Origin of the sequence: Neobacillus niacini, assembly GCF_031457145.1 — a bacterium.
In the GTDB taxonomy this organism is placed as follows: Bacteria; Bacillota; Bacilli; order Bacillales; family Cytobacillaceae; genus Neobacillus; species Neobacillus niacini_J.
This window is the reverse complement of the sequence record NZ_JAVDVZ010000002.1, coordinates 57,672-288,357: the sequence shown is the minus strand read 5'-3', so window position 1 is coordinate 288,357 and position 230,686 is coordinate 57,672. Positions and strand designations below refer to the sequence as shown.

The window sequence follows — 230,686 nt, the reverse complement described above, 5'->3', positions numbered from 1 at the left end:
TGCTCATGAAACTGCTCATGCCAGGATCGGGATTATACAAGGGGGAGCTAGGAATGGAAATATTAAAGGTTTCAGCAAAATCTAATCCTAATTCTGTAGCTGGTGCACTTGCTGGAGTTCTGCGTGAAAGAGGTGCAGCAGAAATACAGGCGATTGGTGCAGGTGCATTAAATCAAGCTGTTAAGGCAGTAGCGATTGCAAGAGGATTTGTAGCACCTAGCGGAGTTGATTTGATTTGCATCCCTGCGTTCACTGATATTCAGATTGATGGTGAAGAACGCACGGCTATAAAGCTTATTGTTGAACCCAGATGAAGGAGATAGAATCTAATATGTGAAAAAGCTTGGAACAGCTACTTTTTACCTGCTTATAAATAAGCAGGTATTTTTATGTTTTAATTTTTCGTAAAAAGTATTATACTAGAATAAATGAAAACGTTTTCTATAATAAAAATTATGACATAGGTATTTTACGAGATTAATTAAAAATAGCGTAACAATAGCGGTTTACGTACTATTTTAAAAATCCAATAAATGTAAATTTTTAAATTATAAAAAAATATTCATATTTTAGACACTATTTTTTCTGAAAGGGTTGCAATTTTTTGTTTTCAGGTCTAGAATTGTAAGCGTTTAGTATATCTCCTAAATTCATATTATTTAGACTTTTGAAGCTTTAGTAGGCTAAATTCTAGTGAATTACTCGGAAAAGTGCTAAACTTATGGCGAGTTATAAAATATATCTTTTACATATCCAAAGGGGTGTAAGTCATGATCAATCAACTTTCGTGGAAAGTTGGCGGACAACAAGGGGAAGGTATTGAAAGTACAGGGGAAATATTTGCAATTGCATTGAATCGCCTGGGGTATTACTTGTATGGTTATCGTCACTTTTCATCTCGTATCAAAGGCGGTCATACAAACAACAAGATCAGAGTAAGTACGACAGAAGTTCGTTCAATCTCTGATGATCTGGATGTTCTAGTCGCTTTTGACCAAGAAACTATCGATTTAAACTACAAAGAGTTACACAGCAAAGGTGTAATACTTGCGGATGCAAAGTTCACGCCGAAGAAACCAGAAGATTCACAAGCACCATTGTATGCGGTTCCATTTACAGAAATTGCTACTGAATTAGGTACATCCCTAATGAAAAACATGGTAGCCATTGGTGCTACATCAGCTGTCTTGAATCTTGATATTCATGTTTTTGAAGAAGTAGTTCAAGAGATTTTTGGTAAAAAAGGTGCTCAAGTAGTTGCGAAAAACATGGATGCCATTAAAGCTGGATATGATTATATGAAAAAACAGCTTGTAGATGGCGTTGAAATAATGGAACTTGAAAAAGCTGACGGCAAGAAGCGTATGTTTATGATTGGAAATGACGCTATTGCATTAGGTGCTATTGCAGCTGGCTGCCGTTTTATGGCTGCTTACCCAATTACACCAGCTTCTGAAATAATGGAATATTTAATTAAAAAGCTTCCTGCTCTTGGTGGTACAGTTATTCAAACAGAAGATGAAATTGCTGCTTGTACAATGGCAATTGGTGCTAACTATGCTGGTGTTCGAACCATTACGGCATCGGCTGGTCCGGGACTATCATTAAAAATGGAAGCAATTGGTCTTTCAGGTATAACTGAAACCCCACTTGTTGTTGTTGATACTCAACGTGGCGGTCCATCTACAGGATTACCAACAAAGCAAGAACAGTCAGATTTAATGGCGATGATTTATGGAACACATGGAGAAATCCCTAAAATCGTTATGGCTCCAAGTACTGTAGAAGAGGCTTTCTATGATACAACTGAGGCATTTAACCTTGCTGAAGAATATCAATGTCCTGTAATTGTTCTTACAGACCTTCAACTATCTTTAGGTAAGCAGACAGTTGAACCTTTAAGTATGGATAAAGTAGAAATCAGACGTGGAAAGCTTGTTACTGATGAAATTCCTGAGAGTGAAAATAAAGCGTATTTCAAACGTTATGAAGTGACATCTGATGGAGTTTCTCCACGTGTCATCCCTGGTATGAAAAATGGTATTCACCATGTAACAGGTGTTGAACATGATGAAACTGGAAAACCTTCTGAATCGGCAGTAAATAGGAACGCTCAAATGGACAAGCGATTCCGTAAAATTGAAAATATTCGTTTCAATACACCAGTGTATAAAAACACTAAGCATGAAGATGCTGACATTTTACTAGTTGGTTTTAATTCAACTAGAGGTGTAATTGAGGAAGCTATGGTTCGTTTAGAAAAAGAAGGAATGAAAGTAAATCACGCTCATATTCGTTTGCTTCACCCATTCCCAACTGACGAAGTATTACCACTTGTTCGTTCAGCAAAGAAAGTAGTGGTTGTTGAAAACAATGCTACTGGTCAATTGGCAAACATTATGAAAATGAATGTTGGGCATGCTGAAAAGATTATTAAACATTTAAAATATGACGGTAATCCGTTCCTACCACACGAAGTATATACAAAATGTAAGGAGTTGTTCTAAGCATGGCCACTTTTAAAGAATTTAGAAATAATGTAAAACCGAACTGGTGCCCTGGCTGTGGCGACTTCTCTGTACAAGCGGCAATGCAACGTGCAGCAGCAAATGTGGGTCTTGAGCCTGAAAACTTAGCTGTTATTTCTGGTATCGGATGTTCTGGTCGTATCTCTGGATACATTAATTCATATGGATTCCATGGAATTCATGGTCGTTCATTACCAATCGCACAAGGTGTAAAAATGGGAAATCGTGATTTAACAGTTATCGCTTCTGGTGGTGACGGAGACGGCTTTGCAATTGGTATGGGACATACTATTCATGCTATTCGTCGTAATGTAGATATCACTTACATTGTTATGGATAACCAAATCTATGGTTTAACAAAAGGGCAAACGTCTCCACGTTCTGCTACCGGCTTTAAAACTAAATCATCACCGCTAGGTTCGATTGAACAACCGATTTCACCAATGGAGATGGCTTTAACTGCAGGGGCAACATTTGTTGCACAAAGTTTCTCAACAGATCTTAAAGACTTAACTGCATTAATTGAAGCAGGCATTAAGCATAAAGGCTTCTCTTTAATTAACGTTTATAGTCCTTGTGTAACCTATAATAAGGTCAACACTTATGATTGGTTTAAAGAAAATCTAACGAAGTTAAGTGATATTGAAGGATACGATCCTTCAAACCGTGAAAACGCTATGCAAACATTGATGAAGCATAATGGTTTAGTTACTGGTTTGATCTATCAAAACACAGAACGTAAATCCTACCAGGAATTGATTAATAATTTTTCTGAAACTCCATTAGCACATGCAGATCTTAACCTTGATCAAGGATACTTTGATAAATTAGTTAATGAATTTATGTAAAGTCATGGAAAATCCCGTAGTATTCTACTACGGGATTTTCTATTGTTTTCAAGCCTATTAACCTTTATACTATAATAATGTGCGGAAGTGTGTTAGGTAGGATTCTTTCACACTAGTACAGGGAAAATTTTACTTTTCATAGACTAATTTTTAAATTGACTGAAAGGAGATTTATTATTTATGAATGAAAAACAACGTGTAGAAGCTCAACAAATCGAACCTGCTAATTCTTCGGACAAAAAATCCGCAAAGAATTACAGCAAGTATTTTGAGCAAGTAATTACTGCACCTTCTTTAAAAGATGCTAAAAAGCGTGGTAAAGAAGAAGTGAAGTATCATAACGATTTCTCCATTCCTGAAGAATTTCGCGGTATGGGAGAAGGACGTAAATTCTATATCCGAACATATGGCTGCCAAATGAATGAACATGATACAGAAGTGATGGCAGGGATTTTCTTGGCTTTGGGGTATGAGCCTACAGATTCTACAGAGGATGCCAGTGTTATACTTCTAAATACATGTGCGATTCGTGAGAATGCTGAAAACAAAGTGTTCGGAGAACTAGGACATTTAAAGCATTTGAAGTTAGAAAAACCGGATTTACTAATAGGTGTATGTGGATGTATGTCACAGGAAGAATCCGTTGTTAATAAGATTCTAAAAACCTATAATCAAGTTGACATGATTTTTGGTACACATAACATTCACCGTTTGCCAAATATCTTAAATGAAGCTTATATGTCTAAAGAAATGGTGGTTGAAGTGTGGTCTAAAGAAGGTGATGTCATCGAAAACCTTCCCAAAGTACGACGCGGCAATATCAAGGCATGGGTTAACATAATGTATGGCTGTGACAAATTCTGTACGTATTGTATCGTACCTTTTACACGTGGGAAGGAACGAAGCCGTCGTCCTGAGGAAATTATCCAGGAAGTACGTCAATTAGCAGCACAAGGATACCAAGAGGTCACACTCCTAGGTCAAAACGTAAATGCGTATGGAAAAGATTTAGCGGATAGTAACTACGGACTTGGCGAGTTGATGAATGAGCTGCGGAAAATTGATATCCCACGGATTCGTTTTACTACAAGCCATCCCCGTGACTTTGATGATCGTCTAATTGAAGTTCTCGCCCAAGGTGGTAACCTAATGGATCATATCCATTTACCAGTTCAATCTGGTTCAACAGACATATTGAAAATTATGGCTCGTAAATATACAAGGGAACAATATTTAGAGCTTGTAAGAAAAATCAAAGCGGCAATTCCCAATGTTGCTTTGACAACCGATATTATCGTAGGCTACCCTAACGAAACGGACGAACAGTTTGAAGAAACAATGTCCCTCTATCGTGAAGTGGGGTATGAATTGGCTTATACTTTTATTTACTCTCCACGTGAAGGTACGCCAGCGGCTAAAATGGAGGATAACGTTCCAATGGAAGTAAAAAAAGCACGCTTGCAGCGTTTGAACGCCCTTGTAAACGAGCTTTCTTTAGAAGCAATGAAAAAGCATGAAGGTCAAATCCTAGATGTTCTTGTTGAAGGGGAAAGCAAGAACAATCCTGATGTCCTTGCAGGATACACATCTAGGAGCAAGCTTGTAAATTTTGTTGCGCCTAAATCAGCCATTGGTAAAATAGTTAAGGTGAGAATTACTGATGCAAGAACATGGTCATTAAACGGAGAAATGGTGGAAGAACTAGAACCAGTAGAGGTGAAATAAAGTGGCAAAATATACAAAAGACGATATCATCGCGCGTGCACAAGAATTAGCAAGAATGATTGCAGATACTGAGGAAGTCGATTTCTTTAAACGTGCAGAAGCACAAATTCACGTAAACCCAAAGGTTAGTACGTTAATAACAGATATTAAGGGATTACAAAAGCAAGCCGTTAATCTACAGCATTACGGTAAACCAGAAGCATTGAGAAAAGTGGAAGACAAAATTGCTTCCCTTGAACAGGAACTAGACGAAATTCCGGTTGTTCAAGAGTTTAAACAGTCTCAACTAGAAGTAAATGATTTGCTGCAGTTAATTGCCACTACAGTATCTAACAAGGTAACAGATGCCATTATTGAATCTACTGGTGGAGATGTATTACGCGGTGAAACAGGCGCAAGTATAAATAATGGCGGATCATGTGGAAATCATGACCATGACCACGACCATTAATTAATGGAAAGCCGGGCTTATTAAGAGCCTGGCTTTTTTGTTGTCTCCAAAAACAATCCTCGTTGACTTAAAGTACATGCCTAATTGGAACCTACATTAAACTCCCGCATAAAATGAATTATGACTAAACTTTTAACCAGTATTCGCAGAAATATTTCTCACACTAGTCAAAAATCTAGCATAGGATGAATTGAAAATGAATGAGGAGGGTTCGCGCGAAATGGGAGAATACAGAGAGATAATTGTAAAGGCCGTAGTAGCGAAAGGGCGTAAATTCACCAATTCCAATCATACGATCAGCCCGGCACATAGTCCAACCAGCATACTAGGCTGTTGGATTATCAACCATAAATACAACGCGAAAAAAGTCGGCAAAACTGTAGAGATACACGGCTCTTATGATATCAACGTTTGGTACTCATATAATGATAATACCAGAACAGAAGTAGTTACCGAAAAGGTACAATACTGTGATGTCATTAAGTTAAAATATCGTGACCATGATTGCTTGGATGACAATGAGATTTGTGCTAAAGTACTTCAGCAGCCTAATTGTTGTGAAGCAGTTATTTCCCCAAATGGAAATCGCATCATTGTTCATGTTGAAAAGGAATTCTTAGTGGAGGTCATTGGCGAAACAAAAGTATGTGTCGCCGTTAATCCAAAGGGTTGCCATGATGATGACGATGATTGGGGAATGGATGTAGACGACGAAGAATTCGAGGAATTAAACCCGGATTTCTTACTCGGAGTTGAAGAAGAATAAACACACTAGGAAGTCTTTACTTCCTAGTTTTTTCTTTTTATTTATTTTATAATTAATCTATAAGGAAATGATGTATGTTACAAAACAAAAATCAGCATCATATTTTTAGGAGGTGTCATGATTTGGAGCCAAGACAACCTGGAAATAAGAAACTGCCGGATTTTCAACAATTAAACGACAGAATCATTGCTGAGCAGCCCATGGAACCGCATTTAATTATCAAAACAAACCTTGATCCACAGGATTCTACAGAAAACAACCCTTATTATCAAGGGAAGGAAACAAGTAACCCGAAAGCATTTAAAGACTTTTTTGAAGAATAAAAGCCAGGATTCCTGGCTTTTTTTATGTGGATTGACCACTATGTGATATAGGTGCTGTTAGTGCCCATTCATCCTTAAGTAAAGATAACATATGGGTTGTGTGATATCTGTTGTTTTGATATAAATAGTCACGTAACACCCCTTCTTTACTAAATCCTAACTTTTCAAGAAGATTGATAGATGCTTGGTTTTCTAGGTAAACCACCGCACCAATTCGATGTAATTCTAGATTTAGGTAGGTATATCGCAAAACCTCTTTTATAGCTTCAGAGGTGTAGCCCATCCGCCAATAAGAGGGGTGTAACTCATAACCAATTTCAGCTTTCTTGTTTTTTAGCTGTAATCCATTAAGACCTAGTGTCCCAATAAGCTTGTTATTTTCCTTGAGTACCATTCCCCAGCGAATCGCACGTTTTTCGTAAAAATTTTTTTGAAACACTTCAATTAGCTTTTTTGCATCTTCAATCGAAGTGAACCTATCAGTTCCGTAAAACTTGGTTACTTCATCTAATGATAAAATGCCAAATATGCTTTCAGCATGAGTTTGTGTAATTTTAATTAATTTCAATCTTTCGGTTTCCAAAGATGAAAATTTCATCGTACCACCTCTTTCATTTAATGGATTTATAGAGAAAAATATTAAAGTTTTGTATTGAAGTGAGCATATTTTTTCTATTTTAAGTGTATATCGGTTGTATACTAAAATAAAGAAATAATTAATTCGTTTTTTATTGAGGTGTGCAAATGAAAATTGAGAAATATACAAAATTAATTGGCAATGAATTATTACCCAATATCAACCTAACAACAGAAGGACCGTTTGAACCAATTATTGTTAAAAATTTCTCAAATACTTGGAAAACAATTGGGAGTGGGAATTATGCAGGTGTCTTTCTGCACCAAGCAAATCCAAAGTGGGTTGTGAAGGTATATGGAAGAAAACCTGAGGACTTAAAAAAGGAAGTTGAAGTATATAAGAAATTGGGCAATCATGAATCCTTTTCCTCACTCATTGACCATGGAGATAATTATTTAATTTTAAAAAGGATAGATGGTATTAACTTGTTTGACGCAGTTGTTAAGGGGATACGCATTCCTAAGTCTGTAATTAAGGATGTAGATAAGGGGATTACATATGCCCGTTCAGTGGGGCTCAACCCGTTTGATGTACATGGAAAAAATGTGGTGATGAGCGAGGGAAGAGGATATATCGTGGATGTCTCAGATTTTTATAAGCAGGGTAAATGCCGGAAGTGGGATGACTTGAAAAAAGCCTATCACAAAATTTACCTGCCATTTCTTTATAAATTTCATCCGCCTATTCCTTTCTTTATTGTTAACAGTGTTAGGAAAGGGTATCGTTTATATCGAAAAATAAAGAAGGGAAATATATGAATCATATATTTCCCTTCTTTATTTGATTATTGATTGGTATTTTGAAATTGAATCATGAATTCACTAAAAGCCTTACACGTTTCATATGGAACAGCATTGTAGGTGGAAGCGCGGCAGCCTCCAACAGAACGATGACCGTTTACACCTACAAACCCTTCCGCCTTTGCTTCTGCTAAGAATTTTTTCTCCAATTCTTCATCACTTACTCGGAAAGTAATGTTCATAAGTGAACGGCTCTCAACTTCAGCATGACCAACATAAAATCCATTGCTTTGGTCGATGGCGTCATATATAATTTTTGCTTTTTCTTCGTTCCGATTGGTAAGCGCATTTATTCCGCCTAACTCTTTTATCCAGCTTAAAACTTCACCAAGCATATAGATTCCAAATGTCGGAGGCGTATTATATAAAGAGTTGTTTTTTGAATGGGTGCTATACTTCAACAATGTTGGAATAGCTGGATTACCCTTTTCAATCATATCCTTGCGAATAATTGCCACTGTAACACCAGAAGGTCCAAGATTTTTTTGGGCACCTGCGTATATTAAAGAAAATTTGCTGACATCAATCGGTTTGGATAAGATATCACTGGACATATCTGCGATTAATGGAACATCTCCTGTATCAGGGAAGTCCTTCCACTGAGTACCATAGATGGTATTATTGGATGTGAGATGGATATAGGCATCAGTCGGATTGTATTGCAGCTCATCAAATTGAGGGATTTGGCGATATTGACCATCCTTTGTGCTAGCAACATGATACGGATCCCCGAATAATTTAGCCTCGGAAAATGCCTTTTCAGACCAAGAACCTGTCATAATATAACCTGCTTTTTCACCAGGTTTCAAAAAGTTCATTGGGACCATTGAAAATTGAAGACTGCCTCCTCCTTGCAGAAAAAGAACCTCATAATTCTCTGGAATTGATAATAATTCTTTTAGTAGTGCAATGGCAGTATTATGTACTTCTTCATAAGCAGCACTTCGGTGGCTAAGCTCCATGACCGACATACCAGTACCACGAAAATCAATAAGTTCCTGCTTGGCTTTTTCAAGAACAGCAAGCGGAAGTGCAGATGGACCTGCATTAAAATTATAGGCACGCTGTATTAGTGAATTCATTTTCTCACTCCTAATTTTCATTTTATTAGAATATAACATATTTTCTTACATTTTAAATGAAAATATCCCAAAATAATTAAATGAAGACGCTTGCATTTTATGAACCATGAAAAATATAATTCTTAAGCGGTTAATGAAAGTAAATTATAGATTACAAGTACCAAAGAACAAAAATAGAGTTTCCATACAAATAATTCTTAAGTAAGAAATTAGGTAAAAAACGTTGAAAATACAATTTTTTTTTAATTTTTTCCAGAGTAATTGTGTAAGTAATTGTTTGGAAAATAAAAAATATTATGAATACATTGACAAGTATATTTACCGACTGTAGAATTACAGTTAGTAAAAGAAAGCGCTTTTTTTACGCTTTTCACCGGTAAAACGTAAAAAAATAAAAAATTAAAATTTTAGCTGTTGTGTCTTGCAGGCCACAAGGGCAGCAGAGTCAATCATTTTCTAATTAATGAAAAAGGTTACAGATTTTTCGCAGAACTGAAGAAAACAAATATAGGGAGGAAAATAAATGGCAAAGAATATCAGTAAAAATATGCTTAAGTTTTTAGTCGTCATTCTAGCGTTCCAAGATGTAGCTGCTGGTGTAGCAGGATCCATTATGGCTGACATTATTAAAGCATTTCCTGAATATGATCCAACCATTGTTATGTTGGTAGCTACTTTTCCAGGTCTCATACAAATCGTTCCTGCACTTTTTTATGGAAAACTTACAAAAGTGTTTAAAAAGAAAACATTGTTATTTATTGGTTTGACCTTATTTATTGTTGGTGGGACACTCCCAACCTTTATAGATAACCTGCCATTGATTATTGCGATGAGAGGACTTTTAGGGCTAGGTGTTGGGATAACAATGCCGTTGTCAATAGATATAATAACAGATTTCTTTGACGGCCGAGAAAGAGATTTCTTAATTGGTTTTGGAACTTCTACGATTGCATGTATTGGAGCGATTTTCTTCCAATTAGGCGGAGGAATTTTAGCAGATGCCTTTGGCTGGCAATATGGATTCCTTACTTACCTTTTCCCAATTTGGATTTTGGCTATTACCATGTTATATCTTCCTGAACCTGAGAAGAAACAGCTATCAGAAACGACAGGCTCAAAGACCAAGGTCAAACTTCCGAAAGCAATTTATTGGGTATGCTTAGGACAGGTATTTTTTTCTGGGTTGATTTTTGGTTATGTAACAAACATTTCTGTTGTTATTCAAGGTGATCAATTAGGTAATGCAACTGAGGCTGGTTTGGCAATCTCTATATTCACTTTTGGGACACTGTTAGCTGGGGTTGTTTTTGGAAAAGTAAAACATGCACTTCCAAACTTCTACCTTCCAGTCGGAGTTTTTGTTACAGCGATAGGGATGGTCATCTGTTATTTTTCTCCAACCTTAACAATGATTTTTATCGGCAGTGTCATCGGTGGTGCTGGGATGGGAATTGGAATTCCCGGAGTATTTACTAAAGTTTCAGAACTTACTCCTGTTGGTGCACCTCCACAAGTAGGGTTAGTCGTAGTGGGTCAAGGATTAGGCGGTATCTTGGGACCATTTGGATTTCTAGTTATACAAAATATTTTTAATCAAGATATTGGCCGTTTCCCATTAGCAATTAGTTCTGTTGGATTAATTATTTTATCACTAATTTGGGCGGTAACAGTTACGAAACCGAAAAAGGATTTAGAGGTTACATTAAATCAATAAATCTTACTTCTCAAAACGACACCTCATTCTATTTCTGTAGAAGAGGTGTCCGTTTTTATGAACATGAAAAGAATAAATGGAAGAAAGGTGATGTTTTGTGGGAATTACATTTAAGCGTTTGGATAATAAAGTAGCGATTGTGACAGGAAGTACTTCTGGTATTGGGGAAGCAACCGCAAAATTATTCGCTGCTGAAGGTGCTAAAGTGGTTGTGTGCGGAAGAAGGAAAGAAAAAGGGGAAGAAGTGGTTAAAGCCATACATACTCAAGGTGGGGAAGCCATTTTTATTCAGGCAGATATGATGGAAGATAAACAAATTGAAAACCTGGTAGCGACAACTCTGGAAACATATGGGCAAATAGATATTCTAGTAAATAATGCTGGAAGAATTATTGAGAAGCCTTTTGTTGAATTTACAAAAAGTGATTGGAATGAATTCGTTACCCTTGATGCGTATTCTTATTTCCGGGCAATGCAGCTTGTTCTGCCACATATGGAAAGTCGGAAGACTGGAAATATAGTAAATGTAACTTCTTTAGCTGCTTTAGCTGTTATGCCAACCCATGCACTTTATAGTTTTGTAAAAGCGGGTGTAACCCATATGTCAAAAGTGGTAGCTGCTGAATATGCCGGAAAGGGTATTCGAGTTAATTCTTTATTGCCCGGAGTCGTTTATACCGAAATGATTGCAGATAATCCTAATACACCACATATGGAAAAAATAATCCCAATGGGAAGAATGTCTACTTCAGAAGAACAGGCAAAGACTATTTTATTCCTTGCCTCCGATGAATCATCCTATATGACAGGATCATCCATTGTTGCTGATGGCGGCGTGAGGGGAATTTAACAATATATACTCGAAGGGAGAATCATTATGCTGCTCAAAGAAAAGATAGCTATTGTTACTGGCGGAGCAAAAGGAATGGGGGAGGCGACTTGTAAAAGATTTGCCGAGCAAGGCGCTACAGTTATCATTGCTGACCTGGATTTAGATATTGCTCAAAAAGTTGCGGCTAACATTAATGCATCCGGTGGCAAAGCACGAGCTTATAATAGGGTTGATGTGACGGACACTTCAACAATCAAGGATTTAGTTGTTTCGGCAATCGAGGAGTTTGGCAGAATAGATATTTTAATTAATTGTGCCGGTGGAACCTTCGGAGCAAATGGTACAAGTGAGAATATTAATATGAAAGATTGGAATAAAACAATCGAGTTGAATCTGAATGGAACCTTAAATCCAATAATGGAAGTTTTACCACATATGAAAAAACAGAACTATGGAAAAATCGTAAACTTCTCTTCTATGGGAGCCTTTAACGCATATACCGTAGTATTGCATTATCACGCTGCAAAAGGTGCTGTGGAGAGTCTTACTCATAATCTTGCATTCGAACTAGCCCCACTTGGTATCCATGTTAATGTCATATCACCTGGACCAATTATGACACCATTTTGGGATGAACTTATGCCGCCAGGTCCTGAAAGGGATCAATTTACCGTTGCTCTTGCGAAAAAAGAAGTTCCTATGCAAAGAATGGGAACGCCTGAGGATATTGCTGGGGTCTGTTTGTTCCTTGCTTCTAATTTATCTGATTATGTTACCGGTCAAAAGATTAATGTAGGCGGAGGCATGGGTAACATCATCTCACATAATTCTACCTTCCTTTCCTCCGATGAAAATAAACAAGTGAATAAATAATAGGATATTTATAGAAAAGGAGAATCGATTTTGGGTAGATTAAAAGGTAAGATAGCTATCATAACGGGAGCAGGAAATGGACAGGGAGCTTTTGAAGCTGAATTATTTGCGAAGGAGGGGGCTACTGTTGTTGCCACCGATATCGACTTTGATAAAGTTTCAAAGGTTGTTGAAAAAATCCAAGCTGAAAACGGAACAGCAATTGCTATTCACCATGACATCTCGTCAGAATTAGGTTGGATGAATGTTGTTAAAAACACAATCGAGTCATTTGGAAAAATTGATATTCTTGTAAATAATGCCGGGGTACATATTGAAACGGCTATGTCTGAAATAAATTTAGCTGAATGGACCAAGATGATTGAAATTAATCTAACCGGAACTTTTATTGGGATGCAAACGGTTATCCCTGTTATGAAGGAAAATGGCGGGGGTTCAATTGTTAACATAGCGTCGATTGCTGCTCTTAGAGGCGGCAGCTTTGCTCATTACAGTGCAGCAAAGGGTGGTGTTCGTTCCCTATCAAAAACAGCTGCCATTGAATATGCTAGAGATAATATTCGAGTAAATAGTATTTATCCAGGACTAATTGTGACGGGACTAGTAAAAGAAGCTTTAGAAAATGAAACTGTCCGTAAAAATCTAATGGATCAGCTGCCGCTTCAAAGATTTGGAAAAGTAGAAGATGTAGGGTATGGAGTTCTTTATTTAGCATCAGATGAATCAGCTTTCGTTACAGGTTCAGAATTAGTTATTGATGGCGGCACGATGGCAGGCGCGAGACTTATTGATTAGAGGAGGGAAACACTTTGAATAATAGATTAAAAGTATTGAATAAATCACCGTTTCAAAAGTTAACCGTATTTGCGTCAGCCCTGGCTTTATTGTCAGGCTGCTCATATAAAAATTTTACGGAACAAGAAGTTAAAGCAGAATCCATTAAAACGAAGTCAAATGTACAGTATGATAAAAGTAAGCAGAATGACGGGGAAGATTCAGCAAAACCGAATATCGTGTATATTGTTTTAGATGATTCAGGGTATTCAGATCTCGGAAGCTATGGATCAGAAATCCAAACACCAAACTTAGATATGTTAGCGGAGAACGGGCTTCGCTACAACAATTCTCATGTTACACCAGTTTGTTCTCCAACACGTGCTGCGTTGCTGACGGGGCGGAACCCTCATGATATTGGAATGGCAACGGTAGCCAATTTTGATATGGGACCAGAATATCCAAACAAAAGGGGTCGTATTAATCCCGAGGCGGGCACGATTGCCGAGGTACTTAAGGAAGAAGGCTATAATAGCTATGCATTAGGGAAATGGCATTTATCTCCATCCCATCAGGCAACTCCTGCCGGCCCGTATGAAAATTGGCCGCTCGGTAAGGGCTTTGACCGTTTTTACGGAATCTTGGAAGATTCCAGTGATCAATATAAGCCAGAGCTTGTCCAAGATAATAGTTTTATTGATGTGCCAGAAAAGGAAAACTATCATTTTTCAGAGGACATTGTAGATAAAGCCAATCAGTATGTCACTGATCAAGCTTCTATTAGTCCAGAAAAGCCTTTCTTCCTGTATTTAGCCTTCGGCGCTCAACACCAGCCGGTTCAGGTTCCTCAGGAATACATCGATAAGTACAAAGGAGTCTACGACAAAGGCTGGGATAAAATCCGTGATGAAAGGTTCAACAAGCAAAAGGAACTAGGCATTATACCAAATAATTCAGTCTTAGCGCCGCTTAACCCAGGAGTAAAACCTTGGGACCAGCTTACAAATGATGAGAAAAGAGCTTTTGCTCGTCTACAAGAAACGTATGCAGGTTTTTTAACACATACGGATGAGCAAATTGGCCGTTTTATTGAAAATTTAGAATCTGTCGGTGAATTGGATAATACTATGATAGTCTTTTTATCAGACAATGGGGCAAGTGCCATGGGGAAAGCCACTGGTTCAATCAATCATACACTAGCATACAACGATTTGCCGGAAACTATAAATGATATCGTCGAAAATATTGATAATTTTGGTACTGACAAAACAAAAGTCGAATTCCCGGCTGGCTGGGCACAGGTTAGTAACACTCCATTTAAATTATATAAATCAACGATGTATGAAGCAGGAACGAAAACCCCAATGATTGTCTATTACCCGAAAGCAATCAAAGAGAAAGGGGCTATCCGCGATCAGTATGTACATGTTAGTGATATCACACCTACTGTTTATGATTTAGCGGGAATCGAGCTGCCAAAAGAAATAAAGGGAGTAAAGCAAATTCCGCTTCACGGTGAGAGTTTTTCGGATACATTAAGCAATAGTCAAGCTGCAGGAAAAGATACACAATATTACGAGAACAACGGACAGCGGGCCATTTACCATGACGGCTGGAAAGCGATTGCTCTTCATACAAAGGGACAGCCATATGAAAATGACGTTTGGCAGCTCTACCATTTAGCAGATGATCCTACGGAATCAAACAACCTAGCTGCAAAGTATCCAGAAAAGTTAAAAGGACTTCAGAAGTTATGGGACAAAGAAGCAAAGAAATATGATGTTCTGCCAATGACCGACATAATGGGAGATGGGTTTTTAGTCATTCCTAGTGATTCTTATCGTGCCCGTAAAACCTTTACTTTCTATCCAGGCATGTCCCTGCTGCCAGAAGGTGCTTCACCATTTATCATAAACCGTCCATATTCAATTACGGTTCCGATTAATCGGGAGAAATCGGATGATGGCGTCTTACTAGCATTAGGAAACTATGAGAGCGGTTATACACTTTATATTAAAGATAATAAACTAGTTTATGAGTATAACGTTGGGACCAGCGTATTTCGGATTGAAGCAGATGCACCTGTTGGCCAATCCACGATTAAGTACGAATTTAACCCAACCAATCTTCATAAAGGTATTGGCAGTCTCTTTATTAATGGGAATGAGGCAGGAAATGTAACAATCGACCAAACTCATAAATTTAAAATAAGTTTTGAAGGATTGGACATCGGTAGAGATACTCATTATCCTGTGAGTCCAGTCTATGAAAATGAAGGGGATTTTGATTTTTCAGGGGAGCTTGAAAAAGTAGTTTACGAACTGCAATAAAAAAGAGAAATGGTCCATTGGAAGTAAAGTAAGGAGCCAGTAACAATCATCGTTACTGGCTTTTATTTTAAAGAAAAGAGGAAGATAACATGGATAAGACAAAAAGAGAGACTAAAGGATTTCATATATTGGCAAAACCATCTGGTCCTATTTGTAACCTTGATTGCCATTACTGCTTCTATACTGAAAAAGAAGCTCTATTTACAGGGAATAGCAGGTTCCGAATGTCCGAAGAGACACTAGAGGAGTTTATTAGCCAATACATAAAATCTCAAAATGTTGATGAAATACCGTTTGTATGGCAGGGGGGAGAACCAACCTTAATGGGCCTTGGTTTTTATAAACGAGTAATTGAATTGCAAAAGAAACATGGAAAGGGTAAACGGATAACCAATTCGCTACAAACAAACGGAACATTATTAACAGAAGAATGGTGCCAATTTTTAGCCAAGCATAACTTTCTAGTAGGCTTGAGTCTAGATGGACCAGAAGACATTCATGACCGTTATCGAGTAGACCGCGGTGGACAGCCGACTTTTCATAAAGTACTTAATGCTCTTCATTTATTAAAAAAATATAAAGTTTCATTTAATGTATTAGTTTGTGTAACCAATAATTCATCTAAGTATCCACTAGAAATCTATCATTTTTTTAAAAGCGAGGGAGTAGAGTTCATTCAATTTATTCCAATTGTGGAACGAATGCCGGATACGGAAGCATTAAAACTTGGACTCCGGCATGCCACACCACCTTCTGTAAAGCGGGAAGAAGCTCAGAAAGCAGTTTCCTCCTGGACAGTAGAATCAGAAAAGTATGGTGACTTTCTTATTGCCATTTTTGATGAGTGGGTAAGAAAGGATGTTGGGAAGATACATGTCATGAACTTTGAGCACGCTCTAACCTCGTGGCTGGGACTACCGGCCACAACATGTTTTTTTGCTGAGACGTGTGGCAGGGCTGGCATTGTGGAGCATAATGGCGATGTGTATTCCTGTGATCACTTTATGTATCCAGAGTACAAACTGGGTAATATTTATGATGATACCTTTAGCGAGATGATTGATTCCAATAAGCAGCGGGCGTTTGGTGAAAATAAAAAATCGACACTCCCCAACTACTGTCAATCTTGTGAGGTTCGTTTTGCCTGCAATGGAGAATGCCCAAAACAACGCTTCCTATTAACTCCGGATGGTGAACCGGGATTAAACTATTTATGTGCAGGCTACAAAAAATACTTCCATCATATTCACAGATATATGAAAGTTATGGTTCAGTTAATCGATAACGGTTTGCCGGCTTCTGAAGTAATGGATGTTATTAAAAGACCTCTTATTGTTAAAAGATGATACTTTACAAAAAATACATTTAATAGCTCGAGTGGTTTTATTTATTTTGAATTAAAAAAATTTTTAGAATTAATTGACAAAGTGTAGTTAAGTAAGTAAAATTATAGTTAAGTAATGAAAGCGCTTTTTTAATGCTTTTACACTACATAAACGATGTTAACATAAGAGCTAAAATTTTAGTTATAAAAAATGATCTTTTGAAATTATTTGCAAAGTGAGGGCAATGAAAAATGGCTGAAGTAATAAAAAGGAAGATCCAAACCGGAAACTATCAAACTTTTATTAATGAAGGTGGAGACAAAAAGTCATCTGAGACCATTATTTTTCTACACGGCAGCGGACCAGGAGTAAGTGCGGAGTCGAATTGGAAGGAAATTCTACCTCGTTTTCAAGTGAAGTTCCATGTAGTGGCACCAGATATCTATGGATTTGCTAATACAGATCATCCTGAAGAATATCCTAGAAATGGTGCAGAGTGGATGAAGATTAGGGTTAAACAAGTACTTTCGTTAATGGACGCTTTAGAGGTTGAAAAAGCCCATTTGGTTGGAAATTCTCTAGGAGGTGTAATTGCACTTCACCTACTTATGTACGCTCCAGAAAGATTTGACCGCGTAGTTTTAATGGGGGCAGGAGGCGGTTTGAAAGAACCTACCCCGGAACTTGCTAAATTAGCAAACTTCCATAAAGATCCAGACCCCGTTGCATTTAAAAATTTATTGAGCTGGTTCTTATACGATAAGAGTATTGTAGGGGATAAGCTGGAGGAAATTGTGTCAGAACGTTTAGAGCTCTTCTTACGACCGGATGTGCGCAGATCTTATGAGGAAAATTTCTCAAAATCACATTTGTCTGATATGCTAGTGCCACCTTCAGCACTTAAGCAAATGGAGAATGAAATGTTACTAATTCATGGACACCAAGATCGATTTGTCCCGATTGAAAGTAGTCTTTACGTAATGGATTATTTGCCAAATGCACAGCTCCATATATTCAAACGTTGTGGACACTGGGCGCAGGTGGAGCAGAAAGAGAGATTTGTTAAACTGACATTAGATTTTTTCAACGGTGAAATATAGAAAATTAGTAGGTTAATCGTATTTATCTATTTAAATATACCGTTGATTCCTTTACTTTATTATTAAGGGAAATACATAAAGAGGATCGAGGGTGTAATTAAAATGAAAATAGATCAGGCTTATCGTTATATAAAAACACAAATTATTGATGGTACTTGGGAACCTGATACAGCCATTAATGTTAATGACATTACAGCAAAGTTGAACATGAGCAGAACTCCAATTCATAAAGCATTAGCGAAGCTTGAACAAGAAGGATTTCTTTCGATTATACCACAAGTAGGGGTATATGTTAAAAGACCAGAGCAAAGTGACGTTTTAGAACGGTTATTGGTTTGTGCAAATCTGGATGCCTTAATGGCAGAGCATGCTGCATTTAAGCTCAACGAAGAAGAACTTACATATATGAAAGAGTCATTGACGATGATGGACAATCCAGCGATATCCGAGGATGAGTATTCTGCCCTCAATATTGAGTTTCACCGAATTATTTATGAAGCCTCCAAGTTAACGTATGCACTTAGTCTTGCCAAGCAGCTTTGGGATTACTTAAATTATGTTGGCAACCCTGTTGTTTTGTTTTCAAAGGACCGAAGAAAACAATCTCAAGCTGAACACTGGATGATCTACTATAGCTTGAAAGAGAAAGACTCTAAATTAGCAAAAAAGCTTATGGAAAAACATCTGCTTCGCGTCGCCGAAGCAGTAAGCGGAAAATACCAGAATGTAGATACAACACAGCATATGTTTAACTAAAAAGTGCAAGCGAGGTAATATCACTATTTTACGGGAGGTATTCATATGGAACAAAGTGTGTTGGAAACAAAAAATGTATTGGTAGAAAGAGCGCGTGCTCTTATTCCTAAACTGCGTGAGTTTAGTCAAGATATTGATAAAAATAGTAGAATTCCGGATGAGATTGTTGAGGATTTGAAAAGAGAGGGTCTCTTAAAGGTACTTCGACCGCATATGTTTGGCGGTCATCAAACGAATATGAGAGCGTTTACGGAGGTTGTTACGGAAATATCCCGCGGGAATGGTTCAGCCGGTTGGTTCGTATGTCTAAGTAATATTCGTGATTATATGATTTCTTACACATTTGGAGAAAAAGCACTGAATGAAATCTATAATACTGGCAAAGATGTAGTCCTTGCAGGAAATTTTAAACCGATTAAGTGTGAAATCAAGAAAGTAGATGGCGGCTATTACATTGAAGAAGCCCAATGGCCATTTGTTTCTGGCAGCCCTCATGCTGACTGGTGCTATTTTGGATTCCCATTAGTAGATGAAAATGGTGGAATGGAAATGGCCATTATGGTTATTCCTCGTGAAGAACTTGAGGTTCTTGATGACTGGCATGTTATGGGACTAAAGGGTTCCGGCAGCAATAGCTGTAGAATTCAAAATGTATTTGTACCTGAACACAGGGTATCATTGGATCGTCTAGCGAGCAAAGGTTCTTACTTAATTGATCCGCTTAAGGATGTTGCTTTATACAAATCTTCATTTGTTCCATCACTTACTTTATCGATTGTAGGGCCGGCTTTAGGGCTTGCACAGGCAGCGATGGATCTCTATATGGAAAGACTTCCAAAAGCAGGAATTGGAAACACCTTTTATCACAAACAAAATGAAGCACCAATAACACATCACCAGGTTGCCCAAGCGCAATTGAAAATTGATACTGCTGAAATGTTTTTATACCGTGCTGTGGATAAAATTGATAGCTATGCTGAACTCGGAGAAGTAATGGATACTGCTGAAATTGTAAAAGTTAAGGCAGATTTCGGCTATGTAAATCAATTAAGTAAGGAAGCGATTGATCTTCTAGTTGCTGGAGTCGGTTCCATGTTTACCTACCATAATAATCCTTTACAATTAGTCTATCGTGATTTTTTTGCCATGCATTTACATGGTTTCATAACACCATCAAGTTTAATTGAAACATATGGAAGAGTCCTTTGCGGTCAAGAACCGAATACCTATTTTGTTTAATTTATAATGAAAAGGCTTTCTGTTTTCTAAAAATTCAAAGAAAAGATAATAGGAGGAATATAACATGAGTTTACCAGAAATCGCAAAGTTAGGACACGTGGCTTTAGTTTCAGCAGATCTTGAAAAATCACTTTGGTTCTTTAAGGAATTGATTGGATTAGAAGAAACAGAAGAAGTGAATGGCACTCATTATCTACGTGCATGGGGTGACTTTGAACATCACACATTATCCATAACAGCGGGCGAAAAGTCGTATGTTGACCATATCGCATGGAGAACAAAGCGTCCGGAAGATGTAGAGCAATTTGCTCATCTACTTCAGGAAGCAGGCACAGATGTAAGTTGGGTGGAGGCTGGAGTGGAAGCTGGGCAAGGAAGAGCAATTCGTTTTAAATTGCCGAGTGAGCACCGTTTTGAAATTTACTATGACATGGAAAAAACCTTAGCTGAACCATCCAAACGTTCAGTGTTAAAAAATCAGACTTACAGATCATGGGAACGAGGCGTATCACCTCGAAGAATTGACCATGTTAATATCTTATCATCATTAAAAGCCAATGTTATTTCAGATTATTTAATGGAGAAACTAGGATTTAAAATGAGAGAATGCGTTCAAGCTCCTGATGATTCTTTAATTGGTGCCTGGTTGAGTGTCACTCCTTTGGTTCATGATATTGCTGTAAGCCATGATCCATTCTCACCATCAACACATCAAATTCACCATCTGTCTTACTGGTTGGACAATGCCCAAGACCTTCTTCGTGCAGCAGATATCTTAACAGAACATGGTCTAAAGTTTAAAGGTCCAGGTAAACATGGTATATCTCAAGCAATGTATATCTATGTTGTGGACCCAGGAAGTGGAGTTCGGTTGGAATTGTTTACCAATGGCTATTTGATTTTTGAACCAGACTGGGAGCCGATTGTGTGGACTTTAGATGAGATGGATGTAGGCTTTACCTTCTGGGGCGATCAAACAGACACAGTGCCAGAAAACAATCCGACTATTGAAGCTTAAGAATATCGTAGATTAATTTTATAGAAGAGAGAGGTTAGTAAAATGGATGATCGTCAATTCCGAACTGCTATGGGGAAATTTGCTACAGGAGTAACCGTCATTGCTACAGATTTAGATGGAGATGTGCATGGGATGACAGCAAATGCTTTCATGTCCGTGTCACTTGATCCGAAACTGGTTGTAATCTCTATTGGTGAAAAAGCACGGATTCTTGAGAAAATTAAACAAAGCAAAACCTTTTCAGTAAATATATTAGCAGCAGACCAACAGGAACTTTCAATGATTTTTGCTGGACAGTTGAAGGAACACCGCGAAGTGGAGTTTGACCGTCTTGATGGGAAGCCCGTTCTAAAGGGAGCAGTTGCACAAATTGCTTGTGAGGTATCCGCTGAACATCTTGAAGGCGATCATACGCTATTCATTGGAAGAGTGACAGATATTCATTTAGAAGATGCTGAACCGCTTGTATTTTACAGTGGAAAGTACCGAGCTTTAGTAGAAGAAAAAGCTGTTACGGTATAATTAACACTTTTATGAAAAGGGGACAGCTGTAATGGATATTCAAAAAGCAGCAACTGCTTTAATGGAAGCCGAAAATGAGAAAAAACCGATTGCCCCATTCACATCATCAACAGAAGAAATCTCTGTTGATGATGCTTATAAAATCCAGCTTTACCAAATTCGCCATAAGGTAGAAAATGGTGCTGAAATCGTTGGGAAAAAGATTGGGCTTACGAGTAAAGCGATGCAGGAAATGTTAAATGTTACCGAACCAGATTATGGTCATATTCTAAATGACATGATTTATGGGGATGGAGAGTTGATTAGTCTCAATAAATTTATCCAGCCGAGGATTGAATTTGAAATAGCTTTTGTATTGAAAAAGGATTTAAAAGGTCCGGGTGTGACGATGAAAGATGTGATTGATGCAACGGATCATGTCGTCCCTGCTCTTGAAATTATTGACAGCCGGATCAAAGATTGGCAAATCAAGTTTGAAGATACAGTTGCAGACAATGGTTCCTCAGCTGGAGCAATTATTGGAAAAACAACGGCTAAACTAGATGATTTAGATTTGTCGGAGGTTGGAATGACTGTATATAGAAATGGTGAGTTTTTGGACTCAGCATTTGGTTCTGCAGTGATGGGACATCCTGCCGAAGCCGTTGCCTGGTTAGCCAATGCACTTGGCAGCTACGGTATTTCTCTTAATGCTGGTGAAGTAATTCTTTCAGGAGCACTTTCAAAAGCAATACCAATTGAAGATGGAGATACCTTCACAGCTGAATTTAAACATATTGGAGCAGTGACAGCTACCTTCAAGAAATAAAATCACGTTATAAAGATTAAGACTCCTTGTATGAAAAATGTAAGGAGTCTTTATTTTAAATTATAAACTAATCTATGAAATCAATCTTTTTAATACTTAATCTTTAATGGGAAAAAGGTGAGTTTATGAAGGGTAACTCAGGCAATCTACTGGAACCTAACTACATAGAAGATGGAAATAAAAAAATTCTAACCACTGCTGGTGCCTTTGGACTATTACGTAAGGGAATAATTGAGAACTTAGGGTCAAAGAGAGCCAAGGGGTTTTTGCTTCGTTATGGTTGGAGCTTGGGTGTCAGTGATGCTGAAGAAGCAATGGTAACGAGTACATCTATAGAATATCTTATTAAACAAGCCTCCGTTCTCCATTTAAGTACAGGGCATATTGGGGATGTCCAGTCTGAAAGATTTATTGAATTGATTGATTCGGAAAATATAAAAACAATCAGAGCAAAAGGAAAGTGGATCCATTCATTTGAAGCATATGAGCATCTTAAACATCATGGTAAATCAGATTCACCTGTATGTCATACTCTAATAGGGTATGCCAGTGGCTATATGTCTACGATTTGTAAAAAAAGTGTCATTGTCAAAGAAATTAGTTGTATCGCCAAAGGTGACCCTGAATGCTGTTTCGAAATGAAGCTCCAGGGGGATTGGGGAATGGAGATTCAGGAAGAGTTAAAATTCTATCATGAGATTAATATTATTGAAGAATTAGAGTATACTTACGAACAATTGTTAGAGCAGCGCAATTATATCGATAAGGTATCCAAATTTCATAAGAAATTAACGGAAAGTATTTCAAACGGCAGCAATTTACAGGATATTGCTGATACTACTTTTGGATTATTACGAATTCCCATATCAATTGAGGATTTAAGCTTTCAAAAAATTGTTTTCTCGGGAATGAACGAGGAAGAATATAGCAATCTGAGTAAAGAACTGAAAGAGAGTTTAATTCGGAAAAATAGGAAAAACAACATCCTGCCCCTTTTTAAGGAGACAACTAGATTAAAAACTGAAAATCAGGAACGGCTAGTAACTCCAATCATTGTACAAAAAAAGGTAATTGGATATTGTACATTTCTTTATCAAAAGGATACAGAGAAAAGCGCTGAGAATAATATTATGTTTATCGAACGGGTAGCTAATGCTGCTTCCTTATACCTTTTAAATGAAAAGACAAGTTTTGAAGCACTTGAAAAAATGAAGGGTTATTTTTTGGAACAAATTTTAAAGGGTCAATATACTTCCAGGGAAGAAATCATTAATCGCGGCCGATACATGGGGGTTGATCTTGAAACTCCATTTTATATTGCTGCAATTGACTATAAAGAGAATAACAAGACATCAAAAGATAACAAGGAACACTATGAACAAATTTTAGAATCAATTGCCAAATATTTAGATATTCAGGGGCATAAAGCCCTTATTGGTCAATATGAAGGTAAAATCATCATGTTAATCCCAGAGTCATCGAACATATTACCGAATATGGAAAGAATCTTAAAGCATATTGAAACGAATCATCCCTTCTACAAATATAAAATTGGAATTAGTGACAAATCTGAAGATATTGAACATGTTTTGGATAATTTGGATGAATCATTTATTACCCTGCGTATGTCCACTGAAAAGAAAATTATCCATTTTAAAGATTTAGGGATTGTGGGTATTTTGATTAATTCAAAAAATGTAAGCGGGATTAAGAAAATAGCTAAACAAGAATTAGGGCCAATCTATAAGTTAAGTGAAGTAAAGATGAAAGAGTTATTGAAGACACTTTATGTCTTTTTAGCGAATGGAGGTAAACTCCAGCAAACGATGGAGGATCTTTCTTTGTCGATGAGCGGTCTTATGTATAGGATTAATAAGATTGAAAAACTAATTAAAAAAGATTTGCGAGATTCATCACAAAGCTATCAGTTACTATTAATTTTAGATTCACTGTTAGCTTTGGGGGAACTAGAGATATAGATATCCAACAAAAAACTACTAAAAAATAACTAATAATCAAATACTTTTTATTCTAGAAATAAACGATTAAATTTTCTAAAATTTCAGTAATAGATAAACTTTACTATGATTAAACGTTTAATTAAAAAATGTAAGGGATTTCATTTATGGGGGATTTTTAAAAACAACTATATTGCTAGGAGGAGAATTGTAAATTGACAAACATTACTCAACAATCAATTAAAACGGCTAATTTTGAAACCTATTTAAATCGTACTGGTCAAGGGAATTCAGAGGTGATTTTATTTTTACATGGCTCTGGACCAGGTGTTACATCGTTTGCCAATTGGCGTTATGCCTTAAATGCCTGCAGTGAAACTTATGACTGTCTTGCACCAGATCTTTTAGGGTTTGGAAACAGCAGTCATCCAGAAACTTTGCCAAAGAATAGGCAGGGATGGATGACTCTATGGGTAAATCAACTCATGGAGCTACTAGATGAATTGGGTGTTCAAAAGGCCCATTTAGTGGGGAATTCATTGGGATGTTCCATTGCGCTTGAGCTGTTGTTAGAACATCCAGAGCGATTTGACCGAGTGGTTTTGATGGGACCAGGAGGAACACCAAATACCAAATTAAGCCCAGAGTTAGCTCGTGCTAAAGGATTTTATGACAATCCGTCACCAAAGAAATTGCGTCAAATTATGAGCTGGTTTGTATATGATGCGGAGGCAATGGCGCCAATAATCGATGCAATCACCGATTATCGATATGAAACAGCAATGAAACCAGATGTCCGAATATCTAATGATTCAATTTTCGCAACAGCTGCTGTACCTGTTCCTGTGACAGCACTAAGAAGAATTGAGCATCCTATTCTACTCGTGCATGGGCGGGATGATATGGTCTGCTCGGTGGAGTCCAGCTATTACTTACTCTCACATCTGCCAAATTCACAACTGCATGTATACGGTAAATGTGGTCACTGGACACAAATTGAAAAACAGGAAAGCTTTAATCAGCTCATTCAAAATTATTTTGCAGATATCATTTAATAAAAACAAGGAGGAATAGAAAATGACTTTACCTGAAATTGCAAAGTTAGGGCATGTCGCACTCGTTACACCAGATCTTGAAAAATCACTTTGGTTTTTCCGTGATGTAATCGGCTTAGAAGTAACGGAAGAAGTAAATGGTACTCATTATTTACGCGCTTGGGGTGATTTTGAACACCACTCTCTTTCATTAACAGCAGGGGATAGAGGATACGTTGATCATATTGGCTGGAGAACGAAGCGGCCGGAAGATGTTGAAGGTTTTGCTCAGCTACTTGAAAAAGCCGGAACAGAAGTAAAATGGATTGAAGCAGGAGAAGAGACTGGTCAAGGAAGAGCGATTCGTTTTAAACTGCCAAGTCAGCATTCCTTTGAAATCTATTATGATGTAGAAAAACCTAAAGCGGATGAAAAAAGACGTTCAGTATTGAAAAATCAAACATACAAGGCTTGGGCTCGCGGATGCTCGCCTAGAAGATTTGATCATGTAAATATTGCTACTTCAATGGATGTTCAAGAAATCCTTGATTACTTGGGTAACCAATTAGGCTTTAAGCTACGGGAATATGTGAGATATAACAATGAAACAACCTTAGCGGGCTGGATGAGTGTAACGCCTCTCGTTCACGACATAGCCGTTATCACAAGGCCGCAGGCAAAAACGCCAAACCAGCTTCACCACATTTCCTATTGGCTGGATAACGCACAGGATGTCTTACGGGCAGCAGACATTTTAAGCGAAGAAGGCATTAAGTTCATCGGACCTGGTAAACACGGAGTTTCTCAAGCTTTATATTTATATGTGATTGATCCAGGCAGCGGCTGCCGTGTTGAATTGTTTAGTAACTCCTATTTAATACTTGAACCTGATTGGGAGCCTGTCGAATGGACAGAGGAGGATCATTCCATAGCTAACACCTATTGGGGCGAGTCCGTTATGGACAAGGAAATGAACAAACCAACAATTGAGGCTTAAATTAGAAAGCTGACTCAAAAGTAATTGAGTCAGCTTTTTTAAAAGAGACTTTTGGAAAGAGAGGCAGATCGTTGTGAGTGATAACAGAATCTATGAAGCGGATATTGTTGTAGTTGGCGCAGGAAATGCTGCTATGTGCGCTGCGATATCAGCAAGAGAAAATGGGGCTAATGTTTTGGTACTTGAAAAAGCACCAGAGGCTGAAAAAGGAGGGAACAGTACCTATACTCATGGTTCCATCCGATTTGCCTATAATGGAGTCGAAGACTTAAAGGAGATTATGCCCGACCTTTCACAAGAGGATATTGAGGGGTCCGATTTTGGGGTCTATACCGAGGAAGATTTCTATGAAGATATGTGCCGTGTCACAGATTACCGGACTGACCCAGAATTAGCTTCGATTCTTACAGGAAAAAGTTTTGAAACGATAAAATGGCTCACCTCCCATAAGGTACGCTGGGTGCCTATTTATGGTCGTCAAGCCTTTAAGGTTGACGGTAAATTTAAGTTCTGGGGTGGAATGATTGTTGAATCCGTGGGCGGGGGACCTGGATTAGTAGAAGCCCTGCATAAAGAAGCATCTTCTTTAGGTGTTCAAACTCTATTCAATGCCATGGCGACTGAGCTGATCCATGATGACAATGGAGTGCATGGAGTGATATTTAAGCACAATGGCAAAACAACAAGGGTACATGCTAAAGCTGTGATCTTGGCCTCTGGAGGCTTTCACGCAAATCCTGAAATGCGGACGCGATACTTAGGACCAAAATGGGATTTGGCTCATGCTAGAGGGAGCCGTTTTAACACCGGAGAAGGTATTCAAATGGCATTAAACATTGGTGCTCTTGCCAGTGGTAACTGGTCGGGCTGTCATTCGGTCGGCGGGGACAGGTATCTCCCAGAATTTACGGAAGGATTTCAAAAGCTTAGTTATCCTTTTGGAATTATGGTAAACGCAGAAGGGAAGCGTTTTGTAGACGAGGGTGCTGATTTCCGTAATTACACCTATGCAAAATATGGCAGGGTAATTCTTGAACAGCCGGGGCAATTTGCATGGCAGATTTTCGATCAAAAAACAGCTCGACTATTACGAGAAGAATACAAGGGCAGGCAAGTGACAAAAGTAAAAGCCAATACACTAGTGGAATTAGCTGAAAAACTCGAGGGCGTTAATCCTGAAGGGTTCTTACAAACGGTCAAAGAGTACAATGCGTCTATTCGGACAGATATTCCGTTTAATCCAAATATTAAGGACGGCAGGTGTACAGAAGGATTAGCGGTACGTAAATCAAATTGGGCAAACACATTGGAGGACGGTCCTTTTGAAGCCTATGCCGTTACCTGCGGCATTACCTTTACTTTTGGCGGCTTAAAAATTAACCCAACGACAGAAGTTCAAGATGTATTATCCAACTCTATTCCAGGATTATATGCTGCAGGAGAAGTTGTAGGTGGTTTATTTTACTTTAACTACCCTGGCGGGGCAGGATTAACGGCTGGATCTGTTTTTGGAAAAATTGCAGGTGAAAAGGCAGCGCAATTTATCAAAACAAAGGAATTAATGAATTCGTAAAAAATCCTTACTATTTTCTAAGCTTGCGGACAAAACCTCTGACGTAAACTTCTAAAAACCAATAAAAGTTATCTAAAAATGTTTTAAAATTGAATGTTTTTTTCCCTATAAAAAAATTTTGTAATATTCTAAAATTTAAATAAGATCTTAAACAAATAAGCAAAATAAAGTTGAAAAGGGGATTTTATAATGAACAAAGTAGCCTATAGTGACGCTTACCTTGTAGATAAAGCCAAATCACTTGTCCCAAAGCTAAAGGAAAGAGCTAAAGAAACGGAAGAAATTCGCCGAATTCCTGAAGCAACCATAAATGAATTAAAAGAAGCTGGACTTTTCAAGTTACTTCGTCCACAAATTTATGGCGGCTACCAAACGAGTATGAGAACCTATTCGGATTGTATTGTTGAAATTTCGCGCGGCTGTGCTTCCACAGGCTGGATTCTCTCGCTATGTGCGATTCGGGAACTTATGGTAGCAGAATCATTTACGGAAAAAACTCATCAAGAAATCTTCGGAGAGAATGAAGATAATGTCCTTTTTGCGGGTGTATACGAACCTAGAAAATGTATTGCCCGAAAAGTGGAGGGTGGATATTTAATCGAAGAAGGTTTCTGGATGTTCTGCTCTGGTTCGCTCCATGCTACTTGGGGATACTTCGGAATGGCTATCCGGGACGATGAAGGCAACCTCGTAGATCAAGCATTAATGACGCTGCCATTTGAAGAAGTAGAAATTATGGATGACTGGCATGTCATGGGGTTGAAGGGTACAGGAAGTAATAGTGTTAAAATGACGAACGTATTTATTCCAGAACATCGAGTGGTTTCTTTTGCGGAAGTGTTAAATGGCCAATTTAAATCTGATCATTTACGTGATATCCCACTTTACAATACGGCACTATTTCCATCCTTAGCTTTGTCATTGGCATTACCAGGCTTAGGATTGGTCAAGGCAGCGTTAGAATTTTTCCAGCAAGTACTGCCTAATCGAAAAGCTGCTCATATCGGTGTAGAAAATTTAATTGATTCACCGACTCTCCATGCATTACTTTCGGATGCTGCTTTGAAAATTGATACCGCTTCCATGCATTATTACCGTGTGGCGGATGAACTAGATGCATGGGCTGCCAGCGGTAAATTCATGGATAAACCAGCACGAGTTAAGGCATTAGCGGATATCGGTTATGCTAATCAAGTAAGTAAGGAAGCACTCGATATTTTAATTCTAGCCAGCGGTTCTGGTTACGTATATGAAGGTCATCCGCTACAAAGAATTTTCCGTGACTTTTGGACGCTCTATTCACACAGAACGATTTCACCGTTAATCACCAAAGAAAATTATGGTCGCGTTTTATCCGGCTTAGAATCAAATGCACTAAGATATTAGGAAACTCCTAATCTATCAAAAAAATCTTAATCAAGAAGAAAGGAGACTGTATGGAAACAATCTATATAAACCATGATAATTTGGCAAATTGGCAGGGAAAAGCAAATGCATGTGTAATGGCCCTTGGTTTTTTTGACGGACTCCATTACGGACATCGAGAAGTAATTAAAACGGCTTTACGGATAGCGAAAGAAAAGGATGTGCAGCTTGCTGTTATGAGTTTCTTTCCACATCCAAAGTCTGTCCTATCTAATGGGGAGAAACAAATTGACTATTTAATCCCCCTTTCTGTTAAAGAGAAAATTCTTCGGGGGCTTGGTGTCGATACGTTTTATATTGTTGAATTCACTAGGAAATTTGCTGCTCTTTCACCTGAACAATATGTTAAAGATTATTTGGTCAATCTAGGAGTTATCCATGCAGTCGCTGGTTTTGATTTTACTTATGGTTCTAGGGGAATCGGAAATTTAGAGCGTTTGAAGAAAGATTCAAGGGGAATCATTGATGTGACAAAGGTGGAAAAAGTGGCATGCCGTGGCGAGAAAATCAGCTCTACCAGCATACGTGAAAGATTAGTTGCAGGCAATGTAGAGGAACTGCCAGATTTTCTTGGCTGCTGCTATGAAGTTGAAGGAATGTGGGATGGTCAAACCTTCAAGCTGAATCCATACTATACACTACCTGCCTCCGGAAAGTATGCGGTAACCATTAATATTGGAAATTTATCAAAACTTACAGAAGTGATTGTGGAAGAAAAATCTCTCAAACCTGTTTCAGAACTGCCGCTATATATGTTTGGGAGGCTATCGATTGTTTGGCATCAGCGTATCTCCGAGGAGGCTTCCTCTTCTCGTCCTATCTTAAAAGTTGGAGGATTAACTCTATGAATAAATGTAAAGATTTTCAAAAGCTGCTTCATGAACCAGGTTCCTTTATCCTTCCTGGTGCTTATGATGCAATGTCAGCAAAATTAATAGAAGAAACTGGCTTTCAGGCGATTTACGCAACAGGAGCGGGTATATCCAATGCACAGCTCGGCTGGGCTGACGTGGGACTCACTTCTCTAAAGGAAGTGGTTGATATTGTTGCAAGAATGGCCGACGTTACCAATATTCCGATAGTAGTAGATGGAGATACTGGGTTCGGAAATGCGATCAATGTCATTCGGACTGTAAAGGAGTTTGAACGCGCAGGTGTCGCTGCCATTCAAATGGAGGACCAAGTATCACCAAAGAAATGCGGCCACTTTAGTGGAAAAGAAGTCATTTCTAAGGAAGAAATGGTCGGAAAAATCAAGGCTGCCTTAGATACAAGAAAAGATGAAAATCTCGCGATTATGGCACGCACTGATGCTATTGCCGTTAATGGTGTTGAAGACGCTATAGACAGAGCTTTTGCCTATTACGAAGCGGGTGCTGATATTATTTTTGTAGAAGCACCAAATACCATTGAACAATTACGGCAAATTACAAGTTCACTAAAAGGAATCCCACAGGTTATTAACCTAGTAGAGGGCGGCAAAACTCCGCTAATTTCCTTAAAAGAAGCAGAAGAAATCGGTTTTAAAATCATGCTTTGTGCAAATACAGCACTTCGCTCCGCGATTAAAGGAATCACTGAATCCTTAAGAATTCTTAAAGAAGAAGGCTCACAGGAAAATCTATTACCTTTAATTTGTACCTGGGAAGAAAGACAATCTCTTTTCAAACTCAATCAAATCAAAGAGTGGGAAAAGAAGTATTTAAATAGTTAATTCATATAATAGGAGGACAAAAAAATGGAGAGAGAATTGGATTATGACATTGTAGTCATTGGCTGCGGTGTGGCAGGAACAGCAGCAGCTTTGTCCGCTGCGGAAAGTGCAAAGAAAGCAGGAGGAAATTTACGAATTGCCATCTTAGAACGCACGGATTACGATCATCGCGGCGGAAATTCCAGGTGGACAGCCTCTTATATGCGAATGAAGAATGTTGATGAAATCGCAGACAACTTTGTAGAAGATATGATGGCGTTCTCAGATGATTTCTCCGATAGGGAGTACATAGAAACTCTCGCAGAAAACGCTGGCAGTACGCTGCGCTGGGTCGAGGAAAAAGGGGTAGATTTCGATTACCTGCCAACGATGTTTTTAACTTCTTCAAAACCGCGGCTGCTTCCAGTTGGCGGTGGTCGTGCCATTATTGATACTTTATCTCGCCGGGCTGGCGGACTTGGTGTAGAGATTATATACGAAGCAACAGCATGGAAATTACTGCTTGATGATGAGGGCGCGGTGAATGGACTCATGATTCGGGTAAAGGGTGGAAATTCCCTTGAGCTTAAAGTGGGAGCAGTTGTACTTGCAGCTGGTGGATTCCAGGGAAATCAGGAAATGATGGCACAGTATGTTGGCAGGGATGCGCATAAAATTCGTACCGTTGCCGAAGGCGGCCTTTACAACAAAGGGGAAGGTATTCGAATGGCGATGGCAATAGGGGCAAAAGGAGCGGGTCAATTCGATGCCTTCCATGCAGAACCAGTTGACCCAAGAAGTAAGCGCGAAGAAGCAGCAGTTATGACCTACCCTTACGCGATTTTGGTTGATAAAAATGGCAACCGTTTTGTCGATGAAGGCATTTCCACTGTAGACGAGCAATATGAAGCGGTAGCCCGCAAAATCTTCTACGATCTCCCTGACCATATCGCCTATATGATCAGTGACCAAAAAATGTACGATATTCCGAATTATGAAAGAGCGATTGAAACGGATAAACCAGCGATTGAGGCAGATACACTAGAGGAATTAGCAGAGAAAATTGGGGTGCCTGCAGTTCAGTTGACAGCAACGGTAGAGGCCTTCAATGCAGCTGTACAACCAGGAGAATTCCACTGGGATAAGAAGGACGGAAAACAGGCAGTTGGAATTACTCCGCCAAAATCAAACTGGGCGATTACAATCGATAAGGGGCCATATATCGCCTACCCAATTGTCTGCTCCAATGTTTTTACCAATGGCGGCTTAGCATCTGATACCAATGGCAGAGTCTTATCACAGGATGATGATGTAATTCCTGGATTATATGTAGCGGGAGAAACAGCTGGCCTTTATTATGGAAAATATCCTGGCGGCACATCCGTGCTTCGAGGCCTGGTCTTTGGTAAGCGTGCAGGTGAGCATGCAGCGTCTTATGTTAGTAGTGATAAAAAACTTGGGGTGTAAAGAAGGGGTGATTATCCTTGGAATTAAAAAATAAAGTTGCATTTGTAACTGGCGGCGGCAGAGGGATTGGCCGGGAAACCTGCCTGCTTTTAGCAAAGCAGGGGGCAAAAGTAGCTGTTTTTTCTCGCAGTCTAACAGAAACTACGGAAGTTGCTGCTTATATTAGGGAAGAGCTTGGAGGCGAAGCTATCGCTCTTGCTGGTGATGTACGCTCTGAGGATGATGTGAACAAAGCTGTTCAGAAAACGGTAGAAAAACTCGGAAGTATTGATATTTTAATCAATAATGCCGGTGTCATGCTGCTAAAGCCATTCGATGAAACGACGGTTGAAGAGTGGGACTTTGTCCAAGAAATCAATACCCGCGGTGTATTTTTATGTGCGAAGGCAGTAGTACCGCAAATGAAAGAGAAAAGAAATGGTGTCATTATCAACGTTTCATCCATCTGGGGGACAAAAGGCGGTCCGGACAGAAGTGCCTATATTACCTCTAAATTTGCTGCAATTGGATTTACCAAAGCACTAGGTGAAGAGTTAAAACCATTTAATGTTAGGGTAAATGCGGTCTGCCCAGGCCCAGTTGACACAAAGATGATGGAAGATATTGCTCCGGATGCGAAGAAAGATAATTGGCTGCATCCAATTGACATGGCAAATGTAATTGTTGATTTGTGTCTTCCAAAAATGAAAGCCGTATCGGCAACTGTGATTGAAGCCTTCGGCAATGGTAGACCGGTAAATCTATAAAAATAATAAACTATTACGTTAATTGAAAAGGGGAAAGAAAATGGAAAACTTTATAACAGCAATCGAATCAAAAAATATTAGTCTAGCATTAGCAAATAAAATGCTAGAGGCAGCATTAGAAAAGGGAAAAGAGCTTGGCATTCCGTTTAGTATTGCAATTGTCGATAAACCTGGTAATTTAAAAGCTTTTTATGCAATGGATGGTGCACCAGTTTTAAGTTTAGAAATTGCCCAAAATAAAGCATTTTCTGCTGCAGCTTATAATCGGGCTACACATGAGTGGTACGACAGATTAAAGGATGATCCACCATTGCTCCATGGTATTGTCCACACACCAAGATTAGTTATTTTTGGGGGTGGATATCCAATTAAAATCAATAACGAACTGATTGGTGGAATTGGAGTAAGCGGCGGTCATTATTCACATGACATGCAGGTATGTGAAGCAGCGTTAGAAGTGTTAAAGGCCTTTGAATCTGAGGAGTGATAATAAATGAAAAGCTATGATTTGATCATTCTAGGCGGCGGTCTTGCGGGCATGAGTGCTGCCGTTGAGGCTGGGGAGCAGGGTTTGAACATCCTGCTCCTAGAAAAGCAGGATGAACTTGGCGGCAGTACAGTCCTCAGCTCAGGTTATATGGCATTTGCGGGAACAGATATGCAGGAAAAGGCGGGAATTATCGATTCTACTGAATCCCTATTGGCTGACATGACAGAGGTAGGCGGCAGGATAAATAATCAAACACTTATAGCTGAATATGGCAGACATCAGCTAGAAACATATCAATGGCTGGTTGACCACGATGTCGAGTTCAGATCATTGGAAGCGGTAAGCGGTCATAGTGTTCCCCGCGGGCATATTATTGATCCTCATCAGGCAATTCAGTCTTTATACAAGAGAGTGAAACAGCTTGCTAACGTGACGATTTATTTCAATGCTCCTGCAAAAAGACTGCTAAAGAATGCTGAAGGACGAATTAATACGGTTTTATATGAGGCGGATGGCGAAGTAAAAAAGGCAATTGCTTCGAAAGGAATATTAATTGCCTCTGGTGGTTTTGCCAAAAGCGAGGAGCTGCTGAGTCAGTTTGCCCCGCAATTAAAGGGTGCCTTAAGAATTGGCGGTGCCGGAAATCAAGGTGATGGCATTCGGATGGCTTGGGAGCATGGTGCATGGGTGAAGGACCTCCCTTATTTGAATGGAACATATGGATTTCATCCAAGTGCAGCCGGGAAATTAAAGTCGCAGGGATTGGCATTTTATAAAGGAGCTATTATGGTTAACCAGCTTGGAAAGCGGTTTGTGAATGAGTCTATTTCTTATAAACTATTAGGAAAAGCGGCATTCGATCAGCCTGAACAGATCAGCTATCAAGTATGGGATCAGACCGTAATGGATAAGGGTGTGTTAGATGATCCCCTTTATGATTTTGAATTGCTAAAGAAGCGCAGACTTCTGTACAAAGCTGACAATTTAGAAGAACTGGCAGATTGCATTGACGTACCTGTAGAAGTACTGGAAGAAACCATTTCTAGATATAATCAAGGCGTTCAAAATGGAGAAGATCCTGATTTTGGCAGAAAGACTTTGACACATAACTACGGAAAACCAACAGCTCTTGAAAAAGCACCTTTTTATGCTTTCGAATCGACAGTCGCAATGCTGGCAACCTATGCAGGTGTATCTGTAAATGCAAATGCACAGGTGGTGAATCCTTACGGTGAGCCTATTCCAGGTCTGTATGCAGCGGGGGAAGTAACTGGCGGATTCCACGGGGCTGGCTATATGACAGGAAGTTCGCTGGGGAAGGCAGCCGTATTTGGAAGGATTGCTGTCCAGGCTGCGGTTTCTGAGAACGCGGTAGTTTAGTACTTTATATAAATATTGAAAAAGGTGGTCTTTGAAATGAAAATCTGGCATCAGAGCCTAACAACCATTGACCGGGTGCCGCATTATCGGGATGCAATCATCAATCATGTGAGCAGGATTGCCCGACCGGGTGTAGAGGTTGTTTTACATGGTATGTCGGAAGAAACATACCCATCACATTACCCTGGGATATTTATAACCCATTCCTATTTACAAAATCTTCACCGGGAACAGTTTGTGCGAGCTGCCCTGACAGCTGAAAAGGCAGGATATGATGCGATGTTTATAGCGACTATTCCTGATGTAGGTCTTTTAGAAGCACGAACGTTGGTAGATATTCCTGTTGTTGGGTATGGTCAAGCCTCCTTCCATATGGCGTCCATGATTGGGGATCGTATCGGGGTAGTGAATTTCTTAGCGCCGCTTGCGGACCAGCTACGTCAAAATGCTGATAAGTACGGTTTAGGAGGAAAGCTTGGACCAATTGTTCAGACAGAAGCGGGCTTTGACGATATTATGGCCGGATTTAATGACCCTGAACCAATTATTGAATCCTTCAAAAAGGCAGCAGAGTTGGCGATTGCTGATGGAGCAGATGTCATCATCCCAGGAGAGGGCCCGATGAATGTCTTTTTAGCGACGCAGGGAATTTCTAGAATTGGGGATGTACCAGTGATTGACTCCTTTGCAGCTGGAATTAAGATGTGCGAGTCATTAGTAGATTTGCGCAAAAACTCCGGTGTCTACATGACACGACGCGGATTCTATAATGCAAAGCCGCCTGTTGAGGCGGTGGAAAGGCTGAGGGAAATGTACGGACTCATTCCTTCTCCAAATCCTAAAGACGATAATGGATTGTCTGTAACAGGGGTAGGCGTTAAGAACTGATAGTGCCCCTCACTGTTGGCGAAGGGGATCACGAGGGTCTTTAGTTACCTTCGTAGGGGGAAAAGCTTGTTAAAGGGAATCAAAGGAGGTCTTTAGTTACCTTCGCAGGGGAAAAAGCTCGCTGAAGGGAATCAAAGGAGTTCTTTGGTACCCTTCTCAGGGGAAAAGGCTTGCCGGAGGGAATCAAAGGAGTTCTTTGGTGCCTTTCATAAACCAAAAAGCTTGCTGAAAGGCATCAAAAGATATCTTCATTGTAATCAATTGAGAGGTGAAATAAATATGCACATCGTTGTCTGCCTTAAACAGGTTATAGACCCGGAAATTACACCAAGATATTTTAAAATTGATGCTGATACAAATCGTCCGGAGACAAGTGACACCGATTTGGTACTAGATTCGTTTGCCGAAAACGCACTTGAACTGGCAATTCAAATTAGAGATAAAATACCTGGAGCTACAGTAACCGCTCTGTGCCTTGGAGATGAGGAATCGGAGGATGTACTTCGAAGAGCGCTTGCTTTTACAGCCAATGCAGCTGTCAGAGTATGGGATTCGGAGTGGGAAAATTTAGACGGTCAAGCGGTTGGGCATATTCTTGCACAATCCATTAAAACCTTAGGCGGTGCTCAGCTTGTGCTGACAGGATACCAAGCCAGTGATATCGAAGAAGGTCTTGTTGGACCTGTTATGGCGGAAGAACTTGGAATTCCTTGCTTGACACTCGTTTCAGACCTTGAGGTGGAAGAGGATAATGTGAAAGCTACGATTGAAGTAGAAGGCGGATATGCTGTAGTAAGTGTCCCGTCTCCTTCGATTTTCACAATCATAAGCTCTGAGACAAATGTCCCAAGGCTGCCAAAGGTAAAGGATGTTAGACTTGCAAGAAGTAAACAGATTACACTTTTAGAATCAGAAGAACTTAATCTTGATAGTGAGCGCTGTCAACCGGGTGTCAAGCTGGAGCGGGCATACGTCGTGAATAGGGAAGTCGCTTGTGAGGTACTGCCTGGAAATGATGGTGGTGACTTCGCTGGTGAATTAGCGGAGAGGCTATTGGCTCTAAAGATTTTATAGGAGGAAGACAACATGTCAAGAATTCTTGTATTTACAAATCAACAGGAAGAAGGCTTGAGTACAGGTGCTAAGGAAGCGTTAGCATTTGGCAGCCGCTTGGCTAGTTCCACTGGTGGTGAAGTTCGTTCTGTCTCGCTAGGACCTTTAGCGGCGGATGGGGCTAAGGAATCGATCTCCCTTGGGGCAAGCATCGCTTATACGATTTCGAATCCTTTGCTCGCTGAATATGATGTAGAACTGTATGTAAACTGCATCGAAACTGTATTCCAACAGTCCGGAGCAGATATCCTTATTCTCTCTTTCGACAGGATTGGGAAAGACCTTGTTGGAAGACTAGCTACACGTATTGGTGCCTCTGCTATTACGGAAGTAGTTGACTACAATGCCGACAGTGAAAAATTAACTTGGATTCGTCCAATTTACGGAGATAAGGCGTTCGGGGAATATACAACAACCCGTTCTTTAGTAGTCGTTGGTATTCGTAAAAAGAGTCAGAATGTAGATATGCCGGATGAGACACGTATAGGCGAAATCATTGAAGTTAACTATTCTCCAACAGAAGACATGATTGTAACCAAGCTAGTCGTAAAAATTCAAGCTGCATTATCAGATATTCGGCTGGAGGATGCACGAATTGTCATTTCCGGTGGTCGAGGAGTCGGGGGTCCAGAGGGCTTTAATGAACTTCATGTCCTAGCATATCTCCTAGGGGGTACAGTCGGTGCCTCACGTGCTGCATGTGACGCCGGATGGGTTCCTTCAAACCTTCAGGTTGGGCAGACTGGTGCAATCGTTGCTCCGGATTTATATATTGCAGTTGGAATATCTGGAGCCAGTCAGCACCTTGCTGGAATCTCCAATGCAAAGACGGTGGTTGCTATCAACACAGACCCAGAAGCACCTATTTTCAAACGAGCCAATATTGGGGTCGTAGCCGACTACAAAACAGTTATCCAATCACTTACGGAAAAACTGAAAAAGGTACTTGTTTAAGAATTGAAAAGCGTCATTAAAAAAATCCTCGGTTGGGGATTTTCTTTTTTAAAGGAAGGTGCAGGGAATATGGTATTATTGATGTTCAAGCTGTTTCTGGAAAGACAGGAATCGCTGCCCCGAAAACAGTCACAGAGGTAATTGAAGGCGGGAACGATGCATTAGAAGCATTAATCAAAATAATAAAAAGTTCTCAAGAGAAAATGAATGAAGAAGATATCCGATTCGCACCAGCAATTCCTAATGCGGGGAAGGTGATATGTGTTGGAATGAATTACCGTAAACATGCAATCGAATCCGGTTGATAAAAGAAAACTAACCAAAAATGAAATGCTGCTGAAAGTGACCGAAGAAGCGATGGTGTCAACTATGGCAGTAAGACTTTTAGCGCCAATGAACTTATTGACCAATTCTTTAGTATGGTCGATAAATTCTTTTTTTATTTTTATGTTTGTTTTAGGGTTTTCCCATTTCTGTTACAAATATATTTTTAGAAATTTTATCTTAAAATATTCCTCGTTTTGTTTCATCAATAGTCATTTTTGAAAAAAATTTTGTTTTTTTAACTGATATGCTTTTATTTTCCATTAATACATTTTAAAAAATAACGAAATATAAGGAGGCAAAAACAATTCTTTTGCAAGGGGGTAATCAATTTTGATAAAAAAGCCACTAGGTTTACTATTAACAGGGGTTTTGACAATTGGTCTTGCTGCATGTAATAACAATGGGAATAATGCAGCCGATGGAGTCCGTACTGGCATGGTGAACCGTGACAACACGACTTTAAATGTTGGTAACAACAGAGATGATGGAATAGACCATAATGGACCACTAACCGAGGATTACACCAATAATGATAATAGTGATCGCGATTGGGATCGAAATCGAAACAATGTAACCAATGTGAATAACTATCGTAATACCAGTCGGTACAATAATCAAAGAAATGTAAATAACAACCGATTAAATGTAAATAACAATCTGGATACAGACCGACATATATTTAACGATCGTAATGTGAATTACTATAATGGTCGTAGTATGAATAACCATAATGACGGGTTGGATATCTCAGCAGATAGTACAAATTTGGATAGTAAAAGCTACCCACATACAAAAGCGATCTTGATTCAACATGCTCAGTATCGTGATATCCCGTTCGGATCTGTTCAATGGTACCAATTTGGAGGAAATCAACAAGGACAAACTCCAAGGCAACAACAAGTGCCAATTGTGCCGCCACCAAATCCGGCAGCACCAACGCCTACAGTGCCAGTACCAGCAACACCAGCACCAGCACCTGTAACACCAGTGCCAAAAGCACCGACAGCACCAGCACCTGTAACACCAGCGCCAAAAGCACCGACAGCACCAGCACCTGTAACACCAGCGCCAAAAGCACCGACAGCACCAGCACCAAAAGCACCGACAACACCGGCGCCTGCAGCACCAGCACCAAAACCAGCTGCTCCTGCGCCAACTACTGGTAATGTCAGTCAATATGTGCAACAAGTTATCGATTTAACTAATGCTCAACGTAGCAAAAGTGGCTTACCAGCTTTAAAAGCCGATTCACAATTAAGTGGAGTTGCACAAAAGAAATCAGTGGATATGCAGCAAAACAATTATTTTTCACATACAAGCCCAACTTATGGTTCACCATTTGACATGATGAGAGACTTTGGAGTGACATATAAGTCTGCCGGGGAAAATATCGCCCAAGGACAACGGACACCACAAGAAGTCGTAAATGCATGGATGAATAGTGAAGGGCATAGGAAAAACATCTTAAGTGCTAACTTTACTCATATCGGAGTAGGGTACGAAAAGTCTGGAAACCACTGGACACAAATGTTTATAGGTAAATAATCAAGACATTGGAAAGGAATCTTAATCGGATTCCTTTCCTTTGAAAACCCGTTTTTTTACATAGTATTGACAACGTTTACACCATAGAATAAAATTTAACCTATGTTAGGATTTTGTTTCGGGAACGAAGAGGTTCACGCTGATTAACCTATTTTAATAGGTTGTTTCTGTGTGGATCTCTTTTTTGCATAAGTTGTCATGATTTTGGGGGGATAATAAAATGGAAAAATATATTATGTCTTTAGATCAAGGTACCACAAGTTCGAGAGCCATTCTGTTTAATAAAAATGGAGAAATTGTTCATACCGCTCAAAAGGAATTTACACAATTTTTTCCTAAACCAGGTTGGGTAGAACATAATGCGAATGAGATATGGGGTTCTGTCTTAGCTGTTATTGCGGCTGTACTAACAGAATCAGGCATTAAACCTGAACAGATTAGCGGGATTGGAATCACGAACCAGCGAGAAACGACAGTGGTCTGGGACCCGGAAACAGGAAGACCAGTTTATAACGCAATTGTATGGCAATCTAGGCAAACAAGCGGGATTTGTGAGGAGCTAATTGAAAAAGGGTATAATAACCTTATTAGAGAAAAAACGGGACTATTAATTGATGCTTATTTCTCAGGAACCAAAGTAAAATGGATACTGGACAATGTAGAAGGGGCAAGAGGGGAAGCAGAACAGGGAAAATTATTATTTGGTACTATTGATACATGGTTGATTTGGAAGTTGTCTGGCGGGAAGACTCATGTCACTGACTATAGTAATGCATCACGTACATTAATGTTTAATATTTATGATTTAAAATGGGATGAGGAATTATTAAAAATTTTAGGAGTTCCTCGAACAATGCTTCCAGAAGTGAAATCTTCATCTGAAATTTATGCGCAAACTGAAGGTAATCACTTTTTTGGACAGGAAATTCCGATTGCAGGTGCTGCTGGTGATCAGCAAGCTGCTTTATTCGGCCAGGCATGTTTTGAGAAAGGTATGGCCAAAAATACTTATGGTACGGGTTGTTTTATGCTGATGAATACTGGCGAAAAAGCTGTTCGATCTGAGCATGGACTGCTCACCACGATTGCCTGGGGATTAAATGGAAAGGTTGAGTATGCTCTTGAAGGCAGTATTTTTGTTGCTGGCTCGGCGATTCAGTGGCTTCGAGATGGATTAAGGATGTTAAAAAGTGCAAAAGACAGCGAAAATTACGCTTCTAAAGTGGAGTCGACAGACGGAGTTTATGTTGTCCCTGCATTTGTGGGTCTTGGTACGCCTTATTGGGATAGTGATGTTCGAGGTGCTGTCTTTGGACTTACGAGAGGAACCAGCAAGGAACATTTTGTACGGGCAACAGTTGAGTCGCTTGCCTATCAAACAAAGGATGTTTTATCTGCCATGGAGGCAGATTCCGAAATTAACTTAAAAAACCTCCGTGTGGATGGCGGCGTAGTTATGAATAATTTCTTAATGCAGTTTCAGAGTGATCTCCTAAATGTTCCTGTTGAAAGGCCGATTATAAATGAAACAACAGCACTCGGAGCAGCATATCTAGCCGGTCTTGCAACTGGTTTTTGGAGCAGCAAAGAAGAGATTTCAAACCAGTGGGCAATTGACCGTTGCTTTGAGCCTGAAATGACTAAAGAAAAAAGGGAACTTCTCTATAATGGTTGGAAAAAAGCAGTTCATGCAGCGATGGCATTTAAATAAGATATTACGAATGGAATGAACCTATCGATAAACGGTAACGATTTGGTTATAATCGTGCCCTGTAATGCACATTTTTGCAGTGAACGGTAACGATTAAGTTCATGTCCTTTTGTATTTATTAAGGCAAATAAAGAAAAGTGGAAATCCATCTATCATGATTGAGTGAGAGGGAAGAAAAATGACAGAATCATTTTCAGCTCTAAAAAGAGAAAATCGGCTTAAAAGCATGTCTGAGGGACAATATGACCTGCTTGTTATTGGGGGAGGAATCACTGGTGCCGGAATCGCTTTGGACGCCACCCTACGAGGGATGAAAGTGGCTTTGGTAGAAATGCAGGACTTTGCGGCTGGTACATCTAGTCGTTCAACAAAGCTTGTACATGGCGGACTGCGTTACTTAAAGCAATTTCAAGTTGGAATGGTTGCAGAAGTAGGTAAGGAGCGGGCAATTGTCTATGAAAATGGACCCCATGTCACCACCCCAGAATGGATGCTTCTTCCAATGTATATAGGCGGAACATTCGGACCCCTGAGCACATCCATTGGTTTACGAGTATATGATTTTTTAGCTGGAGTAAAAAAGTCAGAACGCCGTAGCATGCTTTCTAGGAATGAAACAATTTCTAAAGAACCGCTTGTTAAAAAGGAAGGACTAAAGGGGGGCGGGTACTATGTTGAATACCGAACCGATGATGCCCGATTAACCATTGAAGTTATAAAGGCTGCATTTCAAAATGGATCCCATATTTTGAATTATGTAAAGGCTGAGGAGTTTATCTATCAAAATAACGTGATTACAGGCGTCAGGGTTAAGGATATGCTTACAAACATGGTGGTAACTATCCAGGCGAAAAAAGTGGTGAATGCAGGAGGTCCATGGGTCGATAACATTCGTAAAAAAGATTACTCAAAGAATAACAAACAATTACGTTTAACAAAAGGTGTTCACCTCGTGATGGACCAGTCTGTTTTCCCGCTGCATCAAGCCGTATATTTTGACACTCCAGATGGGCGGATGGTGTTCGCGATTCCACGTGACGGGAAAACCTATGTGGGGACTACCGATACTTTTTTTGATGGCGATGCTACCCATCCAAAAATGGTTGCGGCAGACCGTGAATATCTAATAAATGTGATTCATTTTATGTTTCCAGAAGTAAAGGTTACCGAAAAAGACATTGAATCAAGCTGGGCTGGTGTACGTCCATTAATTTATGAAGAAGGAAAGGATCCTTCAGAGATATCCCGTAAAGATGAAATTTGGGAAGCGGAAAGCGGTCTTATAACCATTGCCGGTGGAAAGCTAACCGGATATCGGAAAATGGCAGAATCGGTCGTCGATCTGATTGTAAAAAGGCTTGGTGAGACAGGGCAAAGATTTAAAGGACCACAAACGAAAACATACCCCTTTTCAGGAGGGAATGTCGGGGGTTCTAAAGGATTCAAACAATATATTGCCCTTAAAGTACAGGAAGCTGTTGAATATGGATTCACTCAGGAGGAAGGTCGGCGGTTTGTTCAAATGTACGGTTCAAATGTGAATGAACTTTACCAATACGGAAGAACATTTGATGAAATTGAAAAAGTAAAGCTCGCAAGGGAAGTTTATGCTCAATTAATGTACTCCATTGAGCATGAAATGGTTGTAACGCCTGCAGACTTCTTTATCCGCCGTACAGGAGCTTTATTTTTCAACATCGAATGGGTCCGTACTTGGAAGGATGAAGTAATTGCCTTCATGGAGGACAAATTAGGATGGAATAAGGAACAAACAGCACAATATAAAGAGGAACTGGAAAAAGAGTTACGAGATGCTGTTACTCCAGTGGATTTGCAACATTAAAAGGGAATTTAAGGGGAATTCCGGTGGACACCGGTATTCTCATATTTGTAAGTGTGGTGGATTAGCTGATGAAGGACAATACTTATTAAAATTGCAAAAGAAATGTCCTTCATTACGCTGATGAAGTCCAAAACCTATTAAAATTGAATAAGAAATGTTCTTCATAACGCCGATGAAGACCAAAACTTATTAAAATTTGATATGAAATGTTCTTCATAACCCCGCTGAAAGACAAAACTTGTTACAATTTTATTAGTGCTTTCCTTCATATTTTTTAGTAAAGGACTCGCCACAAATAAAACGTTGCATAGGCTTGCCATTTCTCCCACCTTAATGATAGGTTAAAGAGCTCTTCTCTAACAGGCTTTTTATCTGAACCGGTTAAATGTTTAATGGCATTATGCAGTCCGACATCATCAATTGGAAATGCCGAGGTATAACGTAAGCAGCGCATTAGTACATAATTCGCTGTCCATGGACCAATCCCGCGGATTTTAACTAAACTTTTTTCAGCTTCATTAAGGCTGCCCATTCTCAATAATTTTTCCTTCGATAATTCCCCACTGACCATCAATTGGGCAATGCCAATAATATATTCACTTTTTTTAAAAGTCATTTTTATATCTGTTAGATCTTCAGGTGTTAATTTTGCAATTTGTTCAAAGGAAGGAAATATCCAATATTTCTTGCCATTCCACTCGATTGAATCGCCAAATTTTTCAACAAATTGCCTTTTTAACGTGTAGGCAAATGCTAAGTTGATCTGCTGTCCTAAAATTCCCCAGCAGAGGGCCTCAAATAAATCGGGAACGCCAATCAAACGTAATCCGGAGAATTCTTGGATAGGTCCCTTTAGGAGCGGGTCTGCTTTTGCCATTTCATAAAATGGCGTTAAATCACGATCAAAATCAAACCATTCGCGAATGTACCGGACGACCTCCTCGCGGTCCGACTGCCTCAGAGGTCGGGAGTCTTTTAAAAACTGAACAATCATCTGATTTCGTTTATTTACGTGTATTTGTACTAAGGTTCGGGTGTCGCCAACGACAATCACCCGTGTGATTATTTCGTTTTCAACTTCAAACATACATTCATTTTTGTTCCGCTCCAAATAGCCAAGATTTGCTTTAATATCAAAATCTCCTGGCAAGTCAATGATGATATCCCCATTGACTTCTTGCCAACAGTCCATTGTGTTTAGTATTTCAGCCACATTCATTCCTCCATATCTGTATCTATTATTATTTAAATAGTTAATGTCGTTATCTTGCTTATCTATTCGAAAAAAGCTTATTTACAATTGAAATCAGGTTATATTGATAATAACAAAACGCTGGAGGAGTTAACTATGGGTATTATACCCTGCAAAGTTGTGACGGACGGGCTCATAGGGCAGATAAAATCGCCGTAACAGTGTACTTTGTACGGAACTTTTCAACAATTTGTAGGATTACTTGTTTTTCAACTCCTTTACCATCTCCAAATAGTTAACTCACCTGACATCTTATCTTTCACAACAGCCCGTTTTGTTTCACTAGAATAAACGTTTTTGCCCATGCAAAAACACCCCCGATTTTAGTACTTAATTTCAGTGTACCATTCGAAGGTGTTTTATCGTGTCTCATTTTACTAGGTTAGTCTAGTTATTTCATAGTGCTTTATTGTAACTATGTGGGTGAAGTTTAACGCTTACGGGAATGCCGTTTGTATTAATAAGACACGTAGGGTTTATTCTAGAGGGCAGCCACTAAAGTGGGTGCCCTATTTTCTGCTATAAATAGTTTTTAACTTTATAGCTTTCAATAATGTCCATACATACAACCGAAGCCCCTGAATTCATGGATGAGAGAGTGTCAGTTTAAGAGACTTGGGATATTAAATATTGCTTCATAAAATCTCGATTTAGCTCAAAACCTAGCCCTGGGCGATCCGGTGGACTGACAAATCCATTTTCATATGGAAGGAACTCTTCAAACATCTGACCTCCTAAAATGGGATTCGTGTTCGGCGGATAGTACTCAAGGATGAGCCCGTTAGAAATAGATGCAAGCAAGTGGCAGTGAAGCTGCTGGCTGCCATGGGGAGCAACCTGAACGTTAAAGACCCTGGCAAGGTCAGCAATCTTTTTCCATTCGGTAATTCCACCACAGTAATGGGCATCTGGATTAATAACATCAACAGTATCATTAATTAATAGCTCACGGAATCCAAAGGCCGTATATTCGTTTTCACCTGTCGCGATTCGAATATTGCTTTTTTGGGCTACCCGTTTGAGCCCTGGGAGATCATCCGGATGTACCGGCTCTTCAAACCAATATACATCATACGCTTCAGAGCCACGAGCCATCTCAATAGCATCACTAGGGGTATAGGCGTTATTCGCGTCGATCATGAGCTTTACATCAGGTCCAATAGCCTTCCTCACCACTTCAATCCTTTTTAAATCTTCCTTGATTAACAGTTTTCCAATCTTCATTTTGACAGCTTTAGCTCCCATATCAACATTCTTAAGCATCTCTTCAATCAGACCCTCTATACCTTTTGAGTCCTCATAGTATCCACCAGCAATGTAAGCAGGCAGCTTCTGAGTATAACCGCCCAGGAGCTTGTATACAGGTTGGCGAGCAGCTTTGCCCATAATATCCCAAAGTGCGATATCTATACAGGAAACAGCTCTAATGCCCAGACCTTTGCGACCGGTAATCTTCGGTCGATACATTAAGGACCAAATCTTTTCATACTCATAGGGATCACGACCAACAACGACATCTTTAAGGCTCAGGACCGTAGCTAGTACATCCGCTCCACCTCTAACCCATCCGAAGCCTGTTATTCCCTCATCCGTCTTCAAGTGAACCGTGATCAGGTCATATTTGCTATAGGTATAAATACTGTTCTCAACAGGCTTCTCGAAGGGGCAACTATAAAACGACGCCTCCAGATCAATAATTTTCATAAAATTTCCTCCTTACATAATTACCTTGTCTAATTAAAAGAACCTACAATATCTAGTTTCGTTTCAGCCATAACTAATAATTTACGATACCTGATCTGAGGATTTATTACGCCGGTATCTTGCAAGTAAAGGGGGCATTACTATTACCAATACAGTTAAAATAATCAGAACTGCGCTAATCGGCCGTTCTAGGAATACCGATGGAGAACCCATTGACATGACTAACGACTGCCTTAAAGAATATTCCATCTCACCACCTAAGACTAAGGCTAAGACCAAAGGAGTCCCCGGCACACCGTATACCTTGAAGGCATACCCAAGAATAGTGAATAATATCATGACCCATATGTCGAACATGGAGTTATTTAAGCTATACACTCCGACAAAGCACAGAGTTGCGACAATGACTGATAGGGTGCGTTGTGATATTTTTAGTAACCAGATAAAATAAGGTATAAAAGCGGTGTTAAGAATAAGTAACATAACATTACCTATATACATGCTCGCGATCAAACCCCAAACAACATCCGGGTTTTCGGAGAAAAGACCTGGACCTGGCTGTATCCCTAGCATTACAAAAGCACCGAGCAAGACAGCAGAGGTTCCAGAGCTTGGAATACCCAAGCTTAGAAGAGGTACAAAAGATGCCGTACTAGCAGAATTATTCGCTGACTCTGGTCCAGCTACCCCTTGTATGGCCCCCTTTCCAAATAATTCAGGAGTTTTGGACAAACGCTTTTCAACTCCATAAGATAGGAAGGAAGATAAAGACCCGCCGCCACCAGGTAATAACCCTGTTAAGAACCCTATGAAACTACCACGTACGATTGAGCCTGTTGAATCCTTTAAATCTTGACGTTTGGGAAACACATCGCGTACTCTGATCTTGGCCTTCCCATCCGTAATGAACTCTGCTGGAGTCATTAAATTTTGAACAACCTCAGCTAAGCCGAATGCTCCGATTACAGCAGGTAAAAAGGATATTCCGTCGAGGAGAGTTACTGAACCCCAAGTTAAACGAGGTGTTCCAGAAACCACATCTTGACCAACTGTAGCCAATAATAAACCTAGAAACAGCGACAAAGAAGCTTTAAGACGTTTCTCATTATTTAGTCCGACCACCATAGCGAACACAAATACCATAACTGCGAAATACTCAGGCGGGCCAAACTTAATAGCTACCCGGGCCAACGGAATGGCTATTAAGGTTAAAAGAATGAGTCCTAGTGTACCTGCAATAAAAGAACCGATAGAGGCTATACCCAAAGCGATTCCGCCACGGCCAGCTTTGGCCATTGGATATCCGTCAAATGTTGTAACAACGCTTGCACTTTCTCCAGGTACATTTAGCAAAACAGATGTTATGGTACCTCCATACATCGCACCATAGTACATACCAGCTAACGTAATCAGACCTATAAGCGGATCTAGGCCGTAGGTCGCAGGCAGTAGCACTGCAATTGCAGCTGAAGGTCCTAGTCCCGGAAGAACCCCTACTAACGTTCCCGCAATTGCCCCAACGAGACAAGCCAACAGCAACGAAGGTGTCAGTATGCTCGAGAAGCCGCCTAGCAGCAATGATATTGATGAGAATAATTCATTCAAACTTAAACACCTCCAAACTCAACTACTGAAAAAAATGCCGGGCAAAAGTGGAACTGACAATATTTTTACAAAGAACCAATATACAACTAAAGTCCAGATAAGTGCGAACGGTAATGCCTTTTTAAATTGCCACCCCTCTGCATACACTAGAGCGGGGACAGAAAAGATGAACAAAGAAATAACAAATCCTAAGAAATTCGCTAAAATGGCAAAAAGGATACAAAGTAGAACAAAAATTAATCCTTTTTTCCCCGTGAGAGGAATGAGCTTTTCCGGTTCCTTATTTCGAAGTGCTTTTATTATTAAGACTGCTGAGATAACAAGTACACAAGCTGCATAAATCACGGGAGCCGCACCGGAGCCAATCGTAAACCTTGCTGTTAGGGGTAACTTAGTACCTCCAAATAACCCTGCCAAGGCTATAGCTAGAATGATTAAAAAAAGAATACTTTCGTGATTCCAGCGCATTCTCATCAATAATTATCACACCTTCATTCAATTATTCTGGCCTTGTCATGTTAGACAAGGCCCAACTTAAAAACCAGTTATTATTTTTGGATCGGTATCTTAAGTTCTTTAATCATTGTCTCTACCGACTTAGCAAAAACATCGCTCTCTACATAGCTGACCGGAAGTCCAATTTTTTCTGCTTGAGCCTTAAATTCAGGATTTTCTGCCGCTTTCTTCACCGCATCTCGTAGAGTGGCTAGTACCTGCTCATCTGCTCCTGCAGGCATAAAGAACCCACGTACAATGCCGCTTTTAGTTGCTGTATCGAACCCTTTTGACAACTTAATACCTTGTTCACTAAAAGTAGGAACATCTGGCATACTTGGAACTCGTTTTTCACCAGCAACACCTAAGACTCTTAAATCCCCTGATTTGAGATAAGGTGAAGCCTCAGAGACTGCTAGACCAACTGCGTCAATATTACCTCCAAGTACACTAGTAATTGCTTCTTTACCACTTTCAAAGTTGACCATTCTAAACTTCGCACTAGTCGCATTTTCCAAGCCATAGGCAGTTATCGCATCTAAACCAGCCGAGCCCGTAGCTGCGTATGAAAGACTCTCAGGGTTTTTCTTAAGGTGATCAATGACTTCTCCTAAAGTTTTATATTCACTTTTTGCAGAGACCGCAATAACGGCAGGATCAGATACTATAGCGCCCAAATAATCGAAATTTTTGATCGGATCCACAGTAAAGTCACCGGTTATTGTAAGAGCTGGTAATCCAGGCAGCCCAGTCAAGCCAATTGTATAACCATCAGGCTTAGCTTTGGATACTGCAGTCATTCCCATTATCCCTCCGGCACCAGGCTTATTAATAATGGCCAACGAAACTCCTAATTCCTTCTCTAAAAACGGAGCGAATGTACGAACTGTAAGATCTGAACCTCCTCCAGCATTAAAAGGAACAATAACTTCAATCGCGTGTTCGGGATATTTACTATCCTTTTTTGATTGGGTTGCACTCTGTGTACTGCAACCCACTATTAATGTAACGATTAATAATGCCAAGAAAATAGAACCATACTTACGGACCATTTAAATCCCCCTTAATTAATTTAGACAGATCAACTCTCTATCTGATAAAATATCATTGTAAGCGCTAACTTGTCCTAATATAATGATAATTCGGAATTGATTAAAAAGGAAATAAATTAAGTTAATGACTGCAATCAGTAATATTTATATCACTCAAAGCTTGCCCCTTAAACTTGAGTTGAATTTTCTAATGATAGTCTATTTTCGAAGGAGAGAATTTGATGGAAGACAGAGACTGGTTAATCCTTACTTTACTTTATGAAAACGGAAACATTACAAAAACAGCTCAAGATTTATATATTTCACAGCCTGCATTAACGAGTCGCATAAAACAGATTGAAAATGAATTCCAAGTTAAGCTTCTAATTAGGGGAAGTAAGGGGGTTACATTTACACCACAAGGAGAATATCTCGTAACTTATGCCAAAGAAATGCTGCTCAAACTTAGAGAGACAAAGGAAAATATCTTAAACCTTAATAACACAGTAAAAGGTACATTAAGAATTGGCACCTCTAGGTTTTTAGCCGAACATAAGCTTCCCCGTATGCTAAATTCATTTAAAGAGAAACAAACGGATGTCGATTTTAAAATAATGTCTTCCTTTGCAAGCAATATTATTAATTTGGTAAGCAATCATGATGTTCATGTTGGCTTTCATCGTGGTGATGACCATTGGCTGGGATCTGAACATATATTATATAGAGAAAAGCTGTATATCTTTTCAAAAAATAAAATTAATATTAATGACCTTCCTAATATACCCCGAATTGTCCATAAACAGGAATCGGCGAATCGAGGGTCTATTCACCAATGGTGGACAGAAAAATACGGACAACCCCCATTAATCGCTGCGGAAGTTGACCATGTTAATGCCTGCAAGGAGATGGTTATCCATGGTTTGGGATATGCTTTGCTGCCCTCATCCTTTGTTTCCGATGATGACCATTTGCACAAATATGATATTACATTAAATAATGGTGAACCACTTTTAAGAATTGCCCGAATGATCTATTTAGAAGAGTCTTTAGAGTTAAATGTAGTTAGAGCATTTGTTAATTTTGTCAAAAGTTTAAAATTCCGAGATAAGCTGGCTTAGCTGTTCTCACTAATAGATTCTATGTAAAGTCTTTGATTATCGATCAAAATATTGTGATTAAATACTTTTAGCTCTATGAAGTGTTTCATAGATTAGAATATTCTCATTATAGGGGTGGATGGATGAGTATGCAGGCGGATTTAGGACAAGCAAATATTAATGATGTTTTCCGATTGCCTAAAGAGGAAGCTTTAAAAGTATTTTATGATCGCATCATTACAATTCCAATTGGAGCAAGAACATCGTTAAAAAAAGAACTTGTATCGACTATAGGGGAAGATCGTACTAAAGGGGTTTTTATTCGATATGGCTGGCATTGCGGTGAAAGTGATGCAAAAAAAGTAAAGTCGTTTCAATGGAAAACTGAGCGGGAACTAATTGAAAACGGACCAAAATTCCACATGCTGCATGGTTATATAGATGAAGTAAAAATAACAGATATGCAGTTTGACGAAAAAAATCAAATAAAACACATTGATGTAACGTGGATAAATTCATTTGAGGCTGACGAATTTTTAAAAGACGGGGTGCCTAGTAATAAGCCTATCTGTCATACACTTTGCGGATATGCAAGTGGTTATTTATCTACTGTTTTGCAAAAGTCTATTATTGTAAAAGAAATTGAATGTCGTGCGATGGGGTATGAGGAATGTAAAGCCATTTGTATGCCGATTGAAAACTGGGGTAAAGAACTAGAAAATGAATCTAGCTATTACCAATCAACCAGTATGATTCAAGAATTGGATGAGGTAACAGCAAAACTAAAAATTGAACGTGATTATTTAAAACTAGCAAATGAAGTCCAACGAAAACTGACCCAGGAATTACTATCCAAACAAGGAGTACAGCGAATTGTAGACTTATTATTTGATACAACTGGAATACCAACATTTATAGAAAATGAATATAACAAAATTATAGCGAAATCTAAGAATGTCTCGATTAACTTTGATTTAGCTAAAATAAAATCTAGGAAAACTGAATTTGTCAGTATTTCTCCTGAAATCGGTATACTTAGAACCCCTATTTTGTTTGAGACTGAAGTAAAGGGGTATTGTTCGTTTCTTTATTTAGAAAGTTGTAAGCCAACTGATTTTGAGTACATGATTATCGATAAAGCCTCTTTAACGGTATCTGTCATATTACTAAATGAAAATATTAAGATTAATACCGAACAAAATGTAAAGCGCAGTTTTTTAAATGATATTTTAGAAGGACGATTAGAGCAAAAAGAAATTTATAAAATTGCTTATTATCTTAATTTTCCTCCTGATGAATCTTATTGGGTGCTTACTTTAGAAAGAACCACCAACCAATCCGAAATTAATCATGAAATAGAAGTAAATGAAAAATTAATCAGACATATTAATTTGTTTTTAAAAGAAAGAAATATAAATGCCATTGTATCTCAAAATTTAGATAAAATGATTATTTTAATTGAATATTCAACTTTTAAATTGTTATGTACTGAACGACAAATATTTATAAATCAATTATTACAGCATTGTTTACGCCGTTTTGTAAAATATGCATTTTATATAGGTGCCAGCTCGGTAGTTGAAAATATCAGCCAGTTAACTATTTTATATAATGAATCATTAGCTGCTTTAAAGGCAAAAAATTCAAAAAAGCATATTTACTTCTTTGAGGATTTGGAGATTGAAAGTGTTTTATTTCAAATACAAGATGAAATATTGATTGATCGTTTTGTAAAACAACAGTTAAGTAGATTGCTAGAAGTAGATAAGGATTTTGATTTGACAAAGACGTTATATGCATATATCGAGAATGGAATTAATCTGAATAACACATCTAAAGCTCTTTCAATGTCTATTAGTGGGCTAAGATACCGTATGAGTAAAATTAGCGAGATTTTAAATATTGACTTAAATGATACAAAACGTATTTTTTCAATTTATATGGCATTAAAGATTTTAAAAGCACAGGGGAAAATCGACTTATAAGTAAACCCCAAAAACAATTAACAAGAGAAGGGCCCTAGAATTTAGTTTTTGAGACTATTTTCTAAGGTTTTTTTAATTTTTCAAAAAAATAATTTCTACTATGTTCACAGTAAAAACACTAGATAATAGCAGTAATAATCACTTTCTATAATATTCTAGGAAACTAATTAGTCTAAATATTCTAAAAATAACCATTTTTCCGTAGTTAGTGTAGCTATTTTTAATCAGTTCAGGCTATTACAATAAATTTCAGACAGGTAACCGCTGCTTAAAATGATAACGTTTGCAAACCGAAGGGAGAAGTGGAAATGGCAGTTAATTCATTAGCAGTTCTTCAAAGGACTATTAATCGAGAAAAACTACTTCAAAAAGCAAAGGAGCTTGGAGAACTGGCAGAGAAGCATGCTGCACAAGCCGATCTGGATGCAAGACTACCAGATGTGGTATATGAAAAAATCAAAGAAGCAGGCTTTCAAAAGTTACTAAGGCCTAAAGCATATGGTGGACAAAATTTAGACTACTATACCTTTGGCGATATTATTCGAACGGTAGCTAACTACAATGTTTCGGCTGCATGGCTAACATACTTTGCTATTATCCATGAAACATGGCCTGCGTTTCTACCTAAAAAAGGGCGTGACGAGTTATTCAATAGCGGTGCTTTAATGGCTGATGTTTTCGCGCCAATTGGAAAGGTGATTGATGACGGAGAAGGATACCGTTTAACAGGTCAATGGAATTTCTGTAGTGGGGTATTTGGGTGCGACTGGATTGCATTAGGCGCAGTTCATAAAATGCAGGACGGTACAGAACCAGAGTTCAGCTTATTTATCGTTCATAAAAAAGATACAGAAATTATTGAGAATTGGGATACGATCGGATTACGCGGAACAGGCAGTAACGCTGTTAAAGTAGATAACGTATATGTTCCACCACACTATGTTTTCCCATTAACAAGGGTACTGAATGGGGCTACTTCGCCAGATGAAAACTATGAAGAGGACTATCAAATTTTCAATGTTCCTTATCTTGCATTCTTCTTGGCTGGCTTCCAACACGTTTTAATTGGAGCAATTGAACGGTTGATTCGTAACTTTAAAGAAAAAACTGAAAATCGCATTCGGATCTTCAATAATAATACGAACGAAAAAGAGGCAGGGTCTGCTCAACGTACGCTTGCTGAATTAAACATTCAGTTAACAGCATTAAAGGCTTTAGCAAAAGATTATGCGGATCGATTACATTATTATCAAGATAACAGTATTCGAGTATTAGAGGAAGAAGAGCGTGAATTGCTGTTTGCAATTCGTGGATATACAGCTAAAACAGCATCAGAAATGGCTACCCGTATTTTGATTACACTCGGTGGTAATTCAGTATACAAAAGCGATGGTAGTGAGAGATTCGTTCGTGATATTCTTGCAGTTGCTGCTCATCCAACACATCAATACGAGGATGCAATGGCAGGTTATGGAAGAACTATTGTTGGATTTAAAGGTCACCCAACCTGGTAAAAAAAATATTGGAGGAATAATAAAATGACAAAAGAACCTATTTTAGATATAGCCCAGCTTGCACACATTGAGATTTATAGCCCAAAATTAGAGGAGTCTGTAGCGTTTTTTAAAAATATCCTAGGTATGGATGAATCATATCGTCATGGGAATTCGGTTTATATGCGCGCCTATGAGGATCATTATCATAACACGTTAATTATCACTGAAAATGATGAAGCCGGCTTGGGTCATATTGGTTGGCGAGCAACATCGCCTCAAGCATTAGAACGTCGTGTAGCTGCAATTGAAAAAGCAGGGTACGGTATCGGTTGGATCGAGGGTGATATCGGTCACGGACGTGCTTACCAATTTACATCACCAGATGGTCATAAAATGGAAATTTTGTGGGATGTTGAGTATTACAATGCACCTGATGATCAAAAAACTCCTTTACTAAATCGTCCGCAAAGACGTCCAAGCCGCGGAGTACCTGTCCGTCGTTTAGATCATGTTAATGTATTGGCAAAAGAAACGAAAAGGAATGTGGATTTCCTCGAGGAGGTACTAGGCTTTAAAGTCCGTGAGCGCATTCTGGCTGAGGACAATTCTGATATTGCAGCTTGGTTAAGTGTAAGTAACTTAGTACATGACATTGCCATAATGGGAGATGCATTAGGTGAAGAAGGTCGTCTGCATCATATTTGCTACTGGTACGGTTATCCTCAACATTTATCAGATGTGGCAGATTTACTAATTGAAAGTGGCTATGTAATAGAAGCTGGTCCAGGAAAACACGGTGTTACACAGGCTGCCTTCTTATATGTTGTCGAGCCAGGCGGGAATCGGGTTGAATTGTTCGGTGATCCAGGTTATCAAATTTTCGATCCTTCTTGGAAAACAATTGAGTGGAAAGGTAAAGATTTAGAGAAGGCTATTATCTGGCATGGATCTAATTTACCTCAAGAATTCTTCAAATACGGTACACCTGTTAGAGCTGAAAAACTTGTTAAAAATTAATCATACAGAAAATACATGATATTTGTTTACTTTGAACGTACCAACATTAATAGAAGAGGCTTTTACATCCTCTTCCTCAATAGATTAGGAAGTCATTAGCTCGGCCTATTTGGTCGAGTTGTGTTTTTCTAACTACTATATATATGACAATAATGAGTAACTATTGAAATAGTAAAGGGAGGGGTTTACTTGCAAATCAGTTCAAAATTTATAAATATTAATGGAATTAACACACATTATCATGAAGAGGGCACAGGAAATGAAAAAATCATTTTAATTCATGGCTCAGGTCCAGGGGTATCAGCATTTGCAAACTGGCGATTAGTCATTCCACGTTTAAGTGATTCGTATCATGTTTTTGCACCAGATATTATTGGCTTCGGTGAAACAGATAAATTATCTAATCATGATTATCATATTGGCTTATGGGTAGAACACTTAATCAGTTTTATTGAAGCAGTTTCGAATGAACCGGTTTACTTAGTGGGTAATTCATTTGGTGGTGCATTATCTCTTCAAATCGCATATCGCAGACCGGATTTAGTGAAAAAATTAATCTTGATGGGCAGTGTTGGTACAAAACATCCTATTTCTGAAGGCTTAGACCGCGTATGGGGCTATGAGCCAAGTCTGGATTCAATGAGAGAACTCATTAAATTATTCTCCTATAATCAAGAAGCAGCAAACAATGAGGAACTTGTACGTATGCGTTATGAGGCGAGTATTCGGCCTGATGTAAAAGAATCTTTCTCTGCGATGTTCCCGGCTCCACGCCAAAAAAAATTAGATGAAATGGCATTAGAGGATGAGCAAATTAAAGAAATAGAGACTAAAACATTAATTTTCCACGGCTTAAATGACCAGGTGATTCCAATCGAGCACACTAGCTATCGCCTAATTCAACTATTACCGCATGCAGAATTACATGTCTTTAATGAATGTGGTCATTGGACTCAAATTGAAAAAACAGAGCCGTTCATTGATAATATTTTAACTTTTATAAAAAACTAATCTTTAGTAATGATAGATTTTATTGAAAACTTAGATAAAACAGAAAAACCCTTGCAGCAGCAAGGGTTTTTGTACGTCCCGAAGAGGATTCGAACCTCCGACCTACAGTTTAGGAAACTGTAATTTACTTCCCAGTGTCGACCTAAACAGGAACAAACTCATATATATCAAGCGTTTCAACCATTTAATTACAAAGTCGAGAAGACCAACGTTCACACTGTAGTCCCTCGTTCATTAAAACCGTATATCCACATGATAGCATGGTTTAAGGACAAGGTAAACTGTTGTGTTACATTCATAACTCCGTGATTTAACCCCTCACTCGCTTTACTCCGTTTACTCCTCTATATTAACAAGTTTCAGAAATACAGTCATAATGCTGGTTTCTGCTTGTACTACGTTCCTTTGACTAAGTTCCTCGTTGGGTTCTCTGCTGGGTTCGTTACTGTGTTCCCTAAGACATTCCCTATTCTTACAAATTCTCTGAATGGAGTCATATCAAGTTGTCCACCTCGTACTACTATATTTTCAATAATATATTTGGTAATTTATTCGTTGATATGTTTTTAGAAGTATATTAGTTCAAGCATAGACAGTAGAGAACGACTGGGTTTCTGAACATGTTTAGATACTTCAACTATCATACATTTCACTTTTTTCAAGTTCACTCTTATATACTCTCCTAAACATTTTTTGGTCTTGAACGACTTTCTTAATGTTTTCCTCCGTCAATTTTCCTTTTTCAATCAATCTCACCAGCTGTGCAAAGTGCATTAAATAATAATCATAAGGATATAAAGAAGCTGGTCTCCCACTATTTTTAGCTTCTTCAATTGCATGGTTAACCCTAAATTCGTATTCCTTAAAAGAGTTTTCTAAGACCGTTAACATAATTTCCTGTTCTTGCTCTTTCCTTTTGGTGTAATAACTTCCCCAAACCGTGCTAAGAACTGTTATTGCCGAAACTGCTAAACCACCAATTACACTTATAGTGCTAATGTCCAATGAATTTTCCTCCTTGAAATAGTTCTATTTACATAATTCTACATATTTTACGGTTATTCCTTTATTCCGAGGTTTCAAGAAAAATTATGAAAATATTTATTCAGACTAAGTTCTAAAATGACATACCCCTAGTTCTTGGGTAGGGGACTTTCAATGTCCGTGAGCTTTAAAAATTTTGTTACGTAAATTTTAGACAAGGGAGGAGGGATATTTAGACTAGGTTAGGGGTGGTGTACGGTCTTCTTGAAGAATGAACTAGAGTTTTAATTTTTCTGCAAGCAAAGTTTAAGAACCAGTTGCAGGAGTTTGCTTTGGCTGACCCCCAAACCGAGTGCTTCTGGTGTCTCAACAAAGCTTCAACCAAGTCAAAGGGTGTGTAGATTATACAGAACCTTCAGCTCCAGCTCAAGTCCTCCAAACAGAGCAGAGTGGGAGTCCTCTATTTATTTTATTTAAGCTTTATTTGAAGCGGAAGACCAAGAACATTATCCTCATTGCTATCGTTCAATGTGAGCTAATTATGAAGCTCTCACAGTCCAAACAAAAAGGAGAGGAATTGTTATCCCCTCCATTAGTTCGTGAGTTTTCTCTTAGCTCTTATTAACGTACTCTTGCTAATACCAGTAGTTTCTTCTACCTCTTTGTAGGAGTGTGTTTCCAGTAACTTCAAAGCATGTTCCACTTGCTTCTTACTGAATTTGTTAGGTCTACCTTCCTTGAAGTCCTCACGTTGTTTAGCAATAGCTTTACCCTCTTGAGTACGTTCCACAATCATGTCTCTTTCAAATTCAGCAAACCCACTTAGGATAGTGAAAATCAACCTACCAGTGGGTGTATTTTCAACAATACCCATATTCAAGATATGAACCTTCACTCCGTTGTTAAACAGCGTCTTAATGGTCTCCAGAGCGTCTGTTGTTGACCTTGCAAATCTATCCAACTTGGTAATTACTAAGCAATCACCTTCCTTTAAGACGGATAGGAGTTCATTAAACTGTGGTCGGTCTGACTTAGTTCCTGTGAACTTTTCGGAATAGATTTTCTCGCAACCTTCATTCTTTAACGCTTGAAGCTGTGACTCTAAGTCCTGTTGTACCGTTGACACCCTCGCATATCCGTATTTCACTGTAATTTCCCCTTTCATTTATGACACTAAGTTTTGATACCTCTCGATACCTTGATTTTACTGGAAGGGAAAAACGGTGTCAATACTTTTAAGTTATGACTCTTTTGATAGTTGCATTTTGCACCTCTTAAATAAATTCATGGTTGTATCATTATTCATGGTTATGCAGATGAATTGTTGGAATTACTGGTTTCTCTGGTTTAGTTTTATGCAAGAGGTCATGTTGGACTCACTTTAACACCAAAGTTGGTCACATGAATGGAAATCTGTATAAACGGAATGTTGGTCTGATAAGGTATTGAAAGTAACTCTTTTTATATTTTGTTACATTGGTTGACTTTTGTTGATTAGTTGTCACTGTTCCATAAGAATTGAAATTTCAAAGTTGGACGAGTAAATAAAGGTTACAGCAGATAAATCGGACTATATCGGACATTGTAAACTAATTGCCAACTACCATTTCCTATTAACTGGAATTATCTTGTACACTTTCACAGCGTTCGACTTGGTTATTGAGTCACAGTCAATCAATAGTACACCGCCAGCAAGCTGGACGGAACATAGTTCTTATAAACCCTCAATATTGAATTGGTTTTAAAGCCAATCAAGGAAGGGACGGTTTACCCTTCCGCAGATTGGAAATATAGCACGGTTGTTTACCAATGAAAAAATCACACATTCCTATTAAAGATATTCTTATAGAAAAGTGTGAGTTTTAAAAAGTGAGACATTTCCTATAAAAGATATTCTTATAGAAAGTGTCCCATTTTTGAATTATTGCTTCACAAACTTCTGTCCAACTTTAGAAATACCAAGTTCAAGCATTATCTGTTGAACTCGGGGTTGTTTCAACAGTCGTTGCAATGTCTTTCGGTCAACACCAAGAACTTCCTCATAAATGAATTTACCTTTGACTTCTTGACCTTCACTCATACCCATAAAGAACTCAACCAGCTTGCTTTCAGCTGTTTGTTTCTTATCCGTCAAATTAGTCTTAAACCATTCAACATTGGACTGTGGGAAGTGTTTAGTAATCTCTTGAAGCATATCAACATCCTTGTGGAACATGTAAATGGTCTTTGGTGTATCTGTTGCTCCAAGTCGTACTCGTTCAATATCCTGTATACGTTCGACAATGAGTTCAGCAAGCTTAATTTCTTCAGCTCGTGGGTCAGCCAGCTCATAACCTTTGGTCTTATGCGAATTAAATCCTGTGTCTGGTGTTTCTCCAGTGATTGCTTGAGTTTGACCAAGATAGTGATTAGCTGGTTTAATCAGCCAACCCAAGAACACTCCAGCGTCACAATGAGCGTATTCATTGGAACTCCTACCGTTATCAAAGTGCTTCCACATTATTTTATGTGAGTAATCAGCAAGAGCTTCTTGGTACTTTTCGAGGTCAGCTTTATAAACAACAATCATGACTTGTTTATGCTTTGGTAGAATATCAGTTTTAAGCATATCAACAACACGTTCAAATGCGTTCTTACTATCCTTAAAGAAGGTTCTTGACATTGTAGTCTCGTCACCTAACTTGAAGGTAACGTGTTTATAGGACTTCTTCTCTTGAGGTTGCATGATTAGGAAGTCGTCTGCATAAGTTCCGTAGTCGTAATCAAGTTTAGCTGTTCCGTCAAGTATGAATGAATTGAACTGACTCCACTCAAAGTATGCCCTTTGTGAGTGGTCAACATAGGTCTCACCATGTTGGTTAGTTTGAAGAATACCACCTTTCTTGATTACCTGTTCAAAGGCATATAGTAAGTCGAAGTTGTTCCCCTCATACTTCTGTTCCCATGCAAGTTTCAGCTTCTTAGGAATAAAGAAACTTGGTTGAATTGGTTCTAGTTTAGAAAATTGTTGGGCATGTTTCGTTAGTTTTCTCCTCAACTGTTCATATACAACTTCAAACTTTTGAACAACACCACTACTCCTACCAGCTACCTTTTTAATGTCAAGATACAGTTCCAGTAGTGTCCTCTCACTTAGAACGGACTTTTGAATTAACTTTGGCTTCTCGTCAACAATCAGCTGTTCACGTTTAGATTTACGTCCCTCACTGTCGTAGAACGTACTTATAGACTCAAGGTTTCTTGCATTAGCCTTTCTAGCGAACATTTCTTGTGTGATTACGAGAATAGGATATTTAACTTGGTCTTCCCATTGCTGTTGGTATTCTTCTTTCGTAGCAAATGAATTAGCTCCAGCCAAACCAAAAGCAACCTTATAACCAACAGTTGTATTGATTGCTTCTACAGTTTTTCTTACCTCCTTCAATAAAGGTTTGACGATAATACAACCAAATCGGTCATGTGTACGACTCATGTACGTTGCAAAGACTTCTAGCATGGTACTTTTACCGTAACCACATGGAGCGTTTACAACAATAGGTCTGTCAATGTCTTCCTTGGTACTCCATAGCTTCAAGGTTGCCATAATGAAACGAGCTTGTTCCTTAGTAACCTCCAGCTTTCTTGACTCCATAATGTCAGCAAACATAGAACCCATGATAAGAGCGTGGTCTGAACGATAGCTGTCGTTTATTAATTGTTCGTATGGTTCTTGGTTCATTTTCTCTGGCAATCTAATAAGTTTACTCACCGAAGCTCTCCTCCAGTTCTTGCAAGAATTTAGCGAAGGCTTCATGACCTTCTGCTTCAGTGTCAAATGAACCAAGATTAACCTTTTGAGGAATTGCAGACTTATCAATTAAACTTTCAATAATAGCTACTGCTATATACTTGTTACCGAATGTTTCTGAAACTAACTTTCTAACATGAAACATATCCCAACCTCCATAATTTCAATTTGTTAGTCCAACTCTTAGTGACTCAAATAAAATAAGACCCAACTCGTATGAGCTAGGTCTGTTGATAGTCTAGTTGACCTCAAGTTCTTTCAATAATCCTTCCAAATCAAATTGTTTCTTACCAATGTTGTCTGGACGGAAATCAAGCGAGTCACCATTCTTAAAAATGATACCGTCATAACCGAAAAACAAGGTCTTTAAGTAGATATGCTTTTGAGAATTATCCACATAAAGAATTGGTTGTTCCTCTCGTACTAAACGAACCTTCCCACCTAATTTTTCAAGAAGTTCAAGTTGTTCAAAACTTACTGTAAATTCAAAGATTTTATTGTTTGACCTTACGAAAATAATTGCATAATTCTTCTTTCGTTCAACACCATTTCTTAACATTTTCAATCCACTCCATTTAGAATTTTTTGTTTTGATACTTTCTGTTTAAGTCAACACGATTTATCATGTAGACCAGCAAACTTACAATGAATAAAACTCCCATTAGACACTTGCTCTCCTTTCTGATTTATCGCAAAGGGGAAAGTTACTCCCCTAATAATTCAAGTTCCATTTCTAACACTTCAACCTCTTTCTCAAGGTCAGTGAGTGTCTGCTGGTGTTGTTTGATTTCAAGTGTGTGGTCATTCTTGAGCTTACCTTCAGCTTGAAGAACGTAACCAATGACCTTGATTTTGTGGGCATTACTACCATTCTCAAGAATGTCTTTCATTGCTAGTGTTGCAAGAGTAAACATTTCACCGTAAATGTCTTCAGTAATCTTCTTCAGATACTTTTGGAAGTCTGGAGTTCTGGTTTCACGGTAAACCATTTCTCTTGAAATCTGATAACGGTCAGCAATGTCTTGCATTGACATTTTGGTTGTTGACTTGATAGCAACCAAGAAAGCTATTTCACGTTGTCTCATTGACAGCTTTAAACCGTCATTGTCTTCAATCTTGACTGAAGAATATTGCTCGAACTCTGCTGGTAGATTACTTGTTTTCATTAGTTCATTGTTCATTAGTTACTTCCTCCGTTCTTTGGTCTTGCATGGACTACTTCAAGAAGCTGGTCAATATCTTGATTTAGCTCTTTCAACTTCCTCTTAACCTTTGTGTCGAGACTATCTGAAACATTGATAGCATAATCACCAGTCTGTTCCACTCTTTTGTAATTGACTAAAGACATACCCAACATTTCTGACCATTGTCGTTGAGTCAATCCTAAACACTCTCTGATTCCCTTAACCTCGTATTTCTCAAGTCGTCTATTCAAATTAACTTCCTCCTTCATTGATTCAAAAAGTATCACTAGACTCCAATAAAAAACACTGAAGTCAGTTAAGACTCCAGTGGTTGTTTTCGAGAGGAGTTGGAGGTCAGCTAAACCTCCGTGTCCTAATGGGAGTGGAATACTAATTAGTTCTTCCTAATTAACTGTGTGGCTGTGACCTCTTTTTACAACCTTTTGGTATCAACTATTTTAATTAATCTATACAACGACAACTTTCATTAGTTGTGACTGGTGTCACTTCACGGAGGTTTTACATATAAGAAAACGACCAGTCCATAAAGGATAGGTCGTCTTTTTTGTTTATCTCTTTCGTAATCTCGTAACAGGACTGTAAAGAGCGTGTTGGTTCTTGATTGTCTCGTCGTCCATTTGGATATATTTCCTCGTTGTTGATATTTCAGCATGTCCTACAATCCTTTGAAGTGTGAACACGTCTCCACCATTCAAGATATAGTTTCGACAGAACATATGCCTAAAAACATGAGGGGAAACTCTTTTCGTGATACCAGCTTTCTTGCCATACATGCGTAATCTCTTTCGAAATGAGTTCGGATTGTATTTAGTTCCAATGTTAGATACAAAGACAAATTCCGTTTCGAAATAGGTTTTGTTTTCAGTAACTAACTCCAGTAATAAACGAACAACTTGGTTCGATAAAGGTAAAATTCTTGGTTTACGGTTCTTGTTCTTGGTAGCTGGAAGGATAATGGACTTAGTTTTAAAGTCAATGTCTTTCACTTCAAGGTCACAAACCTCACTTATTCGCATACCAGTGTCCAGCATTAGAAACATAAGCACACGGTCACGAAATTGAGCGTATTCAGATAGGTCTGGAATGGATATGATTCTTTCAATCTCGTCGTCTGTTAGTGGTTCAATATTATCCTCGTCCACTCTCATTAGTTGGATATTTTCAACTGGGTTCTTATTGATAATCTGCTCTTTGTATAACGCATTGAAGAACGCTTTGAGAAACCTTATTCGAACATTAACAGTGAAAGGTGACAGTCCATATACTTGTTTCTTTTCGTTAAAATGGTCTTCTTTCAAATAGACAACATACTCTCGAATAATTCCAGTTGTTATGTCTTCAACGTTGGTCAACTCTGAATAGCTTTCTGATAACCAACTACGAAACCAATTCATGATTATTCCATACTCGTTAAAGGTTCTTTCCCTAACTCCAAGTGACTTCTTCAATGCAAGGAAATGGTCAAAAGCTTGGTCAATGGTATATGTCAAAAATGAGGTTTCTTGGACAACAGCTTTACCTCTTTTCTTGACAATTGGTATTCCTTTTCGTCTACTTGTTGACATAAATAAAAACGCCCCTCTCGTTATTATCAGATACGGATAATGAACGAAAAGGACGCTTACAGTCTCATGTGTTTATTGAGCTGAAACTGTTGGACTCGACTATAGTCAAAACGTTGATATAAAGCTGGTACGTCCCGAAGAGGATTCGAACCTCCGACCTACAGTTTAGGAAACTGTTGCTCTATCCTGCTGAGCTATCGGGACACTTTTATTAGGAACGTTATTTATTATAATGAGTTAAAGGGAAAAGGTCAATATAAATTAACGTTTGTGCCTTTTGTCTCTAAAAATCAACCACACAATCAGACTAAGAGTTATTAATAAAAACTCCATTGATAGGATGTACCAGGGATAGGGACCTAATAAATCCAGCAGGCTAGGACTTTTAGGTTTATAACTTAAAAACATATAATTTCCGTCCACGATCTTATTTATTAGCAGAATGATTGGCATTAAAACATTCAAGAAGATAAATAGTTTTACGACTGACCAAAACGTTGGTCGATAGCCATGAACCCAAGTGAAATAAAGGACAACCCATATCATCATTAGATGAGTATAGAAGAAATGGAAATAGCGAAAATGCGGGAAGTCAAAATTCAATAAAGGGGTAAATAATGCTTGTGATGCACCCAATAAAGCCGTAAATAATAAGATTTCATAGATAATCTTTTTTCGAGTTAACAATAATATGACTGATAAAAGTAGGCTGATACTGCACAATTCTAATGGAATCGCATGGCTGACATCCCAATCTTCATTTACATACATCCAAATATGGTAACAGGATTCTATCAAGATCAAAGAAATGGCTATACCAATCTCCGTGCGTCTCCAGTTTTCAACTTTGAGCTTCTCTCTAAATATAAAAATAGCTGTGGAGACTACAAAAAGAATGGCGATAATGACAAAATGGCTGACAGAAAACATTTCAAAATCATATTCCTCGTAATTGCCGCCAAACCATCCCATTAAGGACCACCCTTTTCTCCTTGATACTATGAATTATATGCAGGCATATTTCATCCTTGACCATTATTTAGATAAAAGAAATTTCTACCTAATCTAAGTCTACACAAAATGTGATATAATAGTTTGTCGAAGAAACACGAAATGATTAAAAAAGTGGAGGTCATTATGGCTGGTTATACGCCGATGATACAGCAATACTTAACCGTTAAGGCAGACTATCAAGATGCCTTTTTATTTTTTCGCCTAGGCGATTTTTATGAAATGTTTTTTGATGATGCAATCAAAGCATCACAAGAATTGGAGATAACCTTAACAAGTCGTGAAGGCGGCAGCGAGGATAGAATTCCCATGTGCGGAGTTCCTTATCATTCTGCACCCAATTATATTGAACAACTGATTTCAAAAGGCTACAAAGTGGCGATATGTGAACAAATGGAGGACAAAAAGCAAACAAAAGGCATGGTTAGAAGGGAAGTTGTCCAACTAATCACACCAGGAACCGTAATGGATGGTAAGTCGTTAACGGATAAAGAAAATAACTACATCGCATCCATTTCATGTTTTGAAGACCACACATTTGGATTTGCCTACACAGATATATCAACGGGTGAAAGCAAGGTAACACAGCTCTCGTCTAATTTTGATGAGGTTCTAAATGAGATTGCGGTCTTAAGCTCGAAGGAAGTGGTTGTCGCAAGTGACTTTGATGCCGAGTTACAAAAGAAAATGCGTGAGCGTGATGTACTGGCGATTTCATTTGAAGATAATAGTTCAATAGAAATGAAATTTTCACATCTTCTTGAAAATCTCAACCAAGATAAGCTAAAGCAAAGTACCGCAAGGCTTTTAAACTATTTATATCGTTCACAAAAGCGCAGCCTTGATCATCTTCAGCCAGTGACTACCTATCAAATTCATCAATATATGAAAATTGATTACTATTCCAAACGAAACCTTGAATTGACGGAAACGATTCGTTCAAAAGGGAAGAAAGGCTCCTTGCTTTGGCTTTTGGATGAAACGATGACCGCGATGGGCGGCAGGATGCTAAAAACGTGGATTGATCGACCCTTACTATCTCGTAAGGAAATTGAGAAGCGTCAAACAATTGTTGAAGTTTTGATGAACAAGTATTTCGAACGTCAGGAGCTTCGAGAAAAGCTGACGGAAGTTTATGATTTAGAAAGGCTGGCGGGGCGTGTAGCTTTTGGTAATGTGAATGCCCGTGACCTCGTCCAACTAAAACGTTCCTTAATGCAAATTCCCTTTTTAAAACAAATTCTTCAGGGGATGCAGCATGAAGAAGTCAATAAAATTGCTGAATCACTTGATCCGTGCGAGGAAATTACAGACTTATTAGAGCAAGCCATTGTTGAGAATCCTCCAATTTCTATAAAAGAAGGTAATATCATTCGTGACGGGTATAATGCCAAGTTGGATCAATATCGCGATGCGAGCCGAAACGGGAAAACCTGGATTGCTCAGCTTGAGCGCGAGGAGCGTGAAAAGACGGGGATTAAATCCTTGAAGGTGGGCTATAATCGAGTATTTGGTTATTATATTGAAGTAACTAGGGCTAACCTTCATCATCTACAAGAAGGGCAGTATGAACGAAAGCAGACGCTTTCGAATGCTGAACGCTTTATTACACCTGAGTTAAAAGAAAAAGAAGCATTAATTTTACAAGCGGAAGAAAATGGCGGCGAACTGGAATACAACTTATTTACCGAAATTCGTGAGATTGTAAAAGAGCATATACCACGCCTGCAGGCAGCTGCAAAAGCGGTTAGTGAGTTAGACGTTCTCCAATGCTTTGCCCAGGTGAGTGAAGAGCGGCGATATGTAAAACCGAAGTTTACAACAGAGGGTAAAGTTGTTCTTAAGGAAGGCAGACATCCTGTTGTCGAAAAAGTGCTGAATGCACAGGAATATGTTCCGAACGACTGCTATATGGACAATGAGCGAGAAGTTCTTCTGATTACAGGACCAAACATGAGTGGTAAAAGTACGTATATGCGCCAAATTGCGTTAACCGCGATCTTAGCGCAAATCGGCTGTTTTGTACCGGCAGATGAAGCAGAGCTACCGATTTTTGATCAAGTATTTACAAGGATTGGGGCAGCGGACGACTTGATATCTGGACAAAGTACGTTCATGGTTGAAATGCTTGAGGCAAGAAATGCCCTTACTAATGCTACGCAAAATAGTTTAATCCTTTTTGATGAAATTGGTCGTGGTACCTCAACTTATGATGGTATGGCTCTAGCACAGTCAATTATTGAATACATCCATAAACATATTGGTGCGAAAACACTGTTTTCAACTCATTATCATGAATTAACAGTGCTCGATGAAGAGCTTGAGAAGTTAAAGAACATTCACGTTAGTGCGATTGAGCATAATGGAAAGCTTGTTTTTCTTCATAAAATAAAAGATGGCCCAACAGATAAGAGCTATGGAATTCATGTCGCGCAATTAGCTGAACTTCCGAGGGAATTAATTGATAGAGCCAATGAAATTTTATCCGCCCTTGAAAAACCAAATGTACAACAAGCTTCTGTAAAAACGGAAGAGAAGAAAATAAAGGAGCAGCCAGCACAGCTGTCTTTCTTTGATGAACCGAAGGAATCGAAGAAACAAGAATTATCTTCTAAAGAAAAAAGAGTACTAGATAAAATGAAAGAAATTGATCTTCTAGATATAACACCGCTTCAAGCGATTAATCTTTTGTATGAGCTTCAGAAAAAGTTGAAAAGCTAGGAGGTGACTCGTATGGGTAAGATAATCCAATTAGATGATGCACTATCCAATAAAATTGCCGCGGGAGAAGTAGTTGAACGTCCTGCTTCGGTTGTAAAAGAGTTAGTCGAGAACGCGATTGACGCTGGCGGTACGGTTATTGAAATTGAAGTGGAAGAAGCAGGGCTGTCAAAAATTCGAATCACGGATAATGGGAATGGAATTGAAGAAGATGACGTCTTACTTGCTTTCCAACGTCATGCAACTAGTAAAATTAAGAATGAAAATGACTTATTCCGGATTCGTACTCTCGGATTTCGGGGGGAGGCACTTCCGAGTATTGCTTCAGTTTCTAGGCTCGAGATGAAGACCTCGACAGGTGAAGGCCCAGGAAATCGAGTAGTGATTGAAGGCGGTAAGGTTGAAGTTTTTGAAAAAGCTTCGAGCAGACGCGGGACTGATCTTACGATTAGCGATTTGTTTTATAACACTCCGGCACGTTTGAAATACATGAAAACGATCCATACAGAGCTTGGAAATATTACCGATGTCGTGAATCGATTGGCGCTCTCTCATCCTGAGGTAGCTATCCGCTTAATTCATAACGAGCGTAAGCTGCTGCAAACGAACGGAAATGGCGATGTTCGTCAAGTGTTAGCATCGATTTATGGAATGGCCATTGCCAAGCAGCTTGTACCAATTTCCGGAAATTCACTTGATTACAAGATTAGTGGTTATGCCTCAATGCCTGAAGTAACAAGAGCTTCAAGAAACTATATTTCTACGATGATAAATGGTCGTTTTATTAAAAATTACGCTTTAGCAAAGGCAATTCAAGAAGGGTACCATACGTTACTTCCTATAGGAAGGTTTCCGATTGTTCTCCTTAATATTGAAATGGACCCATTATTGGTGGATGTCAATGTGCACCCAGCAAAAATGGAGGTTCGGATTAGTAAGGAAGCAGAATTAAATGAACTAGTTACGGAAATAATTAAAAACGCATTTAAATCGAAGATATTGATACCAACTGCGTATACACATGAGAAAAAAGAGATTCCTAAGCCGGAACAGACTTCCTTGACTCTTGATGAACGAACCAACCCTATTCCTGTAAAAAAAGAAATAGAATGGGATCGGCCAGCGTTTTCAAGCACCATTCAAGAAAGAGGGCCTGCACCTGAAGTACCAGTTTTTCATAAAGCAGAAGAGGAACCGTATCATACTAATTGGGACTACGGCATGTCGGAACTGGGTACAAATGAAAATGTTCAAGAAATTGAACCAAATCTTGAGGATGTGGAAATAGATAGCCGGATTCCAAGGTTGTATCCAATTGGTCAAATGCATGGTACCTATATCTTTGCACAAAATGAAAATGGTTTATATATCATTGACCAGCATGCTGCGCAGGAACGGCTCAAGTATGAGTACTTCCGTGAAAAAGTAGGCCAAGTCCATGCAGAGCTTCAGGAGTTATTGGTACCGATCACACTTGATTATGCGACGGATGAATATCTAAAAATAAATGAGAACCGTACGGAATTAGAGAAGGTCGGGGTCTTTCTTGAGGAATTTGGGATGAACAGTTATATCGTTCGCTCTCATCCCCAATGGTTCCCAAAAGGCGAAGAAAAACAAATTATTGAAGACATGATTGAGCAGCTTCTTTTGATGAAAAAAGTTGATATCAAAAAACTTCGTGAGGAAGCAGCAATCATGATGAGTTGTAAAGCTTCGATTAAAGCCAATCGTCATTTACGTAATGATGAGATACAGGCATTACTCGATGACTTACGAAAAGCTTCAGATCCGTTTACCTGTCCACATGGGAGACCGATTATTGTCCATTATTCATCTTACGAGATGGAAAAAATGTTTAAACGCGTGATGTAGTGTTTTCTTTTAAAAAGAGAACACTCTTTTTTTATTTCTTTGATGAGTGCCCGCACTTTCATTTTTTAGCAGTTTACGGGCTTTCATTACCTTTATGAGTGCCTGCTCTCTTGTCTTTTAAAAGTCTTCGGGCGCTCATCACCTTTATGAGTTCCCGCTTTCTTATCTTATAGCAGTTTTGGGGTTCTCATCTCAAAATTTTTTTTAAAAAGTACTTATAATACTCTTAGGTATAGTGTAAAATTACACTATAAGAGGGAGCGTTTTTCTAAAAGGGGGTGGGCTGATGGTTGCTTTTAGTCTATTAGTTACATTTTTACCTGTAGTCTTTATTATTTTTGTCATTATTGCAATCGTTTACGGTAAGAAAAACAAAGAAATGGGGGATGAAGCTGTGATACGACATCTATATACGTATCTAGTCTTGTTTGCAACGCTTATGATGGTGATTGGCGGGGGCATTTCAATTTTTATGGCGGCAGCAGATTTGGTTAGTCCACCAAGCTATTATCAAAACTTTGAAGATTTTAAGCAGATTTATCATGACGGGAAAGTTCCAGTTGAAAATAGTGAAAAATTATCAGATGAACAAGTCCGAGCGAAATATGAGCAGGCCGTCGAGGATGAAAAGAACCGCACAAGAGAAAGGGCTAAAAACCAAATCATTAAAAGTCTTGGCTTTATCGTTATTCCGCTTCCGATTTTCTTTTACTTCAATAATATGAGAAAAAAGCAAAGTGATATATAAGTCTATAAAATGCAAAAAAAGAGTGCCTGGGCAGCACTCTTTTTTTATTTGTCTACTTCACTGAAGTTGCAAGCTTGTGCATGTATTTAAGAGCTTGTCCGGTACCGATTGCTACGGACTCAAGTGGATTCTGGGCCAGCTGCACGGGAACGAAAATTTCTTTGCTAAGCCATTCTTCCATTCCCTTCATTAATGCTCCTCCGCCCGTTAGAATAACACCACGGTCAACAATGTCCCCGCTTAATTCTGCTGGGCAATCCTCAAGAGTTGCACGTATCGCTTCTAATATATGAGACAATGATTCTTTTAAAGCGTTTCTAATTTCATAAGATGATAGAGTGACTGTCTTCGGTAAACCAGTAACAAGGTCACGGCCACGTACATCCTTGGTAAGCTCCTCGTGATCAACGAGGGCGTATCCGATTTCCATTTTAATGTTTTCAGCTGTGCGTTCTCCAATCAGGACATTGTATTCCTTACGGACATATTGAATGATTTCTTCATCGAGACGGTCTCCGCCAATTTTAATTGAATGGCAGGACACAACACCACCGAATGATATAATCGCTACCTCTGTATTACCCCCGCCAATATCAACAACCACATTGGCTACCGGCTCATCAATAGGCATTCCAGCACCAATAGCAGCCGCAACTGGTTCTTCAATTAACTGAATTTTTTTTGCGCCAGCATTTCTCACAGCGTCTTGAATCGCACGCCTTTCAACACTTGTTGATCCAGATGGTGTACAGATTACTACATTTGGCTTCCGAACGGCAAAGCCCATTTTTTTAGAAGCCTTGTGCATGATATGCTTTAATAGTTCAGTAGTTAGGTCATAATCGGCAATCACACCATCTTTTAAAGGACGAATTGCGACAATTTTCTCAGGAGTTTTTCCAATCATTTCTTTTGCTTCCATTCCAAAAGCGACAACCTTTTTTGTATCTGTGTCGATGGCCACAACAGATGGTTCATTTACAGCTATTCCTTTATTTTTACTATAAACTAATATATTTGCTGTCCCTAAATCAATCCCAATTTCAAAGTTTGAAAACATCTATTTCACCACATTTCCCTAATTTCATACAAAATATGCTACGATTAAGCCTACCACGAACTTGGGGGTAAAAGGCTGTTTGTAAATGAAACGTTACCGTAATGTAAAAACGTTATCAGAATGTAAAGTATTTGGATAATAATAGGATAATTAAAATCCTTGTCCAGAAATGCATAGAAAAGTTATTTTTTGTTTATACTTATTTGATGTTCAACTGCTTTTAAAATATATGTTAGGATGTAAGTGTGACATGGTTCCTGCCAGCACGGAAATATGAAAAAAGGCAGTGTGAAATTAGTGGATTCAAAACAGAAACTATTAGTCATTATTGGTCCAACAGCAGTTGGAAAAACAAAGCTCAGCATAGAACTGGCCAAACGGTATAATGGCGAAATTATTAGCGGTGATTCCATGCAGATTTATCGAGGTATGGATATCGGGACTGCCAAAATAAAAATCGAGGAAATGGAAGGAATACCTCATCATTTGATTGATATTAAAGAGCCGGATGAAAGTTTTTCAGTAGCCGAATTCCAGCAGCTTGTACGAGCAAAAATATCTGAAATCACCTCGAAGGGGAAGCTTCCTATTATTGTTGGCGGGACTGGGCTGTATATTCAGGCAGTCATATATGATTACCAGTTTTCCGATGCCCCTGCAGATGAGGAGTTTCGTTTACACCTTGTAGAGAGGGCAAAAGAAATTGGAAATGAGGCGCTGCATAATGAATTAACCAAGGTGGATCCTGAAAGTGCAAGCCAAATTCATCCTAATAATGTTAGAAGGGTCATTCGAGCACTTGAAATTTTTCACTGTACTGGTAAGATTATGAGTGAATATCAAAATAATCAACAGCCGGACCTTCTTTACGATACAGCCTTAATTGGTTTAACGATGGAGAGGGAAAAGCTTTATGAACGGATAAACACCCGTGTTGAGATGATGATGTCAGAAGGGCTAATCGAAGAAGTCAGCCATTTACATAAGCAGGGCATTCGAGATTGCCAATCTATTCAAGCTATTGGCTACAAAGAAATTTATGATTATCTTGATGGGAAGGTTAGTTTTAACGATGCGGTTGAAAATTTACAGCAAAATTCACGCCGATACGCTAAGAGACAACTAACCTGGTTTCGGAACAAAATGGACGTAGAATGGTTTGACATGACCGATGTCCCAGATTTGTCAAAAAAAATAACCGAAATTTCTCATTACATTGAAGGAAAGCTACAAGTAAAATCGAATACATATTAGTAGAGATAAAAGAGGAGGATATACAAATGAAAACCACCATCAACATTCAGGACCAATTTTTAAACCAGTGCCGTAAGGATAATACCCATGTGACGGTATTCTTATTGAACGGATTCCAATTACGAGGCCAAATTAAAGGCTTTGATAATTTCACGGTACTTTTTGAATCAGAAGGAAAGCAACAACTGGTTTACAAGCATGCCATTTCAACCTTTGCACCGCAAAGAAATGTTCAGCTTGACCTGGATGCACAATAATTTTTCTATCTAACCTGAGTCCATGATATCCATGGACTCTTTTTTATTTTTTATAATGAAATGATTACTGAATGAATACACATAGATGAAGGAGTATTGCTTTGCAGAATGAGAGGTGAAGGCTTTGGATCAACCGATTCGCATGAAAAGTAATGGACAGATAACTGTTTCCCTCAACTCGCAAAAGAGGAAGTCATTATCGAAAGAGCTGCCAGTTCCCCAAGTTGTTCCAAAGGTTATTCCCCCGGAGCACGCGGCATTAAAGGAAATTGAAGACGAGCTCGGGGCATTAGTAGGTATGGAAGAAATGAAACGAATGATAAAAGAAATCTATGCGTGGATATTTGTTAATAAAAAACGGGAAGAAGTGGGGATGAAGGCAAGAAAACAGGCACTTCATATGATGTTTAAGGGCAACCCAGGGACTGGGAAAACAACAGTTGCTAGATTGATTGGCAAGCTCTTCTTAAAGATGAATGTACTTTCAAAGGGACATTTAATTGAGGCAGAACGTGCCGATCTCGTTGGAGAATATATTGGTCATACTGCTCAGAAAACACGAGACTTAATAAAAAAAGCACAGGGTGGAATCTTGTTTATTGATGAGGCCTACTCCTTAGGACGCGGCGGGGAAAAGGATTTTGGAAAAGAAGCCATTGATACCCTTGTTAAGCATATGGAGGATAAACAGCATGAATTTATTCTTATTCTTGCTGGCTATTCCCGTGAAATGGATTATTTTTTAACCTTAAATCCGGGTCTTCATTCACGTTTTCCGTTAGTGATTGACTTTCCAAATTATACAATTGATCAATTAATGGAAATTGCCAGCCGAATGCTCGACGAAAGAGAATATAGCTTAAGTCATGAGGCGGAAAAAAAGCTCAAGGATCATTTAATTTGGGTTAAAGCCGTATTGAATCCAAATAGCTTTTCGAATGGCCGATATGTTCGTAACATTATTGAAAAATCCATTCGTGCACAAGCGATGCGGCTTTTATTACAAAATAGTTTCGATAGACATGAATTAATGACCTTAAGAAGTAATGATTTGGTCTTTGAGGAGGATTAAATTGTACAATAAATCGGCGGTCAAAGAAACCGCCGATTTTTCAATGTGCTCCTAGCCCTCGATGGGAGTTACCAATAAGATGAAATTAGGGAATTCACAGCTTTTTTGGTATGATGAGAACAGAAAATTTATGAAAGATGGTGTTGGTATGGAACAAGAAACAAGCTTAGAAAAAGCAATCTTAGTTGGCTGCCAAACGCAAACATTAGACGATAGTCGATTCCAATATTCCATGGAAGAGCTTGCATCCTTAACAGAAACAGCTAAGGGTGAAGTTATTATGACTGTTGTTCAAAAACGAGAGCGAATCCACTCAGCGCTTTATATAGGGAAGGGCAAAGTAGAAGAACTAAAAGCGCTTGTAGAAGAGGTAGAGGCGGACTTAGTTATTTTTAACGATGAATTATCACCAAGCCAAAAGCGAAATCTTGCTTCGGAATTAAGTGCCCGAATTATCGACCGAACTCAGCTGATATTAGATATATTTGCGCAAAGGGCAAGGTCTAAGGAGGGTAAGCTGCAGGTTGAATTGGCGCAGCTGCAATACTTATTACCGCGTCTTGCTGGTCAGGGGATAGCGTTATCAAGGTTGGGAGCAGGTATTGGGACGAGAGGACCTGGGGAAACAAAACTAGAATCAGACCGTCGTCATATCCGTCGAAGAATTGATGATATTAAGAGTCAATTGGCTGTCATTGTTCACCATCGAGATCGTTATCGAGAAAGAAGAAAGAAAAATAAAACCTTCCAAATAGCGATCGTCGGGTATACAAATGCGGGCAAATCAACACTTTTTAACCGCCTTTCTGAAGCAGATTCGTTTGAGGAAAATCAATTATTTGCTACTTTGGATCCGATGACAAGAAAGTTGGTTTTACCGAGTGGTTTTCAAACCTTAATTACAGATACGGTTGGTTTCATTCAAGACCTGCCAACAGCGCTAATTGCAGCATTTCGTTCAACTCTCGAAGAAGTAAAAGAAGCGGACCTGCTTTTGCATGTAGTCGATATGTCAAATGCGGATTATTTTCAGCATGAAAAAACAGTGAATAAGCTGCTTGAGGACTTGGAAGTTAAAGACATCACACAGATAACGGTTTATAATAAAAGGGATATTAAACATCCTGACTTTGTACCAACGACCAATTCTCCTCTCATCTTCGTGAGCGCCTTTGACAAAGAGGACCGTAATGAATTAAAAAGAAAAACAGAAAAAGTCATGATTGAAATGATGGACCAATATCAAGTTAGTATACCTTCAACAGAGGGAAAGTTGCTTGCGCAATTAAAGAATGAGACGATCGTAAGAGAACTGGTTTTTGATGAAGAAAGAGAGCTCTATCAATGTAGAGGATTTTCGCTTCCAGATCATCAAATATCCGGACAATTACTGAAATACAAAATGAGAATGGAGTAACAGCATGTTTCAACAGTTAAGTAATGGGGAAAAGCTTCAACCAATTGTAAGTGATGTAGAACAACAAATTGCTATCGTACATAAAGAAATAGATGAAAGAATTGAAACCAATCAATTTCGAGTTTTGAAAAGCTATCAAAAACATCGAGTCAGTGATTCTCACTTTATTCCTTCAACAGGGTATGGCTATGATGATATCGGCAGAGATACATTAGAGCTTATTTATGCAGATGTTTTTGGTGCAGAAGCAGGTCTAGTTCGTTCACAGATTATCTCAGGGACGCATGCGATATCAATTTCTTTATTCGGTATCCTTCGTCCAGGAGATGAACTTCTCTATATGACTGGTAAACCATACGATACGCTTGAAGAGATTGTTGGGATTCGCGGAAATGGTGTCGGTTCATTAAAGGAGTTTGGCATTTCCTACGATAGTGTGGAATTAACGGAAGAGGGAACGGTCAATTGGGACCTTGTGTCTGCGAGTATAAAGCCCAACACGAAAATGATCGGCATACAGCGGTCAAAGGGGTATGCAACCCGTCCATCCTTTACGATTGCTGAAATCAAAGAGATGATTTCGTTTGTAAAGGAAATAAAAGAGGATGTAGTGGTTTTTGTAGATAACTGTTACGGCGAATTTGTCGAGGAATTAGAACCTTGTCACGTGGGAGCCGATTTGATGGCAGGTTCACTTATCAAAAATCCTGGTGGAGGAATCGCGAAAACTGGTGGTTATATTGTTGGGAAAAAACAATATGTTGAAGCCTGTTCTTACCGAATGACATCGCCAGGTATCGGTGCTGAGGCAGGTGCTTCCCTTTACAGTCTTCAAGAAATGTATCAAGGATTCTTTTTAGCGCCGCATGTTGTTGGTCAAGCCTTAAAAGGAGCTGTTTTTACTGCTGCATTTCTAGAAAAGTTAGGGATGAATTCTTCTCCTAAATGGGATGCGTACCGAACAGATTTAATTCAATCTGTTCAATTTGATGATAAAGACAAAATGGTGGCGTTTTGCCAGGCTATTCAATTCGCGTCGCCAATTAATTCTCATGTTACGGCTTATCCTGCCTATATGCCAGGGTATGAGGATGACGTGATAATGGCTGCGGGAACATTCATCCAAGGCGCAAGTATCGAGCTGACAGCTGATGGTCCGATAAGACCTCCCTATGTAGCCTATGTTCAAGGTGGGCTAACCTATGCACATGTTAAAATGGCCGTTTGCATTGCTGTTGATTCTTTAATAGAAAAAAATCTAATTGAATTAAAATAGCGGCTGGTGTAAAGGATAACTAAAGTAGTTGTCCTTTTTTTTTTTTGTAAAAAACCATGTTAGAAAACCTAACATGAGATTGACATCTTTTCTTACACGAAATATAATAACAATATAAATCAGCAAGAGGAGAGGAGAAATTGAAGTGAGTGGAAAAGAAATACGCCGCTCAATGCCACTATTCCCAATCGGGGCCGTCATGCAGCTGACTGAATTAACTGCTAGACAAATTCGATATTATGAAGAGCATCAATTGATTTCTCCAGCAAGAACAGATGGGAATAGAAGACTCTTTAGTTTAAACGATATTGATAGACTATTAGAAATTAAGGATCTCATTGATCAAGGTGTGAATATGGCTGGAATTAAGCAGCTTTTCTTACTCAAAGATCAACAATCTAATGTGATTCAGCAACAGGCTGAAAAGGCGAAGCAGGAGTTAACAGACGAACAGTTCCGAAATTTGCTCCGTCACGAATTACAGCAGGCTGGCAGATTCAATCGTTCGTCGTTAAGACAAGGGGATATGTCACGATTTTTCCACTAAATGAAAATTAAATTTTTGGAGGTAATAAGGATGGCAAAGTTTACAAGAGAAGATATTAAGCGGTTAGCCCAAGAACAAAATGTCAAATTTATTCGTTTACAATTCACTGATATTCTAGGAACTATTAAAAACGTTGAGATTCCAGTTAGTCAGTTAGAAAAAGCTCTTGATAATAAAATGATGTTTGACGGATCTTCTATCGAAGGCTTTGTTCGTATTGAAGAATCTGATATGCACCTTGTTCCAGATTTAAACACTTGGGTAGTATTCCCGTGGACAGCTGAAAAAGGAAAAGTTGCTCGTTTAATCTGTGATATCTATATGCCAGAAGGCAACCCATTTGAAGGCGATCCTCGTAACAACTTGAGAAGAGTGTTGAAAGAAATGGAAGAACTAGGATTTACAGACTTTAACTTAGGACCTGAGCCTGAATTCTTCTTATTTAAATTAGACGAAAAAGGTGAACCTTCACTAGAATTGAACGACCAAGGTGGCTACTTCGATTTAGCACCAACTGATTTAGGTGAAAACTGCCGTCGTGATATCGTACTAGAACTAGAAGAAATGGGATTCGAAATTGAAGCATCTCACCATGAAGTGGCGCCAGGTCAACATGAAATTGACTTCAAATATGCGGATGCTTTAACAGCATGTGACCAAATTCAAACTTTCAAATTAGTGGTTAAAACGATTGCTCGTAAACATGGATTGCATGCAACTTTCATGCCAAAACCATTATACGGTGTGAATGGATCTGGAATGCATATGAACCTTTCATTATTTAAAAACGGCGTAAATGCATTCTATGATCCAACCGGTGACCTAGAAATGAGCGATACAGCTCGTCAATTCATTGCTGGAATCTTGAAGCATGCTCCAAACTTTACAGCAGTAACAAACCCAACTGTAAACTCATATAAGCGTCTAGTACCTGGGTACGAAGCACCTTGTTACGTTGCATGGTCTGCTAGAAACCGTTCACCATTAATCCGTATTCCATCTTCTCGCGGTTTAAGTACTCGTGTAGAAGTTAGAAGCGTTGACCCAGCTGCGAACCCATATCTAGCAATGGCTGTACTATTAAAAGCAGGTCTTGACGGAATTAAAAATAAATTAACTCCTCCTGCTCCAGTTGACCGAAACATCTATGTTATGAGCAAGGAAGAAAGAATTGAAGAAGGAATCATCGATCTTCCAGCAACCCTGGCAGAAGCATTAGAACAATTAAAGTCTGATGAAGTTATTCTAGCAGGTTTAGGAGAGCACATCGTTGAACACTTTATCGAAGCAAAAGAGATAGAGTGGGATATGTTCCGTACCGTGGTTCACCCTTGGGAACGCGATCAATATTTGAGCATGTATTAAAATATAAAGACCCAGTGTGGATTTAATCCATACTGGGTCTATTTTTTTGCCTTAAGCAAAGGCAGAACAGGATCACGATGAATGTTCTACTTGCTCGAAACTAAAGTGACTATAGATTTTCGGTAAAGTGGAGAGGTTCCACTTGCCCGAAACGGAAGAGACAAAGAGTTTTCGGTAAAGTGGAGAGGTTCCACTTGCCCGAAACGGAAGAGACAAGGGGTTTTCGGTAAAGTGGAGAGGTTCCACTTGCCCGAAACGGAAGAGACAAGGAGTTTACGGTAAAGTGGAGAGGTTCCACTTGCTCGAAATGGAAGAGACAAGGGGTTTTCGGTAAAGTGGAGAGGTTCCACTTGCTCGAAATGGAAGAGACAAGGGGTTTTCGGTAAAGTGGAGAGGTTCCACTTGCCGACGAAACTGATTTACCATAATTGATTAGAAACAAAAAAAAGCAAGCAACAATGTGCCTGCTCTTCTAAAAATTAATGAATATGACGATAAACTCCGATTACTTTTCCAAGTATAGAAACATTTCTTAAGATAATTGGATCCATTGTAGAGTTTTCAGGCTGCAAGCGAATGAAATCTTTTTCTTTGAAAAATCTCTTACAGGTTGCCTCATCTTCTTCTGTCATGGCAACAACGATATCTCCATTATTGGCAGTTTGCTGCTGTCTAACAATTACGTAATCTCCATCAAGGATTCCAGCTTCTATCATACTCTCACCCATGATTTCTAGCATAAATACTTGTTCATCAGCTGGTGCTAGACTTTCAGGTAATGGAAAGAACTCTTCTACGTTTTCAATGGCGGTAATAGGAAGCCCAGCAGTAACTTTACCAACAATAGGTACATTCACAACATTGTTTCGTGGGATGTTGGCAGTTTCATCTGATTCTAGTATTTCTATCGCTCTAGGTTTTGTTGGATCTCGTCTAATAAGTCCTTTGCTTTCCAAACGTGCTAAATGACCATGGACTGTCGAACTAGAGGCAAGTCCAACTGCTTCCCCAATTTCCCTAACGGAAGGTGGATAGCCTTTTTTCTTTACTTCCGCTTTAATAAATTCAAGGATATCCTGCTGGCGCTTAGATATTTTTGTCATTTTAAGATACACCTCGCCCTATATAATTATTACATTTATTATAGCATGTTCGTATTTTTTCTACAAACATAAGTTCGAATTATTGTTGACAACAAACAAATGTTCGGACTATAATGAAAACATAGAAACGAACATATATTCTGGGTGGGGGTTTTATTATGGAAAAAATATGGGAAAAATACTCTTATGCTATTTTACTAATGATCTTATGCTGCGGTTTAGCTTTTATTTTATCATTGCGTTTCAATTCTGATGTCGAAGAGAAGTTCTTATCCATTACGGTATCTGAAGGAGATTCACTTTGGGAAATCGCCAATCAATATTCGGACCAGCATTCATACTCTAATAACGAATTTATCAGCTGGGTTAAACAGCATAATGAAATAGTAGGCGATAATATTTATCCTGGGGAAGAAATAATAATCCCGGTGAACTATGAAGTTGGATCTTTAACTGAATATGCAAGTGCGGCTGGAGAGTAAAAGTCAGATGGTGGATGCAATCATATACTGCAGGGTTAGTACAAACAAGGAAACCCAGGAAACCTCTTTAAAACGTCAGGAAGAGGAACTTGTACTTCTTGCTAGTCATTATCAATTCAATGTTGTTTCGATTATTAGAGAGCAAGCAAGCGGTTATGACCTTGATAGAGATGGGATATTAGAGTTATTGGAATTATTGAAAGAAAAAACAGTGCAAGCTGTGTTAATCCAAGATGAAACGAGGCTGGGACGAGGAAATGCTAAGATTGCTCTCTTGCATTGTATATTAAAAGAAGGGGTAAAGCTGTATAGTATTTCCCATAATGGTGAATTGCAATTGTCTGAAAGTGATTCAATGGTATTAAAAATAGTTGGTATGGTCGAAGAATATCAACGCAAGCTACATAATGTTAAAATCAAACGGGGAATGAAAAGAGCCGTTTCTCAAGGGTACAAGCCCGAGAAAAATTTACATAACTTAGGATGGAATTCTGGTCGAGAGAAAATTGAAGTTCCGATAGAAGAAATTATCCGCCTGCGAAAAAATAAGTTAACCTTCTCAGAGATAGCTGCTACATTAAGAGGATTTGGGTATAATATTTCGAAAGCAACTGTCCATAGACGCTATCAAGAATCTCAAGAATCAATTGATCTAGAAGAGCAGTAGACCATTTGCCTTGTCAGATGGTCTATTTTTTAGTAAAATCAGTCTTTAAGTAATTGAAAGGGGGGTCCCTTAATGCTCTCAAAAGAAAAAATGGCCAGAATTAATGAACTAGCCAGAAAAGCAAAAGCAACTGGATTAACAGAAGCAGAAGCGAAAGAACAATCAAAATTAAGAAGCGAGTATTTGACCACTTTCCGCAGTTCTATGCTAGATACATTAACAAATACAAAAATTATCGACCCTGAGGGAAATGATGTAACACCAGAAAAGATAAAAATGAGGAAAAAGTATAATCTTCATTAAAAACATGGAAAAACTTTTGTTTTTCCTTTTTACATATTGTCTCTATTATTGTGTAAAAATAAGTTAATGAAAGTAAATTAATTTGTTTAGTAATCAAATTAATTGTTGAATTAACCTCAGGAGAACTATAATATTAAGAGTGTTATTATTATCCTAATGAAACAGGAGTGATTAGTTACATGTTTGAAACTATTGATGAATTGTCTGTAACCTCTATTCGTACGCTATCGATTGATATGATCGAAAAAGCTAACTCAGGACATCCAGGAATGCCTATGGGTGCTGCACCAATGACCTATACGTTATGGACTCGTTTTATGAACCAAAATCCAAAAAATCCTCAGTGGTTTAACCGTGACCGATTTGTTTTATCCGCAGGACATGGGTCTGCTTTACTATACAGCATGCTTCATTTATCTGGTTATAATCTGTCAATGGATGACTTGAAACAATTCCGCCAATGGGGAAGTAAAACTCCTGGACATCCAGAGTATCGTCATACAGAGGGTGTAGAAGCAACTACTGGACCACTTGGACAAGGGATTGCAATGGCAGTCGGAATGGCAATGGCAGAACGTCATACGGCTAGCGTCTACAATAAAGACAATTATGAAATTGTAAACCATTATACATATGGTGTTTGCGGTGATGGAGATTTAATGGAAGGTGTATCTGCAGAGGCTGCATCTCTTGCTGGACATTTAAAACTAGGACGTTTAGTGGTTTTATATGATTCCAATGATATTTCTCTAGATGGGGATTTAAATAAATCCTTCTCTGAAAGTGTTAAGGACCGTTTCTTGTCATACGGCTGGCAATATCTGCGAGTTGAGGATGGCAATAATTTAGAAGAAATCGCGAAGGCTTTAGAAGAAGCTAGAAACGATCTAGATCGACCAACTATGATTGAAGTTAGAACGGTAATTGGTTATGGTTCTCCTAACCGAGCTGGTACTTCTGGTGTCCATGGCTCACCGCTTGGAGCAGACGAATTAAAGCTTACAAAAGAAGCATACAAATGGACATTTGAAGAAGATTTCCATGTGCCACAGGAAGTTTATGATAACTTCAAAAACCTTATCGTTGAAAATGGTGTGAAGAAGGAAAAAGAATGGAACGACTTATTTGCACAATATAAAAATGCTTTCCCAGAATTAGCAAATCAATTAGAAGCAGCGTTGAAAAATGAATTGCCTGAAGGCTGGGATAAAGATATTCCTGTTTACAGTGAAGGAAAAGGCTTAGCTAGTCGTGCATCATCAGGTGAAGCTCTAAATGGCATTGCTAAAAACCTGCCTATCTTTATTGGAGGCTCTGCTGACCTTGCTGGTTCCAATAAAACCATGATTAAAGGTACAGGCGATTATGCACCAGGCAGCTATGAAAATCGAAATATTTGGTTCGGTGTACGTGAATTTGCTATGGGTGCAGCGATGAATGGGATTGCCTTACATGGTGGAGTGAAAATTTTCGGAGGAACATTCTTTGTGTTCTCTGACTACCTGCGTCCTGCTATCCGTCTAGCTTCCATTATGGGATTACCTGTTACGTATGTATTTACGCATGACAGTATTGCTGTTGGGGAAGATGGACCTACACATGAGCCTGTTGAACAACTTGCAGCACTACGTGCAATGCCAGGTCTTTCAATTATTCGTCCAGCAGATGGTAATGAAACTGCTGCTGCATGGAAGCTTGCAGTTGAATCTACAAACAAGCCAACTGCTTTAATATTAACTCGTCAGGATTTACCAACGCTTAAAGATACTGATAAAAATGCATACGAAGGCGTTTCAAAAGGTGCTTATGTGGTTTCACCTTCTGAAAGAGAAACTCCGGATGCTCTATTACTTGCAACCGGTTCAGAAGTAAGTCTAGCTGTTGAAGCACAAAAGGCGTTAGCTGGTGAAGGAATTCATGTTTCCGTTGTCAGCATGCCATCATGGGATCGCTTTGAACAACAATCTCAAGAATACAAAAACACAGTTCTTCCTAAGAATGTGAAAAAGCGTCTTGGTATTGAAGTTGGTTCTTCAATGGGCTGGCATAAATACACTGGTGATGAGGGCGAAGTATTAGCAATTGATACATTCGGAGCATCTGCACCAGGAGAAAAAATTATGGAAGAATACGGCTTTAGTGTAAACAATGTAGTTGCACGAGTTAAGGCACTTCTTCAATAATAGTGAGATATCTCAAAGGGAACGGCACAATGCCGTTCTCTTTTTTTATGATATTTGAACATTAGATGAATTTTTTCTTCCTAAGAGACATTGAAATTACTTGTAAGATATAATGAAATTTGTATGAATCTTATGAATTCGACAATATTAGTGCTTTTTTTTGTCAGCTTAAGACAAATGTTTCGATAGTGTTTATTTTATAATGATAGAAAGGGTAATCAACGAAGGAGAGATCGTGGTGAGAAATTATCAGCTTTATTTGATAGAAGATGAATTTGCCGCCCATTACTTCGGAAGAGAGCGTATGTTTTTTCAGCTTTTTCAGGAACATGACAAAGCAGTAGGTGAATTAAAATTTATTACAAACAAGCAAATTACCTATATAACAAAGCCGTTAGAGGTTTTGAAGTTTCATCAGTTAATTCAAAAACAACTTGGAAAAAAGAAGGGCTTTTGTGCTGAACATGGTACATACTCGATCGAATTAAGTGGAAAACTAAGTAAAGCTAAATTAAGGGTGTTCCAGGATTTAATTACGATTGAGGCATCTGGAAGCTATGAGGCAGAAACGATTTTCTTTGAAGTGCTTAGAAAATGTGAATCTTCGTTCATAGCTTTGGACCTCGACCATCAGCGCTTTGGATGGTTAAAGCCTATTAAAGAGAGAAAATATGTTTAATCTTTTCAAAGTGAATATTGTATATTTCCGTTTTATTTAGTACACTGAATGGTAGACAACATGAAGGAGGAAGTTTAATGAGTACAGGTCTATGGATTCTAGTTGTTGTACTAGCATTAGTAGCTGGTGTAGCACTAGGATTTTTCATTGCTCGTAAATACATGATGGACTATTTAAAGAAAAATCCACCAATCAATGAGCAAATGTTAAAAATGATGATGATGCAAATGGGACAAAAACCATCTCAGAAGAAGATCAACCAAATGATGTCTGCTATGAATAAACAGCAAGGCAAATAAATAAGACAAAAACCACTTTATCTACTGAAGAGAAGTGGTTTTTTATTTTAACAAAATAGTTTTTTGAAAAATCTTATATTAAGATTTTCTATTGAAATAGGAGATAAATAAGTACATACTAGTTACGCTAAGATTAAGAACATAGATAAAGGAGCAATTCTCATGAAAAAAGTTTTACCATTCATTTTAGTTTTACTTCTAGCTTTAACTGCTTGTGGAACGCAAGAAATAGAAGAAACAGCATCCCCTGAAGAGAATAAAACAGAACAGGGTGCAAACGCTGATAAAGAACCTAAAAAAGAGCTAACAGCAGAGGATGAAAAGTTCACTAAATTAATGACAGAAAAAAATTATGATGCCATTATAAAAGATTCTGTCTCTTTAAAGACAGAAGAGCAAAAGAACTTTTATTATTTAGCTTCTGCTTTCATCAAGAATAATGAGGTCCAAACCAAGACATTTGCAGAGACAGACTATAATGCTGCAAAAACGGATTATACAGTAATCGTAAATTATTTAAAAAGAGTAAAATATGTACCAGATGAAATCAAAGCTGAAGTAGATGAATTAAGAAAAGTATCAGAAGAAAAAGCAGCATTTTACACTGAAGAACTTGAAAAACAACCAACTGAGTAACTAATATTATCAAGGAAAAGCACTCAAAAATGAGTGCTTTTTACTTGCGAAGAATAGGTGTCTAAATCTTTATTATTTTACTAATATTTGATAAAATATACCTTCAGGTGCGGTAGGATGATTTTTTAAAATAATAATTGAATAAAGTGAATTATTTTCGGGGGAACGATAATGAGAGTATTTTTAGATTTAAGCTGGTTTTTTAAGCAAGAGAAGAAAGCATACATATCAGGAATTTTTATCTTGCTATTTGTTGCACTACTTCAGCTCGTGCCACCAAAGGTAATTGGCGTTATTGCCGACCATATTAACAATGGTACGTTGACGAAAGGCGTGCTCTTTGAATGGATGGCCATATTAGTAGGGGCAGGTCTTGGGATGTATGTCCTGAGGTATTTTTGGAGGATTATGATTTTTGGTTCTGCGGTTAAGCTTAGCAAACAATTAAGGAATCGCTTATATCAACACTTTACAAATATGTCGCCATCGTTTTATCAGAAACGACGGACTGGTGATTTAATGGCACATGCTACAAATGATCTTCAAGCTATCCAACAGACGGCTGGATTAGGAGTTTTAACATTGGTTGACTCTCTTTCAACCGGCGGGACAGTCATTTTAGCCATGGCCTTTACAATAAGCTGGAAATTAACTTTGATTTGTTTAATCCCGATGCCCTTTATGGTGATTCTTACAAATTGGTTTGGTACAATGTTACACCGCACGTTTCACAAGGCACAAGAAGCCTTCTCTGATTTGAATGATAAAACACAGGAAAGTATTTCCGGGATCAAGGTTATTAAAACATTTGGACAGGAAAAGGAAGATATTGAGGATTTCAGAAAGCAATCAGAGGATGTAGTCCAAAAAAATATCGTCGTAGCCAAAATCGATTCGCTTTATGATCCGACTATCTCTATTATTGTAGGAATATCTTTTTTCTTAGCAATTACCTTTGGCTCCAAATATGTGTTAGCCGGTGAGTTATCCATTGGAGAATTAATTGCCTTTACAACCTATTTAGGATTATTAATTTGGCCGATGTTAGCATTTGGCTGGTTGTTTAATATTGTTGAACGCGGTCGTGCTTCTTATGACCGTGTAGCAGACTTACTTCGAGAAAAGTCAGATATATCAGATCGCAGTCATGCTTTAGAGGTGGTACCTAGCGGTGGTATCCAGTATGATATTGAGAAATTCACTTTTCCAGGAGAAAAAGAGCCAATGTTAAGGGATATCTGTTTTTCGATAAATAGGGGAGAGACACTGGGGATTGTTGGGAAAACAGGTGCGGGGAAAACAACCTTGTTAAAGCTGCTTATTCGTGAATTTGAAGACTATGAAGGGGAAATTACCTTCGGCGATCATAAACTTCCGGAGTATAAGCTGGAGAAATTACGAGAGGCGATTGGTTATGTTCCTCAGGACCATTTCTTGTTTTCCGCGACGGTGGCTGAAAATATTGCCTTTACCAATATAAAGGCTCCAAAAGAAGAAATTTATGAAGCAGCCAAATTAGCTAATATTCATGACGATATTCTTCAGTTTACCGAAGGGTATGAAACTGTTGTTGGTGAAAGAGGAGTATCATTATCAGGGGGTCAGAAACAAAGGATATCTATTGCCCGAGCACTGATGATGAATCCTGAAGTGTTAGTGCTGGATGATTCCTTATCCGCTGTTGATGCCAAAACGGAAGAAGCCATTCTTTCCTCATTAAGAAAAAATCGTGAAGGGAAAACAACGATTATTACCTCACACCGATTAAGTGCCATCCAACACGCAAATTTGATTCTTGTTCTTGATCATGGAAAAGTCATGGAGAGAGGAACACATGAAGAACTAATGGAAAACAATGGTTGGTATAAGGAAATGCATTTACGTCAGCAGCTAGAGGAGTTGGTTGAGCATGGCGGACATTAAGATGGAAGAAAAGGAGCAGCTGACTGATAAAGAACAACGAAATGTTCTCTATCGCCTGCTATCCTATACAAAACAACATAAAAAGGAGTTAATCCTAGCATTCAGTCTTTTGGTCATAACTACGCTGGGAGAATTAGCTGGACCATACCTTGTTAAAATCTTTATAGATGACTACCTAACACCGGGAAATCTAGCATTTCAGCCCCTCTTGATTCTCGGGGCGAGCTATCTAGGGATCCAAATCATAAAATCAGTCCTGATGTTTTTTCAATTAGTAAAGTTTCAAGAGATTGCTTTAAAAATAATTCAACAACTGCGGATTGATATTTTTTCCAAGGTGCAGTCCTTAGGTTTAAGGTATTTTGATCAAACACCTGCCGGAAGTATTGTTTCAAGGGTGACAAACGATACCGAAGCAATAAAGGATATGTTCGTAACCGTCCTATCAACCTTTATCCAGAGCGGTTTTTTACTAACTGGTATTCTGATTACCATGTTTGTTTTAGATGTAAAACTGGCACTATTCTGTCTTATTTTTATTCCATTGATTCTCCTTGTGATGACCTTATATCGAAAATTTAGTTCCCGATATTATTTAGATATGCGCGAGAGATTGAGTCAATTAAATGCAAAACTAAGTGAATCCTTGCAGGGGATGAGTATTATTCAAGTTTTTCGTCAGGAAAAGCGACTTCGTAAAGAGTTCGAAGACATCAATGAAAAGCACTATAATGCAGGGATGAAGAATATTAAGATTGATGGATTGCTGCTGCGTCCAGCGGTTGATTTAATTTTTATTTTTGGATTAATTATGGTGTTAAATTATTTTGGAATTGCATCTTTAGATAGCCCGGTTGAAATCGGTGTGTTATACGCTTTTGTTAATTACCTGGAGCGTTTCTTCGAACCAGTAAACAATATGATGATGAGGTTATCTTTGTACCAGCAAGCGATTGTGGCTGGTGCGCGTGTGTTTAGAATTCTGGATAAGCAAGAATTAGCACCCGAACAAAGTGAGGATAGTACTCTATCGGTTGAAGAGGGTAGAATTGAGTTTAAGAATTTAACTTTTTCCTATGATGGAAAACGAGATGTCTTAAAAAATATTTCGTTTACTGCGCAGCCCGGTGAGACGGTGGCACTAGTCGGGCACACTGGGAGCGGGAAAAGCTCAATCATCAATTTATTAATGAGATTTTATGAATACGAGAAGGGCGAAATCTTAATTGATGGTCAATCGATTCGAAGTTTTTCTAAGGATGAACTTAGAGACAAAATGGGGCTCGTCCTCCAGGATCCATTTTTGTTTTATGGAACTGTAAGAGACAATATAACGCTACATCATCATTTAACAGATGAACAAGTGGAGGATGCTGCTAAATTTGTTCAAGCACATACCTTTATTGAAAAGTTGGAAGATTCATATCATCATAAAGTGGTTGAGCGCGGTTCTACTTTTTCGAGTGGGCAGCGCCAATTAATTGCATTTGCAAGGACGATTGCAGCCAATCCAAAGATTCTTGTCCTTGATGAGGCAACGGCCAATATCGATACTGAAACAGAAGAAGCGATTCAAACGGCTCTTGCAAAAATGCGGGAAGGCAGGACTACGATTGCTATTGCCCACCGGTTATCAACGATTCAGGATTCGAATTTAATTCTCGTCTTGCACCAAGGTGAAATAGTAGAAAGAGGAACACATCAAGAGCTTCTGGCACTTGGCGGGTTATACCATAAAATGTTCTTGTTACAAAATGGTGCAGTCGAGCGTTTAGAGGATGTTGCCAATTGATAAATAGAAAAATCCTGGCAGCTTGCCAGGATTTTTGCATTAGAGACTCGCTACTTGGCGGGTTTTCTTTATATACTTTCGATTATATTCATTTAATAGATGGTCTAATTCCTGACTGTGACGAATAGCAATGGAGGAAGTCAAGCCGTTTGTGACCGCGACTTGAATTAATTCAGCGCGCTTTTTTTCAATAAGTGCAATTAGGTCTTGTTTGATCATAGTCGTGGTCCTTTCCGGAGAAACTCCAATAATAGAAAACAAAACATTGATAGGAAATTCGCTACCAATGTTTTACTAGTATAACCTAAAATGGGTATTAATTGAAAGTGATTTGTAAAAAAATATCCATAAAAAGTAGGAATATGGTAGAATCATTGAAAGTTTTTTGCCGGAAATAGCAATTAACAACTAGCGACACAAAATATTCATGTTAATCATTATCTTTTAGGGGAAAGTTTTGTTAAAATGAAACAGTATCGACTATAGTAGGAGTGTTAATATGACTGACATAAATATATTTTTAGCCTTGGGCGCTGGCTTTTTAAGTTTTATCTCTCCATGCTGTTTGCCTCTTTACCCTGCATTTCTATCGTATATCACCGGGATGTCTGTAGGGGAGTTAAAAACAGAAAATGCCATGCTTCAAAAGCGTAGTCTTCTACATACAATATTTTTCTTAATTGGATTTTCAGCCATTTTCATTGCCATTGGTTTTGGGACATCGTTTGTTGGCCGCTTTTTCATGGAGTATAAAGATTTAATTCGTCAGCTTGGCGCAATCTTCATTGTGTTGTTTGGACTAATAATAGTTGGTGTATTTAAACCTGAGTTTTTAATGAAGGATCGTAAATTAGAATTTAAAAATCGACCTTCGGGCTTTATTGGGTCTATACTAATTGGTATGGCTTTTGCTGCTGGATGGACTCCATGTACTGGTCCAATTCTAACATCAGTTATTTTACTTGCTGCTTCAAATCCTGGATCAGGTGTTTTATACATGACCGCATACTCACTTGGGTTTGCCATCCCATTTTTAATCATGTCCTTCTTTGTCGGCAGAATGAAATGGATCCGCAAGAATAGTGGTAAGATTGTTAAAATCGGTGGTTGGCTCATGATTGTCATGGGTTTTGTACTCTTCTTTGACTGGATGACAAAAATCATTACGATTTTCTCAGGTATGTTTGGCGGATTTACAGGTTTCTAAAGAATGGACTTAAAATTAATATAGTAATATATTTAATGTGTTATTTTTATAGAAATAGGGGTTGGAACCTATGAACTTCGTGGTTGTTTCTTCAATAGGGGCAGTTTTTATGGGGATATTTGCTTTATTTGTCCGCATGAAAGCTGCAAAGAAACCTACAAATGCATTAAAGATCATCCTGCCGCCGGTTTTTATGTCTAGCGGAGCACTTATGTATTTGGTGCCGCAATTTCGCTTAACCCCTTTGGAAATAGTAGAGGTGGTCATAGTGGGAATGCTCTTTTCAGTATTGCTAATCAAAACCTCTAAATTTGAGATTCGCGAGAACGAAATCTATTTAAAACGTTCGAAAGCATTTATGTATATTTTAGTTGGATTATTGGTTGTTCGTTTAGCTTTAAAATGGATCTTAAGTACGACGATTGATTTTGGGGAACTCAGCGGTATGTTCTTCCTGCTTGCGTTTAGTATGATTGTTCCTTGGCGGATCGCGATGTATTTAGACTATAAAAAGCTTTGCAAGCAGCTTCATGGAAAATGATGTGTGGAACACTGATTCTTTGGGGATCAGTGTTTTTTTATGTGGTAATTTAATGAATCGATTTTTATTGTCTTGTTCATGAGCCCCATTTACTTTGGTATATATCAATTTTAGGCTTCATGAACCGAGTCAACAAATATAAAAAACCGCCAAATTGGACGGTTTAGAATAAATGCTCATATGGAGCGACATCAATTCGATTTTCAAAAAGCTTTTTTCGTAAAAATTTATGATCTCTTTTTGGTGTGGCTTGAATATAACCGCGGATAACAAGTTCTTCTGTAATTTTCGTTACTTTTTCATTAAGGGCGAGCTCGCCAATCTTACCGGCAATTTTATGCCTTGCAACGTCGCGGAATAGCTCGGGAACAGGGCTAACCAAATCTTCAAGAAGTGCTTTCTCCTCGTTGCCCCACAGATGACGAGTTTGATTCACATAGTGCTCTTCCCAGTCCATCACCGATTTGCCATCTTCCTTTGGCATTTTCTTTAAGAACTTACGAAACATAAAAAATCCGCCAATCGCCATTGCTCCGGCAAAGGCAAAAATCCATATTAGTATAAACCATAGAAACCAACCAGTTAGCTGCATATTATTCACCTACATATTACTATTTTCATCTACTTATTATAGTCTGAAAATAGGGTAAAAGACAAGTAATCGCTTTATTATCAAGAAAAAAGCCATCCTTAGAATAGTATTGCAAAAGTTGTCGAAAAAATGACAAAATCTCTAACTATATTGATTATTACTATAATACATTGTAATATGGTTACAAATAGTTATTTTCTTTATTACAATAATATTCTGGGGCTGAATGGGGTACTGGTGTCCTCCACAGTCTTCAAAACTGCTTGAGACCTGCGTGCCAGGTTTGCTGGGTTCGATTCCCAGGCGGTCCCGCCAACCCTTACATAGCAAGGGATTGAGGTGTTTCACTTAATAAGAAGACATCCTCGATTAAATTCCATTTCTCACTTTGGGTGCCAAATTGGTGCCATATGACTCCTATGACTATTCTTTATCCTCTTCGTCATCAAATATCTCAACAGCCTGTTCCTGAAGAGAAGGAATCGCATGACTATATAAATCCAATGTTATTCCAACGTTAGAGTGCCCTAAACGTTCACTGACAATTTTGGGATGCACATTTTTTTGTAGCAAAATGGAAGCATGAGAATGTCTTGTGTCGTGAAAACGTGAATCCTTTAATCCTGCTCGTTTAACCGCATTTTTATAAATTCGGTGTAACTCACGAGGGTGAGTATAATGACCATTTGTATTAAAAAACACTACATCATTGGGATTAAAGCTATCTCCTAAACGGCACTTTAACTCTCGATAACGATCGTAGTGGCTTTTTAGTAAATTCAAGAGCTTTATTCCAATCACAATCGTGCGATCTTTTCCACCTTTTGTTAAATCCCTGATTTTTACTTTAACTTCTTCATCCACATAAGCGGACTTGGTAATCGTTATTCGCCGATTTTTAAAGTCAATATCGGTCCATTTCAAAGCACGCAACTCACCTAAACGAGCCCCAGTATGACCTGCGGTGAAAATCATTGGGTAATATACAGTACTCGATTTTGCTGCTTCAAAAAGTTGGTCCAATTCCTCCCTAGAGTAGAAAGTCGCTCTAAATTTTTTGGATTTTGGAGGCTTTGCTTTTTGAGCGACATTTTTATTCAACTCCCAATCTACCGCATCATTCAATGCTTTAGATAACAATCGATAATGATGTTTAACTGTTTGAGCGGATAACCATATCCAACTCTTTGTTAGCATAGCCGATTATATTAAAACCTGAATCCAAAAATATAATTTCACCTGTAACTCCTCTAGATAGATTACTAAGCATTGCGATCGTCATATCGCCCACCTCTTCTTGTGTTACATTTCTTTTTAAAGGTGCAGATTCTTCAACTTTATGTAGTACTTCGTTAAAAGAACCAACTCCTTTAGCTGCAAGTGTTCGAATTGCTCCAGCAGAAATTGCATTAATACGAATATTCTCTTTTCCTAAGTCTAATGCTAGATATTTTACTGATGATTCAAGAGCTGCTTTTGCTACTCCCATAACATTATAGCCACGAACAACCCTTTCAGCTCCAAGATAACTCATTTTAACGATGGAGCCACCTTCAGTCATATATGGTTTTGCTTCTCTTGCGACAGCTATTAGAGAGTACGAGCTAGTATCTTGAGCAAAAGCATATCCAGACCTTGAAGTATTTATAAAATCCCCTTTTAAATCTTCAGAATGTGCAAATGCAACTGAGTGTACAATTCCGTGGATAGTTCCTACCTTTTTTCCGATTTCTTGAAAGGCATCTTTAATACTTTCATCATTGTTTACATCGCATTGCACGATACATTGAGCAGAATGGTTATTATCTATTAATAACTTATTTAATTTTCCCAGTGAACGTTCTAATCGGTAGGTAAAAATAAGAGTGGCACCAGCTTTATAAAGTGACCTAGCCACCCCCCAAGCCAGGCTACGCTCATTAGCAACCCCCATTATTACAATATTTTTCCCTTTTAATTTAAGTAAATCTTCCATTTTGTCTTCCTAGGTTGACTAGTTGATTGTATGTTATACCTAGTCTTAATACCAGATAATAATTTTATTATATCAAATTTACTTATTTAACTAATCTGCTCTAATAGTAGAAGAAGCGACAGCCTATTCTGCTATCGCACCCTTTAGTGTAAGTGTATTCTTTCACAAATAGATTACTGTTATATATTTATCCGGTTCATTATAATGTATGTATGCCTAAATTGAGGGCATTGATAAATATAAAAAGCCTTTTTATATAAGGAATGAATAAACCATCATAATTTATTTTATTTTTCAATATCCTAGTATGGGACAAATTTGGAGCGGGGAAGGATAGAGGTAAGGAGGCGATTAATAAATGGCTACATTCGAAGTCCTGTCCATGATGCTTAGTTTTGGTACATGATTGTTATCGCTGTTTTAAATTTTCATTATAAGATAAAGAATTCTTGAACACGCCAAGGGCGTGTTTTTTTTGTCCTGAATGTAGGGGACTTTAACTACAGCTAAGGGGGCTCGAATGGAATATCAACATTTAAAGAGAGAAGTCATGTTATTAAAAACTGACGAATATATGGCGCTGGTAGCTAGGAAGGAGTTCATTCAACATCTAAATACATAGAATATCCAAAAAATTTTGGGCATCTATCTTTCAATCTTTAAAATTAGTAATTGAATGTTTTTTTAGAAAACATACTTCGGTATGTTTATTTGTGATTATCAGAGAAAAAATAGGAAAACCCCTTTCCGAAAACATAATGACACTTAATGTTAAAGAAATTAACAAAATAAAATATTCTAAATATTGACATAAAAAACAACAAGGTATATAGTGGTAACTGTAGACGATAAACTGTTAACAATCTGAAAATTCAAAAAGTTGGTGTGGGTATCTTCAAGAGCCAAGACATAGAATTCAATTTGGATATATCCGGTAATGGAATGACTCAACTTTATGATCAAGGCCTTACAGGGAAAGACTAACCTACCGCATTGCCGGAAACTGGAACAAACTTGATTGAGGTTTTATCAACATTTTATGATTCCAAGAACCCGAAGAAAAGTTGATGAAAAATTAAAAAATACTATGAAATAAAGTCTCTCAACTTCTATATGATGTGGATGTGTTTAAATAGACAACAAAAAACAATAAATAATAAAGGATAGGTAAAAAATGAAAAAAAATTGGACAAGACTAAAACGGCCACAAAGTCTTCGTGATCAAGTGATAGATCAAATTGTCTATGCAATTGCTTACGGTAATATGAAACCTGGACAGAGAATCGTAGAAGCTGACCTTGCTCAAACATTAGGTGTAAGCCGAGGACCAGTTCGTGAAGCCTTAAGTACATTGACGCAGGAAGGATTAGTTAAAATTGTGCCCTATAAAGGTACCTATGTAACGGAACTAAATCGAAAAGAAATTTGGGAGGTTTGTACTCTGAGGGCAACACTTGAAGAGTTTAGTGTTAGACGGATTGTAGAGTCCACAGAAAATGAAACTATCAATAAGCTGTGGTCTCACTATGATGAGATGGTAGAAATGGCAAATTCCGGTGGTGCAATAAATATGGCAGAAATTGATATGAATCTTCACGAACAAATTGTGCTTGCTGCCGATCACGAACTTTTATATCGTGCTTGGACTCCGCTGAAATATCGTGTTTTGCTTTATTCAACTTTAACTATTGAGAAACGTTATCCACGTCATTCGACATTTGATTCGCTCGTTAAAATGCATGCGGAATTGATTCGAACAATAGAAGAGGGGGATGCTGACAAAGCAGCAACCAAAATAAAAAATCATATTATCCAGCCTGTGAAAGAATTATTACGTCACAAAGAAGATGTTGAATATAATTAATCCTGTCTAGCCCGTTTAAATACAAAACAAGATGTTAACAGTTTGTGAGAAATAAAGGGAAGAGACAGATTAAAGGAGTTAGGGGAACGGAGTTGAGTGATGTTTCGAGTGTACAAACGCTTAATAGGCTAAGAATCTCAGAATGGGTAAATAGTAATAGAAGGCGAAAATTTAAGGGTAGCGCTCAGAGGATTTTAAAAGTATTTGGACTTTTAAACCTAGTCGTTTCTCCCTGTGTGTCATCGTACCTTCCTTCACAATTAAAGAAATTTAACTAAAAAAGATCAAATTTTTTTAACATGGGTCTGAATTCTGGACAATAGTCCATATGTTTAGGGAGGGTTAAAAATCAAATTAACTACTTATCTACAAGAAAATTCTCAGTGTGTGGGTGTAATTGATGGACAGACAATTATTGATATTACTGATAAATTTCCAGACATGTTATCCCTTATCAAGGCTGGAAAACTAGGTATTGAAGAAATTGAAAGCGTTATACAATCAGGTCGTGGAAAAATCCCATTGGATCATCAGGTACTATTGGCTCCTATACCAAAAGTTAAACGAAATATCATCTGTGTGGGGTGGAATTACCTGGAGCATTTCAACGAACGTTATCGACAAGATATTGATTTGCCAAAGAAGCCAACAATTTTTACAAAGGCAACTGGTACGATTGCCGGTCCTTTTGAAGAGATTCCTCTATCTGAAAAGCATACCAAAATGTTTGATTATGAGGCGGAACTTGCTTTAATTATCGGTGTTGGAGGCAAAAATATTAAGGAAAGTGACGCTATGAATCACGTTTTTGGCTTTATGGTAGCGAATGATCTTTCTGCTAGAGATATACAGCAAGAACATGGGGGACAATGGTTTATGGGAAAGAGTTTGGATAAATCATGTCCAGTAGGTCCTTGGATTGTTACCAAGGAAGAAATTAAAGACCCGCAAAATCTGGATATTACTTGCACCGTAAATGGTACAACAGTACAAAAAAGCAATACAAGTTTGATGATATTTCCGATCAAACAAATTATATCCGTGCTTTCGCAAGGAATGACGTTAGAACCGGGTGATATTATTCTTACAGGGACTCCGTCGGGTGTTGGTTTTAAACGGAATCCCCCGATTTTATTGCGCAAAGGGGATGAGGTTGAAATTAATATATCAGGAATCGGTCATATCAAGAATAGAATCATAGATTCGTATGAGAGTTGATAAATATATCGAATCACAACTATCTAATGTTGAATGGACTAGTTAAAATTACCTGAATACTTATACATAAATGACTATTCTGAAAAGTGTAAGTAAGAAAACAGAAGATGGAACGGGAAAATGACAAAAAGGAAATGCCGAAAGTCTATTAAAAATTAAGGAGGAATAAGATGTCTACTTCAGTAATTTCATTACATCCAAAAGCTATCGAATTCACCTCTGCGCCTAAAAGAATGCTAATCGGAGGCCAATGGGTGGAGTCTGTGTCAGGAAAAACTTTTACAACAGAGAATCCGGCTACCGGAGAAATTATTACTACGGTCCCAGAAGGTGATAAGGAAGATATTAATCGGGCTGTGGCTGCTGCAAGGAAAGCGTTTGAAGAGGGTCCATGGCCAAAGATAAAACCAAATGAACGGGCCAATCTTCTCTTGAAATTAGCAGATCTTGTTGAACAAAATGCAGAAGAATTAGCTCACCTAGAAACCCTAGATAATGGAAGATCACTGGAATTTCAATTGAAGGTTGTTGACAGGGTTGTGGAAGATTTCCGCTATTATGCAGGTTGGACAACCAAAATTAATGGAGAAACGATACCTGTTTCTACTCCAGGGAATATTTTTAACTATACAAAAAGGGAACCAATTGGTGTTTGTGGCCAAATTATCCCATGGAATGCTCCACTACTAATGGCTGCCTGGAAGTTATCAGCACCGTTAGCTACTGGAAATACAGTTGTATTAAAACCAGCAGAAAACACACCCTTAACTGCATTGCGATTAGGAGAACTTATTCAAGAAGCTGGTTTTCCGGATGGAGTAGTAAACATTGTAACAGGATTTGGCGGAACAGTCGGTGCCGCGTTAACGGAGCACCCAGATGTAGACAAAATTGCATTTACAGGATCAACGGCTGTAGGTAAACAAATTATGCGATCTGCTGCGGTAAATGTAAAAAAAGTCTCGCTTGAGCTAGGAGGCAAATCGGCACATATCGTTTTTGCAGATGCGGATTATGAAAAGGCTCTTGCGAATGTTGCTAATGCTATTTTTGGTGGTTCGGGTCAGGCGTGTATCGCTGGGTCTAGATTATTTATTGAAAAGAAAATTTACGATAACTTCATAAGTGATTTAGCAGAATATACGAAGAACTATAAGATTGGTAGTGGTTTTGATCATACAGCTAATTTAGGGCCACTTATTTCTGCAAAACAGAAAAAGAGTGTACTGAGTTATGTAGACATTGGAAAGCAAGAAGGGGCTGAAATGTTAGTTGGAGGGGATGTCACTGAAGAAAACCTCGCATGTGGCTATTACGTAAGACCAACAATTTTCGCCAATGTGAATAATAGTATGAGAATTGCTCAAGAAGAGATCTTTGGTCCAGTTGTTGCTGGGATGCCATTTGAAAGTGTTGATGAGGTGATTAAGTTAGCCAATCAAACAAAATATGGATTAGGAGGAGGCGTTAATACTACGGATCTACGCAAAGCCCATCAGGTTGCTCATGGAATAAAAACAGGTAATGTATGGGTTAACAGGTACGGGGTTTTGGATCCTGCTTCACCTTTTGGCGGATACAAACAAAGCGGAATTGGTAGGGAGCATGGTGCTGAATCTATCGATATGTATACAGAAACCAAAAGTGTCTGGATTGATCTGGATTAATAAATGGCTCGCTAGGATCTATATATTAGAAGAGAGGACCATTTAGATAAACTGAATTTTAGGGGTGTCTAAAATGAAAGATGTTTTTGGATACAAAGGGAAAAAGTGTGTTATTACAGGTGCTGCTTCGGGAATGGGAAAGGCTACTACTGAGATGTTAGTAGAATTAGGTGCGGAAGTATATGCCTTAGACTTTAAAGAAGTAACTACGCCGGGTATTAAGCAGTATATTAATGTCAACCTTGCTGAAAGGGAATCAATTGATGAAGCTTTTAGAGAGCTCCCTGAGAAGTTCGATTCCTTCTTTGGAGTTGCAGGTGTTTCTGGACTACGAGAGGGTTTTGAATTTACTTTTATTGTTAATTTCGTTGCTAATAAATATATTACTGAGAAGTATCTGAGTAATCGTGTAAATAATGGAGGGTCTATCAGCTATGTTGCCTCCGTAGCAGCAATCAATTGGAAAAATCACCTACATGAGTATAAAGAGATTGTAAATGCAAAAACATGGGATGAAATGTTACAGCTAGTAAAGGCCACGGGAGAAATGTCTGGTCACCTAGGATACATTACTTCCAAACGTGCCTTGGTTTACCACACAAAAACTATCGTACCTTCATTTGCTACGAATAATATACGTGTAAATAGCGTATCACCTGGCTTGGTTGCAAATACTGGTTTGACTTCGGAGTTTTATGAATATAGTGGCGGGAAAGAGAAATCTGAAAATAAAGTACATGGCGCTGTAAATTATAGTGGAGAACCCCAAGATGTGGCGTCCGCTCTAATCTTCCTGAATAGTGATATGGCCAGATATATTAGCGGTGTGGATTTATGTGTAGATTACGGTGGTTATGCTATGATTTCTGTCGGTTTGAAGGAGGATGTGCATAACAGCTCTTTAATAAAATCCTGAATCCATGATGGGGAATTGGGAAGCCTTTTGTAAGGGTGAATACGTACGGGGGTTTGGATCCTTCTTCACCTTTTGATGGATGTAATGAAAGCGGAATCAGTAGAGAGAATGGTGCTAAATCTATCAATATGTTTAAAGAAACAATAGGATGGCACCCAGCAGGAACATACCAATATAGGTTTATTGAAGAATTCAAAGATGATAGTGGGTTGTAAGGAATTTTCCCTATGAGGCTACCAATCTCCAATGTAGGAGTAACAGTAATTAAAAATAAACTAAATTTTTAGGGGGAGTTAAAATGAAAGACTTTTTTGGATACAAAGGGAAAAAATGCGTTATTACAGGTGCTGCTTCAGGAATGGGAAAGGCGACTACTGAGATGTTAGTAGAATTAGGTGCGGAAGTATATGCATTAGACTTTAAAGAAGTAACTACACCGGGTATTAAGCAGTATATTAATGTCAACCTTGCTGAAAAAGAATCAATTGATGAAGCTTTTAGTGCGCTTCCTGAGAAGTTCGATTCCTTCTTTGGAGTTGCTGGTGTTTCCGGATTACGGGAAGGTTTTGAATTTACTTTTGTTGTAAACTTCGTTGCTAATAAATATATTACTGAGCAGTATCTTAGTAATCGTGTGAATAATGGAGGGTCTATCAGCTATGTTGCTTCCTCAGCAGGTGTCAGTTGGAAAAATCACCTTCATGAGTTTAAGGGGATTGCAGATGCAAAAACATGGGATGAAATGGTACAGCTAGTGAAGGCTACAGGGGAAAGTGCTGGTTACCCGGCTTATGTAATATCAAAACGTGCCATGGCTTACTATACAAAAACGAGCGTACCTTTATTTGCTAAGAATAATATACGTGTAAATAGCGTATCGCCTGGCTTGATTGCAAATACTGGTTTGACTTCGGAGTTTTATGAATTAAGTGGCGGGAAAGAAAAATCTGAAGAAAGAGCACTTGGAGCGGTAAATTATAGTGGAGTCCCTCAAGACGTGGCGCCCGCTTTAATCTTCCTGAATAGTGATATGGCCAGATATGTTAGCGGTGTAGATTTATGTGTTGATTACGGTGGCCGCGCTATGATGGATATCGATTTGAAAGAAAATGTGTATAACAAATCTTTTTTTGCAAACTAAATCTGTAATGTGAAATTGGGTACACATTATTGTTATTACAATAATCGTGAAACAAAAGAAATCGTAAGCGGAGAAGTCAATAGTGAAGGCCAGGAAAAAATGATTCGCTGTTTGATTTCCCGCAATTTTTAAAAGGGTAAAGTGAGATTGCTGAATGGTTCTCGTAACGTTATGGAAAAAAGCTTGGACAAACAAGGTCTTTCTGAAGGCGGAATAATAGTGACTTAACATATATCTTAACTTCTAAACCTTGTAAATTACTATATTCTAAATTGGGGTGAAAACATGTCTAGCAATACGGTAGATCATAGTCGAATCGGGGCAACAAAAAGTAATGAGTTGACAGTTGAGAAAACTCAAAACACGAACATAACTTGGAACACGGGTGTTGTGGGAGAAAAGATATGGATGGGTCGTGTTGTAGCGAAACCAAGTGCTGAATCCGGGGCACAGCATCATAAACAATCCGATACCGTTCACTATGTTTTAAGAGGGAAAGCGAAAGTGTCTTATGGTGAAGGCTATAACAATTGTGTGGAAGTTAATGAGGGAGATTTCATTCATATCCCGCCTTATCAATTATATACCTGCAATAATTTAAGTAGTGACGAAACTCTTGAATTGGTCACTGTAATGGTTCCATTTTTTCAAGTAGAGAACGTTGGTCCTGAGGAGAATGTTGAAATCCCTCTAAATATTGATAGAAAACAAGAAGTCTCGGTTGTAAAAGCGTCGAATTTAGATGAGTCAACTAATCAAACGCGAAATATGCCGCGAAGAACTGGTGTTCAATCGTCTAATCTTTGGATTGGACGCGTAACTGGTAAACCTGGCATGGATTCGGGGGCGCACACTCATGGTGAAGCAGAAACAGCTGGTTTCATTATCAGCGGTAAAACTCAACTCCTTTATGGCGATGGATATAAGATCTATGAAGAGTTTGAGAAAGGGGACTTCCTTCGTGTACCTCCGTTCTTACCACATATTGAACGTAATGTGAGTGATACTGACACAGTTGAGTTTTTGACGGCCCGTAATCCAGGAAATATTGTCATCAATCTTGATGATAAATAAAGGAAAGCATTGAGGATCTAATAGGCTATTTTAAATTTGATTGAAGGAGCGGGGAATAGTGAAAAAAATGGAATTTCCAAAAATTGAAGGTTTTGAAGCGGTTGAATATTTTTCAGGATCAAACGGACGCATCATGGTAGGAAATTCACTTACCTCCTTTGAAAAGGGAAATTGGACAAATGATGTTGTCCTTGGAGCCTCTTTTGCCGGCGTCCCGACAGGAGTTCTTCCTCTGCGACAGGGCGCCAAAGGCTGGATTGCCCACGAAGCTGGTCCCGGGAAGGATGAGGCAGGCATCGGCGGCCTTGTCATCGCGGATGAATACGGGGTCCCTGCCGCAGCGATTGCCACGATGGAGGCAAGTCTTGGTGATGGAAGAACATTGCTAACTGGGAGTGTAAGCCGTTGCAACAATGCGGCAAAAGCGTTGGGCGTTGCTCCTGGACAAACTGGTGAAGAGGCTGCCCATCTTATGCTTAAAGGTAAACCCGGAAAACAAATTGATATAAGCGGACGGGTTGACGAAGAAACCCACAGTGTGGATACACCATACGGCAAGGTCTACTTGTGCTGGTCCACATCGCGCGTGAAAGGAATGCATCCTGACGATATATTCTGTGTCGCCTCACACGGTGGTGAGACCATGGCTCTTTACGCCTTGGGCATCATGCCAAAAGGTGTGATTTGCAACGATGCCGGCAAAGGGATGGACGATTCGGGCGTTGATGGATTATGGACGTTGGATAAACACGGAATTATGGCTGCTACCGTTTCTACGGACACAGCGCGCATCGGCTATCCAATGGATACCTATGAAGTTGGTATTATATCCACTATAAACAAAACGGCGGAGGCCAAGGGAATTAGAGTCGGGCAAACAGCAAGAGAAGCAGCTCAACTGATGTTGAAATCGTAGATACCTTTCAGTTGTCGCTTTAATTTCCAGAAAAGTGTGAATAGGCGGCAATCTTAACTAAAACCTACTATTCGTTGGGTTTGAACCAAGTATCAACAGATTGAAAGAATTTAATATTACATACAATTAGGAGGGTATCGTATGGCTGTAGATTCTCAGATTTCACGACCGATTCCAGATATAGAAAAAAATAAGTTATATGGTCCATATTTTCAAGGACTCCAAAACAATAAATTGTTGGTACAACAATGTAATAAATGTGAGCATGTTCAGTGGCCAGCAAGAGATTTTTGTAATAGATGCCATGACAGTAAATTAGGTTGGAAAGAAATCCAGCAATCGGGAAATGTTTATACCTACTCTGTTATGTACCGGGCCTTCCACCCTTGGTACAAGGACCGACTCCCTTATGCAGTTGTTGCTGTTGAGTTAGAAGAGGGAATTCGAATGTTAGGAAGCTATTTCGGCAGCGATGTAGAATCGTTGGAATGCGGAATGCGAATGAAGGCGTCTTTTGACAAGGTGAATGAGGATGTAACAGTCTTAACTTGGATAAAAGATGAAACTAAATAATGCGAAAATAAGGGAGTGCTTAGAGTGGGAAGCATAGTGGATAAGGCAGTCATAGCAGGGATTGGCGAAACCAAATATGTGAGAGGAACAGATAAGAGTGAAAGCCAGCTTATTTTAGAAGCTGCACAACTGGCATGCATAGATGCGGGCATTGATTCCGAATCAGTCGATGGAGTAATTATGGCTGTGAAAAAAGATAAGCCCTCCAATGAGGATTTTATTGGGGCTTTAGGAATTCGCGATTTGAAGTACCATTCTCACGTGCATATAGGTGGAGCAAGTGCTGTTTCTGGAGTTATTCAAGCGGCAGGAATAATTGCTGCTGGTTTAGCGGAAAGAGTAATTGTAGCAACAGGGTGGAATGGATATTCCGGAAGTGTAAAATCTGATCCGACGGAGCGATTGGCGCGTATGCCTGCAACGGAGATTCGGAGAGATTTAGAATTTCCCGCAGGTCTTTTAGTACCTATACAATGGTATAGTACACAAGCAACTCGCTATTTCTATGAAACAAAAGCGGATCCACAAGGAATGGAAACAATAGCACTAACCACGCGGAAGCATGCACAATTAAATCCAAATGCAGTTATGAGAGAGAAACCATTAACAAGCGAGCAGTATCGATCTTCACCAATTTTGGCCTCTCCCTTTCATTTATACGATATAAGTTTGCAAACGGACGGGGCGGCGGCTGTACTAGTCACGAAATCAGGCATAAGCACCCAGCATAAGCCTGTCTATATTGCTGGGGGTGCAGAAGGGCATGCCGATGTCCCTGACGATTTGACTAGCCGTCCTGATATCCTTAATATCGGGCTTTCTAAAGCCGCTCCCCGTGCACTGGAGATGGCGGGAATAACTCTTAACGAGATAGATTTTGCTGAAATCTATGATTGTTTTACTTTTACAGTCCTTCGTCAACTTGAAGCCATCGGATTTTGCGGTAGAGGAGAAGGTCCGGAGTTTGTTAAAAACGGCCGAATTGCCCTTGGAGGCGAAATGCCAATAAATACGCACGGTGGGTTGCTATCTCAGGCCCATGTATTGGGAATGAACCATGTGGTGGAAACTGTGAGACAGCTTCGTGGGGACGCCGGGGAAGCTCAAGTAGGAAATGCTCATATCGGACTTGTTACAGGGTACGGCGATTTCGGTGACGGCGCCATCGGTATATTACACAACTAAGCGACGTCATTGCCTATTTTAGATAATTAATAAAGGGGGAAATGAAGATGGACACATCAAATATTATAGATTCAAGGCTCATTAATCCTCATGCGATTGCGATTTTTGGGCCCTCATTAAAGCCAAATACTGTTGGAAACAGACTTATGAATAACATTGAAAAAATAAATCCCGAAGTGAAGGTTTATTGTGTAAACCCAAAATATGATGAGGTAAAAGGCTTTCCATGCTACCCTTCTGGCTTAGATATTCCTGATAAGATTGATGTGGCCGTGATTGCAGTTCCTAAAGATTCGGTAGAAAATTCAATTCGGGAATGCATACAAAAGAAGGTTCCATATGTGATTCTCGTGTCTGCTGGTTTTGCCGAAACCGGAAACGAAGGCTTGGAGTTGCAAAATAAGATTTTAAAGTTATGCAAAGAAAATGGTATTCGAGTTCTTGGACCCAACACGCTAGGTGTTTACAATGTTAAAAATAACATCCCTATAATCTTTACTCCAATAGTTAGAGAAATTAATTCAAGTATTGGCTTGACTACACAAGGTGGTGCAGCTGGTTCTATGGCTTTATTAAGTGCGACCGGTGAAGGGGTCGGTATTGCGCGATTGATTACAACTGGAAATCAAATAGATATTAACACTTTGGATATAGCGGAAATGTATATTGAAGATGATGAGATTCAAATCATTGCTTCTTACATGGAAGCAATACCAGATGGTCAAAAGCTAAAAGAGCTTGGATTAAGGGCATTGGAAAAACAGAAGCCATTTATTATTTATAAATCGGGGCGTTCCGAAGCAGGTCAAAAAGCGGCGATGTCTCATACAGCCTCTTTGGCTAGTTCCCATACTGGATTCACTTTGATAGCAGAAAAATATGGATTAACCAAAGTGGATAGCCTGGATGAGATGGAGGATGCTTTAAAAGCTTTTAATGCCAGAAAAAGGCCAAAAGGAAATAGAGTTGCAACCCTTGTTGTTTCAGGAACCCAAGGCGTAACAAATGCAGATCATTTGGTAGAAGCAGGACTAGAATTAGCGGTTTTATCGGATGAAACACGGAGAAAATTAAGAGAGTTTGTGCCGTCGTATTTATCAATTGATAATCCTGTGGATATATCCACGCATAGAGATATCTTCATTAATTGCGTCGAGATACTAGAAGAAGCGGAAGAAGTAGACGCACTTTTTCTGCAGTTTAATTGGAGTACAGAAATGGGCGGAGATCGGTATGCACAAGCTCTTGTAGAAACGTATAACAGAACGAGTAAGCCGATCATAGTTATCACAACCGGAGGAGAAGAATTTACCGGTCATATTCGAAAGTATTTAAATGAAAACCGGATTCCTTCCTATAATAATGTCTTAAGTGCAGTTAAATCTTTATACCATTTATACAATTATGAAAAGAGATATAGCACTAGAAAGCAGTCTCCGGTGACATTGAAGGCTCCATCTATGGAGAATAAGCTTCCAGTTTCGTCTGATAAAAGTGTTACTGAACCGAAGGTTAAGGATTTACTTAGTCAATTCGATATACCCATTCCTCGAGGAGGAGTCGGCAAAACACTAGACGAGATCTTTCAAATAGCTAGTGGCTTAACATTCCCTTTGGTTGCGAAAGTTGTATCCCCTGAAATCATGCATAAAAGTGATGTAGGAGGGATTGTTCTCCCAATAGAAAATTTAGAGGAATTAAAAAATGCCTATGAAACTATCACACAAAGTGTAAGTAGACATTCTCCATCTTCAAAGATAGAAGGATATTTGATTGAAGAACTTGCACAAGGACCTTTTTTAGAGACGATTGTTGGAGTCAAACGAGATCCACTTTTTGGTCCTATCATCATGTGCGGGTTAGGTGGTATATATGTTGAGTTGTTGAAGGATTATTCACAGCGTGTGGCACCGATAACTGAAGAGGAAGCATTGGAAATGATCAAGGAGTTAAAAAGCTTCCCTCTGTTTAATGGTTACCGGGGAGGATCAAATTACGACGTTCAAGCCTTAGCAGAACTTTTATCTAATATTTCCAAATTGGCTTTAACCCTTGGGGATGACTGGTCGGAACTCGAAATTAATCCATTAATAGTTCTTGAAAAAGGAAAAGGTGTTCTTGCGCTTGACGGGCTAATAACGATGTCTAAATCAGAGTATGAAACTGTGGTTAGTAAGTAAGTTTAAAGGAGCGGACAAAGGGGGAGTAAATTCCATTCTTTCAATGAATAGTTTAGAAGAATAGAAGTAACCCCCATTTCTAGGAGGCAGAGATATGAATTTTCGATTGACAAAAGAACAATTAGCTTGGCAACAAGAGGTTCGCAGTTTTATAAAGGAAAACGTGACTCCAGAACTTCTTGCCGAAGTTAAAGAGACCGATGACAAACAGGCAGGGCCGTTGGAAAAGGTCTTTTTACAAAAGGTTATCGAAAAAGGATGGCACGGGTTGAATTGGCCGAAGGAATACGGCGGATTGAATAAAGGTGCTGTAGATAAACTTATTTTCATGGAAGAAATGCGATACCATCACGCTCCAGATCAAGAGATAAAATTTATGGAATATGCAGCGAACGCTATTATTAATAAAGGTACAGAGGAAAACAAAAAAGTGTGGTTACCGAAATTTATTAACGGTGAAATAATTCCTTCTATGAGTTATTCCGAGCCAAGTGCAGGTACAGACCTTGCGAGCCTTCATACCCGTGCTGAACTTGACGGTGATGAATGGGTGATCAATGGCCATAAGATATGGAATACTAGAGGGCATCGTGCTACGCACCAATGGGTAGCTGCGCGTACAGATCCAAATGCACCTAAGCACAAAGGAATTTCGGTCTTTGTGGTTCCTATGAATACTCCTGGTATTTCAGTAGTTGAGATAAAAACTTGGGATCATCGAGTTAATGAGGTGTTTTATGAAGATGTGCGTGTTCCAAAAAGTAGTTTGATTGGAGATGTAAACAGTGGCTGGAATATTATCACTTCCGCACTCAACACAGAACGATTTACTATCGGTATAGGCTCACATATTTGGAGAGTATTTGACGAATTAGTAAATTATTGTAATCGTACTACACGTGACGGTGAGTTGTTGGTCCAACGGCCTGAGGTACGGTTACGTCTTGCTCAGCTTAAAATGGAGATTGAAATAGCACGTTTATTAACCTATCGAGCCGCTTCGATGATTGATGCTGGCAAGGATGTTTCCGCTATCGCATCCATGTCTAAAGTCTATACGACAGAGCTGTCTACTAAAGTAGTAGATTATGGAATGCAAATTTTTGAACTATATGGTCAGTTGAACGATTACGAAGCGGACCCACTCTATAAGATGATCGCACAATACTACCGGGCAGTTCCACTGCGTCGTTTTGGTGGAGGTACGAATGAGGTAATGCGGAACATAGTTGCACAGCGGGGCTTAATGCTGCCACGTAAATAGTAAACTATTATTTTTATGTCGTTCTTTCCGAATTTATGTATTTAGCAAATAATCTTAAGGAGGCAATCATTTTATGGATTTGCAATTTACAGAAGAACAATCCATGTTGCAGCAAACAGCTCGAAAGTTTTTTGAGAATGAGCTTACGTTTGAACTAGTGGATGAAGCGCAACATTCGAACATAACTAAACATTCAGTGGACCTATGGAGGAAGATAGCCGAAATGGGCTGGTTGGGTGTAGCAATTGATGAACAATATAATGGTATCGGGGGTTCTTTGTTTGACCTTGGGGTCATCTATGAAGAGGCTGGAAGAGCACTACTTCCTACCACTTTCTATAGTACAATTTACGCATCCTTGCTCATTGAACAACTTGGTACTGATGAGCAGAAAAAGAGATACCTTTCGCAAATTGCAGAGGGGAAGATGATCAGTACAGTTGCATTTTCTGAGGCTGATGCCTTATATAATCCTGAATTCTTTATAACCACGGCGAGGAAGCTGTACGACCGGTGGGTACTTAATGGCACAAAAGCATTCGTACCAAACGCGGATGTAGCCGATAATATTCTTGTCATTGCTCGTTTAGAGGAAGGCAAGGGGAACGACGGCTTGATAGCATTTATTGTTCGTCCAAATGATGACGGCGTAACACTGAAGTCAATGAATACATTTGGTAACGATGCTCAAAGTGTAGTGACATTTAACAATGTGGAATTGGATGAAAGTAACGTATTAGGTGGAATTGAACGGACAGAGAAAACAGAAGAAAGTTTTGAATTGGCGAGAAAGCAAGCGACAGCATTACAATGCATGGAAATGGTCGGTGGTGCGCGAAAAGTATTGGATATGACGGTCAATTATGTTTCTGAACGAAAGCAATTCGGGGTCCCTATTGGCAGCTTTCAGGCGGTTCAGCATCATTTGGCGAATATGGCAACTTCAGTAGAAGGAGCGCAATTGGCGACTTATCAAGCAATGTGGCTGCTTTCTGAAGGACTGGAAGCTGAGCAGGAATTGGCGATTGCAAAAGCATTTACGAGTGAGACATATAAATCGGCGACACTTATGGCACACCAATTATGGGCTGGTATGGGTTTTGCGTTGGATTCCGGTTTATATCTGTACTCGAATCGAGCAAAAGCTACAGAATTATCGTTTGGAACATACGATTACCACCTAAAGGAGCTCTCGAATTTGATTGCTCCAGCCCACCTAATCAAAAAAGATGAATTAGTTTGTCGATGACTGTTGTAGCGGAAACACAAAATGGAAATTTTATTGGGATAAGGAGGGATTATCTTGTCATTAATAGTAGAAAAGAAAAATCACATTCTATACGTTACTATCAATCGTCCAGAGGCAATGAACTCTATAACTCCAGAACTTAAAGATGAATTACACGCAACTTTTGATGAATTTGAAGCAGATGATACATTACGAGTTGCTATTTTGACTGGCGCAGGCGAGAAAGCATTCTGTGCTGGGGCAGATTTAAAGAAATTGGTCCCTAAGATGTCAAGTGGAGAAAGACCGATAGCGGTAAGTGATCAGCGTTGGTTTTCAAATGTTTACAAACCAATCATTACAGCGGTTAATGGATGGTGTTTGGCGGGCGGAGTGGAAATGATGAATGGAACCGACATTAGAATTGCCTCTGAACATGCTCGTTTTGGCCTTTCAGAGGCTAAATGGGCACTTTATCCAGCTGGTGGCTCAGTTGTCAGATTGGTCAGGCATTTACCATGGGCTCGTGCAATGGAAATTATTTTGACTGGAAATCAATTTACTGCTGAAGAAGCTTATCACATGGGATTAATCAATAAAGTTGTTCCTAAAGAAAAATTGATTGAAACCGCTGAAGAATATGCTGAGAAAATTGCCAATAATGGTCCACTAGCCGTTCGAGCTATAAAAGAAATGGCTGTACGTTCTCTGGATTTGCCTATGAGTCAAGCATTTTATTGGGATTCATACATGTCCACAAAAATCTTTAAAACTGAAGATGCAAAAGAAGGGCCCAAAGCTTTTGCTGAAAAACGGAAGCCAAACTTTATAGGGAAATAGAAAAATGAATAATTGGACAGATGAGAGAGTGTACAATCAAGATCTGCCAAGAAGTATAGATTACCCAAATGTTCCAGTCGGTGCCATTCTGAAAGGGAGTGCCCGCCGTTTTGGCAGCCGTAATGCTTATATTTACGAAGGACAGGGAATTATGTTTGAAGAGCTCTACTAACAAAATAGTAGAGCTGTCTACTACTCAAAAATAAAAGAAGTAGAATTTGTTAATGAATTACCGGTTACCGCTGCAGGGAAGGTTTCCAAGAAGACGCTGCGAGATATGGAAAAAAAGAAACAAAACCTTCAATAGAGTATTACAGAACGGGTGAATCGTATGAATTGGGAAACTAGAGTAACAAATTTACTAGGGATTCGATATCCCATTATTCAAGGAGGACTTCACTTTTTATCTTATTCTGAACTTGCTTCATCCGTGTCAAACGCAGGAGGACTTGGGCAAATTACTGCAATGAGTTTATCCTCTCCCTTAGAGTTGAAAGAAGAAATAATGAGAATGAGGGAAAAAACGAATAAACCTTTTGGAGTCAATATTGCGATTGGGAGTCATGGTCGGGCATATGAACATTTGTTACAAGTCGTTGTTGATGAGAAGGTTCCTGTGATTTCTATAACTGGTGGGAATCCGGCTCCCCTTTTTAAACAACTAGAAGGGGTGGATGTGAAGAAACTTGTACTAGTATCTTCAAAAAGGCAAGCCATTAATGCGGAACAGCTTGGGGCCGATGCAATAATGGTAGTTGGTCAAGAAGGTGGGGGGCATATAGGGCGTGACGATATTGGAACCATTGTGCTCGTTCCGTTAGTTGTCGATGCAGTCTCGATTCCAGTTATCGCATCAGGTGGGATTGGTGATGGTAGAGGGTTGCTGGCAGCATTAGTTCTAGGGGCTGAAGGTATTGAAATGGGGACACGCTTTATTGCAACGGAAGAATGTATTCAAGCCAATCAGCTATATAAGAGGAGAATTATAGAAAGTGAAGTAACAGATACAGTAGTGATTAAGAGAAGTATTGGAGGACCTGCCCGTGTTATTAAAAACAGTTGGGCAGAAAGTATATTGGCTGCTGAGAAGGAATTACCAACATATGAAAATTTGAAGAATTTAATAGGCGGCACAGCAAATAAACGTTACATTCTTGAAGGGATAGAAGCTCAGGGATTTGCTTACGCGGGCCAAATTATAGGCAGAATAAGAAAGGTTGTCCCAGTAGCCCAATTAATAGAGGATATGATTTTAGAGGCTGAGCGGATGTATACTAAATTGTCATAATTTAATTTTTCATTGTTTGACAAAAAATATGACATAGATTGATAGAATTGTAGAACTTAAGATTTACTTATTTCCAAAAAATATAGGAGGTACTCTTTGCTTTTAATGTGAAAAGAGGTGAATTTTAATGATTTATGAGTGGAGGGAATATTACATTGCACCCGGTAAAGCTGCAGCACTACATGAACGATTTGAAAAATTGACATCACCATTGTTCGAAAAACATGGTATTAAAGTAATTGGTTATTGGAACGTCTTAATAGGTGAAACGCCAAAACTAGTTTATCTATGTGAGTTCAATAATCTTACCCATCGTGAACAATCTTGGAGTTTATTCGGTAATGATCCTGAATGGATTGAAGGTCGTCAGAAATCTGAGGAAGATGGCGCATTAACTTTGCGCATTGTCAGCAGCATATTGACGCCAACTGAGTACTCTTCGTTAAAGTAAAGTCAAAAATAACATTTTATTGTTATTCAATTCTGTAAAATATTAAATCGTATACGAGGGGAATAAAATGGTAGCTACAAAATATTCCATTCTAATTGGCTGGTTAATAGTATTGCTATTAATTGCGGCAGGATGTGGTTCAAGTGCAGAAGATGCAGGGAGTGCTGGTAATCAAAAAAATAATGAAGGAAGTGAGGAATCAATCACCTTAAAACTGGCAACGGGAAATTCAGCAGAGTCTTATTTTGTAACGGAATATCTTGAACCGTTTATGGAAAGGGTTACCAGTTCAACAGACGGCCGGGTTCAGTTTGAGTTCTATCCTGCGGAACAACTTGGAAGTGCAAAAGATTCATTAAGTATGGTGGCTAAGGGTGTAGTCGATATTTCTCATTTCACCCCCAGTTATACACCTAGTGAAATGCCGATAGGTTCGGCATTGGTTGGTATACCGGGATTGTATGAAACAACTATCCAAGGTGCTACGGCTTATTCTAAAATTGCCCAAAAAAGCCCGATATTGGAAACGGAATTTTTAAATAATGGTGTAAGACCTATATCTTTGGCTTTTACTCCGTTCTATGACATGATGACAAATGGAAAAGAAATCAAGGTTCCAGAGGATTTAAAAGGAATGAAAATAAGAGCATCTGGTGGAGTATTTACTGAATCATTAAACTACCTTGGGGCCACACCAGTATCAGTTAATGCCAGTGAACTATATACTGCGTTTAGCACGGGAGTCGTAGAAGGAATGCATATCGCCTATGCTACTGCGGAGAAATTTGGTCTCCTGGAATTGCCAAAGTATGCAACACGAGGCATAAATATGGGAGCGGCAGTAGAGGGTCTAATCATAAATGAAGAGGTATATCAAGATTTACCTGAAGATATACAAGAAGTTATCATGCAAGAGGGCGATAAAATGGGAAGTATTTTGACTGAATATCAAGCGAATTTAAATACAAAGATAGTTGAAGATTTGGCTGAATCCGGAAAAATAACCATTCATGAATTATCAGAAGGTGAAAAAGAACAGTGGCAAAACTCCTACTCTGAATTTCATAAATATTGGTTGAAAAGGCAGGACAGTGAGGTTTTTAACAAAGCACTAGAAATGTTTCAAGAGGAATTAGAAACACTTAAATAAACATGTTAATCCCATCTTGAAAATGTTATCAATATGAAATGATATGGGAATAACTTTTTTTGTCACTCGTAAAACAATAACATGTGTAGATGAAAAAGGATTCAATCTTATTCTTAATACTTACAAACACCAATTGTTATTCTACCTTAAAATTAATGAAGGTTTATTCAAAAATTGGAGGAACGTTTATGGAAGATTTACTAAATTACAAAGAAAAAACAGTTGTGGTAACAGGGGCATCTTCAGGTATGGGAGAGGCTACAACGAAATTATTACTCGAACAGGGAGCTAATGTATATGCGCTAGATATTAAAGAACCTACTTTATCAGTAAAGAAGTATATAAGTGTTGACTTAGGTAATAAAAAGTCGATAGACAATGCAGTTGAGCAATTGCCTAAAAAAATCGACAAGATATTTAATGTTGCAGGTATACCAGGCACTACGTATGGAAATAGCAAATTTTCTTCATTGGATGTTATAACTATTAATTTCCTTGGGCCAAGATATCTAATTGAATTATTGATCCCACGGCTTCCTGAAGGAGGAGCTATATCAATTGTTTCTTCAATAGCGGGGATGCGATGGATGCATAATATCGGTACTTTATCTCCATTGATTGATTCACCAAGCTTTGAAGAAGGACAAACTTATTTCACTGAGAAGGAAAAAGAATTACTGGAACATTATAACTCTACTCCAAATCCAGTTTATACTCTTTCTAAAGAAGCAGTTTTACTTTGGGTTAAAAAGGTAGCTTACAGATTATCAGGAGAGAAGATAAGAATAAATACAATCTCTCCCGCAGCTGTAATAACTCCAATGACGAAAGACTTTGATAGAATTGCGAAGTTCTCCATAGCAAAAGAAAGAACTTCTAAAGTAGGAAGAGCAGCAACAGCTGAAGAAGTAGGAAACGCTTTGCTATTGATAAATAGTGATTTGTCCTCCTATATAAGCGGGCAAGATATTCAAGTAGATTATGCTTATGTCCCTTATGCGTTATATTCCTTTGCCTAATGATTATTCTTTTTATAAAAAAGAGATTGTCAATTTTATTAATAAATCGATTACATGGTTTAATGCTTCATTACGGATGTTTAAAAGAATTAGGTACTTTCTAAATTAAATTAAAAAGGGGAATGTGTTCTATGAATCAGAGTAAAACAAAATATAATTTTAAATTCAGATGGCTGCCAATGAAGGAACTGCGTTCCAACGAATCAAGAAGTAATCCATTTCCTATTTTTAAGATGTTAAGAGAAAATTCACCAATAAGATGGGATGAAGAACGCGGTACTTGGGATGTGTTTCGATATAAGGACATTTACAATATACTTCAACAACCAATGTTGTTCAATAGTCTTCCATCACCGGCTTTTGGTGATGGTACTACTGTTGTTACTATGAATCCGCCACAACATAAAAAATACCGGGACTTACTAAATAAACTTTTTACTCCTAGAGAAATGCGAAAATTAGAAGGGAGAATTCGTGATATTGTAGTTGATTTAATTCATGAAACTAAGGATAAAGATGAAATTGATATTGTCAAAGATCTCGCTGAACCATTACCTTTATATGTGATTGCTGATATCTTAGGGATTCCTGTTGAGAAACGGAAAACTTTAAAAGAGCTTTCAATGACCGCTTTTGGATCATCGGAGAGTGCAACAGAGGAAGATCTAGCGCAATTTAGAATAGTTTTTGCAGAAGCTTTGGGGCAGTTGAGAATCATTTTGGAAGAGGCGATTGAAGAAAAAAGGCGAAATCCGCAAAATGATTTAATATCAAAGTTGATAGACGCAGAAATAGATGGGAAAAGAATGCCAGAAGAACATTTGATAGGTAACTGCTTGTTGTTACTTGCTGCTGGGAATGAAACTACGACAAATCTAATTTCAAGTGGGGTAAGGGTTTTGATTGAACAGCCCAATATTGAAGAACAGCTTAGAAATGATTCATCGCTTATCCCTAAACATGTGGAAGAAACCCTTCGTTACTATTCTCCGGTAAAAACAATATTTAGAAAGGTAACGGAGGATATGGAGTTTAATGGTCATCATTTTAAGAAAGGAGATCCGATTAATACGTGGTTAATGTCAGCAAACTTAGATGAGGAAATATATGAAGATGCACATTTATTCAAGTTAGACAGAAAGTTCACAAAACACCCACATATGGCTTTTGGGAACGGGATTCACTTTTGCTTGGGGGCGCCACTTGCACGCCTAGAAGCTCAAATAGTATTCAAAGTATTGTTGGATATGTTTCCTAAAATTGAAATGATTCCAGAAACTGAGTGGCAGACGGTGGCTAGTGAAATATCTTTCGGTCTGAAAACTCTTCGATTAAGAAACTTTTAACACGCATAAAGCTGCGAGTAGTATGAAATCCTATTATCATCATGAAGGTTTACTAAAGATACAAAGCGTAATAGATGAAAACGGATGTAGTGCTGGGGAGTTGACATCGTATCCAGTCATGTATGGAAGCATCCTTCGTTAAAATTTTGTAAATTTGGGTCTTCACCAAAACATGTACTTGACGAACCTAACATATGTATTGCTTATCCATCACGCTTGAGTGAATCTCTTTATTTATAACAAATTGGATTTGATGTGCAGAGTTATTTTTTGTCAAGTACAGACTTTGGTGTTGAGTCAGTAATCTACAATAATTTAATTCTTTGTCACTTATCAATTTACCTTTTCTGGCAATTGTATTTTTGCGGACATGCTGTTAATCGAGTATGAATTTGTTTATTTCGTGAAAATTAAATAGCTTTATAATGTTGTTATAGTGCTAGTTTGATATAAATTTGTTTGGGGGTGTCATAACAAATGCATATTATCGTTGTAGGCCTAAACTATCGAACAGCCCCTGTTGAAATCAGGGAAAGATTAACATTTGATGAGGCAAATTTGAGGTATGCGATGCAGACACTTCAAAACAAAAAAAGTATCCTTGAAAATATCATCATTTCTACCTGTAACCGTACAGAAATCTATGCTGTTGTAGACCAGCTCCGTACAGGCATTTATTATATAAAGGGATTTCTATCAGAATGGTTTGAAATAGAACAATGTGAGTTTTCACCATTCTTATTTATACATGAACAAGACGGTACAGTTGAACACTTGTATAAAGTTGCATGTGGCTTAGATTCAATGGTACTAGGGGAAACACAGATTCTAGGTCAAGTTCGTTCAAGTTTCTTATTAGCTCAAGATGGAAAGACGATCGGAACGGTGTTTAATCACTTATTTAAGCAGGCAGTGACTGTTGCAAAACGCGCTCATTCTGAAACGGGAATCGGTGCAAATGCTGTTTCAGTCAGTTATGCTGCTATTGAACTAGCAAAAAAGGTTGTTGGTCCTCTTAACAATAAACATGTGCTTATTCTTGGAGCAGGGAAGATGGGGGAATTGGTTATTCAGAATCTCCATGCAAACGGTGCTAAGAGAGTTACGGTTATTAACCGGAATTACCAAAGAGCTGAAGTTCTTGCTAGACGATTTTTAGGAGAAGCCAAAACTTTAAATGAACTTCAAAGTGTACTCATTGAAGCTGATATCCTGATCAGTTCAACCGGTGCGAAAGGATTCGTGGTTACAAAGGAAATTATGGAAAATGTCAGCAAAGTACGTAAAGGAAAGCCTTTGTTCATGGTGGATATTGCTGTACCGCGTAACCTTGATCCTCTTATTGCTGATATAGAAAATACATATCTATACAATATTGATGATCTTGAAGGAACTGTGGAAGCAAATCTACAAGAACGCAAAAAAGCTAAAGATAAGATTATGTTGTTAATTGAAGAGGAAATTGTCTTTTTTAAGCAGTGGTTAAATACTTTAGGTGTTGTCCCAGTTATTTCTGCGCTTTGTGTTAAGGCACTTGAAATTCAACAAGAGACAATGTATAGCATTGAATGTAAGCTGCCACATCTTTCTGAGCGTGATATCAAGGTTTTAAATAAGCATATAAAGAGTATCATTAATCAGCTTCTAAAGGACCCTATCCAGCAAGCAAAAGAAATTCCCTCAAGACAAAATTCAGCTGAAGCACTAAATTTATTTATGAAAATATTCAATATTGAGCAGCTTGTAGCTGAACAAAAAGGATTGAAAAAAGTCGAAAAAGATCACGTCGTAGTTCAGGCTTAACAGGATCCTTTCTCAAATTGGGATCAGGACCTGTCACTTCAGCTGGGTAAATTATTAACCATAATATGGGGGAGGAAATAAAATGTTATCGAAAAAATATTCAATTTTAATTGGCTGTTTAATGGTATTACTATTAATTGCGGCAGGATGTGCTTCAAAAGATGCAGGGAGTGATGGTAATCAAAATAATACAGAAGAGAGCAAGGATCCCATCACGTTAAAACTGGCAACGTGGAATTCAGCACAGTCTTATTTTGTTACAGAATATCTTGAACCGTTTATGGAAGAGGTTACCAGTTCAACAGATGGCCGGGTTCAGTTTAAGTTTTATCCTGCGGAACAACTTGGAAGTGCAAAAGATTCATTAAGTATGGTGGCTAAGGGTGTAGTCGATATTTCTCATTTCGCGCCCAATTATTCACCCAGTGAAATGCCGGCAGGAACGTCAATGATGAGTATACCGGGATTGTATGAAACAACTATCCAAGGTGCAACTGCTTATTATAACATCGCCCAACACAGTCCGGTATTGGAAACAGAATTTTTAAATAATGGTGTAAGACCCGTATCTTTGGCCTTAACTCCGTTCTTCGACATCATGACAACAGGGAAGAAAATCAAGGTTCCAGAGGACTTAGAAGGATTGAAAATATTTGCGCCAGGTAGAGTAAATACTGAAGTGTTTAACTATTCTGGAGCCACACCCGTATCAATGACTGCCAGTGATCTATATACTGCGTTTAGCATGGGAGTTGTTGATGGAGTGCACTTCAGCTATGCTTCGGCAGATAAATTCGGTCTCCTTGAATTGCCAAAGTATGCAGTAAAAGATCTAAATATGGGAGCATCAGTAGAGGGTCTTATCATAAATGAAGAGGTATTTCAAAATTTACCTCAAGATATACAAGAAGTTATCATGCAAGTGGGTGAAAAAATGGGAAAAAGGTTGACCGAATATCAAGCTGATTTAAATACAAAACTCTTTGAAGATATGGCCGAATCCGGGAAAATTACCACCTATGAAATACCAGAAAGTGAAAAAGAACAATGGCAAAAATTCTACGCTGAATTTAAACAACATTGGATTAAGCAGCAGGACGGCGAGTATTTTAACAAAGCACTAGAAATGTTTGAAGAAGAATTAGAAAAACTTAAATAAAAATGATATGGGAATAACTTTTTTTGTCACTCGTACAAACAATAACATGTATAGATGAAGAAATCTTATTCTGAATACTTACAAACACCAATTGTTATTCCACCTTACAAATGGAAAAATACTGAATATTCATATAATATAAATCCATCCTAACAGTAAAATAATTAGTTAAATTCAGAAAATTAGTTGTTTCCGTACTTAAGAAATTGAGGGGGTTAATGGAACAATTATTTTAGGGAGGAAGATAAAATGTTAACCAAAAAATATTCAATCCTAATTGGCTGTTTAATGGTATTACTTTTAATTGCGGCGGGATGTAGTTCAAGTGCAGAAGATGCAGGAAGTGAAGCGGATTCGATCACATTAAAACTGGCAACGTGGGAGCCAGCAAATTCTATGCATGTTAAAGAATTCCTTGAACCGTTTATGGAAGAGGTTACCAGTTTAACAGATGGACGGGTTCAGTTTAAGTTTTACCCTGCGGAACAACTTGGAAGTGCAGCCGATTCATTAAGTAATGTGGCTAAGGGTGTTGTCGATATTTCTCATTTCACGCCTAATTATACACCTAGTGAAATGCCGATAGGATCGTCAATGATGGGTATTCCGGGATTGTATGAAACAACTATCCAAGGTACAACGGCTTATTCTAAAATCGCCCAACAAAGCCCGGTATTGGAAACAGAATTTTTAAAGAACGGTGTAAGACCCATAGCTATGGATATACCTCCGTTCTACGACATCGTGACAACAGGAAAAGAAATCAAGGTTCCAGAAGATTTAAAAGGATTGAAAATAAGAACTTCAGGTGGAGTATTTTCTGAAGTGATGAACAATCTTGGAGCCACACCTGTATCAATAAGTATTACTGAATCTTATACTGCATTAAACATGGGAGTTGTTGATGGCATGCATACCAGCTATACAACTATGCAAAAATTCGGTCTCCTTGATTTACCAAAGTATGCAGTAAAAGGTGTAAATATAGGAGCGCCAGTACAAGGTCTTATCATTAATGAAAAGGTATATCAAAATTTACCTCAAGATATACAGGAAGTTATCATGCAAGTGGGTGAAACAATGGGAAAAAGTTTTACCGAATATCAAACTGATCTAAATACAAAAGTCTTTGAAGACTTAGCCGAATCCGGAGATGTTACCACCTATGAATTATCAGAAAGTGAAAAAGAACAATGGCAAAAATTCTACGCTGAATTTAAACAACATTGGATTAAAAAGCAGGACGGTGAGTATTTTAACAAAGCACTAGAAATGTTTGAAGAAGAATTAGAAAAAATTAAATAAAATGTTAATCCTATGAATTTATTTCATTATATTTAGTGACTTAAACTTAACGAAAGGAATGGTTATAAGATTGAAAATAAATATGCCCTTGAATAATATTAGAGTGCTCGACTTATCTAGGCTATTGCCTGGTCCATACTGCACTCAGCTTTTGGCCGATTTTGGTGCAGAAGTTATTAAAGTAGAAGAACCTAAGCTTGGGGATTATGCAAGATGGGGGGAGCCAAAGATTGGTGAATATAAACCCATATTTTCATCACTAAATCGAAATAAAAAAAGCATTACATTAGATTTGAAAAACATGGAAGATAAGAAATCCTTTATAGAATTAGTCAAAACATCGGATGTGCTTGTTGAATCTTTCCGTCCGAGTGTAATGAAAAATTTAGGTCTTGATTATGACACATTGAAAGAAATCAACCCAAAACTTGTTTACTGTGCTATTACAGGTTATGGCCAAAATGGTCCTTATAAAGATAAACCAGGACATGACATTAATTATTTAAGCATTGCTGGCCTGTTGCAATTCAATGGAGAAAAGGATAATAAACCTATACCCCCAGCAACGCAAATAGCTGATATCGGTGGTGGATCTCTTATGGCAGCCGTTGGTATTTTAACTGCATTAATGGGAAGAAATCAAACTGGAAAAGGTCAATTTGTTGATATTTCAATGACTGACGGTGTTTTATCATGGTTGCAAACTATTCTTCCAGACTATTTAGTTGGACAGGATAAACAAAAAGGAGAGCTAAAGCTGTCAGGTGGGAAAGCAGCCTATAGTGTATATGAAACCGCTGATAACCGATATCTCTCTGTAGGAGCACTTGAGCCTAAGTTTTGGAAGGAATTTTGTGAAGGGATTGAACGTTTAGATTTTATTCCTTTACTTGAGGCACCTTTTACAGAACAAGAGAAATTAAAAGCGGAGATTGAGCAGATTATCAAGAAAAAAACGTTAGATGAATGGGTAGCTATATTTGATCAATTAGATGCTTGTGTCTCACCTGTCTTGTTGCTTGAAGAAGTGTTAAATCATCCTCAAATTAAAGCACGTGATATGATTGTGGAAATAGATGATGACGAATTAGGAAAAATGAAACATATTGGAATTCCAATAAAACTATCAGATACTCCCGGCCAAATTCGTACAAGAGCACCTAAACTTGGAGAACATAATGAAGAGTTACTGAGACATTTACAATCCTGAAATTCGAATTTATGTCGCTTTTGGTGTTCGCTTAAGGCAATAGGCAACGGAAGTAGTCAATATATGTTAAAAGCATAAAGGATGAGGAGCAATATGATAAAAAAAATACATCACATTGGAATTATCGTAAAAAATGTTGAAGAAGCTGTTAAGCCATATGAACAAGGATTAGGTTTAGCGAATATTACATTTGAAACTGTTGAGTCTTTTAACGTGAAAATTGCGTTTATTCCAGTTGGAGATGTGCAAATTGAACTGATACAGCCACTTGCTGAAGACGATGAGTTCGCACAATTTGTAAATAACGGTGGCGCCTTGCATCACATCGCTTTTGAAGTAACAAATTTAGAGGATCGTATACTCCAGTTGTTAGAAAGAGCTATACGAATGAAAGACCACGAGCCTAAAATTGGATCACATGGAGCTAAAATTGCCTTTGCAGATGCTAGTAACTTTGACCAAGTACGAGTGGAATTTATTGAGCCCACATATAAGCCTCTACCAAAATAAATTAGTATTCAAAAGCTGGCTCTAAAGAAAAAAGGTAGAGAGTTATGGAATCAATTTGGCGAAATAAAGATAAACAAGTATAAAAATTAAAGGTGGGGATCACAAAATGGATGGAATCACATGGGAGTACACATTTGATACAGTTGTTGTGGGTTCGGGTGCAGCCGGTTTAATGGCTGCGCTCACAGCAGCGAACAATGGAGATAAAGTAGTTGTTTTAGAAAAACATAAGAAATATGGTGGTACAACAAGTATTTCAGGTGGACAAATTTGGGCACCAAATAACAATAAAATGAAGGACTTTGGGTTAGAGGATTCCTATGAAGAGGCACTAACATATTTAAAAAGTGTTGTGGGTGATAACACAGAACATGAAGTATTGGAGTCATTTCTTCGTGCAATTCCTGAAGCTATTGAATATATTGAAGCACATACACCGCTTAGATTTCAATGCATCCCGAAATTATTAGACTATCGTCAAGAATTGCCCGGATCATCAAAAGGTGGTCGAACACTGGACATTAAGCCCATTTCTGCAGAAATATTAGAGGAAAAAATAGATGAAGTGTATTTATCGCCATCTTTTGTACCAATAACGTACTCTGAAACAGAAAAATGGCACTCTTTCGCTTATCCGAAATATATTGACCAAGAACTTGTAAACGATCGAAAGAAAAATAACATTCGCACAATTGGTAATGCACTCATAGTTGGATTATTTAAAGGCTGCTTAGATGCAGGTGTTATTTTTAAGAAAAATGTTTCAGTGAAAGAACTTATTAAAAATGAACGAGTAGAAGGTGTACTTGCAGATATCGAAGGTGAGATAGTAAACATTCAAGCACGCAAAAATGTCATATTAGCAACTGGTGGTTTTGAATGGAATGAAAAATATAGAAGGCGGTTTTTAAGAGGTCCATTGACGGCACCAGCAAGTCTACCTTTGAGTACGGGTGACGGTCTAAAAATGGTCATGCAAGTTGGCGCCGATTTAGCAAATTTAAATGAAGCATTTTGGGTACCAACTGTAAAAATCGATGGTGAGGAATTTGAAGGAAAGCAACTATATCGAATGACACGTGGTGAACGTTCATTACCCGGTAGTATTATGATTAATAGGTTTGGTAAGCGTTTCGTAAATGAAGCTGCCAATTATAATGATACCTCTAAAGCATTCCACTATTTTGATGCTGTAGAATATGACTATGTAAACACACCTGCTTGGATTATCCTTGACAGTTTATTTAAATCAAAGTATTCGGTTGTTACGAGTTTACCAGGAGAAGAAGCCCCAGTTTGGCTAACTAAAGCTGAAACGTTGGCTGAGCTTGCAGAAAAAATAGGAGTAGACACAGAGATTTTAGAAAAAACAGTCCAAGAATTCAATGAACATGCAAAAGCCGGCAAGGATCCTGAATTTCATCGAGGCGAAAGTCAATACAATTGGTACTATGGAGACCCAGAACACCCAATCAACCCAAGTGTTGGTCCGTTAGAGACAGGTCCATATTATGCATTACGTGTGTACCCTGGAGCTATTGGAACAAAAGGAGGAGCAGTAATAAATAAACATGGACAGGTATTAGATGTTAATGAAAATCCTATTGATGGGTTATATGCAGTAGGTAACGTCGCAGCAAGCATAATGGGACCAGGATACCCTGGGGCAGGAAGTACACTAGGGCCAGCGGTAGCATTTGGCTATCTAGCAGGGTTACATGCATCAAAGAATCTTAATGCTGGTAACGCAGTGGTATAGTAGCTGTACAATCCAATAAGATTAGTAGATGGATTCGCAGGAATCCAATCTACTGTTTTATTCTTACTTTGATGATCACAAGCTTTCATAACATTGTCAGGATATGTAGTTTACTTATTTAAGAGATTTATTATTGAATATGAATTACCTTTGGTGACGCACATAAATATTTCAGCTTCCTGTAGAGGTGGACGACCTTTGTGATTATAGCTTTGTTAACTCAACCTTGTCTATCCTGCTGACCTTGGGATTCGAACGGTCATGCATGGACACGGACCAGTTTTAGATTTGATTGCTTTACCTAAATATAATCTTAGTCGAAAACTAAGCGAAGAGGTGAAAACAAATAATGGGAAAATTAACCAAAGTATTTAATTATTTTGATAAAATTACTATCGGAATATCGACTTTTTCATTGTTTATCATGATGGTGTGGATTTTTGTGGATGTAATGTTAAGAACCTTATTTAACATTACTATTCAAGGTACAATTGAATTAACTGGAGAGTACCTGATGGTATTAATAGTCTTTTTTGCGATAAGCGATACCCACAAAGTTGATGGTCATGTAAAAGTTACTTCTTTAGTGGAGAGGTTCTCCAAACGAATGAAAAATATAGTTAAGGTCATTACAAACCTAATTGGAGCCTGCTTATTTTTAGTTATCAGCATTTTGAATTATCAAGAGGGTTTAAGCTATCTTGAAATGAATATAAAATCTGTTGGCGTTTTGGGGTATCCACTTGCACCTGCGTTATTCATTATATCACTAGGATTGTTAATGATTACATTAAGATTACTAATAGAATGTATCGCAATTCTTTTTCCAAACATAGGAATATCTAGTAGTACTTTATTTAGTAGTACATTATCTGATCCTGAAAAGGAAATTAAGTTTAACGGTTAAAGAGTATCCGTAAATTATTCTTACTCACCTGGGGGGATTTTATGTTAACGCTAGGCATTTGTATATTATTGTTGCTGCTTTTATTTATAGGCATGCCAATAGGATTCACTCTAATTGCTGTAGGGTCTCTTGGTATTTTTATGGTTGGAGGCATTGATTCATTTACTGGAATCCTATCCACTACCGCTTATAGAAGTGTTAATAGTTTTACTTTAACCACTATACCTTTGTTTATATTAATGGCGAATTTCATTTCTAAAAGTAATATCGCTAAAGATTTATATGACAGCATCCTTAAATGGATTGGTCATGTACCGGGAGGCGTAGGAGTTTCTACCGTATTTGCGAGTGCAGGTTTTGGTACGCTATCTGGTTCGAGTATTGCAGCTACTTCGATTATGGCAAAGATTTGTGTTCCGGAGATGATCAAAGCTAGATATAAAGATTCTTTTGCTGCAGGTTTGGTTGCTTCATCGACGGGAACCTTGGCCGTCATGATTCCTCCTAGTGTTCCGTTAATTCTTTATGCCATTCAAACAGAGACCTCAATAGGAAAACTATTAATGGCCGGAATTATTCCAGGAATTTTGCTTGCATTTCTTCTGTGCCTTTATATTGTTTTTGCTTCAATTAAGTTGGGGAGTAAAACTGAAAAAGTCTCATGGCGTGAAAGATTTATATCCCTTAAATACATCTGGCCAATGATCCTGCTTGTCCTTTTAGTTATATCGATTATGTACTTTGGAATAGCTACTGCCACAGAGGCTTCTGCTTTTGGTGCAATCGGTGCACTTGTAATTGGTGCAATCATGAAGAGATTGAACCTGAAAGATATAATTGAAGCGCTTAAAGATGCCAGTCAACAAACGGCTATGATTTTTACAATTATTATTGGGGGCTACATCTTTGCTTATTTCTTTACATTAACTGGTTTAGGACAAAGTTTGATTTCCGCTATTGCTGAAAGCGGTTTATCCAAATGGACTGTTTTGTTCTTAGTTATCATCTTCTATTTAATCCTTGGATTAGTGATGGATTTAATAGGATCAATGATTTTAACGTTGCCTCTTATATTTCCTGTTATGGTAAATTTGGGCTTCGATCCAATATGGTTTGGTGTCATCGTTGTATTGCTATTGGAAATTGGTCTAGTTACACCCCCTGTAGGAATCAATTTGTATATAACAAGCCAACAAACTGGAGTCCCTGACAATAAAGTTTGGCGTGGTTCTATACCGTTTCTTGGTATTCTGCTATTTACCATAGTACTCATGTGTATTTTCCCACAGATCATTTTATATTTGCCAAATCAGATGTAGATTTAGTAGCTTGTTGAATCACTCCAAGATAAACTGAAGATTGCGAATCATAAGAACATCCGGGTTGGAATATTAGCAACCCGGACATTGAACTTCTTTACAAATATATATCCCAAAATAAATAGGAGGAAGGACATAAACAATCTTTTAGATACTAGGTTCAAAAAAATAAATTATAGAAGTATTATATGGTTTTTGAACTAATGGGTAACGCGGCCATTACGGCGGCCAAATCGGTTAACTATCACGGAGCCAGTACTGTCGAATTTCTTTTGGATTTACATGAACATGAACGATTTTACTTTATGGAGATGAATATACGGATTCAGGTCGAGCATCCCGTAACCGAAATGATCACTGGGATAGACCTGATCAAGGAACAGATTTCGGTAGCGGGCGGTTACCCACTTTCGTTTCAGCAAAGTGACGTCCAGATTAACGGTTGGCGATGGAATGCCGAATTAATGCAGAAAACCCGGCTAAAGTTGACCGTCATCAGGGGGAAATGTTCGTGTCATGATCAAAGAGATGTCTCCTGAACATTGGGGGATTGTAGGGGATAGGGGAATCGGTGAAAAAGCGAACAGAAAAAAATAACATTGTAACAGGTACAACAAAATTATAGTTTAAGTGAATTGGAGGAAAAGGAATGAGTAATGTACATCATTTTTACCCAGGATTAGATGGAGTAGTAGCTGCAGAAACAAAGATTTCATTTCTTGACACCGTGCAAGGGGAAATCGTCATTAAAGGGTTCGATTTAATTGAATTATCCAAAAAATACGGTTATTTAGATATCGTGCATCTTTTACTAGAGGACAAGCTGCCTAATCAAGAAGAGAAAAATAGATTGGAAAATAAATTAAAGAGTAACTATGAAATACAAGTAGCACTTTATGAAGTGTTTAAATTACTTCCTGAACAGACTCATCCGATGGATGCGTTAAGAACAGGTATTTCGTTTATTTCAGGGTACGATGAGAAAATTGATGATCGTTCACCGGATGTGAATAAGGAACGTGCTTACCGATTATTAGGAACTGTACCAAACATTGTAGCGAACAGCTATCAGATACTCACCAAAAAAGAGCCTGTTCATCCAGACAAAGACTTATCGTATAGTGCCAATTTCTTTTATATGATTACAAGCAGGAAACCCACAGCGATTCAAGAGGAAATTTTTGACCTTTCCTTAGTGCTTTACAGTGAGCATGAGATGCCAAATTCTACTTTCACATCAAGAGTCATTGCCTCTACTCAGTCTGATTTGTATGGAGCATTGACTGGGGCGGTTGCTTCCTTGAAAGGGAACTTACATGGCGGGGCCAATGAAGCGGTTATGCATATGCTTCTTCAAGCGAAAACGGTTGAACAGTTTGAAAAGTTATTAGAAAACAAGCTGTTAAATAAAGAGAAGATTATGGGATTTGGTCATCGTGTTTATATGAAGAAAATAGACCCTCGAGCATTAATGATGAAGGAAGCGTTAAAGCAGCTAAGTGATATACAGGGTGACGACCGTTTATACAGGATGTGTGAAGCGGGCGAAAAGGTATTGGAAAGAGAAAAAGGGCTTTATCCGAATTTAGATTATTATGCAGCTCCTGTCTACTGGATGCTTGGTATTCCAATTCCATTATATACACCAATCTTTTTTGGGGCGAGAACAGTTGGATTATGTACACATGTTATGGAGCAACATGACAATAACCACCTGTTCCGCCCGCGAGTAAATTATATTGGTGAAAGACATGCCTTAAGCAAGTAAACAACTAAGGAGTTGTTTTTAGATTCACCGTAACATGAATGTTCTGACCAACATTCATGTTACTATCATAATCAAATATTCAAGGGAAAGGAAGAGAAACATGATCAAAACAAACGAACTTAATCGAACAGATCAATTAGTAGAGGATATAACAGAATTTGTATTAAATAAAGAAATTACAAGTAATGAAGCTTTTGACACTGCTCGTTATGTATTACTAGATACACTAGGTTGCGGGTTCTTGGCATTAAATTATCCAGAATGCACAAAGCTGATGGGACCGATTGTACCAGGAACGGTTGTTCCGAATGGCTCTAGAGTACCTGGCACATCATATGTCCTTGACCCGGTAAGAGGCGCTTTCAATATTGGGTGTATGATTCGTTGGCTCGATTATAATGATACGTGGCTTGCGGCTGAGTGGGGGCATCCGTCTGATAATCTAGGTGGAATTTTGGCTGTTGCCGACTACATAAGTCGTGTCCGTGTTTCAGAAGGAAAAGAACCGTTAACAATGGAAGCCGTGTTAGAAAGTATGATTAAAGCCCATGAAATTCAAGGAGTACTTGCACTTGAAAATAGTTTAAATCGAGTCGGACTTGACCATGTTCTATTTGTCAAAGTGGCAACGACTGCTGTTGTGGCGAAACTGTTGGGTGGAACAAAAGAAGAAATTACTAACGCTATCACACATGCTTGGATTGATAATAGCAGTTTGCGTACTTACAGACATGCTCCGAATACGGGATCCCGGAAATCATGGGCTGCTGGAGATGCAACGAGTCGAGGAGTTCATTTAGCTTTGATGGCACTTAAAGGAGAAATGGGCTATAAGACAGCTCTTTCAGCACCGGGCTGGGGATTTCAAGATGTACTATTTAAAAAACAAGAATTAAAGCTAGCTCGTCCGCTTGATTCCTATGTCATGGAAAATGTCCTTTTCAAGGTTTCTTACCCTGCTGAATTCCATGCGCAAACAGCCGCGGAATGTGCGGTTCAGCTTCATCCGGAAGTGATTAACCGTTTGGATGAAATCGATCGTATTACGATTACAACGCATGAGTCAGCGATTCGTATTATTGATAAGGAAGGTCCTTTAAGTAATCCAGCTGACCGTGATCATTGTATTCAATATATTACAGCGATTGGACTTCTCTTTGGTGATATTGTTGCTGACCATTACGAAGATGAAACAGCATCAGACCCACGAGTCGACCAATTGAGAAACAAGATGGTTGTGTTGGAAAACAAACAGTACAGTGTGGATTATTTAGATCCAAATAAGCGTTCGATTACGAATGCGGTTCAAGTACATTTTAAGGATGGTTCATCAACGGGTGTAGTGGAATGTGAGTATCCATTAGGACATCGTTTCCGTCGAGATGAAGCGATTCCTCAAATTAATAAAAAGTTTACTTCCAATTTACAGACTCATTTCTCACGAAAACAAGCAAAGGATATTCAAGAAGTATGCTCGGATGCGAAAAAATTGTCCAATATCCCAGTAAATGAATTTATGGACTTGTTTTTAATCTAAAGGAGGAACGAAGTATGGCATGGATTGTAGATCAACCTTCAACTCAAGCGGAATTAGCCACCAGTTTTAAAGAACTTATGACTGCTCCTGATATTTTGCAAATACCAGGAGCGCATGATGCAATGGCAGCCCTTGTAGCTAAGCAAGCAGGGTTTTCCACTCTTTACTTATCAGGTGCGGCGTATACAGCCAGCTGTGGGTTACCCGATTTAGGAGTGGTCACATCAGCAGAAATGGCGCAAAGGGCAAGAGAATTAGTTCGAGCAACCGATTTACCAGTTCTAGTGGATATTGATACTGGTTTTGGAGGTGTACTGAACGTGGCTCGTACAGCACGTGAGATGTGGGAAGCCAATGTAGCGGCTGTCCAACTGGAAGACCAGCAGCTGCCGAAAAAATGCGGCCATTTAAATGGAAAAAAACTGATTTCTACAGTGGAAATGGTGCAAAAAATTCAAGCTATTAAAAAAGCGGCTCCGTCTCTTGTGATTGTCGCTCGAACAGATGCCCGAGCTGTTGAAAGCCTTAAATTGGCGATTGAACGGGCAAAGGCTTATGTAGAAGCAGGAGCAGATGCAATTTTTCCTGAGTCTCTTCAATCGGAAGAGGAATTTCGTTTATTCTCTCAATCTATTTCAGTGCCCTTGTTAGCGAATATGACGGAATTTGGAAAAACTCCTTATTATACCGCAGAAGAATTTGCTGATATGGGGTATCAAATGGTTATTTATCCGGTTACATCTTTACGAGTGGCTGCAAAAGCGTACGAGCGTATTTTTCAGCTTATAAAAGAACAGGGTACGCAAAAAGAAGGCCTTGATAATATGCAGACGAGAAGTGAACTGTATTCAACGATTTCTTATTATGAATTTGAGGGATTAGATCAGGAAATCGCCAAAACTTTATTATCAAAAGGACAGTAAGAAATTAAGGGGTCGGTTCCTGTTGAATAGGGATATTTACTTGCATGAGTTTTCCGGAACTCATGCACTTATTTTATTTCTTGTCTTGACAGTTTAAACTTTTGTATAAATTTTAATTTTACGAGTGATAGTAGAGGACAAGGAAACTTATTTGATATTTTAACTTCACGTTTTATAAATAATGTTTCTGGAATTATTCCTGACCATGGTACTATATCTTCATTTATGAAAATTAACAAAAAAGCGATTAAGCAGCTGTTTAAAGAATTTACTCTTATGTTAAAAGGTTTTGGTCTTATTAATGGCACAATTGTCGCTATCGATGGGACAAAAATAAAAGCAAATAGCGCAAAAAATAAACACTATAATGAAAATATTATTAAAGAGAAATTAGGATACTACGAAGCGAAAATTGAGGAATATATCAATGACGTTTTAAGAACAACTGATGATGAGAGTATGAAACAAAAAATAAATGATAAAATTGGGAGCTATCAAGAAAGAATAAAGAAATTAAATGCCATTAAAGAAGAACTAAAGGAACAAGGAAAGAAACAAATTTGTTTAACTGATTCAGACGCAAAGTCGATGAAGAATAATGGAAAATTTGAGGTTTGCTTTAATGTCCAAGCAGTTGTAGATAATAAAAATAAATTAATTGTAGATTTCGAAGTAGTAAATGATGTTAATGACCAAGGTCAATTATCAAACATGTTTAAAAAAGCTAAGGAAGTATTTGAGGACCAAAAAGTTACAGCTTTAGCTGATACAGGTTATTTCAATATTTCTGAAATAATTGAAGTGGTAGATGAACAGACCGAAATCCTTATAAAGCCCCAAAAAGGAAAACAACAAAAGGTTGAAAACGGATTTGATAAATTAAGCTTCAAATATGATCAAATAAAGGATGTTTTTATTTGCCCGATGGGCTATTGTTTAAATTTTAAATGGAATGGAAAGCAAAACGGTAAAGAAATCAAACGCTATACATGTGTAAACTATAATGAATGCGGGAAAAAAGAGTTGTGTACTTCCGCAAAAGGCGGAAGATCAATTATCAGGTATAAAGATGAAGAAATCATTGACCAGGTAACTGAAAATACCATTAGAAAAGATCATATTTATAAGAAAAGGGGCTCTATTATAGAACACCTTTTTGGAACCATAAAACGACATTTTGGTTATACATATTTTTTAACAAGAGGGCTTGAATCAGTAAACTCTGAGGTAAGTCTTATTTGTCTTGCATATAATTTTAAAAGACTAATAAATATAATCGGAGTTAAAGAGTTAATAAGAAAATTCAGAGGGGGCATAGCCCCCTTTTTACATGCATCTTATGATATTTTATTGTTTTTATCGAAAATCAAACAGAAATATTTCCACCTTTATAAATTTATAATTAATTGTTAGACAGACTCACGTACGGTGTTGTGAGAGGGGCGAAAATAAATTACTTTATTTTCCCTCTACTCGATTTAAAGTGAGTTTAACAATTACCTAGTATTTAGTGATTCTCCCTTAGTGGTACTATATAATTTATATATGGAAGGAATTAGAATATAACGATTGAGGGTACAGAAATATGGCTGAAAATGTTATTCTGACTTGCCCACATTGTGGGAATAAAACTCTAATGAAATTGTTAAATAAATATGATAAGGTAACGACGGTTAATATGGACTATGGTGAAGTAGCTCAATTTAATGATATTTTTGAATTTTTTGAATGCCCTGTTTGCAAAGACTATCATTTGTATCATACTCATTGGAATACTGAGGAAGGATACCATGATGGTTGGGATATATATGAAGACGGTAGAGTTTTATTCCCAGTCACTGAAACAGTATATTTATATAGATTACCAAAAAATGTTAAAAGTGCTTATGAGTCAGCTTTGAAGGTGCGAAATATTGATTACTTTGCGTGTGTAATGTCTCTGAGGAGGACTTTAGAAATGGTATGTAAGGATAAAGGAGCTGTTAATGGTCAACTCCATCATAAGCTCAATCAATTGCAACAACAAGGAATTTTACCACCATTAATGGGAGACGTATCGAAGGTGATAAAAGACTTTGGAAATATGGCTGCTCATGGAGACCAAGTTGATTTTGATAGATATGTGGTTGACAGTATGTTCAGATTAACTAATAAAATACTCGAATTTGTTTACATACTTCCTAGAGAAATAGAAACAGCAAGACAAGAACTAGCAGACTTGACAGAAGACCTTAGCTCACATTAGGAATAGTTGGGAGAAAGATCGATGAAGAATATTAATCATATTTTTAATGACCTAGAAGAATATAGAACACCATTAGAGATGAAAAAATACTTTGAAGAAAAGAAACAAATCATTAACGATAACAATGAATATGTGAAGCTTGCTAGGATAAAAAAAGGTCGTATTAAGGAATTTTTAGAAGAGTTCTATCCACTTTATTTGTTTAGTCAATCAAAATTCTGTGATGATGATTCAAAGTGTAAAATAATACTTGGTAATCAAGGTTATGACGGCTCAATTATACTTAGATTACAAGTGTCGCATATACGAGTATCAAAATAGAGGGTGAGATTGGTATGAAATATGGTTATGGTCGTGTTTCTACAGCAGGTCAAAATTTAACTGCACAAATTAAACAACTTCAAGAAGCAGGTTGTAAAACTATTTATAAAGAGAAGGTTAGTGGTAAAAAGAAAGAAAACAGGGAGCAATTCAACCTACTCCTTGAGACAGTCCAAGAAGGAGATTCTATTGTTGTTACAAAGTTAGATAGATTTGCCAGAAGCACAAAGGATGCATTAAACACCATTGAATATTTAAATAGCAAAAAAGTTTCCCTAATTGTTTTGAACATGGGCGGGGATAAGATTGATACGGGAACAGCAATTGGTAGGTTAATGATTACTGTCCTTTCTGGTATAGCCAAATTTGAAGCAGACATGATTAAGGAAAGACAAGTGGAGGGCATTGAAGAAGCAAAGCTAAGAGGTGTGTATAAAGGTAGACCTAAGAAGTACACAAAAAATAACAGAGGTTTACAATATGCCCTTGAGTTATTCCGCAATAGAGCAACCAATAAAATGACCGTTAAAGAGATTGAAGAGATAACAAAAATAAGCAAAGCAACTTTGTATAGGGCGGTTAGAGAATGGAGAGAGGATGATTAGTCGCTTTATAAATGGTAAGATGGAGTCGGACTGATTTGACCCAATAATTAAATAAATTCATCAACTTGCTGGACATAGTTCATAGGATGTAACCTATAAATTTTATGTTGTAAGTAAATTAGAAGATAAACCAAATTTAGTTGACCAATTACGAATTTAAGCACTTACTAACTAGGTGCTTTTTTTGTTTTTAATTAAGATAATAATTTAAGTGAAGTAAGCAAGGGGGATGGTTTACAGGGATTTGGGATAATATGTGACTTTTCCAAGGGTTAATACACTCCCAGCACAAGTTAGCCATTTCCATAAGCAAAAATACTACAAATTTTAACAAATTAGTAAAGGTAACCTCCATTTTTTGTCGAATAATGGATATAGGGAGGCATCTAATTAAGTATTTGTGTTACGAGTGAAGTAAGGGAAAACCATTTTACTTAGAAATGAAAATTATTAAGTGGGGGTCTTCTCAAACCGAGCAAAAAATGGGGGGATAGTATGATTCTTAAACATTTGACTGTTGAGAATTTTAGGAACTTTGAAAGCGTGAATATAGATTTAACTAATCGCAATATTGTTTTTGGGCTCAATGATATCGGTAAGAGTAATTTCCTATCTGCAATACGGTTCTTACTAGATAGAAATTTCAGGAGAAATGGTTTCATGGATTCTGATTTCTACAATAAAGATACAACTAGAGAAATTGTAATAACTCTAAAGATTGAGATTGCTGATGATGAAGAAAACGATGATAACAAGAAAATTTATACAATGATGAGCGGTGCTATACCTTCAGGTGCTGAAGAAATCTATATTCAACTTAAATCAGAGTATAACAGTGAAACACTCATGGGGGAACCAACTCTTTTTTGGGGTGTTGATTTAGATGCTTTAGAGGGAATACCTAGCAGCCAGTCGTATTACGACCTCGATAAATACTTTAATGTAGTTTACATAGACTCATCAATTCAACTAGAGAATACATTCAAGAGATACTCAAAAGAGATTTTAAAAGGAGAATCAAGTTTAAGTGAAACAGAAAGAAAAGTACTTAGCACCCATATAAATAATCTTAATAAGAGCGTAGGTAAGTTGAGTACGATTAAGACATTTGAAAAAGAACTAGTAGATGAATATAAGAAATTTAAAGATGAGAAGAATTTCAAAGTATCTATTCAATCGGAGATTGAATTAAGTAACATTCATAGCAAACTAACACCCTATATACTGGATGAAAATAGTGAAAACTACCCTACTTCTGGTGATGGTAGGAAAAAAATATTGGCTTATACACTTCTTACTCTTGAGAACCGCAGATTAGAGGAAAGGAAAATCAATATATTCCTTATTGAAGAACTAGAGAATCATTTACACAGGTCAATGCAGATTGCCATGTCCTATCAAATTTTCTCTGATGAGCTATTTAAGTATCTATTCATGACAACACATTCATCACTGATTGTAAGTCAGATGGATGATGTGAACCTAATCAAACTATTTAAGGATGTTACAGTTAAAGGCAAATCGTTTGTCTATAGGGTTCCAGAAGAATATAAAACCTTGAAGCAAAAATTAAATCAGAATTTAGCCGAAGCAATCTATGCTGATGTGGTTTTACTTGTTGAAGGTCCATCAGAGAAGATACTGTTTGAACGAATATTAAAAGAAAAGTGTGAGCGGTATGAGAGTTATGGTGGTTATATCCTTGAAGTAGAAGGTATCAATTTTAATGAATACTATAAGGTATTGACTGCACTTGGTATTAAAGTGATTGTGAAAACTGATAATGACCTTAAAAAAGTAAAAGGTAAGACAGATTGTAGTCTTATCGGAATAAACAGATGTCAAAGACTTATAGGTAAAAAAGAAAAAAGAAATATAACTGGTATTGATTCTACAAGATATGAAAAAGATTCTAACTACAAAGTTGAAACAAAGAGAAATGTTTTTAGCATATATCCTCAAACAATCAAAAGGTTAAAAGATAACAATATTTATCTATCCAGAGTTGATTTGGAAAATGATTTATATGAAGTTATACCAAGAATTATGGACAAACTGGCTAGGGATAACCATAGTACAAAAAACGGAGTGGATTATTTACAAAATGCAAAACTTATTAACATGATTGAATTATGTACGGGTATTAGTAAGCAAGGAATAGATAAGATTTATAAACATGAAAGATTTGAGTGTCTAAAATCGTTGGTGAATTTATGTTGCCAGTAGATAAAGATATTAGAGATGAAATCCTGACGTCAGAAGGGAATATTGTAATAAGTGCTAGTGCAGGAACAGGAAAAACTTATACTACCATACAACGAATTATCAAAGATGCAGAGGAGAATAATAAATATCAAACATTTGCAGCCGTTACTTTTACACGAAAAGCAGCTAAGGAGATTTTACATAGACTTGGTCCAAAAAAGGGCGAGGGGTTTGTCGGAACAAATGATAATTTTATTTGGTTAGAGATAATTCAACCATTCATGCATGATGTCTACGGTGAAGATTTCAGGATTGAAATCAAACCAGATTTTAGTGATGAAAATGAAATTAAAACATTCGCTGAAGGAATAGAAAAGATTAGGAACACTCAGTTGATGTGTAAGTATAACAATATAAAGAAAAACTTTGCATTCCAATTGGCTTTACAAATTTTAAAAAAGTCTCATTCCTCTAGAAGATACATGAAGGCAAAGTATTATCGGATTTATATTGACGAATATCAAGATAGTGACGTAGATATGCATAGCTTTTTTATGTTTCTATGCGATGAACTCAAAATTCCATTATTTATTGTAGGGGATTCGAAACAATCTATATATGGGTGGAGGGGAGCCTATAGTAATGGCTTTACTGGATTATTTACTAAACAAACTTTCAAGAAATTTGAACTATGGCATAACTTCAGGTCAAACAAAGTTATCCAGAATTATTCAAATATATTCATGGAGAGTGTGAGAAGACATTATCAGCAGACTGAATTTAACGATGAAGTAATTGGTTTTAGGTACAGTACTGATAGTGAAGCTATAGATTATATAAGTGAATGGATTGATGTAAGTAAGAAATGTGCCTTTTTGAACTACAGTAATAATAGTTCAGAAAAATGGAGTGAACGATTAAATAACGTTGACATCCCCTTTGTCTATATTCCTGGTTCTCCTTTGGATTACTCTAATCTTGAAAGTGAGCACGTTTGGATAGCTAGAGCTATAGCTCATTACATATTACAGCGTAGATATAGTGAGTACGATTTTATGGATGAAATACCGATGCCAGAAGCTTTCAGGATTTTTGATATTAAAAAGTTACTGATAGAAATAAAAGATTCAAAATATGACCTTAACTTGTTTAATGGAAATTGTATTAAATTGTATGAGTACCTTGGTTATTGTGAAGACTTGGAGAAAATCAAAAAAGAGATAAAAGTATTATATGATGTAGTAAATGATGAGAAATATATACCTACCTATAATCAAGACCTTTACAAATTAACTTCTGGCACAATTCATTCTTCTAAAGGTCTTGAGTTCGAGCAAGTAATAATAAATGCTCAAGATTATGACATGACAAGAGAGGGAATAAAATTTTTACATTACGTTGCAATCTCTCGACCTGAAGAAAGACTATTGATTATTGGTCAAAATGGCTTTATGGACAGATATAGAAGCTATATCCAAAATGTAATTTCAGAAACACATAATTTAGGAATTGATATTGAGTGTGAAAAAGTAATTAAGATTATTGAGTAAAAAGCTTGAATAAGACTTAATCAATACAAAAGAAATTAGCTACTAATTTTGAGAAGGAACAATTATATCATAATTAATGAGAAATATAGAGGAAGAATTGTTGCTGTGGAAAAAGTGGAATTTGAGACATCATACATAACGCAGGGAATAGAAAAAAAGACCAAAAATGTATGAAAATTCACCCGAATATGCGGGAACTAATGGGACGTATGTGCATGGGCAAGAGTCTAATATTTCCTTAAACCTAAAGGTTTCTGTATTTGAATGGGGTAGAAAAGTTAATATAGACATTAAGAGTTATATATTAGAGCAAAATGGGTGGAAACAACTTACCGTGGACAGAGTACAGGACTACAAGGAAAAAATGTTGGGAAGAAAGTAACGGTTATTAAGAGTAAGGGTAAATAGGATTTATATTCTTACTCTGAGATTTCAGTGTAATACCAAATGATTCAAATCTGACTAAGAATACGAAGATATTTTTAATCTTGGGGGCGTTAGTTTGACAGATACAGATGATATGCTAATTGAAAATTTAGAAACTATAAATCTCAAGTTTTTCCAAGAATATATAAAAAGTAAATTGAAATTATTGTTTGTTGACACAGATGTTAAAACTGAATGGGATGCAATGAAGGATGAAAGAGCACTGAATATTTATTCTCCAAGACTTGATATTGCAGTGGGTCCTTTTGCTACTTATCAGAGACTTGAATCAGATTATAATGCTATGTTTTTAGTAGATAGAACACGTATGTTTGTAGAACAGTTAATAGCATATAATAGAGAAAATTTGACTAGATATGGATATTTTGTAGAACCTAGAGAATATGATGAAGTAATTTACCAAAATTCAAATGCAAGGTGTTTTATGGCTATTGAAATTGAAAACAAAGTAAGTAGGAAACATTTAATGGGAGGAGCAATAAATGCTGCTGCCCTTGGAAGGTTAGGGGTTGTGATTCCTTGGACAGAAGACAAGCTTAGAGCCTTTGTAAGGCTCGTTCGTTACCTTTATTACTTAAAAGAAGCAGATAAAAATACCTTTAATACGACTAATTTAATAATAGTAACAAAGGAACAATTCCATACAGCACTTTTAAATGCTTTAAGTGAAAAAGAATTACAAAAGAATGACCCTAATGTATTGAGTCCATTTAAGGAAATAATTTAGATTTATATTAGTCATATCTCTAACAATATAATTATTTTTAGGGTTTTGTAATGAGGTGAAAGAACTGCCTATTTGTTGACCACTTTACATATTTTTATCACTACTTTATAATTGAAATGTAAACATTTTACAGAGAAGTAGTCTATTACTTCAGACAATGAATATACGTGGTTGTTCTTATTAGCTTGGTTTTCGTTCTTAACAACTGAAGCAGTTGTTGCGGTTGAGCCTGAGCAAGAACATGAAGTAAGATTATAGAGAAGAAAAACTTATACAAAATGCAGTAAGAACCTTAAAATATAGACACTCACTTATTATGGTGAGTGTCTTTTGTGTGGGTGGGAGGATAGTTAACAGTTGTTTATATATACAAAAAATAGTGGGCGGTCTATATACACCTTGCCAGACACTATTTTGTATGTTCAATTATCACAACCATACGTATTTTAGAGCAGACTTTAAAATTTGACAAACATAATGATAAATACAAAAAAGATTGGAATTTCTCCAATCTTTCATTTACTCTGATTTTTCATTAAATGATTGTATAAGAAAAACAATGTTTGTTGCACATAAATGTAAAGCATAGGCATTTAAAGGCAAACAGTGCGGGATAAACTGCTAGCTCTTTTTACGATGGTCTCGTCGATGTAATCATCATTCTTTGATTTCTTTTAATATTATTGTTAAAGGGGCTTTGGCAATCTCTTTGGTCCCTTTTGGAAACATTTGATATATTATAAAAATCGATAAGAAGAACTTATAATCAATAAATATATAAACCCCATTTCATTTGAAATGGGGTTTGCACGTAGTTTAGTTTACTGTAAAGGTTGCATGTGTGACGGCATCATATCCACTGCCGTAGAAATATACGAACTTATACGTCTTGCCTGACTGGTATCGACCTGGATATGAATTCTTACTTGGATCATACGTACCTCTATATGTTCCATTAGTTACTTTTGTATACTCCCACCAAATGGCTGGTACATTCCCAGGAGTTTCACTGACTTCATATAATCCAATCCAGTCACTTTGTGGAACTCTTGCGTTTTCTACCAAAACATCGACTGTTTCGGTCGTTCCAGTTAATGTGTTTTTGGACAGAGTAATCGTGATATTCTCTATTTCACCATCAATTGTTTTTCCTAAAACCTTTAATGCATTTTGACTTTGGTTCCCAAATGCATCTAGTGCAAATACGTTGATCTCATATAATGTATTTGGCTGTAATCCATCAATTTTTAATGTAAGCGGATTAGGAATCGGATCTTTATAAAATTCCGAGAATGCAAGGAATTCTTTCACTTTTTGTCCTTTCGACGAATCGGTGATTTCTACCTTATAATCATGAACCAGCAAGTCATCCTTCGCTTGAGTAAACATAACGGCAAGGCTTGTTGGTGTTGTGAGTTCGTGATTAATCGAAATTAACGAATCCTTTGTGAAAAATGGAGCCTTTTTATCTCGATCTTCTGTATAGATAAAATCATTTTTGTTAGCAGGTAAGGTGATTTCAAAAGGTTCAGCTGTCCAATTATTGTTATGAATATCACGTCGCTTGAGTAATACCTTGTTATTGTACACTTCAACGATGAGTGCCTGGTTAAGGATGTCCGCTCCTTCAGGCACTTCCCCTTGTATTCTTCCAGCATCGAGCCACAAATAAGCACCCGTGGAGGTTCCTATGGATGTAAAGTCCTTTTGATGGATGATTTTAGGGTCATCTAATGGATAGTGGGTGTGACCGGAAAACGAAATCACCTGTGGATAAGCGGCCAATGTATTGTAGAATAAATCCCTATTTTCAGCAAAGCCCCATTCACTTCCATAAACCGTTCCCATAATCGGCTGATGATGGAACACAAAAATCGGTTTGTTCGGATCATCCTGTGCTGCCTGCTTTAACTGTTGTGCTAACCAATTAATTTGAGCTACTGAAAAAGTACCTTCTGTTAGACCATCTTCTGTTCCAAGGATGATAAAATGATAACCTTTAATTACTTTGTGAAAGTAAATCGATTCCATCCCTGACCTTTCAAGGAATCGTTTTTGAGCTTCTGAAACCGAAAGCCCATTCCAATAATCATGGTTTCCGATGGCAATCAAGGAAACCGCATGTTTTTGTTTTTTTGCAGTATAAGTTGAGAAAAACTTATCATATTCTTCCGTGTAACCATTATCAGTTAAATCTCCTACTACCACAAATGCATCCTGCTTTGGGACTAGTAGATTTAATTGATCTAATGTTGTTTTAAATTTTTCTAATGTTTGATTACTGTTTTTATTCATATGTACATCACTAATGACTGGAAATACAAGCTTTGGCTTGACTTTTTTGGATTCAATGATGGAAGAGTTAGACGCAGCGCTCACAGGCAGGCTCGTCAATGAGCCCACTAAAGATGCTCCCATCGCAGCTCCAACCACCATCGTAGTTTTCTGCAAAAAGGCACGTCGATCCATACCCTCACTTAATACATTCTGAGTTTTTAAGGCTTCATCTTTTACCTTGATGTCTTTCATTTTTCCTAATCCCTCCTGTTTAAACCTAATAGTAGATTCTTATATTCTACTTTTTAAATTTACTAAAAAATCATTTAGCCGATGTTAAAGAGGCGTATTATTAATGTAAATATTATTACAACTTTTGAACTAATTAATATTTATCTAATATTCTCTTGTACGATGAGAGATTTTCTGGTTCACATTTAAGTCATTTTGGAGTATTGTCGCATTGTAAAGAGAGTGATATTTCAAGTTCTTTGTTAAAAGGTGCTAAATTGGTGCCAAGCTTGGTGCCCAAATTTGTAAAATTACAGATCACAAGAAAACACTAGAAGGCAACAAAGCTTGATTTATCAGTACTTGAGGATACATCAAGGTACTAGAAAAACAGGTGCCAGCAAACTTCAAAACTGCTTGAGACCTGCGTGCCAGGTCTGGTGGGTTCGATTCCCACACAGTCCCGCCAACCTTTATATATTAGGTTTTTTAACTATTTTTATGAATTTTAAAAATATCATCTTTGGTTACAGAGAATATTTATTTATAATACTGTTACGTTACATAATAAGCTGCTCAAACTGTTGAGTAGCTCAGACTGTCGACAAACTCGAATAAAATCGAGTATGCCGATAGTTTTTTTTTATGTCTGTATTAAAGTTGCTTGTTGATTTACGCTCCAGGCACTTCGCTTTCCTCTGGCGTGCCGGGGAGCCTCCTCGTCGCTACGCTCCTGCGGGGTCTCCCCATCCCCGTACTCCCGCAGGAGTCTTAGCGCCTTCCGCTCCAATCAACCTAGTAGTTTATTAAATCAACAATGACCTTTAAAACAGCTTTTTGTATAATTAAGGTACAGAGAAACAGTTCGCATACTCATTTCATGTAGCTTCGGATTGAAATGGTTTTGTTTTGGGTGCAATTGTAACTCCGGGGAATATCCATGATAGCGTCATATTCGAGCCACAACTTGAGAAGGTCATTGAAAAACACGGGAAACCTGAAGCTGTTGCTGCTGATGCTGGATATAAAACACCTGCTATTGCTCAATTCGTATTTGAAAATGATATTACTCCTGCATTACCATATACACGCCCTCGTACGAAGGATGGTTATATGAAAAAACATGAGTATATTTATGATGAATACTACGATTGTTATTTCTGTCGGCAAGGACAAATACTGAAATATGCAACGACGACGAAGAATGGAAAGCGTCAATTATTCTCTAATCCGCTTGAGTGTCAAAATTGTCCTTTGCTCTCGAATGCACGCAGAGTAAAGAACATAAAAAATTGATTGAGCGACATGTTTGGGAACATTACATAGAAGAAGCCGATCATCTTCGTCACATACAAGAGAATAAAAGCATATACGCAAGACGTAAAGAAACGATTGGACGTGTCTATGCGGATGCTAAGGAAAAGCATGGTATGCGTTGGGCATCCTTAAGAGGCCTAAAAAATTGTCCATGCAAGCGATGCTTACTTTTGCTGCCATGAACTTGAAAAAGATGGCCAACTGGATGTGGAAAGGTCCAGAAATGGCATAATAATATGCGTTGGATAGGTCTGGATTTTGCACTTACGAGCAAAAATCTAATAAAAAGGCATCCGAATGGGCCCATTCGAATGCCTTTTGTCTACAATCTGAGTTGCTCAAAATGTTGAGCAGCTTCTTTTTGCATATTCGGAAAAACGTGAGTAATATCGGTCACTTCTCTAACGCAGCCTTTGCTGTAAACTATCGATCTAACACAATAGGGAACAGGAGTGATGGTTTAAAGGGCGGCAAGCAGGTCGAACAACTGAACTAAATTGCCGTATTTTCCGTATTTTTCGATCATGTTGCGCTCTGAAAAGATGCGGTCTTTCTTCTCGGGATCGTCCCCGATGCCGGAAATTAGCAGAAGGTTGTGCACCGGTTTTTTCTCTGTTTGCAAGGCATATTGCATTAATAATATAATAGAACTCTTAAAATCTTCAAACTGTCCGGGAAACTGGTGACAAAGAGAGTCATGTTCTTGCAAGACGATACCTATAAATTGTAGGTCCTGCTTCAGGGCAAATTTTAAAGATCTAATGTATACATCGAAAACAGGATGCTTTTGTAGAAGCAGGAGCTCATTGTTTCGTGCTTCCTGCTTTTTATTCGCCCTGATCGGATGTTCCTGGTGATACAAGGTTGAATGAGGATCTAAGACAAATTTGGCTCCGGATTTATATAGTCGATAGGCAAATTCGACATCTTCCATTCCCCATCCTTTAAATTCTTCATCATAACCGCCAGCCTTAACGATTAAATCCTTTTTTAAAGAATGATTGAGACCGAATAATGCCCACCATGAAATATATCTATTATCAAGATCGTTTCCCAATTGCTCGTAAAAAACACTGAAAAATTTGTCCGGCACGGAAAATGATTGTAAGTTTGAAAACTTGTTTATGTCTACTTTATCAAGCAATTGTACTGGTTCTTTTAAATCTTTTATGAACGTTCGAAGTTCCATGTTTTTTATGTTTGGCTGCAACCGCTTCTTTACAAACGGACTATTGTTTGCCAAATCGCAAATCTCATTGATTTGTCCGGAATTAAAGTCAGGAAAAAGATGAGTATATAGCTTCGGGATATTTCTCCCTACGACAACGGTTTGCTCTTCTGTTAAATGATACTGGTGTTGGTTTCTCACATAATCGGGATCGGCAATCACTTCGGAATCCAAAAAAATGATAATATTAGCATGCGCCATTTTTAGCCCTATATTTCTGGTACTGGAAAGACCCATATTCGTTTTATTTCGAACGTAATGAAAGCGGAAAAGAGGATTGTAATTTCTTAACTGCGGCGTGTCGTCCGTCGAAGCATCATCAATTAAAATGACTTCCATTTTGGACAAATCAAATGTTTGATTTTCCAATGCATAAAGGCTAAGAAGGTTTAGCGGATAACGGTTATAGGACGGAATAATAATACTGACTTCAATCATCTCTTTATTCTCCTTTCGGAAGAGCGGCTCAGCCATTTTTTTCTTTTCTCTTAATGACGAATTAGCAAATCAAATAGTTTTGTTAAATTTTCCAATCCATACTTCCCCAAAGCTTTATGCTCAATCAATAAACGGTTTCTCCATTCCTCATCATCTTCTATGCCTGTTGACTTTAAAAGGCTCGTTACCGGTTTACCCTCAGCTTTTAACAAAGGGATTTGTTGTAGTAAGACTAGAATCGCTTTCTTAAAATCATTAAACATTGCTGGGTAGTTTTGAGAAAGAGCTTGATATTCGGCCATAATGTTATCCATGAATTTATAATCGTAAACATGAATTCGTTCCAGTGATAGAAGACAGACATCGATATACGGGTGTTTCTGTTGAAAGTAGATTAAATTTTTTGTTTCATGTTCTTTCCAATCCTTCTCTTTTGGATGTTCTTGATGGTAGATGTAGATGTTAGGATCATATGAAAAGTTCGTGCCGGCTTTATAGAGCCGATACCCGTATTCATAGTCTTCCAATCCATGTCCTATAAATTGTTCGTCGAACCCGCCGACAGAATCAACCAGCTTCTTCTTTACGGAATGATTCAAAGTGGTGCAGGAAATCCATGGTAACCGGAAGTCGTCGCTAAAAGCTCGCATAATATTTTGTTCGTATTTTTTTGGTACGGAGAAGTGCTTGATGGTAGAAAAAGAGCGGCAATCTTCCTCAAACAACAGCTGAACAGGTTTATTTGAATTTTTTTTCACGTTCGTTTCAAGCCGATTTTTGACTAAGGGTGAATGGTGCACGATTTCTTCAAATGTGCCTAACTGGGATTGGGTGAATTCGGGGAATAGGAAAGAGAATACTTTATTGGTATTTTTTCCGGTGACGACCAATTGTTCATTTGAAAGATGTCTTTGATAATGGTTTTTCACAAAATCCGGATCCACGATCACTTCCGCGTCCAAAAAAATAAGAATATCGCCTCTAGCTTTTTTTATTCCGATGTTTCTAGATTTCGAACGGCCTAAATTCGTTTTGTTTCTGATGTAGCGAAACGGGTAGGGAGCGCTATAGTTTTGAAGCAAATGCGTTTCGTCTGTAGAGGCATCATCAATCAGTAACACTTCCATTTTTGAAAAATCAAATGTTTGATTTTTCAAAGCATAAAGGGAAAGCATGTTAAGAGGATAGCGGTTATAGGAGGGAAGGATGACGCTCACTTCAATGCTCATTTCGTGTCTCCTCCAGTTTTTTTATTGTTAACATAGTGTTCACTCAGCATGAACTTGGTCCAGGTTCATATCTAGCGCCTTATTAAAAGAACCCATTCATTTACTGGCCAACAGGTCGAATAATTGGACTAGATTACTATATTTTCCGTAGGTTTCGACGACATTTCGCTCTGAAAAAATGCGTTCTTTCCACTCGGAATCATCCGTAATACCTGAACTTTGCAGAAAATTACATACCGGTTTTTTCTGTGATTTCAAGATGTGAATTTGCTGAAGCATAAAGACAATCGAATTCTTAAAATCTTCAAACCGTTCGGGAAAGTCATGGCAAAGGCAATCATGGTCCTGCAAGACCATATCCACAAATTGCAAATCAAGACGTTCGATATATTTCAAAGATCTGATACATACATCGATAAGGGGATGCTTTTGTTGAAACAGGATCCTGTTCTTGTACCCTTCCTGACTTTTATTAGCGCTAATCGGATGTTCCTGGTGATACAAGGTTGAATGAGGATCAAAGATAAATTTTGCTCCGGCTTTATAAAGCCGATAGGAAAATTCGGCATCTTCCGGTCCCCATCCTTTAAAATTTTCATCGTAACCGCCAACCGCGCTAAATAAATTCTTTTTCAGGGAATGATTGAACCCAAAAAGGCACCACCAAGATAAATACCTCTTATCGAGATTGTCTCCCAGCTGCTCGAATAAATTTTGGTAATAGGTGTTCGGCACGGAAAAAGACTTAAATTGTGAAAAGTCCTTCATATCTTTTTGATCAAGCAATTGAATGGAATCCTTTAGATTTTTAATGTATGCTCGAAGATCTATGTCGGTTAAGTCTTGCCGCAGCCTTAGATTCAACCGCTGCTTTGCTATAAGACTATTATGGGCTAAATCGCAAATCTCATTGATTTGGGCGAAATTAAATTCCGGAAAAAGATAAGTATAGACCTTGGGGGTATTTCGCCCGACAACAACAGCCTGCTCATTGGTGAGATGAAACCGATATTGGTTTTTTACATAATCGGGATCCACAATGATCTCCGCATCCAAAAAAATGATAATATTTGCTTGCGCCATTTTAAACCCAATATTTCTGGAAGTTGCCAGACCCTTATTTGTTTCATTTCGAACGTAATGAAAACGGAAAGGAGGATTGTAATTTTTTAACTGCGGCGTGTTGTCCGTTGAAGCATCATCAATAAAAATGATTTCCATTTTGGACAAATCAAATGTTTGATTTTCCAATGCATGAAGACTATGAAGGTTTAGCGGATAACGGTTATAGGACGGAATAATGATACTGACCTCAAACATATGTTTAACCCCTTTCGGACAAACAGCTGAACCATCGTTATTTATATTATTCATTGAGCCTGAACTTGCTCTAGGTTAGTAACCAATACATTTTTTTAAAAAAATCATATACATAGTAGGAAGGGGCAGGAAAAATTGCAAAAAAAATGAGGGATCAATAAAAATGAGAGTTAAATTCAAAATGGATGAAACAATGCTTGCAGCCGCATTGAATCAACAATATGGAATTCATGTAAAGGATTTATTTTTTATTCCATGGGGGACTTCAGCTTATTCGTACCGGGTAAATTGTGTTAATGGAGAGTGCTATTATCTTAAATTGTTTGATACTACAGATAGCAAACAAAGAAATTTTGCAGAACGCATAGATTTCTCTCTTGCGATAACCTGGAAGCTGTACCATGAAGGGGTTTTCCGAGATCTCACTTATCCGATTAAAACCAAGGATGGCCATTTTAAAGCGGTTTTCAACCAAACAGCTCTCATTTTGTTTAATTTTATAGAGGGAAAAACGTTAAAGGACACCTCTACTTCAAAAGAAACCATTGAAAAAACAGCAAAATTAATTGCCTCGCTTCACAAAGCAACCCCGAAAATTGATCAGAATGAGGCTAAACAAGAACAGTTCTATATTGGGACGCAAAAATGGTTAATGCGGAGTCTTTCTGTTCTTGAAACAAAAACAAAATTTGATCATCCTTACAAAAAAGCATTACAGGAACTGATTTTAACTAATAAGGAAAAGATACTGAATTATTTGAATCTCTTAAGAAGCCTACATGCCTCGGTGATAACGATTGAGAAAGAAAGAGTTTTCTGTCATGGGGATTTAGGGACCGGTAATATCATCATTGATCATGATGAGATATTTTTGATCGATTGGGAATATGCCGTTTTCGCCCCGCCTGAATTTGATTTGTCCTGTTTCATCAGTACAGATTTTGAATTTTTCTTTCGGCAATATGAAAAATTTTTGGACCAAAAAGTCATTTTACATGCGGATTTAATAAAATTTTATTCATACCGAAGCAAGCTCGACCAATTAAACCATCTAATCACCAATATACTGTATAGAAATACAGATGAATCTCATAATGGAATGGACTTAGAGGAGATTACTAAATATAGTTTACCTGAATTGGATCGTTTGGGGTATTTAATCGACGATATTCAAAGCAGGCTAAAAGAAAATTTTATATAAAATGAAGCGGCGAGAACGGTTGTAAAGCCGAGATGGAATCGAGGGACAGTCAAGATGAGGGTTAAATACCAAATGGATGAAATGAAGCTCGCTGCATTGCTGAATCAAGAATATGGAATTCATGTAAAAGATCTGGTCCATATTCCATGGGGTACTTCTGCTTATTCGTATCGGATCAATTGTGTTAATGGCGACTGTTATTATCTTAAATTGTTTGATACCGCTAATGACAAACAGAGGGAATCTGCAGAACGCTTGGACTTCTCTCTTGCGATAACCTGTAAGATGTATCATGAGTGGATTTTTCGAAATCTCACTTATCCGATAAAAACCAAGGATGGCAGATATAAAACTATCTTCAACCAAACAGCCCTTGTTCTGTTTAATTTTATCGAGGGATTAGCGTTAAAGGACGCCTCATCCTCAAAAGAGACCGTTACAAAGATAGCAACATTAATTGCCGCACTTCACAAAGCCACGCCGAAAATTAAACAGAAAGAGGTTAGACAAGAAAAGTTCGATATGTGGACGCATAGATGGTTAGTGCGTAATCTGTCTGTTCTTGAATCGACAACAACATTTGATAATCCATATAAAGAAGAATTAAGGGAACTAATGTTAACACACAAGGAACAAATATTGAATTATTTGAATCTCTTAAGCAGCCTTCATACATCGGTAAAGGCTATTCAAAAAGAAAGTGTTTTCTGCCATGGGGATCTATGGGCCGGCAATTTAATTATTCATCACGATGAGTTATTTTTGATCGATTGGGAATATGCCGTTTTTGCCCCGCCTGAATTTGATTTGTCCAATTTCATCAGTATGGACTTTGAATTTTTCTTTAGTCAATACGAAGAGCACTTCGGTCAAAAAGTAATCTTGCACGTGGATTTAATCCGTTTTTATTCATACCGAAGAAGGCTGGATTATTTAAAACATCTAATCAACAATATATTGCATCGAAATACGGATGAAACGCATTACAGAATGGATCTTCATGATCTTTCTAAATATTGTTTACCTGAATTGAATAGTTTAGAGCCTATGATCAGGAAAATCCAGAATATGTTAAGACATAATATAATATAAAAGGTGATGCGCGAAAGGGGTTGTTCCCTTCGCGATCGTTTACTTTCGGGCCAGCAGGCGAATAACTGTATCAAACTGCGATAAGGCATTTTGACTGTCAGGGCTTAAGATATCACTTGATTTTTTGCTTCAATTTTATATACATCGCGGGTTCTAATTTCTTTGCGTGTTCCATAAAAGGTTTTAATAAACGTAAAACCTTTAATTCCTTAAACAGGTTTTTGAGATCCCCCTGCGTGGATTTATCATAGACTTTCACAAAATCAATCAGTTTAATAACTTCCTGCTCGGTAACAATGGAGTGTCTTAAAGAGACTATTTACAATTCCTTATCAATTGTTTACTGAATATTTACACAAATACTATCTTCTCTTAAAACTTCTCATTTAATCTATTACTAGATTCAAAATATACATAATGAGGAGAGATAGTTTATGAATAATGAAACCTCTAAAAATGGCTTTAACAGAAGAGACTTTTTAAAAGCAGGGGGAATGAGTACACTGGCTCTTACTCTTGGATCAACTGGTGTGTTAGCACTTGGTTCGAAAGCATTTGCGGATACGACCAATAATCCTACTAGCGGTTTTGGCGGATATGGTCCTTTGGTACCGGATCCAAATGGAATTCTCGATCTTCCACAAGGGTTTCATTACAAATTAATCTCCAAAGAGGGAGATCTGATGTCAAACGGGGCAAAAATCCCGGGAGCCTTTGATGGAATGGCAGCTTTCGAGGGTCCTAAGAATACAACCATTCTTGTTCGTAACCATGAATTAGGGGCAGGCGCAGCATTTGGTAGCAATCCTTATGACGCGACAGCTAAAGGTGGTACAACGGCTCTAGTTGTAGGAGCAAACCGAGAAGTGATCGATGAATATGTAACCTCTTCTGGTACGATTCGAAATTGTGCCGGTGGTGCAACACCTTGGGGTACTTGGCTGACTTGTGAAGAAACACGGTCCGCAACACACGGATATGTATTCGAAGTAGATCCGACACAGCCGGAGAACGAAATGTCCAGAACTCCAATCAAGGAAATGGGACGCTTTTCCCACGAAGCCTGTGCGATTGATCCAGCGACAGGATATGTATACTTAACTGAGGATGCAAGCCCAAGTTACTTTTACCGTTTTATCCCAACTGACACCGACCAAAAGCCGGGTGCCCTGCAAAATGGCGGAAAGCTTTATGCGGCGGCTATTGAAGCGGTACAACGTCCAGCAGCTAGCACCTTTAAAACAGGACAAAAATTTGAGATCGTTTGGAAAGTAGTAGATCCTCATCTGTGCCGCGAAGATGCCAAGGCACAAAACTGTATTGAGTTCAGTAGATTAGAAGGAGCGTTCTTCCAAGAGGGTGTTTTCTGGTTCGATGACACCTCTGCCGGTGAGAAAAAACTTGGGCGCCTATACCGTTATGTTCCTCACACGAATACATTGGAGCTTTTCTATGAGGGAAATGATGCACGAGAAATGGAATATCCAGATAATATCTGCATGACTCCATGGGGTGACCTTTGGTATGCAGAGGATGGTTCAGGGCAAGATCGACTTATGGGAATTACCCCTGAAGGTAAAGTCTATCCTTTTGCCGCCAACCGTCAAAGTGGATCTGAATTGGCAGGACCAATCTTCTCGCCTGATGGAAACACGCTGTTTGTCAATATTCAAGACCCAGGTCAAACCTTTGCTATTTGGGGACCGTTCCAACGCAGAAACTCTGCACGTGCAAGAGAAATGTCCTATGCTGCTCCTGTAAATCTTGCTCCGCAAGTTTCGGATAAAGTGGCTAAGGCTGCCGAGGAACAAGGTATGTCCATTCTAGAAGCGGCAGCATTTGAGCGCCATGGAGTGAATTTAAGCTAAACTACGGAATTTAAAATATAAATTAAGGTCTAAGTGGTGCCATGCCTGGTACCATTTTTTTTTTGAATTACAAATCACAAGGAAACATTAGAATACAGATTTGGACAAGTCCTACGAAAAACTGTTTAGACTGATATATAAAACCGTTCAACCTCTTTCGTAATGTTTATTATGCAAAGGCTTTTAATTTTGTGTCAAGGTCAATTAAGAAGGAGTTAGCGTGAAGTGAAATCGATAAATGTCGTTGCGTTGCTATTTGGAATCATTTGGGATGACTAAAATGGATAAACAAGAAGCGTTTATGCAAGGGAGAACATAATGAAACTTTATCACACCATTTGATAGAAATATAGTAAGGAATTCACTTATTTGGTATTGTTTTTTATGGTATCTTTTGTAAAAGGATATTCAGAAAAAAGTTGGTGTAACGATTGAGTAAAAAGAAACAAAAACGCAAAGCTAGGAAGGAACCAAGTACGTTCGGTACAGCACTAAAGCTTTTAGGCTGTTTTTTCGTCGTATTGTATTTAGGCTGGTATATGATGGTGGGGCATTTAGACGGGGAAACCTTTCATGGAGTCGTGGAGCTTCCCTTAAAGGAGAGCTATGCGAACGCAATATATGGATTGGCATTAATACATTGGATCATAGGAATTCCTAGTCTCATTGTTTTTTTAATATTAATTGGAAAAAGGAACAAAAGTGAATTCATGACAGCCTGTTTATATAGTGTCCCTATTTTTTTTATGGGTTTAGGCTTTACGATTCAGTATATGGTTTTGTTAGTTAAAGTTGGTGCTGAATCCTTTTGGTGGTTTTATGTTATTGCTGCAGTCCTCGGCTTCCTAATAGCCAATTTCTTAATCTATTTGGATAAAAGTAAATTACGTACTGTTTTGATTGGACTGGGTACTCTGTTAATAGTCCTTAGCTGGATCCTATTAGTCATGGCGAACTCTGCCGATGGAAATTATATTATTACTTACAGGGATAAACTTAGAGGAAGTTTCTCGATTAAGACTATGGTAGGAACCTTTCAATCAATGGGAATTATGATTTTCCTGCTTATGTATGGTTTTCTATTGAAGCTTCGATTTGGTGGGGAAGAGTAAGAGTCTTTTCCTACACGCTAACTATTCAACCGCACAGTGGATTACACTTGTGCGTTTTTTAGTGCCCGCCCTCTGTACTTTAACTATATAGTGTACTGGGGGACAGGCACTGGTTAGTAAGGTATATGGGATCCAGTCTAGGTAATAGGCTACCTTTATAAGGAAGCTACTACCCATTAACGACTTGTCCACCATTATTGTGCAGAATTTGTCCAGAAACATAGGATGAATCAGAATGTGAAGCGAGGTCGACAAATGCAGGAGCAATCTCCTCCGGCTGTCCTGGGCGCTTCATCGGTGAATTCTGTCCAAATTTACTTACTTCTTCCGCGGTAAAAGTAGAAGGAATAAGCGGTGTCCATATGGGTCCTGGGGCGACTCCATTTACCCTGATTCCTTTCTCGGCCAGCTGAAGTGCAAGAGACCTTGTAAAGGATGTTATGGCACCTTTTGTAGAAGAATAGTCTAGCAGCTTTGGGTGCCCTTTATAGGCAGTAATGGATGTTGTATTAATAATGGCACTTCCTTTCTTAAGGTGAGGTAACGCCGAACTTGTTAAATGGAACATAGAAAAAACATTTGTCCGGAATGTCTTTTCCAGCTGTTCTGTACCGATATCCATTATGCTGTCCTGAGGGTGCTGTTCACCCGCATTGTTCACAAGGATATCAAGGCTGCCAAGATCATCTACAGTTTGCTGTACAGCTTGTTTACAGAAGTCTTCATCACCGATGTCCCCAGCAATTAATAGGCACCTTCCATCATGCTCCTCAACCAGATGTTTCGTTTCTTCGGCGTCATTGCTTTCATTTAAATAAATAATCGCAACATTTGCTCCTTCCTTTGCGAAAGCTATTGCTACTGAACGTCCAATTCCACTGTCTCCACCGGTAATTATTGCATTCTTTCCTTGTAGCTTGTTGCTTCCTTGGTAGTTCGGATTTTCGGTTTCTGGAAGTGGCCTCATATCCTTCTCCATTCCTGGCTGCTGGTTTTGTTCTTGTGCAGGTAATTTGCTTGGGTACTGTTCATTGTTCATTTGATATTACCTCCTGTAAATTTGGGATGTTAATTCAGTACCCTTTAGATAAAGAGAATAAACTATTATTATTTTTATACCCCTATTGATTTATCTTCCAATCTTTTAAAAGGCGAAAAATGTAGAAATTTCAATTAAAATGGAAAACGAAAAATGTTAAAGAGTTCGAGGGAATGGGAATGATAAAATCAAATACATCTCAGATGAATATTGTTGCAAGATAAGTTTTTTATGTAACCGAACAATACTCTAATGGGGGAATGGAAAATGAAAATCTTTAAACCGGAATGGCTTTCGTTAAGCAAAGAAATAAAACTGAAACTAATTCGTTTAGCGATATTGGAAAACAAGAGCAGATACTCCTAACGGTCATAAGAAAGATTAAAATAGTTAATAGTTTCACACGCAGTCCGAGGCAATATATGGCCAAGAAATCAACGGCAAAACTTTAAAATTCTCGGAAAGGGAGGATTGCGGAGTTGAATAAGACGACATAAATAACATGATTTCATCATATTTATCATCAATGAGAGCTTAAAGAGGTGAAAACATGTTATGTAATGTTGGCAGAAGATTCATCTGGTTTCTGATTGGAAGTTCGATCTTTGCTGCCTTTATCGGGTATGTTCTGTTTAAGGCTGGCCTCATATCATTTCAAGGTATTCCTCAATCCCAAAGAGCACTGAATATAAAAGATCGCAATCGAAATAAAAGAGTGGGTAAAATTCGAGTTACTTAGAAATTTCTAGATCATCCCTATGTATTTTAGTTGTTCATATCATCATTTATTTTAAAATAAAAAATATTTATTTAAGGGCACAAGTGCATAATAAACTATTGCTCTTTTATCTATGGAACGATATGAATGTTTAACTTCAAGTAGGTGTAGTCATGACAAAACAGAATGGCGAAAATATTTATATGTGACGATTGTTCAAGTGAGAAGAAAGAACATGTATGAAGGTTTGATTTGCTACCTTCTACAAAAATTGAAGATTCATCGGTTACGATAGTATCTAATAAAGAAAGATTTGGTGGTCACGTTTTGGTAACGTACTAAAAATAATAAAAGACAAGCACTATATAATAAAAATTGCTGCATGGATGATTGGGGACTTGTTTTTTTTAGCGAATAAACTTGGAGGGTACGATTTTCATCGCACCCTCCAAAATCATTTATATGTAATCATACTGTAAAAAGACGCATTTATATAGCCGCTTTTTACCGATTGGATCATTCATTCATAAGCTTCTTCAAACCTATATTGATTTTCCAGTGATAATGAAAGATTGAACATCGAAGGGGGATATCCATTGTTATGGCAATAATATTAAAGCGCCTGTCACTACTCCGTTTTAGTTGAATCCAATTCAACATGAATCGGTGGTGACAGGCGCATTTTTTAAAAACGATAGGAAGCAAACGGTTCCCCATTAAGGAAAGGCATGCTGGCACGATCAAGTGCCTCGGTTGTTGATGGGTCCAAGTTTAGTGCTAGACATTTTAAATTTTCAATAACCTGTTCTTCCCGTGTTGCACCGACAATAATGGTAGAAACCACCGACCGGCTCAATAGCCATGCCAGCGATAATGCTGCCGGTGATGTGTCGAGTTCCTTTGCCGACAAGGAAACTTGTTTTACAAGCTGAATATGTTTGGCATCCAGCCGTTGGCCGATAATAGAGTTTGGATCTTTATCTAACCTGGAACCTGCAGGTATTTGAGTCCCATCGCCATACTTTCCGGTTAAAAGGCCGCCTGCGAGTGGGAAAAATGGAATAATGCCAACACCTTGATCCAGACAGCATGGAACCAATTCTTGTTCGGGTGTACGGTCAGCAAGGGAGTAGGAGTTTTGAATGGAGATAAATCGAGAAAGCCCTTGTCGTTCACTTATACCAAGCGCCTTCATTAATTCCCATGCTGCAAAGTTAGAAGCGCCGATATAGCGGATCTTACCAGCTCGTACAAGATCATCAAGAGTTCTTAGTGTTTCCTCTAATGGTGTATTCGGGTCAAATCTATGAATCTGGTAAAGATCGATATAGTCGGTACGAAGACGTTTTAGGCTGTCTTCTACTTCTCGTTGAATATGCAGCCTGGAAGCTCCTTTGTTATTTGGACCTTCACCAATAGGAGATCCTCCTTTTGTTGCAATGATTACGTTATGTCTGCGGTCAGCCAATGCTTCACCGATGATTTGCTCAGACTTCGTACCTGAATAGACATTCGCAGTATCAATAAAATTGATTCCCTGATCAAGCGCTTGATGAATGATGCGATTAGACGTGGTCTGGTCGGCACGTGTGCCAAATGAGTTCCCCCCGAGTCCCAGTGCAGAAACACGTAATCCACTGTTTCCAAGATACCGATATTTCATTTTATTTCCTCCCCATGCTGATTTAAAGGTAGTTATGTAAACGCTAACATACGCTAGTTTAATTTAAATAAATATGAGTTTGAAAGTCAATCTTTTTTCAATGGTAGATATAAAGTGCTTTGAGGTCTGTAAATCGTTATTCTGTATGTTCATATGTGCTAACTTAATCATATTTACGTTTTGTTTAAACCAGTTGGATTCTATAAAAATTACAAAATAGTAATTAAGAGTTTTGCAAGGAAATTTCTTGCAGAGTGTTTTTTCGATAACAAAAAGTGCCAGGCACCATCCAATTATAAGACAAATCAATGATTTGACTGAGGATGAGTTAAGAGAAGTCTATCGTCAAATTAGAAAGAAAAGAAGGACCTGGAAAGTACAGGGGAGAGAAGAGTCTTTAAAAGCAGAACAAGCAAAAGAAGCTCTTTTTCAGGAACTTTACGGGAAATTATGCTATTGGTGCAATGGTCACCAGTATTTTAAGGAAGAGGGGAAACCAAGTTCCTACGATTACATATTGATAGATAAGGAGACAGTTAAAGCCCGAAGGAAAACTTCCGAACAAATGAAGGGAGAAACCGCAAACCGTGCTATTATTTTAGGGTTAATTGATTCCATACAGGGACTAAGCCGAGAACGGAAATGTCAGATTGAAATTATCACAAAAATTGCTTGGGGTTATGCCAAAATGCAACGGGAGAATAAGGGAATTAATGGCGACCTGCTGAAGCAATTACAAGAAGTTCTAGAAGGAAGAGGTGATATTGTAGAAATTTTGAAGACCGAAGTCTTATTGAAAAGTATCTATCTTAGAGCAAAAGAGCTTGTGACTGCGTACATTAATAGGGTACTAACGAGATTTTCCTTAATAATTGTGAAATAATAAAGTAATCAATGGTTATAATAAAACAAATATTTATCTAATTAAAAAAATTATTATGTTAACCGGATAAACTAGAGCCAGCGACTTCCTAATAAAGGAATATTCCTGGCTTTTTATGGATTTTTTTGTCAAATATAGTAGAATAGTAGGCAGATGTAGTTCCTTTAGTAGGAAGTTAGGAGGATAATTTTTTGAATATCGACTTTTATTCAAAAGTGAAGGAAATAGAAAAAAAGACGACAAATTTAATTAATGATTACCAACAGGATTTTTATAAACATTTATTAAATAAAGATCATCTGATAGAGATTGAAATAGAGGACACTAATACCTTATTTGAACAACTGGCTGATGATCCTGGAATCTATTACTTCGAGGTGCGCTTTCCAAAATTTGCAGATTTCATAACATTTGAGGAGTTTCATGAAGAATTTACATCTAAATGGAATGAAATAGGTGATACCTATAAGTCTCCCAAATTTTATAAAACAAATGCGGAATTTCATTTTAACAATATTCAAAAAGGAAATTGGGTACCTTTTACCTAGGAAAGAGGAAGAAGTTAAAGAATCGTGTGATGGAACACATCCTGGGTCCTAAATCCAATAATACATATGCAATGAGACTAAAAGATCGAAAATTAGATTTAATCTACCGAATGAGCTACATTCCTTTAAATAACCTGGAAAAAGAACAATATTTTTTGGTAGAGCATTTTGTGAAAGAGCTAAGAAAACAATTAAAACCTATAGTCGGAAAGCAGTAGATAGTCGTCATTACCTTAAAATGGAGGTGAACTATGAATCTACTGAATGAGGATTTAATTACTGTGATCGAGGATGCAGTAAAAGGAGCACGACATTCCGTTTTAATTGTTTCACCCTATATAAAATATGATACGGCCGTCAGGATCGTTGACATTTTAAAAAATAAAAATCTTGAACAAAAATATTAACACTTCCACCTGGTGAGGAATACATAACTGGTGCAACTGACCTTGAAGCAATTCTTATTCTTCAGACTAACGGGTTTGAGATTAAAATGCTGCCTTTCTTACATGCCAAAATCTATCTTATTGACGAAATAAGATTGTTTATCGGTTCAGCGAATTTTACTAATAGAGGGTTAGCACTAGCAATGGAAGCTAACAAGGAAATAATTATCGAAAAGAGAGCGAATCAAGAAGATTTGACACTCATTATGAATGATTTTTGGAATCACGAAGAAGTTTTGTCAATAGATTATTTCAAAGATTTTAAGGAGCAAATTATTAAATTACAAAATAAATACGGCTCCTTGCGTGAGCAAAAATAAAAGCCGTTCATCATGATATTAATATTATTTACAAGCCATATTCTCCTCATGAAGAATTATTAATTAAGCTAAAAGAAAAGGGAACCATTGAGAGCTACTTCCACATGAAAAACGGATATTAACAGTAGGCCTTTAGAACGCCGTGGGGTTTCTCCAGAATTCTTTTCTTCATTCCCTAGGATCGCCATTTTGACTCCAGCCTTATTTAAAAGACGAGAAAAGGATTGAGTAAGCTTTTGACATCGATTATCGTATGAGCCCATCGATCCAACAAAGAATAGATATTCAAACTCTTCCCCTCTTTTTTTCAATTCTTTTGCCGTTGGAACTGTTATATCCTCTAAAGCATCACGCCAATTGACACGTTCCTTACGGTTAAGACCCCATGGATTACCTTGACGTTCAATATTCGTCATCGCACGCTGTGCATCAGAATTCATTTTTCCTTCTGTTAGGACAAGGTAACGGCGTAAATCTATAATTTTATCTACATGCTCATTCATCACGGGACATTGGTCTTCACAGTTACGGCACGTCGTACATGCCCAGATCTCTTCCTCTGTCACAACATTTCCTATTAAACTCACATTTTCGATCGTTGCTGCTACTTCCTGATAACCACTACCTGCTAATGCTAACTGATTGCCTTTATTATTAAAAGCAAAGGCAGGCATCCATGGCTGTCTAGAGGTAACCGCTGCCCCTTTGTCTGTCAAATGGTTCCTCATCTTAACAATGAGATCCATCGGTGATAACGTTTTTCCAGTACCTGAAGCTGGACACATATTTGTGCATCTTCCACATTCTGCACATGCGTACAAATCAATCAACTGATGCTGGGTAAAACCCTCAATTTTCCCGACCCCAAATTCTTCCGTTTCTTCCTCAAAGTCAATCTTCTTTAACTTACCAACAGACTTTTCTTAAAGAAGATATTGACCATGGCAAATATCTCATGAAATTGCTTGGACTGTTGTACAAACACTAAGAATGAAAATACCGTCAACATGTGAATCCACCAAAATACGTAGAACAATATCGTTGCTACTGTTTCTCCAACACTGGAGAATAATAACGCAATGGCACTAGAGAATGGAGCATAGACGAGATTTGGTTCATGACCTACCATAACGGCTTCAAATCCTAGTGCAACCAGGATCGAAGAAGTTAGAGTGAATAAGGTAATATAGACAAAAAGAGCTTTGTCATCTCGCTTCCACTGTAACCTCTCTAGTTTTTCTCCATTACGACGGTAAAATCCATATACGATCGCTAACATCATAAGGAAGTTGGTCCACTCTTGTAGAAAACTAAAATATTTATGTGCTTCACCAAAAGGAAATTCATATCCTGTAATAGATCCCTTTATGATCAGTTCGATAAGTCCTATTTGAATGATAAAAAATCCATAGAATAAGATTAAATGCATCGTACCACTTTTCTTGTCTTTAAATAATTTGAACTGGCCGAAACCATTCACTAATACACCATGGTTAATTATTTGAATTTATGCAAATTTCACATTAATCAGATGCAATATTTGCTTTGATGGATTGAACAGGTACCAGATATAATAAAACAAGAGATGGCAATATATTCAGAAAATTATTATTGATACTTGGAGTTGATAGTTCAAACAAACAGAAGTGTTAATTACTCTTCAATAAGGAACCTTTAGCACCAAACTAGTCAAATTTTTTATGAAAGAAGTGAGGATATATGGAATATTTTAAAATTAGTAAAACAGGAACAGATAACAAAATTGTAGTAATAGAATTAAATCGACCTAAAGCGAGAAATGCTTTTACAACTCAAATGACAAATGAACTTTTGCAAACATTTCAATCTATCTCAGAGTCCGATACAAGAGTAGTAATTTTAGCCTCAACCAATTCTAAAGCTTTTTGTTCAGGAGCTGATCTTAAAGAACGAAATGGAATGACAGAACAAGAATGGAAAGAACAACATAAGCTTTTTGAAAAAATGTTTTACACATTATCCGATCTTCCGCAACCGGTAATTGCTGCTGTTGATGGTTATGCACTTGCTGGAGGATTTGAAATGGTCCTAAATTGTGATTTTATTATCGCTGCTAACACAGCTACGTTTGGTCTACCTGAAACAACACGTGGAATTATGCCCGGGTGTGGAGGAACTCGTCTTCTTCCTAAAAGAGTTGGCATCCACATCGCAAAAGAATGGTTGCTTACAGGAAGGATGGTTTCTGCCGAAGAAGCAGACAAGGCCGGCTTATTAAATCAAAAAACTACTCCTGATCTATTAATGGAAGAAGCATACAAACTTGGAGAAATGTTAGCCAAAAATGCTCCTTTAGCTGTACAGAACTGCAAGATTGCAGTAGATGAGTTATTCAGTATGGATGATAAGGAAGCACGAGTACGTGAAATTGAGTTCTACAACCGTACCGTGGATACGGAGGATCGCTTTGAAGGCGTCCGGGCTTTTGTTGAGAAGCGTGAACCTGTGTTTGTTGGCAAATAAGTAGCGCTAAGTTGTTATAAATATATCAGAATCTTAAAATAATTAACTTACTAAATTTTGGTTATGGGGGAATTAAAATGACTAATTTACTAAATCTTGATAATGAAGGAATTAAAATGACTAATCAATTTCATGAAGAGTTACGCCAAGGTGTCAGAACAATATGTAATGAGTATCCCGATGAATATTGGAGAAAGTTGGATGCGGAGCAGACTTATCCTGAAGAGTTTGTAAATGCATTGACTGAATCTGGATTTCTTGCTGCTTTGATCCCTGAGGAATATGGTGGTTCAGGCCTTTCTTTGGTCGAGGCCTCGATCATTATGGAAGAAATCAATCGCTCTGGTGCAAACGCCGGTGCTTGTCACGCTCAAATGTATACGATGGGTACTTTATTGCGTCATGGTTCAGAGGAACAGAAAAGGAAGTACTTACCGAGGATAGCTGATGGTTCCTTACGACTGCAGGCATTTGGTGTAACTGAGCCAAATACTGGATCAGATACTACACAATTGAAGACCACTGCAGTTCGTAAAGGAGATAAATATGTAGTAAATGGACAGAAGGTATTTATTTCACGTGTAGAATATTCCGATTTAATGCTTCTGTTGGTTCGCACTACACCACTTGATCAGGTAAAAAAGCGTACAGAAGGGCTGTCAGTATTATTGGTGGACCTGAATGAATCCGTAGGAAATGGAATAACCATTCGTCCGATTCGTACCATGATGAATCATTCCACTACAGAATTGTTTATCGAAGATCTAGAAGTTCCAGTTGAAAACTTAATCGGTGAAGAAGGGAAGGGTTTCAAATACATTTTAGACGGCATGAATGCAGAGCGTATTTTGATTGCTTCGGAATGTATTGGAGACGGATATTGGTTTATCAAGCGAGCGACCGATTATGCCAATCAACGCGTGGTGTTTAAACGGGCAATTGGACAAAATCAAGGGGTACAATTCCCAATTTCAAGGGCCTACGTTAACCTTGAAGCAGCCAATCTCATGCGTTTCCGTGCAGCTGAATTATTTGATGCAGGAAAACCATGTGGAAAAGAAGCAAATATGGCAAAACTTTTGGCAGCAGATGCTTCTTGGGAAGCAGCTAATGTTGCTCTTCAGACTCATGGTGGTTTCGGTTTTGCAGAGGAATATGATATTGAACGCAAATTCAAGGAGACTCGTTTATATCAGGTAGCCCCAATCTCTACGAATATGATCTTATCCTACATTGGAGAGCATGTTTTAGGGTTACCTAGATCCTATTAATTATGAGGAGGAATTCTATGAACATACCAAAAAAAATAGAGTTGATCGAAGTAGGGCCTCGTGATGGTTTGCAGAATGAACCTAAACCAATATCAACAGAAAATAAAAAAGAACTTATCCGTAAGTTGGCAAAAACGGGTATTTCCCGAATGGAAACCGCTGCCTTTGTTAGCCCAAAATGGGTGCCACAAATGGCGGATGCAGATGAAATATCTGCGTATTGCAATGAGTTAGGAATTACTTATATTGCTTTGACTCCAAATTTGAAGGCTGTGGAGCGAGCAATATTAGCCCGTGTTCCACAAATTGCTGTATTTGTCGGAGCTAGTACCACGTTTAATAAACGAAATATCAATAAAACAACCAATGAGTCCTTAAAAGATTGTGAGGATATTTTTAAGAAAGCAAAAGAAAATGGACAATTTGTGCGTGCTTATATCTCCATGGCGTTTAATTGCCCGTTTCAGGGAGAGGTTTCTTTTGCGGAAGTAAACAATGTTTGTCAGAGATTTGTTGAATTAGGTGCGGATGAAATTGATATTGGGGACACAAATGGACATGCCAACCCCAAAATGGTTTATGAACGTATTTCAAGGTTGCGCGACCTTTATCCAGACATGGTTTTTGTTGGACATTTCCATGATACTTGGAATATGGCGCTCGCAAATACATTAGCTGCTATGCACGCTGGAGTGGATAAGTTTGATAGCTCTATCGGGGGTCTTGGAGGGTGTCCTTATTCTCCAGGAGCAACAGGAAATCTAGCAACTGAAGACCTGCTGCTTATGTTATCACAAATGGATGTTGAGACAAATGTATCATATAAAGAGCTGATGGACGTTGCCGCATTTGCTAAGTCACTATCTAGTAAGTTAAATAGTGAGGCTGATTATAATCTTAGTTTGCATTGATTGATATAGGAACTTTTTAAAAAATAAGCACAAGTGAATGGAATAAGTTCCTTCACTTGTGCTTATTTGGAGTGGCAATATCCTATGTAATTTGGTCAGACTCAGTTTCATGATAGGCATAAATGAAATCTTTAAAATAAAGTACAGCTTTTGAAATATAGCCTTCCTTTTTATGAATTAAATAAATCGTTCTATCAAGTTCTAAATCTAAAACTGGAATGACTTTTATCCCGATTATGTTTTGAATGGTGGACTCTGGTACAAGTGCGATGCCCATATTGGCGATAACTAACCCAATAATACTGTTTATTTCTAATCCATCATAGGCAACATTGATATCAATATCGTGTTTTGTGAAAAGAGAGTCAATTAATCTCCTTAACTCAGTATCAGCATTGTAGTGAATAAAATTTTCCTTCGTAATATCCTTAAGTTTAATATTTTCCATTTTTGAAAATGGATGTTGGTTGGAAGAGATTAATAGGATTTTTTCTTTGAAGATAGGATTGTAAACTAAATCAGAAAATAATTGAAATTGTGTAGCAAATCCTAAATCAGTTTCATTTGTCAATAATTCTTTTACAATTATTGTGGCATTGCCTTCATTTAAAGTTAGGGTATAACCCGGATTTGAAAATTGAAACTCTTTAAGCAAAGAGGGGATATAGTTTAATCCAAGGCTATGGACAAATGAAATAGAAATATTTCCAAAATCAGGATGGATAAGTTGTGATAAATTTTCTTTTGACATTTCAAATTGTCCCACAATTTTTCTTGCATCTTCTAAGAAAGCTTTACCATATCTATTTAACAAGATTTTTCTATTTTTTCGATCAAACAAAGGGACTCCTAACTCATTTTCTAACGATGTAATTGAACGACTTAAAGCAGATTGAGACAGAGCTAAAATTTCCGAAGCTTTCGTCATATGTTCTTGCTCTGCTGCAATGATAAAGTAATACAATTGCGTAATGTCCATTCCATACCTCCGTTTATTTATTCGATATTGTTTATCTTTTTTACACAGCATGCGATATTATCATCAATTAAAATATTGGGAACTAAAGAAACCATTATATGCCTTTTTTTATAGATATATTTACAGAGGCTTCGTGCAAGTTTTTTAATCTTTTCTATAAAATTGCAATCCAATAAAATGGAGGACAGCCATAATACAGAATTAAAAAAACTAGCATTTTCCCATAACAGGATGTTAGTTTTTTTAATAAGAGGAAAGAAGGAAAAAGACTAGAGCAAATGTGAAATTATATAATAAGTCTTTTGTCATTATAGTTACTGAATTCAACTTAAACAAGAGTCTAATATTTTAAGACCTTCAATAGCACTTGCTAGGATATCGTGGGCGGACTTGATAATACACCCGTTCAGGTGGAGGATCCTCCAATTCATATATAGAAAATGTTCCTAAAGTCATCCAACTCTTTGCCTTAGACAAAGGAACAATCCCCCACTTTCCAGGGGTATTTAATAAGGTCAAGATGAGACCAGCAGAGTCAACTCGGATTCCTGAAAATCTCTCTTCATGTTTATTTCGTTCATACCACGTTCGGAACGAGAGACTCCAGTCATGGTAAAGTTCATTTGCCGTATCTAAATTTTGCAAACTAATAATATTGTTGAACCGTAATGATTCCCATTGGCAATAACAACCATTGGATCTGAATAGAAATTTTGTATAATCATATTCGGCATCGGTTTTTCAAACAAGGCAAAGGCGATATCAATTTCACCTCTTTCTAGTAGGGAGTATAGCTCGAACCCCATATAAGTTTTCAACCTGATTTCTATGTCTTGCGAATGCTGAATCAAATATTGGTAAACGGGAGGTAGGATAAAGTTATGGACACTATCAACAGCACCAATAATCAATTTATTTTTTTACTAGCCAGAATCTTGTTGGTTTCTTGAATTAGTTCTTCCCATTTTCTTGCAATCTTTAAAAATTCCTCTCCCTCCGTAGTTAAAGATAAGGGGAGCGAATTCCACGTCCTCTATCAATTAAAGTCATGCCTACTGATTTTTCAAGTAGAAGTAGTCGATGGCTAAGGGTTGACTGAGAAAGGTATAAAGAACTAGCAGCATCAGAAAAGCTACAGTGACGTACAATGGCCAAAATGCTTCAATTCCTAACGAATCCACTTTAACACCTCACACATAATTGTTATCAATAAATTTATCCACTACTTGGGAAGAACGGATACAAATTGTGATTTATTGTTTGGAGAACGGGAAAAATTATCAGGAGACAGCTGAGACTTATGAGGTCTCTTATCAACAAGTATATCAATGAATTAATAAGTATGAAAGTGGCGGGGCTAAAGCGTTAAAAGATAATCGTGGAAGAAGTAAAACAGAAGTTGAGCTTTCCCCGGAGGAGAGATTTAAACTCCAAATGAAAAAGTTAGAAAGAGAAAATGAACGATTGCGAGCCGAAAATGCTTTTTTAAAAAAGTTAGAGGAGATCGAGAGGAGGCGAAAATAAGTCAAATACGATTTGAAGATAAATATATCGCGATCCAGGAACTACATGAAGAAGAGAGTCTCTCCATTGTCTTACTTTGTGAGATTGCAGGGATTGCACGATTTGCATACTATAAATGGATGAATCGCACACCTTCCACTCATGAACTTCAAAATGAAGAAATTGTTAAAGAAATGAAGGTTTTACATGAGAAAGTCGGTGGCATCTATGGTTATCGTCAAATGACGTTAAATATTAATCGAAAGTTTGGACAGAACTTAAATCACAAGCGAATTTATCGACTGATGAAGGTTTTTGGCATACAATCAGTCATTCGAAGAAAGAAGAAACGTTATAAACATTCGCCAGCTCATCATGTCGAGAAAATGTGTTAAATCGTGAATTTACGGATGAAAAACTAAATAAAAAAAGGGTTACAGATGTTACAGAATTTAAGTATGGCCTATCAAATAAGGCCTAGTTAAGTGCTATTCGGGATCTATACGATGGTTCCATTGTTAGTTATGTGCTGGGACACACTAATAATAAACTTGTATTTGATACACTTGACCAAGCTATAGCACTTTTAGATGAGGAACATCCACTTATCCATAGTGATCGTGGATTTCAATATACCTCTACGGGATTCAAACGTAAGATAGATAAAGCAGAGATGACGCAAAGTATGTCACGAGTATGTATTGATAATGGTCCAATGGAATCTTTTTGGAGAACACTCAAATGTGAGAAGTATTATCTAAATAAGTACGAGACATTTGATGAGATTTCCTTAGCGATAGATGAATACATTCGTTTCTATTATTATGATAGATATCAGAATCGACTAAACGGCCTTAGCCCTATGGAATATAGAGCTAAAGCCGCTTAGAGTATTTTTATTATTTCCACTGTATACTTGACAGGTGGCAGTTCATAGAGGGTGACTTCTTATTATGTTTCTATATTTTACTTTCTTGAATTTTTAATCTGTTTATTGCTTTACTGCAGCAAATTCTTCAATTAACATTGGAACCACTTCAAACAAATCGCCAACAATACCATAGTCAGCTACTTGGAAAATGTTTGCTTCTGGATCTTTATTAATGGCAACAATTACTTTTGAATTTGACATTCCTGCTAGATGTTGAATAGCTCCAGATATACCGCAAGCTATGTATAGTTCGGGTGTCACGACCTTGCCCGTTTGACCTATTTGAAGTGAATAATCACAATAATCGGCGTCGCATGCACCACGGGATGCACCAACTGCACCACCGAGAACTTTTGCAAGCTCTTTTAATGGTTCAAATCCTTCTTTACTTTTTACACCGCGTCCACCTGCCACAATAACATTTGCTTCGGTAAGATCGACACCTTCACTTGCTTTTCTAACGACATTCTTGACAATAGTACGTAAATCTCTAATATCAACAGATAATGAAGAAATCTCACCGGAACGGGCTTCATCTTTCACCAATGGTTCGATATTGTTTGGCCGAATCGTTGCAAATACAAGACCATCTGTAATCACTTTACGTTCAAATGCCTTTCCGGAATAAATCGGACGAGTGAAGACAGGGTTACCGTCTATTTCCTCAATTGAAGTAACATCAGAAATTAACCCAGAGTCTAATTTACTTGCGATTCTTGGAGATAAGTCTTTACCAAGTGATGTATGACCAATGATGATGACCTCTGGATTTTCTTGATTAATCACTGCAAGCAATGCTTTGGAAAAACCATCAGAAGTATATTGCTTTAATTTATCGTCTTCTACTGTTACTACGCGATCAGCACCGTATTGAATTAATTCATTCCCGAATAATTGAACATGATCACCGATTAATACTCCTACTATTTCTCCTTCACCAGCTGCAATTCTAGCCGCACCAATTGCTTCAAATGATACATTTCTAAGAGAACTATTACGTATTTCTCCTAATATGAGAACCTTTCTAGCCATAATAATAAACCTCCCTATTATATTTCTATTTTGTTAAGGTTAGTATCGTTTTTAGTCTCTTATTCTATTAAATTACCTTGGCCTCACTGCGTAATAATTGAAAAAGCTCACTCACTTGATCTTTCATTTCTCCACTCAGTACTTTTCCAGCCTCTATCTTAGGTGGTAAGAAAATCTCAAGTGTTTTTGTTTTAATTTCAATATCATTTTCATCCAGATTGAGGTCGTCCAATTCTAATTTTTCAAGTGGTTTTTTCTTTGCTTTCATGATTCCTGGTAATGAAGGATAACGTGGTTCATTTAATCCTTGTTGAGCGGTTACCAGCAAAGGTAAAGAGGTCTCAATAGTTTCAGAGTCACCCTCAACATCACGGACAACGGTTGCATTAGTTCCATTAATATCAAGTTTTGTGATGGTTGTGACATAGTTAATTCCAAGTAATTCAGCGATACGGGGACCCACTTGACCTGAACCACCATCAATCGCCACGTTTCCAGCAAGAATTAAATCTACCTGCTTATCCTTTAAATATTGGGCAACAATTTTAGATGTTGTATATGGATCTCCTGATTCAATACCATCTTCCGTATTGATTAAGACCGCTTTGTCGGCTCCCATAGCTAATGCAGTTCTTAGTTGAGCTTCGGATTCTTCCGTACCTACAGAAATAACCGTCACTTCTCCTCCATGTGTATCGCGGATCTGGATAGCTTCTTCAACTGCGTATTCATCATACGGATTAATGATATATTCCGCACCAGCCTCATTTATTTTTCCATTAGCAAGGGTAATCTTTTCTTCTGTATCAAAGGTTCTTTTCATGAGTACAAAGATATTCATTATCATCTCTCCTAATTAAGTTTTTATGATTTATAATATTATGAAAATTGTAGACCTAATTTATTTCATTTTGGTAGTAAAAGAGATCTGATTGCAAGACTGGAAACGTATAAAAAATGTAAAACTCATTGTTTTTCCTTTAAGTTTATGCCCCCCTAACGCTATCAAAATATCACCTTTTTAATGGTTTTACCTAGATGCTATTAAAATAAAGTATTTGTCAGTGTACCCATCGTAACATATCTGAATAGTTATAATTATGCAAATATATCATCATAAGCATGCATAATTTGCTTTGTTTTCTGGAATAAATGACTCGTATAATAAACGAAAGAAGTTCATGGGGGTGTAACGGAGGCAATTGTAAACGATATCAAAAAATGGAGTAGGGATTGGAGAATAGCAACAATAAAGTAATGCAATTGCCGTTATGTCCATTTTGCACCTCCATCGCTCGATTTATATATTTTAGTTTTACACCTTAATTTGTTATGCGTCACCAAATTTATCTAATATTTATACAATTTTGCTAACCATTTAATAAAGAAAAAGGAATTATTAAAAGTAATAAATTGGAGGGATTTTTCTATGAAAACTATAACAGAAGTAATTGATTTCCAAAATGAACTACGTCAAAGTGTTAGAAATATTTGTAAAGATTTTCCGGACGAATATTGGAGAAAGTTAGATGAGACCAATTCTTATCCTGAGGAATTTGTTAACGCCTTATCGAAAGCAGGATTCCTCGCTGCTCTTATCCCTGAAGAATACGGCGGGTCTGGGCTATCGTTAACGGATGCTTCTATTATTATGGAAGAAATTAATCGTTCAGGTGCTAATGCCGGTGCATGTCATGCACAAATGTATACAATGGGAACCTTGTTACGACATGGGTCAGAAGAACAAAAGAAAAAATATTTGCCAAAAATTGCAGATGGTTCTTTAAGATTACAGGCCTTTGGAGTCACTGAACCGAATACTGGTACAGATACAACCCAATTAAAAACCGTAGCAGAACGTAAAGGGGATAAATACATTGTAAATGGACAAAAAGTATTTATCTCTCGCGCTGAGCATTCTGATCTTATGCTTCTTTTAGTTCGTACGACACCTATTGATCAAGTGAAAAAACGTACCGAAGGCTTATCCGTATTACTAGTAGATCTGAGGGAGGCTGTTGGAAATGGCCTTACGATTCAACCGATTCGAACCATGATGAATCATGCAACAACAGAACTTTTCATCGAAGATTTAGAGGTTCCTGTAGAAAACTTAATTGGGGAAGAGGGGAAAGGCTTCTCTTATATTTTAGATGGAATGAATGCAGAAAGAATTCTGATTGCCTCTGAATGTATCGGTGATGGCTACTGGTTTATCGACCGTGCTACACAGTATGCGAAAGATCGAGTTGTCTTTAATCGACCAATCGGACAAAATCAAGGAATACAATTTCCAATTGCAAAAGCCTATATTAACTTAGAAGCGGCAAACTTAATGAGGTTTAAAGCGGCAGAAATGTTTGATCAGGGAATAAAATGCGGAAAAGAGGCAAACATGGCTAAATTGCTTGCTGCTGATGCTTCATGGGAAGCAGCGAATGCAGCTCTTCAAACTCATGGTGGTTTTGGATTTGCAGAAGAATATGACGTTGAACGGAAATTTAGAGAAACCAGATTATATCAAGTAGCACCAATTTCTACTAATCTCATATTATCCTTTGTAGCAGAGCATGTGCTAGGGCTACCTAGATCTTATTAAAATTTGGTGGTAAAATTTTACTGAATAGAGGGAGAGTTACATTCCCTTTTAAATGGCAATGTTTTCGTCGGAGGTACACTTTGAATATTCCTCAAAAGTTTTAAAATAAAAATTGGATCTGTCTTATTCAAAATTGGAACTACAGTTTCTCGCATATGGCGATTAAACGATAGGGGGGAAAAAAATGGGAGCTCTTAGTGGAGTAAAAGTATTAGATTTATCGAGATTACTTCCTGGACCATATTGTACTCTGATGATGGCTGATTATGGTGCAGAAGTTATCAAAATTGAAGAGCCAGGAAATGGTGACTATATTCGCTGGAGGAAACCAGCCATTGAGGGAATTGGTGCAAGACACTTAACCATTAATAGAAACAAAAAGAGTATTGAATTAAACCTGAAAACAGATGAGGGTAAAGAAATATTTAAAAAAATGGCTGCAGAAGCAGATGTTATTTTAGAAAGCTTCCGTCCTGGAGTCATGGACCGGTTGGGATTAGGGTATGAGGAAATATCTAAAATTAACGAAGGTATTGTTTATTGTTCTTTAACTGGGTATGGGCAAACAGGACCTTATCGAAATTTACCTGGGCATGATGTCAATTACATAGGTTACAGTGGCATACTAGGGCTTATTGGTGAGAAGGATGGAAAACCAGTCATTCCAGGAGTGCAAGTAGCTGATTTAGGTGGGGGTGCATTAATGGCCTTATCTGGAATTTGTATCGCACTATTTCACAAAGAACGGACTGGAAAAGGGCAATATTTAGATGTTTCGATGATGGACGGTGCCGTTACTTGGTTATATGCTGCAGCATCTGATTATTTTGCATCAGGAAAGGTCCCACAAAGGGGCTCTAACCGATTGGATGGTCAATTTGCTTTTTATAATGTTTATGAAACAAAGGATCATAAGTACCTTTCAGTCGGTGCCGCAGAAGCAAAATTTTGGAAAAAAATTTGTGAACTTGTAGGAAAAACTGAATGGATCGACTTACACGAAGGTCCTGAAGGAGTTCAAGAACAATTGAAAAAAGAACTTACAGAACTGTTTAAGCAAAAAGATCAAAAAGAATGGCTTGATTTATTGGCGATGGAGGATACTTGCGTTGGACCAGTTAATGATATCGAACAAATCTTTACTGATCCACAAATTATTGAAAGAGAAATGTTTAAAGAAATGGAACATCCTATTGCTGGTACAATTAGACAAATTGGTTTTCCGATCAAGTTCTCTAATACACCTGGGAAACTACATTCACACGCTCCGATTCTTGGGGAACATACAGAAGAATTCCTATTACAGCTAGGTTATACAAATGAAAATATTAATAGCTTTAGAAATAGTGGAGTAATAGGCCAAAACACACCTACAAGAGTCTGAAAATTTACAATTATCCAACGTAACAAAAAGTCTATATTCTACTAAAGTGGATGGTTATTCACTGTATTAAATAGAAGGACCTTAGTTACTGAAAGGATGGGAAGTGGGTTGTCATATCAATCAATTCAAGTCATAACTGATAATGGTATTTGTACAGTTAAGATGAATTGACCTGAAGTACGGAATGCCCTCGGGCTTGAAATGAGAGAAGAACTCAGAGATTTTTTCATAACAGCTAAAAATCAAACCGAGATTAAGGTTATCGTACTCACTGGAGAGGGGAAAGCTTTTTCAGCTGGTGGTGATTTACAAGCCTTAAAGCAAGTAGACGCAGTTTCTGGTAGAAAACGTTTGCAATCTGGTCACGAGTTGATTAATACCATGCTAAATTTAGAAAAGCCTATTATGCTGCTGTTAGCGGTGTAGCTGCTGGAGCTGGGGTAAGTCTCGCTTTAGCAAGCGATATCATTATTGCAAAGAGATCAGTTCATTTAATTCTGAGTTTTATCAATGTTGGATTAATTCCTGATCTTGGAGACATTCATTTTCTACCTCGATTAATAGGGCGTCACCGAGCTCTAGAATTAATGTTCTTAGGTGAAAAAATTACTGCAGAACAGGCACATAGTATTGGTCAAATTAATCGAGTTGTTGAAGATGATCAATTTATGGATGAAGTAGGATCCCTTGCGAGAAGGCTTGCTGATAGTCCTGACATGGCACTAGGGCTAATGAAGAAATTAGTAAACAGATGCATTTTATCAGACATTAATGAAACACTGGAATTAGAGGAATTTGCACAAGGATTGCTATTTGAATCCAAAAATTTCAAAGAGGGTGTAGATGCATTCTTTGAAAAACGATAACCTCAATTCAATTAATAAAATATAAAGTTAATTGAAAAGGAGAGTAATAGAATGAGAAACGCAGTTATTATTGACTCGGTTCGCACTGCTGTTGCAACAATGGGTGGAACGTTAAAGGACGTAGAAGTTGATTATATTGCAGCAAAGGTATTAGACGAAATTACTGTACGTACTGGAATTGAAAAGAAAGATGTTGATGAAGTTATAATGGGTCAGGCAAAGCAAAGTACAGATGCACCGAATATGGCTCGATTGGCGCTTTTACGAGCAGAATTTCCAATTGAAGTTCCTGGATATACAGTACATCGTCAATGTGGGTCTGGAATTCAAGCAATGAATAATGGAGTTCAACAAATTATGTGTGGGTATTCAGACATTGTCATTGCTGGTGGGGCAGAAAGCATGAGTACTGCACCATTTTATCTTCGCAATGCTCGTTATGGTTATGGTGCTGGCAGAGGTCTACTTCTTGATCCAAATACAGAAAGTCAGCCTAGAGCGCAGCCTATGGAAGTTTATGGGGATTTAACAATGGGAATGACTGCAGAAAATCTTGCTGAGATGTACAACATCTCTCGAACAGAACAAGATGAATTTGCTTTAAGAAGCCAAGAAAATGCAAAGAGAGCGATCTCTACAGGATTGTTTGAAGATCAAATTGTTCCTTTTGAAGTGAAAACGAAAAAGGGTGTAATTGAATTCAAAGTTGACGGACACCCAAGAGATACCAGCATGGAGAAATTGTCTAAATTACAACCAGTTTTCAAAGAAAATGGAACAGTAACCGCAGGAAATTCAAGTGGAAGAAACGACGGTGGCGGGGTTATATTATTAATGTCTGAAGAAGCGGCAGAACGTTACCGTAAAAAACCAAAAGCAAGAATTATCGCTCAAGCAGCCGCTGGAGTATCTCCCGAAATAATGGGAATAGGTCCAGCCCCTGCAACTAGAAAAGCGTTGAAGATGGCAGGTTTAACTCTGGATGACATTGGACTAATTGAGCTTAATGAGGCTTTTGCTGCACAATCTTTAGCGGTTATTAAAGAACTTGGATTAAATATGGATAAAGTAAACGTAAATGGTGGTGCCATTGCACTAGGTCACCCACTTGGAGGTACTGGTGGGGTATTAATGACGAAATTGCTTCACGAAATGGAAAGACGTGGAGAAAAGTATGGCATCGTTACATTCTGTATTGGCGGCGGCTTAGGTATCACATCAATTGTTGAAAATCTTCAAGTTTATTAAACTAAAGCAAATCAATAATCAAGTGCGTGTAGGATTTACGGCCACGTACTTAATTTCCTATAAAATGTGAAGGTGAATCGTTTATGGAAAATAAAGATTGGAATGTTTTATATCATAGTAGACAGAAAAAAGTAGAGGAAGCAATATCAAGTATACAATCTAACCAGAAAGTATTCCTCGCACCTTTTTGCAATGAACCGCAAACTTTAGTAGAAGAACTTGTTAGACAAAAGGATCGCCTTCATAATGTAGATCTTTACAATGTTATTATTGGAAGCCCTTGCCTTTATGCAGATCCAAGTTGCTACGAACACTTTAATATTCGGACCTTTTTGAGTTCATCACATCTTAAGGGTGCATTTTTGAATGGCACGTGTGACTATCTGCCGCTAAATCTATCGGAAATTCCACGTTTCATCGAAGTAGAAAAAGTTGATATTGCACTTATCCAAGTCTCACCTCCGAATGAGAAAGGTTATTGTAATTTAGGTCTATCTGTCGATGTTGTTCAAACATTAATAAAGGAAGCAAATATTGTAATTGCTGAAGTAAATAGTCAACTTCCTATTACATTTGGTGATACTTTTGTACACGTTTCTGAAATAGACGAATTTGTTATTTCCAATCGCCCTTTAATTACAATTGGCGGTGGAGTACCATCTAATGTGGAAATGGCAATTGGAAGATATGTTGCTGAATTAATCCCAGATCATGCTACTATTCAAGTAGGTCTAGGGAAAATTGCAGATAGTATTATAGCCTCTTTAAAAAACAAAAAAGGGATAGGGATTCATTCTGGTTCTATCACGGATTCCGTCCTAGAGTTAATAGAACTTGGAGTAGTGACAAACGAATATAAAGAAATCAACAGGTATAAAACTGTTTGTACAACCTTAACCGGAACAGAAAAACTATATCATTATTGCCATGAAAATCCGAATATTGAGTTATATCCAACAAACTACACACATAATGCGGCTATCATTGCTCAAATCAGCAACTTCCATTCAATTAATTCTGCGCTTGAAGTTGACCTTTTTGGTCAAATAAACGCTGAGCAAGTGGGCAATTACACGATGGCTGGTGTCGGTGGTCAAATGGATTTTATTCGAGGAGCCAGACTTTCAAAAGGAGGAAAGGCGATTATTGCTTTACCTTCCACTGCAAAAAAGGGGACAGAATCTCGGATTAAGATAAAGATTCCATTTGTAACTACGATAAAGTCTGAAGTTGATTATGTAGTTACTGAGTATGGTATTGCCTCATTATTTGGGAAGTCTCTCAAAGAAAGAGCAAAAGAGTTGATCACAATTGCACATCCTGATTTTCGAGAACAACTATATATCGATTTTGAAAGAGCTTTTCTATGAAGGTTAACTCAAATAGATAAAATATTACCAGAAAACAGGGAAATATAAAACATTTCGGAAATTCAAGTCATAAAGCTTAAAACTATTACTTATGAAGGGCTGGAAAATCATGGGGAAATTAGATAATAAAGTAGCAATTGTTACTGGATCAGGTAGAGGAATTGGAAGAGATATTGCCCTTCTTTTTGCAAGAGAGGGCGCAAAGGTTGTTATCAATGACTTAGGCAGTGGTCTGGATGGTTCAAATAACGATACGAAAGTTGCTGATGAGGTTGTTCAAGAAATCAAAGCATTTGGCGGAGATGCTGTAGCTAATTATGATTCTGTTGCAGACTTTGATGCGGCTAATCATATTGTTCAAACGGCATTGGATGCATTTGGCCGTCTTGATATTGTGGTTAACAACGCTGGTATTGCAAGAGACCGTATGATTTTCAAAATGAGTGAAGAAGAATGGGATGCAGTTATCGCTGTTCATTTAAAAGGTACATTTAACGTAACTAGGGCAGCCGCTCCTATATTTAAAGTACAAAAAAGCGGTCGCTTCATCAATTTCACTTCGACATCCGGTTTAATTGGAAATATTGGTCAAGCAAACTACGCAGCCGCTAAATTAGGAATTGCTGGTTTAACAAAGGTTACAGCTTTAGATATGGCTCGATATAATGTAACGGCAAATGCTGTTTCACCATTTGCATGGAGCAGAATGATTGGCTCTATTCCAACTGAAACTGAAAGCGAAAAGGCCAGAGTAGAAAAAATTAAACAAATGTCTCCAGCTCACATTGCACCATTAGTAGCTTTCTTAAGCTCTGAAGAATCTTCAGACGTTACTGGCCAAATTTTTGGTGTAAGAGGTAAGGAAATTTTAGTATTTTCACAACCGCGCCCAGTTCGGTCTGTCTACAACTCAGAAGGTTGGTCAATTGACAGCATTAATGCAATAAAAGGTTCCTTGAAACAGAGCTTTACACCACTTGAAGTAAGTGCAGATGTTTTCCCTTATGAACCATTAGTATAATGAACAATAAATTAAATATTTTATCCAGAAGGTATAAGCAATCAGTGAAATTTCGTTGTTTTGTGTCACTTGATAATCGTATTGGTCATATGAAATTTTCCAAAAGTAGAGGAGTGAATAGCTTGGGTACAGATTTGAAAGAAAAAATTGGAATGGAATTCGATGAATATACTTTTAAGGTTGAAGCCGGGAAAATTAAAGAATTTGCATTAGCTATCGGAGATTTAAAAGAGGAGTATTTAAAAGGAGAAAAGGTCCCGCCAACATTTCCGACTGTTATTGATTTCTGGGGCGAGGGAATCTCAACATCAGTACTTTTAGGGCTTAACATGAAGAAAGTTCTTCATGGCGGAATGGAATACGAATATATAGGGAAAATGAATCCGGGAGATGAAATGACTGTTACTGGGATCGTCGAGGATGTATATACAAAAGCTGCCATGAATTTTGTAATCATAAAAAAAGAATATATTAATCAACATGGTGAAACGGTCTTAATCAGTCGTTCAACTACAATTGAAAGACACTAGGAGGTAAGATTGGCATGGAAGTAGGATATCAATTTGAACCATTAAACAAAAAAGAGATTACACACACACAATTAGTTAGATATGCAGGGGCATCAGGTGATTTTAATCAAATTCACACAGTAGTTCCATTCGCAGTAGAGGCGGGACTAGGCGGTGTAATTGCACATGGGATGTTGATTATGGGTTTTGTTAGTCAAGCTATTGGTCACTGGTTTCACATTGACAATTTAGCTAAGTTTTCCGTCCGCTTTAAGGCAATGACTAAACCAGGAGAAAGGATTTCCGTAGTTGGAAGAATAGTAGAGGAAACGGAAGAACGTTGGATTTGTGAAGCTAAAGCCTTAAATGAAGAGGGTGAAGTAAAGGTTAGTGCTGCCTTTGAGGTGAAGAAATAAAGATATCCATTCATGAATAGATTTTTGACTCTCCAGAACAGAAATATCATCTATTGCAATCTTTTCTACATAAGAATAAACTGACTTTGTTTTCATTTATTAAAACTTATCATCCCTAAATAAAATTAATATTCCTAATTTTTACATAGTTTCACTAAAAAAAAACTTTTTATATATAAAATAAATGTAGTGATAGATATTTAGGTATTTAGAAGGTTTCAGAAAATTGAAAGCGGAGTCATTAGAAATTTATAAAATAGTTTCTGAAAATAACTGAATATTTTTAGTCAATAGTTTTATCTGAAAGGGGTGTCCAGACTATCTCCTTGTCTAGTTCATTTAGTTTGACAATGAGATGGAAAGTATATGTCCAATGCTAATCATAAACTAAACACTTTGGAAAAGGAACAATGTATGACATTTAAGGATGTTTACGAATCATCCCCATTTTGGAAGCTATTAGGAATCGAAATGGATCAAGTGAATTCTGAATTTGTCCGAATTAAATTGTCTATGACCTCTAGTTTTCTTAATGTAAATCGGTCTGTTCATGGGGGAATTATTGCATCTATGCTTGATACTATCATGGGAGTCACGTTACTCCATCAAAATTATGATGCAAAAGTTTGAACCGTGTCCTTAACTACCCAATTTATTGCACCTGTTCTAGAAGGTACAACTATATATGGGACAGCAAAGGTTTTTCATTGCGGCAGAAGGATTGCATCGCTTGAAGCAAAAATAGAGTCAGATAGTGGAGAGAATTTAGCAACAGGAATAGGCACTTTTGTCATTAAGAGATAGATACCTAGTCTATGCCTTATCACATCGTCTAAGATCAACCAATTAGAACAAGGAGATGTTAATATGCAATCGTTAGAAGGTATTAAAGTTCTAGATTTATCAAGAACACTCGCTGGACCATATTGTACCATGTTGCTTGGAGATATGGGCGCTGACGTTATTAAAGTAGAGCAGCCTGAATCAGGGGATGAAACAAGAAGGTTTACTCCTCCTACTTGGAACGGGGAAGCAACTTATTATCTGACTTCTAACCGAAACAAACGAGGGATTACAGTTGATTTAAAATCACCAGAGGGTAAAGAAATTATTTATAAATTAGCCAAAGAGGCTGATATTTTTGTAGAAAACTTCCGAACTGGAGCAATGGATAGACTTGGCTTTGGTTATGAAAAAATAAAGGAAATTAATCCACGAATTGTTTACACTTCAATCTCAGGATTTGGTCGAACAGGCCCTGAAAAAGACAGAGCAGGTTATGACGTTTTATTGCAAGGGTTTGGAGGATTAATGAGTATTACAGGTGATCCAGATGGTCCGCCAGTAAAAGCGGGTATATCATTAGTAGATTTATCGACAGGTCTATTTGCTGTCTATGGAACGCTTAGTGCATTGATAGCTGCTCAAAGAACTGGAAAGGGTCAGTTTATTGATGTTAGTTTATTAGACGGTCAAATTTCATTGTTGAATCATTTGGCTACAGGCTATTTTGCAACAGGAAAGCCTGCAGGAAGAATGGGCTCAGCACATCCATCAGTTGCTCCATATCAAGCCTTTAGAGCAAAGGATATGGATTTTATCTTGGCTGTCGCTAATGATAGGCTATGGAAGAAATGTTGCGAAGCATTAAATTGGATGGATTTACTAGAAGATTCACGCTTCATTAAAAATATAGACCGCGTAAACAATTGTGAAGAACTAGTTTCAATCATGTCAGATCGATTTATTCAGATGGAGTATAAAGAGATTTTTGAATCATTGGATAAGTGTGGTGTTCCGTGTGGTCCGATACATACGATTGATCAAATTCTTAACCATCCACATGTAAAAGCTAGGGACATGATTCAAGAAATTAACCATCCAATCGTAAATAACCTAAAAGTACCAGGATTCCCAGTAAAGTTATCAGAAACTCCGGCAAACCTAAGGCATCACCCTCCACTTCTAGGTGAACATACAGACGATGTTTTATCTGAATTAGGATATTCTGAAGAACAAATTGAAGAATTGAAAAACAATAAAGTCGTCTAAGTAAGACATCTATAGTAGGTAAGAATAAAAAGGGAGGGAAATCCTTGAAAAAAAGTCAAAATAATAAGACATGGATTGTTGTGTTTATTGCTTGTTTCCTTGGTCTTGCAGTTGATGGTATGGATATGCAAATGCTATCCTTAACATTACCATCATTAATTGAAGAATTTGGAATTTCACAGACACAAGCAGGCATGCTTGGCACGTTTTCGTTGATTGGTATGGCAATTGGAGGTATTAGTGGCGGCTGGCTATCCGACCGATTTGGTCGTGTTCGGATGGCAACCTATATGCTAGTATTATTCACTGTTGGAACGGCCTTATTAGGTTTTGTTCAATCATATGAACAATTTATTGTTATTCGTTTCATATCAGGAATGGGAATAGGTGCGGAATTTACCATTGTTACCATGCTTATGGCAGAATATGTACCTACCAAAAGACGTACAACGATACTTGGCACTTTACAAGCAGCATTCTCTGTAGGATTTTTAGTTGCCGCTTTATTGGCAGGTGCCATTCTGCCAGAATATGGATGGAGACCCTTATACTTCATTTCTATTATACCTGTTGTATTAGCCATTTACATTAGATATAAAATTCCAGAACCTACATCATGGGTAGAGGCAAAAAAATTGGAAAAACTACAACCTAAACAGGTTAGGAAAAATGAATGGTTGACAATTTTTAAGGATCCCAAGACAAGAGGAATTTTCCTTTTTTGGATAATAACTTCAACCTTCTTACAATTCGGGTATTATGGTGTAGGAACATGGTTACCATCCTACCTAATTACTGATTTAGGCTTCAATTTTAAAACGATGACTGGATATCTTGTAGGAAGCTATACGGCAATGATCTTTGGTAAAATTTTGGCGGGTGTTTTATCCGATAAATTTGGACGCCGTATTATATATATTGCCGCAGGTTTAGCAACGGCTATTTCATTGCCGGCAATCTACTTATATAATACACCTGGTAATATCATTATTTTGCTAACAATCCTTGGATTCCTGTACGGAGCCCAATATGGAATTACTTCAACATACATGAGTGAAAGTTTCCCAACACATATTAGAGGTACTGCAGTAGGGGGAGCTTATAATACTGGTCGATTCGGCGCAGCAATTGCACCAATTGCAATTGGTGCAATTGCTGAAGTTCAGTCAATCGGTTTTGGTCTAGCCGTTCTGGGTATTGCGTATGCATTATCTGGTATAATCCCAGCTTTATTTATTAAAGAAAAAATGTATGATCCATATGAAAATAAAGAAAACACTCCCATCCTTGCAAATGAAGAGACTGCTGCTACAATATCATCCAAAACTTAATAGAAACTTATTTTAAAAGTTAATAGTAATAAAATAATTAAGGGAGTGTTCAAAATAAATTTTAACTTACCATCTGAACTAATAGAAATGAAAAAAGCAAAAAGAGACTTTGTCGATAATACCGTTGATCCACTTGCAGATTAAATTGAAAGAGAAGATAAAATCCCAGATTATATTATGAAAATGAGTAAAGAAATTGGTTTATTTGGTCTTAGTATTCCAGCGGAATATGGCGGCCTTGGAATTGGTATGGTTGGTAAATGTGGTATTTATGAAGAGATTGGTCGTACGTCCAATGGATATACAACGGTCATTGGTGCGCATACTGGTATCGGTTCTGTTGGAATTGTTGAAATGGGAACAGAAGAACAGAAACAAAAATACCTGCCAGGAATGGCAAGTGGTGACCTAATTGGTGCATTTGCATTAACAGAGCCAAGTGCTGGTTCAAACGCAGCCCAAATAAAGACAAAGGCTGTTCGAAAAGGGGATAAATATATAATAAATGGTTCTAAGCACTATATTACAAATGGTCCAATTGCAGATGTTTTCACAGTAATGGCTGTAACGGATCCAAGCAAAGGTGCAAAAGGGATTTCTTCTTTTATTGTTGAGAAGGACTTTCCTGGATTAGTAATTGGAAAAACGGAAGAAAAAATGGGCTTGCGTGGATCTCATTCTTCTGAAATTTTCTTAGAAGATTGTGAAGTTCCTGCAGAAAATTTACTGGGCGTAGAAGGGCTTGGATATGTTAATGCCTTAGCAATATTAGCAAATGGTAGAGCAGGCCTTGCCGCAAGAAACCTTGGTTCTTGCCAAAAGTTATTAGAGCTTTCCGTGCAATACGCTCATGAACGTGAACAATTTGGAAAACCAATTTTTGATCAGCAAATTATTCAGCATTATCTAGCGGAAATTGCATTAGACGTTGAAACATTGCGCACTGTCACTTATAAAGTAGCCTGGATGGTTGACGAAGGAATAAACGTAATTAAAGAAGCTTCAATGGCAAAGTTGCTTGGTTCAGAAATTTTCAACCGTATTGCGGACAAGGCTGTACAAATTCATGGTGGAATCGGTTATAATAGAGAATATCCAATCGAACGTTATTATCGTGATGCTAGAATAACTAAAATTTATGAAGGCACATCAGAAATCCAGAAAAATATTATCGCAGGACAACTTCATAAAGAATACTTAAAGAAAGCTCCTGTAGCTAGTATCTAAACACATTGCATAGTAAATATTACAAAATATAATTAGATAGCTATATACTAGTCTAGTATTTTTAATAGGGATTAGAAGGGGTTCTGGTGCAAAGATAAAATAAAAGAGAATAAAGCCTGTATATTCCTAGCGGAATCGTATCTTATGCTACAAGCCCAAACAATTGATGGATAGCAATTCTTTCTGATTTTGGACAGACTAATCCCGTAAATCAATCTGTTCTTTTTTGATCATATGCATGGCTTCTACTCCCGAAAGAATGGATGTAGCTGTGTCAAAAGACTTGAATCCCAACATAGAACGCACACGTTTCTTAATAAATCGATGATCTTGTTCGACAATGTTATTGAGATATTTAACTTGTCTTATTTGGATGCCTTCAGGAATCTTTTTTTTCTGTTTCAGTTGTTGAATGGCGACTGGATAGGCTGGATTCTTATCAACTGTTATGACACGAGGCTTCGAAACATGAAAAGACCGCAAAGCTTTACAATGCTTATGTTTTCCGTCACAAACTAAGGGATCAGTCCCCCAGTCTGCTAAAGTACTAACGCAGCGGGGGACTGACCCCTTTTAAAAAACCAATACTAAAACATATCACATACAAAATGTCCCCTAAATCAAATTATGAAGTTAATACCCTAAATCTTTTATAATACTTAGATAATTATTATATTATCATACCATCGTGGTCTTGGTATCTTCTGCTCTTTATTTCTTTCTACATGGCAAAAAAGAAACATTAAGATTGGGAAAAAAGTATTTGGGAGTAATCCTTAAGTAACAAAATTTATATTGAGTCACTGCAGATTATATAATTCATGTAAATCATTTTTGAAAAGAAAGGTAGAAATAAATGATGAATGGAAAAACTCTATTTATTGCCGGGCATGCACGGTTACCCCAAGGAATGGCAGCTAAAAGTGTATTTGACACATTGACGATTACAGTAGAAATAGATAAAAAATATGGGGTTATACTTGAGGCCTCCTGTACACTGGCTACTGAACATGGCCGGAAGTTTGTGGGAAATGTGTTAAGGGGGATTAGTTTAAACGACGGTATTGATGAAGCAATTGAAACACTTCGAATGTTTTATCGAGGAAAGGCTACTAATGCATTAGTAGCAGCGTTAAAAGATCTAGACACCCATTATCAGCAAATAGAATCTACTGAAAAGTAAATAATGGCATTCGTAGAAAATCCGTTAGATTGCCATTCCTAGTTTTATAGTTATTTTTAACAAAACGATCGTTCAAAACCGATATACATATAATAGATTGCATGCTGAGAAAAACAAAAGAGATTTTGTATTTGATCATTTTAACACAAAAATAAAAGCGTAAAGAGTAGTTGAAAAATTCTGAAATTATGATATAATCAAAATATAAAAGTACCGATGACAGCAAATACAATGCTGCATGGACGGTCTTGAATTTTCAGAAAATGAGAATAGATTGGTAATTGACTATGTTCACTTGATCTTTTATAGCCAAAAGACGAGCCATGAATAGGAGTCAGTGAAACTTTCAACGTCTAAAACGTTGATTTGTTTTACTGACTCTTTTCGTTGTTTTAGTGCGCTATTGTAAAAGCAAAAATCTTAGAAAGGAGTAGGTTTTGAATGGTAATGGCATTAGAGGGCATTAAAATTATTGAGTATCCCAAGTATTAGCAGGTCCATATTGTACGATGACCCTAGCGACTTTGGTGCAGAGGTCATTAAAGTGGAACATGTGGAAAAAGGAGATGAGACAAGAGAATGGGGGGGCCACCTTTTTTAGGCGGAGAGAGCGCTTATTATTTATGTGCCAATCGAAATAAACAAAGTATCACTCTTAATTTAAAGTCAGAAGAAGGGAAAGAAATTCTTCGCAAACTAATAGCCTCTGCCGATGTAAAAGCTAAAAACATGATTGTCGAAGTAGAACATCCGACCATACAAAATCTTAAACTAACTGGTTCACCGTTAAAATTATCCAAAACACCAGTGACCATAAGAAAACATCCACCAAAACAGGGAGAACATACAGATCTTATCCTACAACATATCGGCTTTAGTGAAAATGAAATTTCAAATTTAAAATCTAATAAAATTATTTAAGGAGTGTCTATCAATGATGAATTTTGAATTAACTGAAGAACAAAAAAGCGTACAAAAATTAGTGAGAAAATTTGTGGACAAAGAAATCATTCCAAATATTCAAGAGTGGGACCGTGCTGGTTACTTTGAACCTTCTATTCTACAAAAATTAGCCGAGCTCCAGTTAATGGGAGTATGTATCCCAGAAGAATATGGCGGCGTGGGCATGGACTATAATACATTGGCGATTGTATGTGAAGAATTAGAACGCGGGGATACTGCTTTCCGTACTGCAGTTTCCGTTCACACAGGGTTGAACAGTATGACTCTATTACAATGGGGAAATGAAGAACAAAAACAGAAATACTTAGTACCGCAAGCACAAGGAATCAAGATTGGTGCATTCGGACTAACCGAACCTAATGCTGGGTCTGACGTAGCAGCTATGAATACCACTGCTATACGAAAAGATGATCATTATATTTTAAACGGTTCTAAGACTTGGATTTCACTTTGTGATGTGGCTGATCATTTTCTTATTTTCGCTAAAACAAATCCAGCAGCGGGATCTAAAGGAATTTCATGTTTTATTGTTGAACGCACCTTTGAAGGAGTAGCAACAAAAGGGTTTAAAGGAAAGTTAGGAATTCGTGCCGGCAATACTGGTGAAGTATTCTTAAGTGAAGTAAAGGTTCCTGTAGCCAACAGAGTTGGGGAGGAAGGGGAAGGCTTCAAAATGGCCATGGCAGCTCTAGATAATGGAAGGTTTACTGTTGCGGCTGGAGCATGTGGTCTGATTGCTGCAAGCCTTGAAGCTAGTCTTAAGTATTGTCATGAAAGAAAAACATTCGGCAAAGCAATTGGAAAACATCAGCTTGTTCAGCAAATGATTGCTAAGATGAGTGCAAACTTAGAGATTTCAAGAATGCTTGTCTATAAGGCTGGATATTTAAAAAACAAAGGAGTTCGTAATACAAGAGAAACATCTTTGGCTAAATGGATTTCCTGTGATGCAGCATTTGAAGCTGCAAATGATGCTGTCCAAGTTCATGGAGCTTATGGTTATTCAGATGAATATCCAGTAGAACGATTCTTAAGAAACGCTAAAGCACCTGTGATTTATGAAGGAACAAGAGAGATTCATACGATTATGCAGGGGGAATACGCTCTTGGATATAGAGAAGATAAACCGCTCCGCCAAGGTTTACCTGCTTGGCCTTTCGAGAAAGTTTCTCTTACAAATAATTAAGACTAATCATAAAAGGATTAATACAAAATTGATTCATTCTGCACAGGTTCCGTAATAGTAAAAAGAAAATAAGGGTCAGTCCTCCAGTCCCCGTCCACAATAATGCTTTTATTATAAACGGGTTTTCTTCAAGAGGACATAGAAAAACCCGAATAGGGGGCACTTTTAATTAGTGTCCATTATTCTGGTTATAGTTCAAATGTGGTTTTTAGGCTCTTTTTTATCAAACTCCCTCATTAAAGTAAAGTTTTTCTCTTGTTTTCTTGGTCTTTCTCAGTATTTTAAATTTCTGTACATGAACATCTTATAGAATAGCAGTCTTTCATATCTATTTAGGTAGAGGAGGGCATACTTAAATAAACCCTTCTTCTCCTTTTTACAGAAAAAGGCCTATGATAAATAATATGGTCGCTTATGGATCCCACACTATTCATGGCGGCACATCCTCCCACATCTCACAGCGTCATATGCGCATACATTCCTTCGTTCTGCCTATCCATGAAGTGGGGTCGACGATGCTTTATTACAGGGTCTTTGCCCAATAGTTTGATCGATTGCCGACTGCTCAGATCTTCTGATGTCCAAAACTGAACGCGCCCCTGAACAGCCTGAAGGTCCTTCATTAGCTGGTCATACAGTTTATTCCTTCACGAAGATCGGCATATATTCCTTCAGGTAAATAAGGCTCAGAATAACGACCCTCCTCAATCAGCCGTGAAATGACTCTCGCATCTTTTACATCAATTTTGGTAGGGGAATTGTCGTCAAGCTCCTTCGACTTCTTTACATGTGATGGATTCACTACAACAACCTTTATTTTCTGTTCCTTTAGCCAATATGCCAGTGAAAGCCAGTGGCCTGTAGGCTCCATTCCGATGATGACTTCGCGCTTATTGTGCTGATTCTTTAAACTATTCCTCTAGGAGACGAGACTCATAAAGCCTAAGTGGGAATTGTCAAAGGTAAGAGCCTTTCCAATTGGATTCCTCTGCTACAGGTGAATTCATCTTTAGAGAATTCGATAAAAAAAATGGTTTCTCTAAAACATTGACTCAATACCTAAACTTGAAGGACAACAGACGTTACTATTTTCATTCGAATGAAAATTTGCTTTGTCAAAAGATTTATCAAATCATTACTGGATATTCCGAGGATGATGCCGCTGATCAATTGACGAAAGATCCTGTGTTTACTCAGATCATTGGAACGGATGCGTTAGCTTCTCCACCCAGTTTATCCCGTTTTTTTAGACGGTTTGATAATCAATTCATGGAATAATTAAATCGAGCCAATCAAGAACTTATTGACAAAGTTCATCAGTTCAGAGATTCTACGCATTCAGATACCTATGGAAATCAAGAACCCTCAGCTTATAATGCCCATTACGGGACAGTTGGTTTCCATCCTTTAGTTGCCTTTGACGGAGTAACAGGTGATTTTCTTAAAGCAAAGTTACGCCCTGGGAATGTTTACACCTCAAACGGTGTTGTAGAGTTTATACAACCACTCATTGAACATTACAATGAAAAATTCCCAGAGACTACATCATTTATTCGTGGTGATAGTGGTTTTGCCGTTCCTGCTTTGTATGATTTATGCGAAAAAGAATCGGTTTACTACGTTATTTGACTTAAATCGAATGCGAATCTGCAACGAATTGCAGATGAACTACATCCTTCATCTATTCCTTCCGATATTTCGAAAACGGAATGTTATTATGAAGAAACCATTTATGAAGCGAAATTGTGGTCTAAGCCTAGAAAAGTGATTATTAAATCGGTACGCCCTGCAGGCGAACTGTTTTTTAACCATTCGTTCATGGTGACTAATTTAGTAGATGCCTTTTCTCCCAATGACACCGTCCTTGCTTACCAAAAAAGAGGTACGATGGAAAACTACATCAAGGAAGCCAAAAATGGTTTTGGCTTAGATAAAATGAATAGTCATTCTTTCCAAGTAAACGAGGTAAAGATGATTTTGAGTCTGTTAGCTTATAACCTAACGAATTGGCTGCGCACTCTTTGTTTTCCGGAAGAACAAAAGAACATGCAAATTGAAACCATACGGACACGGATCATTAAAGTTGCTAGTAAATTAGTAAAGTCAGGAAGATCCCTTTACTTTAAATTATCCTCAAGTTTCGTGTACCAGGAATTCTTCTGGAAGGTACTTCTGCAAATTCAGAACCTAAAGCTAGAGTAAACCATCTTACTATTTTTTAAAAATAAATGTCAGATCAAGGGATAAGTCTGCCCAAAAGCTGATTATTTTCAAGCATTCATTTAAAAGTCATGTCTAAAGTAGCTAAATCACTATGATATTTTTCAATGGAATAGGAAAATATATGATTTTGGCTTTACTTATGACTTTATCAGGAAGTATGAATAATTCAGGTATTTTATTGGAATTCTTTTGTTTTTTTATAGAAAATTTAGAACCAAAAAAGGTTTGTTTGCTTGCATATGAATGTATTATCGTATTTCCTAAGCCTTTTGGCTAATTCAATTATGGATATTGAAATTTAAGACATTTTGCTTGATTGAATCCCTTGTTATTACTTAATAGTAGTGTCATATTACAGGTTGGTATTAAATCTTCCTTCTGTAATGCTTTAGTCCGTCAATTCACTCCTCCAGTATGGCCAATCTATAATTTTGTAAGACCCTATTATGAAATTGATTTATTGAATTAGAACAGCATATATCTTATAATTATAATAAAATACTGAATATTCAAAAATGAATAAAAATATTGAGGGGTATATTATGGATAAATTGTCTTCAACAGAACTTCAAGCTATTTTCGATGCTTGTTCAGAAGGGGTTTTTGTTATAGATGTTATAGATCATGATTTCATTGGATTATGGGCAAACCAAGCATTTGAGAAAATAACAGGATTATCACACGAATTTTTGAGTGGAAGGTCTCTTCATGAAGCGGTTAAGGAGGGGCGTATATCAGATATAATTAGTGGAAAAATAATAGAAGAAAAACAAGCAGTTAGTAAACTACAAGCCTATAGAAATGGTAAGACGGCTCTAATAACCGGAAGACCCATATTTAAAGGCAATGAGGTAGTTAAAATAGTTGGTACTGCTAGAGATGTAACAGAAATTAATAAATTGGTGGAAGAATTAAAACGCAATCAAGAGCTTAGCGAACAGTATAAACAGGAATTAGAAGATTTAAAGGTAAAGGAAGCAATAAAGAATAAGATTGTATATAGTAGTTCTAAGATGGAAAAGGTTATTGAATTAGCTATTCGTGTATCAAAGGTTAAATCTTCAGTTTTACTTTCAGGAGAATCAGGTGTAGGAAAAGATGTTATCGCAAATTTAATTCATAAATCAAGTTCTCAAAAAGAGAAACCATTTGTAGAGGTGAATTGTGGAGCGATTCCTAAGGAGTTAATTGAATCTGAATTATTTGGGTATGAATCTGGCGCTTTTACTGGAGCAAAAAGGGAAGGAAAGCCTGGTTTATTTGAATTAGCAAATGGAGGAACAATTTTTCTAGATGAAATAGGAGAGATGCCATTAAATATGCAAGTAAAGCTACTAAGGGTAATTCAAAATCTCAAAGTTCATAGGATAGGAGGAACCAAACCAATCTCATTGGATATAAGAATAATCGCAGCAACAAATAAAGACCTTGAACAAATGGTAATAAATAAAGAGTTTAGAGAAGATTTATATTATCGATTAAGTGTTATACCTATTGATATTCCGTCGTTGCGTGATAGAAAAGAAGATATTTCTCTTTTATGTTACCATTTTCTAAAATATTATAATGAAAAACATAACAAAGATAAATATTTTCATTATAACCTTATTGAACCCCTTGAAAATCATGATTGGCCTGGTAATGTACGTGAGTTACAAAATTTGATTGAAAGATTAGTTGTACTAACTGAAGAGCAATGTGTTAAACAGGAACATTTACCCTTAAAGTATAGGGAATCAGATGTATTATTATCTGATAAAATTCTTGATAAACCATTAAAAGAAATAGTTGAAAGTTTGGAAAAAGAGGTTATTATGAACTCCCTAAAAAAATATAGAACTGCAGTAAGCGCAGCTAAAAAACTTGGTTTGAGTCAACCTACAATGTCAAGAAAAATGAATTATTACAATCTAAAGGAACATAAAAACAAAAAAATCCAATTATGAATAATTTTTATTCATAATTGGATTTTTTTATCTCAAACATTTTTAATTTGTGTTAAAATATCTCCTTTTACAGTGGTTTCTTAGAGTTTAATCAATACATTTTTTGTTGGCATAATACTTGCATATAAAATTTATATGAGAATCACCTCTTACTTTGAAAATGTTTTTCAAAATGAATTCTCATATCTTAATGTTAAAAAACCAATTCTTTTGAAGGAGTTGAATGGGATTAATGTGTTAATAGTGAAATGAATTACCAATTACTAAAAAATGGTATTGAAGTATTAATTTTAATGTTGAAATGGTTGAAATAGTCATTAACAATTAAAGTCGAAAAGTGAGGTATTGAAATGAATATTGATGCATATATAGCGGGCGCAGGTAGAACTGATATTTCACGAAAGGGGGAGAAAACTAACCTTGAATTAGGAATCGAAGCAGTCAAAATAGCATTGGAAGATTCCGGGTTTGATAAAAAAGATATTGATGGAATTGTAACAAATTATGGCTCTCCTGTAGGAGTGGATATAGATCAATTCGCAATGTTAACAGGCTTAAATACAAGATTTTCCACCCAGACATGGAATCATGGTCGTATGGTTGGATCGGTGTTGTCGATAGCTGCTATGGCTGTTAGTCATGGTTTAGCCAATGTCGTGGCTTGTGTTTGTTCCGTAGGTTTTGCGAAAATTGGAGGAGTTGGTGGAGAAAAGAGTTCCTCGGAATTTCGTGGGGTGGAAGGAACTCATGGTGAACTTCCGCATTATGGTTTATCAGGTCCTGTAAGTGGTGCTGCAATGAGTGTTCAGAAATATATGAACAAATATGGGGTGAATAGTGAAGATTTAGCTTATGTTCCGATTACCTTGCGAAATCATGCTCGTTTGAACCCGAGAGCATTAAGACGTTCTGAACTCACATTAGATGATTATCATAACTCTAGATATATAGTCGAACCATTGCATGTGTTTGATTGTTGTCAAGTGACAGATGGTGCTGTTTGTATATTGGTTACAAATAAGAGTATGGCAAAAAACGCGAAAAATAAACCAGTTAAAATTATTGAAATGCAAGGGATAAGAGGTGGGAGAGAGGAGTTTATATTTTCTAGACCAGGGTTAGGTGCATATCAGCAAAGTGATTTTGATTTCAAACCGGACGAGTGGGATCTTAATATATTTAAAAAATCTGGGTTAAACCACGCTGATATTGATGGTTTATATACTTATGATGCATTTTCGCCGTTAGTATGGTACACATTAGAACGATTTGGTTATTGTGACCCAGGTGATGCACCGGAATTTGTGAAGTCAGGGAATATTTCATTATCTGGAGGATCATTACCTGTTAATTCAAATGGAGGATTATTATCTGAAGGCCACTTATCTGGATGGAACCATATTGTGGAGATCGTTAACCAACTAAGGGGGAATTGTGGGGATAGACAAATTAAAGATGCTAGATTTTTGCAATGGGGAACATGTTTTGGCGATAGTTTAATTTTTGGGGGGGAATGAAAAATGGTCAACCGGCCTTTACCAGTAATTAATCAAGATAATAGATGGCATTGGGAAAAATTAAAAGAAGGTATCTTTGTAATTCAAGAATGTGCAGGTTGTAAAACGCGTCGTTGGCCAATCGCACCGGTATGTTATCATTGTTTCTCAAAAGAGGTTGAGCTTATTCAGTGTGAGGGAATTGGTACTATTGATTCTTGGGTAGTATTTCACCATTCTTATTATCCTTATTTTGCTGATAAATTACCATATATTGTTGTTCAAGTTAAATTAGCGGAGGGGATACGAGTTACCGCTAATTTGTTAAACATCGATCCTTCTGAGGTGAAAATTGGAATGTCAGTTCGATTAACTTATCAACAAGTATTAAATAGTGATGTGATACTTCCTCAGTTTGTACCTTATTAATGATTACTATAATAGAACTCGGGATGCTATTAAATTAGGGAGGAATAGGATTGGATTATAAAATTAGAACACTTATAGCAGGTTGGTTATATTTAGGAGAAAAGGAACCTGTTCATGCTTGGTACATTGAAGGAAATGGTATTAAAGTATTAGTTGATGCAGGCATGCCAGAATCTAAAATTGTGGAAAAAAGATGGAAAACTAAAGCTGAAGGTGGTGGAGAAGATGCAATAATAAATGAATTAAAGAAACATGGAGTTATGCCTAGTGAGATTGATATTGTTATATTAACTCATATGCATTTTGATCATGCGTGGAATCTAGATTTATTTCCCAATGCTCAAATCATTATTCAAAAAGAAGAAGTTATTCACGCCATTAAACCGGTTCCGATTCAAAGAAGTTACTATAATAAAGAATTGAATGTCAAATTAATATCTCGCAATCAACCTAAAAATTTATTGATTATTGAGGGAGACTACTTATTAAAAGACGGACTTGAAATTGTTTTTACACCAGGTCATACTCCGGGCTCTCTATCCGTCATTGTAAATACAGAAAAGGGGAAGGTAGGATTGTGTTCAGATCTGGGACCTAGATATCAAAACTGGTTTCCCGCTGATTCTGAAATTAGTAACAATCCTAAACGTTTCCTAGAAGGCTCATATCTACCTAATACTATACATACAGAAAATGTCATGAATTATATTAATACCATGGAAAAATTCATGAAATCTGTTGATATTGTAATTCCTGCGCATGATGATAGAATTCCGGTCCATATGCCTGAACAATGGTGGGGAAAACCTAGCATGAGTAAGGATCCATTAGAAGTTTTTGCACTAAAGGAAGAATAAACGTGGTAGTCGGTAAAAATACGAGAAAACATTCATTTATAGAGGGTGGTTAAATATGACTATGCCGTTAAGTAAAACTTTAGGTTCATTGTTAGATGAGAATGTATTGAAATATAAAGATAATGAGGCAATGATTTTTCAAGGGAAAAAATGGACTTATCATCAGCTTAAGCAGGAAGTAGATCAATTTGCAAAAGGTCTAGTTCATTTAGGAGTGAGGCGAAATGATAAAGTTGCAATTTTAATTCAAAACCGACCAGAATGGATCATTTCTGTTTTAGCTTGTTTTAAAATTGGAGCAGTTGCAATCCCTTTAAACACATGGTATAAGCCATCAGATATTGAGTATGTGTTAAAAAAGGCAGATGTAAAGGTACTTATTTTTTCTCAGAAGTTTCTTAATTATGATTATGCTAATTATGTTCACGAAGTAATCCCTTACACTCAGTACACCTTAAACGAAGTGACTCATTCGGAGTATCCACATCTAAAAAGGCTAATTTCTCTTGGGGATAAAAAGCTTGAAGGAACAACTGATTATAACGATGTTTTCCAATTGGGTTCCTCGATCCAGGATGACATGTATAATGAAATTACTTCACTCGTAGAACCTGATGGTTTAGCATATATATTGTTCACGTCAGGAAGTACAGCAAGACCAAAAGGGGTTCAAGTACACCATGTGGGTCTAATTGAGAACGGTTTCAATACGGGTGAGAGACTAAAAATTAATTGTAATGACAAGTTATGGTTAGCCATCCCCATTTTCTTTGGATTATCTGCAGAAAATGCATTGATGGCGGTATGGACCCACGGAGCTAGCGTAGTCATTCAAGAATATTTTGATGAAGAGGTAGCTTTAAAACTATTCGAAGAAGAAAAATGCACTGTTTATTATGGCAGATTTAATATGTTCAATCGACTTATTCATCATCCTAATTTCGATAAAAATAAAATTTATTTTCAAAAGGGTTCAGCTTCAGGTACCCCTGAGCAATTTAAAAAGGTTGCTGAATTAATTCCGAGTATTTGCAACATATATGGTGCTACTGAATCATATGGATATTCTTCTATGACAGAGAGTACAGATGAACTTGAGATTAAAATGAATTGCCATGGTAAACCTAATCCAGGTTTTGAATTCAGAGTTGCTGATATGGATACTGGGGAAATTTTACCTCCTGGTAGAGAAGGGGAATTACAAATTAAAGGATATATTACATCAGGATATTATAATGATCCAGAAAATACAGCAAAAGCTTTTACTGAAGATGGCTTTTACCGATCTGGGGATCGAGGGTATTTAGATGAAATAGGAAGATGGCATTTTATTGGAAGGATCAAGGACTTTATTAAAACGGGTGGAATCATGGTTTCTCCTCGAGCAGTTGAAGAATATATAATTAAACATCCCAAAGTTGCAGAAGTGAACGTGACTGGATTTCCAGATGCGGTAAAAGACGAAGTGGTTGTTGCTGTTATTGAGACCAAAAGTGGTGAAAGATTAACAGAAGAAGAGGTTATTGCTTATTGTAAAGCGGGTTTGCCTTCTTATTCTGTCCCAATAAAAATTTTCTTTATGAAAGAGGCGGATCTTCCACATACAGCCACAGGAAAAGTACCCAAAAATCAACTGAAAGAATTGTTAGTAACTCTAACTTCACAATGTGAAGTAGGCAGTTAAACATTAATATAGTTAGGTAGACCGGTAATCCACTGCTGAAGTTGACTTTTGATTAGTTTTCGATTTTACTGTTTGTCTTTTTAGAGTATCTTTAAGTAGCTCGATTGATTGGGCTGCAGTGATACGGCCCAATCAAGTTCACTTACTTCATCACAAAGTTCGTAAAATAAACCACCAAGAGTGTTATAGCAATTTTGGCACGACAATACAATGTATCCTGCGAACACGATCGTTGTTTATGCCTGAACTGATGTTAAAAGATGTAAGCATTTGCATCAGGATTAGCACAAAACGAAAACGTCCCGGTAACAATATCTAACGCTGTCCATGAATTACGGCAAGTTACTTTTGCTCATTTGTGCTAAAGGTTAACAACTCCAAAATTTTAAGGGGGATTAAGAATGAAGAGATTAATAATGTTATTCGTATTGAGTTTTACGCTCATCGCAGGAGGGTGTTCGCAGGCAACCCAGCAATCAGGAGACAGTAAACCGGCTGAGCAGCCGAAGAGTGACTTTCCTAACAAACCCATAGAAATTATCGTTCCACTTGGTTCAGGGGGCTCTTCAGATTTACTTGCTCGTGTAATGGCAGATGCTGTTCAGAAATATCTTCCCAATAACCAACCTGTTGTTGTCGTCAATAAACCAGGTGGCGCAGGGGCGATTGGCTCAACCGAAGTATTCCAAGCAAAACCAGATGGATATAAGCTATTGTTTACTTCGTCAGCTATAATCTCGACAACACCGCACTTTGGAAAAACTATTTATACTCACGATAGTTTTCAACCGATCATGAAAATGGCGGCAAACCCGTTACTGTTTGTGGTGAAAGCTGACGCTCCTTGGAAAACATATGAGGAATGGGTAGACTATGCCAAGAATAATCCCGATAAATTCTCTTATGCAACAACTGCAGTTGGAGGACTCTACCAAATCTCGATGGAAGGGTTAAAGGCGGCAACAGGAATTAAAAGCAAGATTGTTCCGTTCGAAAAAGGCTCTGAGGAGATTAATGCTTTGTTAGGCGGGCATGTTCCAGGGGGGATACTAAATAACGTAGAGGTGAAACCGCATTTGGAATCGAAAGCTCTACGAGTGTTACTCAATATGGGTAATCGTAAACAAGATTGGTATAAAGATGCACCTACCGCAAAAGAAAAGGGAATAGAGGTGTTAGGTGAGCTTTCTTCCGGGCTTTTAGCTCCAAAGGGAGTACCACAAGACGTTCTTGACATTCTTCATGATTCCTTTAAAAAAGCATATGAAGACCCTGCAGTAGTAGAACAGTTAAATAAAATGGGCATGGTAACTACTTATGCCGGTCCTGAAGAATTTCAAAAAGAGCTCACGGACTCTTTCAACAAGAGTGGAGTAATCTTGAAGCAGATTGGTCTGATTAAGTAACAACAGAAAACCGAATTAAGAGTTGTTCAGAAATATAAACATTCCTATATTTTAATAGTATTAAAAACTGAGAATAGTTTGTTAGGATGATAGAAAAACTATTATGATAGTGAATTCATGAAAAAGCAGGATTGATTCAGTAACACGGAAGAAAGCGGGTATATAAAATTGGTAATATGCCCGCTGCTCTACTAACTGTATAGTTTGGGGATAGAAAGGGCGGTGTATACTCGTGAAAAAGATGAACGCAGGTGTTTGGGCAGGAATCGTGGTATTTCTGATTGCTGCTGTATTTCTTGTTCAATCATTCCAGTTTTCATATAAAAGTGAGCTGGGACCTGGACCGGGATTTTCCCCAGTGTGGCTGAGTGGAATCTTGGTTGTTCTGTCGATATTATACTTCCTGGAGTCAGTTAGCGGAAAAAATGCTGGTTCTGGTGAAGAATGGCCAAAAGGACAGGCTCTCAAAAATATTTTATTCATTTTGGCATGTTTGGCTGTTTTTCTCATTTTGGTGTCCTTTACGGGCTTTGTTGTGTCCGGATCGATTTTCTTATTTCTTTTGCTGTTCAAGGCTTATAAATGGTACACCAGCTTGTTGATTTCGATTGGTGTTTCCATAATTCTGTTCTGGTTATTTGACGGTGTTTTGGGAGTTTCATTACCCGTCAATGGGCTAGGTTTTTAAGGAGGTGGTTAAATGGATTCACTTTCATATCTTCTTCAAGGGTTTGAAACGGCGTTTACCGGGTGGAATCTGCTGTACTGTTTAATTGGTGTTTCCATCGGGATGTTTATTGGTGTTTTACCTGGCCTAGGCCCAGTGGCTGGAACCGCTTTGCTATTGCCGATCACTTATGGCATGGATCCGATTTCCGCGATTATCATGCTCTCGGGTATTTTTTATGGCTCTATGTACGGTGGGGCGATCACTTCCATATTAATCAACACGCCCGGCGAGGCGGCATCGGTTGTCACTTGTATCGACGGTCATCAGTTGGCGAAACAAGGACGTGCTGGGGTAGCACTGGGGGTGGCTGCCATCGGGTCCTTTATCGGCGGGATCGTGGCAGTTCTCTGCTTGACGTTTATTGGTCCACCGTTGGCCAACTATGCCCTCAAATTTGGTCCACCTGAGTTCTTTTCCATCATGATGCTGGGGTTGTTAATGCTGATTGCCTTGATGGGAAAATCGTTGGTAAGAGGACTGATTGCTGCAGTCTTTGGGTTGATTTTATCGTTAATCGGCATGGACCCCATATCGGGGCAGATCCGCTTCACCTTTGGACAGATGGAATTGTTAGACGGTCTTGACTTCGTCATTATCGCGATGGGCTTGTTCGGTTTATCAGAGATTTTTACCAATGCCGAAAATCAAATGGAAATTGAAAAACCGGAAGAAATCCAGGGTCTGTTGCCAAGAATGGACGAATGGGGCCCGACACTTAAATCGATTGGGAGAGGGACTGGAATAGGGATGGTTCTGGGGTTAATACCGGGCGCCAATGCAGTTATTGCCTCGCTTTTGTCCTATTCTCTGGAAAAGAAAATTTCTAATAATCCGTCCCGATTTGGAAAAGGGGCTATCGAGGGTGTAGCTGGGCCGGAGACGGCAAACAATGCCCACAGCGGCGCGGCGCTGATTCCATTATTTACGCTGGGGATTCCCAGTTCGCCGACTGTTGCTGTTATATTAGGAGCGTTTATCATGCACGGTTTAACACCAGGGCCTGGCCTGTTTACGAATAACCCTGACTTTGTGTGGGGCGTTATTGCCAGTATGTTTATTGGAAACGTGATTCTGTTGATCCTGAACATGCCCCTTGCTGGAATGTGGGCAAAAGTGGCCATGATCCCCTATAAATTGTTGTTCCCACTTGTTCTAATCGTCATACTGATTGGGACATACAGTATCAACAACAGTTTATGGGATGTGGTGATGACGGTTATCTTTGGGGTGATAGGATATATCATGAAGAAGTTGGACATTCCGATTGCCGCAACGGTGTTGGCCTTTGTACTGGGGGGGCAGATTGAATCTTCACTGCTCCAATCGCTCGCTACATCGGAAAATGGCGCAATGATCTTCTTCACGCGTCCGATTTCGGGTACCATAATGGGAATCTGTTTCATCATCTTGATCCTCAGTATCAACAGCGTAATCAGGAATAAACGCTCCATGCTTTCAAGCGACGTTGAAATCTGAGTGGAGGCCTGAACAATGCATTTTATCAAGCCATTATTTCAACGTAGCGACTGCTTTTCTTATGGGAACTGAGCAAGGAAAAGCAGAGTGGAATAAACGTATTCCCGTCTGACCAGCCTAATGTGAGCATACGGAATCCACGAACATACTTACCTGTCGTATGATCGTGCACTTTCGCTAAAAGTTCTACCGTCTTACTTCGGGTACGTGAAAAGAAGGAATCGTCAAAGATCAGTACCTTCACACGGTCTTCTTCCGTTAGAGGATCGACCTTTGTCTCAATCAGCCCACAGCTAAGAAGTAACAAGAACTTTCGCCAATTGTAGCGACTGGAATTGAGAAAACGTTAAACGCTATCCTTCCCGGGACGGTTGTACGTGGGGATATTCCTCCCGGAGAAAGGTTAGTGCAGGAGGAATTAGCTAATTCATTAGGTGTTAGCCGAATGCCGGTCAGGGAGGCGCTTCGGAAGTTGGAGATTGAAGGGTAAATTAAAATTGAACCACATCGCGGGGCCGTCGTGAATTCATTAAATGTTGAAGATATTGAAGATATCTATCAATTAAGATCTCAGCTTGAAAAGATGGCCGTACAGCAAAGCATAAAAAATATCGAACCAGGAGCATCGAGATATTTTAGAGGCGGTAAAAAAGAGTGATTCTCAGCAAGCGGCAGAGCTGGTCTCAAGACACATAGACCGTACAGGAAAGGAATTAGTTGAAAAGATTGAAAAAGTGGTGAAAAATTTAGCAGTTTCTGAGTTAGAAGACAGATAATTTAAAAATGGAAATTTATTTAAGTTAGAAAGATAACATAATGGAGTAAGTAGTTTTCTCGATTCACTCTCGCAGAAAGGGATTTATAAATATGCAGACGTTAACAAAAGGAAAAATGATAGAAAATATCATCGATCAGATGAACTGCTTAAATCTTCCTCAATTGGAAACCTTGCATAAAGCGGTAGGTGCCTTACAAGCAACTTCATATGAGAAGTTCCATAATCTTGGAAAAATCCTTGGAATTGTGTGGAATGAGCAGGGAGAAATTCAAATGCATCTTGGAGCATTCAACGCCAATACTTATGGAGTGGCCCAAGGTGGTGCGTTATATACACTTGCGGATGTCGCGGTTGGATATAAGATTCTCAATCAATTGAAAGCAAGCCAAAAAAGTCAAATAATCCTTTGGTTGTGGTAAGCGGTATTGCCAAAAGTGATGCTAACATAGCAGCGACTCAATTGAAACCCCGTTTAGAAGATTATTATCACACACCTCATAAAGAAGCATCAAATATACTTTATAATACTTGTAGTTTTGGACCTGAGAGTGTTGATTCGTTGCAGATATATGATAGTTTTAGTAGTCATATTATCTACGCTTTGGAAGGATTTGGTTTTTGTCCGATAGGTGAAGCAGGTTCATTTATTACAACAGGTGCAATAGATCCGGGTGGGAAACTGCCGATTAATACTTCGGGTGGACATCTTTCTGATTCATATATGCAAGGATGGAATCATCAAGTTGAGGCAGTTAGGCAGTTACGTGGATACGCTGGTAAAAGACAAATTGATAGCTGTTTTAATATTCAATACATAAGTGATGTTGCCGGAAAAGTAAATACAATCATGAATTCGAAGGAGTAAAGGGAATGCAAAGGCCTTCACCAATTAAAGGAGTTTACGAAGATCAGTTTTGGAATTATGTAAACAATGATGAGTTACTTTCCCACTCCCTTTTAATTTTTCCCACAGGTAATCTTCAGACAAACAATTATAGCAAACTGGTGCAGGTGGATACCAAAATTGATCACAGTTCTTACACTTTTGCAAACGCAATTTATCACGAACTCGTTATATTATGGGGCGTTAAAGCTAGATAATTCACAGATATAGAAAGTTGCTCCAGTAAAAGAAGTGACGCGGTGTAACGATTAAGTTGGAGGGGTTGGCCTTCAAATTTGTCTATCTTTTCACAAATGTTCAATGAGTAGGGTTCGAATTTGTACTGAAGTAAAAAGTTATTTTCAAAAAGGAGTGTTAGAATTATGTCGTTAAGAATTCCAAAATTCAATGAATTACCGACAATAGGAGAAAGTAATGAACATCATGCTTGGGAGGTATTTGGTAAAGAAGACCATCTTGGAACGATGAACTTTATCACAAATGAAAAAGTGGTTTCAGCATGTACTATGGTTAGGAATGGTAAAGTCATTTGTTTATCGTTACCCCTTAATGTTCCAAGTCCCAGTTTGGTAAAGAGTCGGGATGATTTCCGTCATGAAGTTCATGTTAGTAGATCAGGTCGAGATGATTTATTAGATAACTTCTACTTGCAGAGCTCCAGTCAATGGGATAGTTTGCGCCACATTAGGTATCGTGAGTTTGGGTACTATGGCGGAAGAGAAGAGAGTGATCTTGATACTAGTAATGATCTTGGAATTGATTTTATAGCCAAAAATGGAATCATTACCCGTGGTGTATTAGTCGATCTAGAAGCCTACTTTGCTACTACAAATTACCCTGTAGATCCAAGAGAGCGAAGAGCTTTCACGACTCAAGATATTGACAGAGTGCTTGAATGGCAAGGAGTGACCGTTCTTCCTGGGGATATCTTACTTTTTAGGACTGGTTGGTTAAAGTGGTATCTATCAATACCTACAGAGCAAAGGATTGAGTTAAAGGGAAGTATGCATCCTGGAGAGGGAGGTTTAGATGTTCCTGGTATTGAAGCTGGGAAAGAAACTGCACGATGGCTTTGGGATCATAAAGTAGCAGCTGTCGCTGCAGACAATCCATCGTTTGAGGTACTTAGAGTAAATAAAGAACGAGGATTTCTTCATAGATTGCTTATACCACTATTAGGTATGCCAATAGGAGAATTTTGGTTTCTTGAGGACCTGTCGGAATTCTGTTCGAGCTCTAAGCAGTACGAATTCTTACTTGTGTCTGCTCCCTTAAATCTGCCGAAGGGTGTTGGGTCACCCAATAATGCTTACGCTATATTCTAGTATAGTTCGCCTGATTGATGACCATAAACATAGCAATATAGGGCAAGTCATCAAAACACACTAATGAAGTTAGTAAGTTAGGAAAGTACATAACTCCAAAGAAAGAAGAGCGTACGAATGGGAATAGCCATTCGATTCCTGCTAAAACAGGATTCTAGTCCGTTTAAAGAGAGAGATGCTGGACGTGTTGACGGTGTGAGTGAGTCCAATGTGTTCAACTTATTTTTGCAGAAAATATACCATCCAAACCACATATGCATTTTGATCATGCGTGGAATCTAGATTTATTTCCCAATGCTCAAATCATTATTCAAAAAGAAGAAGTTATTCACGCCATTAAGCCAGTTCCGATTCAAAGAGGTTACTATAATAAAGAATTGAATGTCAAATTAATATCTCGCAATCAACCTAAAAATTTATTGATTATTGAGGGAGACTACTTATTTAAAGACGGACTTGAAATTGTTTTTACACCAGGTCATACTCCGGGCTCTCTATCCGTCATTGTAAATACAGAAAAGGGGATGGTTAGAATAATGCAACAGGTTATATTGTTGTACCAGCGCATGACCGTCGGATTCGTAAAAAATTCCTGAAGAATGGTGGGGTAAACCTGATAAAGAAGTGTTGATAACATCTTAAAGCTATGCAATTGCTGGAATCATGATTTAGTCTTTCGTTTTATCAGGAGAGACAATAATTACTTCATATATATTTAAAATTGAATAATGAAAAGGGGAGTAATAAAGACGATGAACCTCAAAGATAAAGCTGCCGTAGTTGGTGTAGGAACTACAAAATATGGAGTTTTCCCGGAACATGATGATTATAGTTTAGGTGTCTGGGCTTTTAAGGAAGCTCTAGAAGACTCAGGAATAGACAAATCGGAAATAGATGGATTAATTGTGAACCGAATTTCAAATTATCAAAAGATGGCTGAGATACTGGGTATTAATCCTACTTTTATCAAGCAGCTTCCTTCCGAAGGTAGACAGTCAGGTACGTCGATACAACTAGCGGTTATGGCTATTGCTCTAGGAATAGTGAAAACGGTTGCATTGATCTATGGGAATAATGGAAAATCTATTGGGATGAAGTATGGAGGAATGAATAGTACTTATGGAAGTGGAAATGGGAGTGAATGGTTTCCATACGGAATGACTTCTCCAGGTGCACATCATGCTTTAATGTTCCAAAGACATATGCATTTATATGGAACCACATCAGAGCAACTTGCTGCCATTCCGATCGCATTTCGTAAGCATGCTAGTTTGAACCCTAATGCAGTTATGAGAAAAAAAATCACGGTAAAAGACCATCAAACATCTAGGTATATAGTGGAACCGCTTCACATTTATGATTATTGCTTAATTAATGATGGTGCTGTTTGCATGATTCTCACTTCAAAAGAAAGGTCGAGAAACTATAAAAAGAAACCTGTAATAATCAGTGGTTTTGGACAGGCAACAGCATTTACCAATTCTAGTGTCCCTCCAGAAGACTTCTGGTATGAGGCTATGAATGAGACTGCAACTCAAGTTTATCGAATGGCAGAAGTCGATAGAAATGATATGGATGGATTAATGATTTATGATAATTTTTCGCCTACGGTTCTATTTTCTTTAGAAGGGTTCGGTTTTTGTCCAATAGGTGAAGCAGGAGAATGGATCCAGAACGGCCGTTTGGAACTGGAAGGTGAATTCCCGACGAATACAAATGGAGGACATTTATCTGAAAGTTATATGCAAGGATGGAATCTTAATGTTGAAGCTGTTAGACAGTTGAGGGGGGAATGTTTGGAAAGACAAATCAAGGATGCGAATTTCATACAATATATGTGCGCATCTCCTGTGGTTACTTCAATCATTTATAGGAGGGATTATTAATGGCGGTTTACAAAAAGCCATTACCAATGGTGGATGAAACTAATAAGCCTTTTTGGGAGGCTGCAAAAAATCGAGAGATAAAAGTTCAATACTGCAATACTTGTAACCACTATCGCTATCCTGTGTTTTCCTCCTGTCCGCTATGTTTATCGACAGAATTTCAGTGGAAACCTGTTTCTAAAACAGGGGAAATATGGTCTTATGGATTCTTCCATAAGAACTATTTTCAAGGTTTTGAGAATGCACTTCCTTACAATGTGGCAGTGATTAAGTTAGATGATGGCCCGAAGTTATTCTCTAACATTGTTGAAGTTACAAATCATGATTTACGTGTTGGAATGAGAGTAGAGGCCTTCTTTGAAGATATAACAAATGATCACACGATTATAAAGTTTAAAATAATAGAATAATTAATCCAAAATAGTAGGTTTATGTTAAATAGGTAAGTAAAAGGTTGACTATAAGAAAAGGAAGGTTATTTCTCATACTGTTTAGCTTATGGAAATCCAGCAAATTGAACCGAACACTTTAGTAGTGTTGTCTAATAATGGGTCTAGAAAAATGCCAAGTTCCAAAAAATAAAAGGATGATCAATGTGAGAAAAAATTACTTGAGGGTATAAAAGTCTTAGATTGTTCAAGTTTTGCAGTTGGAACTTGGTCAGCCTCTTTTCTCGTTGAAAGAATCGACATACTGGATGCAAGCATTGAGGAAAAACATGTTCCATGTGGTTATTATCATAGCGTGGATCAACTAATCTACCACCTACCACACTCACATAGTAAAAAATGATTTTATACAGCAATTGCCTTTCAAGAACGGTGCTAGCTTAAAAGCCGGGGCGTATCCTTGGAAATTTTCCGAACATGACCTCAATATAAAACCGGCACCCGAACCATATGAACAACGAAACGAAATATTGAAACAATTATCCTTGTGGGGAAAATAGCATAGTTGAATATGGACCAGCAATACCTTGAGCATATTCAATATTTTTTATATCGGAGAATTGGTTCATTTATTTCCCCACTAAGAATGAATGGCTGAATCTATTACAATCAGCAGACGTGCTTGTTGTGGATTATGATTTACATATAGAACGTACGGATCTTGGAGCTGAGGTTGTGAAATTAGATCGATGGTGATTAAACCAGAAAATTAGGTGCACCAATTGACAACAATATGAGCTACCTCTTTTACACTTTAAATAGAAATAATGGGTCTTGGGAAGAAATATGCAACTTCTAGGGTTAGAGAAACTGGCAATTGATGGAAGATTTGATTCAGTGAAAAAAAGAACGCCTATAATTTGACAGCTTAAACCTTTATTGGAAGAAGGGTATTCGCAACTTTTCTTCAGAAGATTTGATGAAAATCTGACTCAACTTGGTGCTATTGTTGTTCCAATTAATGATATGAAAAGATTATTTAATCACGAACAGGTAAAATCTATTGATATTTTAAAAAGTATAGATTATAGAGGTGAAATCTATAGAGTGATTGGTGCGCCATGGAATATATTGGAATATCCGCTAAAAGTTGATGATTTATATCAATTCTTTATTTTAAAAGAAAATACCATAGTAATGAGTAAGGTTAGTATATTACAAAATAAATAGGATTATAGAGGGGGAAATCAGATGAAAGCAATGGTTATCTACGAACCAGGCGATTCGACGGCTTTAACACTTGAGGATATACCGGTTCCCATTCCAAAAGGACAGGAAGTTTTAATTAAAGTGCATGCTTGCGGTGTTTGTTACCATGACGTAGTCACTAGAAATGGAACTATGAAAAGAGGAATTAAAATGCCTCTTATACCTGGTCATGAAATATCTGGAATCATTGACCAAGTGGGTGACCAAGTAAAAGCGTTTAAAATCGGAGACAGAGTTGCTACAACTCAGAGAAGTCATATTTGCGGAAAGTGCAAATGGTGTAGAAGCGGTAAAGAGACATCATGCCCAGAACGGACATTTTTAGGAGATAATGGATTAAATGGCGGTTATGCAGAGTACGTTTTGGTCGAGGAAGATAATTTAGCAATCGTTCCAGATGAGGTTACTCTTGATGATGCAGCTGTCACAGCTTGTACGATTGGAACCGAATTCAATGCAATAAGAGATGTGGGAAAACTGGGAATAGGTGAAAAAGTATTAGTGACAGGCGCAGGGGGAGGCTTGGGAATACATGGTGTGCAGTTGGCAAAAAGTGCCGGTGGATTTGTTATCTGTATAACTACATCTCCAGAAAAAGTGGAGGTGATTAAAAATGTGGGAGCCGATGTTGTCCTTTTAGTTGGAAAAGATGAAGAATTCTCAAAAAAGGTATTAGAAGTTACCGATGGCTATGGAGTAGATGTTGTCATTGATAATGTTGGTAGTCATGTTTTTAATTCAGTTCGAAAAAGTTTGGCAGTTGGAGGACGTTGGATCCTTGTTGGTCAATTAACAGGCGCTTTTGTGTCTTTTAATCCTGCCCAACTATTTTCAAAAAACATCCATTTGTTATCTGCTACAAGCACGACAAGACAGCAATTAATTGATTCTTTGGACCTGGTAAAGAGAGGATTAGTATCCCCACATATTTCCGCAACATATCCTTTGGAGAGTGCAGCTGAAGTTCATAGAATGATGGAATCAGGGACAATAACAGGAAGAATCCTTTTAAAACCATAAAATAAACTTAGTGAAGCCTATTCAATTAGAAGAATATTAAATTTAGCAAAAATAGGGGGGAATAGAATGTTTTTGTCTAAACAATCCTACTGAGGCAGCCGGAATCGGTGCTTTTGCGACGTTCCTTATCGCACTTATTAGGAAGAGGTTAACCTTTAAGAAATTAGTCGGCGCGATGTCTAAAACCTTGACGACAACAGGATTTTTGTTTGCGATTCTCATTATGGCATTTCTACTAAATTATTTCTTTACGGTTACAAGGGTTCCACTTTTCTTAGCTAATATTCTTACTGGGTTATCTTTACCACCTGCAGCTTTATTTGCGATTATTATTATTATGTATATCATTCTAGGAGCAGTTATGGATGCGCTAGCGATGGTTGTTATTACAATTCCACTTATTTTACCACTTATCCTTGGGATGGGAATGGATGATTAGCGAAAACGTCAAATTGTCCCAATTTTCTTGCGATGAAGACGAGATCGCGTTTAAGTTTATGTCTCGGAACTTCATCTTACTTCTTTGTATAAAAGCTTTATATTGTGTATTTTCAGGATCCGGATTAATTGTAAATTCTTCTAGAAAGAGCTCTTACTACTAATATACGAGGAGAGAATACAATGAATAAAAATGTAATTTCAATAATGGGTACCGGTCCTCTTGGGCTCTGGACTGCAGCAGCCTTGGAAAGTGAATTGAAATCAAGTGATTTTCATATACGAATGGGTAATCGCCGAGGTCAAGCACCTGCTTGGGTGCCTGAAAATGTCCGGACTGCTATGAAAAACGGTTGTTTGAGCTGGCATGAAATTGATGCCCTTAATGCCGAAAGCATTCGGAATTTTGCGGATGGTTCGTCAGTTCTGATTCATACGGTCGTTCCCCAGTACCATGAATGGGTTGAACAATTGCCTATTATCCAGCAGCACGTTAACGATGCAGCCTTGGCCACTAAAGCTCGACTGATTTGTGCTGATAATCTTTATGTATATGCACCACCGGTATCTGGCCCCTTGACTGAAGACTCGGAAAGAAATCCACCTAGTGAGAAGGGCCAGGTTCGTCTAGATCTACATATCATGTTGCGCAAAGCGCGGGTAGAACACGGGCTAGTGTGGTCGACGTTGCAAGCCTCTCAATATTTTGGTCCGGGGGCCACCCGTCAAAGTGTTTTTGGGGATAGATTTATAGATCCGTTATTACAGGGAAAGACGGTTCAGTTTCTGGGCAATCCAACCTTGCGTCATTCTTGGGCGTACGCTCCGGATATTGGACGAGCCATGGCCTTGCTCGCTATGACTCCACATTCCAAGTTATTGAACCGTTCCTGGATTATACCGCATGTGTCGCACCTTCCTTCTCAAGATCTTGCACAATTATTCATTGCAGAGTTGAACTGCCAGGGAATTATTTCAACTAGGAAACCACAAACTGGTGTCATTACACCATCTATGCTCCGCCAGTTAGGATCTGATAATCCCGTCCTTAAGGCGCGAGAAGAAATACTCTATCAGTTTCTGATGGATTTCGAAGCGTCGGGTGATCAATTCATAGCAGCTACAGGTTTTGTACCGACACCTTTGGAGCAAGCCATTGCGAAGACGATAGCCTATTGGAAAGTAACCAAATTTAAATAACATTTTTTAGTAAGAAGAGGCATATTAGACGGTCTTTGCTACAAATTATGCAAATGAAAGAGTTGTGTTCAATCGCTCAATCGGACAAAACCAAGGAATTTCATTCCCGATTGCGCGTGCCCATGTAAATGTGGAAGCAGCAGACCTAATGCGCTTCAAAGCAGCGGCATTGTTTGACGCAGGGAAAGTGTGTAGAGCAGAGGTAAACATGGCAAAGCTGCTTGCAGCAGATGCATCTTGGGGAGCAGCAAATACAGCATTACAAACACACGGAGGTTTCGGTTTTGCTGAAGACTGTGATGTAGAGCGTAAATTCAGGGAAACACGTCTCTATCAAGTAGCTCCAATATCTACTAATTTAATTCTATCATTCGTAGCTGAACACGTACTTGGATTACCTAGAACATACTGATGCACACGGATTTGTGCTTCTAATCTTAGTGAACACTTTACTTCTCATATTGGGAATATTTTTAGTGTTTTGTGCAGCAATTAATTATTGTTGTTCCAATTTTGTTACCGTTGCTTTGGCAATACGAAATCAATTTGATTCATTTTTGAGTAGTTATGATTGTTAATATGGCTATAGGGCTCTTAACCCCGCCACTAGGAGTCAATATATCTGTTGCCAAAACACTCGGTGATATCAAAATGAACTCCTTAATCGTTAATGTAGTCCCCCTATGTTTATATTAATTATTAATCTACTAGTGTTTACGTTCATACAAAAACTTTCTTTATACCTGTTAGGACAGTAATTAACAGGGGTAAAGAATTCAATAAATGGAGGAAATAATAATGTTATATATAAATGGTGAATTTAGAGAGGCAATTTCAAAAAATACGTTTGATGTAATTAATCCGGCTACTGGAGAATTAGTTCAAAAAGTAGCAAAGGGTGGCGCAGTTGATACGGAAGAAGCGATCAAGGTTGCAAATGAAGCATTTAAATCTTGGTCTGTATTAACAGCAAAAGATCGTTATGGTTACCTAAAGAAAACAGCTGATATTCTTCGCGATCGCACGGATAAAATTGCCGAAATTCTGACACGTGAAATGGGGAAGCCAAAGGATGAAGCAGTTGGGGAAGTCAGTTTAGGAATTGACTATCTTGATTGGTATGCAGAAGAAGGGAAGCGTATTTATGGCGATACGATTCCGGCATCAGAGCCAAACAAGCGGTTATTAGTGCTTCGTCAACCGGTAGGAGTAGTAGGAGCCATTACACCTTGGAACTTCCCATTTTCCATGATCACAAGAAAATTGGCACCGGCCCTTGCAGCTGGATGCACCATTATTGTAAAAGCTGCATCTGTAACTCCTTTGTCAGCCCTTGAAGTGTTCAAAGCCTTGCATGATGCTGGGGTTCCTGCTGGAGTCGTTAACCTAGTAAATGGATCTGCATCTGAGATAGTTGGCGCCATGATGGACAGTCATATGGTTCGCAAAATCACCTTTACTGGCTCTACGGAAGTAGGGAAAAAATTAGTCAGTCAATCTGCTAAGACAATGAAGAAAGTATCAATGGAATTGGGTGGACATGCACCATTCTTAGTATTCGAAGATGCTGATCTAGAGCTCGCTGCAGAGGGTGTTATGGCTAGTAAATTCAGGAACGCAGGCCAAACCTGTGTATGCGTAAACAGGATTTATGTCCAAGAATCAGTGGTCGAGAAATTTTCTAGCATTTTAGCTGAAAAGATGAAAAGATTAAAAATCGGAAATGGTCTTGAAGATGGTGTAACGATCGGTCCACTAATTAATACGGAAGCAACAGAAAAAGCCCAAGAGCATATTGATGATGCAGTGGAAAAAGGAGCAACGATCCTTTGCGGAGGCAGCAGGCTCACAGAAGGTGAGTATGCAAAGGGAAGCTTTTTCGCCCCTACAGTTCTTCTAAATGCTAATCACAATATGAAAATTGCTTATGAAGAAACATTTGGTCCAGTTGCTCCTATCTTCACTTTTAAAACTGAGGAAGAAGCAATTAAATATGCAAATGATACCATCTATGGTCTGGCTTCTTATATCTTTACTAACGACGGATCCCGTATGTTTAGGGTTCCAGAAAAATTAGAATATGGAATCGTTGGAATCAATGACCCTCTGCCAACAGTTGCACAAGCACCGTTTGGAGGAGTTAAAGAATCTGGGGTTGGACGCGAAGGCGGTAAGTACGGCATCGACGATTATTTGGATTACAAATATCTTTCCTTTCAACTTAATTTCTGAATGAAATTCATGTTGCCTATCTCACACTAGAAAGAAGTTTGCCTCTGAAAGAGCCATTTTTGTTCTTTTCGGCCATTTTCGTTTCTAGCTTGTTAGTAATCTTTTTATATATGTACTTAGAATGAGTAAATTTAGTTCACAAAATATTTCCATATTATAAAAATAGAAAAAGACAAATACGCAAATCTGGTTTAGAATCAAAGTTCCTACACAATAATCCATCCAGAGGAGCGTTATTTGTCCAATGAATAGACTATCATATCAAGAAGAAATCTACAATGGCTTAGTAGAATGGAAACTTCCCTTTTACTTTTCAAAACCTGTTATCAACCATCTTACTAACTTTGTAGATGGGATGTTAAGTGTTGGATTCTCAGGCAAACTCACAGAAATTCATTCTTTCAGTTTTCAAAAGAAACACCGCACAACGCTTAGTCATTTCTTAAAGAAGGGTTCGTGGAACGAGCACGACTTACTCTTTATCAATTTTTAGTTGACTTTGAAGCTTCAGGTGATCAATTTGCGGAAACTACTGGATTTGAAGCAACACCTCTAGATCAAGCCTTAACTGAAACGGTAGAATTCTGGAAAAATACCAAATTCAAATAATCTTATTTCTTTGTTTGTTAACTAATACTAAAGTATAAATATTTTTCGATTATAAATTATCTTTAATAGAAAGCAATAGGAATTCATATAATAAAATCACTTTGAATGCACTAGCACCCAAGTAAATAATTTTCAAAATTTACTTGGATGCTTTTCATCAAAAAGGAAGGGATAATTACCTTGAAAAACGCCGAAAAAATAGCTAAATTTATTACAGGGATTAATTACGATGTTGTTCCCCTAGAAGTTAAAGAAAAATTAAAAACGATATTATTACATAACCTCTCTATTGGAATTGCAGATAATTCTAGTATGATATTAGCTCAAAATTATTTAAAAATGGGAAGTTCAGAAAAATCAACTGAAGCAACTATATTTTTCAACGGGTCATCAACAACAGCACCTAAAGCCGCCCTTATTAATGCTATTATGTTTCACTCTCGGGCCCAGGATGACATCCAACATAGCTGTGGTACGCATATAGGTTGTATTGTAATACCGGCGGCATTAGCAATTGCTGAATCAAAAAGGTCAAATGGAAAAGATTTTTTAAGAGCTATATTAGCCGCATACGAGGTAACCTCATACGTCGGAAATGAGTTTAGTAAAGCGACAACATTGAAAGGTTTTCGCGCATCAGGAATATATGGACCTATTGGAGCTGCAACAGTAGCATCAATATTATACCATTTAAATGAGGAACAAACCGCCTCTGCATTATCATTAGCCGCTAATTTTTCTTCTGGACTCAATCAAACATGGATCGCTGGGACTAGTGAATATCAATTACAAACAGCTATGGCCTCGATGCATGGAGTACTTGCTGCACAATTAGTGCTAGCTGGATTTAATGCTGCTCCTGACACGTTCGAAGGTTCTAAAGGCTTTTATAATGCATATACTGGTGAACCTCAAAACATCTCAGATAGGTTGGATTCTTTGGGAAACTCTTGGGATATATTAAATGTAACATTAAAACCTTATCCAGTCTGTACAATTAATCAAGTTCCTGTAATTAAAATGATGGAAATTATTCAAAATAATAATATTAACGCTAAAAATATTAAGCGCATTAATATTACTATGAATGAATACGAGGCTGTTTATCCAGGAGTTGACAACCAGGGGCCTTTTAACAGTTCTTCCGCAACATTAATGAGTATCCAATTTTCTTTCGCCCTCGCTATATTATATAAGACTATAAGAGTTGATTTATTACAACTAACGGAAAATGAAGAAATATTAAAACTAACAAAGAAAATTGAAGTAAGCAAAAATGAGGAATTACCACGGTATAGCAGTATAATTAGCATTTCATTAAATGACGACAGGAATATTACAGTTGAAATTAACCAAGGAGAAAAGCTATTGGAGTATGGTTGGGATCGTGCACTACAATATATAACAAATATTAAGAATGAATTAATGATTACACCAAGGCAGTTTGATAATCTAATTGCAGAAATAGAAAAATTGGAATTTAAAAAAGATATTAGACAATTAATTAAGAGTTTATCAACTGAGTCAATCTCATAATATCTCTTCTTAAAAATACAAAATCCTACTGTATTTAGATAATTTGAAGCTATCCGAGTTTTATGGTCACATCATAGTTAAGTCATTACAATCAATTTAAGAGGATAATGCTGTTGGTATGTCAACTGTCCCAGAGGCGATTGTAGCGATTCACGGAGGTATGAAAGTACTTGGTATTTCCTGTTTAACCAATATGGCATGCGGGATTCTAGATCAACCATTAAGTCATGATGAAGTCATTGAAGTGGCTCCAATGGTAAGAGAGAAATTTATCAAACTAGTGAAGGAAACCATTGCAAGAATGTAATAGATTATATTTTCATGCTGACTTTTTATCATGATGATAAAAAGTCAGCTGAAGTTGTACAAGATAGGTACTGGCTAAATGATCTATCTTGTTAAGTGAAATTTAGGCGACGAGTTTTAGCCCAATGGATGCACCTAAAATTAATGCAATACATACGATCATTCTCCAATCTTTTGATTCGATAATGGAGGTGCTTTTCTTTTGTCACAACAAAATTATCCATTGTTTCTCCAAATAAAATCAGGGCTTGGGTAACTCACTCCCAGTTACCAACTTTTTGCTTTGAAGAAATAACTCCTTCTTTTCGAAAGAACCTTCCCGATCGTCCACTTTGATTTTGTATTTCAAAAGAGAGTCAAGAAAATAAGTATCCTTTTGAGTAAACATTTTGTTTTTAGTTAAAAATAGTTTACATAACATGTTTAGGAGGTTTCAGTATGGATCTTGAAAGATTAGAACAATTCCCACGTAAACCCGCCAAGATTATTTGTATGTACTCATACTGTAATTAACAGCATCCATATAACCTCTGATTGCCGATTGGATAATTAATTCATAAGCTTCTTCAAACCTATATTGATTTTCCAGTAATAATGCAAGATTGAACATTGAAGGGGGGTATCCGTTGTTTACCGCAGTCCGATAGTAGTATTCTGCTTTTCTATTATCTGGTGAAATATCACAATAGCCGTAGTGATAAATTTTGCCCAATCTATCTATAGCTTTGTTTACCCCTTCAATTGCGGCAATATTTAAGGAAGACAATCCTTGATTAATGTCCAAAACAACACCAGTACCATATAGAAGCATTTGACCTTGGTAATAGAGAGCTTCCGCATGTCCATTTTCTGCAGCTGCTGAAAAGCAATGAAAAGCCTTTAAGTAATCTTGTGAAACTACTAACTTTTCACTACCGTAATAGTAGTGTTGCCCCATTTCAAACTCCGCACTGGGAAAGCCTTTATTTAGTAAATATTTAAGAATCCCTAATGCCTCCAAAAAACATTCAGATTCATAGAATCTCTTATATTCATGAAAGAGAACATGAGGATTATAGTTAAGATTATTTTCCATTTCTGCTAGACAACAATCAAAATTAAGTTTAAATGCATCATTTTTCAAATTAATTCCTCCTAAGATGTTTTCATATTTTGAATTAATGTAGCTGACAGACTTTAATAAAAAAATGTAAAAATAAACATCCCTTGATTACTCTGCTATGAATAAACAAGGGATGCCAAAATTTCGCCAATAAGATGTCAGAATTTATTAATAAACTTATATTCAAAAGAAATTGTTAAACTAGTATATTTTCTCTTTTTTTACGTTGAATTTCCTTTTCTGCAAGCTCCCACCAACGATCGGGACTAGTTAAAGGAATATCTGTACCCATTGTGCCTGGCGTCCTACCGATATCTATCGTATGTCCATCATCGTTAAAATTTGTACAAATTCGGTAAATATCTTCAAAATCAGCGAATGACATGATCAGGACCTCCTTCCAAATAGGATTAGGGGATAAGAATTTTCAAAATCCCTTTTCTAAATTATACGCCCAATCTTTCTTCATAATTGGAATAATAATGAACATATTTTGAATCTTATAACAATTCAGAAAAGCGTGTCCACCAGCCTGTTATTTTATTAGAATTGTGTGGGATTTAAATGGAATAAGAAAGAAGAATAAACGAACCTAACATTTATATTGGAAAGTTCAGTCAGTTCAAGCCTGTGAATGGATCTGAGGAATTATGAGAAGTTGTTAAAGAACATCATGATATTTGGAAGTTTAATATTTTGGGTTACAAACTGATGGTGTTCGATCAGAAAAAATTGTTCAGAACGACTTGTATGATATAGAGGGTTAGCTATAGTACCATAAGGAAAAAAGATGTAGCCTGGCTTTTTCCAGGCTACACTTTTTTAAGTCGAATAATATAGTTTTTGTAAAAAACATATTGTGAGAATGGCAGAAACCATTTGTCTTACATCGTACCCCGAGCTTTAAAGATACCTTATTTTTGAGCTTCCAAAAGCTCAGGAGAAACGGTAAAAGCTGCTTCCGTTTTTTCCGTTACCTCAGCAACCGTCACACCGCTTGCTGTTTCAATGAGTACCATGCCTGATGGTGTAAAATCAAATACAGCTAGATCAGTGATTAAGCGGTGGACAACTTTCTGTCCAGTTAACGGTAGGGAGCACTCTTTCTTTATCTTGGACTCACCATACTTATTTACATGTTCCATAATAACGACAACCCGTTTGGCACCGTTAACGAGATCCATTGCTCCACCCATCCCTTTGATCATCTTACCGGGAATCATCCAATTAGCCAGATCACCGTTTTCAGATACTTCCATGCCGCCGAGGATGGCTAAGTCAATATGTCCGCCGCGAATCATTGCGAATGATTCAGCACTGTCAAAAAACGAAGCTCCAGGTACAGTGGTAATTGTTTCTTTTCCTGCATTAATCAAATCTGGATCTTCCTGACCATTAAACGGGTAGGGCCCAATGCCTAGGAGACCATTTTCTGATTGTAATAATACATTTATATCTTTTGGAATTTCATTCGCCACCAAAGTAGGTAAACCGATTCCAAGGTTGACATTCATACCATCTTTAATTTCTTGTACTGCTCTATTTACTATTGATAAACGTATGTCTTTCAAATGTATCAGCTCCTTATATTAATTACGCATGAACAACAGTGCGTCGCTCAATTCGTTTTTGATAGTTAGTTCCTAACAGGATCCTCTGTACGTAGATACCTGGTGTATGGATTTCATCTGGATTTAGCTCGCCTGCCTCAACAATTTCTTCTACTTCTGCAATCGTGATTTTACCTGCCATTGCTGCCAATGGATTGAAATTTCGCGAGGTTTTACGGTAGACTAGGTTACCAAGAGTATCGGCTTTCCATGCTTTTACTAGGGCAAAGTCCCCAACAATCCCGCGTTCAAGGATATACGTTTTTCCATCAAATTCTTTGACTTCTTTTCCTTCTGCAATCGGGGTTCCCATACCTGTTGCTGTATAAAAACCAGGAATCCCTGCACCGCCTGCTCGAATGCGCTCAGCAAGAGTACCTTGAGGAGTCAATTCAACTTCTAGTTCACCACTAAGAAATTGTTGTTCAAAAATTTTATTTTCTCCAACATAGGAAGAAACCATTTTTTTAATTTGCTTATTTGCTAGTAAGAGACCTAATCCCCAGTCATCAACACCGCAATTATTACTAACAACCGTTAAATTTTTTGTTCCTTGTTCCCTCAAGGCTTGAATCGCCTTCTCCGGAATACCGGATAGACCAAATCCGCCGACAATTAAAGTTGCACCATCCTGGATATCTGAAACCGCTTCCGAAAATGAAGTAAGTATTTTACTAGATTTCATGTATTTTTCCTCCCCTTAGTCTGAATATTCTACTATTTAATAGTTTACATGCGATTGATTTATAAGTAAAATACATAAAAAGAATATATACTATGAAAATATGGAATAAATGGAGGGGATTATGTGGAACTTCGTGATTTAAAATCTTTTATTGAAGTCGTGAACCATCAAAGCTTTACCAAAGCCGCGGCTCATTCCTACCTTTCACAGCCATCTTTCAGTAAAGCCGTGAAAAAGCTAGAAGTAGAATTGAATGTAGAATTGTTCAATCGCACAACCCGCCATTTACAGTTGACCGATGCCGGACAAATTGTTTACCAGCAGGCGCAAAAATCATTGGCAGCCCTATCTGAGATAAACAATCTGCTTGACGATTTAAGGAATGTTGCATTTGGTGAAATCAAAATCGGGATTCCGCCGCTAATTGGTACTTTGTTTTTCCCGATTCTGGCGAAGCGGATCCAGGAAAAATACCCTAACGTTTCCCTTCAGTTAGTGGAGCGTGGAGCAAAACTAATTGGCCAGCTTGTTGAGAATGGCCAGATAGACCTTGGAATTGTGGTGCTTCCAGAAGATGATTTAAAGTTTACAATTCGTCCATTTATTACAGATGAATTTGTTCTTTATGTACATAAACAGCATCCACTTGCTAGGAAGAGTTCAGTTACGATTCCCGAGTTAAAAGGAGAAAAGTTTATCCTTTTTTCTGAAGAGTTTACGCTGCATGATTATATTAAGGATGTTTGCCTAGGTGCAGGATTTATGCCTGAAATCGCCTATCAAAGTTCACAGTGGGATCTAATAACTGAACTTGTTTCTTCTGAATTTGGTGTAGCTTTACTGCCAAAGTCTATTTTCCAAAAACAAAATAATCGTAACCTTCAAATCGTTCCAATAACCGAACCAACCTTGTATTGGAGACTTGGCATTATCACGAAAAAGGATACATATCACAGTTTTGCCTTGAGAGAAGTGTTAAAAATACTTGAAAATGGAATAGTAGAGGATTAAAAGGAGTGAAGACAAACTAGTAAAGTTTGAATAGAAAAATAAATTTATTTCTGAAAGTTTTATAAAATATAGAGAACATTTGATGCTTTAACACCGCTATAATGGGAATTTAAATTATTATTCTGTAGCGTCACAAATCACAGATGATTTAAATGTGATGAACAACCGCCTTCATAAAACGTTATATAATCGTTTAAAAGAAATGAGAAAGGAAGCAACGTTCCAGGACTTCACAAAATCCTTGCAGAAACGGTATAAGGGTTATGAATGTAAGCTCTATATAAGAAAAACCGGGCTATGCCCGGTTTTCTTAAAAAATGATTTTGGTTGCTTGCAAAGTGTGATTTTGAAATCGTCGAACTTGATTAAAATTCCTCATAAACCGCAGGATCCTGATTAGCAATCCTTCCATCAGGGCGGCTTAAGGCCGAAATCATAGCCATTTCTGCATCATCTAGTGAGAAGTCAAAAATGGAAATGTTCTCTAACTGGCGAACTGGTGATGCTGATTTAGGAATTGAAATCGCTCCAAGCTGATAGTGCCAACGTAAAACGATTTGTGGAATCGTTTTGTTATGTTGGGCAGCAATTGTTTGAAGTGAATCAATTTCTAAGTCTTTGAATCCGCGAGTGAATGGGCTCCAAGATTCTGTCGCAATATTTTTCTCTTCATGATATTTTCTTTGTTCAGCCTGGTTAAAGAATGGATGTAACTCAATTTGGTTAATGCTTGGTTTGACGCCGGTTTCCTTTTCCAAACGATCCAGGTGTTCAGGTAAGAAATTACAAACCCCGATTGAACGAATGAGTCCCCATTTTTTAGCGTCAATCAAAGCCTGCCAAGCTTCTACATATTTATCCTGGTTAGGGTTTGGCCAGTGAATGAGGTATAGATCATAGTAATCTTGGTTAGCTCGGTATAGAGATTCTTGAATGGTTGTTACTGCTTTGTCGTATTCCTGATAGCGACCTGGAAGTTTGGAAGTAATGAGTAATTCATGTCTTGGTATAGAACTGCGGCGAACAGCTTCCCCAACCGTTCCTTCGTTTTCGTAATTATAAGCTGAGTCAATAAGGCGATAGCCATTATTGATCGCACTTACGATGGTATTTACTCCATCATTTCCTTTAAGAGGGTATGTACCAAAACCAATCACAGGCAAAGTTAATCCATCATTTAACGTAACCTCTGGAATCCTAATTTCCATAAACTAACACTCCTCTCCATTAATATCTTAAGATTAGCACAACTTTGAAACGTTTTCATTAATGAGGATTGGGAAAACAAGGGCGGCTTCCACTAGTATTGAGCACTTCAAAAATATCCCATAATTTAAAAAATATGTATTTACAAACAAGAAAAAAACTCCTATCGTAGAAGTGGTTGACCTTGTTTTGTTCCCTTTAACAAACAACACTCATTTCTAAATAGGCCCACTTATAGATATTTCTTCGCTAGTTCGTCAGTGTTTTACCACATTATCAACATATTAAGTTTTAATGACTCCCGGCCTATCCATTGCACCAACTACTTCTAATTAGCTTTCGGTTACCCAAATGTATTGGCACTACGGCAATATTCAGCCGACTTCACAATAGTGAAGAATGTTATGGCCATCTTAAGCGAAGTTGTACTAGCAATAAAACTAGTGAGTGGTGCACCAAGTACCAGTCCCCCCGTTACACTATTTAAAAAATTCTAAACATACTTCTATTCTTCTTAAGATATTTCCAATTAGTGCCCCCTCAAAAAAAGCATTTTCATTAACTAAAAATTCCTTTTCTTAAGAGTTCTGAAATGGCATTTGAACGATTTTTAACTCCTAGTTTTTATGCTAAAATATAACTAAACAAAAGATGTATACAACAAGTATATTAATAAAAGACTCTATAAAAAGAGTCTGAAAAAGTATACATACAATTTACCGAAAATTACAAATACTAATTTAACTTAAAGTAAGTAAAATCATTTATCTCTAGGAGGGGAGCGCTTTTGCCATTAAGCCATGAGATTGTACAAGCTATCCGTCAAAGACAGAAAAAAGGATTACCAGAGGAAATTCGCGAAAAGGTGATTCTCCATATTTGTGATACGATTGGTATTTCCTTAGCTGCTAATAAAGGTGCACCGATCGCTTTACAATCTATCGCGGGTCTCTCTATAGGTGTAAAAGGTGGGACTGGCCGAATAATAGGAAGTGAGCAGCGATTACCTCCCGCCTATGCAGCATTTGCAAATACGGCTCTAGCGCATGCATTAGACTATGATGATATTAATGATTTAGCTAGAATTCATCCAACTCCTGTTACATTAGCTGCCGCATTAGCAGCAGCTGATGCTTGTGATTCAAGGAGTACGGACCTTATTACTGCAGTTGGACTAGGAAACGAGTTATTGTGTCGACTTGGATATGCAATCGAACCCAGGGGTATTGGAGTTGATTCCAAATGGTTCTTAAGTCAACTGTTTGGCTATTTAGGTGCCGCAATCACTGCTGGACTTGTACTTGGATTAGATGATAAGGAGTTAGTTCATGCCTTAGGACTGGCATATATGCAAGCAGCAGGCGGTAAAGAGCCAGGAGTGGGAACTGGTTCTCAAGCAAGATCGATTTATCCGGCCTTTTCATCGATGGGTGGTGTTCAAGCAGCATTTTTGGCTAGAGAAGGGGTGAGCGCACCTGCAAGTTGTTTGGATGGGAAGACAGGTCTCTTTCTAAATTATTTTGGAAAGAATTTAAATGAAAAACAACGAAGTGTATTATTAGACACTGAAACATGGGCATTTTCCGATACATCTATTAAACTTTATCCTAGTTGTCGTTATTCACATCCATTTATTAAATCTGCGCTTATTCTTCGAAAGCATTTTAGGCTTAATGAAATTGAGCAGATTGTGATTGGGGTAAATGAAACAGCGGATATGTTATGTCAGCCACTTGAGGAACGCTGTCATCCTAAAACATTACAAGATGCTAAATTTAGTATTCCTTTTATGGTTGCTTTTGGATTGGTTCATGGGAGTGTTGACTTGAATAATCTAACCGAGACTGCCCTTTTGGATACTCAGGTTTTAGATTTGACTACTCGTATAAAAATTGAGCAAACACAGGCTGATACGCCTGGAATTCCTTTAGGAGATATTAAGATAGTAACCGCCCACGAAACCAAAAGACAAGTAGAACGCATTCTTCCTGAAACACCTTACGATGAAGTGAAAAAGAAATTTATTGAGTGTTGTCAGTATGCAGACTTAGCTGATTCTGAATTGATGTGGGAGGAGTTAAGCCATAATCTAGATTTTGAAAAATTAAATAGATTACCAATCATTATTCATAAGAATCTCTATGGTCGATCCACCAATTCGGTAAAGCATTAATCCATTGGAGGACTGACCCTGTTTTTTATGAAAAAGTCACCTTCAAACCAATGAGGACAAAAACTCTGAAAGGAATCTGAAGTCCATCATGAAGGTGATGATAACCAAAACGCGGTAGGAATGAGGAGGAAAAGGTCATCATGAAGGTGATGATAACCAAAACGCGGTAGGAATGGGGAGGAAAAGGTTATCATGAAGGTGATGATAACCAAAACGCGGTAAGAATGAGGAGGAAAAGGTCATCATGAAGGTAATGATGACCAAAACGTGATAGGAATGAGGAAGAAAATGTTATCATGAAGAGAATGATAACCTAATCTCCGAAGGACATGCCAAGGAAAAGGTCATCATCCAGCCACATGGTCCTTTTTATTGGTATAAGCCAAAAACGTGTAATATTACTGCATTTCTCCTATACTAAACGAGAACAATGGAATAGGAGGGATAAATCATGCAAATTGAAATGTGGACTGATTTTGCTTGACCATTTTGCTATATTGGCAAGAAGCGTCTGGAGGACGCTCTTAAACAGATAGACCACCCCATTGAAGTGACATATCGAAGCTATGAATTGGATCCGACAATGGGACGGGATGTAAAAGAAAAAATGTACGAAACGCTAGCCAAGAAATATGGTATGAGCATTGCACAGGCAAAAGCAAATACCGATAGAGTGGTACAAATGGCCAAGGAAGTTGGATTGGATTATCATATGGATACTCTCATCCAAACGAACACCTTTGATGCGCACCGTTTAACGTTGTATGCGAAAACTCAGGGACGAATGAAGGAGATGACCGAGCGGATTCTAAGTGCCTATTTTACCGAATCCAAACATATTGGCGATCATGAAACTTTAACGGATCTTGCAGTAGAAGTAGGCTTAAAGCGTGAAGATGTAGCTAAAATGCTTGCAAGTGAGGAAATGGCAGATGCTGTTCGTTCAGATGAGCAAACAGCGAAACAATATGGAGTTACGGGTGTCCCATTCTTCCTGATTAATAAAAAATATGCCCTTACCGGTGCCCAGCCAACGGAGACGTTTGTTCAGGCATTGAAAAAGGTCATAGCAGAAAATGAAATTACTGTACTAAACAGCCAAGACGGAGTTATCTGTGATGACGATGGCTGTGAAATTCCGAAAAAGTAGTAGGATAAATAGAATGGGACGGCAATTAAGCCGTCCCTTCTCATTCCTCAAAAATTATCTTGATTTAACGGGTGATAATCATAAATTATTTTTGCGCTAAAATTTGGTATAGACGCTCTAGGGCTTTATTTAAATACCGATAGTAGGTTGATAGGGATAGATTTGTTTTCTTGGCAACAACTTCATGTGGACGAATCCCCTGTATAAAAGCATATTTTAACAGTTTCCCTAAAATAGCATCCGGATCCTCTCCAGCAATTAGTTGGTCAACCACATCTACTATGTCTTTTTGAATAAAATTCCCTAAATTATCAATTGAAACATCAAACGTAATCCGATGGGGGAAAATACGAATGTAGTGCTCGGACAATTCAGGGTTCCCAGGGAATTTTGAAAATCCCTTCATTAGAGTTTTAAGTTCATTTACATCATTGGTTGAAATAGACTCGGTCAAAGCCTCGCCAATAGAATTTTTTGATAGAAGTCTATCTAGTTTTGAAAGATAGTCTTCCTTGGTAAGGTCTAGAATAAATCCGCGGTATTCCGTTCCAGATTTGGTTGTGCCATTCGACCATGGAGCAGCTTCGAATCCGCATAACTCTAAAACAGGAAACCATTCTTTCAAACAAGTAAAATCTAAAAGCCATTCTGAAAATGAAAAATGATTGATGAGAGTATTAATGATATACGTTTGTGTTTTGGCCGCAAGCTCTGGCTCAAGACCAACAAAACATACCAAATACGCATTAGGAATTGGTTTCCATCCATTCAAAAAGGGTTGAAGGGCAGGGTCAGTTTCTAACATTTTCAGCATTTCGGCATGGAGCGGAATCTTTCCAAAAAAGGCAACTAACTCATTTTCCTGCCAAATGGTAATAAAGGAGGAAGGATCAACCTCCCAAATCGGGCGAATTAAACGTACCATAAGTAAATCCTCAGCAGCTTCGGGTAATACGAAATGATGATAGCGTAGGTACAAGGATTGTATTACTGGAAGGTCACATTCATCGCATCCCCGCACTTCGACGTTGTCTAAATGACCGGTGAAACAAATATTCCGCACGAGAGGATTTTCATGTAAGCTCATTTTATCTAAATGCAGTTTCTGCCTAAGAAGCGGATTTGAGCGTTCTTCCAATCGTATTTGTTTTAACGCATTCCTTCTCATTTGCTCATAGGTTTGAGGTTTCCGAAGCATCATATCTTCAAGTGCCCATGATCTTACCGCATCATGAAGCATCCATCCATCTTCTTTCAAAATAATAAAAGGCATTTTAATAAGGTTTCTAAAAGATTCATAGTCTATTTCTTCATTCAATATCGAAGCAAGCCTTTCTTCATTAAATCTCCAAAATACTGATGCTGCCTCGAGTAATCGTCTAACTGGAGCTTGAAGTCCATCAAACAGTTCTTCCATTAATACTGAAATAAGTTGATTTTGTTCCACGCGGGCAAGCGGTTTATTATGATTTCCCTTCAACATCATTTCAGCAACGAGTGTCATGGCAAGAGGAATGCCTCGAGAAAACTGGAATAGCTGTGATTTTGTCTCGTTGCTCTCCAGTCCTCGTTTTCGAGCATATAGATCCACATCAGTTGGTGTCAATGAGGTCAGTGGCAAGGTATTAATAAAGCTTGCCCAACCAGAACGCAGCCAGCCGCCTGAGAGCGGGTGCCTTCCAGCAGAGATAATTCGAACGGTTTCTACAATCTGACCTAGCCACTCGGGGAGCCATTCCTCAATGGAGCGCCAATTTTCAAAAGTATCAAGTAAAAGAACAATATGACTGCCTTTTAGATCCGCCCTCCGAATCATTCTGTCCACAATCTCCTGTTGATTATGTTCATTCAGGTCCCATTCACCTGCACTCCTAAGCTGAGTGGCCAATTGAACTAAAACATCTTCTTTAGCCCTTATGGTTTTACTGCCATCTAAAAAATAAAAATCGCCCACCTCTGATTCAGCCATGAATTGCTGGAGAAGTGTTGATTTTCCTATACCGCTCTGTCCATAAATATGCAGCCACTGGCAGTCTGAATGTCCAGCAGCATGTTTTCGCAATATTTCTAGTTCCTGTTCTCGTCCTACAAAAAATTTTCGTACTACTCCATAAAGTTTTGCCTGAATCTGCATCGTATACCCCCTTACTAATACTTAATATTCTATATTTCCTCTTTCAGACCTTTTTTTGAGAGTTGAATGATATTGCTTGTGAGAGTGTTTATTGATTATATTTGATTCGAGAAAAGCCAAAGAGCATAAACAAGTAAAGTTACGATTATAATTAGGCAGGTGTTAGATTTGAACAAGGTACTTTCAAAACAAATAAAACTGGCCCTAGAAGACGTTTTTCCCAGCTACATTATGATTGTTTCAAAGGATGGACTTCAAACAAATACTTCTTTATCTCAGGTTTGCTATGTAGATGAACGACATATTGCTTTACCAGTTCAGACTTTTATAAAAACCTGCCACAATGTCCAAGCGGTTCCCGATATTTTTGCTGAAGTGCTAGACCCTGTAACGTTAAGGAATTGGAATCTTGAGATAAAATATTTAAACACTGTTGAACAAGGTCCTATATTTGAAAAAATGGCAGTAAAGTTAGAAAAGATATTTTCTTTAGTTGGAATGGAGGATCTCTTTCACTTAAAAGGAGCGGAAATTTATGAAGTGTTAGCCGTGAGTGAACAGTAGGGGATTCGTTTTAAGGAAAAAAAGATGGGGGGTGTTTGTTTTTCGAAAGAATAGTAACTTTAAAAATATAACTTTTGTGTTGATCCAAATGATATTTTTTACAAAAAAGGGGTTGCACCGGTTAAAACTGGTACACCCTTTTTTTAACGGAAATAATATTCAGAAGATTGAAATAAATAATTAGTCCTATTTCTTTGAGCTGAGAAATATATATATTAGGGGCTTGTATTAAAGATTATTGGGAGGGTCAACATGAAGTTAAAAAAATCGTTAGCTTTATTGTTATCAGGGAGCGTGGCCGCAGGTATTATTTTAGCAGGCTGTGGTGCAAAGTCTGGGACTGAAAAAAATGATTCAACGGTTATCAAAATCGCTACTCAGACCCCACTGTCAGGTGGAAGTGCAACAATTGGTGAAGCAATTAAGCTAGGAGCACAACTTAAATTAGACGAGGAAAAAGCAAAGTTTAAAGACTTAGGTTTTGAATTACAGCTCGTACCTTATGATGATCAGGCGGATCCCAAAAAAGGAGTGGCCAATGCACAATCAATAGGATCAGATAAGTCTGTATTTGCAGTTGTCGGTCACTTTAATTCAGGTGTCGCTATCCCTTCCTCAGAGGTATATGAAAAATACGCTATACCAATGGTTTCACCAGCCAACTCAGCAACGGATGTTACTGATAGAGGATTAAAAACAGTCAACCGTATCGTTGCTCGTGATGATTTTCAAGGTCCGGCAGGGGCTGAATATGCGGTTAACACATTAAATGCAAAGAAAATCTTTATTGTTCAAGATAAAACAGCATATGGTACAGGGCTTGCAGAAGCTTTCAAGAAAGCTGCTGAAGAAAAGGGGGCTGAAATTCTTGGGTTTGAAGGAATTACGGTCGGAGAAAAAGATTTTAATGGCGTTCTTAACCAGATTCTTTCCAAGAAGCCAGATTTAGTATACTTCGGAGGAATATATTCAGAAGGTGGACTGATTATTAAACAAGCTCGCGAAAAAGGCATCGATGTCCCATTTATGGGTGGAGATGGAATGGATTCTTCTACACTAGTTGAAATTGCTGGAGATGCAATTAAAAATACGTATATCACTTCGTTAGCAGGGGATTCTACTAAATCAGAAGAAGGTAAAAAGTTTATCGAAAAATACAAAGAAACATTTAATAAAAACACGGAATCTTACTCGGTATATGGCTATGATACGATGGGACTTGTTTTAAAAGCTATAGAGGATGCTATTAAAGGAAATGACAACAAATTGCCAACTCGTGAACAAGTAAGAGATGCTGTTCGCGGAGTGAAAGACTACCAAGGTGTGTTGACGAAAGTTAGCTTTGACGATAAAGGCGACAATGATTTTGCTAAAGTCTTTATTTATAGTTTTCCCGAAGCTAGCTACCCGGCACAATTCGTAGGTGAAGTTGGAAAATAAGAATCAAAGATTGGAAAGGGTATTACTCATTATTGAAGTGAGAATACCCTTTCTTCTATCACTTGGGACAAGGAGGTAACCTATGCTGAACGAGATAATACAATCAATCCCGCAAGTCTTGATTGATGGTCTTACTTTAGGTACGGTGTACGCCGTTATTGCTCTAGGGTACACAATGGTTTATGGCATATTGGAATTAATCAACTTTGCACACGGTGAGATCTTTATGACAGGCGCTTTTATCGGTACAGCGATATTAATCGTTTTGACGGGAATAGGATGGGTTTCAGCAGTGCCAGCGATAGTTATGCTGATTACTGTTCTCTTATTAACTGCTATCATTACAGGATTTATAGGGATGGGAATTGAAAGAGTAGCCTATCGGCCATTGCGAAATGCACCTAGATTAATCCCTCTAATCACTGCAATCGGTATTTCCTTTTTATTACAAGATATTGTGAGATTCATAGCTGAATTAAAAAAAGGGAATTTTATCGTAACAGGACCTAGTCTTTTTACTGATCAAATTTTGATTAAATCCTCGTCTATAAGCTCCATTTTTAACGATGCATCTATTAAAACATCATTTGTTATTGTTCTAGTCACAGCGGTTGTTATGATGATTGGCCTTGATCTATTTGTCAATCGAACAAAATGGGGAATGGCGATGAGGGCTGTCGCACAAGATCGAGAGACAGCTTCCTTAATGTCAGTAAATGTGAACAAGGTTATTTCAATTACGTTTTTTATCGGATCCGCACTTGGCGGAGCAACTGGAGTATTATTTGCCGTGCAATATGGAACAATCGATCCTTATATTGGGTTCATTCTTGGATTAAAGGCATTTACTGCCGCGGTATTAGGCGGGATAGGAAATATCCGGGGTGCCATGCTGGGAGGTTTACTGCTTGGAGTAATGGAAATGTTTGCATCTGCCAATTTAACCCTTTTAACTGGCGGTGTACTTGGTGCCGAATACAAAGATGTTTTTGCATTCGCCATCTTGATTATTGTATTACTTTTTAAACCGGAGGGCTTATTAGGCAAACCGGTTGCAGAGAAAGTGTAGGTGAGAAGAATGAAATCGCTATGGAACAAATACAAACAAAACAAACTGGCACAAGGAATCTTTCTTCTCATTTACATCGGAATCACATCGCTAAGTTTATTTATGGCACAAAGGTCAGTCACCGCCTTCCTACTTTTATTATCTTCACTGTTACTGCTATATTTTACAAATTTCAAAAACCTGACAAAATGGTTAATTGCGGGAATTGTTCTTGTTTTTTTACTCCCATTTACTGCTAGTAATGGCGATGCATTTCAATCCTATATGGAAGTTGCCACTCTTGTTGGAATCTATATATCGATGGCCCTTGGGTTAAATATAGTCGTTGGGATGGCAGGTCTACTTGATTTAGGATTTGTCGCGTTCTTCGCGGTTGGAGCATACACATATGGAATTTTTTCTACTGCTCAAGCAGCGAATTTTATGCCATTTGGAACTTTCCCCCTTTCAGGAGAAAGCTTTTGGATATTTATCTTAATCGGTTGTTTTGTAGCTGCATTATTTGGAATTCTACTTGGTATACCGGTCCTGCGGGTTAAAGGAGATTATTTAGCCATTGTTACGTTAGGATTTGGCGAGATTATTAGAATTATTTTTAATAACCTTGATCGCCCGATTAATATTACAAATGGTGCAATGGGAATTCCTTCCGTCACTCCACCCCGCTTGTTTGGAGTCGATTTTCTATTTCCGAGCCAATTCTATTATATTGTACTCGTCATTCTATTATTTACGATTTTTACGGTTCGTCGTTTTGAACACTCAAAAATAGGACGTTCGTGGAAAGCGGTTAGGGAAAATGAAATTGCTGCTCAATCGATGGGTGTCCCATTAGTTCGGACAAAACTAATGGCGTTTGCGATTGGTGCCTCCTTCTCTGGGATGATGGGTGTAGTCTTCGCTGCAAAACAAGCTTTTGTAGATCCTACAAGTTTCACGCTACTTGAGTCGATTACGATTTTAGTAATGGTACTCTTAGGCGGGATGGGCAGTGTTCCTGGTGTTGTTCTCGGTGCAGCTGTTATGACAATCCTGAATCTACAGGTATTAACGGAAGTTTCAAATTGGTTGAATCAACTAAGTTTGTCTGGTGTCCTTTCGATTCCAGATGCACTCTCTCCGGCTAAAATGCAAAGATTAATATTCGGCTTGCTATTAATCCTATTTGCCTTATATAGACCAAAAGGGCTTTTGCCAGCCAAAAATCGAGTTTATGATGAAAATGTTTTAAAAGAAGGAAGTATTGATCCTGATTTAGGGTTTACGCCTGAACAAACGCAAAACGAGAATCTTGATACTAAAGAGGTGTAGCTATATGTCTATTTTAGAGGTTCGAAATTTAACGAAAAAATTTGGGGGTCTTATAGCTAATCAAGATGTTTCAATGACAGTAGAAAAAAACTCAATAACAGCCGTTATTGGACCTAATGGCGCTGGAAAAACAACCTTTTTTAATATGATTACAGGTGTATATCAACCAACATCAGGAGCAATATTACTTGAAAATGAAAAAATAAACGGATTAAAGCCACATGAGGTTTCGAAAAAAGGGATATCACGAACCTTTCAGAACATCCGCTTATTTAATGAAATGTCAGTAATAGAAAATGTTCTAGTCGGTATGCATACACATTTAAAGGCTGGTCTTATTGGTATTTTATTCAATCTTCCTGCCATTCGGAGGGAAGAGAAATCCTCCGAAAAGAAAGCGTATCAATTATTGGAATATGTAGGACTGGCTCATCTGTTAAATGAAAAAGCATGCAATCTAAGTTATGGCGCACAAAGAAGACTGGAAATCGCGAGGGCTCTTGCTGCGCAACCAAAGGTCATATTATTAGACGAGCCTGCAGCTGGCATGAATCCAAAAGAAACAAACGATCTTACCCAGCTTGTTAAGAGAATGAGACATGAATTCAATTTAACCGTTATCTTAATTGAACATGATATGAAGCTTGTTATGGAAATCTCAGAATATATCATCGTACTGGATCATGGAGAAAAAATTGCCGAAGGAAAGCCTGAAAACATCAGAAATAATCCGAAGGTTATCGAAGCCTACTTAGGTTCGGGAGCAGTTCATGTGGGATAGGAGGAAATATATGCTTCAATTAAAAAATATTGAAACCTATTATGGTGGTATACAGGCCTTAAAGGGGATCGACATTTCTGTGGATAAGGGTGAAGTTGTCACACTTATAGGAAGTAATGGCGCAGGAAAATCAACTACTTTAAAATCGATAAGCGGACTAGTGAAGGTGAAGACTGGAAACATTGTCTATAATGGAACAGAAATCGCAAACAAGCCTGCCCACGAAACGAGCCTTTTAGGTATTGCTCATGTCCCTGAAGGCAGAAGAATTTTTCCGAGACTTACAGTCAAGGAAAATTTACTTATGGGATCTTTTTCAGTAAAAAATAAAAGAGTAATCAATGAGAGAATAGAAAGAGCTTTTCACTATTTCCCTAAGCTAAAAGATCGACTCGAGCAAAAAGGCGGCACGATGAGCGGAGGGGAACAGCAAATGCTTGCCATCAGCAGAGCTCTTATGATGGAACCTAAATTATTAATGCTTGACGAGCCTTCAATGGGGCTTGCTCCAATTATTGTTGAACAAATATTTGAAATCATAAAAGAACTTAATCAAGAAGGCTTAACCATCTTACTCGTTGAACAAAATGCTTATCAAGCGTTGCAAATTGCCCATAGGGGATATGTTATTCAAACAGGAGAAATTAAACTTCAAGGAAACGGCTTTGATTTGATTAAGAATGAAGAAGTCAGGGAAGCATACTTAGCCTAAACAGTGCCAGGCAACATCATTCCCTGAATGTGGTGCCTGGCACTGTTTTTGTAAATATTTTTAGCTATTGTATTTCTGTAAGGTGTCTTTATCTTTTATATATTGATAGATACTTATTGCTAAATGAATATTAAATAATGGTTGACTATCATTCAAGTCCGTTAATAGAATTTCTTCAATTCTCTTTAAACGATAGCTTAAGGTATTTGTGTGAATATGTAAGAAATCAGCCGTTTTCTTGATATTTTGATTTTGATCTAAATAAACAATCAGAGTGCTTAACAATTCGCCTTTTCTGGATTGTTCGTATTGAATAAGGGGACCTAATACTTCTTGGATAAAATCAATTAATTCTTCCTCCGAATTTTGCAAAATAAATCTCTGGACACCAAGATCTGTATAACAAAGGATAGGGTGTTCGAAATGATAGTTTTTAAGAAATTTTATACATTTTATCGCTTCCTTAAATGACTCATGAGCAGAAAGCAGTCCAGGCTTCATTCTCCCAATGCCAATAGATATATCAATCTCTCTATATTTAATTTGAATCCGATCTTGTAAATTTTTTGCAAGTTTTTTTACTTCAGCAACAATACTGGAAGAAGATAATTTAGATTGATAGGAAAGCAGGGCGACAATTTGGTTTTCATTCATTACCGCCATACCCTGTAAATTTCTTTCTAGAAATAACTTGTTGGTCATATGGAGTAAATTTTTGATAGCGCTATCAGTAACAACCTTTTTTACTTTTGATCTCTCTTCAACATTAATAATAAAAGCAACATAGTTTCTGTTGGAGTCGAAATTTAAATTTTTAGCTTTTACTATTAAAGCTTCATCTATCTGTCCTGTAAAAAGTTTCGTGACGAATTCCCCTCTTAATCGTTGCTGCGTTTCAATAATAGCTTGCTCTTTAACTAGTTCAAGGGAAAGGATCGTACTAGCATGTTCAAGAGCTGAGATATCCAATTCACTCATTTTTTGTTTGGATAGAATCATCAATACCCCTAGTGATTTTAGTTTAGAACCGAGGAGTAATACTACTAATTGAAAATTTTCGTTATCTAACGTAATGTCTGAAACTGTTCGTGAATTTTCGAGCGAAGGTATAATTTGTTTGGCATATTGCATAAAGTAGTCAGTCATTTCCTCTGTAAATGATGAAAGGCATGCAGATCCTATTAGTTCACCGATATCATCGAAGAGAAAAATATGCTGCCCAATTTTTTTATGTATATAATGCATTATCGATTGAATTCCTTCCCCATTTACAACAAGGTTGGCTAAGTTTCTATGTGTTTCAATTGACCGGGAAAGCTTACGTACCGTTTTTTCCTTTTCTCGGTAAAGGCTGGATTTTTCCAGGGCAATGGCAGCTTGATGGCCGATTGCTTCCAATAAATTAATATCTTCCTGCTGGAAGTGTAAAGATTGTTCAAAAGAATCTAAAGTGATAACCCCGATACATTCTCCCTTTAGTAAAATCGGCGAAGAAATGACAGAGGTAAAATGAATGTTGTTTCGTATCGATCTATCCAATAGGTCTCTATTTAATGGAGTTAATGTAGATAAGGCCTGTTTAATTTCTAATTCGTTCCTAAAGACTAGACATTTTTTTTGTGCAAAAGTCATACCGGTCATTGACTCACCGCTTAGTAGTTTAATTGATTTAAAAATATGTGGATAAAATAACCCTTGGGCTGATTTCGCGATTAATCGGTTTTGATGTTTATCAAAAACCCAAATAGACCCTCCGCCGCAAGCATCTACGGCAGAAATCGCTTCATTTAGGATTGAATCAAAAATAGTATCAATATCTAATGTAGAATTAATGACATTGGCAACATGAATTAATGATCTTAATTGTCGATGTGTTAATGTATCTTGCATCATTCATCATCCTAACTTTTAGAACTCGCTATTCATTTTTGTGTAAAACACACAAATTTTCCTGAAATATATTCAGAGAAATGAACATAGAATTATATTTTCTAATAGTTATAATTATAAGAAAGTTGTAAAAATATTGAAAGGGGGATATCCAATATAGATTTACTATCATTTCGTCAATTCTTTTAAAAAAATTGTCGATTTAAGGTCGAATTAAAGGAAAATAGAAATTTTTGTCTAAAAAAGTCCGAATATTAGGAAAAAGGTGGTTGCAGACTATGAATTTTGATCTAACGAAAGAACAAGAGATGATCCGAAAGTTAATTAGGGAATTTGCTGAAGCAGAAGTTGCTCCAGGAGCAGATGATAGAGACCGTACAGGGGAATTTCCTTTGGAGGCTTTTTCGAAACTATCGGAACTAGGGATCATGGGGCTGCCTTTCCCTGAACAATATGGAGGCGCGGAGGCCGACACCACCAGTTTTGCTATCGTAGTTGAAGAGCTTAGCCGTGTTTGTGCATCATCAGGGATTACATATTCTGCCCATATCTCATTAGGCGGGGCACCACTTCATTTGTTTGGTACTGATGAACAAAAAGAAAAATACTTAACGCCAATTTGTACTGGAGAGTCATTTGGGGCATTTGGTTTGACGGAACCTAATGCAGGATCCGATGCTGGCGGCACACAAACAACTGCTGTTCTAGACGGGGATGAATGGGTCATAAATGGATCAAAATGTTTTATTACCAATGCTAGCTATGCCAAACACGTTGCTGTTACGGCCATAACTGACCGTTCAAAAGGAATTAATGGAATTAGTGCATTTATTGTTCCAACGGACACACTAGGATTTACGGTTATCAACAATTATGAAAAAATGGGTCTTCATGCCTCAAATACGACCGAATTAATACTAGAAAATGTAAGGGTTCCCAAAGAAAATCTATTAGGAACAGAGGGGAATGGCTACAAGCAATTTTTAGCTACCCTTGATGGCGGAAGAATTGGAATCGGTGCAATGGCTGTCGGGATTGCGCAAGGTGCATTCGAAAAATCTCTTCAGTATGCAAAGGAAAGAAAGCAATTTGGAAAAAGCTTAACAAACTTCCAGGCAATCCAATTTAAATTAGCTGACATGGCCATGAATATTGAATTAGCCCGAAATATGGTTTACAAAGCAGCCTGGTTAAAGGACCAAGGTCGTCCATTTAAAAAAGAAGCAGCTTACGCAAAATTATTTGCTTCTGAAATATGTATGCGTACATGTGACCAAGCCGTTCAAATCCATGGTGGTTATGGATATATGAAGGAATATCAAGTAGAAAGATTCTTCCGTGATGCAAAGCTTTTGGAAATTGGCGAGGGAACATCTGAAGTCCAACGCATGGTAATTGCGAAACAAATTGGTTGTTAACTAGTTGACTAGAATTAATAAAAAAATGAAAAAGGAGCTGTAAACATGGATTTAAGTGGAATTTTAAAAGTCGTTTCAGATAGCAAACTCGTTTACCCAAGCGAAGAAAAGATACGCTCTACCTCTATTGGTAGTACTGAAGCATTTCAACAACTACTGAAACAATCCCAAGAAGACCCGGCAGCCTTTTGGGATGATGTGGCCCGCGAACTTACATGGTATGAACCGTGGAACGAAACCATTAGTGGGCAGCTTCCTGACTTTCGCTTTTTTTCCGGCGGTATTAGTAACCCAAGTATCAATTTGCTTGACCGGCATGTAGAGAATGGGGCAGGCAACCGAACGGCGCTTATTTGGGAGGGTGAAAACGGCGATTCGAAATTTTACACCTATAATATGCTTCTGGCTGAAGTCAATCGATTCGCAAATGTTCTTCGGTCATTTGGTGTAAAAAAAGGTGATGGTGTTGCTATTTTTCTTCCAAACCTTGCGGAAGCATTTATTGCCGTATTAGCCTGTTTTCGTGTTGGCGCTGTTTACAACACTGTTTTCGCAGGTTATTCCGAAAAATCATTAACAGACCGTCTCATTAACTTTGAGCCAAAAGTAGTGGTGACGACAGACGCCACCATTCGCCGGGGAAAAGTCATTCGTTTAAAAGAAAAGGTCGATAAGGTAGCGCCGGAAATCCCTTCTGTGGAAGCTGTCATTGTTGTCAACCGTCTAGGTTTAGAGGTCGAAATGAAAGAAGGCTTTGATTACTGGTGGCATGAGCTGACAAAAAAGGCAAGTATCGTGTGTGAACCTGAAAGAATGGAAGCGAACGAGAGCGGAATCGTTTTTTATACAAGCGGTACGACAGGAAAACCAAAAGGTGTCGTGCATTCCGGGATGGCTTTTGTTATTCAGAATTACATCTATGCCAAATATCATATGGATCACCATGATGATGATGTCTTCTGGTGCACGGCTGATGTCGGCTGGTTAACCATGCATATTTGGGGAATTGCCGGCGCCCTAGCGAATGGTGTCACAACTGTTGTTTTTGAAGGAGCTATTGATTATCCAACAAAAGACCGTTTTTATCAAATCATTGAAAAATACCGGGTGAATAAGTTATTTACTGCTCCCACTGCATTAAGAATGTTAAAAAGTATGGGAGAAAAACCACTAAAGCAATATGATCTATCTTGCCTTGATGTCATTTCTCTTGTCGGAGAACCTTTCGATCCTGAAACATGGCACTGGACATATGAAATATTAGGAAATAAAAACATATATATCAATAATACTTGGGGTCAAACCGAAACAGCCGGTTCGCCAATAGCCGGAGCAGCATGGCTGACGCCGATGAAACCGGGCTCCTCGGGTAATCCATTTTTGGGTGCCGTTTTTGATGTTGTTGATGCCGAAGGAAATCCGGTTAAACCTCTTCAGTTAGGAAACTTAGTCATTACAAAACCGTTTCCGATGCTGTGCCGGACGCTTTGGAAAGAGCCGGAGCGATATTTCGCCTCTTATTTTAGCCAAGTGGAAGGCAGTTATTATGCCAGTGATCTTGCGCTAATCGATAAAGATGGATTTTTATGGGTAGTTGGACGTTCTGATGACGCATTTAATGTTGCGGGACATCGGTTAAGTACGATGGAAATGGAAAGTGCTGTACTTGAAGTTGCAGGTGTCTCCGAATGCGCCATTATTGGGATTCCTGATGAAATAAAAGGAGAAGTTCCTTTAGTCTTTGTCCGCCTGGCTGACGGTTTTGAAGGTACAGCAGAGTTAGAAGAACGGATAAATAATAATATCGTACAACAAATTGGTAAAATTGCCAGTCCAAAAACGATTATTTTTACCGACATGCTGCCGAAAACAGTCAGCGGAAAAATTATGCGCCGCTTATTAAAGGAAATCGTTGTAACAGGTAGTGTTGCCGGTGATATAACTGGTTTGGAAGATCCAACTACTGTTGCCCAAATACAAGAGAAAGTTTTTGAAAATAAAACGGGTAGATAATGTTTGATTAGGACCAGTCATTTGTTCATAAAATGATCGGCACATGACTGGTTCCACCAATTTATTCCATAAAAGACAGAAAGGGTGGAATGCATGTTCAAAAAGGTGTTGATCGCGAATCGTGGCGAAATTGCTGTTCGAGTTATGCGAACGTGCAAGGCCTTAGGAATTCATACGATTGGAGTATATTCCGAAGCTGATGCAGATGCTCCCCATGTGAAAATGGCGGATGAGGCCCATTTAATTGGAAGTGCTCGTGTGGCAGAAAGTTATTTGAACATCGATAAAATTTTAGAAGTCGCGAAAGGAACGAAAGCAGATGCCATCCATCCCGGATATGGATTGCTTTCCGAGAATGCGGAATTTGCCCGCCGATGTGAGGAAGCAGGACTTACATTCATCGGACCTTCTCCTGCGGTTATTTCTAAAA

Annotated in this window: 211 protein-coding genes, 3 tRNA genes and 13 pseudogenes (1 of these 227 running past the window's edge); 180 read left to right on the top strand and 47 right to left on the bottom strand. The window is 37.8% G+C overall.

Annotation, left to right across the window (positions count from 1 at the left end; all coding sequences use genetic code 11):
• Positions 1-53: 53 nt before the first annotated feature.
• From spoVS to J2Y03_RS06160, 7 genes are all read left to right on the top strand, one after another.
• Complete coding sequence (gene spoVS, locus J2Y03_RS06190; protein ID WP_003181955.1) at positions 54-314, top strand: stage V sporulation protein SpoVS; 261 nt, start codon at positions 54-56, stop codon at positions 312-314.
• 456 nt (positions 315-770) lie between these two features.
• Positions 771-2,507 (top strand): 2-oxoacid:acceptor oxidoreductase subunit alpha, encoded by a 1,737-nt coding sequence (locus J2Y03_RS06185; RefSeq protein WP_310191956.1) that lies wholly within the window; start codon positions 771-773, stop codon positions 2,505-2,507.
• 2 nt (positions 2,508-2,509) lie between these two features.
• Positions 2,510-3,376, top strand: coding sequence for a 2-oxoacid:ferredoxin oxidoreductase subunit beta (locus J2Y03_RS06180; RefSeq protein ID WP_132086174.1), 867 nt, complete (start codon positions 2,510-2,512; stop codon positions 3,374-3,376).
• Between the two features lie 180 nt (positions 3,377-3,556).
• Positions 3,557-5,101 carry a tRNA (N6-isopentenyl adenosine(37)-C2)-methylthiotransferase MiaB gene (gene miaB / locus J2Y03_RS06175; protein WP_310191952.1) on the top strand — a complete coding sequence of 515 codons (1,545 nt, stop codon included), beginning with the start codon at positions 3,557-3,559 and terminating at the stop codon, positions 5,099-5,101.
• Between the two features lies 1 nt (position 5,102).
• Positions 5,103-5,552, top strand: coding sequence for a YlbF/YmcA family competence regulator (locus J2Y03_RS06170; protein ID WP_310191949.1), 450 nt, complete (start codon positions 5,103-5,105; stop codon positions 5,550-5,552).
• Positions 5,553-5,772: 220 nt separating this feature from the next.
• Positions 5,773-6,318 carry an outer spore coat protein CotE gene (locus tag J2Y03_RS06165; RefSeq protein ID WP_310191946.1) on the top strand — a complete coding sequence of 182 codons (546 nt, stop codon included), beginning with the start codon at positions 5,773-5,775 and terminating at the stop codon, positions 6,316-6,318.
• Between the two features lie 122 nt (positions 6,319-6,440).
• Complete coding sequence (locus tag J2Y03_RS06160) at positions 6,441-6,641, top strand: hypothetical protein (RefSeq protein WP_132086182.1); 201 nt, start codon at positions 6,441-6,443, stop codon at positions 6,639-6,641.
• 22 nt (positions 6,642-6,663) lie between these two features.
• Here J2Y03_RS06160 and J2Y03_RS06155 read toward each other — a convergent pair whose 3' ends face one another.
• Entirely contained in the window at positions 6,664-7,239 is a 576-nt protein-coding gene (locus J2Y03_RS06155; protein WP_310191943.1) for a GNAT family N-acetyltransferase, read from the bottom strand.
• 146 nt (positions 7,240-7,385) lie between these two features.
• On the opposite strand from J2Y03_RS06155, the gene J2Y03_RS06150 reads away from it, so the two are divergent.
• Complete coding sequence (locus J2Y03_RS06150) at positions 7,386-8,036, top strand: protein kinase family protein (RefSeq protein ID WP_310191939.1); 651 nt, start codon at positions 7,386-7,388, stop codon at positions 8,034-8,036.
• Positions 8,037-8,062: 26 nt separating this feature from the next.
• Here J2Y03_RS06150 and serC read toward each other — a convergent pair whose 3' ends face one another.
• Positions 8,063-9,160, bottom strand: a complete 1,098-nt coding sequence (gene serC, locus J2Y03_RS06145; RefSeq protein ID WP_310191936.1) for a 3-phosphoserine/phosphohydroxythreonine transaminase — start codon at positions 9,158-9,160, stop codon at positions 8,063-8,065.
• 523 nt (positions 9,161-9,683) lie between these two features.
• On the opposite strand from serC, the gene J2Y03_RS06140 reads away from it, so the two are divergent.
• The 30 genes from J2Y03_RS06140 to J2Y03_RS05995 all read left to right on the top strand — a co-directional run bounded on the left by J2Y03_RS06140 (position 9,684) and on the right by J2Y03_RS05995 (position 43,595).
• Complete coding sequence (locus J2Y03_RS06140) at positions 9,684-10,874, top strand: MFS transporter (RefSeq protein WP_310191933.1); 1,191 nt, start codon at positions 9,684-9,686, stop codon at positions 10,872-10,874.
• 97 nt (positions 10,875-10,971) lie between these two features.
• The gene (locus tag J2Y03_RS06135) at positions 10,972-11,724 is read left to right on the top strand and encodes an SDR family NAD(P)-dependent oxidoreductase (RefSeq protein ID WP_310191930.1); all 753 of its coding nucleotides are present in this window, start codon (positions 10,972-10,974) and stop codon (positions 11,722-11,724) included.
• Positions 11,725-11,751: 27 nt separating this feature from the next.
• Positions 11,752-12,579: an SDR family NAD(P)-dependent oxidoreductase gene (locus tag J2Y03_RS06130; protein ID WP_132086194.1), complete on the top strand. Its 828-nt coding sequence runs from the start codon at positions 11,752-11,754 to the stop codon at positions 12,577-12,579.
• 30 nt (positions 12,580-12,609) lie between these two features.
• On the top strand, positions 12,610-13,374 hold the full coding sequence (locus J2Y03_RS06125; protein WP_310191927.1) for an SDR family NAD(P)-dependent oxidoreductase: 765 nt from the start codon (positions 12,610-12,612) through the stop codon (positions 13,372-13,374).
• Positions 13,375-13,388: 14 nt separating this feature from the next.
• Positions 13,389-15,683, top strand: a complete 2,295-nt coding sequence (locus J2Y03_RS06120) for an arylsulfatase (protein ID WP_310191924.1) — start codon at positions 13,389-13,391, stop codon at positions 15,681-15,683.
• Between the two features lie 89 nt (positions 15,684-15,772).
• A complete protein-coding gene (locus tag J2Y03_RS06115) occupies positions 15,773-17,029 on the top strand; it encodes an anaerobic sulfatase maturase (protein ID WP_310191921.1) in 1,257 nt (418 codons plus the stop codon).
• A gap of 230 nt (positions 17,030-17,259) precedes the next feature.
• Entirely contained in the window at positions 17,260-18,108 is an 849-nt protein-coding gene (locus J2Y03_RS06110) for an alpha/beta fold hydrolase (protein WP_310191919.1), read from the top strand.
• A gap of 102 nt (positions 18,109-18,210) precedes the next feature.
• Positions 18,211-18,864 carry a GntR family transcriptional regulator gene (locus J2Y03_RS06105; protein ID WP_310191916.1) on the top strand — a complete coding sequence of 218 codons (654 nt, stop codon included), beginning with the start codon at positions 18,211-18,213 and terminating at the stop codon, positions 18,862-18,864.
• Positions 18,865-18,909: 45 nt separating this feature from the next.
• Positions 18,910-20,103: an acyl-CoA dehydrogenase family protein gene (locus tag J2Y03_RS06100; protein WP_310191913.1), complete on the top strand. Its 1,194-nt coding sequence runs from the start codon at positions 18,910-18,912 to the stop codon at positions 20,101-20,103.
• 64 nt (positions 20,104-20,167) lie between these two features.
• Positions 20,168-21,121 (top strand): VOC family protein, encoded by a 954-nt coding sequence (locus J2Y03_RS06095; protein ID WP_310191911.1) that lies wholly within the window; start codon positions 20,168-20,170, stop codon positions 21,119-21,121.
• A 42-nt stretch (positions 21,122-21,163) separates the two neighbouring features.
• Positions 21,164-21,643 (top strand): flavin reductase family protein, encoded by a 480-nt coding sequence (locus J2Y03_RS06090; RefSeq protein ID WP_310191908.1) that lies wholly within the window; start codon positions 21,164-21,166, stop codon positions 21,641-21,643.
• A 31-nt stretch (positions 21,644-21,674) separates the two neighbouring features.
• Complete coding sequence (locus J2Y03_RS06085; protein ID WP_310191906.1) at positions 21,675-22,451, top strand: 2-keto-4-pentenoate hydratase; 777 nt, start codon at positions 21,675-21,677, stop codon at positions 22,449-22,451.
• 125 nt (positions 22,452-22,576) lie between these two features.
• Positions 22,577-24,430 (top strand): V4R domain-containing protein, encoded by a 1,854-nt coding sequence (locus J2Y03_RS06080; protein WP_310191903.1) that lies wholly within the window; start codon positions 22,577-22,579, stop codon positions 24,428-24,430.
• Between the two features lie 194 nt (positions 24,431-24,624).
• On the top strand, positions 24,625-25,464 hold the full coding sequence (locus tag J2Y03_RS06075) for an alpha/beta fold hydrolase (protein WP_132086216.1): 840 nt from the start codon (positions 24,625-24,627) through the stop codon (positions 25,462-25,464).
• 22 nt (positions 25,465-25,486) lie between these two features.
• Complete coding sequence (locus J2Y03_RS06070) at positions 25,487-26,440, top strand: VOC family protein (RefSeq protein WP_310191901.1); 954 nt, start codon at positions 25,487-25,489, stop codon at positions 26,438-26,440.
• A 73-nt stretch (positions 26,441-26,513) separates the two neighbouring features.
• A complete protein-coding gene (gene tcuA / locus J2Y03_RS06065) occupies positions 26,514-28,013 on the top strand; it encodes an FAD-dependent tricarballylate dehydrogenase TcuA (protein ID WP_310191899.1) in 1,500 nt (499 codons plus the stop codon).
• A 189-nt stretch (positions 28,014-28,202) separates the two neighbouring features.
• Entirely contained in the window at positions 28,203-29,399 is a 1,197-nt protein-coding gene (locus tag J2Y03_RS06060) for an acyl-CoA dehydrogenase family protein (protein ID WP_310191896.1), read from the top strand.
• 50 nt (positions 29,400-29,449) lie between these two features.
• Positions 29,450-30,286, top strand: a complete 837-nt coding sequence (locus tag J2Y03_RS06055; RefSeq protein ID WP_310191894.1) for an FAD synthetase family protein — start codon at positions 29,450-29,452, stop codon at positions 30,284-30,286.
• On the top strand, positions 30,283-31,152 hold the full coding sequence (locus J2Y03_RS06050) for an isocitrate lyase/PEP mutase family protein (RefSeq protein ID WP_132086226.1): 870 nt from the start codon (positions 30,283-30,285) through the stop codon (positions 31,150-31,152). Before J2Y03_RS06055 ends, J2Y03_RS06050 begins: the two co-directional genes overlap by 4 nt.
• A gap of 24 nt (positions 31,153-31,176) precedes the next feature.
• The gene (locus tag J2Y03_RS06045) at positions 31,177-32,598 is read left to right on the top strand and encodes an FAD-binding protein (protein ID WP_310191892.1); all 1,422 of its coding nucleotides are present in this window, start codon (positions 31,177-31,179) and stop codon (positions 32,596-32,598) included.
• A 17-nt stretch (positions 32,599-32,615) separates the two neighbouring features.
• Positions 32,616-33,344 carry an SDR family NAD(P)-dependent oxidoreductase gene (locus tag J2Y03_RS06040; RefSeq protein WP_310191890.1) on the top strand — a complete coding sequence of 243 codons (729 nt, stop codon included), beginning with the start codon at positions 32,616-32,618 and terminating at the stop codon, positions 33,342-33,344.
• 40 nt (positions 33,345-33,384) lie between these two features.
• Positions 33,385-33,831 carry a GlcG/HbpS family heme-binding protein gene (locus J2Y03_RS06035; protein ID WP_132086232.1) on the top strand — a complete coding sequence of 149 codons (447 nt, stop codon included), beginning with the start codon at positions 33,385-33,387 and terminating at the stop codon, positions 33,829-33,831.
• Positions 33,832-33,837: 6 nt separating this feature from the next.
• On the top strand, positions 33,838-35,214 hold the full coding sequence (locus J2Y03_RS06030; RefSeq protein ID WP_310191888.1) for an FAD-dependent oxidoreductase: 1,377 nt from the start codon (positions 33,838-33,840) through the stop codon (positions 35,212-35,214).
• A gap of 36 nt (positions 35,215-35,250) precedes the next feature.
• A complete protein-coding gene (locus tag J2Y03_RS06025) occupies positions 35,251-36,102 on the top strand; it encodes an aspartate/glutamate racemase family protein (RefSeq protein WP_310191886.1) in 852 nt (283 codons plus the stop codon).
• 261 nt (positions 36,103-36,363) lie between these two features.
• Positions 36,364-37,176 carry an electron transfer flavoprotein subunit beta/FixA family protein gene (locus tag J2Y03_RS06020; RefSeq protein ID WP_310191883.1) on the top strand — a complete coding sequence of 271 codons (813 nt, stop codon included), beginning with the start codon at positions 36,364-36,366 and terminating at the stop codon, positions 37,174-37,176.
• Positions 37,177-37,188: 12 nt separating this feature from the next.
• Positions 37,189-38,169, top strand: coding sequence for an electron transfer flavoprotein subunit alpha/FixB family protein (locus J2Y03_RS06015; RefSeq protein ID WP_310191881.1), 981 nt, complete (start codon positions 37,189-37,191; stop codon positions 38,167-38,169).
• A 32-nt stretch (positions 38,170-38,201) separates the two neighbouring features.
• Positions 38,202-38,474 (top strand): hypothetical protein, encoded by a 273-nt coding sequence (locus tag J2Y03_RS06010; protein WP_310191879.1) that lies wholly within the window; start codon positions 38,202-38,204, stop codon positions 38,472-38,474.
• Between the two features lie 739 nt (positions 38,475-39,213).
• A complete protein-coding gene (locus tag J2Y03_RS28910; RefSeq protein ID WP_396954187.1) occupies positions 39,214-40,041 on the top strand; it encodes a CAP domain-containing protein in 828 nt (275 codons plus the stop codon).
• A gap of 220 nt (positions 40,042-40,261) precedes the next feature.
• On the top strand, positions 40,262-41,752 hold the full coding sequence (glpK, locus tag J2Y03_RS06000) for a glycerol kinase GlpK (protein WP_310191877.1): 1,491 nt from the start codon (positions 40,262-40,264) through the stop codon (positions 41,750-41,752).
• Between the two features lie 178 nt (positions 41,753-41,930).
• Positions 41,931-43,595 carry a glycerol-3-phosphate dehydrogenase/oxidase gene (locus J2Y03_RS05995; RefSeq protein ID WP_310191874.1) on the top strand — a complete coding sequence of 555 codons (1,665 nt, stop codon included), beginning with the start codon at positions 41,931-41,933 and terminating at the stop codon, positions 43,593-43,595.
• A gap of 274 nt (positions 43,596-43,869) precedes the next feature.
• Here the strand turns inward: J2Y03_RS05995 and J2Y03_RS05990 are convergent, their stop codons facing one another.
• The 5 genes from J2Y03_RS05990 to J2Y03_RS05970 form a co-directional block, all read right to left on the bottom strand.
• Positions 43,870-44,787: a DNA-3-methyladenine glycosylase 2 gene (locus J2Y03_RS05990; protein ID WP_310193007.1), complete on the bottom strand. Its 918-nt coding sequence runs from the start codon at positions 44,785-44,787 to the stop codon at positions 43,870-43,872.
• 666 nt (positions 44,788-45,453) lie between these two features.
• A complete protein-coding gene (locus J2Y03_RS05985; RefSeq protein WP_310191872.1) occupies positions 45,454-46,551 on the bottom strand; it encodes a mandelate racemase/muconate lactonizing enzyme family protein in 1,098 nt (365 codons plus the stop codon).
• An 81-nt stretch (positions 46,552-46,632) separates the two neighbouring features.
• Positions 46,633-48,156 carry a tripartite tricarboxylate transporter permease gene (locus tag J2Y03_RS05980; protein WP_310191869.1) on the bottom strand — a complete coding sequence of 508 codons (1,524 nt, stop codon included), beginning with the start codon at positions 48,154-48,156 and terminating at the stop codon, positions 46,633-46,635.
• A gap of 18 nt (positions 48,157-48,174) precedes the next feature.
• On the bottom strand, positions 48,175-48,630 hold the full coding sequence (locus tag J2Y03_RS05975; protein WP_310193005.1) for a tripartite tricarboxylate transporter TctB family protein: 456 nt from the start codon (positions 48,628-48,630) through the stop codon (positions 48,175-48,177).
• Positions 48,631-48,704: 74 nt separating this feature from the next.
• Positions 48,705-49,703, bottom strand: coding sequence for a tripartite tricarboxylate transporter substrate binding protein (locus J2Y03_RS05970; protein WP_310191867.1), 999 nt, complete (start codon positions 49,701-49,703; stop codon positions 48,705-48,707).
• A 221-nt stretch (positions 49,704-49,924) separates the two neighbouring features.
• Here J2Y03_RS05970 and J2Y03_RS05965 point away from each other — a divergent pair, with 221 nt between their 5' ends.
• The 5 genes from J2Y03_RS05965 to J2Y03_RS05945 all read left to right on the top strand — a co-directional run bounded on the left by J2Y03_RS05965 (position 49,925) and on the right by J2Y03_RS05945 (position 56,288).
• Complete coding sequence (locus J2Y03_RS05965; RefSeq protein WP_310191866.1) at positions 49,925-50,800, top strand: LysR family transcriptional regulator; 876 nt, start codon at positions 49,925-49,927, stop codon at positions 50,798-50,800.
• A 122-nt stretch (positions 50,801-50,922) separates the two neighbouring features.
• Positions 50,923-52,764, top strand: a complete 1,842-nt coding sequence (locus J2Y03_RS05960; RefSeq protein WP_310191863.1) for a XylR N-terminal domain-containing protein — start codon at positions 50,923-50,925, stop codon at positions 52,762-52,764.
• A gap of 308 nt (positions 52,765-53,072) precedes the next feature.
• Positions 53,073-54,278 (top strand): acyl-CoA dehydrogenase family protein, encoded by a 1,206-nt coding sequence (locus J2Y03_RS05955; protein ID WP_310191860.1) that lies wholly within the window; start codon positions 53,073-53,075, stop codon positions 54,276-54,278.
• Between the two features lie 24 nt (positions 54,279-54,302).
• Positions 54,303-55,277, top strand: a complete 975-nt coding sequence (locus tag J2Y03_RS05950; RefSeq protein WP_310191858.1) for a catechol 2,3-dioxygenase — start codon at positions 54,303-54,305, stop codon at positions 55,275-55,277.
• A 189-nt stretch (positions 55,278-55,466) separates the two neighbouring features.
• Positions 55,467-56,288 (top strand): alpha/beta fold hydrolase, encoded by an 822-nt coding sequence (locus J2Y03_RS05945; RefSeq protein ID WP_310191856.1) that lies wholly within the window; start codon positions 55,467-55,469, stop codon positions 56,286-56,288.
• A gap of 633 nt (positions 56,289-56,921) precedes the next feature.
• On the opposite strand, the gene J2Y03_RS05940 is transcribed toward J2Y03_RS05945, so the two are convergent.
• The 10 genes from J2Y03_RS05940 to J2Y03_RS05895 all read right to left on the bottom strand — a co-directional run bounded on the left by J2Y03_RS05940 (position 56,922) and on the right by J2Y03_RS05895 (position 64,801).
• The gene (locus J2Y03_RS05940; RefSeq protein WP_310191855.1) at positions 56,922-57,293 is read right to left on the bottom strand and encodes a hypothetical protein; all 372 of its coding nucleotides are present in this window, start codon (positions 57,291-57,293) and stop codon (positions 56,922-56,924) included.
• 571 nt (positions 57,294-57,864) lie between these two features.
• The gene (locus tag J2Y03_RS05935; RefSeq protein WP_310191851.1) at positions 57,865-58,419 is read right to left on the bottom strand and encodes a recombinase family protein; all 555 of its coding nucleotides are present in this window, start codon (positions 58,417-58,419) and stop codon (positions 57,865-57,867) included.
• 774 nt (positions 58,420-59,193) lie between these two features.
• Positions 59,194-61,020 carry a DEAD/DEAH box helicase family protein gene (locus tag J2Y03_RS05930; protein WP_310191850.1) on the bottom strand — a complete coding sequence of 609 codons (1,827 nt, stop codon included), beginning with the start codon at positions 61,018-61,020 and terminating at the stop codon, positions 59,194-59,196.
• Positions 61,013-61,204 carry a hypothetical protein gene (locus J2Y03_RS05925; RefSeq protein ID WP_310191849.1) on the bottom strand — a complete coding sequence of 64 codons (192 nt, stop codon included), beginning with the start codon at positions 61,202-61,204 and terminating at the stop codon, positions 61,013-61,015. Before J2Y03_RS05925 ends, J2Y03_RS05930 begins: the two co-directional genes overlap by 8 nt.
• Before the next feature lie 93 nt (positions 61,205-61,297).
• Entirely contained in the window at positions 61,298-61,618 is a 321-nt protein-coding gene (locus J2Y03_RS05920) for a hypothetical protein (protein ID WP_310191847.1), read from the bottom strand.
• A gap of 145 nt (positions 61,619-61,763) precedes the next feature.
• Positions 61,764-62,240, bottom strand: a complete 477-nt coding sequence (locus J2Y03_RS05915; protein ID WP_310191845.1) for a phBC6A51 family helix-turn-helix protein — start codon at positions 62,238-62,240, stop codon at positions 61,764-61,766.
• A complete protein-coding gene (locus tag J2Y03_RS05910) occupies positions 62,240-62,494 on the bottom strand; it encodes a hypothetical protein (protein WP_310191843.1) in 255 nt (84 codons plus the stop codon). Before J2Y03_RS05910 ends, J2Y03_RS05915 begins: the two co-directional genes overlap by 1 nt.
• Before the next feature lie 318 nt (positions 62,495-62,812).
• A complete protein-coding gene (locus J2Y03_RS05905; protein WP_310191840.1) occupies positions 62,813-63,829 on the bottom strand; it encodes a tyrosine-type recombinase/integrase in 1,017 nt (338 codons plus the stop codon).
• Positions 63,830-63,959: 130 nt separating this feature from the next.
• Positions 63,960-64,033 (bottom strand) — tRNA-Arg (locus J2Y03_RS05900).
• 57 nt (positions 64,034-64,090) lie between these two features.
• Positions 64,091-64,801 carry a YwaF family protein gene (locus J2Y03_RS05895; RefSeq protein ID WP_310191838.1) on the bottom strand — a complete coding sequence of 237 codons (711 nt, stop codon included), beginning with the start codon at positions 64,799-64,801 and terminating at the stop codon, positions 64,091-64,093.
• Positions 64,802-64,966: 165 nt separating this feature from the next.
• Here J2Y03_RS05895 and mutS point away from each other — a divergent pair, with 165 nt between their 5' ends.
• The 3 genes from mutS to J2Y03_RS05880 all read left to right on the top strand — a co-directional run bounded on the left by mutS (position 64,967) and on the right by J2Y03_RS05880 (position 70,184).
• Positions 64,967-67,561, top strand: a complete 2,595-nt coding sequence (gene mutS, locus J2Y03_RS05890; protein WP_310193003.1) for a DNA mismatch repair protein MutS — start codon at positions 64,967-64,969, stop codon at positions 67,559-67,561.
• Between the two features lie 12 nt (positions 67,562-67,573).
• Positions 67,574-69,436 (top strand): DNA mismatch repair endonuclease MutL, encoded by a 1,863-nt coding sequence (gene mutL / locus J2Y03_RS05885; RefSeq protein ID WP_310191836.1) that lies wholly within the window; start codon positions 67,574-67,576, stop codon positions 69,434-69,436.
• 286 nt (positions 69,437-69,722) lie between these two features.
• Positions 69,723-70,184: a hypothetical protein gene (locus J2Y03_RS05880; protein WP_310191833.1), complete on the top strand. Its 462-nt coding sequence runs from the start codon at positions 69,723-69,725 to the stop codon at positions 70,182-70,184.
• A 52-nt stretch (positions 70,185-70,236) separates the two neighbouring features.
• Here the strand turns inward: J2Y03_RS05880 and mreBH are convergent, their stop codons facing one another.
• Positions 70,237-71,244, bottom strand: a complete 1,008-nt coding sequence (gene mreBH / locus J2Y03_RS05875; RefSeq protein ID WP_132091325.1) for a rod-share determining protein MreBH — start codon at positions 71,242-71,244, stop codon at positions 70,237-70,239.
• A gap of 273 nt (positions 71,245-71,517) precedes the next feature.
• On the opposite strand from mreBH, the gene miaA reads away from it, so the two are divergent.
• The 7 genes from miaA to glnA all read left to right on the top strand — a co-directional run bounded on the left by miaA (position 71,518) and on the right by glnA (position 78,432).
• The gene (gene miaA / locus J2Y03_RS05870) at positions 71,518-72,498 is read left to right on the top strand and encodes a tRNA (adenosine(37)-N6)-dimethylallyltransferase MiaA (protein WP_310191831.1); all 981 of its coding nucleotides are present in this window, start codon (positions 71,518-71,520) and stop codon (positions 72,496-72,498) included.
• Positions 72,499-72,524: 26 nt separating this feature from the next.
• Complete coding sequence (gene hfq / locus J2Y03_RS05865; protein WP_034672853.1) at positions 72,525-72,755, top strand: RNA chaperone Hfq; 231 nt, start codon at positions 72,525-72,527, stop codon at positions 72,753-72,755.
• A gap of 124 nt (positions 72,756-72,879) precedes the next feature.
• Complete coding sequence (gene spoVK / locus J2Y03_RS05860) at positions 72,880-73,827, top strand: stage V sporulation protein K (RefSeq protein WP_310191828.1); 948 nt, start codon at positions 72,880-72,882, stop codon at positions 73,825-73,827.
• A 148-nt stretch (positions 73,828-73,975) separates the two neighbouring features.
• Positions 73,976-75,244 carry a GTPase HflX gene (gene hflX, locus J2Y03_RS05855; protein ID WP_310193001.1) on the top strand — a complete coding sequence of 423 codons (1,269 nt, stop codon included), beginning with the start codon at positions 73,976-73,978 and terminating at the stop codon, positions 75,242-75,244.
• Positions 75,245-75,248: 4 nt separating this feature from the next.
• Positions 75,249-76,520: a methionine gamma-lyase family protein gene (locus J2Y03_RS05850; RefSeq protein ID WP_310191825.1), complete on the top strand. Its 1,272-nt coding sequence runs from the start codon at positions 75,249-75,251 to the stop codon at positions 76,518-76,520.
• Between the two features lie 145 nt (positions 76,521-76,665).
• Positions 76,666-77,067 carry a MerR family transcriptional regulator gene (locus J2Y03_RS05845; protein WP_310191823.1) on the top strand — a complete coding sequence of 134 codons (402 nt, stop codon included), beginning with the start codon at positions 76,666-76,668 and terminating at the stop codon, positions 77,065-77,067.
• Positions 77,068-77,097: 30 nt separating this feature from the next.
• Complete coding sequence (gene glnA / locus J2Y03_RS05840) at positions 77,098-78,432, top strand: type I glutamate--ammonia ligase (RefSeq protein ID WP_310191820.1); 1,335 nt, start codon at positions 77,098-77,100, stop codon at positions 78,430-78,432.
• Between the two features lie 479 nt (positions 78,433-78,911).
• Here the strand turns inward: glnA and lexA are convergent, their stop codons facing one another.
• Complete coding sequence (gene lexA / locus J2Y03_RS05835) at positions 78,912-79,535, bottom strand: transcriptional repressor LexA (protein ID WP_132091306.1); 624 nt, start codon at positions 79,533-79,535, stop codon at positions 78,912-78,914.
• Between the two features lie 158 nt (positions 79,536-79,693).
• On the opposite strand from lexA, the gene yneA reads away from it, so the two are divergent.
• From yneA to J2Y03_RS05790, 9 genes are all read left to right on the top strand, one after another.
• Positions 79,694-80,017, top strand: coding sequence for a cell division suppressor protein YneA (yneA, locus tag J2Y03_RS05830; RefSeq protein ID WP_310191815.1), 324 nt, complete (start codon positions 79,694-79,696; stop codon positions 80,015-80,017).
• A 10-nt stretch (positions 80,018-80,027) separates the two neighbouring features.
• The gene (locus tag J2Y03_RS05825; protein ID WP_310193000.1) at positions 80,028-80,684 is read left to right on the top strand and encodes a YneB family resolvase-like protein; all 657 of its coding nucleotides are present in this window, start codon (positions 80,028-80,030) and stop codon (positions 80,682-80,684) included.
• Between the two features lie 72 nt (positions 80,685-80,756).
• Entirely contained in the window at positions 80,757-80,987 is a 231-nt protein-coding gene (locus tag J2Y03_RS05820) for a DUF896 domain-containing protein (protein WP_132091300.1), read from the top strand.
• A 179-nt stretch (positions 80,988-81,166) separates the two neighbouring features.
• Positions 81,167-83,170 (top strand): transketolase, encoded by a 2,004-nt coding sequence (tkt, locus tag J2Y03_RS05815; protein ID WP_310191812.1) that lies wholly within the window; start codon positions 81,167-81,169, stop codon positions 83,168-83,170.
• 238 nt (positions 83,171-83,408) lie between these two features.
• Positions 83,409-83,849 carry a sporulation inhibitor of replication protein SirA gene (gene sirA / locus J2Y03_RS05810; RefSeq protein ID WP_132091294.1) on the top strand — a complete coding sequence of 147 codons (441 nt, stop codon included), beginning with the start codon at positions 83,409-83,411 and terminating at the stop codon, positions 83,847-83,849.
• A gap of 77 nt (positions 83,850-83,926) precedes the next feature.
• On the top strand, positions 83,927-84,148 hold the full coding sequence (locus J2Y03_RS05805) for a YneF family protein (RefSeq protein WP_132091291.1): 222 nt from the start codon (positions 83,927-83,929) through the stop codon (positions 84,146-84,148).
• A 162-nt stretch (positions 84,149-84,310) separates the two neighbouring features.
• Complete coding sequence (locus J2Y03_RS05800; RefSeq protein WP_310191808.1) at positions 84,311-84,784, top strand: hypothetical protein; 474 nt, start codon at positions 84,311-84,313, stop codon at positions 84,782-84,784.
• A 171-nt stretch (positions 84,785-84,955) separates the two neighbouring features.
• The gene (locus J2Y03_RS05795; RefSeq protein ID WP_310191806.1) at positions 84,956-86,707 is read left to right on the top strand and encodes an ABC transporter transmembrane domain-containing protein; all 1,752 of its coding nucleotides are present in this window, start codon (positions 84,956-84,958) and stop codon (positions 86,705-86,707) included.
• Complete coding sequence (locus J2Y03_RS05790) at positions 86,694-88,499, top strand: ABC transporter ATP-binding protein (RefSeq protein WP_396954176.1); 1,806 nt, start codon at positions 86,694-86,696, stop codon at positions 88,497-88,499. Before J2Y03_RS05795 ends, J2Y03_RS05790 begins: the two co-directional genes overlap by 14 nt.
• A 39-nt stretch (positions 88,500-88,538) precedes the next feature.
• On the opposite strand, the gene J2Y03_RS05785 is transcribed toward J2Y03_RS05790, so the two are convergent.
• Positions 88,539-88,718 carry an aspartyl-phosphate phosphatase Spo0E family protein gene (locus tag J2Y03_RS05785; RefSeq protein WP_310191804.1) on the bottom strand — a complete coding sequence of 60 codons (180 nt, stop codon included), beginning with the start codon at positions 88,716-88,718 and terminating at the stop codon, positions 88,539-88,541.
• A gap of 280 nt (positions 88,719-88,998) precedes the next feature.
• Between J2Y03_RS05785 and J2Y03_RS05780 the strand changes: the two genes are divergently transcribed.
• Both J2Y03_RS05780 and J2Y03_RS05775 read left to right on the top strand, forming a co-directional pair.
• Positions 88,999-89,706, top strand: coding sequence for a cytochrome c biogenesis CcdA family protein (locus J2Y03_RS05780; protein WP_310191801.1), 708 nt, complete (start codon positions 88,999-89,001; stop codon positions 89,704-89,706).
• Positions 89,707-89,776: 70 nt separating this feature from the next.
• Entirely contained in the window at positions 89,777-90,247 is a 471-nt protein-coding gene (locus J2Y03_RS05775) for a CcdC family protein (RefSeq protein WP_310191798.1), read from the top strand.
• Positions 90,248-90,410: 163 nt separating this feature from the next.
• Here J2Y03_RS05775 and J2Y03_RS05770 read toward each other — a convergent pair whose 3' ends face one another.
• A complete protein-coding gene (locus J2Y03_RS05770; RefSeq protein WP_310191796.1) occupies positions 90,411-90,839 on the bottom strand; it encodes a DUF2621 domain-containing protein in 429 nt (142 codons plus the stop codon).
• 218 nt (positions 90,840-91,057) lie between these two features.
• Here J2Y03_RS05770 and J2Y03_RS05765 point away from each other — a divergent pair.
• Positions 91,058-91,154: transfer RNA gene (locus tag J2Y03_RS05765), tRNA-Sec, on the top strand.
• A gap of 108 nt (positions 91,155-91,262) precedes the next feature.
• On the opposite strand, the gene J2Y03_RS05760 is transcribed toward J2Y03_RS05765, so the two are convergent.
• Together J2Y03_RS05760 and fabI are read right to left on the bottom strand one after the other, a co-directional pair.
• Positions 91,263-92,036, bottom strand: a complete 774-nt coding sequence (locus J2Y03_RS05760; RefSeq protein WP_310191793.1) for a tyrosine-type recombinase/integrase — start codon at positions 92,034-92,036, stop codon at positions 91,263-91,265.
• Entirely contained in the window at positions 91,993-92,814 is an 822-nt protein-coding gene (fabI, locus tag J2Y03_RS05755) for an enoyl-ACP reductase FabI (RefSeq protein ID WP_310191791.1), read from the bottom strand. The genes J2Y03_RS05760 and fabI overlap by 44 nt, the downstream gene beginning before the upstream one ends.
• A 1,174-nt stretch (positions 92,815-93,988) precedes the next feature.
• Between fabI and J2Y03_RS05750 the strand changes: the two genes are divergently transcribed.
• The 39 genes and pseudogenes from J2Y03_RS05750 to J2Y03_RS05560 all read left to right on the top strand — a co-directional run bounded on the left by J2Y03_RS05750 (position 93,989) and on the right by J2Y03_RS05560 (position 136,434).
• Complete coding sequence (locus J2Y03_RS05750; RefSeq protein ID WP_310191788.1) at positions 93,989-94,678, top strand: GntR family transcriptional regulator; 690 nt, start codon at positions 93,989-93,991, stop codon at positions 94,676-94,678.
• 387 nt (positions 94,679-95,065) lie between these two features.
• Positions 95,066-95,896, top strand: coding sequence for a fumarylacetoacetate hydrolase family protein (locus J2Y03_RS05745; RefSeq protein ID WP_310191785.1), 831 nt, complete (start codon positions 95,066-95,068; stop codon positions 95,894-95,896).
• 170 nt (positions 95,897-96,066) lie between these two features.
• Positions 96,067-97,563 (top strand): aldehyde dehydrogenase family protein, encoded by a 1,497-nt coding sequence (locus J2Y03_RS05740; RefSeq protein WP_310191783.1) that lies wholly within the window; start codon positions 96,067-96,069, stop codon positions 97,561-97,563.
• 73 nt (positions 97,564-97,636) lie between these two features.
• Positions 97,637-98,479: an SDR family oxidoreductase gene (locus J2Y03_RS05735; RefSeq protein WP_310191780.1), complete on the top strand. Its 843-nt coding sequence runs from the start codon at positions 97,637-97,639 to the stop codon at positions 98,477-98,479.
• Between the two features lie 35 nt (positions 98,480-98,514).
• Positions 98,515-98,694, top strand: a complete 180-nt coding sequence (locus tag J2Y03_RS05730; RefSeq protein ID WP_310191778.1) for a hypothetical protein — start codon at positions 98,515-98,517, stop codon at positions 98,692-98,694.
• An 83-nt stretch (positions 98,695-98,777) separates the two neighbouring features.
• Positions 98,778-99,620 carry an SDR family oxidoreductase gene (locus J2Y03_RS05725; protein ID WP_310191775.1) on the top strand — a complete coding sequence of 281 codons (843 nt, stop codon included), beginning with the start codon at positions 98,778-98,780 and terminating at the stop codon, positions 99,618-99,620.
• Between the two features lie 285 nt (positions 99,621-99,905).
• Positions 99,906-100,694: a cupin domain-containing protein gene (locus J2Y03_RS05720; protein ID WP_310191772.1), complete on the top strand. Its 789-nt coding sequence runs from the start codon at positions 99,906-99,908 to the stop codon at positions 100,692-100,694.
• A 58-nt stretch (positions 100,695-100,752) separates the two neighbouring features.
• Positions 100,753-101,610, top strand: a complete 858-nt coding sequence (locus tag J2Y03_RS05715; protein ID WP_310191770.1) for a hypothetical protein — start codon at positions 100,753-100,755, stop codon at positions 101,608-101,610.
• A gap of 141 nt (positions 101,611-101,751) precedes the next feature.
• Positions 101,752-102,183 (top strand): Zn-ribbon domain-containing OB-fold protein, encoded by a 432-nt coding sequence (locus J2Y03_RS05710; RefSeq protein WP_310191767.1) that lies wholly within the window; start codon positions 101,752-101,754, stop codon positions 102,181-102,183.
• A 24-nt stretch (positions 102,184-102,207) separates the two neighbouring features.
• Positions 102,208-103,368, top strand: a complete 1,161-nt coding sequence (locus J2Y03_RS05705) for a thiolase family protein (protein WP_310191765.1) — start codon at positions 102,208-102,210, stop codon at positions 103,366-103,368.
• A 47-nt stretch (positions 103,369-103,415) separates the two neighbouring features.
• A complete protein-coding gene (locus J2Y03_RS05700) occupies positions 103,416-105,548 on the top strand; it encodes an acetate--CoA ligase family protein (RefSeq protein WP_310191762.1) in 2,133 nt (710 codons plus the stop codon).
• Positions 105,549-105,642: 94 nt separating this feature from the next.
• On the top strand, positions 105,643-106,812 hold the full coding sequence (locus J2Y03_RS05695) for an acyl-CoA dehydrogenase family protein (RefSeq protein ID WP_310191759.1): 1,170 nt from the start codon (positions 105,643-105,645) through the stop codon (positions 106,810-106,812).
• 73 nt (positions 106,813-106,885) lie between these two features.
• On the top strand, positions 106,886-108,061 hold the full coding sequence (locus tag J2Y03_RS05690) for an acyl-CoA dehydrogenase family protein (protein WP_310191757.1): 1,176 nt from the start codon (positions 106,886-106,888) through the stop codon (positions 108,059-108,061).
• Between the two features lie 54 nt (positions 108,062-108,115).
• On the top strand, positions 108,116-108,880 hold the full coding sequence (locus J2Y03_RS05685; RefSeq protein ID WP_310191754.1) for an enoyl-CoA hydratase/isomerase family protein: 765 nt from the start codon (positions 108,116-108,118) through the stop codon (positions 108,878-108,880).
• A gap of 4 nt (positions 108,881-108,884) precedes the next feature.
• Complete coding sequence (locus J2Y03_RS05680) at positions 108,885-109,052, top strand: hypothetical protein (RefSeq protein ID WP_310191752.1); 168 nt, start codon at positions 108,885-108,887, stop codon at positions 109,050-109,052.
• Positions 109,053-109,211: 159 nt separating this feature from the next.
• A complete protein-coding gene (locus tag J2Y03_RS05675) occupies positions 109,212-110,168 on the top strand; it encodes an NAD(P)H-dependent flavin oxidoreductase (protein WP_310191749.1) in 957 nt (318 codons plus the stop codon).
• 127 nt (positions 110,169-110,295) lie between these two features.
• Positions 110,296-110,619, top strand: a complete 324-nt coding sequence (locus J2Y03_RS05670; RefSeq protein ID WP_310191747.1) for an NIPSNAP family protein — start codon at positions 110,296-110,298, stop codon at positions 110,617-110,619.
• Between the two features lie 67 nt (positions 110,620-110,686).
• Positions 110,687-111,769: a TRAP transporter substrate-binding protein gene (locus J2Y03_RS05665; RefSeq protein WP_310191745.1), complete on the top strand. Its 1,083-nt coding sequence runs from the start codon at positions 110,687-110,689 to the stop codon at positions 111,767-111,769.
• Positions 111,770-111,957: 188 nt separating this feature from the next.
• Positions 111,958-112,788, top strand: a complete 831-nt coding sequence (locus J2Y03_RS05660; protein WP_310191742.1) for an SDR family oxidoreductase — start codon at positions 111,958-111,960, stop codon at positions 112,786-112,788.
• A gap of 131 nt (positions 112,789-112,919) precedes the next feature.
• Positions 112,920-114,134, top strand: a complete 1,215-nt coding sequence (locus tag J2Y03_RS05655; RefSeq protein ID WP_310191739.1) for a cytochrome P450 — start codon at positions 112,920-112,922, stop codon at positions 114,132-114,134.
• A 477-nt stretch (positions 114,135-114,611) separates the two neighbouring features.
• The gene (gene hemA / locus J2Y03_RS05650; RefSeq protein ID WP_310191736.1) at positions 114,612-115,937 is read left to right on the top strand and encodes a glutamyl-tRNA reductase; all 1,326 of its coding nucleotides are present in this window, start codon (positions 114,612-114,614) and stop codon (positions 115,935-115,937) included.
• 82 nt (positions 115,938-116,019) lie between these two features.
• The gene (gene dctP, locus J2Y03_RS05645; RefSeq protein WP_310191733.1) at positions 116,020-117,096 is read left to right on the top strand and encodes a TRAP transporter substrate-binding protein DctP; all 1,077 of its coding nucleotides are present in this window, start codon (positions 116,020-116,022) and stop codon (positions 117,094-117,096) included.
• 249 nt (positions 117,097-117,345) lie between these two features.
• Positions 117,346-118,401: a TRAP transporter substrate-binding protein DctP gene (gene dctP, locus J2Y03_RS05640; RefSeq protein ID WP_310191730.1), complete on the top strand. Its 1,056-nt coding sequence runs from the start codon at positions 117,346-117,348 to the stop codon at positions 118,399-118,401.
• An 82-nt stretch (positions 118,402-118,483) separates the two neighbouring features.
• Complete coding sequence (locus J2Y03_RS05635; protein ID WP_310192995.1) at positions 118,484-119,611, top strand: CaiB/BaiF CoA transferase family protein; 1,128 nt, start codon at positions 118,484-118,486, stop codon at positions 119,609-119,611.
• 93 nt (positions 119,612-119,704) lie between these two features.
• Positions 119,705-120,121 (top strand): VOC family protein, encoded by a 417-nt coding sequence (locus J2Y03_RS05630; RefSeq protein WP_310191728.1) that lies wholly within the window; start codon positions 119,705-119,707, stop codon positions 120,119-120,121.
• A gap of 106 nt (positions 120,122-120,227) precedes the next feature.
• Positions 120,228-121,880: an FAD-dependent oxidoreductase gene (locus J2Y03_RS05625; protein WP_310191725.1), complete on the top strand. Its 1,653-nt coding sequence runs from the start codon at positions 120,228-120,230 to the stop codon at positions 121,878-121,880.
• A gap of 349 nt (positions 121,881-122,229) precedes the next feature.
• Positions 122,230-122,787 (top strand): TRAP transporter small permease, encoded by a 558-nt coding sequence (locus J2Y03_RS05620; RefSeq protein WP_310191723.1) that lies wholly within the window; start codon positions 122,230-122,232, stop codon positions 122,785-122,787.
• 41 nt (positions 122,788-122,828) lie between these two features.
• The gene (locus J2Y03_RS05615; RefSeq protein ID WP_310191720.1) at positions 122,829-124,106 is read left to right on the top strand and encodes a TRAP transporter large permease; all 1,278 of its coding nucleotides are present in this window, start codon (positions 122,829-122,831) and stop codon (positions 124,104-124,106) included.
• 203 nt (positions 124,107-124,309) lie between these two features.
• A pseudogene (locus tag J2Y03_RS05610) lies at positions 124,310-124,590 on the top strand (ATP-binding protein); the annotation flags it as partial.
• A 165-nt stretch (positions 124,591-124,755) separates the two neighbouring features.
• Positions 124,756-125,874 (top strand): citrate synthase, encoded by a 1,119-nt coding sequence (mmgD, locus tag J2Y03_RS05605; protein ID WP_310191717.1) that lies wholly within the window; start codon positions 124,756-124,758, stop codon positions 125,872-125,874.
• A gap of 100 nt (positions 125,875-125,974) precedes the next feature.
• Entirely contained in the window at positions 125,975-127,411 is a 1,437-nt protein-coding gene (gene prpD / locus J2Y03_RS05600; RefSeq protein ID WP_310191715.1) for a 2-methylcitrate dehydratase, read from the top strand.
• A 14-nt stretch (positions 127,412-127,425) separates the two neighbouring features.
• Entirely contained in the window at positions 127,426-128,334 is a 909-nt protein-coding gene (gene prpB / locus J2Y03_RS05595; protein ID WP_310191712.1) for a methylisocitrate lyase, read from the top strand.
• 225 nt (positions 128,335-128,559) lie between these two features.
• Positions 128,560-129,747 carry a transposase gene (locus J2Y03_RS05590; RefSeq protein WP_310191709.1) on the top strand — a complete coding sequence of 396 codons (1,188 nt, stop codon included), beginning with the start codon at positions 128,560-128,562 and terminating at the stop codon, positions 129,745-129,747.
• A gap of 172 nt (positions 129,748-129,919) precedes the next feature.
• Positions 129,920-130,579, top strand: coding sequence for a DUF4145 domain-containing protein (locus J2Y03_RS05585; protein ID WP_310191706.1), 660 nt, complete (start codon positions 129,920-129,922; stop codon positions 130,577-130,579).
• Positions 130,580-130,600: 21 nt separating this feature from the next.
• Positions 130,601-130,900: a hypothetical protein gene (locus J2Y03_RS05580; RefSeq protein ID WP_310191702.1), complete on the top strand. Its 300-nt coding sequence runs from the start codon at positions 130,601-130,603 to the stop codon at positions 130,898-130,900.
• Between the two features lie 14 nt (positions 130,901-130,914).
• Positions 130,915-131,505, top strand: a complete 591-nt coding sequence (locus J2Y03_RS05575) for a recombinase family protein (protein WP_310191699.1) — start codon at positions 130,915-130,917, stop codon at positions 131,503-131,505.
• A gap of 495 nt (positions 131,506-132,000) precedes the next feature.
• On the top strand, positions 132,001-133,731 hold the full coding sequence (locus tag J2Y03_RS05570) for an ATP-dependent nuclease (protein ID WP_310191697.1): 1,731 nt from the start codon (positions 132,001-132,003) through the stop codon (positions 133,729-133,731).
• Complete coding sequence (locus J2Y03_RS05565; RefSeq protein ID WP_310191694.1) at positions 133,695-135,260, top strand: UvrD-helicase domain-containing protein; 1,566 nt, start codon at positions 133,695-133,697, stop codon at positions 135,258-135,260. The genes J2Y03_RS05570 and J2Y03_RS05565 overlap by 37 nt, the downstream gene beginning before the upstream one ends.
• Positions 135,261-135,762: 502 nt before the next feature.
• Positions 135,763-136,434 carry a hypothetical protein gene (locus J2Y03_RS05560; RefSeq protein ID WP_310191692.1) on the top strand — a complete coding sequence of 224 codons (672 nt, stop codon included), beginning with the start codon at positions 135,763-135,765 and terminating at the stop codon, positions 136,432-136,434.
• 816 nt (positions 136,435-137,250) lie between these two features.
• Here J2Y03_RS05560 and J2Y03_RS05555 read toward each other — a convergent pair.
• Positions 137,251-138,963 carry a metallophosphoesterase gene (locus J2Y03_RS05555; protein WP_310191690.1) on the bottom strand — a complete coding sequence of 571 codons (1,713 nt, stop codon included), beginning with the start codon at positions 138,961-138,963 and terminating at the stop codon, positions 137,251-137,253.
• Between the two features lie 357 nt (positions 138,964-139,320).
• On the opposite strand from J2Y03_RS05555, the gene J2Y03_RS05550 reads away from it, so the two are divergent.
• A tRNA-Sec gene (locus J2Y03_RS05550) sits at positions 139,321-139,411 on the top strand.
• Positions 139,412-139,797: 386 nt separating this feature from the next.
• Positions 139,798-140,491, top strand: a pseudogene (locus tag J2Y03_RS05545) (transposase); the annotation flags it as partial.
• Between the two features lie 228 nt (positions 140,492-140,719).
• Here J2Y03_RS05545 and J2Y03_RS05540 read toward each other — a convergent pair.
• From J2Y03_RS05540 to J2Y03_RS05530, 3 genes are all read right to left on the bottom strand, one after another.
• Positions 140,720-141,925 (bottom strand): glycosyltransferase family 2 protein, encoded by a 1,206-nt coding sequence (locus tag J2Y03_RS05540; protein ID WP_310191688.1) that lies wholly within the window; start codon positions 141,923-141,925, stop codon positions 140,720-140,722.
• A gap of 50 nt (positions 141,926-141,975) precedes the next feature.
• A complete protein-coding gene (locus J2Y03_RS05535) occupies positions 141,976-143,154 on the bottom strand; it encodes a glycosyltransferase family 2 protein (protein ID WP_310191686.1) in 1,179 nt (392 codons plus the stop codon).
• 96 nt (positions 143,155-143,250) lie between these two features.
• On the bottom strand, positions 143,251-144,474 hold the full coding sequence (locus J2Y03_RS05530) for a glycosyltransferase family 2 protein (protein ID WP_310191684.1): 1,224 nt from the start codon (positions 144,472-144,474) through the stop codon (positions 143,251-143,253).
• A gap of 163 nt (positions 144,475-144,637) precedes the next feature.
• Here J2Y03_RS05530 and J2Y03_RS05525 point away from each other — a divergent pair, with 163 nt between their 5' ends.
• The 4 genes from J2Y03_RS05525 to J2Y03_RS05510 all read left to right on the top strand — a co-directional run bounded on the left by J2Y03_RS05525 (position 144,638) and on the right by J2Y03_RS05510 (position 149,747).
• Entirely contained in the window at positions 144,638-145,675 is a 1,038-nt protein-coding gene (locus tag J2Y03_RS05525) for an aminoglycoside phosphotransferase family protein (protein ID WP_310191683.1), read from the top strand.
• Positions 145,676-145,729: 54 nt separating this feature from the next.
• On the top strand, positions 145,730-146,767 hold the full coding sequence (locus J2Y03_RS05520; protein ID WP_310191680.1) for a phosphotransferase: 1,038 nt from the start codon (positions 145,730-145,732) through the stop codon (positions 146,765-146,767).
• A gap of 434 nt (positions 146,768-147,201) precedes the next feature.
• Complete coding sequence (locus J2Y03_RS05515; protein ID WP_310191677.1) at positions 147,202-148,635, top strand: alkaline phosphatase PhoX; 1,434 nt, start codon at positions 147,202-147,204, stop codon at positions 148,633-148,635.
• A gap of 431 nt (positions 148,636-149,066) precedes the next feature.
• Complete coding sequence (locus J2Y03_RS05510) at positions 149,067-149,747, top strand: hypothetical protein (RefSeq protein ID WP_310191675.1); 681 nt, start codon at positions 149,067-149,069, stop codon at positions 149,745-149,747.
• Positions 149,748-149,916: 169 nt separating this feature from the next.
• Here the strand turns inward: J2Y03_RS05510 and J2Y03_RS05505 are convergent, their stop codons facing one another.
• Positions 149,917-150,786 carry an SDR family oxidoreductase gene (locus J2Y03_RS05505; RefSeq protein WP_310191672.1) on the bottom strand — a complete coding sequence of 290 codons (870 nt, stop codon included), beginning with the start codon at positions 150,784-150,786 and terminating at the stop codon, positions 149,917-149,919.
• Positions 150,787-151,336: 550 nt separating this feature from the next.
• Between J2Y03_RS05505 and J2Y03_RS05500 the strand changes: the two genes are divergently transcribed.
• Positions 151,337-151,525 (top strand): hypothetical protein, encoded by a 189-nt coding sequence (locus J2Y03_RS05500; protein WP_310191669.1) that lies wholly within the window; start codon positions 151,337-151,339, stop codon positions 151,523-151,525.
• Between the two features lie 664 nt (positions 151,526-152,189).
• On the opposite strand, the gene J2Y03_RS05495 is transcribed toward J2Y03_RS05500, so the two are convergent.
• Entirely contained in the window at positions 152,190-153,167 is a 978-nt protein-coding gene (locus tag J2Y03_RS05495; protein ID WP_310191666.1) for an aldo/keto reductase, read from the bottom strand.
• Positions 153,168-153,414: 247 nt separating this feature from the next.
• Here J2Y03_RS05495 and J2Y03_RS05490 point away from each other — a divergent pair, with 247 nt between their 5' ends.
• The 4 genes from J2Y03_RS05490 (at position 153,415) to J2Y03_RS05475 (ending at position 155,364) form a co-directional block, all read left to right on the top strand.
• Positions 153,415-154,050 (top strand): hypothetical protein, encoded by a 636-nt coding sequence (locus J2Y03_RS05490; RefSeq protein ID WP_310191665.1) that lies wholly within the window; start codon positions 153,415-153,417, stop codon positions 154,048-154,050.
• A 191-nt stretch (positions 154,051-154,241) separates the two neighbouring features.
• Positions 154,242-154,598, top strand: coding sequence for a hypothetical protein (locus tag J2Y03_RS05485; RefSeq protein ID WP_310191662.1), 357 nt, complete (start codon positions 154,242-154,244; stop codon positions 154,596-154,598).
• A gap of 251 nt (positions 154,599-154,849) precedes the next feature.
• Positions 154,850-155,005: a hypothetical protein gene (locus J2Y03_RS05480; RefSeq protein ID WP_310191659.1), complete on the top strand. Its 156-nt coding sequence runs from the start codon at positions 154,850-154,852 to the stop codon at positions 155,003-155,005.
• Complete coding sequence (locus J2Y03_RS05475) at positions 154,999-155,364, top strand: phospholipase D-like domain-containing protein (RefSeq protein WP_310192994.1); 366 nt, start codon at positions 154,999-155,001, stop codon at positions 155,362-155,364. Before J2Y03_RS05480 ends, J2Y03_RS05475 begins: the two co-directional genes overlap by 7 nt.
• A gap of 137 nt (positions 155,365-155,501) precedes the next feature.
• Here J2Y03_RS05475 and J2Y03_RS05470 read toward each other — a convergent pair.
• Positions 155,502-156,850, bottom strand: a pseudogene (locus tag J2Y03_RS05470) ((Fe-S)-binding protein); the annotation flags it as partial.
• Between the two features lie 233 nt (positions 156,851-157,083).
• Between J2Y03_RS05470 and J2Y03_RS05465 the strand changes: the two are divergent.
• The 3 genes from J2Y03_RS05465 to J2Y03_RS05455 all read left to right on the top strand — a co-directional run bounded on the left by J2Y03_RS05465 (position 157,084) and on the right by J2Y03_RS05455 (position 160,048).
• Positions 157,084-157,866 carry an enoyl-CoA hydratase/isomerase family protein gene (locus tag J2Y03_RS05465; protein WP_310191656.1) on the top strand — a complete coding sequence of 261 codons (783 nt, stop codon included), beginning with the start codon at positions 157,084-157,086 and terminating at the stop codon, positions 157,864-157,866.
• A gap of 77 nt (positions 157,867-157,943) precedes the next feature.
• Positions 157,944-159,137 (top strand): acyl-CoA dehydrogenase family protein, encoded by a 1,194-nt coding sequence (locus J2Y03_RS05460; RefSeq protein ID WP_310191654.1) that lies wholly within the window; start codon positions 157,944-157,946, stop codon positions 159,135-159,137.
• Positions 159,138-159,154: 17 nt separating this feature from the next.
• A complete protein-coding gene (locus tag J2Y03_RS05455; protein WP_310191651.1) occupies positions 159,155-160,048 on the top strand; it encodes a hydroxymethylglutaryl-CoA lyase in 894 nt (297 codons plus the stop codon).
• An 82-nt stretch (positions 160,049-160,130) separates the two neighbouring features.
• Here J2Y03_RS05455 and J2Y03_RS05450 read toward each other — a convergent pair whose 3' ends face one another.
• The 4 genes from J2Y03_RS05450 to J2Y03_RS28905 form a co-directional block, all read right to left on the bottom strand.
• Positions 160,131-161,027 (bottom strand): LysR family transcriptional regulator, encoded by an 897-nt coding sequence (locus J2Y03_RS05450; RefSeq protein ID WP_310191649.1) that lies wholly within the window; start codon positions 161,025-161,027, stop codon positions 160,131-160,133.
• Between the two features lie 357 nt (positions 161,028-161,384).
• Complete coding sequence (locus J2Y03_RS05445) at positions 161,385-161,672, bottom strand: hypothetical protein (protein ID WP_310191646.1); 288 nt, start codon at positions 161,670-161,672, stop codon at positions 161,385-161,387.
• Positions 161,660-161,938 carry a LysR substrate-binding domain-containing protein gene (locus J2Y03_RS05440; protein ID WP_310191642.1) on the bottom strand — a complete coding sequence of 93 codons (279 nt, stop codon included), beginning with the start codon at positions 161,936-161,938 and terminating at the stop codon, positions 161,660-161,662. The genes J2Y03_RS05445 and J2Y03_RS05440 overlap by 13 nt, the downstream gene beginning before the upstream one ends.
• A 91-nt stretch (positions 161,939-162,029) precedes the next feature.
• Positions 162,030-162,182, bottom strand: coding sequence for a LysR family transcriptional regulator (locus J2Y03_RS28905; protein ID WP_396954175.1), 153 nt, complete (start codon positions 162,180-162,182; stop codon positions 162,030-162,032).
• Positions 162,183-162,227: 45 nt separating this feature from the next.
• Between J2Y03_RS28905 and J2Y03_RS28900 the strand changes: the two genes are divergently transcribed.
• The 3 genes from J2Y03_RS28900 to J2Y03_RS05430 all read left to right on the top strand — a co-directional run bounded on the left by J2Y03_RS28900 (position 162,228) and on the right by J2Y03_RS05430 (position 163,419).
• Positions 162,228-162,359 (top strand): helix-turn-helix domain-containing protein, encoded by a 132-nt coding sequence (locus tag J2Y03_RS28900; protein ID WP_396954174.1) that lies wholly within the window; start codon positions 162,228-162,230, stop codon positions 162,357-162,359.
• 311 nt (positions 162,360-162,670) lie between these two features.
• The gene (locus J2Y03_RS05435; protein WP_310191640.1) at positions 162,671-162,925 is read left to right on the top strand and encodes an IS3 family transposase; all 255 of its coding nucleotides are present in this window, start codon (positions 162,671-162,673) and stop codon (positions 162,923-162,925) included.
• Positions 162,926-163,020: 95 nt separating this feature from the next.
• The gene (locus J2Y03_RS05430; RefSeq protein WP_396954186.1) at positions 163,021-163,419 is read left to right on the top strand and encodes a transposase; all 399 of its coding nucleotides are present in this window, start codon (positions 163,021-163,023) and stop codon (positions 163,417-163,419) included.
• 102 nt (positions 163,420-163,521) lie between these two features.
• On the opposite strand, the gene J2Y03_RS05425 is transcribed toward J2Y03_RS05430, so the two are convergent.
• Positions 163,522-164,493, bottom strand: coding sequence for an electron transfer flavoprotein subunit alpha/FixB family protein (locus J2Y03_RS05425; protein ID WP_310191634.1), 972 nt, complete (start codon positions 164,491-164,493; stop codon positions 163,522-163,524).
• Between the two features lie 67 nt (positions 164,494-164,560).
• Complete coding sequence (locus J2Y03_RS05420; protein ID WP_310191631.1) at positions 164,561-165,334, bottom strand: electron transfer flavoprotein subunit beta/FixA family protein; 774 nt, start codon at positions 165,332-165,334, stop codon at positions 164,561-164,563.
• 588 nt (positions 165,335-165,922) lie between these two features.
• On the opposite strand from J2Y03_RS05420, the gene J2Y03_RS05415 reads away from it, so the two are divergent.
• The 13 genes and pseudogenes from J2Y03_RS05415 to J2Y03_RS05350 all read left to right on the top strand — a co-directional run bounded on the left by J2Y03_RS05415 (position 165,923) and on the right by J2Y03_RS05350 (position 178,516).
• On the top strand, positions 165,923-167,092 hold the full coding sequence (locus J2Y03_RS05415) for an acyl-CoA dehydrogenase family protein (RefSeq protein ID WP_310191629.1): 1,170 nt from the start codon (positions 165,923-165,925) through the stop codon (positions 167,090-167,092).
• A 184-nt stretch (positions 167,093-167,276) separates the two neighbouring features.
• A complete protein-coding gene (locus J2Y03_RS05410; protein WP_310191627.1) occupies positions 167,277-168,476 on the top strand; it encodes a CaiB/BaiF CoA transferase family protein in 1,200 nt (399 codons plus the stop codon).
• A gap of 201 nt (positions 168,477-168,677) precedes the next feature.
• Positions 168,678-169,342: pseudogene (locus J2Y03_RS28895) on the top strand (enoyl-CoA hydratase/isomerase family protein).
• Between the two features lie 51 nt (positions 169,343-169,393).
• Complete coding sequence (locus J2Y03_RS05395) at positions 169,394-170,590, top strand: thiolase family protein (protein ID WP_310191623.1); 1,197 nt, start codon at positions 169,394-169,396, stop codon at positions 170,588-170,590.
• 83 nt (positions 170,591-170,673) lie between these two features.
• Positions 170,674-171,960, top strand: coding sequence for an acetyl-CoA hydrolase/transferase family protein (locus J2Y03_RS05390; RefSeq protein ID WP_310191620.1), 1,287 nt, complete (start codon positions 170,674-170,676; stop codon positions 171,958-171,960).
• A gap of 109 nt (positions 171,961-172,069) precedes the next feature.
• On the top strand, positions 172,070-172,981 hold the full coding sequence (locus J2Y03_RS05385) for an SDR family NAD(P)-dependent oxidoreductase (RefSeq protein ID WP_310191618.1): 912 nt from the start codon (positions 172,070-172,072) through the stop codon (positions 172,979-172,981).
• A 122-nt stretch (positions 172,982-173,103) separates the two neighbouring features.
• Positions 173,104-173,511, top strand: a complete 408-nt coding sequence (locus J2Y03_RS05380) for an FAS1-like dehydratase domain-containing protein (protein ID WP_310191615.1) — start codon at positions 173,104-173,106, stop codon at positions 173,509-173,511.
• A 14-nt stretch (positions 173,512-173,525) separates the two neighbouring features.
• Positions 173,526-173,906 (top strand): MaoC/PaaZ C-terminal domain-containing protein, encoded by a 381-nt coding sequence (locus tag J2Y03_RS05375; protein WP_310191612.1) that lies wholly within the window; start codon positions 173,526-173,528, stop codon positions 173,904-173,906.
• Positions 173,907-174,272: 366 nt separating this feature from the next.
• Positions 174,273-174,536: a PaaI family thioesterase gene (locus J2Y03_RS05370; protein WP_310191609.1), complete on the top strand. Its 264-nt coding sequence runs from the start codon at positions 174,273-174,275 to the stop codon at positions 174,534-174,536.
• A 3-nt stretch (positions 174,537-174,539) separates the two neighbouring features.
• Positions 174,540-174,710 (top strand): PaaI family thioesterase, encoded by a 171-nt coding sequence (locus J2Y03_RS05365; protein ID WP_310191607.1) that lies wholly within the window; start codon positions 174,540-174,542, stop codon positions 174,708-174,710.
• Positions 174,711-174,773: 63 nt separating this feature from the next.
• Positions 174,774-175,958: a CaiB/BaiF CoA transferase family protein gene (locus tag J2Y03_RS05360; protein ID WP_310191604.1), complete on the top strand. Its 1,185-nt coding sequence runs from the start codon at positions 174,774-174,776 to the stop codon at positions 175,956-175,958.
• Between the two features lie 44 nt (positions 175,959-176,002).
• Positions 176,003-177,289 (top strand): MFS transporter, encoded by a 1,287-nt coding sequence (locus J2Y03_RS05355; protein WP_310191602.1) that lies wholly within the window; start codon positions 176,003-176,005, stop codon positions 177,287-177,289.
• A gap of 54 nt (positions 177,290-177,343) precedes the next feature.
• Positions 177,344-178,516: pseudogene (locus J2Y03_RS05350) on the top strand (acyl-CoA dehydrogenase family protein).
• A 142-nt stretch (positions 178,517-178,658) separates the two neighbouring features.
• Here the strand turns inward: J2Y03_RS05350 and J2Y03_RS05345 are convergent.
• A pseudogene (locus tag J2Y03_RS05345) lies at positions 178,659-179,005 on the bottom strand (DDE-type integrase/transposase/recombinase); the annotation flags it as partial.
• Between the two features lie 367 nt (positions 179,006-179,372).
• Here J2Y03_RS05345 and J2Y03_RS05340 point away from each other — a divergent pair.
• The 4 genes and pseudogenes from J2Y03_RS05340 (at position 179,373) to J2Y03_RS05325 (ending at position 181,848) form a co-directional block, all read left to right on the top strand.
• A complete protein-coding gene (locus tag J2Y03_RS05340) occupies positions 179,373-179,699 on the top strand; it encodes a DUF3870 domain-containing protein (protein WP_310191600.1) in 327 nt (108 codons plus the stop codon).
• Positions 179,700-180,140: 441 nt separating this feature from the next.
• Positions 180,141-180,428, top strand: a pseudogene (locus tag J2Y03_RS05335) (CoA transferase); the annotation flags it as partial.
• Positions 180,429-180,620 carry a CoA transferase gene (locus tag J2Y03_RS05330; RefSeq protein ID WP_310192992.1) on the top strand — a complete coding sequence of 64 codons (192 nt, stop codon included), beginning with the start codon at positions 180,429-180,431 and terminating at the stop codon, positions 180,618-180,620.
• A 16-nt stretch (positions 180,621-180,636) separates the two neighbouring features.
• Positions 180,637-181,848, top strand: coding sequence for an acyl-CoA dehydrogenase family protein (locus J2Y03_RS05325; protein WP_310192990.1), 1,212 nt, complete (start codon positions 180,637-180,639; stop codon positions 181,846-181,848).
• Positions 181,849-182,470: 622 nt separating this feature from the next.
• Here the strand turns inward: J2Y03_RS05325 and J2Y03_RS05320 are convergent.
• Positions 182,471-182,719: an IS110 family transposase gene (locus J2Y03_RS05320; RefSeq protein WP_396954173.1), complete on the bottom strand. Its 249-nt coding sequence runs from the start codon at positions 182,717-182,719 to the stop codon at positions 182,471-182,473.
• A gap of 113 nt (positions 182,720-182,832) precedes the next feature.
• Here J2Y03_RS05320 and J2Y03_RS05315 point away from each other — a divergent pair.
• The 6 genes and pseudogenes from J2Y03_RS05315 to J2Y03_RS05290 all read left to right on the top strand — a co-directional run.
• Positions 182,833-184,050, top strand: a pseudogene (locus J2Y03_RS05315) (IS1380 family transposase); the annotation flags it as partial.
• Positions 184,051-184,613: 563 nt separating this feature from the next.
• On the top strand, positions 184,614-186,017 hold the full coding sequence (locus J2Y03_RS05310; protein ID WP_310191597.1) for a sigma-54 interaction domain-containing protein: 1,404 nt from the start codon (positions 184,614-184,616) through the stop codon (positions 186,015-186,017).
• A 350-nt stretch (positions 186,018-186,367) separates the two neighbouring features.
• A complete protein-coding gene (locus tag J2Y03_RS05305) occupies positions 186,368-187,534 on the top strand; it encodes a thiolase C-terminal domain-containing protein (RefSeq protein WP_310191595.1) in 1,167 nt (388 codons plus the stop codon).
• 3 nt (positions 187,535-187,537) lie between these two features.
• Complete coding sequence (locus J2Y03_RS05300) at positions 187,538-187,942, top strand: Zn-ribbon domain-containing OB-fold protein (RefSeq protein ID WP_310191592.1); 405 nt, start codon at positions 187,538-187,540, stop codon at positions 187,940-187,942.
• Between the two features lie 50 nt (positions 187,943-187,992).
• Entirely contained in the window at positions 187,993-188,799 is an 807-nt protein-coding gene (locus tag J2Y03_RS05295; protein WP_310191590.1) for an N-acyl homoserine lactonase family protein, read from the top strand.
• Between the two features lie 55 nt (positions 188,800-188,854).
• Positions 188,855-190,483, top strand: coding sequence for a class I adenylate-forming enzyme family protein (locus J2Y03_RS05290; RefSeq protein ID WP_310191588.1), 1,629 nt, complete (start codon positions 188,855-188,857; stop codon positions 190,481-190,483).
• Here J2Y03_RS05290 and J2Y03_RS29125 read toward each other — a convergent pair.
• Positions 190,480-190,719 (bottom strand): annotated as a pseudogene (locus J2Y03_RS29125) (IS4 family transposase); the annotation flags it as partial. The gene J2Y03_RS05290 and the pseudogene J2Y03_RS29125 overlap by 4 nt on opposite strands.
• 165 nt (positions 190,720-190,884) lie before the next feature.
• Here J2Y03_RS29125 and J2Y03_RS05285 point away from each other — a divergent pair.
• From J2Y03_RS05285 to J2Y03_RS05275, 3 genes are all read left to right on the top strand, one after another.
• Positions 190,885-191,889 carry a tripartite tricarboxylate transporter substrate binding protein gene (locus J2Y03_RS05285; RefSeq protein ID WP_310191585.1) on the top strand — a complete coding sequence of 335 codons (1,005 nt, stop codon included), beginning with the start codon at positions 190,885-190,887 and terminating at the stop codon, positions 191,887-191,889.
• 241 nt (positions 191,890-192,130) lie between these two features.
• Positions 192,131-192,577, top strand: coding sequence for a tripartite tricarboxylate transporter TctB family protein (locus J2Y03_RS05280; RefSeq protein WP_310192989.1), 447 nt, complete (start codon positions 192,131-192,133; stop codon positions 192,575-192,577).
• Between the two features lie 12 nt (positions 192,578-192,589).
• Entirely contained in the window at positions 192,590-194,095 is a 1,506-nt protein-coding gene (locus J2Y03_RS05275) for a tripartite tricarboxylate transporter permease (RefSeq protein ID WP_310191581.1), read from the top strand.
• A 46-nt stretch (positions 194,096-194,141) separates the two neighbouring features.
• On the opposite strand, the pseudogene J2Y03_RS05270 reads toward J2Y03_RS05275, so the two are convergent.
• Positions 194,142-194,441, bottom strand: a pseudogene (locus J2Y03_RS05270) (transposase); the annotation flags it as partial.
• Positions 194,442-194,501: 60 nt separating this feature from the next.
• Between J2Y03_RS05270 and J2Y03_RS05265 the strand changes: the two are divergent.
• The 21 genes and pseudogenes from J2Y03_RS05265 to J2Y03_RS05170 all read left to right on the top strand — a co-directional run.
• Positions 194,502-194,585 carry a GntR family transcriptional regulator gene (locus J2Y03_RS05265; RefSeq protein ID WP_310192987.1) on the top strand — a complete coding sequence of 28 codons (84 nt, stop codon included), beginning with the start codon at positions 194,502-194,504 and terminating at the stop codon, positions 194,583-194,585.
• Between the two features lie 30 nt (positions 194,586-194,615).
• The gene (locus J2Y03_RS05260) at positions 194,616-194,753 is read left to right on the top strand and encodes a hypothetical protein (RefSeq protein WP_310191580.1); all 138 of its coding nucleotides are present in this window, start codon (positions 194,616-194,618) and stop codon (positions 194,751-194,753) included.
• Entirely contained in the window at positions 194,704-194,871 is a 168-nt protein-coding gene (locus J2Y03_RS05255; protein WP_310192985.1) for an FCD domain-containing protein, read from the top strand. The genes J2Y03_RS05260 and J2Y03_RS05255 overlap by 50 nt, the downstream gene beginning before the upstream one ends.
• 91 nt (positions 194,872-194,962) lie before the next feature.
• The gene (locus J2Y03_RS05250) at positions 194,963-195,292 is read left to right on the top strand and encodes a hypothetical protein (RefSeq protein WP_310191579.1); all 330 of its coding nucleotides are present in this window, start codon (positions 194,963-194,965) and stop codon (positions 195,290-195,292) included.
• 41 nt (positions 195,293-195,333) lie between these two features.
• A complete protein-coding gene (locus tag J2Y03_RS05245) occupies positions 195,334-195,738 on the top strand; it encodes a thiolase C-terminal domain-containing protein (RefSeq protein ID WP_310191576.1) in 405 nt (134 codons plus the stop codon).
• 5 nt (positions 195,739-195,743) lie between these two features.
• Entirely contained in the window at positions 195,744-195,974 is a 231-nt protein-coding gene (locus J2Y03_RS29120; protein WP_310191573.1) for a hypothetical protein, read from the top strand.
• Positions 195,975-196,139: 165 nt separating this feature from the next.
• Complete coding sequence (locus J2Y03_RS05235; protein WP_310191570.1) at positions 196,140-197,102, top strand: cyclase family protein; 963 nt, start codon at positions 196,140-196,142, stop codon at positions 197,100-197,102.
• Positions 197,103-197,356: 254 nt separating this feature from the next.
• Positions 197,357-197,698 (top strand): MBL fold metallo-hydrolase, encoded by a 342-nt coding sequence (locus J2Y03_RS05230; protein ID WP_310191568.1) that lies wholly within the window; start codon positions 197,357-197,359, stop codon positions 197,696-197,698.
• 156 nt (positions 197,699-197,854) lie between these two features.
• Positions 197,855-198,988, top strand: coding sequence for a thiolase family protein (locus J2Y03_RS05225; RefSeq protein ID WP_310191565.1), 1,134 nt, complete (start codon positions 197,855-197,857; stop codon positions 198,986-198,988).
• Positions 198,988-199,398 carry a Zn-ribbon domain-containing OB-fold protein gene (locus J2Y03_RS05220; protein ID WP_310191562.1) on the top strand — a complete coding sequence of 137 codons (411 nt, stop codon included), beginning with the start codon at positions 198,988-198,990 and terminating at the stop codon, positions 199,396-199,398. Before J2Y03_RS05225 ends, J2Y03_RS05220 begins: the two co-directional genes overlap by 1 nt.
• A gap of 918 nt (positions 199,399-200,316) precedes the next feature.
• Positions 200,317-200,607, top strand: a complete 291-nt coding sequence (locus J2Y03_RS05215; RefSeq protein ID WP_310191560.1) for a hypothetical protein — start codon at positions 200,317-200,319, stop codon at positions 200,605-200,607.
• A 21-nt stretch (positions 200,608-200,628) separates the two neighbouring features.
• Positions 200,629-201,666, top strand: coding sequence for an alcohol dehydrogenase catalytic domain-containing protein (locus J2Y03_RS05210; protein ID WP_310191556.1), 1,038 nt, complete (start codon positions 200,629-200,631; stop codon positions 201,664-201,666).
• A 61-nt stretch (positions 201,667-201,727) separates the two neighbouring features.
• On the top strand, positions 201,728-202,105 hold the full coding sequence (locus tag J2Y03_RS05205) for a TRAP transporter large permease subunit (protein ID WP_310192982.1): 378 nt from the start codon (positions 201,728-201,730) through the stop codon (positions 202,103-202,105).
• A gap of 182 nt (positions 202,106-202,287) precedes the next feature.
• Positions 202,288-203,304, top strand: coding sequence for an NAD-dependent epimerase/dehydratase family protein (locus J2Y03_RS05200; RefSeq protein WP_310191554.1), 1,017 nt, complete (start codon positions 202,288-202,290; stop codon positions 203,302-203,304).
• A gap of 49 nt (positions 203,305-203,353) precedes the next feature.
• Positions 203,354-203,716: pseudogene (locus tag J2Y03_RS05195) on the top strand (acyl-CoA dehydrogenase family protein); the annotation flags it as partial.
• A gap of 155 nt (positions 203,717-203,871) precedes the next feature.
• A complete protein-coding gene (locus J2Y03_RS28885; protein ID WP_396954171.1) occupies positions 203,872-204,000 on the top strand; it encodes a TRAP transporter large permease subunit in 129 nt (42 codons plus the stop codon).
• Between the two features lie 102 nt (positions 204,001-204,102).
• Entirely contained in the window at positions 204,103-205,536 is a 1,434-nt protein-coding gene (locus J2Y03_RS05190) for an NAD-dependent succinate-semialdehyde dehydrogenase (protein WP_310191552.1), read from the top strand.
• 244 nt (positions 205,537-205,780) lie between these two features.
• Positions 205,781-206,014, top strand: a pseudogene (locus tag J2Y03_RS05185) (IS701-like element ISPlan1 family transposase); the annotation flags it as partial.
• Positions 205,993-206,145, top strand: a complete 153-nt coding sequence (locus J2Y03_RS05180) for a hypothetical protein (protein WP_310191550.1) — start codon at positions 205,993-205,995, stop codon at positions 206,143-206,145. The pseudogene J2Y03_RS05185 and the gene J2Y03_RS05180, both read left to right, overlap by 22 nt.
• A gap of 180 nt (positions 206,146-206,325) precedes the next feature.
• Positions 206,326-207,681 carry an MmgE/PrpD family protein gene (locus J2Y03_RS05175; RefSeq protein WP_310191548.1) on the top strand — a complete coding sequence of 452 codons (1,356 nt, stop codon included), beginning with the start codon at positions 206,326-206,328 and terminating at the stop codon, positions 207,679-207,681.
• A 106-nt stretch (positions 207,682-207,787) separates the two neighbouring features.
• Positions 207,788-207,988 (top strand): annotated as a pseudogene (locus J2Y03_RS05170) (phosphorylase family protein); the annotation flags it as partial.
• A 483-nt stretch (positions 207,989-208,471) separates the two neighbouring features.
• On the opposite strand, the gene J2Y03_RS05165 reads toward J2Y03_RS05170, so the two are convergent.
• The 4 genes from J2Y03_RS05165 to J2Y03_RS05150 form a co-directional block, all read right to left on the bottom strand.
• On the bottom strand, positions 208,472-209,110 hold the full coding sequence (locus tag J2Y03_RS05165; RefSeq protein ID WP_310191545.1) for a tetratricopeptide repeat protein: 639 nt from the start codon (positions 209,108-209,110) through the stop codon (positions 208,472-208,474).
• Positions 209,111-209,285: 175 nt separating this feature from the next.
• The gene (locus tag J2Y03_RS05160; RefSeq protein WP_310191541.1) at positions 209,286-209,474 is read right to left on the bottom strand and encodes a hypothetical protein; all 189 of its coding nucleotides are present in this window, start codon (positions 209,472-209,474) and stop codon (positions 209,286-209,288) included.
• A gap of 529 nt (positions 209,475-210,003) precedes the next feature.
• Positions 210,004-210,660: a CoA transferase subunit B gene (locus J2Y03_RS05155; RefSeq protein ID WP_310191539.1), complete on the bottom strand. Its 657-nt coding sequence runs from the start codon at positions 210,658-210,660 to the stop codon at positions 210,004-210,006.
• A 22-nt stretch (positions 210,661-210,682) separates the two neighbouring features.
• Positions 210,683-211,384, bottom strand: coding sequence for a CoA transferase subunit A (locus J2Y03_RS05150; protein ID WP_310191538.1), 702 nt, complete (start codon positions 211,382-211,384; stop codon positions 210,683-210,685).
• A gap of 123 nt (positions 211,385-211,507) precedes the next feature.
• Between J2Y03_RS05150 and J2Y03_RS05145 the strand changes: the two genes are divergently transcribed.
• Positions 211,508-212,395, top strand: coding sequence for a LysR family transcriptional regulator (locus tag J2Y03_RS05145; RefSeq protein WP_310191535.1), 888 nt, complete (start codon positions 211,508-211,510; stop codon positions 212,393-212,395).
• A gap of 365 nt (positions 212,396-212,760) precedes the next feature.
• On the opposite strand, the gene J2Y03_RS05140 is transcribed toward J2Y03_RS05145, so the two are convergent.
• The gene (locus tag J2Y03_RS05140) at positions 212,761-213,603 is read right to left on the bottom strand and encodes an aldo/keto reductase (RefSeq protein WP_310191532.1); all 843 of its coding nucleotides are present in this window, start codon (positions 213,601-213,603) and stop codon (positions 212,761-212,763) included.
• A gap of 785 nt (positions 213,604-214,388) precedes the next feature.
• Here J2Y03_RS05140 and J2Y03_RS05135 point away from each other — a divergent pair.
• Together J2Y03_RS05135 and J2Y03_RS05130 are read left to right on the top strand one after the other, a co-directional pair.
• Positions 214,389-215,774 carry an MmgE/PrpD family protein gene (locus tag J2Y03_RS05135; protein WP_310191529.1) on the top strand — a complete coding sequence of 462 codons (1,386 nt, stop codon included), beginning with the start codon at positions 214,389-214,391 and terminating at the stop codon, positions 215,772-215,774.
• A gap of 496 nt (positions 215,775-216,270) precedes the next feature.
• Positions 216,271-216,924 (top strand): DsbA family oxidoreductase, encoded by a 654-nt coding sequence (locus tag J2Y03_RS05130; protein ID WP_310192980.1) that lies wholly within the window; start codon positions 216,271-216,273, stop codon positions 216,922-216,924.
• Between the two features lie 85 nt (positions 216,925-217,009).
• Here the strand turns inward: J2Y03_RS05130 and J2Y03_RS05125 are convergent, their stop codons facing one another.
• Positions 217,010-219,058: an ATP-binding protein gene (locus J2Y03_RS05125; protein WP_310191527.1), complete on the bottom strand. Its 2,049-nt coding sequence runs from the start codon at positions 219,056-219,058 to the stop codon at positions 217,010-217,012.
• Between the two features lie 168 nt (positions 219,059-219,226).
• On the opposite strand from J2Y03_RS05125, the gene J2Y03_RS05120 reads away from it, so the two are divergent.
• The 6 genes from J2Y03_RS05120 (at position 219,227) to J2Y03_RS05095 (ending at position 224,935) form a co-directional block, all read left to right on the top strand.
• Positions 219,227-219,622: a hypothetical protein gene (locus J2Y03_RS05120; protein ID WP_310191525.1), complete on the top strand. Its 396-nt coding sequence runs from the start codon at positions 219,227-219,229 to the stop codon at positions 219,620-219,622.
• A 252-nt stretch (positions 219,623-219,874) separates the two neighbouring features.
• Entirely contained in the window at positions 219,875-221,062 is a 1,188-nt protein-coding gene (locus J2Y03_RS05115) for a branched-chain amino acid ABC transporter substrate-binding protein (RefSeq protein WP_310191522.1), read from the top strand.
• An 82-nt stretch (positions 221,063-221,144) separates the two neighbouring features.
• Positions 221,145-222,131: a branched-chain amino acid ABC transporter permease gene (locus J2Y03_RS05110; RefSeq protein WP_310191519.1), complete on the top strand. Its 987-nt coding sequence runs from the start codon at positions 221,145-221,147 to the stop codon at positions 222,129-222,131.
• 9 nt (positions 222,132-222,140) lie between these two features.
• Positions 222,141-223,442, top strand: coding sequence for a branched-chain amino acid ABC transporter permease (locus J2Y03_RS05105; protein ID WP_310192978.1), 1,302 nt, complete (start codon positions 222,141-222,143; stop codon positions 223,440-223,442).
• Between the two features lie 4 nt (positions 223,443-223,446).
• Positions 223,447-224,223 carry an ABC transporter ATP-binding protein gene (locus J2Y03_RS05100; protein WP_310191517.1) on the top strand — a complete coding sequence of 259 codons (777 nt, stop codon included), beginning with the start codon at positions 223,447-223,449 and terminating at the stop codon, positions 224,221-224,223.
• 10 nt (positions 224,224-224,233) lie between these two features.
• Positions 224,234-224,935 (top strand): ABC transporter ATP-binding protein, encoded by a 702-nt coding sequence (locus J2Y03_RS05095; protein ID WP_310191515.1) that lies wholly within the window; start codon positions 224,234-224,236, stop codon positions 224,933-224,935.
• A gap of 60 nt (positions 224,936-224,995) precedes the next feature.
• On the opposite strand, the gene J2Y03_RS05090 is transcribed toward J2Y03_RS05095, so the two are convergent.
• Positions 224,996-226,825 (bottom strand): helix-turn-helix domain-containing protein, encoded by a 1,830-nt coding sequence (locus J2Y03_RS05090; RefSeq protein WP_310191513.1) that lies wholly within the window; start codon positions 226,823-226,825, stop codon positions 224,996-224,998.
• 278 nt (positions 226,826-227,103) lie between these two features.
• Here J2Y03_RS05090 and J2Y03_RS05085 point away from each other — a divergent pair, with 278 nt between their 5' ends.
• From J2Y03_RS05085 to J2Y03_RS05075, 3 genes are all read left to right on the top strand, one after another.
• Positions 227,104-228,243: an acyl-CoA dehydrogenase gene (locus J2Y03_RS05085; RefSeq protein ID WP_310191511.1), complete on the top strand. Its 1,140-nt coding sequence runs from the start codon at positions 227,104-227,106 to the stop codon at positions 228,241-228,243.
• Between the two features lie 45 nt (positions 228,244-228,288).
• Positions 228,289-230,256 (top strand): acetate--CoA ligase, encoded by a 1,968-nt coding sequence (locus J2Y03_RS05080; RefSeq protein ID WP_310191509.1) that lies wholly within the window; start codon positions 228,289-228,291, stop codon positions 230,254-230,256.
• A 93-nt stretch (positions 230,257-230,349) separates the two neighbouring features.
• Positions 230,350-230,686 carry the beginning of an acetyl-CoA carboxylase biotin carboxylase subunit gene (locus J2Y03_RS05075; RefSeq protein ID WP_310191507.1) on the top strand. It continues 1,022 nt past the right edge of the window, so 337 of the gene's 1,359 nt are visible here — the first part of the coding sequence; it begins with the start codon at positions 230,350-230,352; its stop codon lies off the right edge, out of view.

Bases quoted from the DNA above. Each gene is read 5' to 3' on its own strand.
- J2Y03_RS05110 (WP_310191519.1), top strand. From the start codon at position 221,145: ATGCTGAACGAGATAATACAATCAATCCCGCAAGTCTTGATTGATGGT.
- J2Y03_RS05455 (WP_310191651.1), top strand. From the start codon at position 159,155: ATGAACATACCAAAAAAAATAGAGTTGATCGAAGTAGGGCCTCGTGAT.
- J2Y03_RS06035 (WP_132086232.1), top strand. From the start codon at position 33,385: ATGGAAAACTTTATAACAGCAATCGAATCAAAAAATATTAGTCTAGCA.
- J2Y03_RS05225 (WP_310191565.1), top strand. From the start codon at position 197,855: ATGAACCTCAAAGATAAAGCTGCCGTAGTTGGTGTAGGAACTACAAAA.
- J2Y03_RS06100 (WP_310191913.1), top strand. From the start codon at position 18,910: ATGGAACAAAGTGTGTTGGAAACAAAAAATGTATTGGTAGAAAGAGCG.
- J2Y03_RS05450 (WP_310191649.1), bottom strand. From the start codon at position 161,027: ATGGACATTACGCAATTGTATTACTTTATCATTGCAGCAGAGCAAGAA.
- J2Y03_RS05570 (WP_310191697.1), top strand. From the start codon at position 132,001: ATGATTCTTAAACATTTGACTGTTGAGAATTTTAGGAACTTTGAAAGC.
- J2Y03_RS05535 (WP_310191686.1), bottom strand. From the start codon at position 143,154: ATGAGCATTGAAGTGAGCGTCATCCTTCCCTCCTATAACCGCTATCCT.
- J2Y03_RS05795 (WP_310191806.1), top strand. From the start codon at position 84,956: ATGAGAGTATTTTTAGATTTAAGCTGGTTTTTTAAGCAAGAGAAGAAA.
- J2Y03_RS05915 (WP_310191845.1), bottom strand. From the start codon at position 62,240: ATGAACAATGAACTAATGAAAACAAGTAATCTACCAGCAGAGTTCGAG.
- J2Y03_RS06110 (WP_310191919.1), top strand. From the start codon at position 17,260: ATGGCTGAAGTAATAAAAAGGAAGATCCAAACCGGAAACTATCAAACT.
- J2Y03_RS05770 (WP_310191796.1), bottom strand. From the start codon at position 90,839: ATGCAGCTAACTGGTTGGTTTCTATGGTTTATACTAATATGGATTTTT.
- J2Y03_RS05095 (WP_310191515.1), top strand. From the start codon at position 224,234: ATGCTTCAATTAAAAAATATTGAAACCTATTATGGTGGTATACAGGCC.
- J2Y03_RS06070 (WP_310191901.1), top strand. From the start codon at position 25,487: ATGACTTTACCTGAAATTGCAAAGTTAGGGCATGTCGCACTCGTTACA.
- J2Y03_RS06060 (WP_310191896.1), top strand. From the start codon at position 28,203: ATGAACAAAGTAGCCTATAGTGACGCTTACCTTGTAGATAAAGCCAAA.
- J2Y03_RS05495 (WP_310191666.1), bottom strand. From the start codon at position 153,167: ATGAAATATCGGTATCTTGGAAACAGTGGATTACGTGTTTCTGCACTG.
- J2Y03_RS05100 (WP_310191517.1), top strand. From the start codon at position 223,447: ATGTCTATTTTAGAGGTTCGAAATTTAACGAAAAAATTTGGGGGTCTT.
- J2Y03_RS05740 (WP_310191783.1), top strand. From the start codon at position 96,067: ATGTCTACTTCAGTAATTTCATTACATCCAAAAGCTATCGAATTCACC.
- J2Y03_RS05615 (WP_310191720.1), top strand. From the start codon at position 122,829: ATGTTAACGCTAGGCATTTGTATATTATTGTTGCTGCTTTTATTTATA.
- mreBH (WP_132091325.1), bottom strand. From the start codon at position 71,244: ATGTTTTCAAACTTTGAAATTGGGATTGATTTAGGGACAGCAAATATA.
- J2Y03_RS05760 (WP_310191793.1), bottom strand. From the start codon at position 92,036: ATGCTAACAAAGAGTTGGATATGGTTATCCGCTCAAACAGTTAAACAT.
- serC (WP_310191936.1), bottom strand. From the start codon at position 9,160: ATGAATTCACTAATACAGCGTGCCTATAATTTTAATGCAGGTCCATCT.
- J2Y03_RS05575 (WP_310191699.1), top strand. From the start codon at position 130,915: ATGAAATATGGTTATGGTCGTGTTTCTACAGCAGGTCAAAATTTAACT.
- J2Y03_RS06080 (WP_310191903.1), top strand. From the start codon at position 22,577: ATGAAGGGTAACTCAGGCAATCTACTGGAACCTAACTACATAGAAGAT.
- J2Y03_RS06085 (WP_310191906.1), top strand. From the start codon at position 21,675: ATGGATATTCAAAAAGCAGCAACTGCTTTAATGGAAGCCGAAAATGAG.
- J2Y03_RS05300 (WP_310191592.1), top strand. From the start codon at position 187,538: ATGGTCAACCGGCCTTTACCAGTAATTAATCAAGATAATAGATGGCAT.
- J2Y03_RS05465 (WP_310191656.1), top strand. From the start codon at position 157,084: ATGGAATATTTTAAAATTAGTAAAACAGGAACAGATAACAAAATTGTA.
- fabI (WP_310191791.1), bottom strand. From the start codon at position 92,814: ATGGAAGATTTACTTAAATTAAAAGGGAAAAATATTGTAATAATGGGG.
- J2Y03_RS05275 (WP_310191581.1), top strand. From the start codon at position 192,590: ATGGATTCACTTTCATATCTTCTTCAAGGGTTTGAAACGGCGTTTACC.
- J2Y03_RS05220 (WP_310191562.1), top strand. From the start codon at position 198,988: ATGGCGGTTTACAAAAAGCCATTACCAATGGTGGATGAAACTAATAAG.
- J2Y03_RS05250 (WP_310191579.1), top strand. From the start codon at position 194,963: ATGCAGACGTTAACAAAAGGAAAAATGATAGAAAATATCATCGATCAG.
- J2Y03_RS06090 (WP_310191908.1), top strand. From the start codon at position 21,164: ATGGATGATCGTCAATTCCGAACTGCTATGGGGAAATTTGCTACAGGA.
- J2Y03_RS05390 (WP_310191620.1), top strand. From the start codon at position 170,674: ATGGAAAATAAAGATTGGAATGTTTTATATCATAGTAGACAGAAAAAA.
- J2Y03_RS05420 (WP_310191631.1), bottom strand. From the start codon at position 165,334: ATGAATATCTTTGTACTCATGAAAAGAACCTTTGATACAGAAGAAAAG.
- miaA (WP_310191831.1), top strand. From the start codon at position 71,518: ATGAAAAAAGGCAGTGTGAAATTAGTGGATTCAAAACAGAAACTATTA.
- J2Y03_RS05780 (WP_310191801.1), top strand. From the start codon at position 88,999: ATGACTGACATAAATATATTTTTAGCCTTGGGCGCTGGCTTTTTAAGT.
- J2Y03_RS28885 (WP_396954171.1), top strand. From the start codon at position 203,872: ATGATTGTTAATATGGCTATAGGGCTCTTAACCCCGCCACTAGGAGTC.
- dctP (WP_310191733.1), top strand. From the start codon at position 116,020: ATGTTATCGAAAAAATATTCAATTTTAATTGGCTGTTTAATGGTATTA.
- J2Y03_RS05800 (WP_310191808.1), top strand. From the start codon at position 84,311: ATGAAAAAAGTTTTACCATTCATTTTAGTTTTACTTCTAGCTTTAACT.
- J2Y03_RS05305 (WP_310191595.1), top strand. From the start codon at position 186,368: ATGAATATTGATGCATATATAGCGGGCGCAGGTAGAACTGATATTTCA.
- J2Y03_RS05950 (WP_310191858.1), top strand. From the start codon at position 54,303: ATGACAAAAGAACCTATTTTAGATATAGCCCAGCTTGCACACATTGAG.
- J2Y03_RS05280 (WP_310192989.1), top strand. From the start codon at position 192,131: ATGAACGCAGGTGTTTGGGCAGGAATCGTGGTATTTCTGATTGCTGCT.
- tkt (WP_310191812.1), top strand. From the start codon at position 81,167: ATGTTTGAAACTATTGATGAATTGTCTGTAACCTCTATTCGTACGCTA.
- lexA (WP_132091306.1), bottom strand. From the start codon at position 79,535: ATGACAAAAATATCTAAGCGCCAGCAGGATATCCTTGAATTTATTAAA.
- J2Y03_RS05970 (WP_310191867.1), bottom strand. From the start codon at position 49,703: ATGGTCCGTAAGTATGGTTCTATTTTCTTGGCATTATTAATCGTTACA.
- J2Y03_RS05325 (WP_310192990.1), top strand. From the start codon at position 180,637: ATGAATTTTGAATTAACTGAAGAACAAAAAAGCGTACAAAAATTAGTG.
- J2Y03_RS05555 (WP_310191690.1), bottom strand. From the start codon at position 138,963: ATGAAAGACATCAAGGTAAAAGATGAAGCCTTAAAAACTCAGAATGTA.
- J2Y03_RS05160 (WP_310191541.1), bottom strand. From the start codon at position 209,474: ATGTCATTCGCTGATTTTGAAGATATTTACCGAATTTGTACAAATTTT.
- J2Y03_RS05995 (WP_310191874.1), top strand. From the start codon at position 41,931: ATGACAGAATCATTTTCAGCTCTAAAAAGAGAAAATCGGCTTAAAAGC.
- J2Y03_RS05720 (WP_310191772.1), top strand. From the start codon at position 99,906: ATGTCTAGCAATACGGTAGATCATAGTCGAATCGGGGCAACAAAAAGT.
- J2Y03_RS05625 (WP_310191725.1), top strand. From the start codon at position 120,228: ATGGATGGAATCACATGGGAGTACACATTTGATACAGTTGTTGTGGGT.
- hfq (WP_034672853.1), top strand. From the start codon at position 72,525: ATGAAAACCACCATCAACATTCAGGACCAATTTTTAAACCAGTGCCGT.
- mutS (WP_310193003.1), top strand. From the start codon at position 64,967: ATGGCTGGTTATACGCCGATGATACAGCAATACTTAACCGTTAAGGCA.
- J2Y03_RS05660 (WP_310191742.1), top strand. From the start codon at position 111,958: ATGGAAGATTTACTAAATTACAAAGAAAAAACAGTTGTGGTAACAGGG.
- J2Y03_RS06050 (WP_132086226.1), top strand. From the start codon at position 30,283: ATGAATAAATGTAAAGATTTTCAAAAGCTGCTTCATGAACCAGGTTCC.
- J2Y03_RS05680 (WP_310191752.1), top strand. From the start codon at position 108,885: ATGAATAATTGGACAGATGAGAGAGTGTACAATCAAGATCTGCCAAGA.
- J2Y03_RS05590 (WP_310191709.1), top strand. From the start codon at position 128,560: ATGAAAATTAACAAAAAAGCGATTAAGCAGCTGTTTAAAGAATTTACT.
- J2Y03_RS05525 (WP_310191683.1), top strand. From the start codon at position 144,638: ATGAGAGTTAAATTCAAAATGGATGAAACAATGCTTGCAGCCGCATTG.
- J2Y03_RS05540 (WP_310191688.1), bottom strand. From the start codon at position 141,925: ATGATTGAAGTCAGTATTATTATTCCGTCCTATAACCGTTATCCGCTA.
- J2Y03_RS05895 (WP_310191838.1), bottom strand. From the start codon at position 64,801: ATGGGATGGTTTGGCGGCAATTACGAGGAATATGATTTTGAAATGTTT.
- J2Y03_RS05805 (WP_132091291.1), top strand. From the start codon at position 83,927: ATGAGTACAGGTCTATGGATTCTAGTTGTTGTACTAGCATTAGTAGCT.
- J2Y03_RS05085 (WP_310191511.1), top strand. From the start codon at position 227,104: ATGAATTTTGATCTAACGAAAGAACAAGAGATGATCCGAAAGTTAATT.
- J2Y03_RS05310 (WP_310191597.1), top strand. From the start codon at position 184,614: ATGGATAAATTGTCTTCAACAGAACTTCAAGCTATTTTCGATGCTTGT.
- miaB (WP_310191952.1), top strand. From the start codon at position 3,557: ATGAATGAAAAACAACGTGTAGAAGCTCAACAAATCGAACCTGCTAAT.
- J2Y03_RS05415 (WP_310191629.1), top strand. From the start codon at position 165,923: ATGAAAACTATAACAGAAGTAATTGATTTCCAAAATGAACTACGTCAA.
- J2Y03_RS05125 (WP_310191527.1), bottom strand. From the start codon at position 219,058: ATGCAGATTCAGGCAAAACTTTATGGAGTAGTACGAAAATTTTTTGTA.
- J2Y03_RS05985 (WP_310191872.1), bottom strand. From the start codon at position 46,551: ATGAAAATTATTGATCTGGAGGCGTCGTTTTATAGTTGCCCCTTCGAG.
- mmgD (WP_310191717.1), top strand. From the start codon at position 124,756: ATGAGTAATGTACATCATTTTTACCCAGGATTAGATGGAGTAGTAGCT.
- J2Y03_RS06150 (WP_310191939.1), top strand. From the start codon at position 7,386: ATGAAAATTGAGAAATATACAAAATTAATTGGCAATGAATTATTACCC.
- J2Y03_RS05320 (WP_396954173.1), bottom strand. From the start codon at position 182,719: ATGGAGCCTACAGGCCACTGGCTTTCACTGGCATATTGGCTAAAGGAA.
- J2Y03_RS05655 (WP_310191739.1), top strand. From the start codon at position 112,920: ATGAATCAGAGTAAAACAAAATATAATTTTAAATTCAGATGGCTGCCA.
- J2Y03_RS05775 (WP_310191798.1), top strand. From the start codon at position 89,777: ATGAACTTCGTGGTTGTTTCTTCAATAGGGGCAGTTTTTATGGGGATA.
- J2Y03_RS05965 (WP_310191866.1), top strand. From the start codon at position 49,925: ATGGAAGACAGAGACTGGTTAATCCTTACTTTACTTTATGAAAACGGA.
- J2Y03_RS05435 (WP_310191640.1), top strand. From the start codon at position 162,671: ATGAATCGCACACCTTCCACTCATGAACTTCAAAATGAAGAAATTGTT.
- J2Y03_RS05990 (WP_310193007.1), bottom strand. From the start codon at position 44,787: ATGGACTGTTGGCAAGAAGTCAATGGGGATATCATCATTGACTTGCCA.
- J2Y03_RS05530 (WP_310191684.1), bottom strand. From the start codon at position 144,474: ATGTTTGAGGTCAGTATCATTATTCCGTCCTATAACCGTTATCCGCTA.
- dctP (WP_310191730.1), top strand. From the start codon at position 117,346: ATGTTAACCAAAAAATATTCAATCCTAATTGGCTGTTTAATGGTATTA.
- J2Y03_RS05105 (WP_310192978.1), top strand. From the start codon at position 222,141: ATGAAATCGCTATGGAACAAATACAAACAAAACAAACTGGCACAAGGA.
- J2Y03_RS05725 (WP_310191775.1), top strand. From the start codon at position 98,778: ATGAAAGACTTTTTTGGATACAAAGGGAAAAAATGCGTTATTACAGGT.
- J2Y03_RS06015 (WP_310191881.1), top strand. From the start codon at position 37,189: ATGTCAAGAATTCTTGTATTTACAAATCAACAGGAAGAAGGCTTGAGT.
- J2Y03_RS06165 (WP_310191946.1), top strand. From the start codon at position 5,773: ATGGGAGAATACAGAGAGATAATTGTAAAGGCCGTAGTAGCGAAAGGG.
- mutL (WP_310191836.1), top strand. From the start codon at position 67,574: ATGGGTAAGATAATCCAATTAGATGATGCACTATCCAATAAAATTGCC.
- J2Y03_RS06155 (WP_310191943.1), bottom strand. From the start codon at position 7,239: ATGAAATTTTCATCTTTGGAAACCGAAAGATTGAAATTAATTAAAATT.
- J2Y03_RS05690 (WP_310191757.1), top strand. From the start codon at position 106,886: ATGGATTTGCAATTTACAGAAGAACAATCCATGTTGCAGCAAACAGCT.
- J2Y03_RS05630 (WP_310191728.1), top strand. From the start codon at position 119,705: ATGATAAAAAAAATACATCACATTGGAATTATCGTAAAAAATGTTGAA.
- J2Y03_RS05790 (WP_396954176.1), top strand. From the start codon at position 86,694: ATGGCGGACATTAAGATGGAAGAAAAGGAGCAGCTGACTGATAAAGAA.
- hemA (WP_310191736.1), top strand. From the start codon at position 114,612: ATGCATATTATCGTTGTAGGCCTAAACTATCGAACAGCCCCTGTTGAA.
- J2Y03_RS05670 (WP_310191747.1), top strand. From the start codon at position 110,296: ATGATTTATGAGTGGAGGGAATATTACATTGCACCCGGTAAAGCTGCA.
- J2Y03_RS05620 (WP_310191723.1), top strand. From the start codon at position 122,230: ATGGGAAAATTAACCAAAGTATTTAATTATTTTGATAAAATTACTATC.
- J2Y03_RS05290 (WP_310191588.1), top strand. From the start codon at position 188,855: ATGACTATGCCGTTAAGTAAAACTTTAGGTTCATTGTTAGATGAGAAT.
- J2Y03_RS05710 (WP_310191767.1), top strand. From the start codon at position 101,752: ATGGCTGTAGATTCTCAGATTTCACGACCGATTCCAGATATAGAAAAA.
- J2Y03_RS06045 (WP_310191892.1), top strand. From the start codon at position 31,177: ATGGAGAGAGAATTGGATTATGACATTGTAGTCATTGGCTGCGGTGTG.
- glpK (WP_310191877.1), top strand. From the start codon at position 40,262: ATGGAAAAATATATTATGTCTTTAGATCAAGGTACCACAAGTTCGAGA.
- J2Y03_RS05235 (WP_310191570.1), top strand. From the start codon at position 196,140: ATGTCGTTAAGAATTCCAAAATTCAATGAATTACCGACAATAGGAGAA.
- J2Y03_RS05960 (WP_310191863.1), top strand. From the start codon at position 50,923: ATGAGTATGCAGGCGGATTTAGGACAAGCAAATATTAATGATGTTTTC.
- J2Y03_RS06180 (WP_132086174.1), top strand. From the start codon at position 2,510: ATGGCCACTTTTAAAGAATTTAGAAATAATGTAAAACCGAACTGGTGC.
- J2Y03_RS05975 (WP_310193005.1), bottom strand. From the start codon at position 48,630: ATGAGAATGCGCTGGAATCACGAAAGTATTCTTTTTTTAATCATTCTA.
- J2Y03_RS05585 (WP_310191706.1), top strand. From the start codon at position 129,920: ATGGCTGAAAATGTTATTCTGACTTGCCCACATTGTGGGAATAAAACT.
- J2Y03_RS06115 (WP_310191921.1), top strand. From the start codon at position 15,773: ATGGATAAGACAAAAAGAGAGACTAAAGGATTTCATATATTGGCAAAA.
- J2Y03_RS05500 (WP_310191669.1), top strand. From the start codon at position 151,337: ATGTTATGTAATGTTGGCAGAAGATTCATCTGGTTTCTGATTGGAAGT.
- J2Y03_RS05395 (WP_310191623.1), top strand. From the start codon at position 169,394: ATGAGAAACGCAGTTATTATTGACTCGGTTCGCACTGCTGTTGCAACA.
- J2Y03_RS05460 (WP_310191654.1), top strand. From the start codon at position 157,944: ATGACTAATTTACTAAATCTTGATAATGAAGGAATTAAAATGACTAAT.
- yneA (WP_310191815.1), top strand. From the start codon at position 79,694: ATGGAAAAAATATGGGAAAAATACTCTTATGCTATTTTACTAATGATC.
- spoVS (WP_003181955.1), top strand. From the start codon at position 54: ATGGAAATATTAAAGGTTTCAGCAAAATCTAATCCTAATTCTGTAGCT.
- J2Y03_RS05750 (WP_310191788.1), top strand. From the start codon at position 93,989: ATGAAAAAAAATTGGACAAGACTAAAACGGCCACAAAGTCTTCGTGAT.
- prpB (WP_310191712.1), top strand. From the start codon at position 127,426: ATGGCATGGATTGTAGATCAACCTTCAACTCAAGCGGAATTAGCCACC.
- J2Y03_RS06140 (WP_310191933.1), top strand. From the start codon at position 9,684: ATGGCAAAGAATATCAGTAAAAATATGCTTAAGTTTTTAGTCGTCATT.
- J2Y03_RS05210 (WP_310191556.1), top strand. From the start codon at position 200,629: ATGAAAGCAATGGTTATCTACGAACCAGGCGATTCGACGGCTTTAACA.
- prpD (WP_310191715.1), top strand. From the start codon at position 125,975: ATGATCAAAACAAACGAACTTAATCGAACAGATCAATTAGTAGAGGAT.
- hflX (WP_310193001.1), top strand. From the start codon at position 73,976: ATGGAACAAGAAACAAGCTTAGAAAAAGCAATCTTAGTTGGCTGCCAA.
- J2Y03_RS05230 (WP_310191568.1), top strand. From the start codon at position 197,357: ATGCATTTTGATCATGCGTGGAATCTAGATTTATTTCCCAATGCTCAA.
- J2Y03_RS05090 (WP_310191513.1), bottom strand. From the start codon at position 226,825: ATGCAAGATACATTAACACATCGACAATTAAGATCATTAATTCATGTT.
- J2Y03_RS05925 (WP_310191849.1), bottom strand. From the start codon at position 61,204: ATGTTTCATGTTAGAAAGTTAGTTTCAGAAACATTCGGTAACAAGTAT.
- J2Y03_RS05200 (WP_310191554.1), top strand. From the start codon at position 202,288: ATGAATAAAAATGTAATTTCAATAATGGGTACCGGTCCTCTTGGGCTC.
- J2Y03_RS05190 (WP_310191552.1), top strand. From the start codon at position 204,103: ATGTTATATATAAATGGTGAATTTAGAGAGGCAATTTCAAAAAATACG.
- J2Y03_RS05785 (WP_310191804.1), bottom strand. From the start codon at position 88,718: ATGATCAAACAAGACCTAATTGCACTTATTGAAAAAAAGCGCGCTGAA.
- J2Y03_RS05665 (WP_310191745.1), top strand. From the start codon at position 110,687: ATGGTAGCTACAAAATATTCCATTCTAATTGGCTGGTTAATAGTATTG.
- J2Y03_RS05425 (WP_310191634.1), bottom strand. From the start codon at position 164,493: ATGGCTAGAAAGGTTCTCATATTAGGAGAAATACGTAATAGTTCTCTT.
- J2Y03_RS05370 (WP_310191609.1), top strand. From the start codon at position 174,273: ATGTCCAATGCTAATCATAAACTAAACACTTTGGAAAAGGAACAATGT.
- J2Y03_RS05580 (WP_310191702.1), top strand. From the start codon at position 130,601: ATGAAGAATATTAATCATATTTTTAATGACCTAGAAGAATATAGAACA.
- J2Y03_RS06095 (WP_310191911.1), top strand. From the start codon at position 20,168: ATGAGTTTACCAGAAATCGCAAAGTTAGGACACGTGGCTTTAGTTTCA.
- J2Y03_RS05410 (WP_310191627.1), top strand. From the start codon at position 167,277: ATGGGAGCTCTTAGTGGAGTAAAAGTATTAGATTTATCGAGATTACTT.
- J2Y03_RS05505 (WP_310191672.1), bottom strand. From the start codon at position 150,786: ATGAACAATGAACAGTACCCAAGCAAATTACCTGCACAAGAACAAAAC.
- J2Y03_RS06130 (WP_132086194.1), top strand. From the start codon at position 11,752: ATGCTGCTCAAAGAAAAGATAGCTATTGTTACTGGCGGAGCAAAAGGA.
- J2Y03_RS06025 (WP_310191886.1), top strand. From the start codon at position 35,251: ATGAAAATCTGGCATCAGAGCCTAACAACCATTGACCGGGTGCCGCAT.
- J2Y03_RS05700 (WP_310191762.1), top strand. From the start codon at position 103,416: ATGGACACATCAAATATTATAGATTCAAGGCTCATTAATCCTCATGCG.
- J2Y03_RS05515 (WP_310191677.1), top strand. From the start codon at position 147,202: ATGAATAATGAAACCTCTAAAAATGGCTTTAACAGAAGAGACTTTTTA.
- J2Y03_RS05330 (WP_310192992.1), top strand. From the start codon at position 180,429: ATGATTGTCGAAGTAGAACATCCGACCATACAAAATCTTAAACTAACT.
- J2Y03_RS05820 (WP_132091300.1), top strand. From the start codon at position 80,757: ATGCTCTCAAAAGAAAAAATGGCCAGAATTAATGAACTAGCCAGAAAA.
- J2Y03_RS05735 (WP_310191780.1), top strand. From the start codon at position 97,637: ATGAAAGATGTTTTTGGATACAAAGGGAAAAAGTGTGTTATTACAGGT.
- J2Y03_RS05675 (WP_310191749.1), top strand. From the start codon at position 109,212: ATGAATTGGGAAACTAGAGTAACAAATTTACTAGGGATTCGATATCCC.
- J2Y03_RS06105 (WP_310191916.1), top strand. From the start codon at position 18,211: ATGAAAATAGATCAGGCTTATCGTTATATAAAAACACAAATTATTGAT.
- J2Y03_RS05955 (WP_310191860.1), top strand. From the start codon at position 53,073: ATGGCAGTTAATTCATTAGCAGTTCTTCAAAGGACTATTAATCGAGAA.
- J2Y03_RS05140 (WP_310191532.1), bottom strand. From the start codon at position 213,603: ATGGAAATTAGGATTCCAGAGGTTACGTTAAATGATGGATTAACTTTG.
- J2Y03_RS05480 (WP_310191659.1), top strand. From the start codon at position 154,850: ATGAATCTACTGAATGAGGATTTAATTACTGTGATCGAGGATGCAGTA.
- J2Y03_RS05850 (WP_310191825.1), top strand. From the start codon at position 75,249: ATGTTTCAACAGTTAAGTAATGGGGAAAAGCTTCAACCAATTGTAAGT.
- J2Y03_RS29120 (WP_310191573.1), top strand. From the start codon at position 195,744: ATGCAAAGGCCTTCACCAATTAAAGGAGTTTACGAAGATCAGTTTTGG.
- J2Y03_RS05360 (WP_310191604.1), top strand. From the start codon at position 174,774: ATGCAATCGTTAGAAGGTATTAAAGTTCTAGATTTATCAAGAACACTC.
- J2Y03_RS05695 (WP_310191759.1), top strand. From the start codon at position 105,643: ATGAATTTTCGATTGACAAAAGAACAATTAGCTTGGCAACAAGAGGTT.
- J2Y03_RS05375 (WP_310191612.1), top strand. From the start codon at position 173,526: ATGGAAGTAGGATATCAATTTGAACCATTAAACAAAAAAGAGATTACA.
- J2Y03_RS05115 (WP_310191522.1), top strand. From the start codon at position 219,875: ATGAAGTTAAAAAAATCGTTAGCTTTATTGTTATCAGGGAGCGTGGCC.
- J2Y03_RS05920 (WP_310191847.1), bottom strand. From the start codon at position 61,618: ATGTTAAGAAATGGTGTTGAACGAAAGAAGAATTATGCAATTATTTTC.
- J2Y03_RS05080 (WP_310191509.1), top strand. From the start codon at position 228,289: ATGGATTTAAGTGGAATTTTAAAAGTCGTTTCAGATAGCAAACTCGTT.
- J2Y03_RS05150 (WP_310191538.1), bottom strand. From the start codon at position 211,384: ATGAAATCTAGTAAAATACTTACTTCATTTTCGGAAGCGGTTTCAGAT.
- J2Y03_RS05340 (WP_310191600.1), top strand. From the start codon at position 179,373: ATGATGAATGGAAAAACTCTATTTATTGCCGGGCATGCACGGTTACCC.
- J2Y03_RS05905 (WP_310191840.1), bottom strand. From the start codon at position 63,829: ATGTCAACAAGTAGACGAAAAGGAATACCAATTGTCAAGAAAAGAGGT.
- J2Y03_RS06185 (WP_310191956.1), top strand. From the start codon at position 771: ATGATCAATCAACTTTCGTGGAAAGTTGGCGGACAACAAGGGGAAGGT.
- J2Y03_RS05285 (WP_310191585.1), top strand. From the start codon at position 190,885: ATGAAGAGATTAATAATGTTATTCGTATTGAGTTTTACGCTCATCGCA.
- J2Y03_RS06030 (WP_310191888.1), top strand. From the start codon at position 33,838: ATGAAAAGCTATGATTTGATCATTCTAGGCGGCGGTCTTGCGGGCATG.
- J2Y03_RS05385 (WP_310191618.1), top strand. From the start codon at position 172,070: ATGGGGAAATTAGATAATAAAGTAGCAATTGTTACTGGATCAGGTAGA.
- J2Y03_RS06055 (WP_310191894.1), top strand. From the start codon at position 29,450: ATGGAAACAATCTATATAAACCATGATAATTTGGCAAATTGGCAGGGA.
- J2Y03_RS28910 (WP_396954187.1), top strand. From the start codon at position 39,214: ATGAATAACCATAATGACGGGTTGGATATCTCAGCAGATAGTACAAAT.
- glnA (WP_310191820.1), top strand. From the start codon at position 77,098: ATGGCAAAGTTTACAAGAGAAGATATTAAGCGGTTAGCCCAAGAACAA.
- J2Y03_RS05635 (WP_310192995.1), top strand. From the start codon at position 118,484: ATGCCCTTGAATAATATTAGAGTGCTCGACTTATCTAGGCTATTGCCT.
- J2Y03_RS05520 (WP_310191680.1), top strand. From the start codon at position 145,730: ATGAGGGTTAAATACCAAATGGATGAAATGAAGCTCGCTGCATTGCTG.
- J2Y03_RS05880 (WP_310191833.1), top strand. From the start codon at position 69,723: ATGGTTGCTTTTAGTCTATTAGTTACATTTTTACCTGTAGTCTTTATT.